Annotated in this window: 207 protein-coding genes, 1 tRNA gene and 5 pseudogenes (2 of these 213 running past the window's edge); 102 read left to right on the top strand and 111 right to left on the bottom strand. The window is 60.1% G+C overall.

Going from position 1 to position 228,076, the window contains the following annotated elements; translation table 11 throughout:
- The 3 genes from B5E41_RS08695 to B5E41_RS08705 form a co-directional block, all read right to left on the bottom strand.
- On the bottom strand, window positions 1–2,403 hold the 5' portion of the coding sequence (locus B5E41_RS08695; protein ID WP_088392790.1) for an efflux RND transporter permease subunit. The gene continues 783 nt to the left of window position 1, outside the view; the window shows 2,403 of its 3,186 coding nt (coding positions 1–2,403); the start codon lies at window positions 2,401–2,403; its stop codon lies off the left edge, out of view.
- Window positions 2,400–3,578: an efflux RND transporter periplasmic adaptor subunit gene (locus B5E41_RS08700; RefSeq protein WP_088392792.1), complete on the bottom strand. Its 1,179-nt coding sequence runs from the start codon at window positions 3,576–3,578 to the stop codon at window positions 2,400–2,402. Before B5E41_RS08700 ends, B5E41_RS08695 begins: the two co-directional genes overlap by 4 nt.
- Window positions 3,579–3,837: 259 nt before the next feature.
- Window positions 3,838–5,379: a cation:proton antiporter gene (locus tag B5E41_RS08705; protein WP_088392794.1), complete on the bottom strand. Its 1,542-nt coding sequence runs from the start codon at window positions 5,377–5,379 to the stop codon at window positions 3,838–3,840.
- 230 nt (window positions 5,380–5,609) lie between these two features.
- Between B5E41_RS08705 and B5E41_RS08710 the strand changes: the two genes are divergently transcribed.
- Genes B5E41_RS08710 through B5E41_RS08720 form a run of 3 tightly spaced genes read left to right on the top strand, consistent with a single transcriptional unit; the run spans window position 5,610 to window position 8,824 of the window.
- Window positions 5,610–6,074, top strand: coding sequence for a MarR family winged helix-turn-helix transcriptional regulator (locus tag B5E41_RS08710; protein WP_088392796.1), 465 nt, complete (start codon window positions 5,610–5,612; stop codon window positions 6,072–6,074).
- Window positions 6,067–7,290 (top strand): HlyD family secretion protein, encoded by a 1,224-nt coding sequence (locus tag B5E41_RS08715; protein WP_088392798.1) that lies wholly within the window; start codon window positions 6,067–6,069, stop codon window positions 7,288–7,290. Before B5E41_RS08710 ends, B5E41_RS08715 begins: the two co-directional genes overlap by 8 nt.
- Window positions 7,283–8,824 (top strand): DHA2 family efflux MFS transporter permease subunit, encoded by a 1,542-nt coding sequence (locus B5E41_RS08720; RefSeq protein ID WP_088392800.1) that lies wholly within the window; start codon window positions 7,283–7,285, stop codon window positions 8,822–8,824. Before B5E41_RS08715 ends, B5E41_RS08720 begins: the two co-directional genes overlap by 8 nt.
- On the opposite strand, the gene B5E41_RS08725 is transcribed toward B5E41_RS08720, so the two are convergent.
- Genes B5E41_RS08725 through B5E41_RS08735 form a run of 3 tightly spaced genes read right to left on the bottom strand, consistent with a single transcriptional unit; the run spans window position 8,825 to window position 10,737 of the window.
- Window positions 8,825–9,442 (bottom strand): DNA-3-methyladenine glycosylase, encoded by a 618-nt coding sequence (locus B5E41_RS08725; RefSeq protein ID WP_088392802.1) that lies wholly within the window; start codon window positions 9,440–9,442, stop codon window positions 8,825–8,827.
- 48 nt (window positions 9,443–9,490) lie between these two features.
- Window positions 9,491–9,805, bottom strand: coding sequence for a hypothetical protein (locus B5E41_RS08730; protein ID WP_088392804.1), 315 nt, complete (start codon window positions 9,803–9,805; stop codon window positions 9,491–9,493).
- Window positions 9,806–9,828: 23 nt separating this feature from the next.
- Window positions 9,829–10,737, bottom strand: coding sequence for a LysR family transcriptional regulator (locus tag B5E41_RS08735; RefSeq protein WP_088392806.1), 909 nt, complete (start codon window positions 10,735–10,737; stop codon window positions 9,829–9,831).
- A gap of 115 nt (window positions 10,738–10,852) precedes the next feature.
- On the opposite strand from B5E41_RS08735, the gene B5E41_RS08740 reads away from it, so the two are divergent.
- A complete protein-coding gene (locus tag B5E41_RS08740) occupies window positions 10,853–11,596 on the top strand; it encodes an SDR family oxidoreductase (protein WP_088392808.1) in 744 nt (247 codons plus the stop codon).
- Window positions 11,597–11,842: 246 nt separating this feature from the next.
- Here the strand turns inward: B5E41_RS08740 and B5E41_RS08745 are convergent, their stop codons facing one another.
- Window positions 11,843–12,754: a LysR family transcriptional regulator gene (locus B5E41_RS08745; RefSeq protein WP_088392810.1), complete on the bottom strand. Its 912-nt coding sequence runs from the start codon at window positions 12,752–12,754 to the stop codon at window positions 11,843–11,845.
- A gap of 163 nt (window positions 12,755–12,917) precedes the next feature.
- Between B5E41_RS08745 and B5E41_RS08750 the strand changes: the two genes are divergently transcribed.
- The 5 genes from B5E41_RS08750 to B5E41_RS08770 all read left to right on the top strand — a co-directional run bounded on the left by B5E41_RS08750 (window position 12,918) and on the right by B5E41_RS08770 (window position 21,527).
- Window positions 12,918–13,733 (top strand): alpha/beta hydrolase fold domain-containing protein, encoded by an 816-nt coding sequence (locus B5E41_RS08750; RefSeq protein WP_064804572.1) that lies wholly within the window; start codon window positions 12,918–12,920, stop codon window positions 13,731–13,733.
- 46 nt (window positions 13,734–13,779) lie between these two features.
- Complete coding sequence (locus tag B5E41_RS08755; protein WP_088392812.1) at window positions 13,780–14,970, top strand: efflux RND transporter periplasmic adaptor subunit; 1,191 nt, start codon at window positions 13,780–13,782, stop codon at window positions 14,968–14,970.
- A gap of 117 nt (window positions 14,971–15,087) precedes the next feature.
- A complete protein-coding gene (locus B5E41_RS08760) occupies window positions 15,088–18,288 on the top strand; it encodes an efflux RND transporter permease subunit (protein ID WP_088392814.1) in 3,201 nt (1,066 codons plus the stop codon).
- Window positions 18,289–18,566: 278 nt separating this feature from the next.
- Window positions 18,567–20,351, top strand: coding sequence for an IlvD/Edd family dehydratase (locus tag B5E41_RS08765; protein ID WP_088393233.1), 1,785 nt, complete (start codon window positions 18,567–18,569; stop codon window positions 20,349–20,351).
- 327 nt (window positions 20,352–20,678) lie between these two features.
- Complete coding sequence (locus B5E41_RS08770; protein WP_088392816.1) at window positions 20,679–21,527, top strand: GNAT family N-acetyltransferase; 849 nt, start codon at window positions 20,679–20,681, stop codon at window positions 21,525–21,527.
- A gap of 2 nt (window positions 21,528–21,529) precedes the next feature.
- Here the strand turns inward: B5E41_RS08770 and B5E41_RS08775 are convergent, their stop codons facing one another.
- Window positions 21,530–22,447, bottom strand: coding sequence for a DMT family transporter (locus B5E41_RS08775; RefSeq protein ID WP_088393235.1), 918 nt, complete (start codon window positions 22,445–22,447; stop codon window positions 21,530–21,532).
- Window positions 22,448–22,638: 191 nt separating this feature from the next.
- Between B5E41_RS08775 and B5E41_RS08780 the strand changes: the two genes are divergently transcribed.
- Together B5E41_RS08780 and B5E41_RS08785 are read left to right on the top strand one after the other, a co-directional pair.
- Window positions 22,639–23,937: an adenylosuccinate synthase gene (locus B5E41_RS08780; protein WP_020922114.1), complete on the top strand. Its 1,299-nt coding sequence runs from the start codon at window positions 22,639–22,641 to the stop codon at window positions 23,935–23,937.
- A 60-nt stretch (window positions 23,938–23,997) separates the two neighbouring features.
- Window positions 23,998–26,484 (top strand): RodZ family helix-turn-helix domain-containing protein, encoded by a 2,487-nt coding sequence (locus B5E41_RS08785; protein ID WP_088392818.1) that lies wholly within the window; start codon window positions 23,998–24,000, stop codon window positions 26,482–26,484.
- 243 nt (window positions 26,485–26,727) lie between these two features.
- Here the strand turns inward: B5E41_RS08785 and rpoH are convergent, their stop codons facing one another.
- Window positions 26,728–27,636, bottom strand: coding sequence for an RNA polymerase sigma factor RpoH (rpoH, locus tag B5E41_RS08790; RefSeq protein ID WP_020922112.1), 909 nt, complete (start codon window positions 27,634–27,636; stop codon window positions 26,728–26,730).
- Window positions 27,637–27,826: 190 nt separating this feature from the next.
- Window positions 27,827–28,852: an RluA family pseudouridine synthase gene (locus B5E41_RS08795; protein ID WP_088392820.1), complete on the bottom strand. Its 1,026-nt coding sequence runs from the start codon at window positions 28,850–28,852 to the stop codon at window positions 27,827–27,829.
- A 41-nt stretch (window positions 28,853–28,893) separates the two neighbouring features.
- Here B5E41_RS08795 and B5E41_RS08800 point away from each other — a divergent pair, with 41 nt between their 5' ends.
- Both B5E41_RS08800 and B5E41_RS08805 read left to right on the top strand, forming a co-directional pair.
- Window positions 28,894–29,277: a hypothetical protein gene (locus tag B5E41_RS08800; RefSeq protein ID WP_088392822.1), complete on the top strand. Its 384-nt coding sequence runs from the start codon at window positions 28,894–28,896 to the stop codon at window positions 29,275–29,277.
- A 6-nt stretch (window positions 29,278–29,283) separates the two neighbouring features.
- Entirely contained in the window at window positions 29,284–30,105 is an 822-nt protein-coding gene (locus tag B5E41_RS08805; protein WP_088392824.1) for a TrmH family RNA methyltransferase, read from the top strand.
- 3 nt (window positions 30,106–30,108) lie between these two features.
- Here B5E41_RS08805 and B5E41_RS08810 read toward each other — a convergent pair whose 3' ends face one another.
- On the bottom strand, window positions 30,109–31,269 hold the full coding sequence (locus B5E41_RS08810) for a coiled-coil domain-containing protein (RefSeq protein WP_088392826.1): 1,161 nt from the start codon (window positions 31,267–31,269) through the stop codon (window positions 30,109–30,111).
- A gap of 116 nt (window positions 31,270–31,385) precedes the next feature.
- Entirely contained in the window at window positions 31,386–31,973 is a 588-nt protein-coding gene (locus B5E41_RS08815) for a DUF1134 domain-containing protein (protein ID WP_088392828.1), read from the bottom strand.
- Window positions 31,974–32,166: 193 nt separating this feature from the next.
- On the opposite strand from B5E41_RS08815, the gene chpT reads away from it, so the two are divergent.
- Window positions 32,167–32,814 carry a histidine phosphotransferase ChpT gene (chpT, locus tag B5E41_RS08820; RefSeq protein WP_011426568.1) on the top strand — a complete coding sequence of 216 codons (648 nt, stop codon included), beginning with the start codon at window positions 32,167–32,169 and terminating at the stop codon, window positions 32,812–32,814.
- 119 nt (window positions 32,815–32,933) lie between these two features.
- The gene (locus B5E41_RS08825) at window positions 32,934–33,296 is read left to right on the top strand and encodes a response regulator (protein WP_088392830.1); all 363 of its coding nucleotides are present in this window, start codon (window positions 32,934–32,936) and stop codon (window positions 33,294–33,296) included.
- A 217-nt stretch (window positions 33,297–33,513) separates the two neighbouring features.
- Here B5E41_RS08825 and ctrA read toward each other — a convergent pair whose 3' ends face one another.
- Window positions 33,514–34,215, bottom strand: a complete 702-nt coding sequence (gene ctrA, locus B5E41_RS08830; protein ID WP_007533606.1) for a response regulator transcription factor CtrA — start codon at window positions 34,213–34,215, stop codon at window positions 33,514–33,516.
- A gap of 436 nt (window positions 34,216–34,651) precedes the next feature.
- Here ctrA and B5E41_RS08835 point away from each other — a divergent pair, with 436 nt between their 5' ends.
- A complete protein-coding gene (locus B5E41_RS08835) occupies window positions 34,652–35,005 on the top strand; it encodes a hypothetical protein (RefSeq protein ID WP_011426566.1) in 354 nt (117 codons plus the stop codon).
- A 156-nt stretch (window positions 35,006–35,161) separates the two neighbouring features.
- Here B5E41_RS08835 and B5E41_RS08840 read toward each other — a convergent pair whose 3' ends face one another.
- Entirely contained in the window at window positions 35,162–35,440 is a 279-nt protein-coding gene (locus tag B5E41_RS08840) for a GNAT family N-acetyltransferase (protein ID WP_088392832.1), read from the bottom strand.
- Window positions 35,441–35,575: 135 nt separating this feature from the next.
- On the opposite strand from B5E41_RS08840, the gene B5E41_RS08845 reads away from it, so the two are divergent.
- Window positions 35,576–36,043: a paraquat-inducible protein A gene (locus tag B5E41_RS08845; RefSeq protein WP_088392834.1), complete on the top strand. Its 468-nt coding sequence runs from the start codon at window positions 35,576–35,578 to the stop codon at window positions 36,041–36,043.
- A gap of 20 nt (window positions 36,044–36,063) precedes the next feature.
- Here the strand turns inward: B5E41_RS08845 and sciP are convergent, their stop codons facing one another.
- Window positions 36,064–36,339: a CtrA inhibitor SciP gene (sciP, locus tag B5E41_RS08850; RefSeq protein WP_007533628.1), complete on the bottom strand. Its 276-nt coding sequence runs from the start codon at window positions 36,337–36,339 to the stop codon at window positions 36,064–36,066.
- A 489-nt stretch (window positions 36,340–36,828) separates the two neighbouring features.
- On the opposite strand from sciP, the gene B5E41_RS31220 reads away from it, so the two are divergent.
- On the top strand, window positions 36,829–36,984 hold the full coding sequence (locus tag B5E41_RS31220) for a helix-turn-helix transcriptional regulator (protein ID WP_141098752.1): 156 nt from the start codon (window positions 36,829–36,831) through the stop codon (window positions 36,982–36,984).
- A gap of 96 nt (window positions 36,985–37,080) precedes the next feature.
- On the opposite strand, the gene B5E41_RS08860 is transcribed toward B5E41_RS31220, so the two are convergent.
- The 3 genes from B5E41_RS08860 to cysQ form a co-directional block, all read right to left on the bottom strand.
- Entirely contained in the window at window positions 37,081–37,806 is a 726-nt protein-coding gene (locus B5E41_RS08860; RefSeq protein ID WP_088392838.1) for a sugar transferase, read from the bottom strand.
- Window positions 37,807–37,882: 76 nt separating this feature from the next.
- Complete coding sequence (locus tag B5E41_RS31630; RefSeq protein ID WP_176439360.1) at window positions 37,883–38,059, bottom strand: hypothetical protein; 177 nt, start codon at window positions 38,057–38,059, stop codon at window positions 37,883–37,885.
- 320 nt (window positions 38,060–38,379) lie between these two features.
- On the bottom strand, window positions 38,380–39,177 hold the full coding sequence (cysQ, locus tag B5E41_RS08865; protein ID WP_088392840.1) for a 3'(2'),5'-bisphosphate nucleotidase CysQ: 798 nt from the start codon (window positions 39,175–39,177) through the stop codon (window positions 38,380–38,382).
- A 535-nt stretch (window positions 39,178–39,712) separates the two neighbouring features.
- Here cysQ and B5E41_RS08875 point away from each other — a divergent pair.
- From B5E41_RS08875 to B5E41_RS08900, 6 genes are all read left to right on the top strand, one after another.
- Window positions 39,713–40,615, top strand: coding sequence for a branched-chain amino acid ABC transporter permease (locus B5E41_RS08875; protein WP_064811172.1), 903 nt, complete (start codon window positions 39,713–39,715; stop codon window positions 40,613–40,615).
- A gap of 4 nt (window positions 40,616–40,619) precedes the next feature.
- Entirely contained in the window at window positions 40,620–42,011 is a 1,392-nt protein-coding gene (gene livM, locus B5E41_RS08880; RefSeq protein ID WP_088392842.1) for a high-affinity branched-chain amino acid ABC transporter permease LivM, read from the top strand.
- Window positions 42,011–42,886, top strand: coding sequence for an ABC transporter ATP-binding protein (locus tag B5E41_RS08885; RefSeq protein WP_088392844.1), 876 nt, complete (start codon window positions 42,011–42,013; stop codon window positions 42,884–42,886). Before livM ends, B5E41_RS08885 begins: the two co-directional genes overlap by 1 nt.
- Window positions 42,886–43,629, top strand: coding sequence for an ABC transporter ATP-binding protein (locus tag B5E41_RS08890; RefSeq protein ID WP_176439361.1), 744 nt, complete (start codon window positions 42,886–42,888; stop codon window positions 43,627–43,629). The genes B5E41_RS08885 and B5E41_RS08890 overlap by 1 nt, the downstream gene beginning before the upstream one ends.
- A 19-nt stretch (window positions 43,630–43,648) precedes the next feature.
- Entirely contained in the window at window positions 43,649–44,002 is a 354-nt protein-coding gene (locus B5E41_RS08895; protein ID WP_011426555.1) for a DUF6867 family protein, read from the top strand.
- Between the two features lie 120 nt (window positions 44,003–44,122).
- The gene (locus tag B5E41_RS08900) at window positions 44,123–45,244 is read left to right on the top strand and encodes a branched-chain amino acid ABC transporter substrate-binding protein (RefSeq protein WP_088392846.1); all 1,122 of its coding nucleotides are present in this window, start codon (window positions 44,123–44,125) and stop codon (window positions 45,242–45,244) included.
- A 177-nt stretch (window positions 45,245–45,421) separates the two neighbouring features.
- Here B5E41_RS08900 and B5E41_RS08905 read toward each other — a convergent pair whose 3' ends face one another.
- Window positions 45,422–46,339 (bottom strand): response regulator transcription factor, encoded by a 918-nt coding sequence (locus B5E41_RS08905; protein ID WP_088392848.1) that lies wholly within the window; start codon window positions 46,337–46,339, stop codon window positions 45,422–45,424.
- A complete protein-coding gene (locus tag B5E41_RS08910) occupies window positions 46,332–49,715 on the bottom strand; it encodes a hybrid sensor histidine kinase/response regulator (protein WP_088392850.1) in 3,384 nt (1,127 codons plus the stop codon). The genes B5E41_RS08905 and B5E41_RS08910 overlap by 8 nt, the downstream gene beginning before the upstream one ends.
- A 177-nt stretch (window positions 49,716–49,892) precedes the next feature.
- On the opposite strand from B5E41_RS08910, the gene B5E41_RS08915 reads away from it, so the two are divergent.
- From B5E41_RS08915 to ureG, 19 genes are all read left to right on the top strand, one after another.
- Window positions 49,893–51,794: an acid phosphatase gene (locus B5E41_RS08915; RefSeq protein ID WP_088392852.1), complete on the top strand. Its 1,902-nt coding sequence runs from the start codon at window positions 49,893–49,895 to the stop codon at window positions 51,792–51,794.
- Between the two features lie 180 nt (window positions 51,795–51,974).
- A complete protein-coding gene (urtA, locus tag B5E41_RS08920; RefSeq protein ID WP_088392854.1) occupies window positions 51,975–53,267 on the top strand; it encodes an urea ABC transporter substrate-binding protein in 1,293 nt (430 codons plus the stop codon).
- A gap of 111 nt (window positions 53,268–53,378) precedes the next feature.
- Window positions 53,379–55,004, top strand: coding sequence for an urea ABC transporter permease subunit UrtB (urtB, locus tag B5E41_RS08925; protein ID WP_088392856.1), 1,626 nt, complete (start codon window positions 53,379–53,381; stop codon window positions 55,002–55,004).
- Complete coding sequence (gene urtC, locus B5E41_RS08930; RefSeq protein ID WP_088392858.1) at window positions 55,001–56,164, top strand: urea ABC transporter permease subunit UrtC; 1,164 nt, start codon at window positions 55,001–55,003, stop codon at window positions 56,162–56,164. Before urtB ends, urtC begins: the two co-directional genes overlap by 4 nt.
- 5 nt (window positions 56,165–56,169) lie before the next feature.
- The gene (gene urtD / locus B5E41_RS08935; protein ID WP_088393239.1) at window positions 56,170–56,925 is read left to right on the top strand and encodes an urea ABC transporter ATP-binding protein UrtD; all 756 of its coding nucleotides are present in this window, start codon (window positions 56,170–56,172) and stop codon (window positions 56,923–56,925) included.
- Window positions 56,926–57,001: 76 nt separating this feature from the next.
- Window positions 57,002–57,520, top strand: coding sequence for a hypothetical protein (locus tag B5E41_RS08940; RefSeq protein WP_088393241.1), 519 nt, complete (start codon window positions 57,002–57,004; stop codon window positions 57,518–57,520).
- A gap of 18 nt (window positions 57,521–57,538) precedes the next feature.
- Window positions 57,539–58,234 (top strand): urea ABC transporter ATP-binding subunit UrtE, encoded by a 696-nt coding sequence (gene urtE, locus B5E41_RS08945; RefSeq protein ID WP_088392860.1) that lies wholly within the window; start codon window positions 57,539–57,541, stop codon window positions 58,232–58,234.
- A 138-nt stretch (window positions 58,235–58,372) separates the two neighbouring features.
- The gene (locus B5E41_RS08950) at window positions 58,373–59,194 is read left to right on the top strand and encodes an urease accessory protein UreD (RefSeq protein WP_088393243.1); all 822 of its coding nucleotides are present in this window, start codon (window positions 58,373–58,375) and stop codon (window positions 59,192–59,194) included.
- 28 nt (window positions 59,195–59,222) lie between these two features.
- Entirely contained in the window at window positions 59,223–59,525 is a 303-nt protein-coding gene (locus tag B5E41_RS08955; RefSeq protein ID WP_064695492.1) for an urease subunit gamma, read from the top strand.
- A gap of 9 nt (window positions 59,526–59,534) precedes the next feature.
- Window positions 59,535–59,786: a DUF1272 domain-containing protein gene (locus tag B5E41_RS08960; protein WP_088392862.1), complete on the top strand. Its 252-nt coding sequence runs from the start codon at window positions 59,535–59,537 to the stop codon at window positions 59,784–59,786.
- Between the two features lie 10 nt (window positions 59,787–59,796).
- The gene (locus tag B5E41_RS08965; protein WP_088392864.1) at window positions 59,797–60,102 is read left to right on the top strand and encodes an urease subunit beta; all 306 of its coding nucleotides are present in this window, start codon (window positions 59,797–59,799) and stop codon (window positions 60,100–60,102) included.
- Window positions 60,103–60,119: 17 nt separating this feature from the next.
- Complete coding sequence (locus B5E41_RS08970; protein ID WP_088392866.1) at window positions 60,120–60,527, top strand: lysozyme inhibitor LprI family protein; 408 nt, start codon at window positions 60,120–60,122, stop codon at window positions 60,525–60,527.
- A gap of 1 nt (window position 60,528) precedes the next feature.
- Complete coding sequence (locus B5E41_RS08975; protein ID WP_088392868.1) at window positions 60,529–61,167, top strand: Urease operon accessory protein; 639 nt, start codon at window positions 60,529–60,531, stop codon at window positions 61,165–61,167.
- Window positions 61,168–61,170: 3 nt separating this feature from the next.
- Window positions 61,171–62,883, top strand: coding sequence for an urease subunit alpha (gene ureC, locus B5E41_RS08980; RefSeq protein WP_088392870.1), 1,713 nt, complete (start codon window positions 61,171–61,173; stop codon window positions 62,881–62,883).
- 28 nt (window positions 62,884–62,911) lie between these two features.
- The gene (locus B5E41_RS08985; protein ID WP_088392872.1) at window positions 62,912–63,583 is read left to right on the top strand and encodes a TIGR02117 family protein; all 672 of its coding nucleotides are present in this window, start codon (window positions 62,912–62,914) and stop codon (window positions 63,581–63,583) included.
- Between the two features lie 330 nt (window positions 63,584–63,913).
- On the top strand, window positions 63,914–64,777 hold the full coding sequence (locus B5E41_RS08990; RefSeq protein ID WP_088392874.1) for a GGDEF domain-containing protein: 864 nt from the start codon (window positions 63,914–63,916) through the stop codon (window positions 64,775–64,777).
- An 87-nt stretch (window positions 64,778–64,864) separates the two neighbouring features.
- Window positions 64,865–65,449 (top strand): urease accessory protein UreE, encoded by a 585-nt coding sequence (ureE, locus tag B5E41_RS08995; RefSeq protein WP_088392876.1) that lies wholly within the window; start codon window positions 64,865–64,867, stop codon window positions 65,447–65,449.
- Between the two features lie 6 nt (window positions 65,450–65,455).
- Window positions 65,456–66,127: an urease accessory protein UreF gene (locus B5E41_RS09000; RefSeq protein ID WP_088392878.1), complete on the top strand. Its 672-nt coding sequence runs from the start codon at window positions 65,456–65,458 to the stop codon at window positions 66,125–66,127.
- A gap of 87 nt (window positions 66,128–66,214) precedes the next feature.
- Entirely contained in the window at window positions 66,215–66,826 is a 612-nt protein-coding gene (ureG, locus tag B5E41_RS09005) for an urease accessory protein UreG (RefSeq protein WP_008534592.1), read from the top strand.
- A 106-nt stretch (window positions 66,827–66,932) separates the two neighbouring features.
- Here the strand turns inward: ureG and B5E41_RS09010 are convergent, their stop codons facing one another.
- From B5E41_RS09010 to B5E41_RS09040, 6 genes are all read right to left on the bottom strand, one after another.
- Complete coding sequence (locus tag B5E41_RS09010) at window positions 66,933–70,262, bottom strand: efflux RND transporter permease subunit (protein ID WP_088392880.1); 3,330 nt, start codon at window positions 70,260–70,262, stop codon at window positions 66,933–66,935.
- 12 nt (window positions 70,263–70,274) lie between these two features.
- A complete protein-coding gene (locus tag B5E41_RS09015; protein WP_088392882.1) occupies window positions 70,275–71,465 on the bottom strand; it encodes an efflux RND transporter periplasmic adaptor subunit in 1,191 nt (396 codons plus the stop codon).
- A gap of 392 nt (window positions 71,466–71,857) precedes the next feature.
- Window positions 71,858–72,829, bottom strand: a complete 972-nt coding sequence (locus B5E41_RS09020) for an ABC transporter substrate-binding protein (RefSeq protein ID WP_088392884.1) — start codon at window positions 72,827–72,829, stop codon at window positions 71,858–71,860.
- Window positions 72,830–72,888: 59 nt separating this feature from the next.
- Window positions 72,889–74,016, bottom strand: a complete 1,128-nt coding sequence (locus tag B5E41_RS09025; protein ID WP_088392886.1) for an ABC transporter permease — start codon at window positions 74,014–74,016, stop codon at window positions 72,889–72,891.
- On the bottom strand, window positions 74,013–74,942 hold the full coding sequence (locus B5E41_RS09030) for an ABC transporter permease (protein ID WP_088392888.1): 930 nt from the start codon (window positions 74,940–74,942) through the stop codon (window positions 74,013–74,015). The genes B5E41_RS09025 and B5E41_RS09030 overlap by 4 nt, the downstream gene beginning before the upstream one ends.
- A 234-nt stretch (window positions 74,943–75,176) precedes the next feature.
- Window positions 75,177–75,962, bottom strand: a complete 786-nt coding sequence (locus B5E41_RS09040; RefSeq protein ID WP_088392892.1) for an ABC transporter ATP-binding protein — start codon at window positions 75,960–75,962, stop codon at window positions 75,177–75,179.
- 94 nt (window positions 75,963–76,056) lie between these two features.
- Between B5E41_RS09040 and B5E41_RS09045 the strand changes: the two genes are divergently transcribed.
- Window positions 76,057–76,470 (top strand): cupin domain-containing protein, encoded by a 414-nt coding sequence (locus tag B5E41_RS09045; protein ID WP_088392894.1) that lies wholly within the window; start codon window positions 76,057–76,059, stop codon window positions 76,468–76,470.
- A gap of 58 nt (window positions 76,471–76,528) precedes the next feature.
- Here B5E41_RS09045 and hydA read toward each other — a convergent pair whose 3' ends face one another.
- The 3 genes from hydA to B5E41_RS09060 are packed head-to-tail and all read right to left on the bottom strand — an operon-like array spanning window position 76,529 to window position 79,877.
- Entirely contained in the window at window positions 76,529–77,983 is a 1,455-nt protein-coding gene (gene hydA, locus B5E41_RS09050) for a dihydropyrimidinase (RefSeq protein WP_088392896.1), read from the bottom strand.
- Between the two features lie 35 nt (window positions 77,984–78,018).
- Window positions 78,019–78,627, bottom strand: a complete 609-nt coding sequence (locus B5E41_RS09055) for a hypothetical protein (RefSeq protein WP_141098753.1) — start codon at window positions 78,625–78,627, stop codon at window positions 78,019–78,021.
- Window positions 78,624–79,877 (bottom strand): Zn-dependent hydrolase, encoded by a 1,254-nt coding sequence (locus B5E41_RS09060; RefSeq protein WP_088392900.1) that lies wholly within the window; start codon window positions 79,875–79,877, stop codon window positions 78,624–78,626. The genes B5E41_RS09055 and B5E41_RS09060 overlap by 4 nt, the downstream gene beginning before the upstream one ends.
- Before the next feature lie 299 nt (window positions 79,878–80,176).
- Between B5E41_RS09060 and B5E41_RS09065 the strand changes: the two genes are divergently transcribed.
- Window positions 80,177–80,827 carry a TetR family transcriptional regulator C-terminal domain-containing protein gene (locus B5E41_RS09065; protein WP_088392902.1) on the top strand — a complete coding sequence of 217 codons (651 nt, stop codon included), beginning with the start codon at window positions 80,177–80,179 and terminating at the stop codon, window positions 80,825–80,827.
- Window positions 80,828–80,830: 3 nt separating this feature from the next.
- Here B5E41_RS09065 and B5E41_RS09070 read toward each other — a convergent pair.
- A pseudogene (locus tag B5E41_RS09070) lies at window positions 80,831–81,190 on the bottom strand (response regulator); the annotation flags it as partial.
- 96 nt (window positions 81,191–81,286) lie between these two features.
- Entirely contained in the window at window positions 81,287–82,186 is a 900-nt protein-coding gene (locus tag B5E41_RS09075) for a LysR family transcriptional regulator (protein WP_088392904.1), read from the bottom strand.
- Window positions 82,187–82,288: 102 nt separating this feature from the next.
- On the opposite strand from B5E41_RS09075, the gene B5E41_RS09080 reads away from it, so the two are divergent.
- A complete protein-coding gene (locus tag B5E41_RS09080) occupies window positions 82,289–83,311 on the top strand; it encodes a zinc-dependent alcohol dehydrogenase family protein (protein WP_088392906.1) in 1,023 nt (340 codons plus the stop codon).
- Between the two features lie 39 nt (window positions 83,312–83,350).
- Here B5E41_RS09080 and B5E41_RS09085 read toward each other — a convergent pair whose 3' ends face one another.
- Entirely contained in the window at window positions 83,351–83,761 is a 411-nt protein-coding gene (locus tag B5E41_RS09085) for a rhodanese-like domain-containing protein (RefSeq protein ID WP_088392908.1), read from the bottom strand.
- A gap of 71 nt (window positions 83,762–83,832) precedes the next feature.
- Between B5E41_RS09085 and ftrA the strand changes: the two genes are divergently transcribed.
- Window positions 83,833–84,831, top strand: a complete 999-nt coding sequence (ftrA, locus tag B5E41_RS09090; protein ID WP_088392910.1) for a transcriptional regulator FtrA — start codon at window positions 83,833–83,835, stop codon at window positions 84,829–84,831.
- 98 nt (window positions 84,832–84,929) lie between these two features.
- Here ftrA and B5E41_RS09095 read toward each other — a convergent pair whose 3' ends face one another.
- Entirely contained in the window at window positions 84,930–86,609 is a 1,680-nt protein-coding gene (locus tag B5E41_RS09095; RefSeq protein WP_088392912.1) for a glycoside hydrolase family 13 protein, read from the bottom strand.
- A 428-nt stretch (window positions 86,610–87,037) separates the two neighbouring features.
- Between B5E41_RS09095 and B5E41_RS09100 the strand changes: the two genes are divergently transcribed.
- Window positions 87,038–87,472: a DUF6766 family protein gene (locus tag B5E41_RS09100; RefSeq protein WP_088392914.1), complete on the top strand. Its 435-nt coding sequence runs from the start codon at window positions 87,038–87,040 to the stop codon at window positions 87,470–87,472.
- A 69-nt stretch (window positions 87,473–87,541) separates the two neighbouring features.
- Here B5E41_RS09100 and B5E41_RS09105 read toward each other — a convergent pair whose 3' ends face one another.
- The 5 genes from B5E41_RS09105 to B5E41_RS09125 form a co-directional block, all read right to left on the bottom strand.
- Complete coding sequence (locus B5E41_RS09105; protein ID WP_088392916.1) at window positions 87,542–89,530, bottom strand: alpha-amylase family glycosyl hydrolase; 1,989 nt, start codon at window positions 89,528–89,530, stop codon at window positions 87,542–87,544.
- Window positions 89,531–89,689: 159 nt separating this feature from the next.
- The gene (preA, locus tag B5E41_RS09110; RefSeq protein ID WP_088392918.1) at window positions 89,690–91,003 is read right to left on the bottom strand and encodes an NAD-dependent dihydropyrimidine dehydrogenase subunit PreA; all 1,314 of its coding nucleotides are present in this window, start codon (window positions 91,001–91,003) and stop codon (window positions 89,690–89,692) included.
- 15 nt (window positions 91,004–91,018) lie between these two features.
- Window positions 91,019–92,380 (bottom strand): NAD(P)-dependent oxidoreductase, encoded by a 1,362-nt coding sequence (locus tag B5E41_RS09115; RefSeq protein WP_088392920.1) that lies wholly within the window; start codon window positions 92,378–92,380, stop codon window positions 91,019–91,021.
- 402 nt (window positions 92,381–92,782) lie between these two features.
- The gene (locus tag B5E41_RS09120) at window positions 92,783–93,778 is read right to left on the bottom strand and encodes a sensor histidine kinase (protein WP_176439368.1); all 996 of its coding nucleotides are present in this window, start codon (window positions 93,776–93,778) and stop codon (window positions 92,783–92,785) included.
- A 187-nt stretch (window positions 93,779–93,965) separates the two neighbouring features.
- Window positions 93,966–94,760 carry a response regulator gene (locus B5E41_RS09125; RefSeq protein ID WP_020922074.1) on the bottom strand — a complete coding sequence of 265 codons (795 nt, stop codon included), beginning with the start codon at window positions 94,758–94,760 and terminating at the stop codon, window positions 93,966–93,968.
- A gap of 247 nt (window positions 94,761–95,007) precedes the next feature.
- Here B5E41_RS09125 and B5E41_RS09130 point away from each other — a divergent pair, with 247 nt between their 5' ends.
- Both B5E41_RS09130 and B5E41_RS09135 read left to right on the top strand, forming a co-directional pair.
- The gene (locus B5E41_RS09130) at window positions 95,008–95,214 is read left to right on the top strand and encodes a NepR family anti-sigma factor (RefSeq protein WP_088392922.1); all 207 of its coding nucleotides are present in this window, start codon (window positions 95,008–95,010) and stop codon (window positions 95,212–95,214) included.
- Between the two features lie 9 nt (window positions 95,215–95,223).
- Window positions 95,224–95,781, top strand: coding sequence for an RNA polymerase sigma factor (locus tag B5E41_RS09135; RefSeq protein ID WP_011426507.1), 558 nt, complete (start codon window positions 95,224–95,226; stop codon window positions 95,779–95,781).
- Window positions 95,782–95,975: 194 nt separating this feature from the next.
- On the opposite strand, the gene B5E41_RS09140 is transcribed toward B5E41_RS09135, so the two are convergent.
- From B5E41_RS09140 to hemP, 5 genes and pseudogenes are all read right to left on the bottom strand, one after another.
- Window positions 95,976–96,374: a hypothetical protein gene (locus B5E41_RS09140; RefSeq protein WP_064811149.1), complete on the bottom strand. Its 399-nt coding sequence runs from the start codon at window positions 96,372–96,374 to the stop codon at window positions 95,976–95,978.
- A 9-nt stretch (window positions 96,375–96,383) separates the two neighbouring features.
- Window positions 96,384–96,728, bottom strand: coding sequence for a glycine zipper domain-containing protein (locus B5E41_RS09145; RefSeq protein ID WP_064804467.1), 345 nt, complete (start codon window positions 96,726–96,728; stop codon window positions 96,384–96,386).
- Between the two features lie 146 nt (window positions 96,729–96,874).
- Window positions 96,875–97,670: pseudogene (locus tag B5E41_RS09150) on the bottom strand (heme ABC transporter ATP-binding protein).
- Window positions 97,671–97,679: 9 nt separating this feature from the next.
- Window positions 97,680–97,841 carry a hypothetical protein gene (locus tag B5E41_RS09155; protein ID WP_176439356.1) on the bottom strand — a complete coding sequence of 54 codons (162 nt, stop codon included), beginning with the start codon at window positions 97,839–97,841 and terminating at the stop codon, window positions 97,680–97,682.
- 71 nt (window positions 97,842–97,912) lie between these two features.
- Window positions 97,913–98,095 carry a hemin uptake protein HemP gene (gene hemP / locus B5E41_RS09160; protein WP_088392926.1) on the bottom strand — a complete coding sequence of 61 codons (183 nt, stop codon included), beginning with the start codon at window positions 98,093–98,095 and terminating at the stop codon, window positions 97,913–97,915.
- A 177-nt stretch (window positions 98,096–98,272) separates the two neighbouring features.
- On the opposite strand from hemP, the pseudogene B5E41_RS09165 reads away from it, so the two are divergent.
- From B5E41_RS09165 to hmuQ, 5 genes and pseudogenes are all read left to right on the top strand, one after another.
- Window positions 98,273–98,694 (top strand): annotated as a pseudogene (locus B5E41_RS09165) (hypothetical protein).
- A 57-nt stretch (window positions 98,695–98,751) separates the two neighbouring features.
- Entirely contained in the window at window positions 98,752–100,053 is a 1,302-nt protein-coding gene (locus tag B5E41_RS09170) for a TonB C-terminal domain-containing protein (protein ID WP_088392928.1), read from the top strand.
- A gap of 109 nt (window positions 100,054–100,162) precedes the next feature.
- A complete protein-coding gene (locus B5E41_RS09175) occupies window positions 100,163–100,633 on the top strand; it encodes a DUF2325 domain-containing protein (RefSeq protein WP_088392930.1) in 471 nt (156 codons plus the stop codon).
- A complete protein-coding gene (locus tag B5E41_RS09180) occupies window positions 100,566–100,838 on the top strand; it encodes a hypothetical protein (protein WP_088392932.1) in 273 nt (90 codons plus the stop codon). Before B5E41_RS09175 ends, B5E41_RS09180 begins: the two co-directional genes overlap by 68 nt.
- A gap of 9 nt (window positions 100,839–100,847) precedes the next feature.
- Entirely contained in the window at window positions 100,848–101,162 is a 315-nt protein-coding gene (hmuQ, locus tag B5E41_RS09185) for a heme-degrading protein HmuQ (protein WP_088392934.1), read from the top strand.
- A 65-nt stretch (window positions 101,163–101,227) separates the two neighbouring features.
- On the opposite strand, the gene B5E41_RS09190 is transcribed toward hmuQ, so the two are convergent.
- A complete protein-coding gene (locus B5E41_RS09190; RefSeq protein ID WP_088392936.1) occupies window positions 101,228–101,599 on the bottom strand; it encodes a DUF423 domain-containing protein in 372 nt (123 codons plus the stop codon).
- On the bottom strand, window positions 101,596–101,991 hold the full coding sequence (locus tag B5E41_RS09195; protein WP_088393247.1) for a group II truncated hemoglobin: 396 nt from the start codon (window positions 101,989–101,991) through the stop codon (window positions 101,596–101,598). Before B5E41_RS09195 ends, B5E41_RS09190 begins: the two co-directional genes overlap by 4 nt.
- A 162-nt stretch (window positions 101,992–102,153) precedes the next feature.
- Between B5E41_RS09195 and B5E41_RS09200 the strand changes: the two genes are divergently transcribed.
- The 4 genes from B5E41_RS09200 (at window position 102,154) to B5E41_RS09215 (ending at window position 105,108) form a co-directional block, all read left to right on the top strand.
- Entirely contained in the window at window positions 102,154–102,717 is a 564-nt protein-coding gene (locus B5E41_RS09200; protein ID WP_088392938.1) for a TetR/AcrR family transcriptional regulator, read from the top strand.
- Window positions 102,718–102,735: 18 nt separating this feature from the next.
- Complete coding sequence (locus B5E41_RS09205; RefSeq protein ID WP_088392940.1) at window positions 102,736–103,077, top strand: SMR family transporter; 342 nt, start codon at window positions 102,736–102,738, stop codon at window positions 103,075–103,077.
- Between the two features lie 192 nt (window positions 103,078–103,269).
- Complete coding sequence (locus B5E41_RS09210) at window positions 103,270–104,055, top strand: ThuA domain-containing protein (protein WP_064811139.1); 786 nt, start codon at window positions 103,270–103,272, stop codon at window positions 104,053–104,055.
- Window positions 104,056–104,064: 9 nt separating this feature from the next.
- Window positions 104,065–105,108, top strand: coding sequence for a Gfo/Idh/MocA family protein (locus B5E41_RS09215; protein ID WP_088392942.1), 1,044 nt, complete (start codon window positions 104,065–104,067; stop codon window positions 105,106–105,108).
- Window positions 105,109–105,257: 149 nt separating this feature from the next.
- On the opposite strand, the gene B5E41_RS09220 is transcribed toward B5E41_RS09215, so the two are convergent.
- The 6 genes from B5E41_RS09220 to B5E41_RS09245 all read right to left on the bottom strand — a co-directional run bounded on the left by B5E41_RS09220 (window position 105,258) and on the right by B5E41_RS09245 (window position 111,475).
- On the bottom strand, window positions 105,258–105,653 hold the full coding sequence (locus B5E41_RS09220; protein ID WP_088392944.1) for a DUF1236 domain-containing protein: 396 nt from the start codon (window positions 105,651–105,653) through the stop codon (window positions 105,258–105,260).
- A gap of 130 nt (window positions 105,654–105,783) precedes the next feature.
- The gene (locus B5E41_RS09225; protein WP_088392946.1) at window positions 105,784–106,896 is read right to left on the bottom strand and encodes an ABC transporter permease; all 1,113 of its coding nucleotides are present in this window, start codon (window positions 106,894–106,896) and stop codon (window positions 105,784–105,786) included.
- A gap of 1 nt (window position 106,897) precedes the next feature.
- Window positions 106,898–108,025, bottom strand: a complete 1,128-nt coding sequence (locus B5E41_RS09230; protein WP_088392948.1) for an ABC transporter permease — start codon at window positions 108,023–108,025, stop codon at window positions 106,898–106,900.
- On the bottom strand, window positions 108,022–109,767 hold the full coding sequence (locus B5E41_RS09235) for an ATP-binding cassette domain-containing protein (protein WP_088392950.1): 1,746 nt from the start codon (window positions 109,765–109,767) through the stop codon (window positions 108,022–108,024). The genes B5E41_RS09230 and B5E41_RS09235 overlap by 4 nt, the downstream gene beginning before the upstream one ends.
- Window positions 109,764–110,774 carry a secretion protein HlyD gene (gene hlyD / locus B5E41_RS09240; RefSeq protein ID WP_088392952.1) on the bottom strand — a complete coding sequence of 337 codons (1,011 nt, stop codon included), beginning with the start codon at window positions 110,772–110,774 and terminating at the stop codon, window positions 109,764–109,766. The genes B5E41_RS09235 and hlyD overlap by 4 nt, the downstream gene beginning before the upstream one ends.
- Window positions 110,771–111,475: a CerR family C-terminal domain-containing protein gene (locus B5E41_RS09245; protein WP_088392954.1), complete on the bottom strand. Its 705-nt coding sequence runs from the start codon at window positions 111,473–111,475 to the stop codon at window positions 110,771–110,773. The genes hlyD and B5E41_RS09245 overlap by 4 nt, the downstream gene beginning before the upstream one ends.
- 235 nt (window positions 111,476–111,710) lie before the next feature.
- Here B5E41_RS09245 and B5E41_RS31635 point away from each other — a divergent pair, with 235 nt between their 5' ends.
- Together B5E41_RS31635 and B5E41_RS09250 are read left to right on the top strand one after the other, a co-directional pair.
- Window positions 111,711–111,863 (top strand): hypothetical protein, encoded by a 153-nt coding sequence (locus B5E41_RS31635; RefSeq protein ID WP_009988813.1) that lies wholly within the window; start codon window positions 111,711–111,713, stop codon window positions 111,861–111,863.
- 254 nt (window positions 111,864–112,117) lie between these two features.
- A complete protein-coding gene (locus B5E41_RS09250; RefSeq protein ID WP_088392956.1) occupies window positions 112,118–112,432 on the top strand; it encodes a hypothetical protein in 315 nt (104 codons plus the stop codon).
- An 11-nt stretch (window positions 112,433–112,443) separates the two neighbouring features.
- On the opposite strand, the gene B5E41_RS09255 is transcribed toward B5E41_RS09250, so the two are convergent.
- On the bottom strand, window positions 112,444–113,460 hold the full coding sequence (locus tag B5E41_RS09255) for an NAD-dependent epimerase/dehydratase family protein (RefSeq protein ID WP_088392958.1): 1,017 nt from the start codon (window positions 113,458–113,460) through the stop codon (window positions 112,444–112,446).
- 261 nt (window positions 113,461–113,721) lie between these two features.
- Between B5E41_RS09255 and B5E41_RS09260 the strand changes: the two genes are divergently transcribed.
- A complete protein-coding gene (locus tag B5E41_RS09260) occupies window positions 113,722–114,678 on the top strand; it encodes an endonuclease/exonuclease/phosphatase family protein (RefSeq protein ID WP_088392960.1) in 957 nt (318 codons plus the stop codon).
- Between the two features lie 25 nt (window positions 114,679–114,703).
- Here the strand turns inward: B5E41_RS09260 and B5E41_RS09265 are convergent, their stop codons facing one another.
- The 3 genes from B5E41_RS09265 to B5E41_RS09275 all read right to left on the bottom strand — a co-directional run bounded on the left by B5E41_RS09265 (window position 114,704) and on the right by B5E41_RS09275 (window position 118,035).
- Window positions 114,704–115,009: a hypothetical protein gene (locus B5E41_RS09265; RefSeq protein WP_088392962.1), complete on the bottom strand. Its 306-nt coding sequence runs from the start codon at window positions 115,007–115,009 to the stop codon at window positions 114,704–114,706.
- Between the two features lie 133 nt (window positions 115,010–115,142).
- On the bottom strand, window positions 115,143–116,570 hold the full coding sequence (locus tag B5E41_RS09270; RefSeq protein WP_088392964.1) for a mannose-1-phosphate guanylyltransferase/mannose-6-phosphate isomerase: 1,428 nt from the start codon (window positions 116,568–116,570) through the stop codon (window positions 115,143–115,145).
- Between the two features lie 40 nt (window positions 116,571–116,610).
- Window positions 116,611–118,035, bottom strand: a complete 1,425-nt coding sequence (locus B5E41_RS09275) for a phosphomannomutase (protein WP_088392966.1) — start codon at window positions 118,033–118,035, stop codon at window positions 116,611–116,613.
- 231 nt (window positions 118,036–118,266) lie between these two features.
- On the opposite strand from B5E41_RS09275, the gene ung reads away from it, so the two are divergent.
- From ung to B5E41_RS09290, 3 genes are all read left to right on the top strand, one after another.
- Window positions 118,267–118,968 carry a uracil-DNA glycosylase gene (gene ung / locus B5E41_RS09280; protein WP_088393249.1) on the top strand — a complete coding sequence of 234 codons (702 nt, stop codon included), beginning with the start codon at window positions 118,267–118,269 and terminating at the stop codon, window positions 118,966–118,968.
- A gap of 139 nt (window positions 118,969–119,107) precedes the next feature.
- Window positions 119,108–120,040 carry a VOC family protein gene (locus B5E41_RS09285; RefSeq protein WP_085860260.1) on the top strand — a complete coding sequence of 311 codons (933 nt, stop codon included), beginning with the start codon at window positions 119,108–119,110 and terminating at the stop codon, window positions 120,038–120,040.
- 9 nt (window positions 120,041–120,049) lie between these two features.
- Window positions 120,050–120,655, top strand: a complete 606-nt coding sequence (locus B5E41_RS09290) for an alpha/beta hydrolase (RefSeq protein WP_088392968.1) — start codon at window positions 120,050–120,052, stop codon at window positions 120,653–120,655.
- A 161-nt stretch (window positions 120,656–120,816) separates the two neighbouring features.
- Here the strand turns inward: B5E41_RS09290 and B5E41_RS09295 are convergent, their stop codons facing one another.
- Entirely contained in the window at window positions 120,817–121,059 is a 243-nt protein-coding gene (locus tag B5E41_RS09295; protein WP_064804427.1) for a KTSC domain-containing protein, read from the bottom strand.
- Between the two features lie 659 nt (window positions 121,060–121,718).
- Between B5E41_RS09295 and B5E41_RS09310 the strand changes: the two genes are divergently transcribed.
- Complete coding sequence (locus B5E41_RS09310) at window positions 121,719–122,510, top strand: metallophosphoesterase (protein ID WP_088392972.1); 792 nt, start codon at window positions 121,719–121,721, stop codon at window positions 122,508–122,510.
- A gap of 180 nt (window positions 122,511–122,690) precedes the next feature.
- Here the strand turns inward: B5E41_RS09310 and B5E41_RS09315 are convergent, their stop codons facing one another.
- Window positions 122,691–124,010, bottom strand: coding sequence for a UDP-glucose dehydrogenase family protein (locus B5E41_RS09315; protein ID WP_088392974.1), 1,320 nt, complete (start codon window positions 124,008–124,010; stop codon window positions 122,691–122,693).
- A 268-nt stretch (window positions 124,011–124,278) separates the two neighbouring features.
- Window positions 124,279–124,878 (bottom strand): transglutaminase-like cysteine peptidase, encoded by a 600-nt coding sequence (locus tag B5E41_RS09320; protein ID WP_088392976.1) that lies wholly within the window; start codon window positions 124,876–124,878, stop codon window positions 124,279–124,281.
- A 302-nt stretch (window positions 124,879–125,180) separates the two neighbouring features.
- Here B5E41_RS09320 and B5E41_RS09325 point away from each other — a divergent pair, with 302 nt between their 5' ends.
- From B5E41_RS09325 to B5E41_RS09345, 5 genes are all read left to right on the top strand, one after another.
- Window positions 125,181–126,590 (top strand): O-antigen ligase family protein, encoded by a 1,410-nt coding sequence (locus B5E41_RS09325; protein WP_088392978.1) that lies wholly within the window; start codon window positions 125,181–125,183, stop codon window positions 126,588–126,590.
- 302 nt (window positions 126,591–126,892) lie between these two features.
- A complete protein-coding gene (locus B5E41_RS09330) occupies window positions 126,893–128,104 on the top strand; it encodes a polysaccharide biosynthesis/export family protein (RefSeq protein ID WP_011426469.1) in 1,212 nt (403 codons plus the stop codon).
- Between the two features lie 85 nt (window positions 128,105–128,189).
- Window positions 128,190–128,909 carry a sugar transporter gene (locus tag B5E41_RS09335; protein ID WP_088393251.1) on the top strand — a complete coding sequence of 240 codons (720 nt, stop codon included), beginning with the start codon at window positions 128,190–128,192 and terminating at the stop codon, window positions 128,907–128,909.
- 51 nt (window positions 128,910–128,960) lie between these two features.
- A complete protein-coding gene (locus B5E41_RS09340) occupies window positions 128,961–131,237 on the top strand; it encodes a polysaccharide biosynthesis tyrosine autokinase (RefSeq protein WP_088392980.1) in 2,277 nt (758 codons plus the stop codon).
- On the top strand, window positions 131,237–131,941 hold the full coding sequence (locus B5E41_RS09345; RefSeq protein WP_088392982.1) for a hypothetical protein: 705 nt from the start codon (window positions 131,237–131,239) through the stop codon (window positions 131,939–131,941). The genes B5E41_RS09340 and B5E41_RS09345 overlap by 1 nt, the downstream gene beginning before the upstream one ends.
- 268 nt (window positions 131,942–132,209) lie before the next feature.
- Here the strand turns inward: B5E41_RS09345 and rapA2 are convergent, their stop codons facing one another.
- Window positions 132,210–132,917, bottom strand: coding sequence for a calcium-binding lectin RapA2 (rapA2, locus tag B5E41_RS09350; RefSeq protein WP_088392984.1), 708 nt, complete (start codon window positions 132,915–132,917; stop codon window positions 132,210–132,212).
- A gap of 686 nt (window positions 132,918–133,603) precedes the next feature.
- Here rapA2 and B5E41_RS09355 point away from each other — a divergent pair.
- From B5E41_RS09355 to B5E41_RS09370, 4 genes are all read left to right on the top strand, one after another.
- Window positions 133,604–135,223 carry a right-handed parallel beta-helix repeat-containing protein gene (locus tag B5E41_RS09355; RefSeq protein WP_088392986.1) on the top strand — a complete coding sequence of 540 codons (1,620 nt, stop codon included), beginning with the start codon at window positions 133,604–133,606 and terminating at the stop codon, window positions 135,221–135,223.
- A gap of 481 nt (window positions 135,224–135,704) precedes the next feature.
- On the top strand, window positions 135,705–137,468 hold the full coding sequence (locus tag B5E41_RS09360; RefSeq protein WP_088393253.1) for a type I secretion system permease/ATPase: 1,764 nt from the start codon (window positions 135,705–135,707) through the stop codon (window positions 137,466–137,468).
- Window positions 137,469–137,483: 15 nt separating this feature from the next.
- Window positions 137,484–138,791, top strand: coding sequence for an HlyD family type I secretion periplasmic adaptor subunit (locus B5E41_RS09365; protein WP_088392988.1), 1,308 nt, complete (start codon window positions 137,484–137,486; stop codon window positions 138,789–138,791).
- A 212-nt stretch (window positions 138,792–139,003) separates the two neighbouring features.
- Window positions 139,004–139,699: an SGNH/GDSL hydrolase family protein gene (locus B5E41_RS09370; RefSeq protein ID WP_088392990.1), complete on the top strand. Its 696-nt coding sequence runs from the start codon at window positions 139,004–139,006 to the stop codon at window positions 139,697–139,699.
- A 38-nt stretch (window positions 139,700–139,737) separates the two neighbouring features.
- Here B5E41_RS09370 and B5E41_RS09375 read toward each other — a convergent pair whose 3' ends face one another.
- Window positions 139,738–140,214, bottom strand: a complete 477-nt coding sequence (locus B5E41_RS09375; RefSeq protein WP_088392992.1) for a glycosyltransferase — start codon at window positions 140,212–140,214, stop codon at window positions 139,738–139,740.
- A complete protein-coding gene (locus B5E41_RS09380; RefSeq protein ID WP_088392994.1) occupies window positions 140,211–140,672 on the bottom strand; it encodes a glycosyltransferase family protein in 462 nt (153 codons plus the stop codon). Before B5E41_RS09380 ends, B5E41_RS09375 begins: the two co-directional genes overlap by 4 nt.
- A 224-nt stretch (window positions 140,673–140,896) precedes the next feature.
- Here B5E41_RS09380 and B5E41_RS09385 point away from each other — a divergent pair, with 224 nt between their 5' ends.
- Entirely contained in the window at window positions 140,897–142,993 is a 2,097-nt protein-coding gene (locus B5E41_RS09385) for an acyltransferase family protein (protein WP_176439362.1), read from the top strand.
- A 338-nt stretch (window positions 142,994–143,331) separates the two neighbouring features.
- Here B5E41_RS09385 and B5E41_RS09390 read toward each other — a convergent pair whose 3' ends face one another.
- The 11 genes from B5E41_RS09390 to B5E41_RS09440 all read right to left on the bottom strand — a co-directional run bounded on the left by B5E41_RS09390 (window position 143,332) and on the right by B5E41_RS09440 (window position 154,812).
- The gene (locus B5E41_RS09390; RefSeq protein WP_088392998.1) at window positions 143,332–144,672 is read right to left on the bottom strand and encodes an O-antigen ligase family protein; all 1,341 of its coding nucleotides are present in this window, start codon (window positions 144,670–144,672) and stop codon (window positions 143,332–143,334) included.
- Between the two features lie 24 nt (window positions 144,673–144,696).
- A complete protein-coding gene (locus B5E41_RS09395; protein ID WP_088393000.1) occupies window positions 144,697–145,680 on the bottom strand; it encodes a glycosyltransferase family A protein in 984 nt (327 codons plus the stop codon).
- A complete protein-coding gene (locus tag B5E41_RS09400) occupies window positions 145,677–146,561 on the bottom strand; it encodes a glycosyltransferase family 2 protein (protein WP_088393002.1) in 885 nt (294 codons plus the stop codon). The genes B5E41_RS09395 and B5E41_RS09400 overlap by 4 nt, the downstream gene beginning before the upstream one ends.
- A gap of 24 nt (window positions 146,562–146,585) precedes the next feature.
- The gene (locus B5E41_RS09405) at window positions 146,586–147,524 is read right to left on the bottom strand and encodes a glycosyltransferase family 2 protein (RefSeq protein WP_064811122.1); all 939 of its coding nucleotides are present in this window, start codon (window positions 147,522–147,524) and stop codon (window positions 146,586–146,588) included.
- 81 nt (window positions 147,525–147,605) lie between these two features.
- A complete protein-coding gene (locus B5E41_RS09410) occupies window positions 147,606–148,427 on the bottom strand; it encodes a galactosyl transferase (protein WP_088393004.1) in 822 nt (273 codons plus the stop codon).
- 11 nt (window positions 148,428–148,438) lie between these two features.
- Window positions 148,439–149,470, bottom strand: coding sequence for a polysaccharide pyruvyl transferase family protein (locus B5E41_RS09415; RefSeq protein ID WP_088393006.1), 1,032 nt, complete (start codon window positions 149,468–149,470; stop codon window positions 148,439–148,441).
- Between the two features lie 30 nt (window positions 149,471–149,500).
- Window positions 149,501–151,003, bottom strand: coding sequence for a lipopolysaccharide biosynthesis protein (locus tag B5E41_RS09420; RefSeq protein WP_088393008.1), 1,503 nt, complete (start codon window positions 151,001–151,003; stop codon window positions 149,501–149,503).
- Between the two features lie 147 nt (window positions 151,004–151,150).
- The gene (gene pssM / locus B5E41_RS09425; RefSeq protein ID WP_088393010.1) at window positions 151,151–152,053 is read right to left on the bottom strand and encodes an exopolysaccharide glucosyl ketal-pyruvate-transferase; all 903 of its coding nucleotides are present in this window, start codon (window positions 152,051–152,053) and stop codon (window positions 151,151–151,153) included.
- Complete coding sequence (locus B5E41_RS09430) at window positions 152,050–152,556, bottom strand: acyltransferase (protein WP_085860244.1); 507 nt, start codon at window positions 152,554–152,556, stop codon at window positions 152,050–152,052. Before B5E41_RS09430 ends, pssM begins: the two co-directional genes overlap by 4 nt.
- The gene (locus tag B5E41_RS09435) at window positions 152,556–153,707 is read right to left on the bottom strand and encodes a glycosyltransferase (RefSeq protein WP_088393012.1); all 1,152 of its coding nucleotides are present in this window, start codon (window positions 153,705–153,707) and stop codon (window positions 152,556–152,558) included. The genes B5E41_RS09430 and B5E41_RS09435 overlap by 1 nt, the downstream gene beginning before the upstream one ends.
- A 31-nt stretch (window positions 153,708–153,738) precedes the next feature.
- Complete coding sequence (locus B5E41_RS09440; RefSeq protein WP_088393014.1) at window positions 153,739–154,812, bottom strand: endo-1,4-beta-xylanase; 1,074 nt, start codon at window positions 154,810–154,812, stop codon at window positions 153,739–153,741.
- Between the two features lie 203 nt (window positions 154,813–155,015).
- Here B5E41_RS09440 and B5E41_RS09445 point away from each other — a divergent pair.
- Window positions 155,016–155,386 (top strand): annotated as a pseudogene (locus tag B5E41_RS09445) (hypothetical protein).
- Here B5E41_RS09445 and B5E41_RS09450 read toward each other — a convergent pair.
- Window positions 155,383–156,252, bottom strand: a complete 870-nt coding sequence (locus tag B5E41_RS09450; protein WP_245303070.1) for a DUF6030 family protein — start codon at window positions 156,250–156,252, stop codon at window positions 155,383–155,385. The pseudogene B5E41_RS09445 and the gene B5E41_RS09450 overlap by 4 nt on opposite strands.
- A gap of 540 nt (window positions 156,253–156,792) precedes the next feature.
- Between B5E41_RS09450 and B5E41_RS09460 the strand changes: the two genes are divergently transcribed.
- The 7 genes and pseudogenes from B5E41_RS09460 to B5E41_RS09490 all read left to right on the top strand — a co-directional run bounded on the left by B5E41_RS09460 (window position 156,793) and on the right by B5E41_RS09490 (window position 162,386).
- Window positions 156,793–157,425, top strand: coding sequence for a class I SAM-dependent methyltransferase (locus tag B5E41_RS09460; protein ID WP_088393020.1), 633 nt, complete (start codon window positions 156,793–156,795; stop codon window positions 157,423–157,425).
- A 164-nt stretch (window positions 157,426–157,589) separates the two neighbouring features.
- On the top strand, window positions 157,590–158,015 hold the full coding sequence (locus B5E41_RS09465) for a helix-turn-helix domain-containing protein (protein WP_064804372.1): 426 nt from the start codon (window positions 157,590–157,592) through the stop codon (window positions 158,013–158,015).
- Between the two features lie 9 nt (window positions 158,016–158,024).
- Complete coding sequence (locus B5E41_RS09470) at window positions 158,025–159,869, top strand: peptide antibiotic resistance protein (protein ID WP_088393022.1); 1,845 nt, start codon at window positions 158,025–158,027, stop codon at window positions 159,867–159,869.
- A 19-nt stretch (window positions 159,870–159,888) separates the two neighbouring features.
- Window positions 159,889–160,101 (top strand): hypothetical protein, encoded by a 213-nt coding sequence (locus tag B5E41_RS09475; RefSeq protein WP_064804367.1) that lies wholly within the window; start codon window positions 159,889–159,891, stop codon window positions 160,099–160,101.
- A gap of 42 nt (window positions 160,102–160,143) precedes the next feature.
- Window positions 160,144–161,331 carry a YcaO-like family protein gene (locus B5E41_RS09480; protein ID WP_088393024.1) on the top strand — a complete coding sequence of 396 codons (1,188 nt, stop codon included), beginning with the start codon at window positions 160,144–160,146 and terminating at the stop codon, window positions 161,329–161,331.
- Window positions 161,328–162,034 (top strand): annotated as a pseudogene (locus B5E41_RS09485) (TfuA-like protein). The gene B5E41_RS09480 and the pseudogene B5E41_RS09485 overlap by 4 nt, the downstream one beginning before the upstream one ends.
- Window positions 162,035–162,137: 103 nt before the next feature.
- A complete protein-coding gene (locus B5E41_RS09490) occupies window positions 162,138–162,386 on the top strand; it encodes a hypothetical protein (RefSeq protein WP_064804362.1) in 249 nt (82 codons plus the stop codon).
- Window positions 162,387–162,875: 489 nt separating this feature from the next.
- Here the strand turns inward: B5E41_RS09490 and B5E41_RS09495 are convergent, their stop codons facing one another.
- From B5E41_RS09495 to ampC, 8 genes are all read right to left on the bottom strand, one after another.
- Window positions 162,876–163,082, bottom strand: coding sequence for a hypothetical protein (locus tag B5E41_RS09495; protein WP_004676311.1), 207 nt, complete (start codon window positions 163,080–163,082; stop codon window positions 162,876–162,878).
- A 1,197-nt stretch (window positions 163,083–164,279) separates the two neighbouring features.
- The gene (locus tag B5E41_RS09500) at window positions 164,280–165,389 is read right to left on the bottom strand and encodes a glycosyltransferase family 2 protein (protein ID WP_088393026.1); all 1,110 of its coding nucleotides are present in this window, start codon (window positions 165,387–165,389) and stop codon (window positions 164,280–164,282) included.
- Window positions 165,379–167,142 carry an ABC transporter ATP-binding protein gene (locus B5E41_RS09505; protein WP_425350123.1) on the bottom strand — a complete coding sequence of 588 codons (1,764 nt, stop codon included), beginning with the start codon at window positions 167,140–167,142 and terminating at the stop codon, window positions 165,379–165,381. The genes B5E41_RS09500 and B5E41_RS09505 overlap by 11 nt, the downstream gene beginning before the upstream one ends.
- Complete coding sequence (locus B5E41_RS09510) at window positions 167,139–168,212, bottom strand: glycosyltransferase family 2 protein (RefSeq protein WP_088393028.1); 1,074 nt, start codon at window positions 168,210–168,212, stop codon at window positions 167,139–167,141. Before B5E41_RS09510 ends, B5E41_RS09505 begins: the two co-directional genes overlap by 4 nt.
- A 4-nt stretch (window positions 168,213–168,216) precedes the next feature.
- A complete protein-coding gene (locus B5E41_RS09515; RefSeq protein WP_088393030.1) occupies window positions 168,217–171,219 on the bottom strand; it encodes a glycosyltransferase in 3,003 nt (1,000 codons plus the stop codon).
- Window positions 171,213–172,391, bottom strand: coding sequence for a glycosyltransferase family 2 protein (locus B5E41_RS09520; protein ID WP_088393032.1), 1,179 nt, complete (start codon window positions 172,389–172,391; stop codon window positions 171,213–171,215). The genes B5E41_RS09515 and B5E41_RS09520 overlap by 7 nt, the downstream gene beginning before the upstream one ends.
- Window positions 172,392–172,525: 134 nt before the next feature.
- Window positions 172,526–173,506, bottom strand: coding sequence for an NAD-dependent epimerase/dehydratase family protein (locus B5E41_RS09525; protein WP_064804350.1), 981 nt, complete (start codon window positions 173,504–173,506; stop codon window positions 172,526–172,528).
- A gap of 377 nt (window positions 173,507–173,883) precedes the next feature.
- Entirely contained in the window at window positions 173,884–175,035 is a 1,152-nt protein-coding gene (ampC, locus tag B5E41_RS09530; protein ID WP_088393034.1) for a class C beta-lactamase, read from the bottom strand.
- 125 nt (window positions 175,036–175,160) lie between these two features.
- Between ampC and B5E41_RS09535 the strand changes: the two genes are divergently transcribed.
- The gene (locus B5E41_RS09535) at window positions 175,161–176,036 is read left to right on the top strand and encodes a LysR family transcriptional regulator (protein WP_088393036.1); all 876 of its coding nucleotides are present in this window, start codon (window positions 175,161–175,163) and stop codon (window positions 176,034–176,036) included.
- Between the two features lie 42 nt (window positions 176,037–176,078).
- On the opposite strand, the gene B5E41_RS09540 is transcribed toward B5E41_RS09535, so the two are convergent.
- Window positions 176,079–177,071: a sugar-binding protein gene (locus B5E41_RS09540; RefSeq protein ID WP_088393038.1), complete on the bottom strand. Its 993-nt coding sequence runs from the start codon at window positions 177,069–177,071 to the stop codon at window positions 176,079–176,081.
- A gap of 47 nt (window positions 177,072–177,118) precedes the next feature.
- Complete coding sequence (locus tag B5E41_RS09545; RefSeq protein WP_088393040.1) at window positions 177,119–178,099, bottom strand: NAD-dependent epimerase/dehydratase family protein; 981 nt, start codon at window positions 178,097–178,099, stop codon at window positions 177,119–177,121.
- A gap of 187 nt (window positions 178,100–178,286) precedes the next feature.
- Between B5E41_RS09545 and B5E41_RS09550 the strand changes: the two genes are divergently transcribed.
- A complete protein-coding gene (locus tag B5E41_RS09550; protein ID WP_176439369.1) occupies window positions 178,287–179,081 on the top strand; it encodes an ATP-binding cassette domain-containing protein in 795 nt (264 codons plus the stop codon).
- A gap of 33 nt (window positions 179,082–179,114) precedes the next feature.
- Window positions 179,115–180,113 (top strand): ABC transporter permease, encoded by a 999-nt coding sequence (locus B5E41_RS09555; protein WP_085779084.1) that lies wholly within the window; start codon window positions 179,115–179,117, stop codon window positions 180,111–180,113.
- A 304-nt stretch (window positions 180,114–180,417) separates the two neighbouring features.
- Here the strand turns inward: B5E41_RS09555 and B5E41_RS09560 are convergent, their stop codons facing one another.
- Complete coding sequence (locus B5E41_RS09560) at window positions 180,418–180,744, bottom strand: GYD domain-containing protein (RefSeq protein WP_064804337.1); 327 nt, start codon at window positions 180,742–180,744, stop codon at window positions 180,418–180,420.
- A gap of 223 nt (window positions 180,745–180,967) precedes the next feature.
- Between B5E41_RS09560 and B5E41_RS09565 the strand changes: the two genes are divergently transcribed.
- Entirely contained in the window at window positions 180,968–181,456 is a 489-nt protein-coding gene (locus tag B5E41_RS09565; protein ID WP_088393044.1) for a GFA family protein, read from the top strand.
- Window positions 181,457–181,508: 52 nt separating this feature from the next.
- Here B5E41_RS09565 and B5E41_RS09570 read toward each other — a convergent pair whose 3' ends face one another.
- From B5E41_RS09570 to B5E41_RS09580, 3 genes are all read right to left on the bottom strand, one after another.
- Window positions 181,509–182,297, bottom strand: coding sequence for a DUF1236 domain-containing protein (locus tag B5E41_RS09570; RefSeq protein WP_088393259.1), 789 nt, complete (start codon window positions 182,295–182,297; stop codon window positions 181,509–181,511).
- Window positions 182,298–182,394: 97 nt separating this feature from the next.
- A complete protein-coding gene (locus B5E41_RS09575) occupies window positions 182,395–182,790 on the bottom strand; it encodes a DUF1236 domain-containing protein (protein WP_088393046.1) in 396 nt (131 codons plus the stop codon).
- Window positions 182,791–182,912: 122 nt separating this feature from the next.
- On the bottom strand, window positions 182,913–183,185 hold the full coding sequence (locus tag B5E41_RS09580) for a BON domain-containing protein (protein ID WP_088393048.1): 273 nt from the start codon (window positions 183,183–183,185) through the stop codon (window positions 182,913–182,915).
- A 270-nt stretch (window positions 183,186–183,455) separates the two neighbouring features.
- On the opposite strand from B5E41_RS09580, the gene B5E41_RS09585 reads away from it, so the two are divergent.
- Complete coding sequence (locus tag B5E41_RS09585; RefSeq protein ID WP_210303071.1) at window positions 183,456–183,743, top strand: DUF982 domain-containing protein; 288 nt, start codon at window positions 183,456–183,458, stop codon at window positions 183,741–183,743.
- 270 nt (window positions 183,744–184,013) lie between these two features.
- Here B5E41_RS09585 and B5E41_RS09590 read toward each other — a convergent pair whose 3' ends face one another.
- The 8 genes from B5E41_RS09590 to B5E41_RS09625 all read right to left on the bottom strand — a co-directional run bounded on the left by B5E41_RS09590 (window position 184,014) and on the right by B5E41_RS09625 (window position 196,457).
- Window positions 184,014–185,375 (bottom strand): peptidoglycan L,D-endopeptidase MepK, encoded by a 1,362-nt coding sequence (locus B5E41_RS09590; protein ID WP_088393261.1) that lies wholly within the window; start codon window positions 185,373–185,375, stop codon window positions 184,014–184,016.
- A gap of 333 nt (window positions 185,376–185,708) precedes the next feature.
- A complete protein-coding gene (locus B5E41_RS09595; RefSeq protein WP_088393050.1) occupies window positions 185,709–187,226 on the bottom strand; it encodes an FAD-dependent oxidoreductase in 1,518 nt (505 codons plus the stop codon).
- A gap of 134 nt (window positions 187,227–187,360) precedes the next feature.
- Window positions 187,361–189,214: an adenylate/guanylate cyclase domain-containing protein gene (locus B5E41_RS09600; RefSeq protein WP_088393052.1), complete on the bottom strand. Its 1,854-nt coding sequence runs from the start codon at window positions 189,212–189,214 to the stop codon at window positions 187,361–187,363.
- A 302-nt stretch (window positions 189,215–189,516) separates the two neighbouring features.
- Window positions 189,517–191,499, bottom strand: coding sequence for an acyltransferase family protein (locus tag B5E41_RS09605; protein WP_088393054.1), 1,983 nt, complete (start codon window positions 191,497–191,499; stop codon window positions 189,517–189,519).
- Between the two features lie 1,142 nt (window positions 191,500–192,641).
- A complete protein-coding gene (locus B5E41_RS09610) occupies window positions 192,642–193,709 on the bottom strand; it encodes a cyclic nucleotide-gated ion channel (RefSeq protein ID WP_088393056.1) in 1,068 nt (355 codons plus the stop codon).
- Window positions 193,710–194,097: 388 nt separating this feature from the next.
- Window positions 194,098–194,379 carry a hypothetical protein gene (locus tag B5E41_RS09615; protein WP_141098754.1) on the bottom strand — a complete coding sequence of 94 codons (282 nt, stop codon included), beginning with the start codon at window positions 194,377–194,379 and terminating at the stop codon, window positions 194,098–194,100.
- A 507-nt stretch (window positions 194,380–194,886) separates the two neighbouring features.
- On the bottom strand, window positions 194,887–195,597 hold the full coding sequence (locus B5E41_RS09620; protein WP_088393060.1) for an SOS response-associated peptidase: 711 nt from the start codon (window positions 195,595–195,597) through the stop codon (window positions 194,887–194,889).
- A gap of 176 nt (window positions 195,598–195,773) precedes the next feature.
- Complete coding sequence (locus B5E41_RS09625) at window positions 195,774–196,457, bottom strand: phosphatase PAP2 family protein (RefSeq protein WP_088393062.1); 684 nt, start codon at window positions 196,455–196,457, stop codon at window positions 195,774–195,776.
- A 378-nt stretch (window positions 196,458–196,835) separates the two neighbouring features.
- On the opposite strand from B5E41_RS09625, the gene B5E41_RS09630 reads away from it, so the two are divergent.
- Window positions 196,836–197,075 (top strand): DUF982 domain-containing protein, encoded by a 240-nt coding sequence (locus tag B5E41_RS09630; RefSeq protein WP_088393064.1) that lies wholly within the window; start codon window positions 196,836–196,838, stop codon window positions 197,073–197,075.
- 55 nt (window positions 197,076–197,130) lie between these two features.
- Here the strand turns inward: B5E41_RS09630 and B5E41_RS09635 are convergent.
- From B5E41_RS09635 to xylF, 4 genes are all read right to left on the bottom strand, one after another.
- Window positions 197,131–197,207: transfer RNA gene (locus tag B5E41_RS09635), tRNA-Arg, on the bottom strand.
- A gap of 200 nt (window positions 197,208–197,407) precedes the next feature.
- Window positions 197,408–198,190 (bottom strand): ATP-binding cassette domain-containing protein, encoded by a 783-nt coding sequence (locus tag B5E41_RS09640; protein ID WP_088393066.1) that lies wholly within the window; start codon window positions 198,188–198,190, stop codon window positions 197,408–197,410.
- A 14-nt stretch (window positions 198,191–198,204) separates the two neighbouring features.
- Entirely contained in the window at window positions 198,205–199,518 is a 1,314-nt protein-coding gene (locus tag B5E41_RS09645) for a sugar ABC transporter permease (RefSeq protein ID WP_088393068.1), read from the bottom strand.
- Window positions 199,519–199,781: 263 nt separating this feature from the next.
- Entirely contained in the window at window positions 199,782–200,822 is a 1,041-nt protein-coding gene (gene xylF, locus B5E41_RS09650; RefSeq protein ID WP_003581351.1) for a D-xylose ABC transporter substrate-binding protein, read from the bottom strand.
- A gap of 273 nt (window positions 200,823–201,095) precedes the next feature.
- On the opposite strand from xylF, the gene B5E41_RS09655 reads away from it, so the two are divergent.
- A complete protein-coding gene (locus B5E41_RS09655) occupies window positions 201,096–202,319 on the top strand; it encodes an ROK family transcriptional regulator (protein ID WP_088393070.1) in 1,224 nt (407 codons plus the stop codon).
- Between the two features lie 327 nt (window positions 202,320–202,646).
- Here the strand turns inward: B5E41_RS09655 and iolG are convergent, their stop codons facing one another.
- Window positions 202,647–203,639, bottom strand: a complete 993-nt coding sequence (iolG, locus tag B5E41_RS09660; RefSeq protein WP_088393072.1) for an inositol 2-dehydrogenase — start codon at window positions 203,637–203,639, stop codon at window positions 202,647–202,649.
- Between the two features lie 157 nt (window positions 203,640–203,796).
- On the opposite strand from iolG, the gene B5E41_RS09665 reads away from it, so the two are divergent.
- Window positions 203,797–204,075 carry a hypothetical protein gene (locus B5E41_RS09665; RefSeq protein WP_088393074.1) on the top strand — a complete coding sequence of 93 codons (279 nt, stop codon included), beginning with the start codon at window positions 203,797–203,799 and terminating at the stop codon, window positions 204,073–204,075.
- A gap of 188 nt (window positions 204,076–204,263) precedes the next feature.
- Here the strand turns inward: B5E41_RS09665 and B5E41_RS09670 are convergent, their stop codons facing one another.
- From B5E41_RS09670 to B5E41_RS09680, 3 genes are all read right to left on the bottom strand, one after another.
- Window positions 204,264–205,127, bottom strand: coding sequence for a Hint domain-containing protein (locus B5E41_RS09670; RefSeq protein WP_088393075.1), 864 nt, complete (start codon window positions 205,125–205,127; stop codon window positions 204,264–204,266).
- Window positions 205,128–205,422: 295 nt separating this feature from the next.
- Window positions 205,423–205,884, bottom strand: coding sequence for a hypothetical protein (locus B5E41_RS09675; protein ID WP_088393077.1), 462 nt, complete (start codon window positions 205,882–205,884; stop codon window positions 205,423–205,425).
- Window positions 205,885–205,982: 98 nt separating this feature from the next.
- Window positions 205,983–206,990, bottom strand: coding sequence for a LysR family transcriptional regulator (locus B5E41_RS09680; protein WP_088393079.1), 1,008 nt, complete (start codon window positions 206,988–206,990; stop codon window positions 205,983–205,985).
- A 271-nt stretch (window positions 206,991–207,261) separates the two neighbouring features.
- On the opposite strand from B5E41_RS09680, the gene chvE reads away from it, so the two are divergent.
- The 8 genes from chvE (at window position 207,262) to B5E41_RS09720 (ending at window position 216,355) form a co-directional block, all read left to right on the top strand.
- Complete coding sequence (gene chvE, locus B5E41_RS09685) at window positions 207,262–208,326, top strand: multiple monosaccharide ABC transporter substrate-binding protein (RefSeq protein WP_011426401.1); 1,065 nt, start codon at window positions 207,262–207,264, stop codon at window positions 208,324–208,326.
- Between the two features lie 96 nt (window positions 208,327–208,422).
- Window positions 208,423–209,961 carry a multiple monosaccharide ABC transporter ATP-binding protein gene (mmsA, locus tag B5E41_RS09690; RefSeq protein WP_088393081.1) on the top strand — a complete coding sequence of 513 codons (1,539 nt, stop codon included), beginning with the start codon at window positions 208,423–208,425 and terminating at the stop codon, window positions 209,959–209,961.
- Window positions 209,958–211,169, top strand: coding sequence for a multiple monosaccharide ABC transporter permease (gene mmsB / locus B5E41_RS09695; protein ID WP_064811049.1), 1,212 nt, complete (start codon window positions 209,958–209,960; stop codon window positions 211,167–211,169). Before mmsA ends, mmsB begins: the two co-directional genes overlap by 4 nt.
- Window positions 211,170–211,285: 116 nt before the next feature.
- Window positions 211,286–212,281, top strand: coding sequence for an AraD1 family protein (gene araD1, locus B5E41_RS09700; RefSeq protein WP_088393083.1), 996 nt, complete (start codon window positions 211,286–211,288; stop codon window positions 212,279–212,281).
- A 68-nt stretch (window positions 212,282–212,349) separates the two neighbouring features.
- A complete protein-coding gene (locus B5E41_RS09705) occupies window positions 212,350–213,783 on the top strand; it encodes an aldehyde dehydrogenase family protein (protein ID WP_088393085.1) in 1,434 nt (477 codons plus the stop codon).
- A 61-nt stretch (window positions 213,784–213,844) separates the two neighbouring features.
- Window positions 213,845–215,584, top strand: coding sequence for an L-arabinonate dehydratase (gene araD / locus B5E41_RS09710; protein WP_088393087.1), 1,740 nt, complete (start codon window positions 213,845–213,847; stop codon window positions 215,582–215,584).
- A gap of 121 nt (window positions 215,585–215,705) precedes the next feature.
- A complete protein-coding gene (locus B5E41_RS09715; RefSeq protein WP_176439363.1) occupies window positions 215,706–215,948 on the top strand; it encodes a type II toxin-antitoxin system Phd/YefM family antitoxin in 243 nt (80 codons plus the stop codon).
- Window positions 215,945–216,355 (top strand): type II toxin-antitoxin system VapC family toxin, encoded by a 411-nt coding sequence (locus tag B5E41_RS09720; protein WP_088393091.1) that lies wholly within the window; start codon window positions 215,945–215,947, stop codon window positions 216,353–216,355. The genes B5E41_RS09715 and B5E41_RS09720 overlap by 4 nt, the downstream gene beginning before the upstream one ends.
- 78 nt (window positions 216,356–216,433) lie before the next feature.
- On the opposite strand, the gene B5E41_RS09725 is transcribed toward B5E41_RS09720, so the two are convergent.
- The 3 genes from B5E41_RS09725 to B5E41_RS09735 are packed head-to-tail and all read right to left on the bottom strand — an operon-like array spanning window position 216,434 to window position 219,621.
- Entirely contained in the window at window positions 216,434–217,258 is an 825-nt protein-coding gene (locus tag B5E41_RS09725) for a transglutaminase family protein (protein ID WP_088393093.1), read from the bottom strand.
- Window positions 217,259–217,270: 12 nt separating this feature from the next.
- Window positions 217,271–218,212 (bottom strand): alpha-E domain-containing protein, encoded by a 942-nt coding sequence (locus B5E41_RS09730; protein WP_020921998.1) that lies wholly within the window; start codon window positions 218,210–218,212, stop codon window positions 217,271–217,273.
- The gene (locus B5E41_RS09735) at window positions 218,212–219,621 is read right to left on the bottom strand and encodes a circularly permuted type 2 ATP-grasp protein (RefSeq protein WP_041678724.1); all 1,410 of its coding nucleotides are present in this window, start codon (window positions 219,619–219,621) and stop codon (window positions 218,212–218,214) included. The genes B5E41_RS09730 and B5E41_RS09735 overlap by 1 nt, the downstream gene beginning before the upstream one ends.
- A gap of 533 nt (window positions 219,622–220,154) precedes the next feature.
- Here B5E41_RS09735 and B5E41_RS09740 point away from each other — a divergent pair.
- Window positions 220,155–221,054: a DMT family transporter gene (locus B5E41_RS09740; RefSeq protein ID WP_088393263.1), complete on the top strand. Its 900-nt coding sequence runs from the start codon at window positions 220,155–220,157 to the stop codon at window positions 221,052–221,054.
- Window positions 221,055–221,187: 133 nt separating this feature from the next.
- Here the strand turns inward: B5E41_RS09740 and B5E41_RS09745 are convergent, their stop codons facing one another.
- From B5E41_RS09745 to B5E41_RS09765, 5 genes are all read right to left on the bottom strand, one after another.
- Window positions 221,188–222,396 carry an MFS transporter gene (locus B5E41_RS09745; protein WP_086082558.1) on the bottom strand — a complete coding sequence of 403 codons (1,209 nt, stop codon included), beginning with the start codon at window positions 222,394–222,396 and terminating at the stop codon, window positions 221,188–221,190.
- Window positions 222,397–222,454: 58 nt separating this feature from the next.
- Window positions 222,455–223,444 carry an AraC family transcriptional regulator gene (locus B5E41_RS09750; protein WP_088393095.1) on the bottom strand — a complete coding sequence of 330 codons (990 nt, stop codon included), beginning with the start codon at window positions 223,442–223,444 and terminating at the stop codon, window positions 222,455–222,457.
- A gap of 290 nt (window positions 223,445–223,734) precedes the next feature.
- Window positions 223,735–225,477 carry a DEAD/DEAH box helicase gene (locus B5E41_RS09755; RefSeq protein WP_088393097.1) on the bottom strand — a complete coding sequence of 581 codons (1,743 nt, stop codon included), beginning with the start codon at window positions 225,475–225,477 and terminating at the stop codon, window positions 223,735–223,737.
- A 246-nt stretch (window positions 225,478–225,723) separates the two neighbouring features.
- Window positions 225,724–226,839: a DNA alkylation repair protein gene (locus B5E41_RS09760; RefSeq protein ID WP_088393099.1), complete on the bottom strand. Its 1,116-nt coding sequence runs from the start codon at window positions 226,837–226,839 to the stop codon at window positions 225,724–225,726.
- A 20-nt stretch (window positions 226,840–226,859) separates the two neighbouring features.
- Window positions 226,860–227,888: a LacI family DNA-binding transcriptional regulator gene (locus B5E41_RS09765; RefSeq protein ID WP_088393101.1), complete on the bottom strand. Its 1,029-nt coding sequence runs from the start codon at window positions 227,886–227,888 to the stop codon at window positions 226,860–226,862.
- Window positions 227,889–228,051: 163 nt separating this feature from the next.
- On the opposite strand from B5E41_RS09765, the gene B5E41_RS09770 reads away from it, so the two are divergent.
- Window positions 228,052–228,076 carry the start of a dihydrodipicolinate synthase family protein gene (locus tag B5E41_RS09770; RefSeq protein ID WP_176439364.1) on the top strand. It continues 923 nt past the right edge of the window, so only the first 25 of its 948 coding nucleotides appear in the window; the start codon lies at window positions 228,052–228,054; its stop codon lies beyond the right edge, outside the window.

A 228,076-nucleotide genomic window follows, 5' to 3' on the forward strand; every position in this document is an offset into this window, starting at 1 on the left:
GCGCACCTTCAGGGCGAGAATGTCTTCCCGGTCCATGCGATATTGCCGGTCGGCCTGGGCGCGAACCTGGTAAACGCGGCCGAACGCGTTGAAATCGTTGACGTAGGCGACGCCCAGATTGATCGAAAGCGCGTTGAAGATATTGGGGATCGGCACGTTCAGGAAGCGCGCCTTGTCGCGGTCGATGGAGAGGAAATATTGCGGGCTGGCATCGGAGAACGTCGTAAAGACGCCGGTCAGCCCCTCGGTCGTTGCTGCCGCCCCCATCATCTGACGGGCAAGGCCGAGCACGCGCGTCATATCAGGGTTTTCGAGGTCGGAGATCTGCATCTTGAAGCCGCCGGAGTTGCCGACGCCGCGTACGGACGGCGGCGGGATGGCAATGATGAAGGCTTCCTGGATGCTTTGCAGCTTGCCGAAGAGCTCGCCGATGATCTTGTTGGCGTTCTCTCCGCCTTCCTCACGTTCGGCGAAGGATTTGAAGGGGACGAAGACAACGCCGGAATTCGAGGCATTGGTGAAGGTCGCGCCGCTGAAGCCGGCAAATTGCACGGCGTTGCCGACGCCGGGTACGGTGCGGGCGATGTCACCCACCCGTTTGATGACGGCGTCGGTACGCGCAAGCGAGGCGCCATCGGGAAGCTGCACGACGATGATTGCATAACCTTGGTCCATGGTCGGGATGAAACCCGAGGGAACACGGGTGGTCATGTACCAGGTTGCGCCGAGAAGGGCAGCGAAGGCGACCATCGAGCAGGTCAATCCTACCCAGCTGCTGACCAGGTGCCGGACGGTCCACGAATAGCCGGAGCTCATCCGGTCGAAGCCGCGGTTGAAGCCGTTTGCAAGGCCAGCCCCCAGACGCGACGCGATGCTCTTGCGCTTCTTCTCGTGATCATGGGCCTTCAGCAATATGCCTGCGAGCGCCGGCGAAAGCGTCAGGGAATTCAAGGCCGAGATCGCAGTTGTCACGGCGATCGTCACGGCGAACTGCCTGTAGAACTGGCCTGATATGCCGGGGATGAAGGCCGTCGGCACGAATACGGCGATCAGCACCAGCGAGATCGCGACAACCGCGGTTCCGACTTCGTCCATTGTGACGTGAGAGGCCTGCTTCGGCGTCATGCCGCGGGCGAGATTGCGCTCGACGTTTTCCACCACGACGATTGCGTCGTCGACGACGATGCCGATCGCCAGCACAAGGCCGAAGAGTGTCAGCATGTTGAGAGAAAAGCCGAAGGCCAAAAGCACCGCGAAGGTGCCGATCAGCGAGACGGGGATGGCGACGATCGGGATGATCGCGGTGCGCCAGGATTGCAGGAAGACGAGAACGACGATCGCCACCAGGATGGCCGCTTCGACGATGGTTTTATAGACCTCGTTGATCGAGGCCGAGATGAATTCGGTCGTGTCGTAGACGATGCGATACTCGAGACCCTCCGGGAAATTCTGGGAGATGTCCTTCATGAGTGCCTGGACCTGATGGGCCGTATCCAGGGCGTTGGTTCCCGGCCGGGCGAAAATGCCAAGCGCAACCGCCGGATCGTTGTTGAGGTAACTATTGGTGACGTAGTCCTGCGCGCCAAGCTCGATGCGGGCAACATCCTGCAACTGCACGAGCCGGCCCGATGTCGTCGATTTCACGATGACATAACGGAATTCGCGCACATCGGAGAAGCGTCCGTCCGTGCGCACCGTATATTCGAAAGCGTTCCTGCCTGTGACCGGCGGCGCGCCGATCTTGCCACCCGAGACCTGGACGTTCTGGTCTCTCAAGGCGGAGACGACGTCGTCGGATGTCATGCCGTAGGCGGAGAGTTTTTCCGGATCCAGCCAGATTCGCATCGAATATTGACGTTCGCCGAAGACCTGCACGTCGCCGACGCCATCGAGGCGCACGAGCACGTCACGGATGCGGTTACGGGCGTAGTTCGAGACGTAAAGCTGGTCATAGCGGTGTGATGGCGACAGGAGGTGCACGACCATCATCAGGTCGGGCGAGCTCTTGTCGGTGGTCACGCCGAGCCGCTGGACCTCCTCGGGAAGGCGGGGCAGCGCGATGGAAACGCGGTTCTGGACGAGCACCTGGACCTTGTCGAGATCGGTGCCGAGCTTGAAGGTGATCGTCAGCGAAATGGCGCCGTCGGCGCTGGAATAGGAAGACATGTAAAGCATGTCTTCGACGCCGTTGATCTGCTGTTCGAGCGGAGTTGAAACGGTGTCGGCGATGGTTTGCGGGTCGGCGCCCGGATAGGAGGTGCGCACGACGATGGTGGGCGGCGCGATCTCCGGATATTGGGCGACCGGCAGCTGTGTATAGGCGATGCCGCCGACAACGAGGAAGAGGATCGAGATGACGGCGGCAAAAATCGGCCGGTCGACGAAGAAATGCGCGAACCTCATTGTGCGCTCTCCGCGTTTGCGGCCTCCGGCGCTGTATCCTGCCGCTCCTGCGGCAGTTCGCTCATCTGCGGGGTGATGGTCGAACCGGGCCGGGCGCGTATCACGCCGTTGACGATGATGGTTTCGCTGCCGTCGAGACCCTCGCGTATGACGCGATAGCCATAGAGCCGTGGTCCGGGTCGCACGGGCTTGGTCGAAACCTTGCCTTGCGCGTCGACGAGATAGACGACGCGTTCATTCTGGTCCGAGCCGATCGCTTCGTCGGGGACGAGAACCGCCTTGTAAGTGTTGGAAGCTTCGACCTGAACACGGCCGAAGAGGCCGGGCTGGAGGATGAAATCGGGATTTGGAAGACGGGCGCGGATGCGGATGGTGCCGCTCTCGTTGTCCACCCGGTTCTCGGCGAAATCGAGCTTGCCCTTGAAGGGTTTGGCGGTCGGGTCCGAGATTGTGACGGAAACATCCACGCCGCCGCCGCCCATTTGAAGGTCCTTGCCCTGCTTGCGCGCGGTGTCGGCGAAATTCAGCAGGCGGCGCTCATCCACATCGAAATAAAAATCGATCGGATCGAGGGAAACAATGGTGGTGAGCACGGTCTGATCGGCCTGCACCAGGTTGCCCGGCGAGATCAGGCGGCGATCGATGCGGCCGCTGAGCGGCGCTTTGATCTCGGTATATTCAAGATCGAGAGCCGCGCGGTCGGCTGCCGCCTGCGCGCCGCGGACATTGGCCTCGGCCGACTCGAACTCGCGGCGTCGGTCGTCCAGCGTCTGGGCGGACTGGCTGCCGCTCGATGCGAGCGATTGGGCGCGCTTGTACTGCGCATCGGCAAAAACGAGAGCGGATTGCGATGCTTCGAGCGCCGCCTTCGCCTGGTTGAGTGCTGTTATGAACGGCCGCTGGTCGATGACGAAGAGCAGGTCGCCCTGCTTGACCAAGGCGCCATCTTCGAAATGAACTTCCTGCAGGTAACCGCCGACGCGGGAGCGGACGGAGACTTCGTCAACCGGCTGAAAGCGGCCGATGAACTCGTCATTGTCGACGACATCGCGCACCACGGGTTTTGCGACGGTGACCGGAGGGGGGGCAGGCGGTGCGCCCTGCGCCATCGCTGCCAGAGGCATCGACATCGCAAGAGAGCCGAGCATCAATATCCGTCGAAGCGCGTAAGTCATACCGGTCCCTCCAATCTCGACGGCCGATCGACTGCCGCCGAACCTAAGATGAAGTGGTGTTATCCTTGTCTTGCTGCTTTGAACGAAGGCCTTTGCCTCCGTGATTACCCGGGCGTCCAATTCTGGAAAGGAAGGCCGGCATGCAATGCAAATCGGAAAAATCGTAACGCTATGCAACTGGATATAAACGGCAGCGGCGAAAAATAGCAAATGCCAATTGGCTGCTCTTGCGCAATCCGTCGAAACTTCATGGACGGCGTCAGCTCTCGACGATTTCGTCGCGGCCGGGCGGCAGGACGGCGAGCTCTGCCCAGTCGAGCTCCTGTTCCAGCGTATGGAAAACATCGTCGTCGATCTCGCCGGCGCGGCGCATCGCGGCCAGTTTGCGCCGTTTCGCACCGATGACATTGCGGCGCTGTTTGTCGAGCCTGCTGACCTCGCGCGGGTGTCTTCCGTCGGCAGCAATCTCGCGCTCGGAGGTGTAGACGTCGCGCAGGATTCGGGTGGATTTGTCCTCGCCTTCAAGCTCGGCAAGAGCCGCGTCGATCAATGCCACGCGGGCTTTGGTGAGATCGCGGTTCAGGGATGTGTCCGGATCGAATTTCAGGAAGCGGATCAGCGGCCCGAGCGTCAGCCCCTGGACGATGAGCGTGCCGAGAACGACGGCCAGCGCGCTGAGCAGGATGATGTCGCGATCATGGAAGTCGATCGGCAGGGCGAGCGCAGTTGCCAGCGTGACGAGACCGCGCATGCCGCACCAGCCGGCAAGCAGGCTCGCGGCAAATGTGGGAGCGGCTTGCGTCGTGAGACCGCGCTCGGCAAGGAAGGTGATGACGCGGTTATAGACGAGCACCCAGGCCAGGCGCACGGCGATGACGGTGACGAAGACTGCGATTGCCAAGGTGATCGCAAAATTCAGCCGAGCGGGATCGAGATCGAGGACGATCTGGCGAACCTGCAAGCCCATCAGCAGGAAGGCGAGCACATTAAGCAGGAACACCGCGGCTTCCCAAACCGAATAGGAATGAATGCGGTGGCGGGCCGTCTGCCGCTCCGGCATGTAGCGGGCGATCACCATGGCATATGCGACGATCGCCAGGATCGCCGAAAGGTGCAGTCGCTCGGCGATGATCCAGGTGCCGAAGGTGGCGACGAACTCGAGCAGTGTGCCGCCGAGCGTGCCGGCGAGCTTCAGACCAACGATCATGTAGAGACGGCCGAGAAGATAGCCGAGGACGAGACCGCCCGGCGCTGCCAGCGTCAATTCCGCCAGAATGCCGGTGAAGAAGGCGGGATTGGTGGCGGCCGCCACTGCGGCGCTGAAGATGAGGAGGGCGACGGCATCGTTGAGCAGGCTCTCGCCCTTGAGGATTACATAGGTCTGGCGCGGCAGATTGAAGCGGTCGAGCATGACGGTCGCCGCGACCGCATCCGGCGGCGCGACGATGGCGCCGAGTGCGACGGCCACCGCAAGCGGCAGGCCGGCCATTGCGACGCCGACGGCGGCGACGGCCGCGGCCGTCAAAATGACGGCAATTGCGGCAAGCGAAAAGAGCGGCAGCCAGTTGCGCCTCAACGTCCTCGGCGGCAAATCGTATGCGGCATCGAAAAGTACGGGTGCGATGAAAAGCGCCAGCGCCAGCCTGGGATCGATCGCCACCTCCGGCGCCCACGGGAAGGCAGCGACAATGATGCCGGCGATCGCCAGCATGGTCGGATAAGGCACACGGAACTTCCTGGAGAATTGCAGGAAGATGATCGCCACCAAGAGCAGCGTCAGCATGCTTTCGAAGAACGCCATAGGCCCTCCAGACCATTTCAGCGGATAGTTCTTGCCGGAAACTAGGGCCAGGCGATGCCGCGGCTACCGTTAGAGCCTAAAGCTGTGAGGGACCGCAAGCTGCCGGCCGCGGCCTGCGGCATTTTGGCCGCGGTTGCAGAATCTGCGGCTTACGCTCTTGTCCGAGCGTCTGCGCTCAATATATGTGAGCACATTATAAGTTTGCTTATAAATATCCGGCATAGGTTTCCATGAACGCCACGCCCACACTCGGTTTCCTTCTCCACGATGTCGCACGACTGCTGCGCAAGCGCTTCGAGCAACGTGCTAAGTGTCTTGGGCTGACACGGTCGCAATGGCAGACGCTCGCCTATCTCTCGAACAACGAGGGCATCCACCAGAGCGGCCTTGCCGAAATTCTCGAAGTCGAGCCGATCACGCTGGTGCGCATTCTCGACAAGCTCGCCGAACGCGGGCTCATCGAGCGCCGCCAGCATCCGACCGACCGGCGGATCTGGCTGCTTTACATGCGCGACGAGGCGCATCCTCTGCTCGCCGAAATGCGCGAACTTGGCGATGTCACCCGCAAAGAGGCGCTGGAAGGTGTCTCCGCCGAGCAGCGCGAGCAGCTTTTTCATATCCTGTCCATAATGAAGACCAACCTGGTCCAGGCATGCCGGACCCCGGTTGACGAAAATGAGATGAACGATGGCTGATCAATCTCCCCTGCGCGTCATTGCCGACGCCAATGCCAAGTCTCCTATTGAAGAAAATGAAGCGAAACAGCAGGAAACGGTAGCCGAAGCGCCTTCGTCCAATTCAGCGCCGGCTGCTGCCGTGGCTGCGCCTGGCGGCAACAAGGTCCGCCGCCGGCGCAGTTTCACGCGGCCCGTTCTCTTCGCCCTGCTGCCGGTTGCGCTCGTCGTCGGCGGTTACTACTACGTCAATGGCGGTCAGGTGATGTCGACCGACAACGCCTATATCCAGGCCGATATGGTCGGGGTCACCACCGATGTCTCCGGCATCGTCGACCAGATCGACGTGCATGAGAACGAGGCGGTCAAAGCGGGGCAGGTGCTGTTCAGCCTGAGGATCGAGTCCTTCAAGATCGCACTTGCCGGCGCCGAAGCGCAGCTCGGCGTCCAGCGCAACCAGATCATGAACCTCAAGGCGAGCTATCAGCAGTCGCTCGCCGAGATCGTTCAGGCGCAAGCGGACCTGCCCTATTACCAGGATCAGTTCGACCGGCAGCAGAACCTCGTCAACAACGGCAGCGCGACGCAATCAGCCTATGACGAAGCCAAGCACAATCTCGAAGCCGCGCAGCAGAAGGTTGCCGTCGCCAAGGCGGAAGCCGCAACGACGCTCGCCCAGCTCGGGGGTTCTGCCGACCAACCGGTCGAAGAAAATCCGCTTTACCTGCAGGCCAAGTCGAATGTCGACAATGCCCGGCGCGAACTCGACAACAGCGTCGTCAAGGCGCCCTTCGACGGCATCGTCACCAATGTCAATGCGCTGCAGGTCGGCTCCTACCTGCAGGCTTCGCAGCAGGCCTTCTCGCTTGTCGCCACCGATCATCTGTGGATCGCCGCCAGCCCCAAGGAAACCGAGCTCACCTATGTCAAGCCAGGCCAGACGGCCACGATTTACGTCGACACCTATCCCGGCGTGACATGGAAGGGCAAGGTCGAGAGCATCAGCCCCGCGTCGGGCTCCAGCTTCTCGCTGCTGCCGGCGCAGAACACCACCGGCAACTGGGTTAAGGTCGTGCAGCGCATTCCGATGCGCGTTAGCATCGAGGATGCACGAGGCAAGCCGCCGCTGCGCGTCGGCATGAGCACCGTGGTAGATGTCGATACCGGCCATGCCCGCGGCCTGCCCGATTTCGTCAACAAGCTTCTGGACCGGCCTCAGGGCGGGGATGATGAGTAACGCTTCCGCATCTCCTGCTGCCCCCGTCGCCAATCGCGGTGCGATCACGGCCTGCGTCATTCTCGCCGTCATCATGCAGGCGTTGGATACGACGATTGCCAATGTGGCGCTGCCCTATATCCAGGGCAGCGTGTCGGCCTCCGCCGACCAGATCAACTGGGTCCTGACCTCCTACATCGTCGCGGCGGCGATCATGACGCCGCCCTCAGGTTTCCTTGCCGCCAAGTTCGGCCGCAAGCGTGTGCTGCTCGTCGCAATCGCCGGCTTCGTGGTCGCCTCCGTTCTCTGCGGACTGGCGCAATCCTTGAACCAGATCGTCGCCTTCCGCCTGTTGCAGGGCCTGTTCGGCGCATCGCTGGTGCCGCTTTCCCAGGGCATTCTTCTCGACATCTATACGGTGGAGGAGCGCGGCTCGGCTATGGCGCTTTTCGGCGTCTCGGTCATGGTCGGGCCGGTGCTCGGCCCGGTCATCGGCGGCTGGCTCACCGACAACATCAGCTGGCGCTGGGTGTTCTATATCAACGTGCCGATCGGCGCGCTCGCCTTCATGGGCATCGTCGTCTTCGTTAGCGAGACCAAGCGGGATGCGCTCGCCAAACTCGACTGGTTCGGCTTCGGGATGATGAGCCTGTTCATCGCCGCGCTGCAGCTCTTCCTCGACCGCGGCGAGCAGCTTGACTGGTTCTCTTCGGGCGAGATCATGGTCGAAGCGATTGTCTGCGCCGCCGCATTCTATCTGCTTCTGGTACACACGCTGACCGCAGAGAAATCCTTCGTCAATCCGAAGCTGTTTCTCGACCAGAACTTCACGGTCAGCATGATCTTCATCTTCGTGGTTGGCGTGACCTATCTCGCCTCGCTGGCGCTGATGACCCCCTATCTGCAGACGCTGATGGGCTATCCCGTCATCACCGCCGGCATCGTCATGGGGCCGCGCGGGCTCGGCACCATGCTCTGCATGTTCATTGTCGGGCGGCTGATCGGCAAGGTCGATACGCGCTTGCTCTTGGTGCTCGGTTTCGGCCTGACTGCCTGGGCGATGTACGATATGACGGGCTGGACGCCCGATGTTTCGCAATGGACGATCGTCTCGGTCGGCTTCATCCAGGGCGCCGGCCTCGGCTTTCTCTTCGTGCCGCTGACGACGGTCGCCTTCGCCACGCTGCCCGCCCATATGCGTGGCGACGGTACCGGGCTCTACAATCTGTCGCGAAACATCGGCTCGGCGGTCGGCATCTCAATCGTCTCGGCACTGATCGTCGAGAACACACAGAGCAATCACGAGTCGATCGCGGCCTATGTGACGCCTTTCAACCACGCCTTCAATGCGGTGGCGGCGCAAGGGTTGAGCCCCCTGACGGCCGCCGGCCGCGCTTCGCTCAACGAGATGATCACCCTGCAATCGACGATCATCGCCTATATGGACGATTTCAAGCTCTTGATGCTGATGTCGCTCGCGGTCATCCCGCTGGCGCTGCTGCTGCGCAAGCCGAAAGCGGCGCCCGCCGTCGACCATAGCGCGGTGATGGAATAATCAGCGAAACGGTTTGCTGAGATACCGCGATCCCTGAATGCCGAAGCGCCACGGTGCTTCGGCATTTCTGGTGATGCCGATGCGTTTTCCCGAGACAACAGGCACCGGCGCAGAAGGCGTCAGCGCATAGGGCGGGCGGTCGAGCAACCTGTCGTTGATTTCGATGTCGATGCCGAGCGCCTGGCAGAGCTTGCCCGGGCCGCTGCAGAGCGCCGTCAGCATATCGGTGCCGCGCCGCTCCGTCATGGCGGCAATTCCCGTTTCCGGCTCGAGCGCCCGGATCAACACGGCCGAGCCCGGATGGCAGACGAAGTTCAGGCACCAGTACATGCCGTAGATGCGGTAGATGTAGACATTGCCGGGCCGGCCGAACATGGCGCCGTTGCGCCTGGTAAGCCCGCGAAAACTGTGCGAGGCTTCGTCGTCGGGGAAATAGGCCTCGGTCTCGGTAATGCGGCCGCCCGCGCCATCCACTGTCAGATGGCAGCCAAGCAGGTCGCGGGCCACAGTGATCGCGTCGCGCTCGAAAAACGCCCTGAGGCCTTCGCCGGCAAGGGCGCCGGCGCCGATCGCGCCCTTTGTCATTCCACCATCGGTCATAACCGAGGCAGATAACATTCGCTGCCGGCGCCGTCATCCTAAAACCATTAGATGAGGCCGGCCGAGTCAGCGGCCGGCATTCGGATCACGCATCGGGATGGAGGATGTTGTAACCGAGACCGGATCGCTCGCCGGGAAGGAATCTTCCAGGCCTTCCTCCAGTTCCTCTTCGAGCAGGGCCGGATCCTTGCTGCGCGCGCCGTCGCCATGGACTGGTTCGATTGCTGCCGCAAGCAGGACCTTGGCGCGCGGGACCGCGTTTTCCAACGTCAGTTCGGGTGCGCTCCGCAGCGTTACGGCAATGCTGTCTTCGCCTTCACCGCCGAATTCGACGACGAAGCCGTCTTCCGTCTGGTAGACGGTGATGTCGCTGAGTGCCATGGCCCTTCCCCCAATCGCTCATATTAGCAAAGCGTGTTTTTGGAATTTTGTCGAGCGAAGACCTTCACCAGCCAATCGATGAAGACGCGCACGCGCGGCGACAGCTGGCGGTCGCGGGGATAGAGCAGGGAGACCGGCGTCGGGGTCAGCGGAAAATCCGGAAGCACTTGGACCAGCGTGCCGTCGGACAGGTCTTTTTCGGCGTGGTAGCGCGGGATCTGGATTAGGCCGAGGCCCATCCTCGCTGCAGCAACATAGCTTTCGGCGGCGTTGACGGTGACGGTCGCGGGAATGGTTATGTTGCGTGCCGCGCCATCGACGATGAATTCGAGCGGCAGCAGACTGCCGGTGCTGGTAGAGCGGAAGCCGACCATGCAATGGCCGGCAAGCCGGTCCGGATGCTGCGGCAGGCCGCGGGCGGCGACATAGGCCGGAGAGGCGAGCGTGATCTCATCAAGCATGGCGACACGCCTGATGATCATGTCGCTATCGGTCGGCGTACCGACGCGCAGCACGCAATCGATGCCTTCGCGCACCAGATCGACCAGCCGATCGCCTTCGCTCATATAGAACTCGATCTCGGGATAGGTCTCCAGAAAGGACGGCAGGCTCGGCAGCACGAAATGGCGCGCGAGCGTGCCGTGCACATCGACGCGCAGCAGGCCTTTCGGTCTGGCACCTGCAAAGGCCCCTTCCGCATCCTCGATGTCGGCGAGGATCGTCAGGCAGCGCTGGTAATAGGCCTCGCCGTCGAGCGTCGGGCTGACATGGCGCGTCGTGCGCTGGAGTAAGCGCACACCAAGGCGGGCCTCGAGCTGCTTGACCGCGTCGGTAACGGTCGAGCGCGGCAGGCCCGTGTCTTCCGCTGCGAGGGTGAAGCTGCGGCGCTCCACAATGCGGCAGAACACACGCATGGCATCGAATCTGTCCATCTTGTTGTTCGTATTCTCCGGATAGTGATACCGGAGAATGCACGATTATTCGCGACAGGAAAAGGCGCATCTTCTTCTCGTCGAAAACGCCCCTTGGCGCAGAAGGAGAAGAACAATGGCTTCCAACAAAAACAAAAAGGTCGCACTGGTCACCGGCGCTTCCCGTGGTATAGGCGCGGCCGTTGCCAGGCGCCTCGCCAGGGACGGTTTCACCGTCGTCGTCAACTATTCCGGCAGTGCGGCCGCGGCCGAGGACATCGCCCGGGAGATCGAGCAGGCTGGCGGCAGGGCGCTGACGGCGAAGGCGGATGTCAGCGATGCTGGAGCCGTCCGGCGGATGTTCGACGCTGCGGAAGGCGCCTTTGGCGGCGTTGATGTGCTCGTCAACAATGCCGGCATCATGATGCTGTCGCCGCTCGCCGAGGCTGACGACGAAAACTTCGATCGCCAGATCGGCGTCAATCTCAAGGGCACGTTCAATACGCTCAGGGAAGCGGCCCGGCGCCTGCGTGACGGCGGCAGGGTCATCAACTTTTCGACTTCGGTCGTCGGGCTGAAGCTCGAAACTTACGGCGTTTACGCCGCCACCAAGGCCGCCGTCGAAACGCTGACCGCGATCATGGCCAAGGAGATGCGCGGCCGTAACATCACGGTCAACGCCATCGCGCCCGGGCCGGTGGCTACTGATCTTTTCCTCAATGGCAAGACGGAGGAACTCATTGCCCGCATGGCGAAGATGAACCCGCTGGAACGGCTCGGCTCGCCCGAGGATATTGCCTCTGCGGTCGCCTTTCTCGCCGGCCCGGACGGCGGCTGGATCAATGGCCAGACACTGCGCGCCAACGGCGGCGTGATCTGACGAAGGCGCCCTCATCGCAATCATGTGAACGAAGATTGTAGGCCTTCCCCCTTACAATCGTGTGGAGAGTGCCTATAGTTGCTTTCTCGCGAGAGAGTGGAGTTCCCTGACGCTCTCTCCCGAACCTCCAGAGCCTGCCGCGCCCAGTCTGCGGCGCGACAGGTCCGATGTTCAAAATTTTGCGGCCCGTCGAAGGTTTCCCTTGCCCTTCCGGGCCGTCTCTGTTTTGCCGCCGCGCGACATGCTCTAGAAATCGTTCAGCTTGGCCTCGACCAGGAGCTTGACCAGCCAATCGACGAAGACGCGGACCTTGTTGCTGAGGTGGCGGTTCGGTGGATAGACTACATAGAGCGGTATCGGATCGCGGCGCCAGTCCGGCAGCACGCGGATGAGTTCGCCCCGCCGCATCGGTTCACGCGCCATGAAGGTCGGCACCTGCGCGACGCCGAGCCCCGTCAGGGCCGCGGTCAGATAAGTGCGGCTGTCATTGACCGAGGCGATGCAGCGCGGGGTGGTCTCGACCATTTCGTTGCCCCTGCGAAATTCGAAGGGCAGCGTCCGGTTGTTCTGGGCGCGGAAATAATTGACGGAATAGTGCGTCGCCTCAAGATCCTCCGGCCGTTCGGGCATGCCGAATTTCTGGATGTAGCTCGGCGAAGCGCAGGTGATCAGTTCCATCTCCGAAACCCGCCGGGCGATCAGTGACTGATCGGTGGGCGTGCCGGCCCGCAGCGCGCAATCGACGTTTTCGACCAGATAGTCTACCGTGCGGTCGCCGACCCCCAGGTCCAGACGGATATCGGGATAACGCTGGTAGAAGTCGCAAAGTGCTGGAACGACAATGGCGTCGGCAAAAGCGCCGCTCATTTCGATGCGCAACCGCCCGCTCGGCAGGCTTTGCGAATTGGAGAGGCTGCCATCGAGTTCCTCCAGCTCGGAGATGATCTGGGCGGCGCGTTCGTAATAAAGTGCGCCGTCCGTGGTCACCATGACCCGCCGCGTGGTGCGGTTCAGGAGCTTGGTGCGCAGATGCGCTTCGAGGCCCTGAATGAGGTTGGTCACCGTCGCCTTGGGCATGGCGAGCATGTCGGCGGCGCGGGTGAAATTGCCCGTCTCCACGACGCGGATGAAGACGCGCATTGCCGAGAGCTGATCCATCGGTTTCAAGTCCGCAGTTTGCGTTGCACCATTATTCGAAAATCGGAACAGTGTAATCGCGATATCGCTTCTTATTCCCTGTGCTGAATAACAATATCTTTTTTATACAAAATGCAAGCGGCGGATGTGCCTGTTTGCTCCCATGCGGAAAGAGACCGGAAGCATGACGGTGGAGTGGAAAGATATGATGCTGGACAAGGTGGCCATTGGCCCCGTTTCCGCACGTATTTACCAGGGCGCCGATTATGGCAAGGGTCCGCCGATCGTGCTTTATCTGCATGGCGGCGCCTTTCTCGACAGCGAGACCAATGTCGATCGCCCGGTGGCGATGAGCCTCGCCAAGGCTGGCGCCATCGTCGCCGCCGTCGACTATAGCAGCCTGTCCGACAACCTGTTTCCGAAGGCATTGGAAGTTTCTTTCTCGGTTTTCAGCTATCTCGCCAACAAACGTGCTGCCGGTCTTGGCGACCGCAAGTCGTTGCTTTTTGTCGCCGGTGAGGAGGCGGGCGGCAACGTCGCCGCCGGTGTGGCGCTGAAGGCGCGCGACCAGTTGCCTGATGCACTCGATGGCCAGGTGTTGATTTCGCCGCTGCTTGATCCCTTCATGGGCACGTCCTCCATCCGCAAGGCGGAAGCCGTCGGCATGCGCCAGCGCTGGACCGATGGCTGGAGTCATTACCTGAGCGGCGGCGGCTGCCATCCCTATGCGGCGCCTTGCCTCTGTTCGCGTCTTTCTGGCGTCGCTCCGGCGCTGATATTCACCGCCGAGGACGATCCTCTGCACGACGAAACAATCGGTTACGGCGCCCGCCTGAAAAAGGCCGGTGTCGGTGTTCGCCAGCATGTCCTTCCCGCCGGGACGGGCTGGGCTTCGATTTATGGTGGGAAATCCGGGGAGGCGCCCGGTTGGCAGGAACACGTCAGCCGCCATTTCGGGAGTTTCCTTCAGGACGTAAGCGTCCAACCGCAATTGCATTGAAGAAGATCTGATATTTCGGCGGCTCGAGGCCGCAAGGAGAGTACTGATGACGTCCAGAAGCAAGCGCTGGGCCCTGGTGGGCGCCGGCTTAGGTCTCATTGCGTCCGTTTCCGGCGCTGCACTGTTTTTCGAATTGCCGATGAGCACGGCTGCCACGGCCGCATCCGAATCGGCGCAGCCTCCGGCCGTGCCGGTGACAGTTGCCGTGGTCGCGGCGCACGACGTGACCGCCTGGGAAAGTTTCTCCGGCCGCCTGGAAGCGGTCGACCGCGTACAGGTGCGCTCCCGCGTCGCCGGCGCCATTCTGTCGGTGGCGTTCCGTGAGGGCGCGCTGGTCAAACAGGGCGACCTGCTGTTCACCATCGACCCGGCGCCCTACCAGGCGAGCGTGGCGCAGGCGCAAGGCCAGGTCGCTTCGGCCGAAGCCAAGGTCAGCCTGGCGCAGACCGAGCTCGATCGCGGCCGCAGACTTTCCGACAACCGCACCATCTCCCAGAGCGATCTCGATCAGCGCCAGAGCGCGCTGGCCGAGGCGCAGGCCGGCCTGCGTTCGGCGCAGGCCACCTTGCAGTCGGCCCAGCTCGATCTCGATTACACGCAGGTTCGCGCTCCGGTATCGGGCCGTATCGGCAAGATCGAGGTAACCGCCGGCAACCTCGTTGCAGCCGGATCGACCTCGCCGGCGCTGACGACGCTGGTTTCGGTCGACCCGATCTATGCGAGCTTCAACGCCAGCGAAGAGATGGTGACGCGGGCGCTTGCCCAACTGCCGCAGACCGACAGCGCGCTGCCTCCGGTCGAGCAAATCCCCGTCGAAATCGGCACGTTGGCCGACGACGGTACGCCGATCAAAGGCAAGCTGCAGCTGATCGACAACGAGGTCGATGCATCAAGCGGCACGATCGGCGTGCGGGCCGTCTTCGACAATCCGGGCGGACGCCTCATTCCCGGTCAGTTCGTGCGTGTGCGCATGGGCCAGCCGAAAGCCGAGAACAAGACCGTCATCAGCGACCGGGCCGTCGGCACGGACCAGGACAAGAAGTTCGTCTTCGTCGTCGACGGCGAGAACAAGGTGGCCTACCGGCAGGTCCAGCTCGGCTCGCTGGCCGACGGCCAGCGGGTGGTCGAAAGCGGCCTGAAGGCCGGCGAGAAGATCGTCGTCAACGGCCTGCAGCGCATCCGCCCCGGTGCCGTCGTCGTTCCGCAGATGGAAGAGAAGGTCGCGACCGCTCAGTAAGATCCCGCCTTCCCCTGCGGGGGAAGGCCGATACCCGACATAATATGACCCGCCGGCGGCGCCTCACCCGCCGGAGAGGGACATTGCATCCATGTTCACCCCGGAGAGGGCTTTGATATGAACATCTCCAGATTCTTTGTCGACCGGCCGGTCTTTGCCGGCGTTCTTTCGGTCCTCATCGTAGTTGCCGGCCTGATCGGCCTCAGGGCGCTGCCGATTTCCGAATATCCTGAAGTCGTGCCGCCATCGGTCGTCGTGCGCGCAACCTATCCCGGCGCCAATCCGAGCGTCATTGCTGAAACGGTGGCGACGCCGCTCGAAGAGCAGATCAACGGCGTCGAGGGCATGCTCTATATGTCCAGCCAGGCGACGTCGGACGGCGTGCTTAACGTCACCGTCACCTTCAAGCTCGGCACCGACCCCGACAAGGCGCAGCAGCTCGTCCAGAACCGCGTTTCGCAGGCCGAGCCGCGCCTGCCGGCGGAAGTCCGTGCACTCGGCATCACGACGGTCAAGAGCTCGCCCGACTTCATCATGGTCGTCAACCTCGTCTCCGACGGCGACAGCCACGACATCACCTATCTCCGCAACTACGCGACCCTCAACATCAAGGACCGGCTTGCCCGTATCCCCGGTGTCGGTCAGGTGCAGGTCTTCGGCGCCGGCGATTATTCGATGCGCGTCTGGATCGATCCGCAGAAGGCGGCCGAGCATGATCTCGCCGCCAGCGACATCAGCAACGCCATCAGCTCGCAGAACGTCCAGGCGGCCGCCGGTATCATCGGCGCCTCGCCGAGCCAGCCGGGCGTCGACCTGCAGCTCAACGTGAATGCGCAAGGCCGCCTGCGCACGCCGGAAGAATTCGGCAGCATCATCGTCAAGACGGGCGCCAATGGCGAGATCACCCGTCTTCGCGATGTTGCCCGCATCGAGCTTGGCGCCGCCGACTATACGCTGCGGTCGCTGCTCGACGGCAAGCCTGCCGTCGCCGTGGCCGTCCTTCAGGCGCCCGGTTCGAATGCGATCGAAATTGCCGACAATGTGCGCGCGACCATGGATCAGCTGCAATTGGCGATGCCCGAGGGCGTCAAATACGAGATCGTCTACGATACGACGAAATTCGTGCGCTCTTCGATCGAGAAGGTTATCGACACGCTGCTCGAAGCCATCGCGCTCGTCGTCCTCGTCGTCATCGTGTTCCTGCAGACATGGCGCGCCTCGATCATCCCGCTGATCGCGGTTCCGGTCTCGATCATCGGCACTTTCGCGGTCATGTATGTCTTCGGCTTCTCGATCAACGCGCTCAGCCTTTTCGGTTTGGTGCTGGCGATCGGTATCGTGGTGGACGACGCGATCGTCGTAGTCGAAAACGTCGAACGCAACATCGAACACGGCCTGTCGCCAAGAGCCGCCACCTACAAGGCGATGAAGGAAGTGTCCGGTCCGATCATTGCGATTGCGTTGGTCCTCGTCGCGGTTTTCGTGCCGCTCGCCTTCATCTCCGGCCTGTCGGGGCAGTTCTACCGCCAGTTCGCTCTGACGATCGCGATCTCGACCGTCATCTCCGCCTTCAACTCGCTGACGCTGTCGCCTGCGCTCGCCGCCCTTCTGCTGAAGGGCCACCATGCGCCGAAGGACTGGCTGACGCGGTTCATGGACGCGGTCTTCGGCTGGTTCTTCCGCGGCTTCAACCGCGTCTTCGGCGCCGGTTCGAATGCCTATGGCCAGGGAGTGGGCGGCCTGGTGTCACGCAAGAGCATCGTCATGGTGGTCTATCTGGCGCTGGTCGGTGCGACCTACAGCATGTTCACCACGGTTCCGGGCGGCTTCGTGCCGTCTCAGGACAAGCAGTATCTGATCGGCTTCGCCCAGCTGCCGGATGCGGCAAGCCTCGACCGCACCGAGGATGTCATCAAGCGGATGACCGACATCGCCTTGAAGCAGCCGGGCGTCGCCAATGCGATCGCCTTCCCCGGCCTGTCGATCAACGGCTTCACCAACTCGTCGAATGCCGGCATCGTCTTCGTGACGCTGAAGGATTTCGAGGAGCGCAAGACGCCGGATCTCTCCGGCGGCGCCATCGCCATGGCGCTGAACCAGAAGTTCGGGGCGATCCAGGACGCCTTCATCGCCATGTTCCCGCCGCCGCCAGTCAATGGTCTCGGCACGACCGGCGGTTTCAAGCTGCAGATCGAGGATCGGGCGGGTCTCGGCAATCAGGCGCTCGACGAGGCGACCAAGGCGGTGCTTGCCAAGGCCTATCAGACGCCTGAGCTTGCCGGGCTGTTCTCGAGCTTCCAGATCAACGTGCCGCAGCTCTATGCCGATCTCGACCGCGCCAAGGCCGAGCAGCTCGGGGTTTCAGTCACCGACGTCTTCCAGACGCTGCAGATCTATCTCGGTTCGCTCTATGTCAACGATTTCAACGCCTTCGGCCGCACCTACAGCGTCCGTGTGCAGGCCGACGCGAAATTCCGCGCCCAACCGGAGGATATCGGCCAGTTGAAGGTTCGTTCGGCATCGGGCGAGATGATACCGCTGTCGGCCCTCTTGAAGGTGGAGCCGAGCACGGGGCCGGAGCGGGCGAACCGCTACAACGGCTTCCTCGCCGCCGATATCAACGGCGGTCCGGCGCCGGGCTTCTCGTCTGGTCAGGCCCAGGCGGCAATCGAAAAGATCCTTCGCGAGACGCTGCCGTCCGGCATCGATTTCGAATGGACGGATCTGACCTATCAGCAGATCCTTGCCGGCAATTCGAGCGTGGTCGTCTTCCCGCTTGCCCTGCTGCTGGTCTTCCTGGTGCTGGCCGCCCAGTACGAGAGCCTGACCCTGCCGCTGGCGATCATCATGATCGTGCCGATGGGCGTGCTGGCGGCTCTGACAGGCGTCTGGCTCACCGGGGGAGATAATAACATCTTCACCCAGATCGGCCTTGTCGTCCTTGTCGGCCTATCGGCGAAGAACGCGATCCTCATCGTGGAATTCGCCCGCGAACTGGAGTTCGAGGGCAGGACGCCGCGGGAGGCGGCGGTCGAGGCCAGCCGCCTTCGCCTTCGCCCGATCCTCATGACCTCCATGGCCTTCATCATGGGCGTCGTGCCGCTGGTCGCCTCCACAGGCGCCGGCGCGGAAATGCGTGCGGCCATGGGTGTCGCGGTGTTCTCCGGCATGATCGGCGTCACCTTCTTCGGCATCTTCATGACGCCAGTGTTCTATGTGCTGCTGCGACGGCTGACGGGCAACCGTCCGCTCATCCAGCACAAGCCGGACGAACACAAGGAGGAAGAGGCGGAGGTCATCCGGCTCGCGGCGGAATAGACGGAATTCAACCTTCCTTTGTCGAGTAAATCGGGCGGGAACTTCGGTTCTCGCCCGTATCGTTTTCTGGCCCCCGACGAAAATGCGTTACGTTCATCAAAACGGTTGCAACCGTGAACGAGGGGACTATCAAAGACGGGTAGCAGCTGGGAGGATCGGCGCGGGCCTGCATAAGCAAAGCCGGCAAAGCCGGCGCGCTTGCGGAAGTTGGTGAGGCGGACTGCAGCGCTCCGCTTCTCGACTTCGACGAGAAGAGTGGCCGATCGGGAAGGATAATGATGACGGACCGCCAACCGAAGAATCGCCGCCTGCGTTCGCAGGATTGGTTCGACAATCCCGATCATATCGACATGACGGCGCTCTATCTCGAGCGTTTCATGAATTACGGCATCACCCCGGAAGAGCTGCGCTCGGGCAGACCGATCATCGGGATTGCTCAGAGCGGCAGCGATCTGACGCCCTGCAACAGGGTGCATGTCGAACTCGCCAAGCGCGTGCGCGACGGCATTCGCGATGCAGGCGGCATCCCGATCGAATTTCCGACACATCCGATCTTCGAGAACTGCAAGCGCCCGACCGCCGCCCTCGACCGCAATCTCGCCTATCTCGGCCTCGTCGAAATCCTTTACGGCTATCCGCTCGACGGTGTCGTGTTGACAACCGGCTGCGACAAGACCACGCCTTCGGCGATCATGGCTGCTTCGACGGTCGATATTCCGGCCATCGTGCTCTCCGGCGGGCCGATGCTCGATGGCTGGCACGAGGGGGAGCTGGCCGGTTCCGGCACTGTCATCTGGCGGATGCGGCGGAAATATGCTGCAGGCGAGATCGATCGGGAGGAGTTTCTACAGGCAGCGCTCGATTCGGCTCCATCCGTCGGCCACTGCAATACGATGGGCACAGCCTCAACGATGAATGCCTTGGCGGAAGCACTCGGCCTATCGCTCACCGGCTGCGGCGCCATTCCGGCCGCCTATCGCGAGCGGGGGCAGATGGCCTACCGTACCGGACGGCGCGCCGTCGAGATCGTGTTCGAGGATCTGAAGCCATCGGATATCCTGACGCGAGCTGCCTTCCTCAATGCGATCCGCACCAATTCGGCAATCGGCGGATCGACCAATTCGCAGCCGCATCTGGCTGCGATGGCCAAGCACGCCGGCGTCGAACTTTATCCCGATGATTGGCAGGTGCACGGCTTCGATATCCCGCTTTTGGCCAATGTCCAGCCCGCGGGCGCCTATCTCGGCGAGCGCTATCACCGCGCCGGCGGCACGCCGGCGATCATGTGGGAGCTGCTGCAGGCCGGAAAACTCGACGGCGACTGTCGAACGGTGACGGGCAGGACGATGGCCGAAAACCTCGACGGGCGGCAGGCCAGCGACCGCGAGGTCATCCGGTCCTTCGACGAACCGCTGAAGGAGCGGGCGGGCTTCCTCGTTCTCAAGGGCAATCTCTTCGATTTCGCGATCATGAAGATGAGCGTCGTCTCGGAGGATTTCCGCCAGCGTTATCTTCTGGAGCCCGGGCGGGAAGGTGTCTTCGAGGGCAGGGCGGTGGTTTTCGACGGTTCCGAGGATTATCACAAGCGTATCAACGACACTGAACTCGGCATCGACGAGGATACCATCCTCGTCATCCGTGGAGCGGGACCGCTCGGCTGGCCGGGTTCGGCCGAGGTCGTCAACATGCAGCCGCCGGATCATCTGTTGAAGCGCGGCATCCGCAGCCTGCCGACGATCGGCGACGGCCGTCAGTCAGGCACCGCCGACAGCCCCTCGATCCTCAACGCATCACCGGAAAGTGCGGCCGGGGGCGGCCTCGCCTGGCTTCGCACCGGCGATATCATCCGCATCGACTTCAACCAGGGGCGCTGCGACATGCTCGTCAGCGACGCCGAGATCGAGCGGCGCAAGGGTGACGGTATTCCGCCGGTGCCGGCGGATGCGACGCCGTGGCAGCAGATCTACCGCCGTTTGGTCACGCAACTGTCGGACGGCGCGGTTCTGGAAGGGGCTTCGGAGTTCCGCCGGATCGCAAAAAAACCGCCTCGGCACAACCATTGATCTGGCGCAGGGCAGCGATAGTGGCTGATTCCGAAATGCTTCCTCGTCCTCCGGGTTGAGTAAGCGAGAGATTTCGGCGCGACATTTATTCGCGCCGGCAGGAAGATTATTGGGCGCCAAGTAATTTTCTTGAGCTTGCAACGGCATTGTTTCATGGTAATGCGGAAACGAAGCTTACTGCATTGCATCGAAAACGTTTATACGCGTGGTCAGGACCATCGGCGCTGCTTCTCGATCATTCTCAGGTGCGATCGGGGAGCGGTGATCTGACAATTGCTTAGCCGTTGGCGGGATGGACTTGCGGGACATTCAATCTGGGAAGGTCGCATGAATTCGGAATTTGCCGTTCGTTCGATGCGGCCCGGCGAATTGGAACTCGTGCTCGAATGGGCGCGTCAGGAGGGGTGGAATCCGGGTCTCGATGATTCGATTGCATTCCTCGAAGCCGATCCGTCGGGATTTTTCGTCGGCTCTATCGGTGAAGTCCCAGTCGGCTCGATCTCGGTCGTCAAATATGGCGACAGCTTCGCCTTTCTCGGCCTCTATATCGTCCACCCGGATTTCCGCGGCAAGGGTTACGGCAAGGCGATCTGGGAAGCGGGGATCGCCACGGCGGAAGGTCGGACGATCGGTCTCGACGGCGTTGCCGCGCAGCAGGGGAATTATCGCGAGGCCGGCTTCGAGCCCGCCTATTCCACCATTCGTTACGGCGGTGTTGCCTCCTCTTTGCCGGCCTCGACGCTTGTCGCGCAGCCGGTGCTGGATTCACGCTTGGAAGGGTTGCAACGGTATGATGCGGCGGTCTTTCCGCAGCCGCGGGATGCCTTCCTCGCCGCCTGGTGCACCAGCCGCAAGGGGCGGCGTACGGCCGTGGTCCGCAAAAGCCACAAGATCCGCGGTTACAGCACGATTCGCCGCTGTTACGAAGGCTACAAGATCGGCCCGCTTTTCGCCAACGATGCAGACAGCGCCGCGGCGCTGCTTGCCGAATTGATCCCCGAGGCAAAGGGGGCTCAGATATTCATCGATATTCCCGCCGAAAACCACGAGGCGATCGCGCTCGCCGAAAGCATAGGCCTTCAGCCGGTGTTCGAGACCATGCGCATGTATCGCGGGCCGGCGCCAGCCATCCCGTTGAAACACGTCTTCGGCGTGACGACGCTGGAGCTTGGTTAAGCCTAATCCACGGGTGAGGCAGGCACGGTGGGAGCGGACGCTTTCGGCCGGCCCCTTTCGGCGATCGCGATGCCGCCCAGCGTCAGCATCAGCGCTACCATATGGAAGGACTGAAGCCTTTCTCCGATCAGTACGACGGAGAGCACTGTTCCGAATACCGGCACGAGATTGATGAAGAGACCGGCGCGGTTGGCGCCGATAGCCTCGACGCCTTTGATATAAAGGATCTGCGCCAGCAATGAGGGGAAGATCGCCGTATAGAAGGTGATGCTCCAGCCGGCCTGGTCAGGCCACTGCGCCGCGCCGCGGCCGATCTCCCAAAGAAGCAGCGGGAGCGAGGTCAGCATGGCGGCGAGGGCGGGGAAGGCCATCAGCGTGCGCCAATCGACTGCCGGCTTCCAGCGCAGGAAGATGGTGTAGAGCGCATAGGCGGCAATGGCGATCAGCATCAGCCCGTCGCCGCGATTGAGCTGCAACTGCAGCAGCGTGGCCAGGTCGCCATGGGCCGCCGTCAGTGCCACGCCCAGCAGCGTCATGCCGAAGCCGAGACATTGCGCCAGCGAGATGCCGGTGCGGAAAAAGAAGAAGTTCAACAGGAAGATCAGCATCGGAATGCCGGCCTGCTCGATGGCGACGTTGATCGCCGTCGTATATTGCACCGCCGAGTAGAGCATGGCGTTGAAGAGTGTATAGCCGATGGCGCCGTAGCAAAGGAGCAGGGGCAGGTTTTTCCTCGCCACGGGCCAATCCTTCTTCAGTTGCGGCACGGATATCAAGGCGATGAGCGCAACGGCGAGGAACCAACGCAGAAAGGTCAGCATCATCGGGCTGATATGACCGACGGCAAGTTTGCCGGCGACGGAGTTGCCGCCCCAGCAGAGGGTGGCGATGACGAGGCAGATATAGGCTGTGGCTTGCAAGAGCGTTCTTCCTCGTCTTTTGCGATCGATCATCGGCCTTTTCCCAGGGGAAATAGACTGCCGGCTGCTGATTTGTCACGTAAAAAGCCCAATCGGCTGTGACAACAGGGTCGCTTTCCCAAAAACAAAGCTTTATAGATGCGCGGGTTTGAGCAGGTGTGCGGTTTTCCGCCGGTAACAGGAAGAGTTGGATGACGAACGTAGTCGTGGTCGGTTCGCAATGGGGTGACGAAGGCAAGGGCAAGATTGTCGATTGGCTTTCGGAACGCGCGGATATTGTCGTGCGCTTTCAGGGCGGACATAATGCCGGCCATACGCTCGTCATCGACGGCACGAGCTACAAGCTCTCGCTGCTGCCCTCCGGCGTCGTGCGCCCCGGCAAGATGGCGGTGATCGGCAACGGCGTCGTCGTCGATCCGCACGCGCTGATCGCCGAGATCGAAAAGCTGTCCGCCCAGGGCGTGACGATCAGCCCCGATAATCTGCGGATCGCCGACAATGCGACGCTCATCCTGTCACTGCACCGTGAGCTCGACGCGATGCGCGAGGATGCAGCCTCCAACAGCGGCACCAAGATCGGCACGACGCGCCGCGGCATCGGCCCGGCCTATGAAGACAAGGTCGGCCGCCGCGCCATCCGGGTCATGGATCTTGCCGATCTCGACAGCCTTTCCGGCAAGGTCGACCGTATTCTGACGCATCATAACGCGCTTCGCCGCGGCCTCGGCGTCGCCGAGGTCAGCCACCAGGCGATCATGGACGAGCTCACCTCGATCGCCGATCGGGTGCTGCCGTACCGTGACACGGTTTGGCTTTTGCTTGACAAGGAGCGCCGCAAGGGCGCCCGCATCCTGTTCGAAGGCGCGCAGGGCAGCCTGCTCGACATCGACCACGGCACCTATCCTTTCGTGACCTCCTCCAACACCGTAGCCGGCCAGGCGGCCGCCGGTTCGGGCATGGGACCAGGCTCGCTCGGCTATATCCTCGGCATCACCAAGGCCTATACGACGCGCGTCGGCGAAGGCCCGTTCCCGACGGAGCTGACCGACGAAATCGGCCAGTTCCTGGGTGAGAAGGGGCATGAGTTCGGTACCGTGACGGGGCGCAAGCGCCGCTGCGGCTGGTTCGACGCAGCACTGGTGCGCCAGTCGGTTGCCACCAACGGCATCACCGGCATCGCGCTCACCAAGCTCGATGTGCTCGACGGTCTCGAGGAATTGAAGATCTGCGTCGGTTATATGCTCGACGGCGAACAGATTGATCATCTTCCCGCAAGCCAGGGAGCGCAAGCTAGGGTCGAACCGATTTATGTCACGCTCGAGGGATGGAAGGAATCGACCGTCGGCGCCCGCAGTTGGGCGGATCTTCCGGCGCAGGCGATCAAGTATGTTCGCCAGGTCGAAGAATTGATCGGGGCGCCGGTCGCGCTCCTTTCCACCAGTCCGGAGCGGGACGACACGATACTTGTGACCGATCCGTTTGAGGATTAAGGTCACGGCCCACTGTGGAGGACAGTTCGGCAGAAGGCCGGACTTCTTGAGAAAGTAAGAATGGCGGATTTTATTGCAGTTATTCGGCGGGCTGTCGACGGTCTGGCTGAAAATACGCCCGAGATGCGGGTGAAAGTCTACGAACGTGCTCGCGGCGCAGTGCAGCGGCAGCTCGAGAACATGAAGCCGCGTCCGCCGGAAGCCATGCTGCAACGCCAACTCGAAAAGCTCGAGGCCGCTATTCGCGAAGTGGAGGCGGAACACTCCGAAGCGTTGCCCCTCGAGGAGGCGGCTGGCGCCGGTCCTGAGCCGGAAACCTTGGAAGAACAAGCGGTTCCTGACGAAAGCACGTCGCCGCCTGCGCCCCAGTCGGCTGTCGACGAGCCGGCCGGTGAAGCCGATGCGGGCTTGCCGACGCCTGACGCCGTCCACGAGCCCGATCACCTAGAAGCCGACGCAGGGCAGGAAACTGAGGAAGAGGTCGCGGCCGAGGAGCCCCTTTCCGCGGAACCTGAGCCCGAACAAACGCCTGTTTCCGCTGAGACAGCTGCACCCGCTGAGACCTATTGGCATCCCTCGCACGAGGAGGAGGCGCCGGCCGAGGAATGGCATGCCGGCGAGGCGCGTGACGTCGCCGCCGAAGAAATGCAGCCGGAACATCACGGCTTCGAAACGCCGCCTGCCGGTCGTTCCTACGAGGAAGCCGACGAGTATCGTGCCGATGAGCAGCATCCCGTGGCGGCCGAGGAGATCCCGGCCGAACCGGCGATGGCGGAAAGCCATGAACCGAAGGCCGAGGCGGCTTACGAGCCCATCGAGTCGTTTCAGCCGGTCACACGCGGCATGGAGCATGCATCCAACCGGCTCGTGGAGCCGGTCGCCGATTTCGATCGTGCGCAGGAATTCGTCGAACATAGCCGCGAGGAGCCGCTGCAGGCCGATGCTGCGGGACATTTCGATCCTGTCTGGGCCGAGCCTGCCGTCGAGACGCCGGCTCCGGCGCCCAAGGATGCCGAGACCGAATGGGCCGAAGAGGAGCTCCGGCAATATTCGGAAACGGCGCCAGTTACGGCCGACGCTTCGGCGCGTGCCTTCGAAGACGTGATATCGAGTCTCGAGAAAATGACGCCCGCCGCTGTCATGCCGGTCGCCAAGGAAGCTTTTTCCTGGGAGAAGGCTGCCTTCGACGACCTGCCGCCGATCGAGGCGGGCACCGACAAGAAGACGCCGGTTTCCTCGCATTTCGACGACGTTGATATCTTTGCGGAGGTGCACGACGGCAAGCCTACCCCCCCCGCCGGCACCCCGAGCGAGGGGTGGCGCGAAGCGAAGGCCCTGCGTGGCTATGACCGCCGCGGTCCGATCGCCACTGACGATGACGACGCCAATCCGGCGATGGATATCGATCAGATCGTCGCCTCGAAGCTGCAGGGCAAGAATTTCCGCATGGAACCGAAGCGCCGCCGCTTCGGCATCGGCACGATAATCACTCTCCTCTTCGCACTTATCCTGATCGGTGGCGGCGCCTATGCCGGCTGGATGAACAGAGAAGCGCTGGTGGCGATGGTCGATGGGCTTGTCAGCTCGGCGCCATCGCAAGCTACGAGGAACGAGGCGGCAATGACGCCGGCGGGGTCCGAGACGCCGGCCCAGACCACGCCGACGCCAGCCCAGCCAGCTGCGCCGGAAGCGCAGAATACGCCGCCGGCACCGGCACAGCCGAACCAGCAAGTGGCGTCATTGAACAATGACGGCGCGGCGGCCAATTCCAAATTTACGCAACGACTGCTTTCCGACGGAACTGAAGTCGATAGCGGCCCGGCGACGGTGCCGGGAACGCCGACGGCCGAAGGAAAATCGGTGGCCGAGCAGAACGTCGCGGCGGCGGATACGCCGGCGGCCAGTGCGCAAGGCGATGCGGCCCCGCCCGAAACGCTGACGCCGAACGGTCCTGCGGCATCGCCGCAGCAGGCTACTCCGGTTGGTTCGTCGGAAAAAATGTTCCTCTATGAGGAGCGTATCGGCCAGAGCTCGCCGACGGCGATCGAGGGAACTGTTGTCTGGAGCGTCCAGCACGAGGCCGGACAGAACGGCCGGCAGGAAGCGACGATACAGGGCAATGTCACCGTTCCCGAGCGCAACCTCTCGGCTCTCGTCACCTTCAAGCGCAATTCCGATCCGTCGCTGCCGGCGAGCCATCTCGTCGAGATCGTCTTTTCGGTGCCGCCCAACTTTGAAGGCGGCAGCATCGAAAGTGTCCAGCGCATCTCGATGAAGCGCACCGAGCAGGATCGCGGCGACGCGCTGATCGCGGTTCCGGCCAAGATTACCGATGATTTCCACATGATCGCGCTCAACGACTACCCCGATGCGCGCAAGGCAAATCTCGATCTGCTGTCGACCCGCAACTGGATCGATATTCCGATCACCTATCGCAACGGCCGCCGCGCGCTGCTGACGATGGAGAAGGGGGGCACGGGAACGAATGCCTTCAATACAGCCATCAAGGAATGGACTGCACTCGGGGATGTCTCGACGAGCCAGTGATGGCGGATGCTTCGTTTTTCTTGAGACATTTGTTGCCGGGCGAACTTAACCGCTTGCTCCCTCTTCTCCCCGCTGGTCGCCGCTGGTCCCCGCTGGGGAGAAGAGATTCGTTGTAACGTCCTGCCTTGCTAAGACATCTGCGGACAGGTTGGATGATGGCGCACCGCACGCTTCAATTGACAAAACAAAAACGCCACCTCCCGCATCGGGAAGGTGGCGTTTCCAACTGTACGTTCAATTCTATCAGGCCGTGGCTTCGACGACGCGGATGGCCTTGGCGCGTTCCAAGGCCTCCTTGCGAACAGCATCCTGCACCTTTTCAAAGGCGCGGACTTCGATCTGGCGGACGCGTTCGCGGCTGATGTCGAACTCGGCTGAGAGATCTTCCAGCGTCACCGGGTCCTCGGCAAGGCGGCGGGCCTCGAAGATGCGGCGCTCGCGTTCATTCAGAACACTCATCGCTTTCGCCAGCATGCGCCGGCGGGTTTCGAGCTCATCCTGTTCGATCAGCACGTCTTCCTGGCTCTCGTGGTCGTCCACAAGCCAATCCTGCCATTGACCGCTGTCGCCTTCGGCCGCCTTGATCGGCGCGTTCAGCGAGGCATCGCCGGAGAGACGGCGGTTCATCGAGATGACCTCCTCCTCCGAGACGTTCAGCTTGGTGGCGATTTCCGAGACGTGCTCCGGCTTCAGGTCGCCGTCGTCGATCGCCTGGATGCGGCCCTTCAGCCGGCGCAGGTTGAAGAACAGGCGCTTTTGGTTGGCGGTCGTGCCCATCTTCACCAGCGACCACGACCGTAGGATATATTCCTGGATCGAGGCCTTGATCCACCACATGGCATAGGTGGCGAGGCGGAAGCCGCGTTCGGGATCGAATTTCTTGACGGCCTGCATCAAACCGACATTGCCTTCAGAGACGACTTCGCCGATGGGCAGGCCGTAGCCGCGATAACCCATCGCGATCTTCGCGACGAGGCGAAGATGGCTGGTGACGAGCTTATGGGCAGCGTCGCGGTCGCCATGCTCGGCATAACGCTTGGCCAGCATATATTCCTGCTGCGGCTCCAGCATCGGGAATTTGCGGATTTCGTCGAGATAACGGTTGAGACCGGCTTCGCCGGCGGTAATGGACGGCAAGGTATTTCGGGCCATAGTGCACCCTCCTAAAGTGAATTCCGGCTCCCGATGGAAACGCGCCCCCGCGTTAAAAGGCGAACCGGGACGTGCGGCTTTTGTTCCAAGCCCGCACTAAGTCTATGTACAGATAAGTATGGCGAAACGGCGGTTCAAGGTGCCGCTCACGCAGGTGTGAGGCGGCGGGCGTGGTGTCCCGAAGCCGTCTTTATTGCCGCAATGCCGCGACCAGTTTCACCATGTCGGCCGGCAGCGGTACTTCGAAATGCATGAGTTCGCCGGTGCGGGGATGCTCGAACTGGAGCATGAAGGCATGCAGTGCCTGACGGCCGAAATCATTGACGATCTTGCGGATCTCTTCGGGCAGAAGATTGGCCTTGGTCCTGAAGCCGGCGCCATAAACGGTGTCACCAACGAGCGGATGACCGATATGGGCCATGTGCACGCGGATCTGATGGGTGCGGCCGGTTTCCAAGTGGCACTCGACCAGCGAGGCGAGCGCGGTCGCGTCAGGGTTCTCCTGGAAGCGCTCGATCACTTCGTAGTGGGTGATTGCCGCATCGGCATCCTGGCTGTCGGGGCGCTTGACGGCCCGGCGGGTGCGGTCACCGGTGGCGCGGCCGAGAGGTGCATCGATTGTTCCCGACAGACTGCGGGGACGGCCCCAGACGACTGCCCGGTAGGCCCGCTCCAGCGGCATGGTGCGGCCGTGGTCGGCAAATTGAAGCGAGAGGTGGCGATGGGCGACGTCGTTCTTGGCGACGACCATGACTCCTGTCGTATCCTTGTCGAGACGATGGACAATGCCGGGACGGCGCACGCCGCCGATGCCGGAAAGCGTATCGCCGCAATGATGGATCAGCGCGTTGACCAACGTTCCTGTCCAGTTGCCGGAGCCGGGATGGACGACCAGACCCGCCGGTTTCGATATGACGATAAGGTCATCGTCCTCATAAAGGATGTCGAGCGGAATATCTTCGCCCTTTGGGGTCGGGTCTTCAGGCTCGGGCAGGGTGATTTCGAAGCTGTCGCCGACGCGCACCTTGCGCTGCGGATCGGTAACCTGCTCGCCTCGCAAAGAAACCAGCCCCTCCTTGATCAGCGCCTTGATGCGGCTGCGGGAAAAATCCTCACCGACCTGCGCGGTCAGCCATGCGTCGAGCCGGCCTTCGGCGGTTTCATCGGCGGTCAGGACTTTTCTAATGCCGGCTGCTTGTTTAAAGGGGTCGCTCAAGACGCTTCTTCTCCGACGTATTTTTAGAACGGAACGCACAGATGACAGCAATCGAGCCAGACGACCAGGAAGAGAAGCCCCTTGATCCGGCGATGGAAAGTGTCCGGCGCAAGATGGTCCGACTGCAGATTGTTTCCGGCGCCATCATGTTCGTCAGCCTTATGGCGGTCTTCGGCGCTGTTGTCTACAAGACGATGCGCGAGCCCAAGGAGACCGCGTCCACTGCCGCAGCCTCCGGTGTGCCTTCGGATGCACCGCTTGCGGCAACCCTTTCCCTGCCGCTCGGGTTCAAGGTGCAGTCCACTTCGTTTTCGACGGGACAGATCCTGTTCTATGGAGAAACGGTTGAAGGCACGAGGAAGGCGCTGGTATTCGATCTGAGGACCGGCCGCACGGTCGCCGACGTCACCGTCGCGGGGAATTGAGACGGGATGGCCGCCCCGATCGTCATCGACAGCGCCAACGATCCGCGCATCGCTGAGTTTCGCGATATAAGAGAGCGTGACCTGACGGGCCGGGAAAACCGATTTATCGCCGAAGGCACTGTCGTGCTGCGCATGCTCGCCGAGGCGCATGCGGCACGTCGCGGCTTCTCGGCCGAGAAAATCCTGCTGCTGCGCAATCGCGTCGACGGCGTGCAATCCATCCTGGAACGGTTTCCGGCTAGTGTGCCGGTTTATGTCGCCGAAGCTGAAGTGCTCGATGGTGTCGTCGGCTTTCATTTGCATCGCGGCATTCTCGCCCTCGGCAAGCGAGAGGACCGCGGCGAGGCAGCACTCCTCGACGCATTGCCGGAACGGGCGCTGGCGCTGGTCGGCTGCGGCATTTCCAACCACGACAATGCCGGCTCGATGTTTCGCAATGCTGCAGCCTTCCGGGCGGATGCCGTGCTGCTCGACGAAACCTGCTGCGATCCGCTCTATCGCAAGGCATTGCGTGTATCGGTCGGCTCGGTGCTGAGCGTTCCGCACCGGCGCGGCGGCAAGGCGCTGGACCTGCTTCTGGCGCTTGCCCAACGTGGCTTTACCATCTGGACGCTTTCGCCGCACGGGAAGACCGACATCCGCGCCATTCCGGCTGCGGCACGCATGGCGCTCGTCATCGGCACGGAGGGGGAGGGCTTGCCGGAGGCACTGCTGGCGCGCTTTCAGAGCGCCCGCATCCCACAATCGGACGAGCTCGACAGTCTCAACGCGGCGACTGCGACGGGGATCGCATTGTTTTCTATGGCCTCCGCCATGGGACGGATATGAGCTTTAATGCCCCGGATTGGCGATGATGGCGGCCGCCCTGTCGGCAAGGCTGACGCGATCGCTTGGGTTCTTGTTGCCGGCGTCCGGCAGCAGCGCGTGGATCGGTGAGGAAGGGCCTTCGTTGAGTGCGGTCAGCGCCACCATATTGGCGGCGATCGAGGCAATCTCTTCGCGGATCGCGCCATCGCGTCCAGTGACGGACTTTGCCTTCTGCAGGCGTTCGGCAAGGGCGGCGCTGCGCTTGCGGACATCCTCGCCTATCTCAGCCGTCACAGCGGCGGTGTCGAGCACGGACGCGGCCGTGTCTTCGGCCGTCAGTTCCGCCGGTAGTTCCGCCGCTATCTTGGCCAGGCCAGCGTCGCGCAGCACCCGGTTGATCTTGCGGATCTCGGCATTGGCGGCTTTCAACTGCTCCTTCAACTTGGCGACCTCCTGCTGACGGCGAGCGAGCTGCGTTTCCTTCTCGGCGGCGGAAGCGCTTTCGCGCGCAGCCTTGTCCTCCAGGCGGATCACCATATGCTGCTGCTGCGTCAGTTTCTGTTCGGCATCCCTAGCCCGCTTCTGCAGCAGGTTGACGTCCTGGCGCAATGTGTCGCGTTCGTCGCGCAGCGCGTTGGCGCGGAATTTCAGGCTTTCCGCTTCGGTCTCACGCGCGGCGAGATCGATTCTCAACCCGTCGGCCTGCTCGCTGAGTTTGCTCAGCCGCGTCCGCATTGCCGTCAGTTCGCTCTCCTTGTTGGCGGCGGATTGTTCGGCAATATGCAGATTGGTCTTCAACTGGCTGATATAATTCTCATCCTTGCGCAGGCGCGAGCGCTGCTCGGCCGCCTCGACATGCATCTCGCCGATCTGGGCCTGCAATTCGCCGATCTCGGCGGCGAGTCTGCCGGCATCGACGGCGAGCGCATCGTGGCGTAACTGGAGCGACAGAGATTTCTCGCGCTCACGCAAAAGGTCCTGGGTGGTGCGGGCATTTTCGGCGGCATGAAGCGCGCGCACCATATCCTTCTGGGCGCGAACCTCCTGCGGGCTCAGCGGCATCGTCGCCTTGAGACGGTTTTCGGTATACCAGACAATGCGGCGATGAACGGCCGGCGAGACCAAAAAGACGAGGAAGGCCGCGGTCAGGAAGCCCAATCCGAACAAGAGAGCGTATTCGATCACGGCGCGGCCATCGATTCGACAGTTGATGCGGGGTCAGCCGCGATGATTAAGCAGGCATGGCACGCATGGCAAGGCCGCCGATGCCGGCGGCCGCCGATTCATGCCGCTTTAAGGCCTCAGAAGGGGTTCCAGGTCGGCGCCTGGGTGATCTTGAGATAGCCGACATTGACCCCGAGGCGGGCGCCGACGCCGGTGCGGATCGGCACAACCAGCACGTCGTTGTTTTTCAGTACCGTCATGCCGAAGCCGGCGATCACATAGGCCGAGCCGCTGACGCCGCCGAAGCGGGCATAGATGCCGTCGATGGAGGGCAGGTCGTAGACCAGCATCATGACGCGCGAACCCTGGCCGCCGTAATCGATGCCGAGAGACGGGCCCTGCCAGTAGAGCGGATGCTCGCCGGCGTTCTTGGTGTTGAGTTGGCCTTCGCCGTAGGTGAGGCCGGCGATGAAGGCGCCGCCGCCTTCCTGCCCGAGAATATAACCGTTCGGCAGACCGTATTTCTGGAAGGCGCTCTCGACCACCTTGGCAAGGCCGCCGCTGGCAGAGCCGAAGAAGGAGTGGCCGGCATCGATGATCTCCTGCATCGTATACTGACCGTTGTTCTGGGCGGCGGCCGGTCCGGCAATCATCAGCGAGGAGAAGACGAGGGCCGAAATCAGCCTGCAGAAGCCAATGAATCGGTGCGGAAATCGAAGGCGCATGATGTCATCCGTTCGTCGTTTGGCTGGAGCGGGCACCCGCTCGCGTCGATTGCTGCATTTTGCGCCGATGATCTTAACAATCGGTTTACCAAATATGGTGTCATTATGGCACTGAATACGATCGCAAACTTCGCGCAATTTTGATGAAGCATATTGCGGGCGCGATGAGATTGCTGCCCTTCAGGAGACGATGATGTCCAAGAACCCGAACCTCACCCTGTCCGGCCCGGATTTGGCCGCGCTTCTCTGCAGCCGCGTTTGCCACGATGTCATCTCGCCCGTTGGCGCGATCAACAACGGTCTGGAACTTCTGGATGAAGGCGGTGCTGATTCCGACGCAATGGATCTGATCCGCACCAGTGCGCTCAACGCTTCCGTCCGTCTGAAATTCGCGCGCCTCGCCTTCGGTGCATCGGGTTCAGTTGGCGCCTCGATCGATACCGGCGAGGCCGAGAGGGCCGCCAAGGATTTTGCGATCGCCGAGAAGAAGACCGAGGTGATCTGGAACGGACCGCGCGCCATCGTGGCCAAGAACCGCGTCAAGCTGCTGCTCAACCTCTTCCTCGTCGCCTATTCGGCGATTCCGCGCGGCGGCGTGCTCGAGGTAACGCTCGAAAATCCCGAATTCGACGCCAAGTTCACGCTCACGGCGAAAGGCAAGCTGATGCGTCTGCCGCCGAAATTCGTCGAGATATCGACGGGCACGATCGAGGAAGCGATCGACGCCCATTCGATCCAGCCGTACTACGCCGTGCTTCTGGCCGAGGAGTGCGGAATGACGCTCGACCACAGCGCAAGCCCGGACGAACTGGTGTTCACGGCAACGGTTGCTGCGGTCTGATTTTCGGCGTGCAGCAGCATGCTCACGCCCGTCTGGTAACGATTCCTTAGCCTGATGGACCTATTCTCTTAGGTTGTGGAAGACCCCTCGTTGCGACGAATGCGGGGAAAGGAGCAGTCATGCAAAGGTTCATGATCACCGATAATTCGGACATTGTCCGCAAGGTCGGCAAGCGCATTCTCTCCGAACTCGACTTTCTCGTCAGCGAGGCCTCCAGTGCCGCCGAGGCGCTGCAGCACTGCCAGACAGAGTTGCCGGAATACCTGATCGTCGATTCCGGCATGGAAGGGGCGCTCGACCTCATCGCGGCCATCCGCGCCATGGACGGCGGCAAAGAGGTCAAGATCTATTACTGCGTCATCGAGGCGGATCTGAAGAAGCTGATGGCAGGTAAACGAGCCGGCGCCACCGATTTCCTGCTGAAGCCGTTTGATCGTAAGATCCTAACCGCCGTTTTCGGAAATCGCGCGATTGCTGCCTGACGGCAGCTTACTTCCCGGCCGCATCGGCCGTCCCTGAGCATAGTGCCGAAAAAGCGCCGCCGGCCCCGGCTAACGCTGCGCTTTTCCCTGACCGGGATATCAACCTGTTCGGCCAGATCAGCCGGGATCCCTTTAACGGCGGCAAGCGCCGGCAGTACAAACGAAAAATCCCGCCGAAAGGGCGGGATTTCGTCATCCGATAAGGGGGATCGGAAGATCAAGCGGTTTCCGCATATTCGGTGCCATCCGGCTCGCGAAGAACGTAACCACGGCCCCAGACGGTTTCGATGTAGTTGGCGCCGCCGGCGGCGTTGGCCAGCTTCTTGCGCAGCTTGCAGATGAAGACGTCGATGATCTTCAGTTCCGGCTCGTCCATGCCGCCGTAAAGGTGGTTCAGGAACATTTCCTTGGTAAGGGTGGTGCCCTTGCGGAGCGAAAGCAGCTCCAGCATCTGGTATTCCTTGCCCGTCAGGTGGACGCGCTGGCCGCCGACTTCGACGGTCTTGGCATCGAGATTGACGATCAACTCGCCGGTCATGATGACTGACTGGGCGTGGCCCTTGGAGCGGCGAACGATAGCGTGAATGCGGGCGACCAGTTCATCCTTGTGGAACGGCTTGGTCATGTAGTCGTCGGCGCCGAAGCCGAGGCCGCGAACCTTATCCTCGATGCCTGCCATGCCCGACAGAATGAGGATCGGTGTCTTGACCTTGGACAGCCGGAGAGTGCGGAGCACTTCATATCCGGACATGTCGGGCAGGTTCAGATCGAGAAGGATGATGTCGTAATCATACAGCTTGCCCAGATCGACGCCTTCTTCACCGAGATCGGTGGTGTAAACATTAAAACTCTCTGATTTGAGCATCAATTCGATGCTCTGCGCCGTAGCGCTGTCATCTTCGATGAGAAGTACCCGCATAATTATCCCCTTTACCGCCGCCGAAAGGTGGCCTGGCCCCCTACACGCTACCCGAACAAGCTACGTGATTTGGAAGCTGCCACGAAATGGTTAACAAATTCTAATTCACTCTGGCAAGGAGTATCGAATTTATTAAATAATTTTTCCATTTCTCTGTTTTCCAATAGGAATCTCAAAAAGCGTTCCTCAACATTAAGATTAGGAAACAGCGCTAAGTGATTCATCCGACTCGCCAATGAAAAGGTTCGAACTTCATGCCGTGGCATTTACCGACCCTTAAATCATCGGGTCTATCATTAACGATGCCCGTAAACGAAAGGTTACCAGCGGTAGGTTTTTGTTAATATCGCAGGAAATTTTTTAGCAAACCGTGTCAAAGCGGCGCGCAGGGCGGTTTCAAGTTGAGCCGGGGTCTCGCATCACGGGAGTAATGCGTATGAAGTCGCGAGAAAGTCTCGTTCGCCTGAAAGAGTTTCAGGTGAACGAAAAACGACGTCAATTGCAGCAATTGCAGATGATGATGTCCGAATTCGAACGGATGACGAAGGATCTGGAGAGCCAGATCGTCGTCGAGGAAAAGAAGTCCGGTATATCCGACCCGAATCACTTTGCTTATCCGACCTTCGCCAAGGCCGCGCGTCAGCGGGCCGACAACCTGCAGGTTTCGATCAAGGAACTGAAGATGCAGGAAGAGGCGCTGGAACTGGCGCTTGAGGAAATGCAGGCGGAATATGCAAGGGCGACGGCGCTGGAGGAACGTGACAGCGGCGCCCGCGCCGCCAGGGCCTGAGAGAAAATGCGGGCGCCGGCGTCGGCGCCCCGGGAATTGCCACAGAGAAGCCATGTATGATGGGCGTGCCGTCCGTCATACATGGCTTTTGGTGTTTCCCGCCGTTTGCGTCCGCACGCCATCGCTCCACGCGGCGACCGCTTCAGGCGTCGCGAATCAGTTCACGACATCCTGCCATTCTGGATGACGTTGCGCCTGCGCCTTGAAGAACGGGCAGAGCGGAATGATCTTCCAACCGCCAGCGCGAGCCGCTTCCACCGCGCGCAGTGCCAATGCCTGGCCGACACCCTTGCCGCGCAGGGCATCAGGAACCGCCGTGTGATCGATGATGATGAGCTTCGGCGAGGTGCGCGAATAGGTCATCTCCGCCTCGTGCCCCTCGACGTCCACGGCATAACGGCCGCCGGATGCGCCTTCCTCATTTCGAATATCCATTGTCTTTCCTCGTACACAGATATTTATCGCAGCCGACGGTGACACGGTGGCGCGGTCGTGCCAAGCCGGCGGAACAGTTCCTCGGGGAGACGCAGTGTTCATGAAAAATGTCGGATCGGCGCGAGGTTTGGGGCAATGAGCGCGCTTTCGATCGTCCGCCCCGCTCTTTTCGTGGCAGCGCCGTTCCTCCTGGCGCTCGGCCTGATCTTGCCGCTGGTCCGTTTCGAGACGCTGTATTTCTTCGATCAGACCCCGTCGCTCATCGACATCGTCGTCTCGCTCTGGCAAGGCGGAGATGGGCTGCTGGCGGCGATCGTCGCGCTGGTCTCGATCGTGCTTCCGTTTCTGAAGATGATCGGGATTGCGGCGGAAGCGACGGCTGCCGGCAGCGAGGCCGGGAGCCTGTTCTATCGTCGCGTCGTGCCGCATCTGTCCAAGTGGTCAATGATGGACGTGCTGCTGGTCGCGATCGTCATTGCTGCGGCGAAGACAACGGGGTTGGCGGATGCCTTCACGCAGCCCGGCCTCTGGTGCTACGCCGCCTCGTCAATAATTTCGGGCCTTCTTCATTCCCTGATGGGAGATGCGTCCGGCCCGAAATAAATGTCGACGATGGCGTGTGATCAGTGGCGATATTGCTGGATGCGCGTGGTGCGCAGGCCGGCGAGGCCGTGGCTGTTGATCGACGACTGCCAGGAAAGGAATTCTTCGACCGTGAGCGTGTAACGCTCGCAGGCCTCTTCCAAGCTCAACAGGCCACCGCGAACAGCCGCGACAACCTCTGCCTTGCGGCGGATGACCCAGCGCCGCGTATTGGGCGGCGGAAGATCCGCGATGGTCAGGGGGCTGCCATCGGGGCCGATGACATATTTCACTCGGGGACGTATCATTTCGGTCATTGGACTCTCTACACAACGCAAGACCACGAGCGCCACTCTAGCCTGCCACATTTAAAAATTGCCTAAGCCCAACGTAAGACTTTGATAACAAATTTAGATGCCCGGAGCGGCCAGTGAACGAGCCAGGCAAACCTGCCGGCACTCACGAGCACGTCGATCTCTTCTATGGCACCGGTGACGGCGATGACGCGGACTGTTCCGCCGATCTTCTGCGAGGAGGGATCGATTGCGGACGGTGCGGCCGATCAGGAAAATTGCCGCCTCGACAGGCTCTTCCAGGTGCCCGGCCTGAAGAACGGCTTTGCCTTCACATTGCACGACGTTGACCTGAAACAATACATTTTCGCTACTCGGGCAGCCATTCGGCATGGGAGCATTCTATGGCAATGCGCTGTGGCTGCGGGAGCTTCTGGAGCGGCTCTCACGCAACAGCAATCCCGAAGATGGCTCGCCGGAAACGTCTAGCCGGCGGCAGATCGAAGAGCTGCGTTGTCGGCGAAACGCAAGATCGCGATTATTCTCGATCTCTCGTCGCATGCGGTCGATGGTTATCTGAAGAGCGCGATGTCCAAGCCATATACGGTCAACCGCACGCAGGGTCGCCAGAACGGCACCGGCCGCCCTGAGGCAGCCGGTCCTTTCTAGAGCAATTCCAGGAAAAGCGCCAAGCGCCTTTGCCGGGAATTGCATAAATACAAAAGGTTAGAGCGGTTCTGCGCTTCGGTGGAAGCTGAACCGCTCTTAAAAGCCTTTTCCGCCGGTCACTTCTGATACGACGGTCCCGAAGATGATGCGCATGTCCATCAAGATCGAGAAATTGCCGACATAATAAAGATCACAAGCGATGCGGGCGCGCGCCTTGGCGGGACGATCGGTCGGACCGCGCAGGCCACGCATCTGGGCGAGACCGGTCATGCCGGGGCGCATCGCGTGGCGCTGGTGATATTCCGGCACGAGCTCTTCATAGAGCACGCCGCCGGCGCGCATGCCGATTGCATGGCAGCGGGGACCGACGACCGACATGTCGCCCAACAGCACGTTCAACAGCTGTGGCAGCTCGTCGATGTTAGTGCGGCGCAGAATAGCGCCGATGCGGGTGATGCGCGGGTCGTTCTTCACCGTCTGGGCAACGCCCGAGACATCGCAAAGATCGGTGCGCATGGAACGGAACTTGTAGACCTTGATGGCCTTGCAGTTCTTACCCCAACGGGTCTGCTTGAACAGCACCGGTCCTGGGCTGTCGAGCTTGATCAGCAGGGCGACGAGAAGAAGGAAGGGGGCGAGGACGAGGAGGGCGCTCAACGATGAAACTATGTCGAACGCCCGCTTCAGGGCGAGATCCACCCACGGCGCTTGGGAGGCACCGCTATGGATGACGGGGGTCTGAATCTTCAGGCTCGGCTGCTGGCGGCGGCTCGGGCGGAAGGAATCAGTCGAAATGGTGTTGTTTAATTCCGTGATGCTCAACGATCGTACTCTGTTGTCTTCGAGGGGCGCGGCGGCAATAGGCGATCAATGGTTTGCCCTGTGACCAGGGCTGCACTCAGGTGTTGGTAACCCTACTAAAACGGAAAAATGCGACAATTGTGTAATGGTGTCCAGAGAAATATCGCATCGCAATAAATCTTTCGCACTTGCGATAAGTTGAGGCAAGCTCATGATATTTCGTTAATAGTTGCAATTTCATCAAGGTTTTTAGACCTTTGGCGAGGGCTTCCATGGGGCTATCCTCGTGTTGTTTCGACACGCGACCGGCGGTTGGCAGACGGCGTTTTTAACGAATTCCGAACTGAATTTTTTTGCCGGATATGTTCGGCCGTCCTCAAACTGTGTCAGAATATGACAAAATCAAGGCCGAATCGGCAGCGTTCAAAACTGCGAGGGATGGAGAGTTGTGCCCAGCCCGGAATCACGCGACCTCTTCCGGTTTCTGTGAGGATCTGCTGTGCGCCTCGGGCGCGGCAGGAATGCCGCGGCAGGCGCAGAACATCATAATGAGCGGGTCGCGCCATCACGGCATTTGCGAATGCCCGCGGATGGTCACGCCGGTTCGAGGACGCGTTTCCTGCCGCCCCAGGAGATGAAGTTCGGATTGGCAAAGTCGAAATCGGCCGCCGTCCCCGTCTTGCCATAGGTCAGCAGCGCCCCGTCGAGCGTCACCGTCGATCCTCCGGCGGCGCGCAGCACTGCGTCGCCGGCCGCGGTGTCCCATTCCATCGTGCGGGTGAAGCGTGGATAGACGTCGGCCTTGCCTTCGGCCAGCAGGCAGAATTTCAGCGAGGAGCCGATATTGGTGCATTTGGAGATCGCGTGATCGGCGAGGAAGGTTCCCGTCTCCGGGCTGTTGTGACGAAGGCTTGCAAGTGCAAGCCGATCGTCCAGCTGCTCGCGCACGGCAATTGCTGTGCGTGCCCCGATGGTGAAGTCCTCGGTGACCTCAAGCCTTTCGGCACGGCCGCGCTCCCCCGAGAAGGCGAGCCCGAGGGCCGGCGCGTAGACGATGCCGGCGACGGGGGCGCCGTTCTCGATATAGGCGATGTTGACGGTGAATTCCTGCCGTCCGTCGACGAATTCACGGGTGCCGTCGAGAGGGTCGACCAGGAAGAAGCTTCGGCCGCTGATGTCGGGCACGTTTCCGGCAGCAACCGACTCTTCCGCCACGACGGGTATATCAGGATAATCCCTGGACAGATGGGCGAGGATGATGCGTTCGGCCTCCTCGTCGGCAACCGTAACCGGGCTTGCGTCCGCCTTCATGGCAATGGGAAAGCCTTCGCGCAAAACCGCGATGATGGCCTTACCGGCTTCGAGCGCCGCCTTTTCAAATGTCCTCAGCATTGTCCTTTTGCCGTTCGCCGCGCGGCGAGCGCTCGCTGTCGCCCGTCGTCAACCATCCCTGTCGCACCAGATATCGATATGGTGGTTCTCGCCGCGCCCCGCACCCCCGATAACGCAGATTGAAGATACTACCATAAGTTTCCGCAGCTGTCAGGCGAGGATGGCGGCATTTACCTGTGAAATACCATTCGCAAAAACTACGGGCTCAAGGGTTGAAATCGCGCTTTCTTCCAGCCTTGTGGAATAGCTTACGCGGGAAGCGACGCAGCAAATCGAAGGCGCGCTTGCCGGATGGTTAAGCCGGCAAAAGGTTTTGGCTAAAAATGGGTCGGTCTTTGCCGATTTTCTGTGGATTTTGGTTCAAAATGCGCCATTTAGGCCTGTTCGAACAAGATTCTGCTGGAGAAAATCCTTTTTGTCTTCACATTTTCAACGAAACCGCTATGGATGCGGCCTATGAGGTTCCTTAAACGGGGAACCGAATAACCAAAAAGAGATGCAGCATCTTCGGCTCGCATCCAGGGGAAAACGACATATGGAGTATTTCGTCCAGCAGCTCTTCAATGGGCTGACGCTCGGATCCATCTATGGCCTCGTGGCTATCGGCTATACGATGGTTTATGGCATTATCGGCATGATCAATTTCGCCCATGGCGACATCTTCATGCTCGGTGGTTTCGCCGCTCTTATCGTCTTTCTCGTCCTCACATCCATCTTCGCGGGTCTCCCGGTGGCAATTTTGCTGCTGGCGATGCTTGTCGTCGCGATGCTGATGACGAGTTTGTGGAATTGGACGATCGAGCGTGTTGCCTACCGTCCGCTGCGCGGGTCCTTCCGCCTTGCGCCGTTGATCACGGCGATCGGCATGTCGATCGTGCTGTCGAACTTCATCCAGGTGACGCAGGGGCCGCGCAACAAGCCGATCCCGCCGATGGTGAGCTCGGTTTACCAGTTCGGCAACATCTCGGTGTCGCTGAAGCAGATCATCATCATCCTGATCACGGCGGTGCTGCTGACGGTCTTCTGGTATATCGTCAATCATACTGCGCTTGGCCGCGCGCAGCGCGCCACGGAGCAGGATCGCAAGATGGCGGCGCTGCTCGGGGTCAATGTCGACCAGACGATCTCGATCACTTTCGTCATGGGGGCGGCGCTGGCCGCCGTCGCCGGGACGATGTATCTGATGTATTATGGCGTCGCTTCGTTCGCCGATGGTTTCACGCCGGGTGTGAAGGCATTTACCGCAGCCGTTCTCGGCGGCATCGGCTCGTTGCCGGGCGCCGTCCTCGGCGGGCTGATGATCGGCCTGATCGAGTCGCTGTGGTCAGCCTATTTCACCATCGCGTATAAGGATGTGGCGACCTTCGCCATCCTCGCTTTCGTGCTGATCTTCAAGCCGACGGGCATCCTCGGACGGCCGGAAGTCGAGAAGGTATAACGTCATGGCAAACATCGAGAATTCTGCAGGCAAGCCCGATGCCGGACTTGTCCGCAAAGGTCTTATCGAAGCCCTTTTCGCCGCCGTTCTCTCCCTCGGCATGTTCGTTCTCTATGTCGGCCTGAAAACCGATCAGAACATCAACAACGAGCTGATCATCGTCCAGCGCTGGGGACTGCTGGCGATCTTTGTCGCTATTGCCGCGATCGGTCGTTTCGCGATGGTCGTTTTCATCAAGCCGAATATCGACCGCCGAAAACTCCGCAAGGCGCGGGAAGGCGATCTCGACATCTCGACTGAAAAGAGCTTCTTCCATCGGCATTTCCTGAAGATCGCGTTGATTGCGCTGCTGCTTTATCCCATGGTGATCGTGGCGCTCGTCGGCGCTCAGGGCTCGCTGAAATGGGTCGACAATTTCGGCATCCAGATCCTGATCTACGTGATGCTCGCTTGGGGGCTGAACATTGTCGTCGGCCTCGCGGGCCTTCTTGATCTCGGCTATGTCGCCTTCTATGCGGTTGGCGCCTATTCCTACGCCCTGCTGTCCAGCTATTTCGGCCTGTCCTTCTGGGTGCTGTTGCCGCTTTCCGGTATCCTCGCAGCGCTCTGGGGCGTCATTCTCGGCTTCCCGGTGCTGCGTCTGCGCGGCGACTATCTCGCCATCGTCACGCTAGCCTTCGGTGAGATCATCCGCCTCGTCCTGATCAACTGGACCGACGTGACCAGAGGAACCTTCGGCATCTCAAGCATTCCGAAGGCGACGCTCTTCGGCATTCCCTTCGATGCGACGGCCGGCGGCTTTGCCAAGCTCTTTCACCTGCCGATGTCTTCCGCCTACTACAAGATTTTCCTCTTCTACCTGATCCTGGCGCTGTGCATGCTGACGGCCTACGTCACCATCCGCCTGCGGCGCATGCCGATCGGGCGTGCCTGGGAAGCACTGCGTGAAGACGAGATCGCTTGCCGTTCGCTCGGCATCAACACGGTGACGACCAAGCTGACGGCGTTCGCGACGGGAGCCATGTTCGGTGGCTTCGCGGGCTCGTTCTTCGCCGCTCGCCAGGGCTTCGTCTCGCCCGAATCCTTCATCTTCCTGGAATCGGCCGTCGTTCTCGCCATCGTCGTTCTCGGCGGCATGGGTTCACTGACCGGCATTGCGATCGCCGCGATCGTCATGGTGGGCGGTACCGAAGCGTTGCGCGAAATGGATTTCCTGAAAGCAGTCTTCGGGCCCGACTTCACGCCGGAACTCTACCGCATGCTGCTCTTCGGTCTCGCCATGGTGGTCGTCATGCTGTTCAAACCGCGCGGTTTCGTCGGATCGCGTGAACCAACCGCCTTCCTCAAGACACGCAAGGCCGTATCCGGAAGCTTCACCAAGGAGGGCCACGGTTGATGAGCCCCGTCACCAATACGATGTCGAGCGACACGCTTCTCAAGGTCGAGCACCTGTCGATGAAGTTCGGCGGCCTGATGGCCATCAACGACTTCTCCTTCGAGGCCAAGCGCGGCGACATCACCGCGTTGATCGGTCCGAACGGCGCCGGCAAGACCACCGTCTTCAACTGCATCACCGGCTTCTACAAGCCGACGATGGGGATGATCACGCTTAATCAGAGAAGCGGCAAGCAGTACCTGCTGGAGCGTCTCCCGGACTTTCGCATCACCAAGGAAGCCAAGGTGGCGCGCACCTTCCAGAACATCCGGCTGTTTTCCGGCCTGACCGTTCTTGAAAACCTGCTCGTCGCCCAGCACAACAAGCTGATGCAGGCGTCGGGTTATACCATTCTCGGTCTCATCGGCATCGGCCCTTATAGGCGAGAAGCCGCAGCAGCCGTCGAGTTGGCGCGTCATTGGCTTGAAAAGGCCGACCTGATCGATCGTGCCGACGATCCGGCAGGCGATCTGCCTTATGGCGCCCAGCGCCGTCTCGAGATCGCGCGTGCAATGTGCACAGGCCCCGAATTGCTTTGCCTGGACGAACCGGCCGCAGGCCTCAACCCGCGCGAATCTGCTAAGCTGAACGAGCTTTTGCAGGGTATTCGCGCCGATACCGGAACCTCCATTCTCCTTATCGAGCATGACATGTCTGTGGTTATGGAAATCTCCGATCACGTCGTCGTCCTCGAATATGGTCAGAAGATTTCCGATGGCACGCCGGATCACGTGAAGCACGATCCGAAGGTCATTGCGGCCTATCTCGGCGTCGAGGATGAAGAAGTGGAAGAGGTGATCGCAACCGTCGAGCAGCTCGAAGGAGGCGCAAACTGATGGGCGATGCAGTCATGATGGGTCAACCGCTCCTTCAGGTGAACGGCGTCCAAACCTACTACGGCAATATCCGCGCGCTGGCCGGCATCGATGTCGAGGTCAACAAGGGCGAGATCGTCAGTCTGATCGGCGCCAATGGCGCCGGCAAGTCGACGCTGATGATGACGATCTGCGGCAGCCCCCAGGCCCGTAAGGGCTCGGTCGTCTTCGAGGGTCGCGAGATCACCCGTATGCCGACCCATGAAATCGCACGCCTGCGCATCGCGCAGTCGCCGGAAGGGCGTCGCATCTTCCCGCGCATGACGGTCATGGAAAACCTCCAGATGGGCGCAGGTCTCGACAATCTCAAATATTTCGCCGAGGACGTCGAGAAGATCTTCACGCTCTTCCCGCGTCTCAAGGAACGTCATGCCCAGCGCGGCGGCACGCTTTCGGGCGGCGAGCAACAGATGCTGTCGATCGGCCGCGCGCTGATGGCGCGCCCGAAGCTGCTGCTGCTCGACGAACCTTCGCTCGGCCTGGCCCCGCTGATCGTCAAGGGGATTTTCGAAGCAATCCGGAAGCTCAATGAGCAGGAAGGCCTCACGGTGTTCCTCGTCGAGCAGAACGCATTCGCGGCGCTGAGACTCTCGCACCGCGCTTATGTGATGGTGAACGGCAAGGTAACGATGAGCGGCTCCGGCAAGGAACTGCTCGCCAATCCGGAAGTCCGCGCCGCCTATCTCGAAGGCGGAAGACATTAGGTCGAAGGAGGAGTTTGATATGCAGGGACTTTTCTTCGAAAGCGATGACGGCGTCCGGGTTGTCATTCGCGCCCTCGTTGTACTGATTGGTTTCTGGACGGCCTGGCGAGCCGGCAAGGCGGTTGCGGACGGCTGGAACAATTATCCGCTCGCCGTGGTCTATACCTTCCTCCTTGCCTGGGCGATGCAGTTTCTACACCACGCCCTGTTCAATGGGCCGATGCTCAGCGCCTTCTATTACGGCATCGACTTCGTGACCTTGCTGGTCTTCTCGACGGCCGGCTTCCGCTTTCGCCGTACCAATCAGATGGTCAACAACTATTACTGGCTGTACGAAAAAACTTCCGCGTTTTCGTGGAAGGACAAACATTGACAGTCCGTTGAAACTAGGCATGAATTGCCTTCAGAGTGGAACAGCTTTCCTGGCGCAGTCAATGGTGGGTAATGCGCCGGGCCTTGGACCGGAACCCGCCCAAAAATTGGGAGTAACAATATGAAGAAGTCTCTTCTGTCGGCAGTGGCTCTGACGGCGATGGTCGCCTTCAGCGGCAACGCTTGGGCCGACGTCCTCATCGCTGTCGCTGGTCCGCTGACCGGCCCGAACGCCGCTTTCGGCGCTCAGCTTCAGAAGGGTGCCGAGCAGGCAGCCGCCGATATCAACGCTGCTGGCGGCATCAATGGCGAGCAGATCAAGATCGAACTCGGCGACGACGTTTCCGACCCGAAGCAGGGCATTTCTGTCGCCAATAAATTCGTAGCCGACGGCGTCAAGTTCGTCATCGGCCACTTCAACTCGGGCGTTTCGATCCCGGCTTCGGAAGTCTATGCCGAAAACGGCATCCTCGAAATCACCCCGGCCGCCACGAACCCGAAGTTCACGGAACGGGGCCTCTGGAACACGTTCCGCACCTGCGGCCGTGACGACCAGCAGGGCGCCATCGCCGGCAAGTATCTCGCCGACCACTTCAAGGACGCCAAGATCGCCGTCGTTCACGACAAGACCCCCTACGGTCAGGGTCTTGCAGACGAAACCAAGAAGGCGATGAATGCCGCCGGCCTGACGGAAGTCATGTACGAAGGCATCAACGTCGGCGACAAGGACTTCTCGGCCCTCATTGCCAAGATGAAGGAAGCTGGCGTCTCGATCATCTATTGGGGCGGTCTGCACACCGAAGCCGGTCTCATCATCCGTCAGGCCGCAGACCAGGGCCTGAAGGCCACGCTGGTTTCTGGTGACGGTATCGTTTCGAACGAACTGGCCTCGATCGCCGGTGACGCTGTCGCCGGTACCCTGAACACCTTCGGCCCCGATCCGACGCTGAACCCGGCGAACAAGGAGCTCGTCGAAAAGTTCAAGGCCGCCGGTTTCAACCCGGAAGCCTATACGCTCTACTCCTACGCCGCGATGCAGGCGATTGTAGGTGCCGCCAAGGCTGCCGGTTCGGTGGATCCTGAAGCGGTTGCCACAGCCATGAAGGAAAAGGGTCCGTTCCCGACGGTTCTGGGCGACATTTCGTTCGACGAAAAGGGCGACCCGAAGATTCCTGGCTACATCATGTACGAATGGAAGAAGGGCGCGGACGGCAAGTACACCTATGTGCCGCAGGGCATGTAAGCTTCGCTTGCATGTCGATAACATGATCTGATCGAAGCCCGGTTCCGACCGGGCTTCTTTCATTTTCGGGACATCTCAATCATGGTGCGCCTTATCGAGGCGAGGGGCGTGCCGGACCGGGGTTATTCGAAAGCTTGCAGCCGACATCGTGCCGGTGGCGCCCCGTTTCAATATCCCTCATATTTCATGCAGAACATGCGTCGCCTTCACGGCCGCCGACGCCCGGTTTTCGACGCCGAGTTTCACGTAGATCTGTTCGAGGTGCTTGTTCACTGTGCGCGCCGACAAACCCAGTATTTCGCCGATGTCACGGTTGGCCTTGCCCTTGGCGATCCAGAGCAGCACTTCGGATTCTCGTTGGGTGAGCGCAAAACGCTGGCGCAGCATCTCGTCGTCGCTACGCTGGCTGGCGGCGGTGAGGCGGAAGAGATATTCATCCGGGCCGATCGAACCGAGGAAGGCAAGCTGCAGCGCCGGCTGGCCGGCGTGGGTGATTGAGATGATGCCGTCGCGCCCTGCTGTCGTGCGGTCGCGCATCCAGCCGGCGATATGGCGGACGACGATCTCCATGCCATCGTCACTGCCCATGGCGGCATTGACCAACCGGGTCGCCTGCGGCGTCGACCATTGGATCGCGCCATCGCCCTTGACCGCCAGCAGATGACGGCCGGCGGCGTCGAGCGCAACGCGGGCGCTCTGGGCCGAGCGGGCATTGCGCAGATGGACGCGGATGCGGGCGCGCAGTTCGTCGATGTTGATCGGCTTGGTGAGGTAATCGACGCCGCCGGATTCCAGCGCGTGCACGACATGCTCGGTCTCCGTCAGGCCGGTCATGAAGACGACCGGCACCTGGGCTACAGTGGCATTCGCCTTCAGCCTTCGGCAGGTCTCGAAGCCGTCCATGGCGGGCATCACGGCGTCGAGCAGGATCAGATCGGGCGTGATCCGCTCGATGATGCCAAGCGCTGCCGTGCCTGAGGTGGCGATCAGCACGGAGAAGCCGGATTGTTCGAGCGCGTCTGTGAGGAAACCGAGCGCTTCCGGCGAGTCGTCGACCAGCAGAACGATGTCGCGAGGGAGGGCCGGCTCAGCCAATGGATTCCACCTTTTCGTCGAAGTCGTGCAGGAAGGTCATGTAGCCGGCCAGATCGAAGGCGGCCACATAGGGTTGAAGAGCCTGGGTGAATGGCCGATTTGCCTCCACCCTGGCAAGGTCCGAAAGCTTGGCTTCGATGCCCCTGATGTAACCGATCTCGCCGAGCCGCAGCAATTCCTGCACATGGGCTGCACCCGGGCCCAACATCGGCGCTGCGGCCTTTGCAGGAGCGGCGGGGGCGTCATCGGCATAGAACCAGTTCAGGCTGAGATGCAAGGCGAGCTTGTCGCGCAGCCGGCGGATGTCGATGGGCTTGCCGATCGCATCATTGTGGCTGTCGTCGCTGTCACTCAGAACCGTTGCATCGCCGATATTGGCCGAAAGCATCACAACCGGCGCTGTCTGGCCAGCCTCACGCAGACGCGAGACGAGCTGCCAGCCGCTCATGCCGGGCATCAGTATATCGACGAGGAACAGATCGGGCAGGATGCCGTCGATCAGCGTCAGGCATTCGGCCCCGCCTGCTGCCGTCAGCACGATGAAATCGAGCGGCGCCAGGATTTCGCGCATCATCTCGCGGTGATCCTCATTGTCGTCGACGACGACGATGGTTCGGCGCGGACCGTCGTAACCGACGATGCGTTTTTCCTGCGGCGGCGCGGCGGCGCGCATGACGGCGGACAGCATCAACCGCACACGGAATGCCGAGCCTTCGTCCTTGACGCTTGAGACCGCAATCTCGCCACCAAGCGTGTTGGTCAGAAGTCGGGTGATGGTGAGGCCGAGGCCGAGGCCCGGCATCGGCCGCACGCTGTCTGCCTCGCCCCGCTGGAAAGGTTCGTAGATGCGCGTCAGGTCCTTCTCGGCGATGCCGCGGCCGGTATCGGTGACGGTGAAGGTCGCGACCTGGCTGCGATAGGCGACATCGAAGGTGACGCTGCCTTCGTCGGTGAATTTGATGGCATTGGAGAGCAGGTTGACGAGAATCTGGCGCAGGCGCTTTTCATCGGTGCGGACGAATTGCGGCAAGGCGGGCGAGCGATCATGGATGAAGGCGAGCCCCTTTGCCTGCGCCTGCGGCCGAAACAGCTCGACGATCTGGTCGAGGAAGTCCTGGATGTTGATCTCGTTGGAATAAACCTGCAGGCGGCCGGCCTCGATCTTAGAAATATCGAGCAGGCCGTCGATCAGCCCCGAGAGATGTTCGGCGCTGCGGCGGATCACCTTGATCGAGGATTGGCGCGGCGCGGGGATCGTTTCGTCGCGTTCGAGGATCTGGGCATAGCCGAGTACGGCATTCAGCGGCGTGCGCAGTTCGTGGCTGAGGCCGACGACATAGCGGCTCTTGGCGCGGTTGGCAGCCTCGGCCGTCTCCTTGGCGTTCTGCAGGGCCGCATCGGTTTTCTTGTGGGCGGCGATTTCCCTGAGCAGCAGCGTGTTCTGGCGCGAGGATTCCTCCTCGGCGACGACACGGCTGTCATGGGCGAGCACATAGAACCAGCAGACGACGCCTGATATCACCGAGAAGACGAAGAAGACGATCAGAATGGTGCGATCGACAACTTCTGCCGTTTCCGGCGAGGCGGAGGCAACCTGATGGGCGATCATCGCCAGGATCGCGCCAATGGCGGTCAGCGACAGCGCTACGGCGATGGCGTAGCGGCCGAGGCGCGTCGTCAGCTTGCCCAGAATACTCTCCGGCAGCAGCGTCCTCGCGACCGTGCCCACCTGGGCGTTGAAATGCGCGGCCGGCTTGCACATGTCGTGGCAGCGGCTGTCGAGCGAACAGCAGAGCGAGCAGATCGGTGCGGCGTAGGCCGGGCACCAGGCCATATCCTCCGGCTCGAATGGGTGCTCGCAGACGGAACAGGTGATGTTCGTCTGGTTCTTCCAGCTCTGGCGAGGCTTGCGGGCGAGGTAGAATTTTCCCTTTGTCGCCCAGGCGAGCGCAGGCGTGGCGATGAGGGCTATGACGAGGGTAATATAGGGGGCGAGCGAAGCGGCTGTCTCGCCGAAGGTGCCGAAATGGGCGACCAGCGATATCGTCGCCGACAGCGTCATGGCGCCGAGGCCGACCGGGTTGATGTCGTAGAGATGGGCCCGCTTGAACTCGATGCCGGGAGGGGCAAGTCCCAGCGGCTTGTTAATGAAGAGATCGGCCGAGATCGTGCAGAGCCAGGCCATGGCGATGATCGAGAAGATGCCGAGCGTCTCTTCCAGCAGCCGGTAGATACCGAGCTCCATCAGGAGCAGGGCGATTGCGACATTGAAGACAAGCCAGATGACGCGGCCGGGATGGCTGTGGGTCAGCCGTGAGAAGAAATTCGACCAGGCCAGCGAGCCGGCATAGGCGTTCATCACGTTGATCTTGAGCTGCGAAACGACGACGAAGGCGGCCATCAGCAGCAGTGCGGCGTTATGCCAGGGCACCATGTAACCGAAGGCGGTCAGGTACATCTGCGCCGGATCGGCGGCACGGTCGAGAGGCACGCCCGAGGCGAGGGTCAGCACGACGAGGAACGAGCCGGCAAGCAGCTTCGGTGCGCCGATGATGACCCAACCGGGACCGGCGAGGAAGACGGCGAGGCGATGGCGCCACTTGCGCTGCGAGACCGGCGGCAGAAAGCGCAGGAAATCGGCCTGTTCGCCGATCTGCGACATCAGCGCCAGGATGACGGCGGAGGCGGCACCGAACTCAACCAGATCGAAGCGTGCGACGGTGCCGGGAGGACCGGAGGCATGGCGGATGCCGGCGAAGGCACGCCACAGGTCGAACTTTCCCCAGTCCATGAGGGCGATGAAGATGAAGGGCAGGATGTTCAGCACGATCCAGAAAGGCTGGGTCATCAGCTGGAACTTGCTGATCAGCCGCACGCCGTGTGTCACCAGCGGGATCACCATGACGGCGCTGATGATATAGCCGATCCAAAGCGGAATGCCGAGGGTGAGCTCGAGCGCCCCGGACATGATCGAGGCCTCGATCGCGAACAGCATGAAGGTGAAGCCCGCATAGATCAGCGAGGTGATGGTTGAGCCGATATAGCCGAAGCCGGCGCCGCGCGTCAGAAGATCGATGTCGACGCCGTGACGGATGGCGTATCGGCTGATCGGCAGACCGATCGCCAGCATGGCGATCGAGGCGACGATGATGGCGTAGAAGGCATTGGTGGTGCCGTAGGAGAGGGTGATCGCGGCGCCGATCGCTTCGAGCGCCAGGAAAGAAATCGCGCCGATCGCCGTCTGCGAAATGCGTTCGGAGGAAAAATGGCGGGCGCTCTTTGCGGTGAACCGCAGCGCGTAATCTTCCAGCGTCTGATTGGCGACCCAGCGATTATATTCGCGTCTCACCGGAATGATGCGTTGGCGCGCTGTCATGCCTTCTTTCCGGCACTCTCGTTGGGCTCATGTTTCCACCGCAGTTTTGGCGGGATGAACAGGAAAGGCAAGAGGCGAGCACTGGCGGATTCGCAGAACAGTAATATTTTTGAAGCGGCGCTGTCACATAAGCGCTCTAACCCTCCTGCCGTTCGTTCAACCATTTCGGGTACACTCATGTCTGTTTCAAAACTTTGCCGCCTGAGCACCGCTCTTGTCTGCCTCCTTTCGATCGCGCCATCGCTTGCCGCCGCCGAGCAGACGGCCGCGAAAGCGCCTTATGCTGAAACAGGAAACACCAATAAGCGCGGGGACGCCTGCTTCTCGACGGTGGACACCAATGCTGCCGTCCATCTTCTCTCCGGCTTCCTCGAAATCTGGACCCCACGCACGCCTTTCGTCGATGCCGCTGTGGAAGCCGCGGCCAAGGACAATTGCCCTGCAGTCGCCAAGACGGATTGGGATGGCATCCCCTTCAGCAAAACCGACGGCCAGATCGTCAATAAGCCAGTCCATGATGCGAATATCGCCTATGTCGTCAAAGTGACGAAGGCGCGGACGGCCGAGCAGGCGGTTGCCGCCTATCTCGACGACCGGCGCGGCAAGAATGCCAGCATCGTCGATGGCCTCGGTCCGCTGACGGATGCCTGGAAGGCCGGTTCCAAGCAGATCACCACGATCACTGAGGTGGCGGCCGACGCGACGACGGTCAAATATGACGACAAGGGTAACAATCGCGGTGCCGGCAGCAAAGCGGACACGGAAAACAAGACCGATGCCAATCCGGACATGGGCCTCGCCATCGACTTCATCAACGCCGCAAGCGGCGATGGCTCGACGGAGCCCGCCAAGCGCTATTTCAAATATGCCCGTCCCTATCGCTGGAGCCCGAATGTCTCGGTCGTCCCGACGCTCGAGCCCGCCAAAAGCAGCAAGCCGGTCGAGGACGGTGGCTTCCCCAGCGGACATACGGCGGAAGGCTGGCGGGATGCGCTCGCCATGGCCTATCTGGTGCCGCAGCGATTCCAGGAAATGATCGCGCGCGCCAGCGAAATGGGTGAAGACCGCATCCTTGCCGGCATGCACTCCCCCCTCGACGTGATGGGCGGCCGCATGCTCGGCACCGCCACGGTCGTCTATAACCTGAACAAATCCGACAATGCAGCGCTGAAGCGCGACGCTTACGCCCAGGCGCAATCATGGCTGATCGGCAAGTCGGGTGTTACGGATGCGGGTGCGCTCGAAGTCGCCGCCCATGCGGCGCCGCTTTCGGCGGACCGTTTCGCCGATCATGATGCCAATCGCGCTTACGTTCTGCAGCGCCTGAGCTATGGCCTGCCGACGATCCACGAGACCGATCAGCCGGCTCGCGTACCGCAGGGCGCCGAAGCGCTTCTGGAAACCCGTCTGCCCTATCTCGACGGCGAGCAGCGCCGCCAGGTGCTTGGCACAACGGAAATCGCCTCGGGCTATCCGCTTCTCGACGACGCGGAAGGCTACGGCCGCCTTAATCTGTTTGCTGCCGCTGATGGCTATGGCGCTTTCGGCCAGGATGTGACCGTCACGATGGATGCGGCAAAGGGTGGCTTCAATGCGATCGACACCTGGCGCAACGACATCGGCGGCAAGGGCAAGCTGGTGAAGCGCGGCAGCGGCATTCTCGGTCTTTCCGGCGCCAACAGCTATGCTGGCGGCACCGTGCTGGACGAGGGCGTGCTGATAGCCGGCTCTCCCTCGGCCCTCGGCGCCGGCGGGCTCACGGTCAATGGCGGTTCGCTCATCGTGTCGGCCGACAAGCCCCTGGCCGTGGGCGGCGACTATCAGCAGCTCGCCAGTGCGACGGCGAAGCCGACGCTCGGCGCGAATGGCGCCGGCACGCTGGTCGTTGCAGGCAAGGCAACGCTCGCCGGCGATCTTGACGTGGCACTTGCCCATGGCTTTGCGCCGGCCCCAGGAACGAAAATCGAAATCCTGAAGGCTGCCGCCATTACCGGCACCTTCGGCAAATTCACCATCTCCGGCCACAGGGCGACGCTGTCCTATGGCCCGACCTCAGTCACCCTAACGATCGACGACTAATAGCGGACCGACAGGGCATCCCCTTTGGTGGGGATGCCTTGCTTTCCCGGCCTGCGCATTCGACCCCTGTGCCTACGTCATTTTGCGTATGTGTTTTTGCGCTGCAGCACCCGATAGTCCCCTCGGCAACAGTTAACTCCGTTTCCGGCCTGTTGCGGAACAAGAGAGGGGATCAACCATATGAATCTCAAATCCACGTTTACGAGTGCCGCGATCGGCGCCGTCATGGCGGCGTCGGCTGCCTTCGGCGGTGCGGCTGCGGCCGATGATACGATCAAGGTCGGCGTGCTGCATTCGCTTTCCGGCACGATGGCGATTTCCGAAACCACGCTGAAAGACGCCATGCTGATGCTCATCGACGAGCAGAACAAGAAGGGCGGTCTTCTCGGCAAGAAACTCGAGGCCGTCGTCGTCGACCCGGCTTCTGACTGGCCGCTCTTTGCTGAAAAGGCGCGCGAGCTGATCGAAAAGGACAAGGTCGCCGCCGTCTTTGGCTGCTGGACGTCGTCCTCGCGCAAATCCGTCCTGCCCGTCTTCGAAGAGCTGAACTCGCTGCTTTTCTACCCCGTGCAGTATGAAGGCGAAGAATCCTCGCGCAACATCTTCTACACAGGTGCTGCTCCGAACCAGCAGGCTATCCCGGCGGTCGACTACCTGATGAAGACCGAGGGCGTGAAGCGCTTCGTGCTCGAAGGCACCGATTACGTCTATCCGCGTACAACCAACAAGATTCTGGCAGCCTATCTCGAATCCAAGGGCATCCCGAAGGAAGACATTCTCGTCAACTACACGCCGTTCGGCTTCTCCGACTGGCAGACCGAAGTCGCCAAGATCAAGGAGTTCGGTTCTGCCGGCAAGAAGACCGCCGTCGTCTCCACGATCAATGGCGATGCCAACGTGCCGTTCTACAAGGAACTCGGCAACCAGGGCATCAAGGCAACCGATATTCCGGTTGTCGCCTTCTCGGTCGGCGAAGAAGAGCTTGCCGGTCTCGACACGAAGCCGCTCGTCGGCCATCTGGCCGCATGGAACTACTTCGAGTCCGTGGAAAGCCCAGCCAACAAGAAGTTCATCAAGGAATGGCATGCGTTCACCAAGAACGACAAGCGCGTGACCAACGACCCGATGGAAGCCGCGTATATCGGCTTCAACGCCTGGGTGAAGGCCGTTCAGGCCGCCGGCACCACCAATACCGATGCCGTTCTCGACAATATTATCGGCGTCACCGTTCCGAACCTCTCCGGCGGCTATGCCACCGTCATGCCGAACCACCACATCACCAAGCCGGTGCTGATCGGCGAAATCCAGGCCGACGGTCAGTTCGAAATCGTCCAGCAGACGCCCGCCGTCGTCGGCGACGAATGGTCCGACTACCTGCCGGACTCAAAGGACCTGATTTCCGATTGGCGCAAGCCTCTCTCCTGCGGCAATTTCAATGTCGCCACAGGCAAGTGCGGCGGCAAGGGCTCCTGAGGAACCCCATCCGTTGAAAGCCTGAAGACTTCCGTCCGGAGCCGATCCGGACGGAAGCTCTGTCCTTACCGCTGCGCCGCAAGGCCGACGACACTCAAGGCGAGAGAGCCGATGTTTCGCGCCATCAAGATTTTCCTTCTGACATTTTGCCTGATGCTTTCCGGCTTGGCGCTTTCGGTGACCGGTCTGCGCGCCGAGGGCGACGTGCACGCTCTCGTCGATGCGCTCGGCGTCGGCGGCTTTCCCGAGCGCGATGCGGCCATCCGGGCGCTTGCCGCTTCCGGGGATTCGCATGTCAGCCGGATCCTGCAGCAACTGAGCGACGGCCAGCTCTACGTCAATTCGGAAGGCGGTCCTGTGCTCGTGCAGGGCGGCACGGAGGACGAGCCGACCTATTCCGACCCGATCAGCGGCGAGGCGGTCGCCGACATCGACCCCGACATGATGTCGAAGGTCAAGATCAACAATTCGCTGCGCACCACGATCACGACTGTGATGAGCCAGCTGACGCTTTTGAGCCCGGATCGCTCCGCGCGGCTCGCAGCGGCCGAGGGCATGCTGAGGGATGCCGATCCCGCCAATCTCGAGCTCCTGAATTCGGCTCTTTCAGCCGAGAAGGACGGCGAGATCAAAAACACGATGGAAGCGGCGCGGGCCGTGATGGTGCTGAAGAGCGATGCCGGCATCGAGGAGAAGCGGGCTGCCATCGACATGATCGCCGCCCGCGGTGGCCGCGATGCGCTGACGATCCTGACGACGGCGATGGCGAACGCCCCTGACGATCTGAAGCCCGCGATCCAGACGGAGATCAATTCGATCAACCGCGACCTGGCGCTCTGGGACGTCGTCCAGAACGTCTGGTACGGCCTGTCGCTCGGCTCTGTCCTGCTGCTCGCCGCGATCGGCCTGGCCATCACCTTCGGCGTCATGGGCGTCATCAACATGGCGCATGGCGAGATGGTGATGATTGGCGCCTATACGACTTACGTGGTGCAGGAATATATCACCTCGGCCTTTCCATCGCTTGCCGATTATTCGCTTGTTTTCGCGGCGCCGGCCGCCTTCGTCTTTACCGGATTCGTCGGCCTCGTCATCGAGCGCGTCGTCATTCGTTATCTCTACGGCCGCCCGCTGGAAACGCTGCTTGCCACCTGGGGCGTGTCGCTGATCCTGCAGCAGGCGATCCGTAGCTATTTCGGCCCGACCAACCGCGAGGTCCGCAATCCCAGCTGGATGTCCGGCGCCTTCGATTTCGGAGGGCTCGTCATCACCTGGAACCGGCTCTGGATCATCGTCTTCTCGATGGTGGTATTCCTGACGCTCCTGATGCTGCTCAAACGCTCCGCCTTCGGCCTGCAGATGCGCGCCGTCACCCAGAACCGCCGCATGGCCTCTTCGATGGGCATCCGCACCGGCTGGGTCGACGCCTTCACCTTCGCGCTCGGTTCCGGCATCGCCGGCATGGCCGGCGTGGCGCTCTCGCAGATCGACAATGTCTCGCCGAACCTCGGCCAGAACTACATCATCGACAGCTTCATGGTCGTCGTCTTCGGCGGTGTCGGCAATCTCTGGGGCACGCTGGTCGGCGCGCTGTCGCTCGGTGTCCTCAACAAGTTCCTCGAGCCCTTCGCCGGCGCGGTGCTCGGCAAGATCCTGGTGCTCGTCCTCATCATTCTCTTCATCCAGAAGCGCCCGCGCGGGCTCTTCGCACTCAAAGGAAGGGCGGTGGAAGCATGATAACGGCCTTCCTTCTCCGGTCTCTCAATCGCAGGATCTCTGTTGCCGTCGCGCTGCTGCTGGCGGTCGCCATTCTGGTGCCGGTCTTGAACCTTGTGGCCGGCCCGAGCCATCCGCTGCACATTCCGACCTATATCATGGCGCTGTTCGGCAAATATCTGACCTATGCGCTGCTGGCGCTGGCGCTCGATCTCGTCTGGGGCTTCTGCGGCATCCTCTCGCTCGGCCACGGCGCCTTCTTCGCGCTCGGCGGTTATGCGATGGGCATGTATCTGATGCGCCAGATCGGCTCGCGCGGCGTTTACGGCGATCCTCTGCTGCCCGACTTCATGGTGTTCCTGAACTGGAAGGAGCTGCCCTGGTTCTGGTACGGCTTCGACCACTTCTGGTTCGCGGCGCTGATGGTGCTCGCCGTACCGGGCCTGCTCGCCTTCGTCTTCGGCTGGTTTGCCTTCCGCTCCCGCGTCAACGGCGTTTACCTCTCGATCATCACCCAAGCGATGACCTATGCTCTGCTGCTTGCCTTCTTCCGTAACGACATGGGGTTCGGCGGCAATAACGGCATGACCGATTTCAAGGATATTCTCGGCTTCAACATCCAGGCGGACGGCACGCGCGCCAGCCTCTTTGCCGCGACCGCGATCTTCCTGGCGCTGTCGCTGACGATCGCCTCGGCAATCGTGCGTTCGAAATTCGGCAAGGTGCTCGTCGGCGTGCGCGATGCGGAAAGCCGCACGCGCTTCCTCGGCTACCGCGTCGAGCATTTCAAGCTCTTCACCTTCGTCGTTTCGGCGATGATGGCGGGCATTGCAGGCGCGCTCTATGTCCCGCAGGTCGGCATCATCAATCCCGGCGAATTCGCGCCCGCCAACTCGATCGAAGTCGTTATCTGGACGGCGGTCGGCGGGCGGGGAACGCTGATCGGGCCGATCATCGGTGCGATCCTCGTCAACGGCGGCAAGACGATCTTTACCGGCCTCTTTCCGGAGTTCTGGCTGTTTGCGTTGGGCGGCCTCTTCGTCGCCGTGACGCTGTTCCTGCCGAAGGGCGTCGTCGGCACGATCTCGTACTATTTCGCGAAGCGGAAGACCGCCTCTGAGCCCGCGCCGCTGCCGGCGCAGGAAGACGGCATCGAGCCGAAAATCCAGGCAGCGGAGTGAGCGCCATGATTCCCGACGTCAAACCGAACAGTGTGCTTTATCTCAGCGGCGTCTCCGTTTCCTTCGACGGCTTCAAGGCGCTGAATTCGCTCTCGATCGTCATCGAGCCCGGCGAGCTTCGCGCCATCATCGGCCCGAACGGCGCCGGCAAGACGACGATGATGGATATCATCACCGGCAAGACACGGCCCGATGAGGGCGAAGTGTTCTTCAACGGTGCGATCGACCTGACGAAGAAGGACGAGGCCGATATCGCCCAGCTCGGCATCGGCCGAAAATTCCAGAAGCCGACGGTCTTCGAAAGCCATACGGTCTGGGACAATCTGGAATTGGCGCTCAACCGCCGCCGCTCGGTGTTTTCGACGCTGTTCTACCGGCTGTCAGGTGAGGACAAGGCACGCATCGAGGAGATCCTCGAAACGGTGCGGCTGACTCACCGGCGCGACGAACTGGCCGCCAACCTCTCGCATGGGCAGAAGCAGTGGCTGGAGATCGGCATGCTGCTGGCGCAGGAGCCGAAGCTGCTGCTCGTCGACGAGCCGGTGGCCGGTATGACCGACGCGGAAACGGCGGAGACGGCGATCCTGCTCAAGGACATTGCCAAGACCCGCTCGGTCGTCGTCGTCGAGCACGATATGGGCTTCATCCGCGACCTCGGCGTCAAGGTGACCTGCCTTGCGGAAGGCTCAGTGCTGGCTGAGGGATCGATCGATTTCGTCAGCTCCGATCCCAAGGTGATCGAGAACTATCTGGGGCGGTGATCAATGCAACTTAGAGGCTTGAACCCGACAAGAGAAAACGCTCTAAAACGGGTGGGGTTTATTGTGGGGCTTCATCATGGCTTTTCTCGGCATTCTGGTCGTAGCGATCAGCGGCGCGGCCGTTTGGTATTGGCGTTTGAAAATGATGCGTGAGGCGGGAAGCGAGATCATCGATTCCGTCGAGCGCATGCGGGGCGTCTATAAGCGCGGAAAATTGCGAAAGCAGGCAGCGGCAGCGCCGCTGGCGTCGATCGCCGATCCGGCGATTGCGGCGGTGGCCTTCTTCTTCTGCCTCGCCAAGGAAAAGCCAATCCATCTCGACGCTGCGAGAGATGTCGTCCGCAACCGCATGAAAGGCATCATCCGGCCGGGCGACATGGAAGAGGTTCTGGTTTTCGGTGAGTGGGCGTCGAAGAACGTCACCAGTCCCGAAGATCCGATCCGCCGGTTCCGGGATCTTTGGCTAAAGGCGCTGGACATGCAGGAGCGCCAGCAACTGATCGGCATTGCCGAGGACGTGGCCGCGGCCGGCGGCGAAAGAACAGACGAACAGGAGCACGCCTTGCAGACGCTGAGGCGCACACTGATGAACTGATGGGGAATGGGTGAAGGGATGCTGACAGTCGAAAACGCAAATCTGCATTATGGCGCGGCGCAGGCGCTGCGCGGCATCTCGATCAAAGCGGAGATGGGCAAGATTACCTGCGTGCTGGGCCGCAACGGCGTCGGCAAGAGTTCCCTTCTGCGCGCCGTGACCGGCCAGCATCCGTTGTCGGCCGGCACCGTCACCTTCAACGATACAAGGCTGAATGGCCTGCCGCCCTTTGCCCGGGCCAAGCAGGGCATCGGCTACGTGCCGCAGGGACGCGAAATCTTTCCGCTGCTGACGGTGAAAGAAAATCTCGAAACCGGCTTTGCACCGCTCGGCCGCCGCGACCGCAACATCCCCGACGATATCTTCAGCCTCTTCCCGGTGCTGAAGTCGATGCTGTCGCGTCGGGGCGGCGATCTTTCCGGCGGGCAGCAGCAACAGCTGGCGATCGGCCGCGCCATGGTGACGCGGCCGAAGATCCTCGTACTCGACGAGCCGACCGAGGGCATTCAGCCGTCGATCATCAAGGATATCGGCCGGGCGATCCGCTACCTCCGCGAATCCACCGGCATGGCGATCCTGCTCGTCGAGCAATATCTGGATTTCTGCCGGGAGCTTGCCGACTACGTCTACATCATGGATCGCGGCGAGATCGTGCATGAAGGGCTGGCGGAGACGCTGGATACCCCGGAAGCCCGTCGTCATCTGACCGTCTGACGGGCAGATGCCGCGTTTTGCGGCAGTGGGAGCCTTACTTCGCCGATCTGCCGCATCTTCCGGGCGGCATGGGAATTGCTTGCTTTCCGTCATCCGCGCGATGAAATGAAAAGCGGTGGCGCGACCGAAAGGGACGAGATGACGATTGCGGCGGCCAGCACGAGACCACAAAGAGCGGAGGGACGCGGGCATCTGGCGGCAAGGCTGCTCGATGGCCGTACGCGCCTCCGTGAACTCTATCAGGAGGGCGCGGCGAAGATCCGTCTGCCCGATACGTTCGATGCCTCGATGGAAGCCGTCATCATCAATACCGCGGGCGGGCTGACTGGCGGCGACCGGATGGACTGGAACGTCGTTGCCGGCGCCGGCACGAAGATCGACGTCACCACCCAGGCCTGCGAGAAGATCTACAAGGCATCGGCTGGAGCCGCCGAGGTGACGACCCGCATCGAAGTCGGTGCGGGAGCGCGCGTCGACTGGCTGCCGCAAGAAACGATCCTCTTCGACCGCGCTTCACTTTTCCGCCGGCTCGATGTCGATCTCGACGGGCGCGCCGAATTCCTGGCCGTCGAGGCGGTGCTGCTCGGCCGCAAGGCGATGGGCGAGGCGGTGGAGACGGGGCTCTTTCGCGACCGCTGGCGCATCCGCCGTTCGGGCCGGCTGATCCATGCTGAGGAACTGATGCTTTCCGAAGGTATTTCGGCGCTGGCTGCGCGCCAGGCCGTGCTTGGCGGGCAGGTCGCGTTTGCGACACTGCTCTATGCCGGGCCGCTGGCGGAAGCCTATCTCGGCAAAGTCCGGCCGCTCGTCGAAGGGCCGATGGGTGGCGCCAGCGCCTGGAACGACAAGCTCGTCGTGCGCCTTGCGGCAGCCGACGGCTTCTCGCTCAGAAAAATCCTGATCCCGGTCATTTCCACCTTGCGCAATGGTGCGCCTGTGCCGAAAGTCTGGAATCTATGAATTTAAGCACGAAGCAGATGGGCACGTAATGAACCTCACTCCGAGAGAAAAAGACAAGCTGCTGATATCGATGGCGGCGATGGTGGCGCGGCGGCGGCTGGAGCGCGGCGTCAAGCTGAACTATCCAGAGGCTATCGCGCTGATCAGCGATTTCGTCGTCGAGGGCGCGCGCGACGGCCGTCCCGTCGCCGAGCTGATGGAGGCCGGTGCCCACGTGATCGGCCGCGACCAGGTGATGGAAGGCGTTGCCGAGATGATCCATGACGTGCAGGTGGAGGCGACCTTCCCCGACGGGACCAAGCTCGTCACCGTGCACGAACCGATCCGGTGAGGACATAGCATGCTGGAGCTCAGGCCCAATTGTGAATGCTGCAACAAGGATCTGCCGCCGGAAAGTGCGGAGGCGCGGATCTGCACCTATGAATGCACCTTCTGCGCCGATTGCGTGGCCGGCGTGCTGAAGGGCGCCTGCCCGAATTGCGGTGGCAACCTCGTCGTCAGGCCCATTCGGCCGGCAGCGATGCTCGCCAAAAATCCTGCGTCGACGAAACGTGTGCTGAAAGCCGAGGGCTGCGCGCCCAGGGCGGCTTAGGGAGAACTCTATGATTCCGGGCGAGATCATTGCCGCAAGCGGCGACATCGAACTCAATGCCGGCGCGCCGACGGTGACGCTGGAAGTTTCCAATACCGGCGACCGGCCGGTGCAGGTGGGCAGCCACTATCATTTCGCCGAGACCAATGCCGGGCTTGCCTTCGACCGCGCGGCGGCGCACGGGAAACGTCTCGATATTCCGGCGGGGACGGCCGTGCGCTTCGAGCCGGGACAGACGCGCTCGGTGACGCTGATCCCGCTTTCCGGCAAGCGCGAGGTCTATGGCTTCCGCCAGCTGGTGATGGGCAAGCTTTAGAACAACGGGAGAGGTGAATGCGTCTGAATATTTGCCTCATTGGGGCGGCGATGCTGTTTGTGGCCGGCGGTGCGTCCGCGCAGGATGTCGATTGCAAGAATCCGGAGACGCAATCGGATATGACCTCCTGCGAAGAGGCGCGCCATGAGGCTGCCGACAAGGCGCTGAACGAACAGTACAAGAAGACGCGTGCCGCCATGGTGGCAATCGACAAGGATCTCGACGGCGATATGAAGGGCGCGGAAAAGGCGCTGGTCAAGGCGCAACGCGCCTGGATCGACTATCGCGACGCAGAATGCGATGCCTTCGGCTTTCAGGCCCGCGGCGGCACGATGGAGCCGATGCTGGTTGCCGGATGCCTGGCCGAAGAGACGGACAAACGCACGAAAGAGCTGAAACAGCTCGAAGACACGATGAGCAACTAGGGTGATCAAAAAGATCGTAATTGTCGGCAATGGCGAGGTCGGGGAAGGACAGGCAGGCATCATCGATGCCGCCGATTTCGTGATCCGCTTCAACGATTGCCGCTCCTACGGCGCCGGCGGCAGCCGCACGGATGCCGTTGCGGTCTGCAATACCGGCCGGCCGGCAAAGGCAATGCTCGGATCGCCCGCGTGGCGCGCTCATCCCGGCATCATCGCGGCGCGCGAAATCTGGAGCGTGCGCGACCCGGAAAAATTTGCCGCGATGCGGGCGCCGCTTGGCGTCTCGCGTCCCGAGCTCGACGATTTCTGCGACGACTATACGGATGCGTTCGCTGCCTTCTGCGCGGATGCCGGCAAGACGCATGTCGTCATCGGCAAGGCGGTCCACGAAGCCGTCGACGTCTCGCTTTCGGCCTTTGCGCCGGCGCCCTATGTGGTGCCGAGCAGCGGCATGATCGTCATCGCCGAGGTGCTGGGCAAATATACCGAGGCCGAGGTGATGCTGGCCGGCTTCGGTCACGCCGGCTGGGAATGGCACCCGTTTGCTGCCGAACGGCAGCTTGTCGATAGCTATATTACCGCCGGCCGCCTCATGCGGCTCGGCGAAAAAACACTTGTCTCTTCCTCCCACGGAGCCTGATGAATGCCCTACAAGATCTCCCGCGCCGCTTATGCCGGCATGTTCGGACCGACCACCGGCGACAAGGTGCGCCTTGCCGATACGGAGCTCTTCATCGAGATCGAAAAGGATTTCACCACCTATGGCGAGGAAGTGAAGTTCGGCGGCGGCAAGGTGATCCGCGACGGCATGGGCCAGAGCCAGGTGACGCGGGCGGACGGCGCGGTCGATACCGTCATCACCAACGCGGTAATCGTCGATCATTCCGGCATCTACAAGGCCGATATCGGGCTGAAGAGCGGACGCATCGTCGCGATCGGCAAGGCGGGCAATCCTGACATGCAGCCGGGCGTCAATATTATTGTCGGCCCGGGCACGGAGGCGATCGCCGCCGAAGGCAAGATCGTTACTGCGGGCGGCATGGACAGCCATATCCACTTCATCGCGCCGCAGCAGATCGAAGAAGCGCTGATGTCTGGCATGACCTGCATGCTCGGCGGCGGCACGGGGCCGGCGCATGGCACGCTTGCCACCACCTGTACGCCAGGCCCCTGGCATCTCGCCCGCATGATCGAGGCGGCGGACGCCTTCCCGATGAACCTTGCCTTTGCCGGTAAGGGCAATGCCTCGCTGCCGGGAGCATTGACCGAAATGGTGCTGGCCGGCGCCACCTCGCTGAAGCTGCACGAAGACTGGGGCACGACGCCCGGCGCCATCGACTGCTGCCTGTCGGTCGCCGACGAATACGATGTGCAGGTGATGATCCACACCGATACGCTGAACGAAAGCGGCTTCGTCGAGGATACGATCGGCGCCATCAAGGGTCGCACCATCCATGCCTTCCACACGGAAGGGGCGGGCGGCGGCCATGCGCCCGATATCATCAAGATCTGCGGCCAATCGAACGTCATCCCGTCGTCCACCAATCCGACGCGGCCCTATACGGTCAACACCATCGCCGAGCATCTCGACATGCTGATGGTCTGCCATCACCTGTCGCCATCGATCCCCGAGGATATCGCCTTTGCCGAAAGCCGTATCCGCAAGGAGACGATTGCGGCGGAAGACATCCTGCATGATATCGGCGCCTTCTCGATCATCTCGTCCGATAGCCAGGCCATGGGCCGTGTCGGCGAGGTGGCGATCCGCACCTGGCAGACGGCCGATAAGATGAAGCGCCAACGCGGCCGGCTGAAGGAGGAAAAGGGCGATAACGACAATTTCCGCGTCCGCCGGTATATCGCCAAATACACGATCAATCCGGCGATCGCCCACGGTCTCAGCCATGAGATCGGCTCGGTCGAGGTCGGCAAGCGCGCCGACCTCGTGCTCTGGAACCCAGCCTTCTTCGGCGTGAAGCCCGACATGGTGCTGCTCGGCGGTTCGATTGCCGCCGCCCCGATGGGCGATCCGAACGCCTCGATCCCGACGCCGCAGCCGGTGCATTATCGGCCGATGTTCGCCTCGTATGGTAAGAGCCTCACCAATTCCTCCGTCACCTTCGTCAGCCAGGCCTCGCTCGACGCCGGCCTGAAGAGCCGGCTCGGTGTCGGCAAGGAACTCGTGGCGGTGAAGAATACGCGCGGTGGCATCTCCAAGGCATCGATGATACACAATGACCTGACGCCGAAGATCGAAGTCGATCCGGAGACCTATGAAGTCAGGGCGAACGGCGAACTGCTGACCTGCGAGCCGGCGACGGTGCTGCCGATGGCGCAGCGCTATTTCCTGTTTTAGGCCAGCATCCGTGCATACGCGGCGGCTGATGAGGACGGGCATCCGCTGGCTGTTGCGGGCCCTATTCCTGCTTCTGATGCTGGCAGCGGGCGGGACCTTCATTCCCCGGCCGCTGATTGCTCCGGTCAAGGCGTCGTCCGCGGCGCCAACCCACCGGGTGCTTCTGCTGTCGGGACCGATCCACACCGATATTGCCATTCCGCTCGATGCGGAGACGCGGGCTGCCTTTTCCTTTCTCGACGATCCCGATTTTCCGCTCGATCACCCGAATGCGGAATGGCTCGTGGTCGGCTGGGGCGGCCGCGCCTTCTATCTGGAAACACCGACCTGGGCTGAGCTGAAGCCGCTACCGGTGCTACGGGCGCTGACGATCGACCGTTCGGTGCTGCATGTCGATCTCGCCGGCCATATTGCCGAGCCGCAGCCTGATGTTACCGCATTCGATATTGGTGACGATGAATTGGCGCGGCTGCGCCAATTCGTCGCGGACAGCTTCGTCGGCAATGCGGGCGAGATCGCGCCGATCCCGGATGCGGGTTACGGGGAGATCGATCGGTTTTTCGAAGCCAAGGGATACTTCAATGCCCTCTTCGGCTGCAACACCTGGACTGCCGCTGCACTCCGTTCGGCGGGGCTTCGAACTGGCTTATGGAACCCGCTTCCACAATCATTGCGATTGTCTATTGGTGTCTACAATTGACGCACCCGCCGGCTTGTCCAGTCTCAAACGAAATTGTGAACGGAACTCTCTGTTCGGTTGTAAAAATCACTAGGAAAACTCAAAATTTTTCCAGTAACACCATTCTGAAACAGACCCGCGCAAGACCTCAACAAAGCTTTTATATATCAGTTGATTAGCTGCTTCCGTGCTCTGTTCGATTTAGGGATTGGAGATTTGCAGCCCCTGCTAGAAAAAATCTCTCCACCGAATCGTCTGAAATCGTTCAAATTTTAACGCATCGATTAAGACACCCGCAGTAATTGCGCTCGTATCAATGCGTTGAAACGCCGGGCAGGAAGGTCGATTCTCATGAGGAACTGGATGTCGCTGCAGGCCGATTTTGGCGATTTTCAATATCGCAGGCACGTCTATGTCTTTGCGCTGAAGATGAGCTTTCTTGCCGTCATTTTCTCCGGCGGCATCATTGCGCTGACGATACCGCCACTCGGTTTTCTCGGGCTGCTGCCAGTGACCCTTTCGCACGCGATCGGCTTCGGCGCCATTTTTTCCTGGCTTGTCGGCGGCACGGTTTCCGGAATGCTGTCGCTGGCCACAGGCTTCACCATGCATGAGCTGACGCTATCGCGGGCGAAGTTCGAAAAGCTCAGCCGCACGGATACCCTCTCCGGCCTGTTGAACCGGCGCGCCTTCACCGAGGCGCTGGATCGGATCGAAGGCGACGCCTCGCTCGTCATTTTCGACGTCGACCGTTTCAAGGCGATCAATGATCGCTTCGGCCATGCCTGCGGCGATGCGGTTATCACGGCGGTTTCGGCGGTGCTGATCACCGCCTTCGACGAATCGTCCGTCGTTGCGCGCCTTGGTGGCGAGGAATTCGGCGTCATCGTCTCCGGCGAACCGCTGGAGAAACGGTTGGAGCGGATCCAGGCCGTGCAGGCCGATATCGCCGGCAGGCCGCTTGTGGCAGATGGGAACCATATAGCCATCACCATTTCCGGCGGCGTGGCCGATCTCATTCCTGGGCGCAACAAGCAGCAGGTTTATGCCTCGGCCGACCGGGCGCTTTATCTCGCCAAGGCGCTCGGACGCAATCGCGTCGTGCACGAGAGGGAGGGGCTGCATCATGCCTGGCACGGACTTGCTGAAGCTGGTCCCGACGCGGAGGGCAGGCGACTGGGCAGCGACAACGTGATGCAGGCCTACGGGATATAAAAGCCAAGCTGCCAACGAAAGGCCATTGGCGCTTGCATCGGCAAGAGCTATTTTGCATGGTCGTCCTTTCAGCAAAACGGACATGTCATGCAGCGCGTTACCTCCTACCTTCCTGCCGGAACCCCGTCCTCCCATCCGACCGCCCAGGTCAAGCTGCCGCATGATCTGCGGCACCTGCGCCGCAAGCTGCTGCATCTGGAAAATGGCGAGATGGTCATGCTCGACCTCAAGGATCCGGTGCTCTTCGCCAATGGCGACCTGCTGGTGCGCGAGGATGGGGAACTGATCGAGATTCTGGCTGCCGACGAGAAACTCTTCGAAATTCGCGGACGCGACCGCACGCATCTCGTCGAGCTTGCCTGGCATCTCGGCAACCGTCATCTTGCCGCCCAGATCGAGGAGGACCGCATCGTCATTCTGCGCGATCATGTCATTCGCACCATGCTGCAGGGGCTCGGCGCCACCGTGCTCGATATCGAAGAGCCCTTCCAACCTGCGCGCGGGGCCTATCATTCGCATGGCGGACATTCGCATGACCACGGGCATGCTCATCATGACCGCGGGCACAATCATAATCCTGAACATGACCATGATCACACGCATGATCACACCTGCGACCATGATCACGACCATGGTCATGGGCACGGGCATCACGGCCACAAACACGACTGAGGCTCAATGAGCGAAGATCGTGAATTGCAGGCACTGCTGCGCCTCACCGCATGGCTTTCACCGGCCTTTCCGATCGGCAGTTTTGCTTATTCGGGTGGGCTGGAGCGGGCGGTGGCCGATGGGCTCGTCACCGACGCGGGCTCGCTTGCGGACTGGATCGGCACGCTGATCGGCCGTGGCTCGGTCTGGAACGATGCGGTGCTTCTGACTGAGAGCCATAGGCGCCATGTGGAGGCTCCAGGCCTTGCCGAAGTCGCTGCGCTTGCCGAAGCGCTTGCCGGATCGCGTGAGCGCCGTCAGGAAACGATGCTGCTCGGCGAGGCCTTCCTCTTGGCGGCGCGAGCCTGGCCGGATGAGGTTTTCGAAAGGCTGCCTGGCAAGACCGCCTACCCCATCGCGGTCGGAGCGGTTGCGGGCGCCCATGGCATAAGACCGGAGAAGGTGCTCGCGGTCTTTCTGCATGCCTATGCCTCGCAGGCGGTTTCGGCAGGCATCCGACTTGGCGTCGCGGGGCAGAGGGATGGGATTGCCATACTTGCCGGGCTTGAAGAGCAGATTGCCGGGATCGCGCGGCGGGCGGCAGCCTCAACCCTCAACGATCTCGGTTCGGCGACGGTGCAGGCCGATATCGCCAGCTTGCGCCACGAAACCCAGTCGACCAGGCTTTTCCGCTCCTAACCTACCAAATTACCCGCAACTGCGTCATTTGACGGTGGCGCGTGCCGGCGGCCTCGCTATCATCGGAATCCTATTGGAGTACGACATATGAAATCACGAAACGGACCTCTGCGCGTCGGCATCGGCGGGCCGGTCGGCTCGGGCAAGACGGCGCTGACGGAAAAGCTCTGCAAGGCGATGCGCGACGACTATTCCGTCGCTGTCGTCACCAACGACATCTACACGACCGAGGATGCCGAGGCGTTGGTGCGCATGCAGGCACTGCCTTCGGACCGCATCGTCGGCGTCGAGACGGGCGGCTGCCCCCATACCGCCATTCGCGAGGATGCGACGATCAATCTTCAGGCCATCGCCGGCCTCAATGAGCGGATTCCCGATCTCGACGTCGTCTTCATCGAATCCGGCGGGGACAATCTGGCGGCAACCTTTTCGCCGGATCTCGCCGATATCACCATCTATGTCATCTCCGTCTGCCAGGGCGAGGAAATCCCGCGCAAGGGCGGTCCGGGCATCACCCGCTCGGACCTGCTCGTCATCAACAAGAAGGACCTGGCGCCTCATGTCGGCGCCGATCTCGAGGTGATGGACCGGGATGCGACGCGCATGCGCGCCTCACGCCCCTTCGTCTTCTCCGACATGAAGCGCGGCGACGGCGTCAGCTCGATCGTCAGTTTCCTCAGAGAACAGGGCGGGCTCTGACTGGTCGAATCTGCCGCGGCAGATCGATCACACTGACGGCGGCAAGAACGACAAAACGAACGGGACGGGAGTAATCTCCCGGCCCGTTTCATTGTCTGGATTTGGCTTATTCCGCTGCGAAGGGCGGCAGCCGCAGAACGTTGGTGTCGTTGCCTTTGGCGTTTTTGCGCTTGCCTTCCGGCTTTTCGATCGCGGTCAGGCGCTCGTCCAGCGCATCGATGTCGCTGCGGTTCTCGCGGGTAACGCGAGTGAGATCCTCGCGCGACAGCGGCAGGTCCTCCTCGTCCTTCCTGCCGACCAGACGGCCGAACATCCAGCCGAGCAGGCGGGACAGGTCGTCCATGATCAGGAAGAAGGACGGCACGACGACGAGCGACAGCACCGTCGAGACGATGATGCCGCCGATCACGGCGATTGCCATCGGCGCGCGGAACGAGCCACCTTCGCCGACACCGAGCGCCGACGGCAGCATGCCCGCCGACATGGCGATCGAAGTCATGATGATCGGCCGGGCACGCTTGCGGCCGGCTTCGACCATGGCCTCGACACGGGCCATGCCCCGATGGCGCATCTCGATCGCAAAATCGACGAGCAGGATGGCGTTCTTGGTGACGATCCCCATCAGCATCAGAATGCCGATCATGACCGGCATGGACAGCGGATTGCTGGTGATGATCAGAGCCGCCGCGACGCCACCGATGGCAAGCGGCAGCGAGAACAGGATGGTGAAGGGCTGGATCACGTCCTTGAAGAGCAGGATCAGCACCGTCAACACCAGCAGGAGACCCATCAACATGGCGTTGACGAAGCTCTGCTGCATCTCGGTCTGCACCTTGGTATCGCCGCTTTCGGCAAGGTGCACGGAAGCCGGAATGTTGGCCGCCTTGACGATCTCGCGGAAGCGCGCCGAGGCCGTGTCGAGCGCCACCCCCTGAGGCAGGTCGGAGCCGATCGAGACGACACGGTTGCGGTTGTTGCGCTTGATCGAGCTTACGCCTTCCGAATAATCGATATTGGCGACGCTTGCGAGCGGAACGGTGCCGCCGCTGGCCGTCTGGATCTTCAATGCCCGGATGGCCGCGAGGTCGCGGCGCATGTCGAGCGCGGCCTGCACCCGGATCGGAATCTGGCGGTCGTCGAGCGAGATCTTGGCAAGGGCCGCATCGACATCGCCGATGGTGGCGACGCGGATGGTCTCGGAAATCTGCTGCGGCGTGATGCCGAGGCGGGCGGCCTCGTCCTTGCGCGGGTAGACCTGCAGTTCCGGACGGGGCAGGGCGCCGTCGGCGCTGACATTGGCGAGCAGCGGATCGGCGCGGAGCTTCGATTCCAGAATGCCGACGGCGTCGTTCAGGTCCTTCTCGTTCTTGGAAAGGAAGTTGAAGGAGAGGTCGCGTTCGCCGCGGTCGTTGAGCTTGAGGATATGGACGTCGGGAATATCGCGCAGCTTGGCGAAGACCTCCTTTTCAATGTTCCATTGCGGACGTTCACGGCCGTGAACTTCGACCTTCGGCAGCATCGGGCCGATGACGGGGATGTGGCCGAGCACGTCGTTGACCACCTTCTTGACCAACGACTGGTCGAGCTTGTCGAGCGCGAGCGTGATCGTCGCGCGGCGCAGTTCGAGTTCGCCCTTCGGCGATGCGCCGCCGAGGACGAAGATGCTTTCGACGCCGTTGATGTCCTTGACCCTGTCATAGATCGCATCAGTCGTCTTCTCGGTGTCGTCAAGCCGCGCATTCGGCGGCAGTTCGACGGAGAGAACGATACGAGAGGCGTCTTCCGGCGGCAGGAAGCTGCCGGGCACGAACATGAATAGCGATATGACCGAACCAACCGTGAAGAGGAGGGCCACGATCAACGTCGTATAACGCCAATACCACTTGCGAGTCGTGCCGGTGACAAGGCGCGTATAGCCCTTCATCAGCAAGCCGTCATTGTCATGATGGTCGTCAACGCCGTCTTCGGCGCGCATGAGATAGGCGGCCATCATCGGGGTAATGAGGCGCGCCACCATCAGCGAGAAGAAGACGGAGAAGGCGACGGTCAGGCCGAACTGGATGAAGTACTGGCCCGGAATGCCCGGCATGAAGGAAACCGGCACGAAAACCGCGATGATGGTGAAGGTGGTGGCGATGACGGCGAGGCCGATTTCGTCAGCCGCCTCGATCGCCGCCCGATAGGGCGTCTTGCCCATCTTGATATGGCGGGCGATGTTCTCGATTTCCACGATCGCGTCGTCGACCAGGATACCTGTCGCGAGCGTCAGGGCGAGGAAGCTGACGAGGTTCAGCGAGAAGCCCATCATGTCCATGACCCAGAAGGTCGGGATCGCCGAGAGCGGCAGGGCGATGGCCGAGATCAGCGTTGCCCGCCAGTTTCGGAGGAACAACAAAACGACGATGACGGCAAGCAGGGCGCCTTCCAGCAGCGTGTGGATGGCGGCTTCGTAGTTGCCGTAGGTGAAATAGACCGAATCGTCGATCATTTCGATCTTCACGTTCGGATTTTCGCTTCGCACCTTATCGAGGCTCTGCGCGACCGTCTCGGCGACGCTGACCTCGCTGGCGCCCTTCGAGCGGAAGACGCCGAAGGTTACCACCGGCGTGTCGTTGAAGCGCGAAAAGGATTTCGGCTCCTCATAGGTGTCCTTGATGACGCCGAGATCGGACAGCTTGACGAAGCGTCCGCTCGGCAACGCAATCGTCGTGTCTGCGAGTTCGGCGACGTTGCGGGCGTCGCCAAGAACGCGGATTGCCTGTTCGCTGCCCGCCACCTGGCCGCGACCGGAACCGAGATCGATATTGGTGCCGCGCAACTGATCGTTCACGCTTGCGGCGGTGATGCCGTACGCATCGAGTTTGCCTGGCGTAAGTTCGATGCGCACTTCGCGCTCCGCGCCGCCGTAACGATCGACGCGGCCGATGCCGGCCTGGCCCTGCAGGGCGCGCTTGATCGTGTCGTCGACGAACCAGGACAGTTCTTCGAGCGACATGTCGGGTGATGACACGGCGAAGGTCTGGATCGCCTGGCCCTCGACATCGACCTTGGTAACGATCGGTGCTTCGGCCGTTGCCGGCAGATCGCTGCGAATGCGGTCGATCGCGTCCTTGACGTCCTGCACGGCCTGTTCCGTCGGCACCTCCATCCGGAACATGACGTTGGTCTGCGAGCTGCCGTCGGTCACCGTCGACTGGATTTCGTCGATGCCGGTGATGGAGGCGATCGCGTCTTCGATCTCCTTCGTCACCTGCATTTCGAGCTCGGCCGGCGAAGCGCCGCTTTGCGTAACGCTGATCGAGACGAGCGGTACGTCGATGTTCGGGAAGCGCGTGATCGGCAGCGTGTTGAAGGACTGGATGCCGATGAAGATCAGCAGGCAGAAGGCCAGCAGCGGTGCGATGGGATTTCGAATGGACCAGGCTGAAAAATTCATCGGATGGTCTCTTTAGTTGGAAGCCGAGGGCTGTTCGCGCACCGGCGTGATGTGGTCGCCGTCGCGGACATAAGCGCCCGCCTTGGCGACGACCTCGTCGCCGCTCTTCAATCCATTGACGATCTCGATATAAGCGCCGTCCTGGATGCCGGTCTCGATTTTGGCGAATTTCACCACGCCGTCTTCGACCTTCCGGGCGGAGGAGCCTTCGTTGCCGGTCAGCACCGCCGTCAGGGGAAGCGATACGCCCTCGGTTTCGCGGACGATGATCTCGGCGCTGCCATACATGCCGGAACGCGCCTTGCTGTCGTCGTCGATGGAGATATGGACGAGACCGAGGCGGGTCACCGAATCGACGGTGGGTGAAACCAGGCGCACGGCGCCGGAAAGCTTTTCGCGGCTGCCGGATAGCGATATCGTCGCCTTCTGACCGGCCATGATCCTGACGATGTCGCTTTCGGCGACTTCGGCGACAAGCTCGATATCGCCGTCGCGGATGATGGTGAACAGCGGATCGCCATTGCCGGCGGCAATCGCGCCGACCTTGGCATTCTTTGCAGAAACCACGCCTGCAACCGGCGTCTTCACGTCGGTGCGGGCGAGCTTCAGATCGGCGTCGGCGATCTGGCTGTCGAAGACCTTCAGATCGGCTTCGGCGACCTCGATCGCCTGTTCGGCGGAGACGACGCGGGCATTGGCGGCAGCGGCGGTCGCATCAGCCTGTTCGACCTGGGCGGTGGAAACCGTGCCCTTCTTGACCATTTCCTGGGCGCGGGCCTGTTGCTGTCTTGCCTGCTCGGCATTGGCCTGCGCCTCGATGAGCTGGGCGCGTAGCTGGGCGAGGCTAGCCTCGCCCTTGGCCTTCGTCGCCATCATCTGGCTTTTCTCCAGGACCAGCGCGTCATCGTTGAGGGTCGCCAGCGTGCTTTCCGCCTGAACCTTGTCGCCGATATCGGCTTTCAGCGTGCGGATCGAAAGGCCTTCGACCTGCGGCTGGATATAGACTTCCTCGACGGGCTTGACCGTTCCGGTGCCGATGACACGGTCGACGAGAGTACGGTTCACAGCTGTGGTGACGACGATCGCTGGCAGGTTCTGCTGCGGCTTTGCGACCGGCGCCTCCTGCGAAAACGCGGTGGATGCAGCCAGCGCCGCTGCAAAAAGGGTGGATGCGCCTAAAATTCCAGTCGGCTTGCGTGCCATGCGTTTTCGTCCAATCTCGTCATAAGCTTAGCCGAATTCGCGCGTCTGCCATTGAGCTCGCGACCAGGCCACTGCCTTTCCTGCATTCTCAGGGGTATCCACACATCATTTGCCGTCTTCATCCCTCGCCGGCAAATCGGCTTCTAGTTGGTATCGATTTGCTCGATATGCAAGCCCGGCAGAAAACAATTCCCCATGAGCCGATAATAATTACCATCAGAACCTGAATCAATCGTCGTAGGGTTATGCGAACATGACGATGATTGATCCTGCTTCTCTCCTAATGACGTTTGACGCCAGATAAATGCGACAGGTGCAAGGCATTTTTTATCAGTGGGGAAAACGAAACGCGCGGGAAATGTCCCCCGCGCGTTCCTAAAATGCTGCTGTCCTTACTTGGATGCGGCGTCGGTGATCTCGTGCGTCCAGGCGCCCGATGGCTCCTTGCTGATGATCTTCTGATCGAGCAGTGCCTTTGCCGTGCGGGCATAGAGCGCCTCGTCCAGCTTGCCGGAGCCGTCGCCGACCAGCTTGGCGACTTCGCCCATCATGCGCTTCTGGTGGTTCTCGTCCTGGCCGCCATTGTCCATGACGATCTCGGCGGCTTCATCGGGGTTCTCGGTCGCGTATTTCCAGCCCTTCATCGAGGCGCGGACGAATTTGACCATCTTCTCCTTGAAGGTCGGGTCCTTCAGCTTGTCTTCCATCGCGTAGAGACCGTCTTCGAGAAGGTCGTTGCCCATCTGCGTATAGTTGAAGACAGTCAGTTCCTCCGGTTTGAAGCCGGCATCGATCGCCTGCCAATATTCATTATAGGTCATGACGGAGATGCAGTCGGCCTGCTTTTGGACGAGCGGCTGCACGTCGAAGCTCTGCTTCAGCACGGTGACGCCGTTCGGGCCGCCTTCGGTGGAGAGGCCGAGCTTGTTCATCCAGGCGAAGAACGGATATTCGTTGCCGAAGAACCAGACGCCGAGCGTATGGCCCTTGAAGTCGGCCTCGGTCTTGATAGGGCCGTCCTTGCGGCAGATCATTTCCAGGCCGGATTTCTGGTAGGGCTGGGCGATGTTGACGAGCGGAACGCCCTTTTCGCGGGCAACCAAAGCGCCACCCATCCAGTCGACGATGACATCGGCGCCGCCGCCGGCAATCACCTGCTCAGGGGCGATATCAGGGCCGCCCGGCTTGATCTCGACGTCGAGGCCTTCCTCCTTGTAGAAGCCCTTGTCCTTGGCGACATAATAACCGCCGAACTGGCCCTGCGTGACCCATTTCAGCTGCAGAACCACCTTGTCGGCGGCCATCGCATGGGCCGCCGCCAGCGACATGGCGCTCGCCATCATTGCAACCATCAACTTTTTCATTTTCTTGTCCTTACCCTCTGAAGTTATGCCCGGACCCCATTTGCGAAGCCCGCGCGCGCCTAGCCACCACGGATAGACGGATGCCAGAACGTCACCGCCCGTTCGGTCAGGGCGATGACACCATAAAAGATCGAGCCGGCCAGCGCCGCGACAGCGATTTCCGCCCACACCATGTCGACATTCATGCGGCCGATCTCGGTGGAGATGCGGAAGCCCATGCCGACGATCGGCGTCCCGAAGAATTCCGCAACGATGGCACCAATCAGCGCCAGCGTCGAGTTGATCTTCAGTGCGTTGAAAATGAAGGGCATGGCTGCCGGCAGCTTGAGCTTGAACAGCGTCTGCCAGTCGCTCGAGGCGTAAGTGCGCATCAGGTCACGTTCCATGCTGCCGGAGGCGGCAAGGCCGGCGACGGTGTTCACCAGCATCGGGAAGAAGGTCATGATGATGACGACGGCGGCCTTCGACGGCCAGTCGAAACCGAACCACATGACCATGACGGGCGCGATGCCGATGATCGGCAGGGCTGATACCATGTTGCCGATCGGCAGGAGACCGCGGCGCAGGAAGGCGATGCGGTCGGCGAGCACGGCGACGATGAAGCCGCTGAGGCAGCCGATGACATAACCGATCAGCACCGCCTTGAAGATCGTCTGCCTGACATCCGCACCGAGAATCGGCAAGGAGGCCATGATGCGCGCGCCGATGGCGCTCGGCGGCGGCAGAATGATGAAGGAGATGCCGGCACCGCGCGTAATCGCCTCCCAAAGGATGAGAATCCAGACGCCGAAAATCGACGGAATGAGCAGTTCGAGCACCGATGTGCCGAAGGCGGCGGCAGGCTGCGCTTTCGACAGCTCGGTGACGCATCGCCAGGCAAGCAGCCAGGCAGCGAAGAGCAGCAGGAAGTAGGCTCGGGTCGCGGTGCCCTCGTTGCCGGAAAGGGTCGCAAGCAGCAGCCAGGCGGCGCCATGCGCACCGATGAACAGAACGGTGGCGCGATAGGCCGGCTGCTGCGGTGCAAAGGACAGGAGAGCGGCCGCGGCGATGACGATGAAGATGAGGCTTGCGGTGCCGTCGGTTAAGGGACGGGCCGCGCCCTCGGCCAGAAGCGGCAAGGTTGCCAGGGCTGCGACGCAGAAAAGAAGAGCGGCCGCGCCTTGCCAGGAGAAGCTCAGACGTTTCATGCCGGCCTCCCGCCCATAGCGCGGTCGACGATCTTCGCCGCCAGGCCGACAATCGCGACCAGAACGCCGGCAAGCAGCGAGCCGGCGACCAGCGCCGCCCAGATATCGATCGTCTGGCTGTAATAGGAGCCGGCGAGCAGCTTCGAACCGATGCCTGCAACCGCGCCCGTCGGCAATTCACCGACAATGGCGCCGACGAGGCTTGCTGCGATCGCGACCTTCATCGAGGTGAAGAGAAACGGGATCGAGGCAGGGACGCGCAGTTTCCAGAAGGTCTGCATCGGGCTGGCGTTATAGGTTCGCATCAGATCGAGATAGAGGATTTCGGGCGACCGCAGCCCCTTCACCATGCCGACGGCGACCGGAAAGAAGGAGAGGTAGGTGGAGATCAGCGCCTTGGAGACGAGGCGGGAGGCGTCGGAATCGAGGTTCAGCAGATGCGCCAGCGCATTGTCGCCGGTCAGCACGTTGTAGGAGATGATGACGATCATCGGCGCGATGGCGAGAATCGGTATCGTCTGGCTTGCCACCAGCCAGGGCATCAGCGAGCGGTCCATGGCGCGGTTGTGCACGATCAGCACGGCGAGAAGAATGCCGAGCAGCATGCCGAAACCGAAGCCGAGCAGGGTGGAAGAGAGTGTCACCCAGCTGTGGTAGACGAGACTGCGGCTGCTCGAAAGGCTGCGCAGGACAGTGTTCTCGTAGACATTCTCAGCCACCTGATGCGGCGCCGGCAGGATCGGCTTCGGCTGCGCCAGTGTCTTGCCAATGAATTCCAGCGTGGTCGGCGTGACGCCGGCGCGGCTGTCCATGTCGCGCTGGAACGGCGCGTTCATGAGAATGGCGGCGACATACCAGATGGCGATGAGCGCGAGCAGGATGGTGGTGACGGGGACGATCTTGTTTTTGAAGGTATCGGGTTTCATAGGGTCTGCCCCCATTTTGGGGCGTCGAATGCGTAGCCACCCCCCTCTGCCCTGCCGGGCATCTCCCCCACAAGGGGGGAGATTGGCAAGCGGATAGCGCATCGGTCCCCCGTGGTCCGACGCTGGATCAGGGGGCTTTGATTGTTTGGGGAAGCCGGTTCGGCATATCGATCTCCCCCCTTGTGGGGGAGATGCCCGGCAGGGCAGAGGGGGGTAACCCTCGGACTCAATCGCCTAAACCTCATGGCTATGCCCCGTCCTCAGCCCCTCGCGGACGCGATGGGCGATTTCCAGGAATTCGGGGGTGTCGCGGATGTCGAGCGGGCGCTCGGCCGGCAAGGTGGAGTCGATCACGTCGGTGACGCGGCCGGGGCGCGGCGACATCACCACGATCTTGGTCGAGAGGTAGACAGCCTCGGGGATGGAGTGGGTGACGAAGCAGATCGTCTTGTTGGTGCGGGCCCAGAGTTTCAGCAGTTCTTCGTTCAGATGGTCCCGGACGATCTCGTCGAGCGCGCCGAAGGGTTCGTCCATCAATAGCAGGTCGGCGTCGAAGGCGAGCGCGCGGGCGATCGAGGCGCGTTGCTGCATGCCGCCAGAAAGCTGCCAGGGGAATTTCTTTTCGAAGCCGGAAAGACCGACGAGGTCAAGCGCCTCGGCGATGCGCCTCGTCCGATCAGCGCCGCCATAACCCATGATTTCTAAGGGCAGAGCGATATTGTTTTCGATGGTGCGCCAGGGATAGAGCGCCGGCGCCTGAAAGACGTAGCCGTAGGCGCGGGCCTTGCGGGCTTCTTCCGGCGTCATGCCATTGATCGAGATATCGCCTGATGTGCTCTTTTCGAGATCGGCGATGACGCGGAGGAAAGTGGTCTTGCCGCAGCCGGACGGGCCGATGAAAGAGACGAAATCGCCCTTGCGGACATCGAGATTGACATTGCTCAGCGCCCGCACCGGGCCGTCATTCGCCTGGTAGGTGAGACAGAGGTCCTTGGCGGATACGACGGAGGGTGCTTGCATCAATGCGACCGATCTTGTTTTCCCCGCCGCAGGGCGGTTTGCATGTTACCATCGCTGCCGGCTTTGCCGGCGGCACAATTCTTGGAGGAAGAAAATGGACGCGACATCAAAACCCACCTGCCACATCGTTCGTCCCAAGCACGCCTATGACGGCAAACAGGGGCTCAGCTATTTCGAAGGGATCGCGGCCGAGACGGTCGGCGCCAAGGGGATCTGCATGCATCTCTTGACGATCCCGCCCGGCGTGCGTGCGAAGGCGCACCTTCACGAGGCGCACGAGACGGCGATTTACGTGCTCTCCGGCGAGGCTCATACCTGGTATGGCGACCGGCTGGAGCATCACGTCATCACCCATGCCGGCGAGCTCTTCTACATCCCGGCCGGCGTGCCGCATATGCCCGCGAATCTCAGCAGCACGCCCTGCACGGCGGTCATTGCGCGCACCGATCCGCACGAGCAGGAAAGCGTCGTGCTTCTGCCGGAGCTGGACGCGTTGGTGCCGGCGTGAGGTCATCCGCATGGAGACGCCGTTCTCCGGTTGATGGCCGTATCGTTATGCGCCATCGTCATACGCCGGTTGCCGGGATGCCCGTGCGTTCCACCTTGCGCGGAGAGGTGATCTCCTTCCAGGTGGACAGCGCCTTGCTGACCGCTGTGACCGGTTCGCGCCTGACGAACTCGCCGTGGCCCTCGCGGGTCTTGACCGTGCTTTCCTCGATCGCCACCACGCCGCGCGTCAGCGTGAAGCGCGGCAGGCCAGTCACTTCCTTGCCTTCGAAGACGTTGTAGTCGATCGCCGACTGCTGAGCCTTGGACGAGATGACCTTCGAACGGTTCGGGTCCCAGACGACGATATCGGCATCGGCGCCGACGAGGATCGCGCCCTTCTTCGGATAGATGTTGAGGATCTTGGCGATGTTGGTCGAGGTAACGGCGACGAATTCGTTCATCGTCAGCCGGCCGGTGTTGACGCCATGCGTCCAGAGCATCGGCATGCGGTCTTCGAGACCACCGGTGCCGTTCGGGATCTTGGTGAAGTCACCGACGCCGAAGCGTTTTTGCGCCGTAGTGAAGGCGCAGTGATCGGTGGCGACCACCTGCAGCGAACCGGAGGCAAGTCCGGCCCAGAGGCTGTCCTGATGCTGCTTGCTACGGAAGGGCGGCGACATGACGCGGCGGGCGGCATGGTCCCAGTCGGGATTGGAATATTCGCTCTCGTCGAGCGTCAGGTGCTGGATCAGCGGTTCGCCGTAGACGCGCATGCCCTTGGCGCGGGCGCGGCGGATCGCCTCGTGCGCCTGTTCGCAGGAGGTATGGACGATATAAACCGGGCAGCCGGCCATGTCGGCGATCATGATGGCGCGGTTGGTGGCTTCGCCCTCGACCTCGGCGGGGCGGGAATAGGCATGCGCTTCGGGGCCGTTATTGCCCTCGGCGAGCAGCTTTGCCGACATCGAGGCGACGACGTCGCCGTTTTCGGCATGCACCAGCGGCAGAGCGCCGAGTTCGGCGCAGCGCTGGAACGAAGCGAACATCTCGTCATCGTCGACCATCAGCGCGCCCTTGTAAGCCATGAAGTGCTTGAAGGTGTTGATGCCCTTGTCGCGGACGATGGTCTCCATCTCCTTAAAGACCTGCTCGCTCCACCAGGTGACCGCCATGTGGAAGGAATAGTCGCAATTGGCACGAGTCGACTTGTTGTCCCACATGGTCAGCGCTTCGAGCAGCGACTGGCCGGGGGCGGGAAGGGCGAAATCGACCACCATGGTCGTGCCGCCGGAAAGCGCCGCGCGCGTGCCGCTCTCGAAATCGTCGGAGGAATAGGTGCCCATGAAGGGCATTTCGAGATGAGTGTGCGGGTCGATGCCGCCGGGCATGACGTAACAGCCGGAGGCGTCGAGCGTCTCGTCGCCGGAAAGGTTCGGACCGATCTCGACGATCTTGCCGCCGTCGATCTTGACGTCCGCCTTGTAGGTGAGGTCGGCGGTGACGATGGTGCCGTTCTTGATGACTGTGGTCATGGCTGCTGTTCCTCTTCCCTGCGATCTTGTTGCTGTTATTGCTCGGCTGCCATCGTGGGCGCGCCACTTCGCAGGAGCGCCGCACCCAGGGCGATAAAGCTGTAGACGGCCTGCTCGCTCAACTCATCGCGCGCGTCATGCTCTTCCTCATAGTACCAGTCGGGTTGGTCAACGACATCAGCGCCGCCGACTGACAATGACCAAAAACCATCGCTTTCGCGAAAGTAGAAATCCTTGCCATCGATCAGCCCGGTCGACTGGATGGGCTGGCTGCCCTTGGGACGTTCGATCAGTATGCCGGGCTCGGAGGGGCCGAGTTCGATTCGAACAACGCCGGACCCAGGTCCATAGAGAGAGTAGGTTTGGTGGGGCGCATCTGAGTCGCGGTCATCTGAATTGGCCAGTTGAACACCAGAAGGTTTATATCGCCAAAAGCTCGATATTTGCGAAAGCCTGATCCGCTCGCCTGCTGCATTGATGCCAATATAGAAGATCTGCACGCTAGGGACGTCACCCCATGGTCCTTCGCTCACCGGAGTCACATTGGCGGTGGCCCATGCGAAGTCGTCGGCAGTCCGCTGGTTATAGAACTTAAAAGCATCAGCATAATCGAGATAGGTCGTTGGCAAATCGGACGCCATCACGCCACGATCTCCGCCGTCTCGACCACCGCATGGAACAGCACATCGGCACCCGCCGTCGCCCATTCCTTGGAAATCTCTTCCGCCTCGTTGTGGCTGAGCCCGCCGACACAGGGACACATGACCATGGTGGCAGGCGCGACCTTGGCGGCCCAGCAGGCGTCGTGGCCGGCGCCGGAGATGAGGTTCATGTGGGTGTAGCCGAGCCGTTCGGCGGCGGAGCGGACGGCGGTGACGAGTTTTTCGTCGAAGGTGACCGGTGCGAAATGGCCGATCGCCTCGATGGAACAGCCGACGCCCAGCGCATCGCAGATGCCAGGGGCTTCGGCCTCGATCTTCGCCCGCATGCGGTCGAGCTTGACCTTATCGGGCGAGCGGATGTCGACGGTGAAGACGACCTTGCCCGGCAGCACGTTGCGGGAATTCGGCGAGAAGAACACCTGGCCGACGCCGCCGACGGCGCCCGGCTGTTCGCCCATCGCGACGGTCTGCACCATTTCCAGGATGCGTGACATGGCAAGGCCGGCATTGACGCGCATGTTCATCGGCGTCGAGCCGGTATGGGCTTCCTTGCCGGTCAGCGTGAATTCCAGCCACCACAGGCCCTGACAGTGGGTGACGACGCCGATCTGCTTGTCTTCGGCTTCGAGGATCGGACCCTGCTCGATATGATATTCGAAATAGGCGTGCATCTTGCGGGCGCCGACCTCTTCGTCGCCGACCCAGCCGATGCGCTTCAGTTCGTCGCCGAAGAGATTACCCTCGGGATCCCTGCGGTTATAGGCGAATTCAAGGCTGTGCACGCCGGCGAAGACGCCTGAAGCGAGCATGGCCGGTGCAAAACGCGCGCCTTCCTCGTTCGTCCAGTTGGTGACGACGATCGGATGCTTGGTCTTGATGCCGAGGTCGTTCATGGTGCGCACGACTTCAAGCGCCGAGAGCACGCCAAGCACGCCGTCATATTTGCCGCCGGTCGGCTGGGTGTCGAGATGCGAGCCGACATAGACCGGCAGGGCATCGGGATCGGTGCCGGGGCGGGTGGCGAACATCGTGCCCATTTGGTCGACGCCCATCGTCAGGCCGGCTTCGTCGCACCATGTCTTGAAGAGGCTGCGGCCTTCGGCGTCCGAATCCGTCAGCGTCTGGCGATTGTTGCCGCCGGCAACGCCGGGGCCGATTTTCGCCATGTCCATGAGACTGTCCCAGAGACGGTCGCCATTGACGCGCATGTTCTCGCCTGGTGCTGCCACCATTCTACAAGCCCTCACCTGTTTGCGGCAGTCATGCAAGGGGCATGCCCACCTGTTCCCATGGTCCTTTCCCGCGCCTGTTGTTGGTTTTGTCGAGCGCCGGAAAATCGCCAGTTGCCTTTGTTTTTCATCTGGCGGATATTTGACCGATTGGTAAACATTACAACTTCCACCGCGGGGCTCAAGACGAAAATCACGAAATTTGCCGATAAAAATGCGGGCAGTTGCTCAAGAAAGCGGCAGGGGCCGCCTCTGCCGAAACGTGAGGGAAGAAGTTGAATATCAAGGGGAAACAATAGCCGATGGCTATTCCGAGAGCAGCGAAGACCCTGAGGCGAACGCGAATCCAGGAGGAGAAGGAAGAGCAGATTCTGGAGGCGGCGCTCGACGTGTTTTCGGCACGCGGCTTTCGCGGTTCGACCATCGACCAGATCGCCGAAGTCGCGGGCATGTCGAAACCCAATCTGCTTTATTATTTCCGCACCAAGGAAGCGATGCACCGGGCGCTGATTGACCGGGTCCTCTATACCTGGCTGGAGCCGCTGCGGGCCTTCGACGCCGAGGGCAATCCGGAAGAAGAAATCCGCAGCTACATCAGGCGCAAGCTGGAGATGGCGCGCGACTTTCCGCGCGAGAGCCGGCTGTTCGCCAATGAGGTGCTGCAGGGCGCACCGCATATCGAGGACGAATTGAAGGGGCCGCTGAAGCAACTGGTCGACGAGAAGGCGGAGGTCATCCGCGCCTGGACGAAATCAGGCAAGATCGTCGAATGCGATCCCTACCACCTGATCTTCTCGATCTGGTCGACGACGCAGCATTATGCCGACTTCGACGTCCAGGTGCGCGCTGTGCTGGGGCAGGAGCACGCCGGCGACGAGCGGTTCGAAGACGCGGCGCGGTTTCTGGAACAGCTCTTCATCGGCGGTCTGCGGCCGGATTCCCCTCGGCCCTGAGGCCTACCCCTTCTTGAGCAACGGCACCTGGGCAAGAAGATCCGTTATGCCTTCGGCTGTATAGGGCTTCTGTAAGACCGGCGCATCCGAATGGCTGTTCGCCTGCGCTATGCCTTGGCCATAACCTGTCGCAAAGACGAAGGGCATGCCTTCGGCAGCCAGCCGGTTGGCGATCCCCAAGCTGGTCTCGTCGCCGAGATTGACATCGAAAAGCGCGAAGTCGAAAGACTGCCCGGTCAGGATTTCCATGGCATCGGCGACGCTCGGAGCCATTGTCACGTCGGCGCCCATGCGGCGCCGGATGTCTTCCCCGTTCATGGCGATAATCCTTTCCACCAGTAGGATCTTCAGACCCGAAAGCGGTTCTTGATCGGTGGAGACGGGCTTGTGTTCGCCAATGCCGGCCGGCGATCCACTGCTCTGCCCAAGCGCAGGCGCCACCTATGGCGCGAGCGCTCTTCAATCCATCAAGCGAGGCAGATTTGCCGCCAATATATCGATGGCAAGGCGGACCTTCGGCAGCATCACCGGTGATCTCGGCCACACGGCATAGGCTTCAAAGATGTTGGACGGCACATCGGTCAGAACCCGCACGAGTTCACCTGATAGGACCCTGTCGCGCACGAGCCAACAGGTCAGCCAGGCAAGCCCCCGGCCTTCGACTGCGGCGTCCGCTATCGAGGCCAGATCGTCGAGCCGCAGCCGCGATTTCGGCAGGACTTCGCGCGGGGGGCCGACCGCCGACGGAAAAATCCAAGCCCTATCGCTGTTGCCCCTGCGATAGATGATACCCTGATGGTGGGCGAGCTCGTCGAACGTTTGCGGCACGCCATATTTTTCCAGGTAGGTAGGCGAGGCGCAGACCGTCATGGACTGCCGGGCGATCGCCCGCGCCATCAGGTCGGGATTGTCCTTCAGCGGGCCGTTGCGGACGGCAAGATCGAAGCCGTCTTCCAGGAGGTCGACAACGCGGTCGCTGAAGGAGAAATCAAGTTCGAGATCCGGGTGATCATCGAGCAGGCGGGTTAGAATCGGAGCGGCGCAATGACGTCCGAACAGCACCGGCATCGACACCCGCAGCCTGCCGCGGACCGCGCGCCTGCCCGATTCGAGCTGGGCCTCGCCGATCCGGATTTCTTCGATGGCTCTGAGGCAGCGCTCATAGAAGAACCGGCCTTCCTCGGTCAGGCTTTGGGTCCGGGTCGTACGGTTAAAGAGCCGGACGCCGAGCCTCTGTTCGAGTCGGGCGATCGTCTTGCTGACTGCTGAACGCGTAAGATGAAGCCGTTCGGCGGCGGCTGAGAAACCGCCGGCTTCGGCCGTCTGGACAAAGATCGAAATCCCCTTCAGCTGCTCCATATTTGTTTCCATGACGGCACCATTCTGTCAATTTAATATCGCAACAGCGGACAGATTTTCAACGATATATCTGCTGCTCCTCTATCGAGAAGGAGCAGAAAGATGCAGACCACAAGGCAGTGGCAAACCGGCGCCATCGGACCGGAAGCCGATCTTAAGATCGGCGAAGCCAGAATCCCCGACGTGTCGGGCACGATGATCCGTGTGCGGACGCAGGCGGTCTCTCTCAATTTCCGTGACAGGCTGGTGCTCGAGAGCGGCATGGGCCTGCCGCTGCAGTTTCCCTTCGTGCCGGCCTCCGACATGGCGGGTGTGGTCGAAGCCGTCGGGCCCGACGTCACCCGATTCAAACCCGGCGACCGGGTGATCTCCACCTTTTCCCCAGACTGGATCGAGGGTCGGGGACCGGGCACGGCCCACACTCCGCATTACCAGACACGGGGCGGCTTCTATCCGGGCGTGCTGTCCGAACATACCGTGCTTTCCGAAGAGTGGTTCACGCCTGCGCCGGCAACGCTCGATGCCGGCGAAGCGAGCACGCTGCCCTGCGCCGGCCTGACCGCTTGGTTTGCCCTCATTGAATGCGGCAGGCTCAAGGCAGGCGAAAAGGTGTTGGTGCAGGGAACCGGCGGTGTCGCGCTCTTCGGCCTGCAGATCGCTAAGGCGCATGGCGCCGAGGTCTTCATTACCTCAGGCAGCACCGAAAAGCTCGAGCGGGCGTCCGCTCTCGGCGCCGATCATCTGATCAACCGGCACGAAGGCGATTGGGTGGAGCAGTTCTATCAATTGACCGGGAATTACGGCGCCGACCACGTGCTTGAGATCGTCGGCGGACCGCATCTCGGCCAGGCGCTGAAGGCTGTGGCGGTCAACGGTCGGATTTCGGTGATCGGCGTATTCGAGGGTTTTGATGTCTCGGCGCCCGTAGCGCCTTTGCTTCTTAAGGCGCCTGTCGTGCAGGGAATAACGGTCGGCCATCGCCGGGCGCTCGAAGATCTGGTGCGCGCCGTGGACCAGACCGGGCTCAAGCCTGTCGTCGACAGGCGTTATGCCTTCGAGGAACTGCCGCAGGCGCTCGATCATCTCTATCGAGGCCCCTTCGGCAAGATCGTTATCGAGTTTTGAAACATGCGCTCCCCTCGCCTCGGGGAGGGGAGCGTTCTGCTATTCGGCAGCGACGGCGCCGCTTTCGAGGGCGAAACCTTCATCGACCCAGCCGGTCATCCCGCCGATCATCAGCTTCGCCTTTAGGCCGAGCTTGGCGAGGCGGAGAGCAGCCTTATCCGCGCCGTTGCAGTGGGGACCGGCGCAATAAACGATGAACAGCGTCTCCCTCGCCCACTCCGACATGCGGTGCGCGGTCATCTTGCCGTGCGGAAGGTTGATCGCACCCGGCACGTGGGATTGTGCAAACAGGGCCGGTGAGCGCACGTCGAGGAGAACGAAGTCGACCATGGTGCGGGCAAAGGCGGTATGGACATCCGAGCAATCGGTTTCGAAAGCGAGCTTGGCGGCATAGTGGGCGGCGGCGAGATCGGGCTCGGCGGCTGGTATTTCGGCGACAGGGCTTGCCATCGGTCTTTCCTTTCCGTGTTGGAATTGCAGCCTGGTATCGCTGATGGTAGAGCTTCGCGAAATTGGCCATCATGACTGACAGCGTAAAGATCATGCCAAACATATCTCCGAACACGAACGGACCGCTGGTCGCGGTGCTTGCCTATGACGGGCTGTGCACGTTCGAATTCGGGATAGCCTATGAGGTCTTCGGCCTGCCGCGTCCCGAGATGGGTGAGGGGTGGTATCGCTTCTCCGTCTGCGGCATCGAGCCGGGGCCGCTTCGCGCTGCCGGCGGATTGACGGTCGCGGTCGACAAGGGGCTGGAAGTGCTCGATGCGGCGGACCTGATCGTCGTTCCCGGCTGGCGGTCGATCGATGCGACGGTGCCGGAACCGCTTGCCGCCGCTCTCAAGGCAGCGCATCAGCGCGGCGCGCGCATCATGTCGCTCTGTTCCGGCGTTGCGGTTCTCGCAGGCTCCGGACTGCTTGCCAGCCGCAGGGCGACAACGCATTGGCGCTATGTCGCCTCGATCGCGGCGCGTTATCCGGACATCACGCTCGACGCGGATGTACTCTACATCGATGAGGGCAGCCTGCTCACAGCGGCCGGCAGCGCCGCCGGCATCGATCTCTGCCTGCATGTGGTGCGCGGCGATTTCGGCTCGGAGGCGGCAAACAGCGTCGCCCGCCGCCTCATCGTGCCGCCGCACCGCGAAGGCAGGCAGGCGCAGTTCATCGGCGCGCCGGTTCCGGAGGAACGTGAGGGCATACGCCTCAGCCCGCTGATCGACTGGATGCGCGCAAGCCTTGCCGAGGAGCAGCCGATCAGCCTGCTCGCCAAAAGGGCCGGCATGAGCATACGCACTTTCCAGCGCCGCTTTGAAGCGACGACCGGTCTCAGCGTCGGCGAATGGCTGCTGAAGGAGCGGCTGCGCCATGCGCGCGACCTTCTCGAAAGAGAGCTTGCCGTATCGCTCGATGACATCGCGATATCAAGCGGCTTCGGCACGCTGGCGACGATGCGACACCACTTCCGCAAACGGCTGGGGACGAGCCCGCATGCCTATCGGAAGTCATTCGGCGGCTAGCGACTGAGGCTGCCACGGTGTCCAAGTTGTCGACAATTGCGTATCGTCGAAAGCCATCACTTTGTCGCCCGGCGAAGAAACCATCCAAGCCGAAAACTTCACTTACACTCTATGGCAAAGGTCTCGTACGGCTTGAGCTCAACAGTTTCGCCGATCATGTGCACCGGTTCATAATTGCAGATGAGGCATTCTCCGTTGATGGCGAGCTCCGTCGGCAAACTCAGCGAAATGTCCCTGGGTGTGAAGTTGGCGACCACGACGATCCAGCTCCTGTCGAGCGTGCGGGTATAAACGAAGACATCGGGGTGTTGGTCGAGCCAGGATCTGTACTCGCCATAGATGATGACAGGGTGGGATTTCCGCAGAGCGATCAGCTTGCGATAGTGGTTCCAGATCGACTTTTCGTCCTTGATGGCGGCTTCGGCGTTGACCTTAGAATAGTTGGGGTTGACCTCGATCCAGGGCACGCCTGTGGAAAAGCCGCCATGGGGGGCGGCACTCCATTGCATCGGCGTGCGGGCGTTATCTCGGCCGTTCTCGTTTGCCCCGCGGATGAATTCCTCCGGTGAAAGGCCGGCCTCCACATGCAGCCTGTGCATGTTGATGGTTTCGATATCGCGATACTGTTCGATGGAGGTGAAGGGGACGTTCGTCATGCCGATCTCCTCGCCCTGATAGACGAAAGGCGTGCCTTTCAGGAGATGCAACACGGTCGCCAGCATCTTCGCCGACTCGACGTGATAGCCGCTGACATTGCCGTAGCGCGAGACCGCGCGCGGCAAATCGTGATTGCCCCAGAAGAGCGAATTCCACCCATCTTCGGATAGAGCAAGCTGCCACTTGCTGAGCACGGTCTTGAGATTCACGAGGTCGAACGGCTTCGGGCGCCATTTCCCATAAACCGCGTCCCATTGCTGGGTGACGTGCTCGAACTGGAAGATCATCGACAGTTCCCGGCGTTCGCGCCCGGAATAGAGCAGCGCTGCGCCGGGTGTGGCGCTCCAGGCCTCGCCGACCGTCAGAATATCGCGGCTGCCGAAGGTCTTGGCATTCATCTCCTGCAGATAATCGTGCAGATGCGGCCCGTCCTTGACGAGCTCCCGGTCCGCCTGCTTGCCGATGTAGTCGATGACATCCATGCGAAAGCCGGCAATGCCGCGCTCGAGCCACCAGTTCATCATGTCGTAGATTTCCGTCCGGACCTTTTCGTTCTCCCAATTGAGGTCCGGCTGGCGGCGTGAAAACATATGCAGGTAATATTCGCCGGTGCCCGGATCGAGCGTCCAAGCCGGCCCACCGAAGGAGGATTTCAGGCCGTTGGGCGGCCCCCCGTCCGGCGCTGGTTTGCGCCAGATGTAGAAGTCGCGGAACGGGTTATCCAGCTCCTGACGGGACTGGAGAAACCACGGATGCTCGTCCGATGTGTGGTTGACGACGAGGTCGAGCATGATGCCGATCCCCCGATCTTTCGCCTCAGCCACCAACTGGTCGAAATCTGCGAGCGTGCCAAACTCGGGGGCGATGTCCCGATAATCGGATATGTCGTAACCATTATCGTCCATCGGCGACTTGTAGATCGGCGACAGCCAGATGATGTCGATCCCGAGTTTCTTCAGGTAATCGAGCTTTGCCGTGATGCCGGGAAGATCGCCGATGCCATCTCCGTTCGAGTCGCAGAAGCTGCGCGGATAGACCTGGTAGACAGTTGCCGTATGCCACCATTTCGGTTGGAGAGGCGATCGCGCGGGACCTCCCAGCGGTGTCGTGGACTGATCCATCGGGCTTCCTACTTGCTTGGGATATTGGAAGAACACCGGTGATGCCTGCGGGTTCCACCGGGCCGGATCTTCATCCGGCTTCCGGTAACCTCGGCCGACCTGGCGCAACTCAAGGAACCCCCACCCTCCGGGACCGTTAGAAGGTGTGCAACAGAGATTAACGGGAGACCGTCACGGTGCCGAACCGAAGCAGCAGCTGGTATGAGGAGGCGGTGATCTACAGCATCGATGTCGAGAAATTGGCAGCGAATTCATCGAAATCTACGGACGTGAGGTGCTGCCCGCTTTCAGGGCCGGCGCGACGGCTGCTGCACCCGATCTCTCAATCAGGGGGAACTTGAAGGGCAGGCCAGGGATCGACTGATGGGGACTTCAAAAGCGGCTGATCGCGCACTCGCCGCACCAGTTGCCTGTCCAAAGGAGGTATCATGTTCAAGAAATACGCCTACGCCTGGATCACCGTCGGCTTCTTTCTATTTTCGCTCATCGGCCATTGGTTATTTGGTTGGTTTGCTTTTGTCGGCGAGCAGCAGAGCCACGGTCAAGCCCCTGATATCAATGCCTACCTCATGGAGATGGGCAGAGACACCTTTGAAAATTGGCAGTCCGAATTCCTGCAATTGCTCTGGCAGGTCGTCGGTCTTGCCTACTTTCTCTACATCGGATCTCCGTCTTCGAAGGAAAACGATGACCGCGCGGAAGCGAAACTGGACGCTCTGATCCGATTAAATGCCGGAGAGAACGCTGAAGCGATCATCGCCGAAATTGATAAACACTTCATGAGAACCGGTGGACATGCGGGACCATACGCCCACGACCTGGAAACGCGCAGGGGGCCTGAGAGGATCGGCGGCGCTACCTGAACTGGCCTCTGAAGCGGAGCTGCCGATAAGCTCCGCGTCATGGGAGGGTTATGTGGAGTGGTATTTGAGTCAGAGGCCGGCGTCTTCGGCTCGCGAAATGCCGGCTTGCCAGCTTTTCATGGGTACACCTGAGGCGTTTCGCCGGTTCCTGACTTTTGCGGGTGCGAGAACCAAAGCGATATCGCCGTTCAATACCCAACGCCGCTGGAAATCATAGGGCCGGCGCCCGCTGCCACCATATGAGGGATCTTCACTTGACCACGAGAGACGCCATTGATGACCTTGTGATGGAGCAAAAAGCGGATCCGGCAGACTGTCCATCACGAGATCATTGCCGAAGTTGATCAGCAATAATTTCTCGTCAGACGGTTCCTCCGCGAAGAACCTCAGGAGAAAGGCGGTGCCGGACAAGATACTGCCGTCCAACTGGCCATCACGGGCGCAGGCCTGGCGAGAAAATGCCTTATCTGTCTGACGCAGATTCAGCAGGTCGCGATGAAGCCGAACGACTGCCGCGTTCCTCTCCCATTCGGCCCAATCAAGCTTCACCTTGTCGAATGTCGCGCGAGCACATGGATCCGCCATGTGTCTGATAAGTTCTTCATCCTTCAGGTTGGGGAATTGGCTGATAAAACTGCGCCGTCCCTGCCGTACGATGTCGGCGATTTCTCCAGTGTGATCGGCGAAATAATAGAACGGAGAAGAGGAACCAAACTCCTGCCCCTGAAAGAGCATGGGCGTCTGCGGCCCCAGCAGCTGGAGCGCCGTCAGGGCTCGAAGGCGAGCCGGTGATGTTATGTGGCCGATCCTGGCTCCTGTGCCGGAGTTGGCGACCTGATCGTGATTTTGGAGAAAGTGCACGAAATTCCACGGCTTGAGGTCGAGCCCCGCAGTACCCCGTGGTTTGTCCTGCCAATCATATCTTTGTCCCTGAAACAGGCAGCCATATTTGGCGGCGGAAACGAGTTCCTGAGCCGTACCGCGATGATCATGAAAATAGGCTTCATTGCGCCCCGTCAGCGCTACCGTCGCGGAGCGGTGGAAATCCTCATTGCACAAGGCGTCCAGCCCATGCCCTCCCACCTTGGCCGGCCGCACCATATTGGTTTGTTGCGGCTCATTTTCGCTAACGAGATAGATTTGACGCTGTCTCGCTGCTGCGCGAGCTTCCCTGGCGATGACCGTGACTATGTGTTCGCGGCTTGAGTCGAATAAGGCCTGCGTTGCATCGATGCGCAATCCATCAAAATGAAATTCGTCGATCCAATAAGCCGCGTTCCTTGCGACGTATTCGCGAACGCCACGGCTGTTCGGACCATCGAAGTTGATCGACTTGCCCCACTCATTCGAGTAACGGTCGGTAAAATAATCTGGTGTGAATTCGCAAAAACGCTCGCCTTTACCGAGGTGATTGTAGACGACGTCGAGGATCACCCCAATGCCGATCCGGTGGGCTTCGTCGACGAAGGCGCGCACATCATCCGGTGGTCCATAGAGCCGGGTCGGAGCATAGAGCAACGTGCCGTCGTAACCCCAGCCGAACTCGCCTTCGAACTCGTTGATCGGCATTACTTCGAGGCAGTTGATGCCAATCGACCGAAGTTTTGTCAGCTTCTCCCGGGCTGCCGCAAAGGTGCCCTCCCTTGTGAAGGTGCCGATGTGCATCTCGTAGAGAGCAGCTCCGAAGGCTCGGATTCCTCGCCACTCTTGATCATTCCACTGATACCGCGCCGGATCGACGACAACGGACGGCCCCGATGGACCATCCGGCTGAAAACGCGAGGCGGGATCGGCAAGAAGATCACCTGCGTCTCCAAAGTGAAACCGGTATTGCGTCCCTGCAGCCAGGCCGGGCAGATAGAGGCAGAAGTAGCCGCCGTCCTCCGCCGTCATCTCGTATTCGGAATTTTCCTCGATGACGAGGAAACAGCGCTCTCTGGCAGGAGCCCATAGTCGGAACGAAACGCCGCCGGCATCAACCTCCGCTCCGATCGGGAGACGTCGGCTCGAACTGGGGGGCACCGGTTTCGACTTTTCGCTGCTCAAGTTATCGTGCATGGCTCTCTCGTGGAGATCGCCTGCGCTAACTTTGGCAGCGTCATGATGTTCCCGGAATTGCTTTTCGCGACCTTTCGGGCAGCCCATCACGCCCGAAATCTGCGTTTACGGTACAACGCAGTGCCGCGAACCGAGCTTGTCCGCGGCACTGGAAAGCCGTCATTCCGCCGCTTGGCGGGCCATCGGATTGTTCGGGTGGGTCGTCCAGTTGGCATAGTTCGGATCGACGACGCGGCCGGTGCGCTTGTCGATGGTGCCGGCGGCAAGCGGTTCCATGGTGATGCAGTTCTCGACCGGGCAGACGTTGACGCAGAGATTGCAGCCGACGCATTCCTCTTCGATTACCTCGAAATGGCGCAGTCCGTTGACGACATTGGTGATCGCCTGGTGCGAGGTGTCCTCGCAGGCGATGTGGCAGCGGCCGCATTTGATGCAGGCGTCCTGGTCGATCTTCGCTTTGGCGACGTAGTTGAGGTTCAGATATTGCCAGTCGGTGACGTTGGGCACGGCGCGGCCGGTAATGTCGTCGAGAGTGCGATGGCCCTTTTCGTCCATCCAGTCGGAGAGCCCCGTTATCATCTCCTGCACGATCTTGAAGCCATAGGTCATCGCCGCCGTGCAGACCTGGACGTTGCCGGCGCCGAGAACGAGGAATTCGGCTGCGTCCCGCCAGGTAGTGATGCCGCCGATACCGGAGATCGGCAGGCCGTAGGTCTCTGGATCACGAGCGATCTCGGCCACCATGTTGAGAGCGATCGGCTTGACCGCCGGGCCGCAATAGCCGCCATGGCTGCCCTTGCCGCCGACCGTGGGGTTGGGGGCGAAGTTGTCGAGATCGACCGACACGATCGAGTTGATCGTGTTGATCAGCGAGACGGCATCGGTGCCGCCGGCCTTGGCGGCGCGGGCAGGGCGGCGGATGTCGGTGATGTTGGGCGTCAGCTTGGTGATGACGGGCATGCGGGTGTGTTGCTTGCACCAGCGCACGACCATTTCGATATATTCCGGCACCTGGCCGACGGCCGAGCCCATGCCGCGCTCCGACATGCCGTGCGGACAGCCGAAATTGAGTTCGATGCCGTCGGCGCCGGTCTCTTCGACGACAGGCAGGATCGACTTCCAGGCCTGTTCCTCGCAGGGCACCATGATCGAGGCGATCAGCGCCCGGTCCGGCCAGTTCATCTTCACCTGCTTCATTTCGCGCAGGTTGGTGTAGAGGTCGCGGTCGGTGATGAGCTCGATATTGTTGAGGCCCAGCAGGCGGCGGTCGGCGCCGAAGATCGCGCCGTAGCGCGGACCGTTGACGTTGACGACGGGCGGGCCTTCCTCGCCGAGCGTCTTCCAGACCACACCGCCCCAGCCGGCCTTGAAGGCACGCTCGACGTTATAGGCCTTATCGGTCGGCGGCGCCGAGGCCAGCCAGAACGGGTTCGGGGATTTGATGCCGACGAAATTGTTGCGGAGATCAGCCATTGTTCATTCTCCCCTTCAAGCAACCGCGACAGCCGGAGCGGCTGTTGCGGAGAGGGCGCGATGGATGGATTCAGCCGCGTCGCGGCCATGGGCGACGGCGGAAACCGTGAGATCTTCGCCGCCGAAGACGCAGTCGCCGCCGGCCCAGACGCCGTCGAGCGAGGTGCGGCCTTCGACGTCGACGGCGATGCGGCCGGACTCCATGCGCAGCGCACCGAGGCCCGCGGCATCAAAGGTCTGGCCGATCGCCTTGAAGATCTGGTCGGCGGCAATTACGCCGGTCTCGCCGGTGCCGACGAGGCGGCCTTCGACGATCTTGGTGTATTCCACTTCGATCGCGGCAACTTTGCCGTCCTGCGATAGGATCGATTTCGGCGCCAGCCAGTGGCGGATGATGACGCCCTTCGAGCTGGCCAGATCCTGCTCGTATTCGGAGGCGTTCATGTGCTCCTTGCCGCGGCGGTAACAGATGGTCACTTCCTCGGCGCCAAGCAGCTTTGCCTGCACGGCAGCGTCGATTGCCGTCATACCGCCGCCGAGCACCACGACGCGGCGGCCGATGGCGATTTCGCCTTTGTCTTCAGCCTGGCGGAGCGCAGCGATGAAATCGACGGCGTCGTCGACGCCGGCTAGGTTTTCCCCCTCGATACGCAGCGCATTGACGCCGGCAAGACCTATGCCCAGAAAGACGGCGTCATATTGCGACTGCAGATCGGAGAGCGAGAAATCGCGGCCAAGGAGGGCGCCGTGGCGGACGTCGATGCCGCCGACCGAGATGATGTAATCGACTTCCTGCTGGGCGAAATCGTCCACTGTTTTATAGGTGGCGATGCCGTATTCGTTGAGACCGCCGGATTTTTCCCTGCCGTCGTAAATCGTGACGGAATGACCCTTCACGGCTAGACGATGGGCGGCGGCAAGACCTGCCGGACCGGCGCCAACGACGGCGATCCTTTTGCCGCTCGCTTCGGCCCTGACATAGAACTGTTTGCCCACCTGCATGGCGGCATCGGTCGCATAACGCTGCAGGCGACCGATTTCGACGGGCCGTTCCTCGGCCGTGTTGCGCACGCAGGCCTGCTCGCACAGCTCTTCGGTGGGACAGACGCGGGCGCACATGCCGCCGAGAATGTTCTGGTCGAAGATCGTTTTGGCCGAACCCAGCGGATTGCCGGTCGAAATCTGCCGGATGAAGAGCGGAATGTCGATCGAGGTGGGACAGGCGGTCATGCACGGCGCGTCATAACAGAAATAACAGCGGTCGGCGGCGACCAGCGCCTCGTGATTGTCGAGGCGCGGATGCAGATCGGAAAAATTAGCGTCATACTCGGCGGGCGAAAGCCGGCCGGCATGAATCCCAGTTTCCAGTCGTTCCATTGAAGTTCCCTCATTTTTGGTAAACGGCCTGTGAGGAAAAGCGTAACTCAGGTTTAAAAATTTATCAAACGGTAAAATTTTGACGGATGCTTCTGGAGGAGGCGCCGGTAAATATCTGTTTTTTAAGTATTAATTTCCTCAGTTCTGACCGATGATTTATCTGAGCGTGCGGCGAGGGAGGATCATCGGAAAAAAGATCAAAAAAACATGATTTTTTTCGAATGGCAGGGAACCAATCTTAAGCTTCGCCGTTATTGCGGTATCCGGATGGTGATCGCATCGACCCAACATGCGCGCCCCCAACCCACTATCCGGACGTACTCACGGTCCCCTCCCGGTGAGTGAAGACAGCCGGTGCGCCGCCCTCGCACCGGCTGTTTTTCGTTATTGGCGATGTCGGCTTCACACACGCTTGAAGATTTCGAATTCGGTTTCCGGAATAGTCAGACGATATTCGATGCGGCCGGGCACAAGGCTCAATTCCGCTTTGCCGTTGACAGACGAGGGCACGACACGCTCCAGCACGGTGCGGCCGAAGCTGTTGTCGCTGAACTCATGGACTTCCGACTGGTCCTGCAGCACTTCGGCCCAGACGATCTCGATCGCCTTTCTGTCGTTGATCATCGCTTCGCGGCAGTTCAACGTGATTGAGGCGGCGCCGCCTGATATTGCCCCGTAGGAAGCGGAATTGACAATGAGCTCGTGCAGGGCGAGGCCGAGATGCACGGCGGCATTCGGCGTCAGATGGGCATTGATGCCGTAGATCGGCATGGAGCCTGATGTCTCCGGCCAGTAGGGAGCGAACTGTTTTTCGGCGAGCTCGAAGAGATAGGCGCCCCGCCAGCTCGAATCCGTGACGAGGTCCTGGGAATTGGAAAGCGATTGCAGCCTGCCGCGGAACTTGAGGAGGAAGCTGTCGAGCGAGAGCGTGTTGCGCGCAGTTTGGGTCGCAATGCCCTGAATGATGGCGAGAAGATTCTTCGAACGGTGTGATAGCTCACGCAGCAGCGATTTCAGCACTTTTTCACGATGCCGGCTTTCAGTGACCTCAGTCATCACGGATAGAAGTCCAAGCGTGCCGCGGTCGCCGGTGCGTTGGATCTTCAATTCATAGGTACGCATTTCCCCGTCGACGTCGATCTCGACCTCGGCATTGTTGGGAATGCCAGTCTCCAGCACCTTGCGTTTCAGCGCCGTCAGATATTGCCCATGGACATCGCCGAATAGGGCGGCATCACTGCCGCCGGGCATAAAAAGCGCTGCGAAATGCGGCGGCAGATTTTCGGCGTAGAAGATTGAAAGCCGGGCGTCCTGGCAGAGGATCGAAATCCCGGCGCTGCCGAGCGCCCGCTCCATCATTGCGGCTTTGCCTTCGAAGGTGAAAGGCGTGCCCGACAATGGTTCAGTCGTATTCACTCGGCCGCCTTTCCCTGTGACATCTCGGAGCGTCGCTTAACGGAACGCCGCGCCACCCCTGCCAACTCTAGAATAAAGCGCTGCAAAAACCGTTAAATTCATCGGGCGCCCCGGTAGCACCGGAACGCCTGTCTCGGCGGTTTGGTTCCGAGGACCGGAAAATTGCGTCTCAGGCGGCTACCTTGGTCGATTCATTGAAGAAAAGCGCTTGACTGATCAGGGCTTTGACCATGTCGGGATTGAACGGTTTGGTGACCAGGAAAGTGGGTTCGGGGCGTTCGCCCGTCAAAAGCCGTTCCGGGAACGCGGTGATGAAGATCACCGGCACGCTCGACGTCTTGAGGATGTCGTTGACGGCGTCTATGCCGGAACTGCCGTCGGCAAGCTGGATGTCGGCGAGCACCATGCTCGGCTTTGTCTTGTTGTAGAGCGCTACGGCTTCGGCATGCGTACGGGCAATGCCGGTGACGCGATGGCCGAGGCTTTCGACCATCTGCTCTATATCCATGGCGATCAGCGGTTCATCCTCGATAATCATGATGTCGGTTGCAACCTGACGGGAGATTTCCTGCGAGGCCTTGTCGAGCAACTGCATGACGTCCTGTTCATCGAGTTCGAGAATTTCCGCGATTTCCGCAACGCGAAAATTCTCCACCGAAGCGAGCAGGAAGGCCTGACGGGCGCCCGGCGAAACCTTGGACAGGTTGAGCGTGGCGCGCTGTTCCCATGCATAAGGGGAAGTCGGCTCCGGAATCTGCACCGCAGTGGAACCAAACAGTTGCGTGAACAGTTTGTAAAGTGCGACCCGGTCATTGGCCGTATCCGGGAAAATCGACAAATCGGCTATAATGGCTTCGAGAACGGCAGCGACGTAAGCATCGCCTGAAGTCTGGGTGCCGGTAAGGGCGCGGGAATAGCGACGCAGATAAGGAAGGTGCGGCGCAATTCGAGTAGAAAGTGTCATCAAGGGCTCCCGTATGCAGGCCGGTCGTAGGTTCAATGAGCGGTTAACGCTGCCTTGGTAAAAAAGTTCCGGAACGGCAGGAACTTTTTTTGTCGGGCCGCATTATTCCACCCGACAAAGAAAGGGCGTAGCATTTTGATCCATGCCGCGGCAAATATCAGCGATATCGATAGTGGAACGGTCGGTGTCGATGGTTGATTTCTTGATTGCACGCCTCCGGAACAGATAACGGTGAGAAGACGAGTTGATGACTACACGCAATAAAGAGGCGGCGGATCAGCGGAAGCTGGAGCTGCGGGCAAGCGATATTCTGGACCCGAACAACCAGATCGGCGTCAAGCTGCGGTCGCTTTATGCCGCGGTACAGGAAGAGGCGATTCCCGATCGTTTTCTCGACCTTCTCGAAAAGCTCGACCATGCTGAAATGATGGCTTCTGCCAAGATGGCCGAATAGGATCGCCGCATGGAAGAGAAACTGCAACCCAGCTTTAAGCGGGAATTGCTGGCGGCCCTCCCTAGCCTTCGCGCTTTTGCCATTTCGCTGATCGGACGCCACGATCGCGCCGACGATCTCGTCCAGGACACCATCATGAAGGCCTGGGCCAAGCAGGACCATTTCGAGATGGGCACCAATATGAAGGCCTGGCTCTTCACGATCCTGCGTAACGAACTCTACAGCCAGATGCGCAAGAGCGGTCGCGAGGTGCAGGACAGCGACGGGCTGTTCACGGAATCGATGGCCATGCATCCCTCGCAGTATGGCGCGCTCGATCTGCAGGATTTCAAGAAGGCGCTCGATCAGCTGCCGCCGGACCAGCGCGAGGCGATCATCCTCGTCGGCGCCTCGGGATTTTCGTACGAAGAGGCGGCCGAAATCTGCGGCTGCGCTGTCGGCACCATCAAAAGCCGCGTCAACCGGGCGCGGCAGCGCCTGCAGGAACTGCTGCAAATTTCAGGCGAGGCCGATTTCGGCCCGGATGCGACCTCGGCGCCGCTGACATCGAAGGCTTTTGCGTTCTGAGAGGTGTACGTGGAGCCGATCGGCTCTTCGGAGCGCCGGCTTCTGCCTCGGTGGGGCCGGGGGAATGGGCGCATTCGCGTAAAGGTTGCTTGGGCGCCACCTCTCCACCCCCATTCCTGTGGCAAGCACAGGAATGATGGAGGTTAGCATGTTGCCGCTATCAGTAACCGCCGCCAAGGCTTTGTCGTTCTCCCTTAATCCTCCCGCTTCGAACCCATAAGATTGGCCGCGACGATGGCGGCCAGCACCCCGGCGGTGAGCAGCGGTTGGGCGCGGACGAGGCCGATGCCGACCGTCGCCAGAGATTCCAGCGCCGCACGGCGATCGCGGGCGCGGCGTGCCTCGCGGGCGTTGATGATCGACATCACCACCAGCACTATGATTGCAATCAGCAGCGCGCCGACGGCCAGGAAGAGGACGGCGGCAAGCGGACCGTAGATGCCGGCGAGCCAAATGGCGCCGGCGGCCACCGCCAGCGCATAGGCTGTGAGGAGGAAGAGCGCGGCAAGCGCGATGAAGATGCTGTTGCGTTTGACGCGCGCAACGGTCCGATGCACGCTTGCGCCCGTCAGCAGGCTGAGGATCGAGAGCATCGCGCTTCCTCAGCGACGAGCGAGGAAGGCGATGGCCAAGCCCAAAGCGGCAGCGGCGCCAATGGTTGCCAGCGGATGATTGCGCACCGTCTCGCGCATTTCAGTCGCGCCGCGCTCGTAACCGTGCTGCAGCTCGCGCAGCAGATCCTCGCTGCGGCCGAGCAGTTCCTCAAAGCCAGCGCTTGCCTGGCTGCGAAGCTTCTCGCTCTGATGGCGTGAGTTCTTGCCGACGAGGCGCGTGAGTTCGGCGAGCTCGTCGCGCAATGCCTCGATCTGTTCTTCGATGCCGGATTCAAGATGGTGGAAGGTGCCGTTGCGGCGGCTGCGGCCGGACTGGAAGATAGAATAGCTCATGGCTGTCTCCGTTGGCTGGGCGTGCGCAAGCCCGCCTGTTTCGCACGAGGGTCACCACCGTCCGTTGCATGAATGATGTCGCCCGGCATTGACCCAGATCATTGCCGACAACGTGTTGAAGGGGCAAAAGTTCCGCCTGCGCAGGCTCAGGCACGGGAGAGGGCGCTGTGGGCGAGCACGAAACCCGTGCCGTCGGCCGGGATTTGGTTAATCCGCAGCGCGCACCCAAACACCGAGAGCATCGTCGCGTCGGTCATCACCTCCTCGATGCTTACGGCGGCTGTGAGCCGGCCGGATTTCATCAGCACGGTGCGGTCGGCAAAAAGCGCAGTCAGGTTGAAGTCGTGCATGACGGCGATAACGCCGCCGCCGCGCTCGTAGAACGTGCGGGCGAGGGACGTGATGGTCAACTGGTGACTGATGTCGAGGCTCGAGGCCGGCTCGTCAAGCAGCAGCCAGCAGGGCTTGCCGTCGACGACGGGCTCGGAGATCCGGCAGAGCACGCGGGCAAGCTGCACGCGCTGCTGCTCGCCGCCGGAGAGTTCCTGGTAAAAGCGGCCTTCGAAGCCGACAAGGTCGACGGCGGCGAGGGCGGCCGCCGCCGTCTGATCTGATTTGCCAGGGTGCAGGTTCGGGCCCGCGGTCAGACCCATGCGGGCGATCTCGCGCACGGGTGAAGGGAAAGGAGATGGTGCTTGCCTGCGGCAGCACGCCGCGAATGGCAGCAAGCTGCTAAGGCTTCAGCCCGTTCACCTCGTTGCCGCCGATGCGCACGCAACCATGATAGGCGAGCTCGCCTGATATCGCCCTCATCGTCGTCGTCTTGCCGGAGCCGTTCGGCCCGGTGATCGCTGTCAGCTCTCCGGCCTTTGCGGTGAAAGCGACGTCGCTGATGATGGCCTTGCCGGATAGGCGCACGGAGAGGCCGGACAATTCGATCATCTCAGTCACTCACCATGTTGCCCAGAGGACAAGGCGCGAACGCTGCCGCAGCAGGATCCACAGGAACGGCCCGCCGACCGCCGCGATAATGATGCCGATCGGCGGTTCGGCCGGGGCGACGAGGGCTGCCTCTGAGATCTTCAGCTGGGCGGCGAGGTCGCGCTCGCGCATCTTCGGATTCTCGGCGCGAAACGCCCGGATTTCCGCTGACGCCGGTCTTGTCTGCCCGGTCCTGTCTTACCCTACTTTTTGAGAATGAGCTTGCCCTGGCGGGTGATCTTCAGGCGACAGTGCAAGCCGTCGTGTCTGATCATGATCTCGTTCGTGCCGCGGAAAAGATCCGCGTTTTCGACGATCCGGTGCTGCGCCGCAGGCTCGCTCTGCAGTGGCGCATGCTTAAAGCTATCTGGCTTTTCAGCCATCATTTCGGTTGGCAATTTCGTGGGGCCGGGGGTGAGGGTTCCCCGCTTGTGATGACAAATATCTTGACTTTAGTACTCATAGTTTTCTAAAGACGCAATAGGAGACTAATACAGTCAAGTTTTTGAGATTGCTGATTTGAGGCCGCCTCGAGGTGGTTCGCGACAATAGCGGAGAAGATGATGACGGTGAAGTTTGCGGCTGTAGCGGCCGGCATGATGATGGCGGTTTCAAGTGTAGCCCAAGCGCAGGACGCGGCAGGCGCCAAGCTGGATGTCGAACTCAACGCTCTGGCGCCATCGCAAAAGGGCTGCATGATGACCTTCGTTGCTGAGAACAATCTTCAGGCGCCGATCAACAAGGTCCCTTCGAACTCGCCTTCTTCAACGACAGGAACGCCGTCGACCGCATCACCGTTCTCGATTTCCGCGATCTGCCCCAGGGCAAGAAGCGCGTGCGCCAGTTCGACATGCCGAATGTCAAATGCGAGAGCGTGACCCGCATCCTCATCAACGACACGCCGGTCTGCGACGGGCCGGCTGCCGGCGAATGTATGAAGGGTATCGTCACCCGCTCGCAGAGCTCCGTCCCCTTCGAGGGATAAGAAGACGCCGGGGATGAACCCCGGCGGGCATGTTTCAGGCTGTCCGAGGCGTAGACAATGGCGATTTCAGCGAAGTCCAGATCGAGACGCGTGCTCATCGGGGAGGCGGACGCCGGCGGCAGCCTGAATGAGAATATGCCCGGGATGCATCCCGGCCACGAGCTTTCCGAATTGCGCAACGCGCAGCGGCAGCCGGCCGGCGAAACGGTGTTCCACTACACGCGTTTTGCGCAGATATCCTCCTTTCCCGATCATCCGGAAAGCGTGCCGGCGGCTACCGTTCCTCCGCCGCCGATGGACGCGGCGGTGGAAAAGCAGGAGGACGAGCAGAAGCCGGTGCGGCGGCGGGTGGCGCTGAGTTGCGCCGGCTCGTTCTTCTTTCATGCTGCGTTGGCCGCCACGCTGTTTGCCGTGATGCCTGCGCCCTCGGATGAGACGCTGATGGAGGCGGGCGAGGCGATCAGCGTGGTCATGCTCGGCAGTTCCGACGCCGATCAGAGTGCAGCCGGCGAGACTGAAGTGACGATACAGGAAGAAGTGGTCCCCGAGGCTGTTGAACCCGATACGGTTAAGCCAGTCGAAACAGCGGAAGTACAGCCGGAAACCGTGCAGCCGGCTGACGCAGAGCCGGTCGAGACCGTCCAGCCTGTACAGGACGTTACGCGTCAGTCAGCCGAGACGGTTGCGACTGCAGAACCGGAAGTTCTCGTATCGGAAACCTCTGCCGAAACGTCCGTCGCACAGCCAATGTCGACGGTGGTGCCGGAACAGCCAGTGAGCGAACCGCCAACGGCAGCTGCAATTCAATCCGAATCCGAAGAGATCAAGCCTGTCGAGGCGGCTCCTGTTTCTCCCGAGTCGGAACCGCCGACAGAAGTGGTTATTCCGCAATCGAAGCCGAAGCTGGAGAAGCCTGTAGAAAAGAAGGTGGCGGAAAGAAAACAGCCTCCGAAGAAAGCACAGGGTTCGGAAGGCGATGCCAAGCAGGAATCTCGCAGAGGAGCTGCCGACGGTCAAGCTGACACCAACTCCGATAACGATTCGCGGACATCCGGGGGCAGGGAAGGCGCTGGCGGTGCTTCTCAGGCAAATTACACGGGTAAGGTTTTTTCGCGCCTATCTCGTTGTATCGACCGGCTGAAGTCGCAATATCGGGATACTGCGGTATCCCTAAGAGTTCGCGTCATGGTCAATAGCGACGGAAATGTCACCTTATCGCGCATCACTAGAGGCTCCGGAATGGCCGACGTGGATAACGCGGTTCTAGGCAGCCTGAATTCCTGCAATGTTCCCGCTTTGCCTGATGGATGGGGGGCTTCGCACACATTCGACTTTCCGGTCCAAGTCACAGCCCGATAAAATATGATAAGAGTAATCAACTTTATACTTTACTACAAAAATCAAGTTTAATAAGGTCCGTTCGCACACGCAGGAATCGTGTGACGATCAACGAGCGAACGGGTGGTAAATGGCTCGCAAGGGCAAGAAGGGTTCGAACCGGGAGGTCCGCGACAGCGCGGGCGAGGACGCAAGTCAGGCATCCCCCGGACGGTCCAAACTGGATGGCCGCAGTTTCCTCTATGTCGGCGGGCGTGACTGCCAGGTGGCGCATCTTCGCCAAATCTGCAGCAATTTCGGCGCCGAGCTCATTCATCACGACGGCGGCTTGCGCGAAGCGGTTTCGCGCATCGATACCGTGCTTCCTTCGGTCGACTGCGTGTTCTGCCCGATCGACTGTATCAGCCACGATGCCTGCCTTCGGGTGAAGACCGGCTGCAAGAAGTTCGGCAAGGCCTTCATCCCGCTGCGCAACGGCAGCAAATCCAGCCTGGAGCGTGCGCTGCAGACGATGAACGAACGAGACAATTCCGATGAACGACCAGCATCCCGACGGCTTCACCATGATCGGCCTACACAAGCTTGCCGCGCAGAGCAGTGACGGCCTCGTGCCCGAACTCTACCAGCTTTTCCAGCAGCATGCCGAACGCCGGCAGTTCCATCCGAATGTGATACTCTTCCCGACCTGGGAGGCGCGCATGCCCGGCGAAGCGACGACGAGACCGCTTGGCCCGGCGGCGGCAAACGGCAAAAATATTCTCGCCTTTCCCGCGCTTGCGGCAAGGGCGGGTAAGAGGAAGGGGTAGGGAGATTTCATGTATATCGCAATGAACCGCTTCAAGGTCGCAGCCGGCAGCGAGAGTGATTTCGAGACGGTCTGGCGCAATCGCGATTCCAGCCTGGCCGAGGTGCCCGGTTTCGTCGAATTCCGCCTGCTGCGCGGCAGGGTCAATGGAGAGGAGGGTTATACGCTCTACTCCTCGCATACGGTCTGGCAGAGCGAAGCGGATTTTCAGAGCTGGACGAAGTCGGAGAACTTTCGCGCGGCTCACCGCAATGCCGGAGACCGCAAGGCGATGTACAAGGGGCCGCCGGTTTTTGAGGGTTTTAATGTGGTCGACGGGATTTAAGGCTTGGCCTTATGGAATGCCGGTGCCTCCTCCTCCTCTTCTCCCCGCTGGGAGACGGGGTGACTCTACGCTCTGACCTGAAACACAGCACCCGCCGCCACAGCCAGCCAGCCGAGCATCATCGCCCAGCCGCCGGTCGGCGCGGCATAGGGGAAGAGGCCGGAACCGGAAAAGCGCAGCGTGACGAGATCGCCGGCAAAGAGCAGCGTTCCCACGATCATCAGAAAACCGGCCAGCCAGGCGGTTTTGAGCTTGGCGGTGCCGAGAGCCAATGCCAGCAGGGCGGGGGCGTGGGCAAGGCACATGGCGGAGGCGGATGCTGCAAGGTTGGCTTGCCCGCCGCCATGGGCGGCAAGGGCGGCGAGCGCCACGCCGGCGACGCCGAACAGGCCGGCAAAGAGATAGAGCACCGGCTCCAGGCGCGTGTTCAGGCTCATGACTCTTCCTTGTTTTGCATGTGATGGGCGAGGCGTTCGACCGGCGCCCAGATCAGATCGCGCAGCGCCTGGCTCGATATCGTCTCGTCGAGCGCGCGGCGGAAACAGAGCAGCCATTCGTCGCGCTCGACCGGGCCGATCTCGGCGACGAAATGGCGGCTGCGCAGGCGCGGATGGCCGCGCTTGTCGGTATAAAGCGGCGGGCCGCCGAGATAGCCGGTCATATATTCGTAGAATTTCTGTTCGCTGCCTTCGAGGCTCGGCGGGTGCACGGCACGCACGTTACTTGCCTCCGACAGCGTATCCATCAGCGCATAGAAGCGGTTGGTCAGCGCCCGCACGGTGGGATCGCCGCCGATCGCTTCGTATAGAGTGGTGACCTTCTCCGTCACGAAACCATCCCCGATATCATTCCCCCGACCCTTCATGCACCTGATGGAAAACGTTCGCAACTGTCATCAAGGTGCCGCGGCATTTCGCGCATAATGCCCGTGGGGCAGGGTTTTGCACCGAATCTTCTTGACAAAACCGTCTGGACGGTATCTTTATTTTGCATGTCAAACGCTCATCATCGTAAGAAACAACCGGCTCTCGTGCGCCAGGAATTGCTGGAGGTCGCAGCGCGTCTTGCCGCCAGCGTGGGCATGGCGGCCGTGACACTCGATGCGGTCTCCGCCGCCTCCAGCGTCAGCAAGGGCGGATTGCTGCATCACTTCCCGACGAAGAATGCCCTGCTCGACGCGCTTTTCGAGAGCCTGCTCGAAAGGTTCGATACGGATATCGAGGAGCTGATGCGCGGCGATCCCGTGCCGCAGGGGCGCTTCACCCGGGCCTATCTCAGGGCGGTGTCCGGTCTCAAGGATCGCCCGGACGATTCCAGGAGCTGGACGCAGGTGACGATCGCGCTTCTCGCCGAACCCAGGCTGCGCCTTCGTTGGCGCCAATGGGTGCAGGCGCGGGCTGAGGAATATGTCGGCACCGACTCCTCGCTCGATGCACAGATCGTGCGGTTCGCCGCCGACGGGCTGTGGTTCGCCGACACGTTGGAGAGCCACGACATCAGCAGTGCTCTGAGGCGGAATCTCATCAGCCGTCTTGTCGAGCTCACGGGAAAGTAATCCGAAAAGGAATTCGTCATGAGCCAGGCCGCCATCTATGGGCTGCTCTTTGCGGCCATCGTGCTCGAAGTCATCGGCACTACGGCGCTGCAATTGTCGCAGCAGTTTACCCGCATCGGGCCGACGGCGCTTGTCGTCGCCTGTTATGCGGCGGCCTTCTATTGCCTGTCCGTGACGCTGAAGAGCATTCCCGTCGGTATCGCCTATGCGATTTGGAGCGCTTTGGGAATCGTGCTGATTTCTTCGGTCGGCCTGATCTTTTTCAAGCAGCGCCTCGACCTGCCTGCCATTATCGGCCTCGGACTGATCATATCGGGCGTCATCGTCGGCAATCTGTTCTCGAAATCCGTTTCTCATTGATTTCATTGTTATATCTCACAGGGTCCTCCGGAGTCTCACGAGAGAAAATTTCCCCTTTGTCAAACTCCTGACAAAGCGCTATGTGTTGCTCGGACGTTGTGGAGATCGAGGCGTACCCGGCGCCTTTTTCCAAAGCGCTTTGAATTCTGCCTTCCCACCTAACGATCCTTCCAGCTTCCAGAGGAGCACAGCATGGCCATACGCACCGTCGTCTGGGGAGAGAACATCCACGAGAATACCAATGCGGTCGTCCGGGGCATCTACCCCGAAGGCATGCATACGACGATCGCCAATGCGCTGAATACCGACCCCGGCATCTCCGCCACCACGGCGACGCTGCAGGAGCCGGAACATGGGCTGAGCGAAGCCCGGCTTGCCGAAACCGATGTGCTGACCTGGTGGGGCCACAAGGATCACGGCGCGGTGTCAGACGTCGTCGTCGAGCGTGTCGCCAAGCGCGTCTGGGAGGGCATGGGCCTTCTCGTCCTGCATTCCGGCCATTTCTCGAAGATTTTCAAGCGGCTGATGGGCACGCCCTGCGCGCTGAAATGGCGCGAGGCGGGCGAGCGCGAGCGGCTGTGGACGATCAACCCGCGCCATCCGATCGCCGCCGGCATCGGCGAGCATTTCGAGCTGGAGAACGAAGAAATGTATGGCGAGCAGTTCTCGGTGCCGGAGCCGCTCGAAACGGTGTTCATCTCCTGGTTCCAGGGCGGGGAAGTGTTCCGCTCGGGCCTGACCTGGCGCCGCGGCGCCGGCAACATCTTCTATTTCCGCCCGGGCCACGAGACCTATCCGACCTATCACGACGCTACGGTGCAGAAGGTGCTGATCAACGGCGTCAAGTGGGCCTATAACCCCGAGGGCGCGTTGACTGCCATTACCGACGCTCCAAATGTGCCGGTGGAAAAGGCATTGGAGCCGATCGTCGAGCGCGGCCCGAAACTGCACCAGGCCGGCGAAGCCGGTTACCGCTGAGGAGCATCCATGCGACTACTCGTTCTTGGCACGGGCGTGATGGCGAAAAACCAGCTCACCCACTTCAGCAAAATCGACGGCGTGACGGTGGTTGGCGCCGTCGACACCGATCCCGACCGGCTTTCCGCCTTTGCCGACAAGTTCAATATCGAAAAGCGTTTTCATTCATTGGATGACGCGATCGCCTGGGGCGATTTCGATGCGGCGACGAACATCACGCCCGATCGCATCCATCACCCGACCACCATGGCGCTGATTGCGGCCGGCAAACATGTGCTCTGCGAGAAGCCGCTGGCGGAAAACTATCCGAAGGCGCTTGACATGACGGAAGCGGCCGAAAAGGCCGGTATCATCAACATGGTGAACCTCACCTATCGCAACGTCGCGCCGCTGCAGCGCGCCCGCGAGATGGTGCTCGCCGGCGAACTCGGCACGATCAAGCATGTGGAGGCTTCCTATCTCCAGAGCTGGCTCGTCTCGCGCGCCTGGGGCGACTGGCGCACCGAATCGACCTGGCTGTGGCGGCTTTCCACCGGCCACGGCTCGAACGGGGTGCTCGGCGATGTCGGCATCCACATCCTCGATTTCGCCGCGTATGGCGCCGCGACCGACATCGACCACGTCTTTGCCCGGCTGAAGACCTTCAACAAGGCGCCGGGCGGCCAGATCGGCGAGTATATGCTCGACGCCAATGACAGCTTTACCATGGCTGTCGATTTCGCCAACGGCGCGCTCGGCGTCATCCATGCCAGCCGCTGGGCGACGGGCCATCTGAATGAGCTGAAGCTGCGCATCTATGGCGAAAAGGGCAGCCTCGAGGTCATCCATCGCCCGGCCGAGTCCGAGTTGCGGGGGTGCCTCGGAGAGGATGCCGAGACCGCCACCTGGAAGGAGATCGAAGTGCCGCCGGTGCCGACCAACTACCAGCGCTTCGCCGACGCGGTGGCAAGCGGTATCCAGCCCGACCCGAACTTCCGCCACGCCGCCAACCTGCAGAAGGTGCTCGACCTTGCCATGACGACCGAGCGCGAGCGGCGCGAGCTGAAGGTCTGATATCTGTTGGGATATGGAAGCCGGCGATCAGACGGCGGTTTGCCGTGCTATGGCGCGCCGATTGATCGTTGGTGCAAACGTAGAAAAAGGGCCCCACCGAAGCGGGGCCCGAGGTAGTCGAGCCGCAGCAGGCGGTCTCGACCGCTTGATTATTCGATGACCTGCACGACTCGATGGGTGCGGGGTTCAACGATCACACGACGGTCGTTGACGACGGTATAGGCGTATTTCGGGTTGTCGGGCACCGGAGTGACGACGACATCGGCCGGAAGCGGCTTGCCGACGACGATCGGCTGCTCGACGACCACAGAGGAGGTCGGGGCCGGTTGCTGCTCGACATAGGTGACGACCTCGCGCGGCGGCGGATCGACAACGGCACCGGCGACACCGCCGGCTACGCCGCCGATGGCGGCACCCACAGGACCACCGACGATCGCGCCGGTGATGGCGCCACCAGCTGCACCGGTGACCGCTCCGTCAGCCAGAGCATTGGTGGCAAGCGACGACAGCGCAAGGGCGCCGGAGACAAGTATGATCTTGTACATTTTGCTTCTCCTTTGCTGGGGTTGCACTCGACTAACGACGCCATGAAATCGAGGTTCCCGCAGCAAAGAGTCACGCTTTGGAAGGCCGGTTCATATTCTGTGAGGCGGCTGACGCATCCACCAGGAGGAATTATTCCAAGCGCCGGCGGAAGAGCCAGGCGGCAGCACTGAGCGTAACGGTGGCGATCAGCGCCAGCGGAATCGTCTGGTTCACCACCTCGCTCAAAGGGATATTCTTGAGGAAAACGCCTTTGACGATCACCAGGAAATAGCGCAGTGGATTGACGAAGGTTATCGGCTGCAGCCAGCCCGGCATGTTTTCGATCGGGGTCGCGAATCCCGAGAGCAGCATGGCCGGGACCATGAACAGAAAGGCGCCGAGGATCGCCTGCTGCTGCGTCATTGACAGGGCGGAGATGAAAAGACCGAGGCCGGCGACCGAGCCGAGATAAAAGATCGCACTGCCGTAAAGCAGGAAGAGCGAGCCGCGCAGCGGCACCTCGAAGAGGAAGACGGCGGCGAGGATATAGACGGTGATATGGAAGAGGCCGATCATCATCGGCGGGATCAGCTTGCCAATCAGGATCTCGTGGAGGCGCAACGGCGAGACCATCAGCTGGTCGAAGGTGCCGAGCTCGCGCTCGCGCGCGATCGACAGCGCCGTGACGATCAGGCCGATGAGGAGCGCGATGCTGGCGATCAGGTTCGGCACCATGAACCATTGATAGGTGAGGTTGGGGTTGAACCAGTTGCGCGGCACCGATGAGACGATGCTGGCGCCGGCGCGCTTGCCGGCCGGCGTTTCGGCGGCAAGCGCCGCGCCGATCTGCGAGAGATAGCCCGCAACGATCTGCGAGGCGTTGGAGCGGCGGCCGTCGAGCACCACCTGCAGGTCGGTCGGCGTCCCTGCTTCGATATTGCGAGAGAAATCCGGGCCGATTTCGACCGCGGCGATGACCGTCTGATTGTCGATCGCGACCTGGACCTGCGCCTGTTCGGCAGCGATCTCGATATTGCGGAAGGTCGGCGAGCCATCGATGCGCTCGATCAGCTCCTGGCCCCAATGGCCGCTGTCGCGGTTGAGGATCATGACGTCGACATTGCGCACTTCGAGCGTCGCCGCATAGGAAAAGACGAGGAGCTGGACGATCGGGGGGCCGATCAGGATGGCGCGGCCCTTGGGGTCGCGCAGCACGGCGAGCAATTCCTTGACGATGAGGGCGTAGAGCCTTGTCCATCCCATCTCAGCCGATCCTCTTTCTGGTGCTGCGTGCGGCGAGCACGAACATGACGCCGCCGATCGTCAGCATGACCGAGATTGCTCGACCGAACATTGGCCAGATGTCGCCGGCGAGAAACACCGTCTGCAGGCTGGGGATCAGGTAGCGGGCCGGCACGATCAAGGTGATCCACTGGATGATCTTGGGCATGGAGTTGATCTCGAACAGGAAGCCCGAGAGCAGAAAGGCCGGCAGGAAGGCGGAGATCAGCGCCAGCTGCGAGGCGAGAAACTGGTTCTTGGTTGCCGTCGAGATCAACAGGCCTTGCCCGAGCGCCGGGATCAGGAAGGCGGCCGACAGGGCATAAAGCCCGGCGACCGAACCGCGGAACGGCACGCCGAAGAGAAAAACCGCAAGCAATACACAGAGCGTCATCGAGGTGAGGCCGAGTAGAAAATAGGGCAGGATCTTGCCGGCAAGCAGCTCGACGGCCGTCACCGGCGTCGCCATCATTGCTTCCATCGTCCCGCGCTCCCATTCGCGGGCGACGACGAGCGAGGTCAGCAATGTGCCGACCAGCGTCATGACGATGGCGATCGAGCCCGGCACGAGGAAGTTGCGACTGGTCAGCTCCGGATTGAACCAGAAGCGCTGCTCGACCGCGATGGCGGGGCTATGGGAGGCGACGTCCGCCTGTCTCTGCTGTTCCCAGTTGGCAATGGCGCCTTGCGCGTAGTTTTGTACAAAATTCGCCGTGTTCGGATCGGAGCCGTCGACAATCACCTGGACCTGCGGGCGGTTGCCGGCGGTGTAGCGGGTGGTGAAATCGGCGGGGATAACGACGATGCCGCGTACCTTTCCGATCACCAGATCTTCTTCGAACAGGCGGCGGTCACGGCCGATCACCACGTCGAAATAGCGCGAGGCGCGGAAGCTGGCCGCGAGGTCCTGGGTCAGCGGCGTCATCTCCTCGGTCACGAGGCCGATGCGGGTGCGCGTTGTATCCAGCGAGACGCCGTAGCCGAAGAGGAAGAGCAGGATCAGCGGCAACACGAAGGCGATGAGGATGCTGCTCGGGTCGCGGATCGCCTGGAAGCTTTCCTTGCGCACCAGAGCTGCAAGACGCCGGAGCCGGCCGGAAGAAATCCTCATGCTGCATCCTCCGCTTCCGATTGCTGCACGAGCGCGATGAAGGCGTCCTCCATCGTCGGGTCCGGCGCATCCTTTGTCGCGACACGTGCCTTCAACTCATCGGGAGAACCGAGCGCGATCGAACGGCCGCGGTAGATCAGCGAAATGCGGTCGCAATACTCCGCCTCGTCCATGAAATGGGTGGTGACGAGCACGGTGACACCCTTTTCGACCAAGCCATTGATATGCGTCCAGAACTCGCGGCGAGTGATCGGATCGACGCCGGAGGTCGGTTCATCGAGGAAGAGGGCGCGCGGTTCGTGCATGACGGCGCAGGCAAGCGCCAGGCGTTGCTTGAGCCCGAGCGGCAGATCCTTGGCGGGCCCGTGGGCGTGGCGGCCGAAATCGAATATATCGGCCATCAGCTCTATGCGCTCTCGCCTGCGCTGGCCGCGAAGGCCATAGACGCCGGCGAAGAATTCCAGGTTCTGCATGACTGTAAGATCGCCGTAGAGCGAGAATTTCTGCGCCATATAGCCGAGCTGATTGCGCGCTTCGGCAGCGTCGCGGCGAAGATCGAAACCGGCGACGCGGCCTTCGCCGCCGGTCGGTTTCAACAGGCCGCAGAGCATCTTGAAGGTGGTGGACTTACCGGCGCCGTTCGGGCCGAGCAGGCCGAAGATCTCGCCGCGGCGAATATCGAAGCTGATATCGTCGGCGGCGGTGAAATCGCCGAAGCGCTTGGTCAGGCCCCTGGCCTCGATCACCGGGCGGTCGCCCTCGGCTTTCAGCGGCTCTTGCGCTTCGGCGAGCCGGGAGCGGCCGCCGGGGCCGCCGCCGAGCATATCGACGAAGGCGTCCTCGAAACGCGGTGGGGCGGGGGAAAGCGATGCGCCGTCGCCGGCCTTGCCGATATCGGGCGTCTTGCCGCTGGCGGCGACGAGGCGGATCGCCTCGCCCTGGATCACGCCGTCGATGACCCCATCGGCCTGCAGGAGTTCGGCGAGAACCTGCCGACGGCGGCCAGTGACATCGGAGACCCGGAAGACGCGGTCGCTGACGCGCTCGGTCATTTCATCCGGTTTTCCCGAGAAGAGCAGTTTTCCCTGGTTCAAGAGCAGCACGTGGTCGCAGGCTTCGGCCTCGTCGAGATAGGCGGTCGACCAGACCACGCCGATGCCTTCCCTGGTCAGGTTCTCGACCATCTTCCAGAGGTCGCGGCGCGAGATCGGATCGACGCCGACGCCCGGTTCGTCGAGCAGCAGCAGACGCGGCTTTTTCAGAAGCGCGCAGGCAAGGCCGAGCTTCTGTTTCATGCCGCCGGAGAGCTTTCCGGCGAGCCTGCCGGTGAAGCGCTTGAGGTCGGTGAAGGTCAGCAGCTCGTCGAAGGCGCCGGTGCGTTCGCTCCTCGGCAGGCCGCGCAAATCGGCATAGAGGTCGAGGTTTTCCTGCACCGAGAGATCCTCATAAAGACCGAAGCGCTGCGGCATGTAGCCGATCGCCGCCTGAATGCCGGCGGCGTTCTTTCTGGTGTCGAAGCCCAGAACTTCCATCGTTCCGGTGTCGGGCAGCATCAGGCCGGTCATCAGCCGGATCAGCGTCGTCTTGCCGGCGCCGTCGGGGCCAACGAGGCCGGTGATCGCGCCGCCGCCGATGGTGCCGGAGACGGCGCTAAGGGCTGCAGGCGCACCGCCGAAGCGTTTGGTGACGCCGTCGATCCGAACGAGCGGCCTGGCGTCCCGACCGGGTTCGGGGGCAGTCATTGTCCGCCTGCCGGCGGCGCGGACAGCCGCACGGTGACCGGCATGCCCTGCCGCAGGTCGGGGCCGGGTCTGTCGATGACGATCCTCAGGCGATAGACGAGATCGGTCCTCAGTTCAGGCGTTTCCACCGATTTCGGCGTGAATTCGGCGACCGGCGAGATGAAGCCGATGGTGCCTTCATAGGGCTTGTCGGGCGCAGTATCGGAGGCGACGGATACTTTCATGCCCGGGTGGATGCGGCCGAGATCGGGTTCGGCGACATAGCTGCGCACCCAGACCGGCTCTGTCAGGGAGAGCACGAAGACGGTATCGGACGGCGAGACGATCGCGCCGTTCTCCCGCACCCGCGAGAGGATGACGCCGTCGTTCGGAGCACGCAGTTCGGTGTCTGCGAGCGAGGTTCGGGCCGAGGCGAGTGTGGCCTCGGCGGCCTTCAGCTGGGCGTCGGCGGCGGCGATATCCTCGACGCGCGAGCCTTCCTGCAGCAGCTTCAGTGCCTCGCTGGCCGATTGCGAGCGGGCGGCGGCCATCGCCTTTGCGGCGGTCGCCTGGTCGAGGTTCGCTTCGGAAATCGTGCCCTGCGGGCGAAGCTGGCGGGCGCGGTCGTAAGCGAGGTTGGCATTCTGCAGATCCGCCAGGCTTTCGTCGTAGGCAGCTCGCGCCTGTGCGATCTCGGTCGGCCGCGGGCCAGCCTTCAGCTTGTCGAGCGTCGCGCGAAGGGCCGCGGCATTGGCCTCACCGGAGCGGACGGCGAATTCATAGGGCGCAGCGTCGAGCTTCGCCAGGACCGTGCCGCTCTTGACGACATCGCCCTCGTCGACGCGCAGTTCGGAGAGGCGGCCGCTGACGCGGAAGCCGAGCGAGACCTGACGGATATCGACATTGCCGTAAAGGACGAATTCGCGCCGCGCCTCGGGCAACCAGCCGAACCGCTCGGGCAGGCCGTACCACCAGGCGGCACCTGCTGCAAGGAGGAGAAGGATCGCGATAGGAAGGATGCGTTTCATGCTGCGCCTCCTTTCGGCGGGCCGATGACATCGACCAGTTCGGCAGCAAGGCCCCGCAAGATTTCCACCTGTTTCGGGCCGAAGGCGTCCCATTCCATCTGGGCGAGTACGGCAGCATGGGCGAAGCGGAAGATGAGGATGCTGCCGACGAGGTTGAAAGTGCGCAGGCGCACATGTTCGGACGCCGGATCTTCGCCAAGAATGGCGCCGACCAGGCGCCGGCCCATTTCGATCATCGGCCTCATGATGCCCCGATAGACCCGCTTGAAAGCCTCTGTCGGTTCCATCTGCTCGCGGATGAGGAAGCGGGCCCAGGGTTCCGATTCCTTGGCGACGAAGAGCGTCACCATGGTCTGGAGAACTTCGGTCAGGAAGAGGCGGGCGTCGGCTTCACCGAGCGGCTCGCCGGCTGCGTCGAGCGCCATCAGATGCGCGCCGATGCGCGCCCTCATGCCGCTGACATGCGCATCGATCCTCATCATCAGATATTCGGCGGTGGCGATGTAGAGGCCTTCCTTGCTGCCGAAATAATAGGGGATCGCCTGCAGGTTGACGCCGGCGGCTTCGGTCAGCTGGCGTGTCGAGGCGCCATCGAAACCGTAGCGCCCGAACACGTCGAGCGCGGCGCTCAGCATCTTCTGGCGCGTGATCTCGGCACGGGCTGAAGCCGGCTGATTTGGATAGTCGCGTTCTCGGCTCATGATATTTTATAGCGCCGCTAATGAAATAAGTCAATCGATTGATTATTTCCGCGATGACCCTTCCTGTCGAGGACGCAAGCTGCGACTTTGCCCTACCCTGGATCAGGATGAATTCCACGCACGGCGCTTTAAGATGCCAGGTGCCATTCTCAGTGGCTCTGAAAGCATATTGTTTCGCGTTATACGCTCATTTTTTGACACAAAACTGCCTTGCTCTTTCCGTATCGGCAGATCGATGCGTATTCAGATCTATATTATCGCGCTCCTGTTGAGCGCCATTATGTGGTCGATCTCGTTCGATGCGGCGCGAGAATCCTATCATGCCGCCCAAAGTGCGGGATTGATGCCGAACCTGCATATCAACAAGAAGCTGGATCGCATTCTCTAGACTGCGATCAGTGTCCAATCATGGACGATTTGCCGATGCCGCCGTCCGCCGCCGGCCAAGGCATTTTCGTGCCAATCTGGAGGCCCTCCAAACAGAAAATCAAATTTCCTAAAATTTGATCGATCTGCTTAAAAGCCCTGCAAATACTGACGTGTAGAGTGTTCTCATGAGGGCGGCCGAAGCGTGGACAGACGCGTCGATCGCTTGGAGCCGGGCGAAACAAAAGCCCGCGATCCGAAAACGGGGACTTCGAGATGCAGAAAACTCTTGCCGCCATCACCCTGACTTTGGGCATTGCCGCGGCCGCCGGTCCAGCCTTTGCCATCGGGCCTGCGAGCCTCGCGCGCGACCTGATCTACACTTCCGCCATCGGCCATTCGCCTGAAATTCCTTTGACGACGCGCGCCGGTTTCGTGCGGCCGAGCGTTCCTCTCGTTCTGCGCGGCCCGGCTGCCGTCGAGGGTAGGGGTTCTCAGCTCAAGGCCTATTCGCAGAGCCTGAGCGTTGCCATCGGCTATGTATTCTCGGCGGCGGTCGGTGCTGTGGAAGCAGTCACGCTTCTCCGTTAAAGCAACGCGCTTCAGGCATTCAGTTCGCGATGCACGTCGATATACCAGTCGACGAAGGCCTTGACGCCGACCTCCAATGTCGTGTCGGGCTTGTATCCCGTCAGTGCCACGAGCAGATCGGGGGCAGCGAAGGTGCGCGGCACGTCGCCCTTCTGCATCGCCAGCATCTTGCGGATGGCAGGACGGCCGAGCGCTTTTTCCACCGTCTCGACGAAATCCATCAGGCTGACGGGCTGACCGCCGCCGATATTGACGACGCGGAAGGGCGCCTGGCGCGAAAGCGTTTCGATCCCAGCGTCACCGAGCCGATTTTCCTCGCTCGGGGCAATTGCCGACAACCTGACGATCGCTTCGACGAGGTCATCGATATAGGTGAAGTCGCGGCTCATATTGCCTTCGCCGTAGATCTCGATCGGCTGGCCTTCGAGCATGTTCTTGGCGAATTTGAACAGCGCCATATCGGGCCGGCCCCATGGGCCATAAACGGTGAAGAAACGGAAGGCGGTCGTCGGAATCTTGTGCAGATGGGCATAGCTGTGCGCCATCAACTCCATCGATTTCTTCGTCGCGGCATAGATGGTCAGCGGTTCGTCGGCGCGATCGGTCTCGCGGAAGGGGACAGTCGCGTTGGCGCCATAGATCGAGGATGTCGAGGCCAGCATCAGATGGCGAACTTCAACCCGCCGGGCGATTTCCATGATATTCCAGGAGCCTTCGACGTTCGAATGTATATAGGCTTCGGGATTTTCCAGGCTGTAGCGGACTCCGGCTTGCGCGGCAAGATGGATCAGGATGTCAGGCGCGGCCGCGGAGACTGCCGCCTCCAGTACCGGCCGGTCCTCAAGCATTGAGATAACAGGTCGGAAGGCCGGAAACTGAGAGAGTGCCGCATGACGCATCTCTTTGAGCTTGACATTGTAATAAGGCGTGAGGCCGTCGAAGCCCGTCACCTCATGCCCTTCCTGCAGCAGGCGCCTGGCCAGATGAAAACCGATAAAGCCGGCAGTGCCTGTAATGAAGTAGCGCATTCCCACCTTTTTCTCGGCTCCCTGCCGACGGCAAAAGCCGATTCCGTAAAATGGCACCCACTTACAGGATAAAAAGACGCCGAGTCGATAGGCGTTTGAAAGATAGCACTTGATGTGAGGCCGCTGTCATCGTCTCCGGACATTATGCTGCATTGCACCATAACCGCTTGCATGTTATGGGCGGCGGGTCGTCTTGAGCATGATGTCAAAAAGATTGAGCGGTTTTCGGGCGACATCCTGTTCAGGCGGAACCAGGGATTGATGAGAAACATAGTTTATTGGATTCTCTCTGCGTTTCTGACCCTGGCCATTGCGGTCGTGTCGCTGCGCTATCTCACAAATTTCTGGCTGCTCTCCTTCATCTACAGTTTTCAGATCCATCTCGGCCTCACATTCGCCGCCGTCAGCCTCGTCATCCTGGCTGTCAGAAGACATGCTTACGGTTTTGCCCTTCTGCTTGTCTCGCTGCTCCTAACTGCGCATGGCGCTATCATGCTACGTGAATTTGCGGAGGACGACAGGGGAACGGGAACGGTGCCGCTTTTCCGGCTGATGTCGTTCAACGTTGCGATCGATAACTGGAAAAATTCGACCGCCATCGCGGATATGGTGATCGCCTCGAATGCCGATGTCGTCAATCTGCTCGAAGCCAAGCCGCTGACGTTCCATCTGCAGCGATTGTTCAAGGTCTATCCGTATCATATCGGCTGCGACAACGGCAAAGACAGCTGCGATACGCTGGTGCTGTCCAAACGCCCGTTCGTGATCCGCCAGGTCGCGAGCATCGGCAGCTTGCGGAAAGACAGGCTGGTCGCAGCGAGCGTCGATTTCGGTGGGCAATCCGTCAATCTCGTATCGGTCCATCTGACCAAACCCTATTTCGACGATTACCAGATAGAAGAGTTGGACGATCTCAGCAAAGCGCTTGATGCGATCTCAGGTCCGCTGGTGCTGTCCGGCGATTTCAATACGTCGTCGATCGCCCCCAGCATTCAGGCTCTCCTGCGCAAGCAGAAACTGAAGACCATGGCGCCCGAACCGGCGACATGGCCGATCGCCGCCGGTCGGTTCGGAATCGCCATCGATCACATATTCGCGCGCGCGCCGCTTCATCTGACGTCGTTGAAAAGCCTCGACGACAATCTCGGCTCCAACCATTCAGGCCTGATCGCCGAATTCGTCGTCGATAAGAGCGGCGAGACGGCGCCGGCACGATAAACAGGCAAGATAAGCCGGGCCGAAATCAGAATCTGGTTCGGCCGCCCTTGCGGTCGATCATCTGAAAATTCTTGCCGTCAGTCTTCACGTTGACGCAGTCGGTCGACTTGTCGGGAAACCGGACGCAGACCTCGCCATTGTTGATCTTGTAGCCATTCTTGCTGCCCTCGCGATATTCATAGCCGTTGCTGCTTTCTTTCAGCTCCGACGTGCCGGGCAGATGCTGACGGATTTCCGCCTCGCTTGCGGCGCGCATGTTCGCCGTTTGGGCAAAGGCGATTGCCGGCAGCAGGATTGAAAGAGATCCGGCGAGGGCGGGCAGGGTACGCATCAGAGGACATCTCCCGTCAGGTCTGTCGGCTCATTCATTCTACGAGAATCCCGCAAGGGAATTCAACAGGGATGGTGGGCATGCCGGAAGCGCCGCGGGCAAACCTGGCCCGCCGGCCGTTCCGGCGCTTGGCTTACGTTCTTCCGAATTCGTCGACGATGCGGATGATATCGTCCTCGCCGAGATAGGAGCCCGTCTGAACTTCGATGAGTTCGAGGACGATCTTGCCGGGGTTGGCGAGACGATGGACTTCCCCGAGTGGGATGTAGACGCTTTCGTTCTCGCGCAGCATCTGCACATTGTCGCCGATCGTCACCTCGGCCGTTCCCTTTACGACGACCCAGTGCTCAGAGCGATGGTGGTGTTTTTGCAGCGAAAGCTTCTTGCCCGGCGTGACGAAGATGCGCTTCACCTGAAAGCGGTCGCCGTTGAAGATAGAGGTATAGCCGCCCCACGGTCGGTACGATGTCGGATGCGTCTCGGCGAATTTTGCAGTCGCCGAGGAGGAGGCCAGCATCTTGACCAACTGCCCGACATTCTGGCTGTCCTTGAGCGGTCCGACATAGACGGCGTCTTCGCTGGCGATGACGGCGACATCCTCCATGCCTTGGACGGCAAGGTGCACGCCATGCGTCATGACCAGCGAGTTACGGGTGTTGACGACGGTCGTGTTGGCAGCGGCGACATTGCCGTTATCGTCGCGTTTGCCCGATTTCCAAACGGCGTCCCAGCTTCCCATGTCCGACCAACGAAATGGCGAGGGGACGACCGCGGCCTTCGAGGTCTTTTCCATGACCGCATAATCGATCGATATATCCGGGCTCTTGGCGAAATGGTCGGCATCGAGGCGGGTGAAGTCGAGATCGCGGCTTGCCTTGGAAACAGCCTTGCTTGCGGCCTTCAGCACCTCGGGCGCATATTCCTGCAGCTCGGCAAGAAGTTCCGTCACCGGGAACATGAAGATGCCCGAGTTCCAGTAGAAGCCGCCGTCGGCGAGCATCCGCTGGGCTTCGTCCAATATCGGCTTCTCGACGAAGCGGCTCACCTTGTGAGCGCCATTATCAAGTGCATCGCCGATCTCGATATAGCCATAACCCGTCGCCGGCTCGGTCGGGTTGATGCCGAAGGTGACGAGCCTGCCGTCGGCCGCCGCCTCGCGAGCGATGCGGATACAGTCGAAATAGCTCTTGTCGGCGAGGATTTCATGGTCTGAGGCAAGCATCTGGATGATAGTGCCCTTACCAAAGAGGTCGGCGGCAAGCGTCGCGGCGGCAGCGACCGCGGCGGCGGTGTTGCGGGCGACCGGTTCGAGCAAGACGGCGGCGAGCGGGATGGCAAGCTCGCGCGCCTGCTCGGCGACCAGAAAGCGGAACTCCTCATTGGTGACGACGATCGGAGCTTCATAGAGCTCGGGATCGGAAACGCGTTCGAGCGTTTCCTGAAACAGCGTCTTATTGCCAACGAACTGGATGAATTGTTTCGGCGCGGTCGCACGGGAAAGCGGCCAGAGCCGCGTGCCTTTGCCGCCGGCCATGATCACGGGAACGATTTTCTGCGTCATAGGCGGGTTCCTTGAGATAGACGACCTTAATGGTTGCATGTCAGCGGGCTGCTGCCCAGCCTCTTATTCTGTTGAGACCGGCGTGCAGCAGGTCGAGAGCTGCAGGCTCGCTGCCGGCTTCCACGTAGCAGCGCATTTCCGGCGCATTGCCGGATGGGCGGAAATGGATGATCCGGCCGTCCGTCAGCGTCACCCGAAGCCCGTCAATATCGGATTTGGCCGCTACTGCGCCGATCGGCTGCAGGAAAGAACAGAGATTTTCATCCGAGGCACGCAAGTGTTGCATCAGCGCGGCGCTCGTCTCCACCGGGAAATTCTCCAGACGATCGGCAGCGGCGAAGGGCAGCTTATAGGAGGTCGCAATGGCAGAGAGCGGCTGCCTGCGAGCGGCCGCAAGCGACAGGACTGCGAGCATGGGAATAAAACAATCGCGCGTCGGCAGGGCGCGGACGTTCTGCCCGTTGACATCGAAAGGGCTGGCGGTCAGCAAGCCGCCATTGGCTTCGAAGCCCATGACGCGGTCATTGCCAGCGGCCACGGCCTCTTCCATGCCTGTTATGACGAAGGGAGAGCCGACACGGGTGCGCTTGACGGCGAAGGAGCCTGCGGCCTCGATGCCGGAATTGGAGGTGACGGGCGTCACCACTGTGAGAGCTCCCAAGAAATTGGCTGCTATAAGGCCGAGGAGGTCGCCGCGCAGCGGCGCACCGGTTTCATCCGCGACAAGGGGGCGGTCGCCGTCGCCATCGGTCGAAACGATCGCATCGAGCTGGTGCTCGGACACCCAGCGTTTCATCAGCGTGATCGTCTCGTCGGACACGGCTTCGGTGTCGACGGGAATGAAACTCTCCGACCGTCCGAGAGCGATGATCTCGGCGCCGTAATGGGTGAGAACGTCGACCATCAGGTCGCGCGCGACGGTGCTGTGCTGATAGATGCCGATCTTCAAGCCCGACAGCGCGCCTTTTGGGAGCAGCATGGCATTGCGTTCGAAAAAGAGCTGGCGGCAGATCGCTTCATGCTCTTCCATCTTGGCCGGCCCCACGACCGGCGCTTCGCCGCTCCGCTCGATTTCGGCTGCCTCGGCAGTAATGGCTGCTTCGTCCGATTTGTCGATTTCGCCGTCTGGCCGATAAAATTTGATGCCGTTGCGGTCCGCCGGGATGTGCGAGCCCGTAATCATCAGGCACGCAGCCTTGCGTTCGAGGCCATAAAGGGCAAGGGCTGGTGTCGGCACATTGCCGCAATCGAAGATCCGGAAGCCGAGCGCTGTCAGCGCGCCGGCGCAATTCGCCGAGATCTCAGGGCTTGAATCGCGAAAGTCGCGGCCGATCAGAATAACGTCGCCCGCCTGCGCCCTGCCGGTCCGCAGCAGATATTTGCCGAACGCGGCAGCGTAAAGGGCGGAAGCGCGTCCCTTGAGATCTACTGAAAGTCCGCGAAGGCCGCTCGTGCCGAATTTCATGTGAAGACATGCCCCCGATTGTCACAATAGGTTCTACTCACCCCGCCAGTCGGCGTAAATACCGAAGCGGGCATATAGTAAACACCGACGATGACGTCTCGAACAAGCTCTGCAGCCCGCTGCCGACTTTCAATGGGCTGAAGCCGCCGCGAGGAGCGCAGGCATTGCGACATCAGCCTATTTTGTTAGAACCGTATGTCCATTGTTTCGTCCTATGCCGAAGGGTTCCTGATGAGCGATACATCCGTCAGTCTCGATGAGAGCTGGAAGGCCGCGCTGGCAGGGGAGTTTTCAAGCCCCTATATGCAACAACTCAGATCCTTCCTCGTTGCGCAGAAACAAGTGGGCAAGCGGATCTTCCCGAAGGGCAGCGAATATTTCCGCGCTCTTGATCTGACGCCGATTGCCAACGTCAAGGCCGTCATCCTCGGACAGGATCCCTATCACGGACTTGGGCAGGCTCATGGACTATGCTTCAGCGTCCGACCCGGCGTGCGCATACCGCCCTCGCTCGTCAATATCTACAAGGAGATGGAGACGGATCTCGGCATAACGCCAGCGCGCCATGGCTTTCTCGAACATTGGGCAAGGCAGGGCGTGCTCCTGCTGAACAGCGTGCTGACAGTCGAGGAGGGCCAAGCGGCGGCCCATCAGGGCAAGGGGTGGGAACGCTTCACCGATGCCATTATCGGCAAAGTCAATGACGAATGCGAATCCGTCGTCTTCATGCTCTGGGGCTCCTATGCCCAGCGCAAGGCCGCCTTTGTCGATACGGCGCGGCATCTGGTGCTCAAGGCGCCGCATCCTTCGCCGCTTTCGGCACATAACGGCTTCTTTGGCTGCAAACATTTTTCCAAGGCGAATGCCTTCCTCAAGTCTCGCGGGCGGGCGCCGGTCGACTGGCAATTGCCGGCAGATCCTCACGGCGCCTGAAGTGAACGCCCCCCCCGATCTTCGTTCACTAATAATAGACAATGCGTTTTGGTCTCGGGGTCTGTTCCGGAGGCCGGGTGAGGCGCATTTATGATCCATCAAAAGCCCCCGCGAACGGCGGGGAAGAAAGGGGTCTCACATGCTCGATCAGATCAAGGGTCTGCACCACGTCACGTCGATGGCGGAGGACGCCCGCACCAACAACCAGTTTTTCACCCATGCGCTCGGCCTGCGTCGCGTCAAGAAGACTGTCAATTTCGACGCGCCTGATGTCTACCACCTCTACTACGGTGATGAGACCGGTGCGCCCGGCACGATCATGACCTATTTCCCGTTCCCGAAGATGGCGCAGGGCCGGCCCGGAACCGGGGAGGTCGGCACGACGGTATTTTCTGTCCCGCAAGACTCGCTCGGCTTCTGGAGCGACCGCTTCGCCACGCTTGGTCTCGGCGGCCTGAAGGCTGAGGAAAGCTTCGGCGAAAAGCGTCTGAACTTCTCCGGGCCGGATGGCGACGGCTTCGCGCTCGTCGAGGTCAAGGACGATGACCGCGAGCCGTGGACGCATGGCGGCATCGGCGAGGATCACGCTATTCGCGGCTTTCACTCCGTTGCCTTGCGGCTGAGGGATGAAGGCGCCACCGCCGAACTGCTGAAGTTCATGGGCTACGAAGTCGCCGAGGAAAGGGACGGGGTCAAACGGCTGATCAGGCCCGGCGGCAACGGCGCGCACCTCATCGACCTTGAAACCATGCCGAACATTGCCCGCGCGCTTCCCGGCGCCGGCTCCGTCCACCATGTCGCCTTTGCCGTCGAAAATCGCGAAAAGCAGCTCGAAGTGCGCAAGGCGCTGATGGATACGGGCTATCAGGTCACGCCGGTGATCGACCGGGATTATTTCTGGGCGATCTATTTCCGCACGCCGGGCGGTGTTTTGTTCGAGGTCGCGACCAACGAGCCCGGCTTCGACCGTGACGAGGACACGGCTCATCTCGGCGAAGCGCTGAAGCTGCCGCAGCAGCACGCTCATCTTCGCGCCTTGCTCGAGCAGCATCTGCAGCCGCTCGAAGCGTAGGAGGGCGATATGACCGAAACCGGATATGTGCACCGGCTGCATGCCGGTGCACCTGACAAACCTATTCTGCTCGTGCTGCATGGCACCGGCGGCGACGAAAACCAATTCTTCGATTTCGGCCGACGGCTGTTGCCCGAAGCAACGATTCTTTCGCCGCGCGGCGATGTTTCCGAATATGGCGCGGCGCGGTTTTTCCGCCGCACCGGGGAAGGGGTCTACGACATGTCCGACCTCTCACGTGCGACGGAGAAGATGGCGGCCTACGTCGAGGCGTTCGCCGATGAATACCGCGCTTCCCAGATTCTCGGCCTGGGTTTTTCGAACGGCGCAAATATTCTGGCCAATGTGCTGATCGAAAAGGGCATCTTCGACGCGGCGGTTTTGATGCATCCGCTCATTCCGTTTCAGCCCGAGGCCCGGTCGACGCTCGCGGGAAGAAAGGTGCTGGTGACAGCCGGGCAGCGGGATCCCATCGCTCCGGTCGCGATGACCCAGGCGCTATCTGCGCACCTGGAGGGCCGGGGCGCGGAGGTCAGGATAGTCTGGCATGCCGGTGGGCACGAGATCGCGCCATCGGAGATCAATGCGGTTGGCGACTTCCTCGGCGGCTATTGATCTGTGCCAGCACAGTGGCCAAGACATTGAGCGGGACCGGCGAATGCCGGCCCCGCATCGTTGCTGAAACGACGATCATGTCGTCGTTGATCGAAAAATTATCTAAAGCGGGCCGCGATCTTTCAGATTCGCTCCTTGCGCATGTCGTTGCCGCGACATGCTTAGGGGCGATGAGGATATTTGCCTCTTATTGCCTTCATGTAAAAATTCCCCGGTGATTCTGCCATCGTCAAACCGACGACGACGCCTTTGGGAACACCTTCATATTCTCGTCTCTGGCCGTTGGTCAGATAGACCCGTAGATGCCGGCTGTCTTCGTCGTAGCTGATCGCCTCGATAAGTTTCGAATCAACCGCAGTTTCCACTTTGCACCCCGCAGTTTTGGATCTGAGATTCCTGATCAAGAATTGTCATTCACGCTCGCAGCGCACCATATTTAAGCGGCGTCGCAGGGTCGTCAAGCGTGATCTGCTTTAACGTTCATTTTTTCCAAACGCCTCTCGCTATAGTTGATTTATACAGCTTTTTCGGCGGCTTCGCCTGTGGAAAGCCGACGGTTTCGAGTTCTCCCAGCTTTGGAAACGTTGGATGACACAGCTGAAGGTGAAAGAATCTGTCCAGTAGACATAAGCTTAACCGGCAGTTAACCATCATGTACTAAAATACAATCTAATATTAATCGCGATGTCTTCTCAACTATGGATAAGTACAGAACGCCGTTCTCCGCGGCAGCCGTTTTGCTATCGCTGGCGAGCTGCAGCGCTTCGCACCCAGGTGAAGATCACGCCGGAGACCCTTGCGCTTTCAATCGGGAGCTACAAGGATGGCCAATCCTCTTCGCTTGATGTGTTGGACGCGCAGCGTTCCGCCGCGGTCGCCCAGGCGAGCCTGGTGCAGGCGGTTCAGCAAACGGCGAAGGATCATGTCGTTCTGAATATGGCAACAGGTTGCGGCTACATTGTCGACGCCGCGATCAGGCCAACTTCTTATGAACACTGTGATTCGTGCCGTTGCAGCGATAGATGGGAAATCGATCAACCCGCCATGCGGTCGGGTCTCATAAATGGGTTACATGTCTAATTATCTAGGACGGTGGCGACAACAGATACCGATATTGGCCGGCAACCGTAAGCAGCGCGCTCGGCTGAGCTTTGCCGAAGGCGACTTCGCTGCGGTCTACGCTATGAGCGATGTTCACGGATGTTACGACGAGCTCGTCGAGGTGCATCGCCGCATCGAGGAGGACGCAGCACGCATTCAGGGGCCGAAACTCATCGTCATGCTCGGCGATTATGTCGATCGTGGACCCGATTCGAGCGCAGTTCTGGAGTTCCTGAGCAAGAACCCGCCGCCAGGGTTTCAGCGCTCGGTTCTTTGCGGCAATCACGATGCCGAGCTGGTGAAGCTCTATCGCAAACCGGCGGGCATTCTCGAATGGCTGGGTTTCGCCGGGACGGAGACGCTGCACTCCTACGGCATCGATATCGAGCATCTCCTGCAGTCGGCGGCGGGAAACGAAACGATCGCCCGCGTCATTCGCAATATGATACCCGAGCGGCATATCCAGTTCCTGGAATCGCTGCCGATCATGCTGCGGATAGGCAGGGTGGTGTTTGTGCATGCAGGCGTCAGACCCGGCGTCGATCTCAAGAAACAAAAAGACAGCGACCTCATGTGGATCCGGCAGCCCTTCCTGGACGAGGGGCCGCAGCTTCCTGTCCTCGTGATCCACGGACATACTCCGGGGCGAGCCCCGACATTCGGCCCGCAACGCATCGGCATCGACACCGCGGTTTCGGCGACGGGCCGGCTGACCGTACTGACGATCAAGGGGACGCGGGTAGGGCTGCTTTAGAGCCTTCGGATGCAAAAAGGACGCGCTGCGCTCTGAAACTCCGTGTCGTGCTTTCCGAAAAATTGATTCCGGCCTTCAAGCCGATGCGATGGGCGAAGAGAGCGTGGCGCATGCTCCAAAGATAAACGCCGCGGGATTGTGCCCGCGGCGTCAGAAGATTCACAGAGTTGCCAGGCGCTGTCAGGCGTCCCGATAAAGATTGGTGCCGATACCGGTATAGGTAAAGCCGTGTTTGCGGATCTCGTCGCTGCGGTAGATGTTACGCAGATCGACCAGGACCGGAGCGCGCATCGACTGCTTCAGGCGATTGAAATCGAGGGCGCGGAACTGGTTCCATTCGGTGACGATGACGAGGGCATCGGCGTCGGCAGCGGCTTCGTAAGGGCCGTTCGCATATTCGATGTTCTCGATGACCTTGCGGGCATTGTCCATACCCTCGGGATCATAGCCAACGACCTGGGCGCCGGCGTCCTGCAGCGTCTGGATAATGGCGATGGCCGGGCTGTCGCGCATGTCGTCGGTGTTCGGCTTGAAGGTCAGTCCGAGGATGGCGACTTTCTTGCCGCGAATGTCTCCGCCGACGGCCGAAATGACCTTGCGGCCCATCGCCCGCTTGCGGTTGTCGTTGATCGAGATCGTCGTTTCGATCAGACGGACCGGTGCGTCATAATCCTGCGCCGTCTTGGCAAGGGCGAGCGTATCCTTGGGGAAGCACGAACCGCCGTAACCCGGACCGGCGTGCAGGAACTTGGAGCCGATACGGCCGTCGAGGCCGATGCCGCGCGAAACGTCCTGGACGTTTGCGTCGACCCTTTCGCAGAGATCGGCGATCTCGTTGATGAAGGTGATCTTCATGGCCAGGAAGGCGTTGGCCGCATATTTGATGAGCTCGGAGGTGCGGCGGCTCGTGAAGACCAGGGGAGCCTGGTTGAGGTAGAGCGGACGATAGACTTCGGTCATGGTCTCGCGTGCGCGATCATCATTCAGTCCGACGACGATCCGATCAGGACGCTTGAAATCCTCGATCGCCGCGCCCTCGCGCAGGAATTCGGGATTGGAGACGACGGCGACGTCAGCCGAAGGATTGGTTTCCCGCACGATGCGCTCAACCTCATCGCCGGTGCCGACCGGCACCGTCGACTTGGTGACGATGACGGTGAAGCCCTCCACATAGGTGGCAATCTCCCGCGCAGCGGCATAGACGTAGGAGAGATCGGCATGGCCGTCGCCGCGACGGGACGGCGTGCCGACCGCGATGAACACGACGTCGGCGCCACGAACGCTTTCGCCGACATCCGTCGAAAACGACAAGCGGCCGGTGCTGGTGTTTTCAGCAACCAGTTGATCGAGACCCGGCTCGTAGATCGGAATACGGCCCTCGCGAAGGGCCTCGATCTTACTCAGATCCTTGTCGACGCAGATGACGTCGTGGCCGAAATCCGCAAAGCAAACGCCTGAAACGAGGCCGACATAGCCTGATCCAATCATCGTGATGCGCATATTTCCCTCAAATCATTAGAGTAGAACGTCATGCTGCGTCGCAGCATGGCGCTCGTCATACTGAATCTGGGCCAAAAGACAATATCGAAGATCGCTTAATACCCACATCGGAAGTCGCATTGAGGGTGCCGCTGTTTGCTGCCAGGCACCCGCTCGACAGCAAAAACATAGGTTTATGTGGGCGATATGACAAGTCGAGCGGTTCGTGAGAGCCGGCTCGACTTCAATCCTGGAATGAGACGAATTGCTCTATCGGTTGCCTCGGCTGCTACAGCCGGTACCAGACGTACGGGTCCGTTCCCGATTGGATCTTGTCCCAGCGCAGATCTGTATCGCGCCAGTTCTTGATGCTGCTTTGCCTGTTGTCGAGCACCAGGTCGCCCTTGTCGGTTCTGACCACGAGGACGGCGTGCCCTTCGCCGGAAGGTGTATAGGCCGTTGCGATCCGCAAGGCGCGCGATGACCAGCCCATCGCGATCAGCCGGCTGCGCTTGGTCAATGCAAAATCTTCGCAGTCGCCGCTGCGCACATTCACCTTCCAGACATCGCCGTTCAGTTCGTTGCGGGAATCGTTGCGGCCGATCATAGTACGATTGACGGTGGTGTTCACATTCTTCAGCTGCAGCATTTCCTTGTCCGTCAGTGCGATGACCAACAGTCCGTTGTTGTCGCGGCATTCGGCAGGGTTTTGGGCGCAGAACAGCACCTGGGCGAAGGGCGGAACGATCTTTCCTTTTTCCGCGATATAGCTGACCTCCGAACCGCTGGTCAGGCCGCGGGCGAAACCCGCGGGGCCGGCCGCGAATGCAGAGCAGGCATTCCCCGCTGTAAAAGCCAGTGCCAGAAGTGTAACGAAGGTTTTCTTCATCTCTTAATCCCCGTCAGGGCAAGCGATTGAGATCAGGCTTGCCTTTTGGCTCAGTCAATGGCATGGCGATTTAGTGATCTGCCAAGTATTGGGCACAGAACGTCTGTCCCGTTTCTGCTGCTTGAAGGAGCATAAGCGGGGTCCTGTCTCGATTGGCTTAAGCCATTCGCGACAATTTTAACGATGTGGAATTCTGTTGCACTTTAACACGCGAGCGCTTGATCTGCAACTTATGTTAGTACGAGTATATTAACCGTAATGGTTGTGATTGCCTCGTTTTGACTGCTGGTGAGTGAAGTCAAATGTTATCCAGCCTCATCAACAGGCAGATCTTGCGGGAGGCGATTCTCGTTGCCTTCATCTGCCTGGTGATATTGACGCTCATTCCTTTTGGAAGTGTCACACCTTTGCCCTTCGCCTTCGCTGCAATCGGAATGTTTGCTCTCGCCATCGTTTCGGTATTGCTGTTTGCCGAGCCAAGACAAAGCAGGTGGGTGTTCAAGATCGCCTTGCTTTTGCTCGTCGTGCTGACGAGCTGGACATTTATTCAAACGATCGAACTGCCGGCCAATTGGCTGGCAAACCCCGCCTGGGGCGCTGCGCGCGATCTGGCGGGCGTCCAATATGCGGCGATCTCCGTCGAACCGGCGGACACGCTTGCCTCGATACTCTGGGTGGCCCTGCCTTTCGTGACCTTTCTGACCGGACTTATCTTGTGCGATACCGATCAACGAGCGCGGAAAGTGCTGGCCAGCCTGGGGCTCGCGGCGGGGGGCATCGCCGTTTTCGGCCTGCTGCAATTTTCGATGTTTCCCAACATCCTGATCGTCATAGAAAAACACGCCTACCTCGACAGCCTGACAGCCGTCTTCGTCAACCGCAATACCGCTGCGACCTTCCTCGGCCTGGGAACGTTGCTCATGCTGACACTGGTCAGGGACATTGCCCGTTCCTATTCAATCCACCCGCCCGGCGAGCCAGGCCGAAACCTTCTGCTCTTGAGAACGTGGGTCTATGTTTTGCTCCTGTGCGCATGTTTCACCGCGTTGATGCTGAGCCGATCACGCGCCGGAATATTCGCGACCTTTATTGCCGCGCTCATCTATTTTCCCTGGCTTGTCATCAATTGGAACAGCTCGAGGCGATATTTAACACCGGCGCCGAGATGGCGCTCGGTGTTGAAGCTTCTCTCGGCGGTGATTTTCATCGTCCTGTTGCTGAGCATGTTTGCAGGGCAGGCGATTTTGCGCGCGCAGGAGCGGCGGCTCGAGGATGATGATCGTTTCTGTATTCTGCCGGGCATATGGCGTGCCATTTCGGATCATTGGTTAACCGGAACGGGCCTTGGAACCTTTCGCACCGTGTTTTCTGCCTACCGCGATCCGGCCTGCGGCATATTCGGGATCTTTGACCGCGCACATAATTTCTATCTGGAAGGATTTCTGGGGCTGGGAGTTACGTTTCCGGTTGCGACGTTTCTTACTTTCGTAGTGCTTGCGAAGGTTTTCTGGCGCGGGCTCTCCGAGCGGCGGCGCCTGAGGCACTATGTTCTGCTCGGAATAGCGGCGACGGTTCTGGTCGCCCTTCATGCCGCGGTCGACTTTTCGCTGCAAATCCCTGGTTTCGCGGTCTTTTTCTCCGCATTCCTGAGCGCCGTCGTTGCGATCAGCCTCGGCCGCAGTCACGGCGAAACGGATCGCCAATATGTGTGACCGGCCCGCACACAAAGGTTTAAATTAATGGAATTTATGAAGATTTTTCGAAAATACCGATTGATTGAGGGCTGCGGGTTGACTCTTAAACGCAAGAAATTTTATAGCGGACGCAGCCTTTAGATTATTGCCGGCGTCAGAGAGCCGGGCTGAGGCCGTTCGTTTGCTGAAGTGCTCGGCGTTGCCGGGCTGCCACAGTTAGAGAATGATAAACGGCATTCGGTAATTATTGATCAGGGATTGTCTTGTAATTTGTCCGATTGCGGAGCAGTAGCTTCAAGGGCGTCAACACGGGTTATTCTATGGGTTGTTTTCCTGTCGGTAGTACACGCGTCGCCATTGTTGTAGCGCTAACGAGTATATTGGCAAGCTGCACGTCCTTGCCAAGATCCGGTCCAGATCACAAAGATGTCGATCGAGGGGCGGCGGTAAAGGTAACAACGAAGGAGCGTCGCGTCGGTATCGACTACGCCCTGGTTGATCTCAGCAAGAACGTCCTGTCCTATTTCACCTCTCCGCAGCCGACCTCCTTCAAGGGTTTTGGGGGTGGGCGCGGCGGTGCGCCTGAAATTCCGCTCGGTTATGGCGATGTCGTCGAGGTTGCGATTTTCGAAGCTCAGTCCGGCGGTCTCTTCATTCCCTCCGACGCCGGTAGCCGGCCCGGCAATTATATCTCTCTGCCGGCACAGACCATCGATAGAAACGGAACGATCACGATCCCCTATGCGGGTCGCGTTCCGGCTGCCGGTCGCCTGAAGGAGACCGTTGAGCAGGATGTCGAGGATCGTCTGGCCAGTCGCGCAATCGAGCCGCAGGTTGTTATCACCACGACGACCAACCGCTCCAGTCAGGTGGCCGTGCTCGGTGACGTCAACAATCCTCAGCGCGTTCAGATCAGTCCGGCCGGTGAGCGCATTCTCGACGTCATTTCCGCTGCGGGTGGTTTGACGACCAATAACATCGAAACGAATGTGACGCTTCAGCGCCGCGGCAGAACGGCGACCGTCGCCTACAATACGCTGTTGAAAAATCCGGCGGAGAATATCTATGTCGCGCCCGATGATACGATCTCGGTCGATCATGAGCGCCGCACCTTCCTGGCGCTCGGCGCCGCCGGCGTCAGCGGCCGGTTCGATTTCGAAGAGTCGGATCTGACTCTCGGAGAGGCCATCGCCAAGGCGGGCGGCCTGCGTGACGACCGTGCGGATCCAGCCCAGGTCCTGCTCTATCGCCTTGTCCCGAGGAAAACGCTTGCGGCGATGCATGTAGATACGACGCGGTTTGCGGGCGATACGGTTCCGGTGATTATCCGCGCCAATCTCCGTGATCCGGCAACCCTCTTTGCCGCTCAGCAATTCAAGATGGAAGACAAGGATATTATCTATATTTCCAATTCGGACTCTATCGAATTGGTCAAGTTCCTTGACATCGTAAACTCGGTATCGTCCACTGTAGCCGGCGTGACGGACGACGCACGCGATACCCGTAGTGCGGTGCGAGAGCTCGGGCGTTGATTGGGGAAATAGCCGGTGCCGATCGCATACGATCGGTGCTGGTGGCCTGTTTCCGATAGAGGATTTGATGAAGGAAGCCACTTTTATGGCAAGGTTTAGTGTTCATCGTAAACTTGCATATAGCGGAATTTTCGCGGCAATTTTTGTCGGCATGACTTCGAACGCCTTTGCGTCTGCTTGCCTGGGTCCCGCAAATCTCACACCCGCAGACGTCGGCGGATTTAACGCCAATCCCGCTGTTCTGCTCGACATGTCCGATCCCCTGGTTCTGTCATCGCGTGTTCGAGCGCTGGTAGGGAGCAGTAACGACGCCCTATTGCCGGTACTCGAGCAGGCCAAGAAGGCCAATGCCGCACAGATGGCGGCGATCGGATCCGGCCTCGGGCGAGCCGCAAACAGCTGCCAAGTCTCGGATCCGCAGTTCAAACTGGCGATCGAAAAAGCTGTTGCTGAGGCAGCCAGCGCCGATCCCAATCTTGCGCCGCTGCTGACAGCCTTTGCAAAGGTTCTGGCTGAAGGCGCGACGGCGGCGCTCGGTCCGGGCACAGGTGCGCCAGCCGCAGCATCCGGTATCGGCAACACCGGTTCAATCGGGCAGACAGGTCCCGGGTCGGATGACGGTACGCCGTTTGACGGCAGCACCACGACTGCCGGCACGCTGAGGGTTTCGGATACGAACGATGAGGACAGCTCGTCCACGAGTTCGACGACCTCGACGACGATAGTCGTCAGCGCCGGAGGAGCGGGGCAGTCGTCCTCTGATACGACGGAGTCGACCAGTCAGAGCATCCCCGTCACACAATAGCTGGAATTGCCTGTAGATCTTAGCGCTTGACGCCTTTGTTGGAGATCGAAATTGCTGTCACCAGATAAACTTACGCCGCGTATCGACGCTTCCCGCGATACGGGAAACGAAGCTGATTTCATCGATTTCGACAAGCTTATCGCAATCGTTCGCCGGCAGTGGCGGATCGTAGCGGTGTGCGCTTTCGCCTTTGCCATTCTTGGTGTCGTCTATGTCCTGACTGCGGTGCCGGTCTACACAGCCGAGACCAAAGTGCTGATCGACCGCAGTGACAATCAGATGATCAACCAATTGGCGGCTTTCGGCCAGCTGGACGATGACGAGGGCACGGTCCTCAGCCAAGTCGAGCTGTTGAAGTCCGATACGATCGCCTATGCGGTTGTGGACAAGCTGAAACTTGTCGATGATCCGGTGTTCACGGCACAGAAGAACTCACTTTTTTCTGTCGCAACACTGAAATCTCTGCTGAATTTTCGCTCTTGGTTTGCCGACGACGGGGCCGTTGCTCCCGATGCGGAAATGAAGCGGCGATGGGCTGCGGAAACGGTCGCCGGAAATATCGACGTCGAGCGTGTCGGCAAATCCTACGTCCTCGACCTCAGCTATACCTCGCAGTCGCCGGATCTGGCGCGAGAAATCGCCGCCGCCATCGCCGATGTTTACCTGGTCGATAAGCTCAATTCGAAATATGAGGCGACACGCCGGGCCGGCGAGTGGCTGCAGGAGCGAATCGAAGAACTCCGGCAGCAGGCGCTGGACACCGACCTCGCAGTGCAGAAATTCCGCAGCGAGCATGGGCTTGTCGAGGCAGGATCGGGCACTTTGCTCAGCGAGCAGCAGCTTTCCGAGCTGAACAGCCAGTTGATCAAGGCTCAGGCCGAAACGGCGCAGGCCGAGGCGAAATATACCCGCATCAAGTCGATCATCGAAGCCAAGCAGACTGATGCGATCGTGACCGATGTGCTTGACAGCTCGATTTCAAACGACCTTCGAAAGAAATATCTGGAAGCTTCGAAGCTCGAGGCCGAGATCGAGGCGCGGCTTGGTCCCGACCACGTTCAGGCAGTCCGGCTCCGTGCGGAGATGGCCGAATACGAACGGCTTATGTTCGACGAGCTGAATCGCATCGCCGAGAGCTATCAGAGCGAGCTCACGGTTGCGCAATCCCGCGAAAAATCGCTGCGTGACAGCGTTGATAAGGCAACGGGTGTAGCCGCAACGGCGGGCGAGACGCAGGTGCAGCTCCGCGAGCTCGAGCGGACGCGGGATACTTATAAGAACCTCTATCAGAGCTTCCTGGCGCGTTATCAAGAAGCGATCCAGCAGCAGAGCTTCCCAATTACCGCCGCACGTATCATCACCACTGCGGAGACGCCGACGAAGCCGAGCGCGCCGAAAAGAAGCCTCGTCATCGCTTTCGCCATGTTCCTGGGATGCGCGTTCGGTAGCGGCATTGGAGCTTTCCGTGAATTCCGCGACCGCTTCTTCCGCACCGGTGATGATGTCAAGGATATGCTCGACGTCGAATCTCTTGGCGTGATGCCGCTGATTGAGAACAACGTCGACGATCCGACGCTGGTCGATCCGGGTAACCCGCGAAGCATCGCCAGAGGCGGCAAGACCACGACCTATGTCGAGGAGCATCCGCTGTCGGCATTCGCCGAGACGCTTCGCAGCGCAAAAATCGCAATCGATATCAGTGCCTCCGATCAGCGCTGCAAAGTTATCGGTGTGGTTTCGAGCTTGCCCGGTGAAGGCAAGTCGACGACCGCCATCAATTTTGCCAAGCTTTTGGCCATGCAAGGGGCACGGTGCCTGCTTATCGACGCCGATATGCGCAATCCGGGAGCGACGCGGGCCATCGGCCGCCACGCGGAAGCCGGCTTGCTTGAAGCAATCGTCGACAATCGCCCGCTGAAGGATCTCATTCTCCTTGACCCCAAAACAAAGCTCGCATTCCTGCCGACCGTGGCGCGGTATCGCGTTCCGCATTCGTCGGAGCTGCTTGCGTCGCGCGGTATGGATCAGCTTCTTGAGCTTGCGCGTCAAAGTTTCGATTACGTTATCGTCGACTTGCCTCCTCTGGCTCCGGTGGTGGATGCACGCGCCATTAACCCGAAGCTCGACGCGGTCGTGTTCGTGATTGAGTGGGGCAAGACTTCGCGGAAGGTGGTTCAGTCGACGCTGTTGTCCGAACCGGATCTCTATACGAAGTGCGTCGGCGCCATATTGACCAAGGTCGATCCGGCGCAGATGAAGCTCTACCGGACGTTCGGTTCCAGCGAGTATTATTATAAGCGCTATTCGCGATACTATACCGAAAGCTGATGCTCGGCATTCGGCATGTTTCGCGCACGAGAATCGTTTTCCTCATCGTCGCCGTGGTCTTTACGGTGCTGGCCGGCCGAGAACTCTATGCTTCGATAAGGACGGCCAGCATTTCGCTCGTCGCCGAGAGGATAGAACGCGGCGAAACTGTCGCGAACGACGTCACGGCCAGATATGCGGCGCGTACTGTCGAGGTGGTCGAAGAGCACTATTGCCGATCTGACATCGTCGCCGCCGGTGTCACGCTCATTCTGACGCAGCTCGATCGACAGAATGTCAATGTCAACTACGACGCTTGGGCGGCTGCGGCGTCAAATGCGCGTCAATATTTGCGGTATGCCCTCTCGTGCATGCCGACGAACAGCAACTTTTGGCTTCGACTTGCGGCCGTGCAGTCGAAAATCGCAGAAGAGCCGGTCTCTATTGCGGAAATGATGAAGCGTTCGGTCGTGCTCGCGCCCCACGATCAGGGAATGATTTTGTCGCGGTTTTATTTCTGGAATGATTTTACCAGCGTAACCCTTTCCGCTGCAAAGATTGCGCTTGATAGCGATCTCACCACAATGCTGAAACTTGGGGATCGCTGCATGGTCAATGCCGCGATAAAGAAGGTCAACCCGCAGCTCCGCCCGATCTTCGATCGAACTTGGGCGAGCGTAGGAGAGGGGGCGACAGCGCGGTTTCGACAGCGCTGTGGCAGATAATCGTTCTCCGCCATTCCTGAAGAACGTAGCAAGCTTTAGCTGTCTAAACCCGCATCTGAGATGAAATATTGCCAGAGCGGACAAAGCACGTCGTGATAACAATATGCGAGAAATAAAGAGCTAGCGTATAACAGCGTCCTTTACGCGTCCGATAAGGCGCCCGCTAATCAGTGATGCCATCGGCAAACTTCGTGACGGCACTGGTTGACAGCCGACAACGTCCGCCGCGTAAGCAGCGGGCGTTGCATCATTGACGGTTTATCGATGATCAGACGGTGGCGCCGGAGACGACGTCCGTGCCGGTGATGTTGAGCGTTAGAACGCCGACATCCGTATGGCCCTGACCATCGGAGATCTTGTAGTACTGGATGGTTTCGGTGATATGGTCGCCCGGAGCGATATCCGAGGCTAGGTCATAGGTAAACGAGCCGTCCGCCTTGACATGGAAGGTCCCATAGGTACCGGCAATGTTCGTTGTTGCGGTCGGGTCGCCGTTTACGCTGGTGTTGGCGAACTGACGCAGGAAAAGGTGGCCATTGTCGCCAGGAATGTCGTTGGTCAGCAGATTGCCGCCGATGGCGTCGCCCTCGTTGAAGCTGAGATGGTCGTCAACAGCAATCGGCTTTACCTGAGTGACACCCTTGATATTCAGCGTGAATAGGCCGAAATCGGTATGGCCGGCGCCATCGGAGATTTTATAGGAAACCTTTTCGTGCAGCGTCTCACCGGCTGTGAAGCCGACCTTTGCAGCATCACTCAATACGTAAGTATAGCTTCCGTCCGGCTTGACGTAGAACGTGCCGTAGTCGCCTGCGATTGCGGTAACCTGATTGTTGCCTTGCTTAGCACCAACGCTCTGCTGGTCGAAGGCGCGTAGGAAGAGGTTGCCATCGGATGTGTCGTTGCTGAGCAGGTTCCCGGAAATGACGTCGGTTTCCAGAAATGTTGCAGTATCGTCGGTTGCGTGAATAGCCATCTGTGTCTCTCCTAGAATTTGATCTTCGCCGGTCATTTTTGACTTCAGCGGACCACATGATTAATGGTATCTTAATACATGGAGTCAAGCGTGTAGTTAACAACAAATAAGAACTTGAGAGTGTATTGATCGATAACAATACGCCCACAACATACCTAAGTCGATGAAAGTCCTAAATATTATAGTTTTAACAATATTTGATCGTCTATGTCGTTGCAGTCGTGTTGGGTCGTTCTTGGGTTTTGTAAAATAGTTATTCAATGTAAAATGTAATAATGTTGCCAGGTGGTGTATAATCATGAAGTGTTATTGTGTAATCATGAAGGATTATTAAGCGAATCTGCACTGTCGCAGGACCCCCTCCCTTCGGATGTGCCATATCGCCGAAAATAAATTCCCGGTAACTGCATATAGGTTTGGGTTGGGGAACGTTGTGCTGCGCTGGAGCGGGTATATGCCGGCTTCAGCTTGCTCGGATCACAGTGCGGCAGATGTGCCGAATCCAGGTAGAAGGCGTTTTGTCGGGCTATACAACCTTATCGCGATACAACATTTTGAGTACACTAAAATAATCATGCTCAGAATGTAAGAATATTTCGAGATATCGCGCATTTTAGTGTTTCATTTTAGCAGCCGGAGAGATGTCCGCAGTTAGAAGGTCTTCCATAACCTCGGGAGATCGCAGCATGACCGTCTATTACGTGAATTCAGTGACGGGATCCGACTATAACAGCGGAACCGGTGAGAGTTCAGCCTTTGCGACGTTGTCCGCTGTTGAAGCCTTAAAACTAAATCCTGGTGACAGCGTGCTGCTTGCTGCCGGAAGCGTATTTAACGAACAGTTTGACCTGAAATATTCCGGCACTGTCAGCGCTCCGATCACCATCGGCAGCTATGGCATTGGTGATGCGCCGGTCATTCACAGCAGCAATAACGGGATACACGGTTCCAAGGCTTCGAACATCATTGTCGAGAACATCAAGATCGCCGATACTGGCGCCAACGCGATCTATGCCGGGGGTGTATCGAACTGGATCGTCCGCAACGTCGAGGTCTCGAATACCGGTCTGGCCGGAAAGCCTGGCTCGCTCAGCTTCCAAAGTAGCCAGAACATCACGATCGAGAATAGCACCCTGACCGGTGTGCATGCCGATGGCATTTGGATGGACAAGGTCAAGGGCGTCACCCTCGTCAACAATACCGTTACCAACTGTCAGGGGAGCGTGGCCGACGCCATTCAGCTCAACGACAGCAGCAATATCCTGATCAAGGACAATCATCTCGAGCAGACGGAAACCAATAGCGCCAAGGGCGTCCTGGTGCTGATCCGGGCTCAAGATGCCGTGGTCGAGGGCAATACGCTTATCGGCGGCGGTTTCGGGCTGAGCGCTCAGGCGGGCACGAACATCGCCATCCATGACAATGACATCTCAGGATATGGCGGCTACAACTGGTCGTACGGCATCGGCCTTGGCGACTCCGGCGATGCGAAAAACTACGACATTAGCGGAAATTACCTGCACGATGGCGTCTACGGCGTCCTGGTCAGCGCTGTCGGCAATCCCGCCTATCTCCGCGAGAACATCATTGTTCACGACAATGTCTTCGACGACCTGACCGCGTCGGCACTGAAGGTCGACAGGCCTGCATCGGGCTCCTTCTACGATAATGTCATCGATAGTTCGGTGTCGACGCTGACGATGCCCGCCGCAATCGCTGCGCAGAACACGTTCTCCATCGGCGAAAACAAGACGCTCGAACAAGCGCAGGCCGAGCTTGACAGCGCAGCGGGCAGCGCGAGCGGCGACACGTCGTCGAGCAATGAGCAGACTCCTGTCGCGCCGGTTTCCGAGCATGTGGAGGTACCGGCGCCTCAGGTAAGTTCTCCGGCGCCCAGCGTGGAAACGCCGGCCGCGACCGTGCCTGCTGCCGTCGTTCCCAAAATCGCCGCCGTCCATGACAGCTTGAAAATTTCGACTGATACCGGCAGCGCCTATCACGGAAATCTTCTTGAGAACGACAATGCGAGCAACGGCACAATACTACTTCGCCGCTTCGGTGACAGCGCGGTGGACAAGCACGGCCTGACGCTGACCGGAAAATACGGCGTCATCCACGTCGAAAGCGACGGCGATTATAGTTATACGGTCGATGCTACCAAACTCGCAGGCCTCAGCGGCAAAGTCAGTGAGTTCTTCCAATACAAAATCTCCGATGGCGCTTCCCACATCGATACCGACAGCTTGAGCGTGTCGATCAACGTCGACGCATTCCATGGCAGTCACGCCTCATACGTCCTGGCGTGAGGCTGGACGGGATTCTGGCGCATTCCCGCGAGCCGCGGGCGGTCTCAAATTTGCGAGGCAGCCAAGTTTTCGCCAGCGGGCGATGCAAAAGACACCCTCTTGATCGAAAAAATTCGCGTCTGCTATGGTCAAAACAAACTACAGATTGCATTTATAGTCTAATTCGTCAGTAAAGGCCGGATTTAAGCTGCCACACGCTCGCCGCTTTTAACCCTTATTGGCGGTTTTGCGATATTCACTTGCTTCGGCTGGTTTGCTTATCGTAGTGTTAAAGTTAGACCCCCTGAAATTGCTCGTGATAAGTTTGTATTTTCGGTCATCTTTCAGTGGGATTTATGTTCTACGTTATGGCGCGCAAGCGGGATCGGCAACAGTGCCGGAGATCCGAAGGCAGCCATGTCAATGATCGGGTTTGAGGGCCTGTAACTGCACTGTGGACCAGCATTCGTTGGTTCGCGATGCGGTAGAAGAGGATTGCTTCGTGTTTCAAATTTCAGCAGCTGACGTCAATGAACCGTCCAAAGCCTTGCGGAAATGCAAAGGAGGACTGATCTTCATTGGTATAGCCAGCGCGCTTATCAATATACTTTATCTGACAAGTTCATTTTTTATGCTTGAGGTGTATGATCGGGTCATTCCCAGCAAAAGCATACCGACACTGGCCGCCTTGGCAATACTTGCGTTGACACTTTATGCTTTCCAGGGCGCGTTCGAAGTTCTCAGGAGCAGAATGCTCGTTCGCGTCGCCGGTGCGCTTGACGAGATGGTGAATGGACGGGTGTTTCGGGCCTTGATCAAAGCGCCGCTGAAGGTCAAGATCGGTGGAGACGGGCTTCAGCCCCTGCGGGATTTCGATCAGATAAGAACGTTCCTGTCCGGCATGGGCCCGACGGCAATGTTCGATCTGCCCTGGCTTCCTTTCTATCTCGTTATCTGTTTCCTGTTCCATCCGGCGATCGGATATATCGCGATCGGCGGATCGCTGGTACTCGCCATTCTGACGTTCCTGACCAACCAGGGCACGCGTACGCTCTCCAAGCGGCAATCGGAAGCCGCCAACATGCGCAACGGATTTGCGCAGAGTTCGATCCGCAATTCCGAGGTCATTCATGCCATGGGCATGGCAGGCACCATGGCTGAGATCTGGGACCGCAAGAACGGCGAATACCGGAACATCACCCGGCAGGCATCGGATGTCGGCAACGGTTATGCGACGCTGTCGAAGATTTTCCGTATCGCCCTGCAATCGGGAACGCTCGCAACAGGCGCGATCCTGGTCATTCAAGGTCAGGCCTCTTCGGGTATCATCATTGCCGGTTCCATCCTGACGTCTCGCGCTCTGGCGCCTGTGGAGGCGGCGATCGGAAACTGGCGCGGCTTCGTTTCCGCCCAGCAGAGCTGGGCGAGGCTTTCGAATCTCCTGAAAACAATTCCGGAGATCCCGGCTCCGCTCGCGCTGGCCGCACCTTCCAAGCAGGTCACGGTTGAAGGCGTCGCCAGCGGACCGCCGGCCGGCCAGCGACTGGTCATCTCCGATATCAGCTTCGGCCTGAAAGCCGGGAGCGCGCTCGGGGTCATCGGCTACAGCGCCTCGGGGAAGTCGTCGCTGGCGCGGGCGATGATGGGCATCTGGCCGACGGTCAGAGGATCCATTCGCCTGGATGGCGCGGCGCTCGACCAGTGGGACGGCGACGCGCTTGGCCGGCATATCGGTTATCTTCCGCAGGATGTCGAGCTCTTCTCCGGTACCGTCGCGCAGAATATCTGCCGCTTCGCCAAAGAAATGTCGCCGGAAGCAGTGGTTACCGCGGCGAGGGCGGCGCGCGTTCACGACCTCATTCTGCGTCTGCCGAACGGTTACGAGACCGAAATCGGCGAAGGCGGTGCTGCGCTTTCAGCCGGGCAGAGACAGCGTATCGCGCTTGCGAGAGCGCTCTACGGCGAACCCTTCCTCGTCGTGCTCGATGAACCGAATTCCAATCTCGATGAGGAAGGCGAGCGGGCGCTGAGTGCTGCTATCATGAGCGTGCGTGCACGTGGCGGCATCGTCGTTGTCATCGCGCATCGCTCCGGCGTTTTGGCAGTGTGCGACTTCGTGCTGATGATGCAGGAGGGCAGGATGATCGCATTCGGTCCTAAGGAAGAAGTTCTGGCGCGGGTCAGCCGGACCGAGGCAGCGCGCACGCCGATTGCCGAGCGCGTAGCTCAGCTTAAGGTCGTGGTCGACGGCAATGCGGCGGAATAGGCCGGAAGGAAGATCGTGAGCAAAGTTATTAGTGAATCCAAACGCTCCCTCAATCGCCATGTGGCGGTTGTCGGCGCGCTGTCCATTGCGTTGGTTTGCGGCATCGGCGGCTGGGCGGCGACGACGGAACTTTCGAGCGCCGTCATCGGCGAAGGCGTCGTTGTCGTCGACGGCGACGTCAAGAAGATCCAGCATCTGACGGGCGGTATCGTCTCGGAACTTCTGGTTTCCGAAAACCAGCATGTGTCGGCCGGACAGGTTTTGATACGGCTTGATGGAACGGCGACAAGAGCACAGCTGTCGATTGTCGAGAGCACGCTTGCTCAGCTTTATGCGCGCCGCGCCCGTCTGAAGGCGGAGCGGATCGGCGCCGAGTCGTTCGAAGTCGAAGAAAACCTCAGCGATCTGACATCCAGCACCGCGGCGCAGCAGCTGCTCGACGGCGAGCGGAAGTTGTTCGACAGCCGCAGGTCGGCGCTGATCGGAATGAAGAGTCAGCTGGCGTCGCGCAAGGATCAATTGGGCGAGCAGATCAAAGGCTTGGTCGTTCAGATCAACGCCACCGGCGATTCCCTCGGCTTGATCGAACAGGAGCTCGAAGCCGTCGATGTTCTCTACAAAAAGGGTCTGGTCACGCTTCAGCGTTTGAATACCCTCAAGCGCGCCCGCGCCGATCTCCAGGGTAACAGCGGTCAGGAAATCGCCGCAAAGGCGGAGGCCGAGGGCAAGGCGATCGAAATCGACCGACAGTCGATTCAGCTGGATGAGGATCGTCGTTCGGAGATCGCAAAGGACCTGACCGATGTCGAAGCTCAGATCGCCGAAAATGAGGAGCGCCGCGGCACTGCGCTCGATCAACTCCGCCGTCTCGACATCACCGCGCCGCTCAGCGGCCGCGTTCACGAATTGTCGGTGCACACCGTCAATGGCGTTATCGAAGCCGGTCAGACGCTGGGGCTCGTCGTTCCCGAAAACGACGATCTGACGGTCCAGGCGAAGGTCGCCACCCGCGATATCGATCAGGTCCATGTCGGCCAATCCGTCGATGTGCGTTTCAGCGCTTTTGATCAGCGCACGACGCCCGATGTGCAGGCGGTGATCACCTCAATTGCGCCTGATATCGTCAAGGATGAGCGGACGGGGATCAGCTATTACCCGGTGCGCGTCAAGCCGGAGGCTCAAAGTATCGCGAAGCTGAAATCGATAAAGCTCTATCCCGGCATGCCTGCCGAGGTCTTTATCAAGATCGGCGACCGGACCGTCATTTCTTATCTCACAAAACCGCTGACCGATCAGATGCAGCATGTATTTCGTGAGGAGTGATTGGCGCTCCGCGGCGCCGTTGCGGTATGTCGCGGCAGCTGCTATCCCCGGTTGGATGCAAGGCTGATTTGCGCACTGAAGCGGACATGACAATCTGTCCTTCATGATATTGTCTCAAGCCTGCTGCAAGGCTGGCTTCAAGGGCCTGCCAGTCGTTCCACAAGGTTCTCCTGTCGGGTGACGTATAGCTCTCGCCGAGATATGGTTCTGTCATGATATGTTTGCGGCTTTGGCGAGCGGCGCCGACCCAGAGGCGACTGGCATCGGGTCTGGTTCTGCTTTTAGCCTGCCTCGTGATGGTATTGATGACCGAAAAGAGCGATGCCGAGAACCTTCCGCCGCTGAAAATAGTGGCTTTCGGAACATCGCTGACAGCGCGTGGGGGATGGCAACCCGGCCTTCAGACAAGGCTTGCTGCCTGCCTGCAGAGATCCGTGAAAGTCGAGAGCGTCGCAAAGAGCGGCGAGACGTCGACATGGGCCCTGACCCAACTGGATCGGGTCGTTGCCGAGCAGCCGGATATTATTCTGATCGAGCTCTACGCCAATGACGCGACATTGCATCGGTTCGTGTCGCTGGCACAAAGCCGAAGGAATATTGCCGACATTCTCGATCAGCTTCATCAACGCCTGCCGCGGGCGCGGATTATCCTCATGGCGATGAATCCGTTTTCAGGACTGCGGGGGCTGATCCGTCCCTTTGTCGGTAGCTATATCTCGGCTCATCAGGCGGAGGCACGGAAACGGGGCCTGGAGTTTATCGATTACCGGCCCGATTGGGAGCGCCTGACTCCTGACGATCTGGCAGCTGCAATTCCTGATGGCGCACATCCGCGGCCTGAAGTCGCTTCTAAAATCATCGTGCCCCGACTCGCCCGCCACATAGCCGGCCGCGATTGCGGAGAATGAAACTCCCCGCCTGAGGGCGTCTGCACCTGTCGGCGGGTTCAACCTGCTGCGAGATAGCCCTTCAAATAGTTGACCAGCGACGTCCGGCCGGCATCGGACACGTCTTGATGAGAGGGGCTGTCCAGGTCCTGGAGGAGATAGTCTTTGAGTTCGTCATCGTTCTGGGCGACATAGATGCCCGGCCGGCCGACAAGCTGGCTGACCGTGGCAAGCTGGTGATCGTTTCGGTGCTCGCCAAGAGCCGCCTTCCGCGGAACAAGAATGATCGGTTTGCCGAAACGCTTCGCCGTGAGGACCGTGCCGATTCCCGCGTGAGAGACGATGACAGTCGCGTCGCGAAAGACCCTATCGAAGTCCGCAGGCTCGATATTCTTGATCCATTTCATGTTCTGTGGAGTATAGGTGCCCTTGCCGATCTGCGCCAGCACCGGTCTGGTCAGATCATTTGCGAAGGTATCGACGGCCTTGACGAGGCGATCAAACGGTAGCTGCGTTCCGACGGTGACAAGGATCAAAGGACAGCTCCTGCGTAATGGGGGCCATCCGGCCGCGAGAGATGTTGCCATTGCGTCAGCCAGAGCGTTGCAATATGGCCGGCCAATTTTCCCGATAAGGACAGCTTCTCGACATTGGCGACGCTATCGATCCAGATCGTTCGCTTGCCCATGAGTCTGCCGGCCAACAGGCAGAACAGGCCAGGAGCTGCTCCGGTCGACAGAACGATATCGGGCTTCAGCTTGAAGACAATGTAGAATGCGCTGAAAAAACACTTGATTGACATAACGATCGAGTCGCGGCTGCAATCGGGCAGAACCAAGCCATTGCTGATATCGTACTTTTTTAAGAGACCGGGGATCGTGGTGGCGAAAAATACCTCGCTACCCTCGAAGGCGGCGCGCATAGCCATCATCTGTTCCCAGTGACCGCCTCCGGACGAAGCGGCGAGAATTTTCCGTTTTTTTCCGTCAGTCATATTAGATCCATCCTCGCACTATCTTATGGTTCGCGCTGCTATGGTGTCTCCGCATATTCGGAGCCCGTTGCGAATTGTTCACATTTTGCGAGCCATGCGTTGGAGAGTGTGATTTCCTATTGCAATGCATCATTTTTGAATGCAATGCAATGCAAGCGGCTCGGCCGGCATTGACTTCGCGAGTGACAGTGTATCGTCTTGTATCACCTCGAAAGGACAATCGGATGCACAACAATCCCGTACGCGCTTACCGTCCCGATATAGATGGTCTTCGTTCGGTTGCCGTCATTTCCGTTGTGCTATTTCATGCAGGTCTGAGGTCATTTTCCGGCGGATTCGTTGGTGTCGATATTTTCTTCGTCATCTCCGGGTATCTCATTACAGGACATATTTATGGCGACATTCTAAAATCGGAATTCAAATTCACAAGATTCTATGCGCGGCGGGCACGGCGCATATTGCCGGCGCTGTTTTTCGTATTGGCTGTTTCGTTCCTGATCGGTTTTCTCCTCCTGTCCCCGGGCGAGTTCAGGAAATTTTCGCATAGTGCCATTGCCGCCATGTTAGGCTTTTCCAACGTCTATTATTGGCTTTCCAGCAACTACTTCTCGCCGGCATCCGACCAACTGCCCATGCTGATGACCTGGAGTCTCGGCGTGGAGGAACAGTTTTATATGGTCTTTCCCTGGATCATTTTGTTCCTGAACCGCTACTTCAAGCAGGCTATTCTTCCCGCGATCGCAACGCTTGTCGTACTCTCCTTCATATTTTCCGTTGCAGCGTTGAAGATCAATCCGGCTTTCACCTTTTACCTGCTTCCGACCCGCGCATGGGAGCTGGGGATTGGCGGCATTCTCGCTGTGATGGAGACAAAAGGTTTGCGTCTCGATCGGGGCGGAAGCGCAGCCGTCAATGCCATTGCATTGATCGGCGCGATATTGATTGTCGCACCGATCTGCGTCTACAACGATTCTACGCCTTTTCCCGGAGCTGCGGCGCTTTTGCCGGTTCTCGGGTCGGCGCTGCTGATTGCGACCCCAAGCTCGATCGTGGCTTTTGCACTCGGTTCGCGGCCGTTCGTTTTTATCGGGCTTGTCTCATATTCCTGGTATCTGTGGCATTGGCCTCTTTTGAGCTTCGCCAGCGTCGCATCCGTCTGGCCATTGCCGCAATCGACGGCTTTGCTCATCGTTGGGATCTCATTGATCCTGGCGGTTCTGACGTATTATCTCGTGGAGAAGCCGTTTCGGCGCCCGGGTCTTTCCAATGGCCGCACACTTTGGCGCTACGCAACGGCCCTGGCGGTTTTCGCGCTTCCTTTCGCGCTGACCGCGCTACTGGCTGGCGTTCCACAGAGATTTGGTTCACAGGTTGCCAGGATCGAAGAGATCGCAGGCGGGCGTGAAGCATGCCTCGTATCTTATGGTGCAACCGCCCCAGCTCTCGGCAGCAACTGCCAACCTGCAGGCAATACCGAGCCTGCGATAGCCTTGATCGGCGACAGCCATGCGGCTGCACTTGCGCCCGGATTGCGAGCCATCGCGCAAGAGCGGGGTTACCAGCTTTACGTCTTTACCAAAACATCCTGCCCGCCGCTGACAGACGCCACGCGCTACATGCCCAACCATCCGCTCCATGCTGCAGAATGCTCGGCTTATAACGCCAAAGTATCGGGTTTGCTGCGTGAAAACGATGCGATCAAGAAAGTTATCCTGGCCGGGTACTGGTCTGCTCCGATGCGTGAGGCAGAGACCGGTTCGCGCTATATCAGCCCGGGCGCCAATGGCGCAGAGCAGGCCGAAAACCAAAATGGGCCGACCCTGGAGTCGGCACTTGCATCGCAGGTCGCCCAATTGCGGGCCATGAACAAGGATGTGGTCCTTCTGCAAGACGTTCCACTGTTCAACTTTAATCCTGTCCGTGCCGTGCTCCAGCGTGCGATACCCTTCAGAGCGGCGTTTGGAAGATGGCTCGACGGCGATCGTGATCTGACACCATATGATGCTCCGATGAAAGCTGTCGCGAATTTCAACGATCCGGTCAGGGATATTATCGCGCGTGTCGCGGAGAAATCACCGCCTGGCGTGGCCCTGGTCGATCCTTTCAACGCGCTTTGCCCGGGAGCTCGGTGCAGTTTTTCCGCCGCCGACGGCGCGCCGTTGTTCATAGACAACCAGCATCTATCGACCGTCGGCTCGGAAATTGCCGCCAGGGCAGTCCTTCCGGCGGATGACGAGGAGAAAATGAGGACGACGTCTTTCTCTGACCAACAGTCTCGGATGACTGGTATTGTGAGGCATATTGATACGCCGGTCCGCTGAACTCGCTTCAGCTCCTGTGTGAACAGTGGTGACCTTCACCTCTTCACATTCCGCAACGAATGCGCCCAAGCGCCGATTCAATTAATGCACTGTCATCCGCGGCCTCGACGCCATGGGATCGACCAGTTGAAAAATGGGCGGCTTCCAGTGCGCTGGAAGCCGTGCGTCTAGGCAATCGCGCCTTCCAAAAGATCGATTCCAACTTTCAGGCCAAGCCGCTAAGCCGCGGCAACCTTAGCTCTGAGGCTGATGGATTTGAGATAGCGCCCCACGGCTTTTCGATGAACGTATTAATCAAAGCACCGCCACCGGCAGCGATCCCAAAATAATTAAAAGTTCTATCCATTGTGTGTGTTCATCGACGAGCGACCGCTCTTCATTCTGCTTAGCGGAAGCGAGACAACCAAGTATGGCCAGAGAATGACTGGCGCCAGCATCATTCCCGCTTCCATCATTGAGCCAACCACGATCAGAAGAATGATTGCAACTTCCTTGGAGTGTGTGGCACGAAGCTCGGTAGAACGTTGGATCGTTACTAGACGGCCGCCCAGGCGCTGAAGAATAAAGGCTGTCCAGGCAATCATGCCCGGTACCCCGATGTTGAGGGCAAGTTCCAAGTAGGTGTTATGGGTGGAGCGTGCGTCGAAGGTCAGCGAGACATATTGCTCCATAATTTCCGGCTGACGGAAAACGGCAAAACCGTAACCAAAAAGAGGGCGGTCGTATACCAGAGGCAGCAATTGGTCCCAGATATTAGTGCGTCCGGAAAAGGTAAGGTCTTTTCCAAATGCGTCCGCAATCATTTGTGCAACGCCGAGATAGGCGAAGGATGCCGCCACTCCCAAGATAATGCAGAAGAAGAAAACAATGAAGGAACGCGCCAGTGAGTTTCTCACGGTTTGCATCATACGTGAGCCGGCCAATGTGGCCACGCCGATGGCCACCATAACAACCGCAGTCGAAGATTTGGAAACCACGATGAGTAGGAGAGTACACAGCAACGCCGCCCAGCGTATAAGTTGGCTATAGCGTAATGGTCCTCTTGGCATTCCCAGCGACAGCATGGTTATGAAACTGACGGCACAAAACTGACCAAGGCCGTTCTTGTGGTAGAATAGACCCTTAACCATGCCGGCATAGGATCCTCCCATCACAGCATATCTTGGCAAGGCCACGGTATACAGGATGTTCGCAAAGGCCGCGAACATACCAAAGGTCGCCAGAAGCCGGAAGGTTTCAACGCTGCCGTATCGATGCCGGTAGAGCAACGGCGCTACTGTCAGCACGGCGACGGCGGCAATGCCGCGCATGGACGCGCTAAAACTGATGGAAAGCCCAAGGGAAATGATTGAGAGTATAATAACGACGAAAACCAGAACCGGGATCCTCCGAAAATAGGAAAGGAAACGGTTTGGTTCCAATACGAAGTAAAGGCCGATCAGCGGAATGAGGCTGTACAGCATCAGTTTCTGCGCAAACGGATCAACAGATGCATCTTCATTGAAGTTTGAGGGATAGCCGTACCACATCCCGGTTGTTCGCAAGAGTGTTAGATAGAACATTCCGGTGAGGAGCACGCGGATAAGCGTTTCCTTTCTGATGCCGCGACGTGGCCGCGGTCGGACGGCTGGCCGCAGGATGACTTCCTGGTCCGAAAGATAAGAATGGCCGAGACTCATCCGAGGGTACTCCTGCAAACAGTATCAGAAGGCGGCATTGGGCCTATATTCCTGGTATGCGTGTCCGAGAATTCCGTTCACCATGCCGGCACCGCGTAGTACATGGGTGAGTGCCCGCATGCCCCAATAGGGTGAAACCAGGATCGCCGGCAGCATGACCAGCCCAAGCATCACTCTCGTAGCGCCATAGGCTGCGCGATAGAGCCGGCGGTTGAGGTTGCCGTGCAGGACCTCGCTGACGGCGAAAGTGTTGCCGAGGCGATATTGTCGCTGCAAGACCCACTTCCAAGTCATGCGGCTGGCGGGAACGATATCATAGACCAGTGCCTTGTCAGCCCAGAAAACCTGCATGCCACGACGAATTGCCTGATTGAAGAAGAGATAGTCAGTGCCGCCGGTGAAGCGCATTTTCTCTTCGAAGCGCAGATTCCATGAGCGGATGAGGGGATAATCGAACATGACATTGTTCGAAGCTGCATAGGAAATGCGCTGACCGTCCTTGTTCTTCTTGCGCTCGAAAACCCTTGCCTTGATGAAATATTCAGGCGGATTCTCAGGATAGACCGGCTGAACAGGACCGTAGACGCAATCGGCGCGGTTTTTTTCCCGGGTCTCCAGCATCGCATCGAGCCAGCCGTCGACCGGCCATTCGTCATCGTCGAGAAAGCAGAAGAGATCGGTGCCGGCAGGGGCCGAATCGAGCGCCCGATTTCGCGCAAAGGGGATGCCCTGGTTCTGTTCGACGACATAGATCAGATCATAGGCGCCCGTTTGGCCGAAAGCCTCGACCGTGGCTCTTGCGCTGCCGGCGGCATCGTTGTCGACGATCACCATCGTCAGATGATAGGGGCGAGCCGGATGCCTGGTCTGGCGTGTCATCACGTCGAGCAGCTTGGCGATCCCGTCCAGCCGCCGATAGGTCAGCACGCCGACGGCGATGTTCAACGGCGACGCGCCTGACGGATCAGTTCCGGTTGATGAAGGCGGAAAGGTGTCCTGCTGGTTCATGACTGTCCTCTCCGCAGCATAGTCCCCAAACGCTTACGCGCGGCCATCAAGGCCACTTCGTTGACGGCATCATCGCCGAACGGACCGCCGGCCACGGTGTTGCGAGCTTCGCTCCTCAGTTTCAAAAGCGATGTCGTTTCGGCAATGCCTCCGGCCACCAGGCTCTTACCCAGCGCATGCAGCCCATCATAGCGGCGCGCCAGCTCCAATCCTGTGGCGATCATAATCCGTGGGCGCAGTGTTTTTGCCCTGCTCGTGCCCGTATAGCGGTTCGAGGCATGAATGCGCTGAAAGGTCAGCGGCGTTTCGACAATGGCGCCGCGACCGAGATAGGCGGCTGCAAACTTGATGTAATTGTCGCTGAGCACGACGTCTTTCGCGACGGACATCGGCAGGATCTGGGACAGGAGGTCGCGGCGGAAGCTCAAGCCGGAGGTCGGCACCGGAAGCGAGGGAAAGCCGCCCCTGCGCAGGGTGTCCCGTTTGTCGAAAAGCGTCACCTGCAACTTCGCGGGAGGCTGGTCGTCTTCGTTGGTCGTCACACGGTCGAAACACCAGTCGATCTCGTTGCGGTCATAGACCTCGACAATGCGCGCGAGTTTGCCAGGCAGAAACGCATCATCGGCATCGAGGAGAAAGAGGATATCGCCGCTTGCAGCCGCAAACCCTGCGTTGAAGCTCGAGGCCTGGCCACCGTTTTCCTTCAATACGGATCGGATCTGCTCGCCGTAGGAAGCGAGGATCTCCCTGGAATCATCCGTGGAGCCATCGTCGACGACAATCACCTCGTAGTCGGGATAGGTCTGCGACAGGACACTGTCGATGCATGGGCGCAAGAAATGCCCATAATTGAAATTGTTGATCAGCACCGAAAGTTTCAAATTACCGTCTCCTGGGCCAATCGATCACCGCCCCAGCGGCGCGTATCGGCGAATTCCGGCACGATAGCCGCGCATGTAGTAGTATTTCCAAATCGCCCAGAAACGCTTCTTCGACCGCGGCAGGAGGTAGAGGAGGGCTGCTCGGAAAGCCCACTGTGCGCTTTCGATCCAGGTCGGCAATGGAACGCCGCTTATCCTCACGCCTTCCGGCACCTCATCTGGAAAGAGTGCCGGCATGCCGTAGCCAAGCCGCTCGCCGCGTTTCTGCACCCAATTCTCGGTCACGCTCGACGCCGGGATCCAGTGGTGAACCACGGCTTCGGCGCATCGATAGGATTTGGCTCCACCCGCGGCCAGGCGGATGATGATTTCAGCATCTTCACCCATCGCGAACATCTTTCCCGGAAGAGGGCCGATGTCTTCTCGATAGCGTACGCTCGTCCCCAGCAACTCTCGCCGAACGATCGTGTTCGGGCCCCAAACCTTTGTCGGATCGCACGGTCCGCTTTGTGTTTCGTCGACGATCGCGAAAGTCGATCCCATGGGAATCCAGTCGATAAAGCGGTCCTTCGGCTCCTCCTCCCAATCTGGAACGATTCTGCCGCCGAAGACGCCATAGCTCGGATGGGCTGCGGCACAGTCGACGATCGCTTTCAGCCAATTTGGTTCGGCGCGGATGTCGTCATCCGTAAGAACAACGAGATCCCCCTTCACCCGATCCAAGGCCAGATTGAGCGCGCTGGACTTTCCCGGCTTGCGCTGCTGCAGGATGGTGATCGGAAGTTTTTCGCTATACGATTTCAGAAGGTCGAACGTATCGTCCTTGCTATTGTTGTCGACAGCGATCAATTCCCATCGATCATGGGGAAGCTCCTGGCTCACCAATGAATCCAAAGTATGGCGCAGCCGGCGGCTGGCGCCATTATAGGATGAAAAGAGCACGCTGACGAAAAGATCCGACATCAGTTACCAACCCTCTTGGTGAAGTCGAAAGAGAAAAGCCTCATGATTTGACTGCCTATACCTATTGGACGGATCGGTTTGCTATGCGGGTTTCGAGCGCGCCCCGCCGAAGAATTCGCGCCGATAACCGCCGCCGAGAACCCTCAGCTTGCGAAAATTGCGCAACAACCGTCGCGGCTTCAGAAGTACGCCACGATTGAGAAAATACTGCCGCATCAGGCTCGGCGCGCGGCTGTGCGATCCGCCATGGGCGACCCGGTAGACTGCTCCCCGGAAAGGCAGTTTGGTCAGGGGCGCTCCACGCTGGGCAAGAATGCCCGCAATGCGGACGTGGCTGCCCAGCATCGACTTGATCCAGTCGAGAGAGGCGTCTTCAAACCGCTGCGGCAGTTCATACAGATCGCCGCGAATGATCAGCGAGGTGCCGCAGAGATGGCTGAAGTCATCATGGCCGAGCAGAAAATTGCCGCCGTCGTCCCAGATGTAACCGTTGTCGATCGTCCATCCGTTGGCATCCCGGTTTTCCGATACATATTGCACGATCCGGGAGCTGACGAAATCGTCGTCATCGACAATCATGAAGAAGCGGCTGTCGGCCGCGGCCAGCATGCCGCTCAGAACGCGCCGGCCTTTGTCGGCGCGGAAGGCATCGAGGAAGTCTTCCTTGCTGCCCTTTCCGAGTTCGTGCATGTCGTTCGGCGGAAACGTCACACGAACGGCGGAAAATTTCTCCGGCAGATCAGGCAGATCGGCCCCTTCGTTAGCTACGATGATGCCGCGCCAATCGCCATTGGTCTGATTAGAAATGGAGGCCACGGTCTGGCTGAGGTTTGCCTTCAGCTTGCTCCAATCGCGCGCGTTGTCCTGATGTCGGACCGGGATGATGAAGGTGACAAGTGGCATCGAACTCCCCCTTAAGCCCGCAGGCCCACAGCTTCTTTCTCAGCGACGCGCCCCTTGGCAGCCTGCTGACGCGCCCACTCGATTCCGTCTTCGAGCGATGTCGCTTTGTAGGAAAGGTCGGTTCCGCCGGAGAAAGCATTCATGAAGCGACGGATCTTTCCATAGCTGTTGTCCAGCACCGCATGCGGACGGCCGAGCAGCAGCGAGCAGATATGAACGTGCAGACGGTCGGTCACGATGGCGCGGGCGCGCGAAATCTGACTGATGCCACGCTCGAAGCGGTTATGAGCCGCAGCATCCAACCTGCGCAAGGCAACTTCGCTCGGCTTCAATGCGAGATAAGCCGAGGCTACGCCCAACTTCTTGGCGATGTCCACCTTCCTCTTCGATTCCGTAATCCAATCTTCCACAGGAATATCGGAAGGAATCTTGCGATCACCGCCGCTGACGCGTTCCGCATCCTCCCGCAACATGGCGAGGACGGGAATCTGCGTTGCCCTTTCCGGCAGCGGGCCGATGGCGAAGGCCATATCCGGGCACAGCCGCACGATGCAGTCGAAGTGCTTCTCGGAAAACTCCTTCGATTCTTCATCGCGCACCAGCAGTACGAAATTCTTGTGGCGTCCGATGGCCTTTTTGGACTGCTCGATGCGCTCGGGCGAACTGTAGTGGATCGATTGCGGGAACTGGACGATCTGCCGATCCGGGAAGCGTTCCATGATCATTTCGCGGAAGTCCTGGTGGGCGACCCAGATATCGCCGAAATTGCCGCCGCCGTGAATGAAGATCGGGCCTGTGGGCACGCGACGTTTCAGTTCGTCGGCGGAGAAGTCGTAGAGCCTGGAAACATAGTCCGGGCGCTTGCCGAAGCGGTCCCTGAGATAGGCCATCTCTCCCAGCCAGATCGCCGAGTCGCCGCAATTGCGGATGTCGGGAAAGTCGAGAATCGCAAGCGGTTCATCGCGCGAGACATAGTCCTTCAGGCAATCATGGATCATGCCGTTGAGTTTTGCGATCAGCTCCGGTCTGGATTGGCTGGTCATTCTGCCTCTCTTGTTGATGTTCGTTTAACTTCACGCCGATTTGGGTACGGCAATACGTTTTGCTTTTGACAGGAACTTGACAACGATACGCTGAACTTCAGTTTCCGGGCCATTGGGCTTCTTCATCGCCACCCAAAGGGTAAAGCTCGATCCGGCGTAGATGATGCCGCCCGTGATGACGAGGAAGGCGAGATAGAGCGCCAGATGCAGCTTGTCTGTAGGCATGCTCAGAATGTGCGACAATCCCCAGACACCGGCGGCCATCAAGGCGACGCTGGCAAGCGCGCGGAAGTTGGCCGCGAGCTGCTGGAAGAACGGCAGATTGATCAAGCGCTTGACGAGAAGCATGTTGACCACGGTGGAAATCAGGCCGGTCAACACCCGGGCATAAACGACGCCCGGAAGCCCGGCCATCATCAAGCCGGCGATGATGATGGGGATGCGGACCACCAGCATCTGCGTGTCGCGGATGAACAGCATCTTCGTATGGCCCTTCGCCATGCCGAGCGGCTGGACGAGCGAGCCGAGGGTCTGCAGGGCAAAGACCGATGCGAGCGCCTGGACGATGAAGATGGCGGGAATCCACTTCTCTCCCAAGGCAAGCCGCATCATCGGCTCGGCCACCACGGCCATGCCGATGCCCGCCGGAAGCGCCACCGCGGCCAACAGCGCCTGCGCACGCTGATAGGCGGCGATCAGCCGGACCGGATCGTTGCGGACCTTGGAGAAGCCAGGATAGATCGTCTGGTTCAAAGGCGCCGTGGCCTCGCGCGTCGGCAGCGTCGAAAGGGTGTTACCGACCGTGTAGTGGCCGAGCTGCGTGGCGCCGAGCAACTTTCCGATCAGCAGATATTCGATCCGCCAGTTCAGCGTGTTGACGATCTGTCCAGCCGTCAGCCACACCGAGAACGAAAACAATTCGCGTGCGTGCCGAAAGGTGATGCGCGGCCAGAACGGCAGGACGGTGTAGGAAACGATGATATTGGTCACCTGATAGGCGAGGGTGCCGATCACGAGGGCCCAGTAACTCTGATAGATGGCCGCAATCGCCACCGTCACGATGAAGCCGACCAGCTTTTGCGAGACGTTGAGGACGAATTCCTGCCAGAAGATCAGATCGCGCTGGAGCATGACACGGCGTGGATTGGCAAGACCGCTCAAGAGCAGGCTGAAACTCAAGGCGAGCATGACGCTCGTCAGCCGCGGCTCATCATAAAATTCGGCGATCGGATAGGACGCGGCGGCAAACAGCAGCGCCAATATCGCGCTTCTCGTCACGCTCAAGGTCCAGACCGCGCTGAAGTGCGTTTCGCTGGGCGACTCGTGGCGGATAAGCGCCTGATTGAGCGAGAGTTCGGTGACCGAACTCAGAATGACCTGGATCGTCGTTGCAATGGCGACGAGACCGAAGTCCGCCGGCACCAGATACCAGGCGAGTACGAAGGTGCTGAGCGCCGAGAGCCCGTTGACGATGGCGCGAGACAAACTCAGCCATATGCTGCCTTGAATCAGCCGGTCGGTAACACTGCTCATGGGCGAACGGCTCCCGAGGTCGACGACGTTGACCATTTCAGCGGGCTGCAGGCCCATCCGGAGTGCTTCTTGCCCTTGCGGGAATGGAGAGTATTGGCGGAATTAGAAAGCATCATGCCTTATTGCCTCGTCACGGGGTCTGCGACATCAAAGGGCGCTGGCCGTCTTCTTGGAAAAATCCTGCTTCAGCCGATCCAGCTCGACCAGCATTTTCTCCTGGGCTCTTACGATAGCCTCGTCGGAGCTGAGCTGTCCCGGCTTCTCAGCCACCCGCTGCAACGTCTTGACTGTCGAGCCGAAGACATAGTTGCCGGTCAGCTGCCGGATGCGGCGGTGACGGAACGTGATGTTCTTCAACAGGTATGTGTTTTTCCGCACCAAAGATGCGCCTGCTTCGACGAGGTTGGACGGGCCGATCGGATCGAAATCGATCTCCAGATCGAGTGCACTCGCCCAGTCATGCCACTTGGCGCGATTGCCCGGCGCAATCGGCCGGATCGCCCGCCACGGAACGCGCAGCGCATCTGATATAATGCAGCCATGCATCGCTTCGGAGACGACCTTTTGCGATGCGCTGAGTTCGGTCAGAACCTTTTCCACCGACCAGCGGGGATCGATATAATGGATGCCGGCGAGGTCGCAGACCTTGTCCCAGCTGCCGTACATGGCGCTTTCATAGTGCGGCATAAAGGAGACGGGGTAGCGCTTCTCAACGCTCTTCGCATCCCAGCAGCTGCGCGTGAGGATGCCCGAATCGCCGATGGCGTAGCTCGGATCGATGCCGAGGACCTCGGCGGTCTTTTTTCCGCGCACGAAGTAGAAGGTCCAGTTGCCGTCGACCTTCGGCGCGTTGGTGTAGCCGCCATAGCCCGAGCCGAAGACGATCTTCTGTATGTTTGGGTCGAAATTATCATAGAGGATCGAACCGATGCCGAGAAAGAGCTGGCTCTCGTCGTCATTGAAGAAGCCGGGCAGCAGACGTTCCCAGAGCCAATGGTTCAGTTCGTCGCCGAAATTCTCGTGTTTTCCGCGATAGGCAAACATCTTCATCGTGCTTCTCCAGTCGGCAAGTGCGTCACGATCTGCGTGACCGTTTCGTCATCGCGGGCCATGCGTCCGTAACGCGAAATGATCTTGATGTCGCTGCGGATTATCTTGGCCGGGTTGCCGGCCACGAGCGAGCGCGGCGGCACGCTCTTGGTCACCACCGAGCCGGAGCCGATGACGCATTCGTCGCCGATCTCCACGCCGGGCAGGATGATGCTGCGGGCGCCGATGAAGCAACGTTTGCCGATCCTCGTGTGAAGGTAGAGCCCGCGTGTGAGGTCGTGGGTCAGGATGGCGGCTTCGAAGGCGACATAGGTTTCGGCGCCGATATGCAGTCCCTTCGGATTGGTCTTGTCGAAGCGCACGCTCAGCGAAAAGCTGGCGGTCGGATCGATGTCCATACCCCAGAATTTCGTATAATAGAGCCACTTGGCCTTAACGATCCCGTTCCGCAGCGGCCGAAATACGTTCAGTCCCCACTTCGGCTTCTTTCCTGTCTGCACCATCAAGTCCGACCCCGGCTGGAAAATTGGTCTAGTACGGAACTGTAATAGTCCTCTAGCATCCCCGTTTGACGACGTATGTCGAAGCGCTCGGCCACCAGAAGCGGTGCCCGTGCGCTGAAGGCTGTCCACAGGGTCTGGTCGTTGAGCAGCCTTCCGACCGCTTCCGCCATGCCCGCGACATCCCGCTCCTCCACGAGATAACCAGTTTTCCCCTCTTCGATCGCTTCGCCCACGCCTCCCGAGCGGAATGCGACGACCGGAGTACCGACGGCTTCGGCCTCCAGATTGGCGAGGCCGAAGGCTTCCGCGTGACCATTGTCGAGCGTCACGCTGCCATGAAGATAGAGTTCCGCACTGGCGAGCAGATCCCTTATCTCTGTCTGCGACAGATTTTCATGGATCGTGACGCTTGGCAAGGAACGGCGCGCCAGGGCTTCGATTTCCTCCTTCAATGGTCCCTGTCCGACCATGACGAATTCAACCGGGGTGCCGGCGGCCGCCACGCGTGAAAGCGCGTCGATCATGAAGCGGTGGCCCTTATAGTCGACGAAACGGGCGATGGAAACCACCAGCCCCTTTTTTCGTGGACGCGGCTCCATTTTAAAGAGATCGAGGTCGATGCCGATGTGATGGCGAAAGACGCGGTCGGCGCGGAAGCCGAGCGCCAGCAACCGCTCTCGGATGAAATCGGAAACGGCGATGTTCCAGCTGTTCCAGCCTGCCATCTCGCTCCGGCCCTTGGCGAAGAAACGCACCTGATTGAAGCCGCCCGGTTTTTTCGGATCGCCGCGATAAGTGGCGTCGAAGCCATGGAACGTCGTGACGAGCGGCTTGCCGGCGGCGCGCGCCAAAGGGCCGATGACATAGCCGTTCTTGCCGAAATGGGCATGGACAAGGTCGGCTTGGCTGATTGCGGGAAAGAGAAAAGGCAGGCCGACCTGCGGGATTTTCAAAAGCAGCTCACCGGCCCGCGCAACGGGAGACCGACGAATGTCATGAACCGGGACAGTCGATTTTTTCGTATGGGCGGAAGAGATTCGCGAACCGGCAAGAATTTCAGCTTCGAAGGAGCGAAATGCCACCGCCTGGTTGAGAACAAATGCCTGGCTGGCAGGCAAAAACTTTTCCACGTAAATAACGGCTTTTCTCATGAATCTGTTCGCGTCTCCACTGTTTTGGCGATCACATTGCCTCTATTGCTCGCTTGATGCCGTCAACCGAACTTCTCGGATCGTTGTTTTCGTCGTAAAGATTAACGCGCTTCGTGCATGCCGCGCCGGGGTTGGTGTCCTTCTCGTCAAGCCCGCCATATTTCTCCGACATGCCCCAAACGGTGGCGCCTTTCAAGTCACCACGCTCGGCTGCGATGGTGATCACGTCACCAAAAATCTCCGCATAGGAGACCGGCGTGGAGCTTTTGTCGCGGTTGAGGAAATGGCAGGACGCATCGAGTTCGGTGATAAAAACCCCGACACCCATATCCTTCAGTGTTGCACAGAATCGGCCCATTCCCTCCGGATCGATCCGATCGAGACCGGGGCGGAAATGCGATTGCAGCCCGACGGCGCCGATCGGCGTCTTTCTGGCGACGAGATTCTCGACAATCTTCAGGATGCGTGCACGCTTCTGTTCGAACACCTCGGATTTTTTCTCCAGGTGCGTCTCGTTGAGAACCAGCATCGCGTCGGGATTGGCCTCGTGTGCCATGTCGAAGCTCATGCGGATATAGTCGTCGCCAAGAAGGCGTCGGAAAACGCAGTTCCGCAGATCCGGCACATCATATTCCAACGGCTCGTTCACCACATCCCACGCATCGATCGACTTCTTATAACGAGCGACAACCTGTTTTATATGACGGTTCATCGCCGCACGAATGGTCGCAGCGTCGGTGATGGCGGACACCCAGTCGGGCGTGCGATACCAGACAAGCGTGTGTCCATAAACCCTCATGTTGTTTTTGCGTGCAAACGCGACGATTTGATCGGCGGGGCCGAAGGAAAAGACGCCTGGCATCTTTTCCGTTGCATTCCACTTCAGCTGATTTCGCGGCGTTACCGAATTGACGTTGTCGGTGTAGATCTGCGACGCGATCGGATTGCCTACATCCTCCGGATCGATCGCCGAACCGAATCGAAACGATTTTCTGTCGGCCAGGGCGCGCAGCCCCGCGGACGGCGGCACCTGCGCCAAAGCCTGACCCGCGCGGGCATATAACAGGGCGAGCGGAACGGAGGCGAGGAAACGTCTTCTATTCATTCTTTCTCTCACTGTTGGCTGTGTTTAACGTCTTCGGCGGAATCGAAGGGCCAAGCTTGCGGATTACGATCCGTCGCGGCCTCGATCTTAATTAATACATCGGTACAACTTCCGATGTATTTTCAGCGGCGTGGATGACGACGGCAATTTTTAGACTTTTCTGCGTAATCCAAGATATTAAACCGCTGCGGAGGGAGCTCGTTATGGAAGATTGGTTTAACCATCTGATGAGCTATGCCGCTTTTTTTATGGCGACTGTTCGCAGCGGCGTATCCCTTTTTGACGACGGGCAGTTCGCGGGGTTTGCTCTCGGCGTTGTTGGCACCATTCTCATCCTGTTCGGCGCGCTCGTCAGAACCTCGCTGCGATTGCGTCGATCGGCACGCGTCGTTCGCTCGCTCAACGACGAACTTGCGCAGGCTATTCAGGACCTCAATGTAGAGCGTCTTGGCGTCTGGCCGGCGGTGAAGGGGCCGAACGGCCGAGTCCAGACAGCTTGACGGAGCTTTACAGGATCCTGTCCCGGCATCACGGTGAGGTCGCATCGCCTGAAGTGCGCCGCATGCGGCTCTAATTGCGATTTACTGCCGGCGGCTCTTGATGGGGAAGTTCCGGCTGCGTGCGGTTGGCCGCAATTGTGGGCTCTGGCACGGGAAGCCATGTTCTGCCGGAAAAGTAATTCCTCGCCCTTTTTTGGGGGCCCGACGTTGCATCCAGCGAGAGGGTAAAATTGTACCGCTGCGGATTGAGCACTTCGTGGGTGAAGGCGATGTTGGCTCCGAAGCCGTCTTCCTTGACATCCTTCAGGTTTTTGATCGAATTCAGGGTCTCATGAAAATCGAGCCATTGCGGTTGACGCAGCATGGTTTCGAAAATGCGCAGGATAGCCGGATCGAGCTGGCCATTCTGATCCGTTCCGGGATTGACGATCTTCACGCGCATACTGCTGATCGTGCCGGCGGCATCGCCACGAACAATGACGAAGATGGAATTCGCCAGCTGATCTTTTTCACGCTTGGCGCTGTGCTCGTAAAAGCATTCGAACGTGTCGGCATTGAAGCTGGCCGCCGCCCATTCGCTGGTCTGAACGCCCGCTTGGCGCAGCGCCGCGCACATTGCAGGCCCGGATATGCGCCATGTGCGCAGAAAGGCCGACGCGGTCTGTGCCACGGGCGGTTCGGTGGCATGCAGGGGAAGCTTATAGACCGCCGGCGGCGCCGGTCTGGGCAGGGCTTTGGGCGGCGGCGGCTTAACCTCAGGGGGGAAAAGGTCGAAGCCGAAATAATGGCCAACTGCCTTTAAATGTTTCATGTCGTTGGACAGAAGCACCGTTCCGATGACCAGCGAGAGGGAAATCGTCAGCAACAACCAGAAGATCACGGGAATCCGCGGTTTTCCTGCCGGCTGTTTCGCATATGCGGGCGACGAATTATCGGGCAAGCTTGTCTTCTCCGGCACGCGAGAAGGGTTTCGTTGGTCTGTCTGGATCCCAGCAGTATACATGATCCCGTTAAATATCTTTTGGCTTCGTGTCAGCAACCGAGCGACCTTTCATCCGCGCCTTCATGAAAAGCGCGGGATCGAGTCGCCGAGGGCGCATCAGCAGCATTTCAGCCGAGAATTGCCATGCAGCGCTCGGCAATCCGGCGAGGGGTAGCCGTTGATCTTGCCGCTTCTGTGATGGCATAAAGGGGCGTCGTCCAAACTGGCTTGAAATAAATCGGGGTTTTTTGAAAAGATTGTTGAATTGACATAACTATTTTCATCTCCTGGTCGAGAGACTTAAAAACATTCAGCATCGTTACGAGTAAATGAGCTCGGTTTCCGCCATTTGTTCACGCATGGCGTTTAAGATTATGCGATAAACCTCGAATTATGCTTCACATATACCTCTATCGGATGACGATTTTCTGCGAATTCTATCAAATTTTCGACGTATTAATCGGTAGGTTTGCGGTGCAACAGCAGAAAGGAGAGCCCATGACCATCGAGCTAGACGCAACCACCTACGTTCACGCCAAACCGACCACCGCACATTCCTACATCTTGCCCAAGATCTTCGATGTGCTGGGGGATCATTTCGATGGTTCTGCGGAAAATGACGTCTTCGATCTCGGATGCGGTACTGGCGGGGCCGCCGCGGCTCTTACGAAAGCAGGATATGATGTCGTCGGCGTCGATCCCTCTAGCGACGGGATCGGCAAGGCCAATATCCGTTATCCCGGGCTGGCGCTGAGCGTCGGCTCGGCCTATGACGACCTGTCCAGGGAATATGGCAGCTTCAGTGCCGTGATCAGCCTGGAGGTCATCGAGCATGTCTATGATCCGAAGAGCTTCACCTCGACGATGTTCGATCTTGTCAAGCCGGGCGGGATCGCGGTGATATCGACGCCCTATCACGGTTATCTGAAGAATCTTGCACTGGCTGCGACGGGAAAAATGGACGATCACTTCATGCCGTTGAAGGATCATGGGCATATCAAGTTCTGGTCGAAAAACACATTGCGCACACTGTTGCTGGGGACCGGCTTCGATAACGTCCGTTTCGAATATGTTGGAAGAATTCCTGCCTTTGCCAAATCAATGATCGCCGTCGCCGACAAGCCGCTTTAGCCGGTCGGCGCGATATTGCGCCGTTTGCCGCAGTAGTCCGGAGCTTGTTTCTACTGCATGCTGTGGTGAAAAAAACCGTGATGAAATATTTACTTTTAGTTGCATTCTTGCTTAAACTCTCCATTATACAGCGGGCGTATTGATGAAGCGGGAGACTTAAGCAGATGAAGGCCAAATCGCCGAATTCCATCGATGTCTATGTTGGCAACCGCGTGAGAGTTCGGCGAAAGACGCTCGGCATGACCCAGCATGGTTTGGCCGAACTTCTTGGCATCACTTTCCAACAGATTCAAAAATACGAAAAAGGAACGAACCGGATCGGCGCCAGCCGCCTTCAGCGCATTTCCGAGATCCTTCGCGTGCCGGTCGGGTTCTTCTTCGAGAACGGCGGTTCCGGGCCGATCGAAGGCGAGACGAGCGAATTGAACAAGTTTTTATCGTCGAAGGAAGGGCTCGCGCTCAATAAAGCGTTCATCGCCATCGAAGATCCCAACATCAGGCAGAAGCTGGTGGCCTTGGCCAAAAGTCTGGCGATGACGGGATTGCCCGACGTCGATAGCGACCTGCAGGATCCGGTTGTACACAACTGAGGATGGACCGTGCTTCATCTGCAGACATTCGGCGATCTGCGGCTGACTGAGTCGGATGGCGAGCCGGTTCGCTATCCGGTCAAAGGTCTGTTGATGATGGCCCACATCTATGCGGGTGCGAGCCATGAACTCAGCCGTTATGAACTGGCCCAGTTTCTATGGAGCGACGTCGAGCCCGAATTGGCGCGGCTCAATTTGCGCAAAATGCTGTCCCGCATCCGCGAGATGGACTGCGGACGCACCGACATAGCTTTCGATTTCACTGCGACGACGGTGTGCCTCAACAAGCAGGTGGTGTCCAGCGATCTGGATGTCTTTCGAGCCGGCGGCTCGCCGCTGGATCGACTACAGGCGATCGCCGAATCGACGCAGCGCGGCTTCATCGGAAATATCAAGCCGGCGACAAAGCAGATAGATGCTTGGATCAGGGCGCAGCGGGACGCCCATGCGCTGCAATTGCGTCAAGCATTGCTGGAGGCGTTGCCTGATGTGCAAAAGCCGGGCGCGGCGCGCATCATTTCCAGCGCCGCCCTGCAGATCCTCGAGCGGGATCCGAATGACGAGCAGGTCAGGGCATTGCTGCATCGGCTATCCGGCAGCGCATCGTTCGGCGAGAGATTGCCGGAGAGCGGCGGCCAAGCAAGGGTGGAGGTGAAGGGTCCCGAGCCCGGCAGCCAGTCGACCGATATCGAACGCATATCGCCGATCCCGCGGATCCTTCCCCGTCTGGTGTTGCTTCCCCCGACGGCGAAGCACGCCGATGCCGGACTTGCACTTGCCAGCGCCCTGATCGAAGACGTCACAATCGAACTCTGTGCGCTTCGGCATATTTCCATCGTCGCACCGCATACGGCCGGACAGATCCGCCGCGACTCCGAAAAAGCGGCGGTGGTCGCCAAGCACTCGATCACGTATCTTCTCGACACCCGATTTTCCGAAGAGGGATTGTTCGCCCAGCTGATCTATTTCCCGACGGATGAGATCGTCTGGGCCAATCGCTTTAAGATGAACCCCGATATATTGCCGCGTCAAAGGCGGGTTATCGCCCAGCAGTTGACCGAATCGGTGGCGCGTGAGCTGGCTGAAAACGAGGAGGAACGGCTACGTTTCGAAGCCAATCCTGAGGCCTATCACGCCTATCTCGTCGGCTCCAGCCTGATGAGCAAGCTGACGCTGCCGCATATCCGCCGGGCAAGGAAGGCGTTCAAGCAGTCGCTGTCGCATAGATCGGATTTCTCGCCGTCATTTACCGGGCTGGCAAGAACTTTCACCAGCGAGTGGCTCGTGACGGCGCAGGGAAACAATGAACTGCTGCACCTGGCGGAGCAGCATGCGCTTCGCGCAATCGAGCGAGATCCGGGATCGGCGGCGGGCCATCGCGAGCTCGGGGTCACCAGACTTTATCTCGGTGATGTGGATGCCAGCGTCGCAGCCCTTCATTTGGCGGAAGAGCTCAGTCCGCATTTTGCCGATGTCATCTACAGTCATGCCGACACGCTTGTGCATGCATCCCGCCCCGGCGACGCGCTCGCCAAGATCAGAAAGGCAATTTCGCTCAATCCGATCGCGCCTGACGCTTATCTCTGGTGTGCCGCGGGAGCAAGTTTCTTCCTGGAACAGTATGAGGAGGCCATCGCCTATGTCGAGGCGATGAAAGACAAAGCGCCGGCCCATCGTATCGCCGCGGCCAGTTGCGCAATGATCGGCGATCGAAAACGGGCACTCTTCCATCGGCAGCGCGCCGAAAGCATCAATCCGGTGTTCGACGTCGAGAAGTGGCTCGCCATCGTTCCCTTCAAGGAGCACTGGCAAAAAGAGCTATATCGGGAGGGCCTGTTGAAGGCTGGTTTTTAACAATAGCTGAGGGGCATACATGGCGAAAGCTGTCATTATAGGAATACCGGGCGAGGAAGGTCTTTGGCTCGCCGATCTCGATGCAGGCACCGTCAAACCGCTCAATCCGACGGGGGAATTGGCGACTGCGAGCAGCCTGCGCAAAGCTGGCGGCATATTCGTGAAGGGCGTCGATTTGGCCGTTGCCGTTTCATCGGCGCAGATCGCGCTTTCCGGTCATGTCGACGGCTGAGCCCGCATTCTGACGGACAGGTCCATATATCCCGACAGGATCATATCGCCGCGGGAAACTCTTTCCCGCGTCGAGCCTTTTTTAGCTCGGTTCGGCATAACAAGGGTTGCACGACATACTGGGCTTGATGACGTCGGAATTCCCGTCTGGTGCGCCTATACGCCGAATTCGCGCTCAATCGTGATTGCTCAGGGAAAGGGTCTGACCGACATCGACGCCAAAGTATCCGCCGTCATGGAAGCCGTGGAACGGGCAGTTGCCGGCGACCCTTTCGTCGATCTTGTCCGCAATACCTCGTTCGGTCTGCAGGCAATGGGGCACAAGATCGATCCGCTGAACTGCCTGATCGCCATGCATAAACCCGATCTCGGGCCGGACGAGGAGACGGAATGGGTGGCCGGCATCAATATCCTCACCGGCGAGACGATCCATATCCCTTTTGAAGCGGTGCTGCTCGACCGCACGCGCGATGCGCGATACTGGATGTCATCTGACGGCTTGGCGTCGGGAAACAATATCGAGGAGGCCGTTTTCCACGGTGTGCTCGAGCGGATCGAGCGGGATGCGAATGTGCTATGGCAGGTTGGCGCGGAAAGGGATCGTTATGCCGGCTGCGTCGACCCCCGCGGCTTTCAGGACGATGCACTAACCGGGTTGATCGACAAGATCGAAAAATCAGGATTGGCGCTCAGGCTCTTCGATATCACAAGCGACATCGCCATTCCCTGTTTCACCGCCATTCTGGGTCCCTGTGATTCCGTTCCAGGCCAGCGGGATCGCCACAGCGGCAGGGACATTCGCCTTGTCGAGGTGACCGGCGGTACGGGAGCCCATCCGTCTCCCGTGCGCGCGGCCATCCGGGCGGTAACGGAAGCCGCGCAATCCAGACTCACCTATATCAGCGGAGCCAGGGACGATATTTCTCCCGCCACGTTCTCGAGATCCTTGCCGCCGCTGATGCGGCGAGCCTTCGACGCAGTTCCCGTCTCGCCGGCTGCCGGTCCTGTCCGCCACCGAACGTCAGGACATCGGGATCTGGCGTATTTGCTGCAGCATGTGCTGGTAGCTTTGCGAAACAAAGGCATCGGTTCGATCATCGCCGTACGCCTCAGCGACGACACGCTTCCCTTTGGCGTCGTCAAGGTCGTTATCCCCGAACTCGAAAATCCGGAAGGGCTGCGTGCTCGCCAGTTTGGAACAAGGGCGCTCGCGAGAGCGATAGGCTTTTGAAGGTCATTTTCGCGGGTCCCAGTCTTCCCGATGCAGCCTCACTTGCCGGCGAGGGGATACGCGTCCTGCCGCCCGCCACGCAGGGCGATGTTCTGGCTGTGGTGGAACAGGGTGCCAATGTCATCGGCCTGATCGATGGCGGTTTCGAATACGCTGCACCGGTCTGGCATAAGGAAATTCTCCATGCTCTTTCGCTTGGCGTGACGGTCCTCGGGGCGGCAAGCATGGGCGCGCTGCGCGCTGCGGAATGTCATTCATTCGGGATGATCGGGATCGGCCGCATTTTCGAAGACTATCGCATGGGTCGGCTGGTCGACGATGCCGCCGTTGCGCTCGTGCACGCGCCGAGCGGGCTGGGCGGCAAGCCGCTGACGGGACCGCTCGTCAATGTCTGCGCTACGCTCGACGCCATGGAAAGGAATGAGTTGCTCCCAGATGGGCTGCGCCAAGTCATCGAAGACGCCGCGAGCGCAATATTCTTCAAGAGGCGGACGTGGCGGGCAATCGTCGAGCAATGCGCTGGCGTAGCCGAGCCGGATCGCCCGCACCTTCTGGCCACCCTCGTGTCGCATTCCGTTGACCAAAACGCATCGATGCACTGGAATTGTTAAAGGTGGTGCAGTCGACCGCCGATATTCGCGTGAATGCCGATTTGTGCTGGAAACTGCGCGAAACCTCGTTCTCCACACGGTCCGCATTGTGAAGCAAAGGCGACGATCGTCACCGAGAGTTGTGTCACGCTTTTTTCACGGGCTCGACCACGTCAGCCCGCGTATCATTCCTTCCATTCGTTGGAGAAAATGGGCATGGGCGTGACATCGACTATTAAACTAGATGGAGATCTGGGGGCGAAAGACGCTCTGGACGAACTGGTCGCACTGGCACGGATGATCGCCTATGCGCGGCAGGTTGCTCAGGATGTCAAACTGCAATTCGCGACGAATTGCCTCGACCTTGCTCTTGAGGCGGTGAAACAGGAAGTCGGGGAGGGGCTGACCAGAGAGTTGGCCGAATTGAGTTCTCCGGTTCCCCTGGTGAGCATAAAAAGTCATTAGAGCGGGTGCGTTCTATCGGACGCACAAAGGACGCTTTAACAACACCCTCATCTATGAATCGCGCTTTCCGAAAATCGATTGCGGTTCCGGGCCGATGTGCCGGGCGGCGCCTTGCTGCTTCAGAACTTTGGATAACCCGTGAACGTTAACGTGGCCTTCGAGGGTTATGGGCGCCTTGTACCGATGATGGGTCGCGAATAATGGGGCTTGATCGGTTCAAAAGACGGGTGCTGTCGGGGGAATACGAGCTACCCTGCAGGCTCAATGTATCGGCAATCATCTGAATTGTTGGCTTCGAAGAGGTCCCCGGCATTTCGCGGGCCGCCGGACGACTGCCGCTCGTTCAGAACTTATTCGACACCCTGCGTAAAAGATAGGTTCAAATGAATGGTAAGCGGTTTCGTTGACGTTGTCTCCGGGCAAGGAGACGGCGACGATTTTCGTTTTAGCGGTCGTCTGCCGACCGGCCAGCCTGGCCGGTCCCTGATCTCAATGGGTCAAATTGCGCTTCTGTGCCAGCAGTAAAATGTAATCGTCGGCAATGTCCGCGATGGCCATTGCGACTTCCGCCGGATCGCACCCCTCGACCTTCGTGTTTGCAATGAACTGATAAACCGCCTTCTCAATCTGTTTCCGGCAGATCATCACGCGTTCATCATAACCAAATTCCGGAATCTGCGATGCCATATCACTCATCAGGTCGGCTCCTCACTACTTGCAGTGACCATGACACAAATTATAAGTTGAGCAAGCAAATGCTTTATGAACGGTTAATTCGACGGCGGGTGCGACCATTTCGACACAGGTTTGGCCATAACCGGACACTCAGCCCGTTGAATGAGGTGAGGTCTTTCGTGCTGGAGGGTTCATCGTTCCATGTCGGGGGAGCCGCTCGACCGAAGCTGGTCGTCTCCTAGGCTGCGGCTTGTCATTCCGAGGGTCTCGGATCATCAGGAGAACTTGTCATGATCAGTCGAAGGCTGCCTTATACCGGTCTGGCCAGTGGCGTGATGAACTGTGATAGTCCTTTGATTTGCGGGCATATTAAAGTTTCATTCGTCTCCAGATCATCATTCGTTGATGTTGAATTGCGTTGCCAGGTTCTTTGGAGCCGGCCAGTCCGGACACCGTCGGGCAATCGGTCGTGGCCGCCTCGTTTATAATGCCGGCCAGTCACGCCCGCTGCCGACAAGGCAAAGCGGAAATAACGTCGGCAGTTTACTTTTTTTTTGACAGCATTCATCCCTGTTGGCTGCGGGATACAAAATTTAACAATCCCGCGGCTGAGTAAAATATTAATGAAATTTTACCAAAAGGTAAAAATATCTATTTCGTATAAAAGTTGTATCTAGATATCTATTATAAGCTAAATGAGTATTTTCTAATAATTACTGCAGGGTGTAGTAACTGAAAAATAGTAGATAATGTGACGGACTATAATAGATAATAATATCGCCTGCGTGACGACTTCTTGCTGTGCGCCGGGGTCGCTGAGTGGAAGCATTCGGCATTAATTGCAATGTTGGCCGAGACGATGCGTTGTAAAACGGGAGCCTTGGTCCTGTCGATATAGCGGATTTCTCGTCGTCCGACGCAGGATTCACTGTTTACTCTGCGCCAACCTTCGCAGAGTTAGAGGACCCGCCGGGGTGGTGACGGGTCCTCGGATAAGATTGCCTGCACAGTACGAAGATATGATTGCTGTTAAAGTCGATGCTGTCACGGATTATTGTTGGGTTAGTTATGTTTTCCCACAATTTATTGTCTTATCGTTACGCCAACATTTGTCTTTTTTGAAGTTTGTACTTCAAAATAATGAGATGGTCGCCGGCGGAGTGGAAAGCGCCGGCCTTCCGAAGCATTTTCGTTCTCTCTCGCTTGGCGGAGATTGCTCTATCTTCGCGAGGTCGCAGCGGACTCTCCGCCGCACCGGTCGATCTTCGATAAGCGCCGGAACAAGGCCTTCGTCCGGAAGCGTGACCATCCGCCGACCAGCGGGATAAGGGGATCTAGTTCCTCGAATTTCTTAAAATACTTCTGCTTTGATTGCTTGACCGGCCGGACTTTGGCCAAAGCCCTGTTTGTGGCTCTGTTGGCTTTTGAAAAGATCAGTTTGATTATGACGGCCACAGCAAGGAGGGGGCTATGATGATAGATCTGCCTAAGCGAGGTGGCGGCGCTGTGCCAATCTTTCAACGCTGCAAATTTTGAGAATGCATAAAGGTGAGCCGAGGTGTGGGCGCAACTGACGACGAAAGCGGGAAGTTCCGGGTTGCGAGAGACACATTGCTCGGTCACTGCCAAAAGCGACCGCGCCATTCGGGACCTGTCGGCAGACATGGCCGCGGAATGAACGCGATAGCCCACCAGACCGAGTGGCACCGCCTCGATCTTGAAATGCTCGGCAGTGCGGAGTTCGAAATCGAAGTCTTCGCATCCTCCAATTCCTCGATCGGCATAGCTCGGATCGTAGCCGCCGATTTTGTCTATGACGGCGCGGCGCACCATGAAGCCGCTGCCATTGCCGACAAAGCGGAAGACGAGGTGGCGAATGAGGATGGATTCCCGGGCGTTGAGCGAAGAGCCGGACTTCGTGCAATATCCCTCGGAATCGACGAAACGGTGAAGGGCATATACTGCACCCCAGGCGTCCGGCAGGGGATGGAGCGCTGACAGCATCCTTTCGACATAAGTGGGATGCCATAGGTCATCCGCGTCGATGAAGGCTATATAGCTGGACCTGGATGCCTCGATCCCGGCATTGCGCGCCGCGGCTACACCGCGATTTTCGGTCGACAGGATCGTGATCCTCGGATCAGCTGCGGCGAACTCGCGACAGATCGATGCGGTATCGTCGGTGGAGCCGTCGTCCACGACGATAATTTCGAGTGCCGAATGGGTCTGGTCGACAACCGATCGAAGTGTGGCGGCGATGAACTCTTCGGCATTGTAGGCAGGGATGACGACTGCCACCGTCAATCCGGATAGAGACTCAGCCGCCATAGAGCAACCCATCCGCTGTTGTGGCCGGACGCAGGTCGATCCGGTTCTTCATCAACCTTGCGACCGACGGGCGATGGCTGACGACGATCAGGGTCCGGCCGTCATATTCCCTGAGCAGGAGGGAGAGCACGCGCCCCTCCGTCTCCTCGTCGAGTGCGCTGGTCGCTTCGTCCAGGAGCAATATGTCGGGCCGGCCGGCCAGCGCCCGCGCCAGACCGATGCGCTGTCGTTGCCCACCCGAAAGCCGGATCGCTTCGTCGCCCAGCCATTCGTCGAAGCCGTAGGGCAGATTCTCGATGAATTCGGTGGCGCAGGCCATATCTGCCGCCCAGCGGACATCCTCCTCAAGGATGTCGCGACGGAAGCGGATATTGTCGAGGACGGAGCCATCCATAAGCTCGACGTCTTGGCCCGAGACCGCGAGCAGGCGCAGCCAGCTGGATCGCTCGATATTCGAGAGGTCCTTGCCATCGATCGTGATCCGGCCTTCGGTCGGCTGAATAAGGTCGAGGAGCATGTTGATGATCGTCGTTTTGCCGGAGCCGCTGGGTCCGGTCAGAGCCGTGGTCTCGCCTGCCCTGATCGAGAAGCTGGCATGACGCACGGCAGGCATTCTGGCCTCTTCGTAGAAGAAGGATACATCGTGGAAAACGATCTCCTGTTTTAGATGTCGCAGTTCCTCTCCGCCTGCAGTTTTCCTGGCGTCGTCCTGTTCCGCGATCAGCGCGAGCACGTTTTGCAGTGAGGCTTCGATTTCATGCAAGCGCAGCAGCTGGGAATCGAATTGCTTGATATGTGGCTGGAGCCTGTAAAGAAGTATCGTGGCAGACAGGGCGGCCCGAAAATCGACCGGCAGGACCTGCGAGGACAGGATGATCGTCAGGATCACCCCGAATGTCAGCGTTTCGCTCAGAAGCGACGTTGCTGCCCCCATCCGATCCGAACGGCGCCAGGTTTCCCCCACTGTCTTGGACAAGGTTTCGAAAATACCTTTGTGGTCGTCTTCCAGACCGAAGCTCTTCACCGCCTTTAACGTCTGCAATGTGGTCCAGCTCAGATGGGTCAATTCTTCCAGAGCTGAAAGACTGGCGGCGCCAAGACGGCGATAGGCAGCTGCAAACAAGCCGAGGCTGAGGTTATGGACGACGCCGAACATCACCGCGAGCACAGCAATCGGCCATGCCATTACGAGCATTCCGACCCCGAAGATGATGATGGTACCGAGACTGATTCCCAGGCGCACAAGGCCGGTATGAGCTGAGGCCACGGAATAGGATTCGGTGGCTATGACATTGATCAGATCGCTGCGCTCATAGCGTTGAAATCGCTGGAAGGGGATCGTCAGAATCTTTGCATAAAGACGGTGACGAATACTCTCGCTGATCTGATGGCTTACGGTGCTTGCGATGATGTCGTTGACGAAGCCCAGAATGATCCTCAGGATGATCGCGCAGATCAGCACGGCGACTAGCATCGACTTCGTGATGGAAGATTCCAATCCGCCAAAGTATGCCGGTAGCCAGCCGACGGACCCGGAAGCGGGGCTTTGTTGGCTGAGGGCAAAAACGAGGCTGACCAGCAAAGTTATCCCCACCATTTCCGACAGCCCGGTAAGGATACCGATGACGATCAGGACGGAGGTTTTCAACCGGAGTGAGGGAACGAGCTCCAGAAGTTCGCGGAAACGCGCTGCGACAATAACGTTGAAGGCGCCCCACGACCTGCGGAGAACGGGTTTCCGTAGCGTCATCATAAATGATCCATCCGGGACTTGATGAGCTCGCCTGTCCGTATTGGCGTGGCTGCGACAAGGTCGTAAAACGACGTGCCGCTGATGGGGAGCGCCACGCTTTTCGGAGCCGCCCCTTTCGGCCACGCGTGCGACCTACCACGTATCCGTTTCAACAGTTTCCTGCGCTGCCGCTTCGCTTGGCGCCACAGATGCCTGGCAACCAGGCCGACAAGCCTTGACGGAAATCTCCTGACAAGGAGAGACGCCACTTTCCTGACCTGCCCGTAGTTGCCGCCGGCAAACGCCTTCTTGAAATACCAGCACGCCGTATGGAATTCCGCCCGGGTGGCGGCGGCGGCAAGATCGGGATGGCGCCGCTTCACGTCTGCCATCACCAGAGCGTGGGATTTCAGCATGCGCGAGGCGTTGCTCGACATGTTGCCTGCGGTAAAACGATAACCGGTCAGGAAATCGGGAGCCACTGCAAACGGTAGTCTTTCAGCCAATGCGAGATAGAGCTTCAGGTCCTCGCATCCCTCGGCTCCCTGATCACGCAGGGCAGAATCATAACCCCCGCATGCCAGGACCTCCGCCCGCGGCATGAGGGGGGTGCTGCCGTTGCCGATGAAATTTTCCCCGACCAATATTTCGAAGACATCGCCCTCATAGAGCACGGGACCCGAATGGCTGAAAATCACGTCGTCCCCGTCGATTGCCGCGTACCAGTTGTAGGCGACGCCGTGGCCTGCCGACAATTTCCCGAGCGCGCGGACTTGCATCTCGATTTTTAGAGGGTGCCAGAGGTCATCGGCATCGATCGGTGCGATGTAGCTGCCGCGGGCCTCTTCTATACCGTAGTTGCGGGCAAGGGCGACGCCGCCGTTTTGCTGGCGAAGGACACGAACGCGCGGGTCAGAAAGGCGATATTGTGTCGCCAGTTCGAATGTTTCGTCCCGCGATCCATCGTCCACGACGAGTATCTCGAGGTGTTCATAGGTTTGGGCCGAGACGCTTCGCAGCGTTTGCACGAGGGTCGCTTCCGCATTGTACGCGGGAATGATGACGGTCACCAAAGGAGGGTCAATGATCATGGCATTATCCGATAAAGGCGTTGGGATGGCCCATCAGTTCGGCGAACGCCGTGACGGGTAAATCGCCGCGTACCTCAAGGCGCGGGAGTGACAGCAGCTTGTCCGAAAAGCCCGCCTTTGCCGGCCTGGTGGTGAAGCCAATTTGATATCCCGCCTTGGCCAGAATTCCGGGAACACGGAAATCGGTGCAGCCGAAGGGGAGAGCGATAGATGTCGTGGCCGCGCCGAGCCGGTCCTCAAGCGTCTTGCGAGAATGAACCGCTTCGGCCAGTAGCGTGGCGTTATCCAGCGCACTCGCCGGCGTGTGGGTTTCCAGATGAGACCCAAATCGGATGCCCTTTCGATGAAGATCCTCAATGTCGTTCCAAGACATCAGAGGGGCTGGCTCACCGTAAGCGGCATCCCAATCCGATCGGCCGCCCACTTTGTCCGTCACGACGAAAACGTCGGCGCTGAAGCCGTTCTCCACAAGGATGGGATAGGCTTCGGTAAAAAAATCGAGATAGGCATCATCGAAGGTCAGGACGACCGGCCGCCCCTGTATCGGCGTTCCCACCTGAAGCAGATGGGCCAGCGCATCGGCCGTCAGCCCATAGTAGCCCTGCCGCCGGAGAAACTGCATCTGCTGGCGGAACATCTCCGGCGCGATCCGGAAACGCCGCAGCCGATCGGGACCTTCGCGCGCGATTCTGTGATACATCAACACCGGGATCGAGGTCGTCACTTCGTTCGACCACGCCGCCACTCGTTCGACGCCGGCCGGTCCCCAGATGATGTTCTTGGCCACCTCCGTGTCCAATGGGACACCGTGCCGTTCAATCCGCATTGTGTGGACGGACGTTTCACCCTTGCGGAACCGATGAATGGCGTAAAGCTCGGTCTCGATCGTTTCTTCCAGGGTAAGGTCCGGCAGGTTCGAAAAGACTTTCCTGATGGTGCCGACACCGAACGGATTGTCCCAATCGAAACCGGTCCTTTCGGGCTCGTCTCGCCGGAGATGGGCGTGAGCGGTAATCAGACAGCCGCCTGGCTTCAGTGCTGCGGCAATCTTTCGGCAGACCCGCTCCAAGACCTGTTCGTCATCCATGTAATAGAGGACTTCCGAGCAGACGATCAGGTCCTGTCCGCCAGGAATGTCGTCGCCTGCGAAGTCCAGGACACGAAACTCGGCATTCCCCCACTCTCGGCACCGCTCGGATGCTCTTTCGATCGCACGACGCGAGATGTCCGTTGCAGTCAGCGTCCCGACCTTTTGCGCAAGCTTCGCGGAGAATATCCCCTCCGCACAGGCAAGTTCCAATGCCTTGCCTATCCCTTCCGGAACAAGGCCCAGCGTCTGTTCATATTTGACCTGTTCGTAGATCGACACGTAGTTCCATGGGTCGGGATGCTCAAAGACCCTTTCCCAATATTCCTCTTTGGAAGCGGCCTCTGACAAAAGAGCTTCCTTTCCCGTTTTTTTTCCGCGGCGCTCGGCTAGCACCGCGCCATGCAAGCGCTCATTCTGTCGATCTACCTTCGAAAGGCGCTGGTCATCCGTTTCCCCGTCGCCTGCCAGGGATTTTATAAGAGCTGCGTCGCGCGTTGACTGGACAAGGCGGCCGAGGCGTCCCCGCCGTCGTCCTCCCCGACGAAGAATCCCAAGGAAGCCTCTATAGTTACGCAAGGTTTCGAATAACCAGTGGCGCGCATAGGCGAAGGTCCTGGGCGTGGGCAGTCGACCGCCTGCATGCATGTCCCGGACGATCAGGCGAACCAATGCGCCGACCGACAGATCTCCCCACAGCGGCCCCACGTGGGCACCGATATGTTTCTGTCCGGACGAAAGCTGCAGTAACAGCGTATCTGCTTCGACGGCCTTGGTAATCTTCGCCAGCTTGTTGACGTCGACGCCCACAGTCTGGACGCGTCCGAGCTTAAAAGAACGCGAGACGGCTTCTGATGAAAGCCGCCAGGCAAGAAGCTGCTCTGTCTTTCGTGCGGTTCCGGCCAGCGAATGGCTTTCGATGAGGGCGAGGAGCCGCGCGACTGCCGGTGCCCATGAGTCCATCAGGTCGATCAGGGCGGCAGTATTCTCAACCGATTGGCCCGTCTGCAACCCATGAAGGATGGCCACCGCCATCATGTCTTCGTGGCCCGAGCCATCGGGAAATTCCGGCAGAAGCTCGGCCAGGTCCTTGGGATCGGTTTCCGCATAAAGATGCATCGACGCGATCCAAATGAAGACGCGAAGCTGGCTAAGGGCCGGCTTCGGCCAAGCGTCGTCCTCGCCCTGCGTCGGCAAGCTCCGCTCAACTTGCAAGGCCCGCGCCCTTTCCGTCACGACAATCGCGTCCCGCATCATCCTGATCGGATCGGACGACAGAGAGCCGGCCTTCATGCGATAGAAGGCCAGGCATTTGTCCACCCGCTGGAATCGAGCCCCGGCGAACGCCATGCGAAGCCAGAGATCCCAGTCCTCGCAGGTTTGTAATGTGACATCCATGCCGCCCAGTTCCGTAAAAAGGCGCTTGGGAAAGACTGCCGTATGAATGGCCAGAGCGCAAATTGACGAAAATTGTTGGATTGCACGATCTCCGGTAAGGTCATGCGCCTGCTCGATCTTCTGCATCCGGCCGTCGGCCGTGACGCGGCGATAGCTGCAATGGGCGATTAGTGGCTGAGACTGGTTGCTGGCGATCGGCAGCATGCTTTCGTTGAAGGCGGGATCCAGCCAGTCGTCGGCATCGAGCATACAGAGGAGAGGCGCAGCGGCAAGCTGAGCGGCTGCATTGCGTGCGGCGGCGGCACCGGCATTCGGTTGACGGTAAAGCGTAATCCGCCCGTCCGCGCTGGCAAGGCTTTCAAGGATCTCCCAAGTTCCGTCGGTCGAGCCGTCATCCACCACGACCGCCTGCCAGTTCGATATCGTCTGATTTTGCAGGCTGCCCAGACAATCCGACAGCGTACCGGCGGCATTATAGGCCGGGATGAGAAAGGAGATCGCGGGTCTCGACGCCGTCACCATGGCTGCATTTTCCAGCGGCCGAGAAGATAAAATGCGCCCTGCAGGCTCCCCAGAACCTCTTCCTTCAGAAAGAAGTTGTCCGAAGTCGCTCCGCGTTCGAGCCGCTTCGCGAACCTTTTGAGATGATACCAGGGGAGCGACATCAGCATGCGGCGCAGATTGCCCAGCTTGCCGGTGTTCTGGTACTGGATCAGCAGCGCAGCGACATGGCCTTTCATATATTGATGGATCTGTTTTGCCAGCCCTTCCATGTCCTTGCGGTGAAAATGCCACGAAACCGCGGTCGGCTCGTAGCGGCAAGTATGGCCATGATGGAGCAGCCGATCCCAGAATTCGGAGTCGTCCGAACACCCAGCCGCCCCCGCGCCGAGTCGGACGTCGAATAATCCGCATTCATCGAACACTTTGCGACGAAACGCCTGGCTTGCTCCTGCGCCGACCATCGACATGGGATTTTTATGCCGCTTATGCCGGCGATAGAAGTGCCGATCGAAGTCCCTGCGCCGATAGCCTCGGCCGAACCCCCAGTGTCTTTCGAATATCAGCTGCGCGGGCGTGGAAAGCTCTCCGGGAAGGACGAGGCCGGTGACGCACCCGATTTCGGGCTGGTCGAACCCCTTCATCAGGTTCTCGAGCCATCGTTCGTGAAGCACCACATCGTCGTCCGTGAAGGCGACGAATTCCGTCGTTGCCGCGCGCACGGCAGCGTTTCGGGCATAGTCGAGGCCGATCCTATCCTCACGGACATAGGTGGCGCCGGCTGCCTCTGCGACACGACGCGTGCCATCGCCGGCCGATGCGTTGTCGACAACGACGATCTCGACCGGCGGAAGAGATTGTCTGGGGATGGATGCCAAGCAGCGGGCCAGCTCGTCGGGCCGGTCCTTGGTGCAGATCAGAATACTGACGTCATTATTTTTGAGCGGTATTCGCGCGACCTGATGCGCATGCTCGACCGTCTCGGGCTGGACGACGCGCAAGGCGAGTGCGGCCGTGTTCTCTGGCTTGTCGACATAGGCCTGTCCTACGGGAAGGCCATCCGACAGAAAGATCACCAACCCCTCGGAAAGGGCGGATGAGCCGGTATCGACCTCGGCCGAGGCGAGATCCAGATAGTGAATTGGTACGGGAAAGCGGATGTCCTTCAGATCAGCCGGAATTGGTACTCGCATCAACGCTCTCTCGATCGCACCCTTGAACCTTGCGCATCGGCCCTAAATCGGGCTGATCTGACGGGCACGATGCGCCGGTTCAGAATATCGCCTTCGCGCGTCCGAAAGGCCGCGCGCCGCCCAAGCCGTCAGCATCAACGATGCGCGCTGCGCAGCTGTGATGATTGCTTCTCGGCCTTCATTTTTTCCCTGAACCATTCGAGCGTCAGGGCCACGCCTTGCTCGTAACTGATCTTACACGACCACTCGGGCATGACGTAGTTCGCATTGCTGAGGTCCGGCCGCCGGTTGGTGGGATCCTGCGGGGGGGAGGGCTCGAAGACGATCGGCACGCCGCCGACGAGGCGGGAGACATATTGCGCGACCTCGAGAACCGAAATCTCGCGATCGTTGCCGATATTCAGCGGCCCCTTATAGTCGGTTTGGTTTATCCAGAAATAACGGGCGAAACCGTCGACGATATCGTCGACATAGCCCCAGCTGCGGGACTGCAGACCGTCGCCGAATACGGTGATCGGGCGGCCCGAAAGCGCCTGGGTGATGAAGTTGGAGACCGCCCGCCCATCGTCGGCGCGGGTTCTCGGGCCATAAATGTTGAAGGGACGGATGACCTTGACGTCGAGCCCCTGGGTGCGCTGCATCTCGAACAGCAGCGATTCCGTGCAGCGCTTGCTCTCGTCGTAGGACGAGCGTGGGCCGGTACAGTCGACCTGGCCCTTGTAGGATTCAGGCTGCGGCGAGACGAGCGGATCGCCATAGACTTCGGAAGACGAGGTAAAGCCGAAACGCCCCCCCTTTTTCAGGAGATCGAGAAGCCGCATTGCCCCGAGAAGATTGGCGGAAATCGTCCGCTTCGGCTCCTTCATATACCAGGGCGGCGATGCGGGAGAGGCAAGATGATAGATTTCGTCGAATTTATCGGAGGTCTGCAGGGTTTCGACATCCGATTTCACGAAGTGGAAACGCGGGTCCTTGATGTGCTCGATGTTTTCGAAAAGTCCGGTCCAAAGATTGTCTACAACGACGAGTTTCTGAAGGTCAGTCCGAAGCAGAAGTCGGTCGCACAGATGCGATCCGATGAAACCAGCTCCGCCCGAAATCAATACAGTTTTCATTTGCATTGCCCCTGATGGCTTCAAAAAGGTAACTGTCTATTAGCATTCCCTATAAGGACTGGCAATTGCTTAGAGAAATTCTAAGAAATACTCGCGCGTTAATCTTAATTATTAATTTGCAGTACTTAAGGTAGTATCACCCTGTGCACTGCGGGGCGAAGTTGCGGACTGTTGGACACATGCTGTAGCCGGCTCGACTACAGCATGTCCGTCAGCCGTCAAGGGTGGTTCTCTATCACAAGGGTGCAGTCGCGCATCGGGCTAAGGTCCGACTTGAGACGATCACTTGATTCAGAGCATTGCCGTCGGTGTGATTCAAGGCTGACGCGTAAACAGTCCGCTCCGGCGTCCGTCGCGCCGATTGCGCCCATTTCCGATCAGTCGGCCGCAAGTGCGGTCAATATCTGATAGGCGGCGGCGACCCGATCCTGGTTGGGATAATTTTTATTGGCCAGGATGACGATGCCGAGACGCTCCTTGGGAATGAAGGCGACATAGGCGCCGAAGCCGTTGGTCGAGCCTGTCTTGTTGATCCAGACGTCGTCACGCGGTTTCATCGGTGGCCTGAGCTCAGAGACCGGAATTGTCTTCAGCATAGCGGCCGAATTGCCCTCGAGCAGGCTCGCCAGGGTGGCGGGATAGGCATATTGCTCCCAGATCAGATCCTGGGTCATCGCCCCGACGCTGAAATATCCGGTATGGGTCCTGGCAATCGCCTGCTGCAGCGTTTCGTCGAGTTTGACCAGGCCCATATTGGCGCCGACGAAGCGGATCATGTCGCCGGCCGTCGATCTCACGCCATAGGCTTCGGAGGAAAGCAGGGCCGGCGTCAGCCGCGCCGGCTCGCCGCTGCGCTTATAGCCTTGAGCATAATCGGCCAGCCGCGACTTCGGCACCTTGATAAAGGTGCTCTTCAATTCGAGAGCGGCAAACAGTTTGCCTTCCATCAGGGCTGCGAAATCGCCGCCCATGGCCTTCGCAGTGATGTAGCCGAGCATGCCGATGCTCGGATTGGCGTAACTTCTCTGCGTCCCCGTCGCGTAGGAGGGCTGCCAGGCGGCGAAATAGGAAAGCAGCTGCTTTTCGGTCTTGACATCATCGGGCAGCTGCAGCGGAAATCCGCCGGCGGTATGGGTGGCGAGATTGATCAGCGCGACATCGCCGAACGGCTTGCCTTTCATCGCCGGCAGATATGTGCTCACCTTGCCGTCGAGCGAAAATTCGTCCTTCGCGTCAGCGTAAGATGCCAGCGTCGCAGTGAAAGTCTTGCTGATTGATCCGAGTTCGAACAGCGTCGTCGGCGCCACCGGCCGGCCGGTCTCCTTCGATTCGACGCCATACGTGAAGACATGCTGCTCTCCATCGACGGTGATGCCGACGGCAACGCCCGGGATGGCGTTTTTCTCCATGACCGGCTTGATCGCGGCGTCGGCGATCCCCCTCACTTTCGCGGCATCGGCGGCAAAACCGCTGACGCCACATGCCGAGATCAAAGCGGCCGATAAAATTCCTATCCCAATAATCTTCATATCAGTCATCCCTCCAAAGGTCGGTGAACAGAGCTTGAAGCGCACTCAGACCGCGTTTAAAGGCGCTGTTTTCCGATCACAAACGATGATATCTCGCGGGAGATAAAAGAAAATCTAGGGCTTACATGGTTCGTCCATTCCTCCCGCTGAACAGTCTCCGCGCCTTCGAAGCCTCCGCGCGGCATCTGAGCTTCACCCGCGCTGCAATCGAGCTCTGTGTCACCCAGGCGGCCGTCAGCCAGCAGGTCAAGGGACTGGAGAAGCGGCTGGGCGTGGCGCTGTTCCAGCGCCTTCCCCGCGGCTTGAAGATCACCGCGGAAGGCGAAGCGCTGCTGCCGGCGGTCACCGCCTCCTTCGACCAGATGGCGACGACGCTCGACAGGATTGAGGCCGGGCAGGTGCGCGAGCTCATGTTCCTCGGTGTCGTCGGAACCTTCGCCGTCGGCTGGCTCCTGCCGCGGCTTGCGGATTTCCAGCGCCGGCATCCCTTCATCGATCTGCGCATTTCCACCAACAACAACCGCGTCGATCCGGCGGCGGAAGGGCTCGATTTCGCCATCCGCTTCGGCAGCGGCTCATGGCACGGCACGCAGGCTGAGCGCCTGTTCGAAGCGCCGCTTTCGCCTCTCTGCATCCCGAAACTGGCCGACGAACTCCGATCGCCGGCAGACCTTGCCGGGGCGACATTGCTTCGCAGCTATCGCACGGATGAGTGGAGCACCTGGTTCCAGGCCACGGGCGTGCCGCCGGCCGCCCAGGTCAATGCCGGCATCGTCTTCGATTCCTCCGTCGGCATGATGGAGGCGGCTCTGCAGGGGCTCGGCGTGGCGCTCGCCCCGCCCTCGATGTTTTCAAGGCACCTCTGCTCGGGTGCGATCGTGCAGCCCTTCGCCACCGTCATCTCGCTCGGAAGCTATTGGCTGACGCGCCTGCAGTCGCGGCCGGTCACGGCGGCCATGCGCGCTTTTTCCGACTGGATCTTTTCGGAAATCGAAAGGTAATCCAGGGGAGCGCCCACCGGAATGGGCGCTCCGATTGAGGCGTCATTTCTGGATGCAAGTATCGACCGTATCCTTGGTGCACTCGTCCAGCCCGGTAAAGACCGGATCATCGACCTTCTTGCCCGAGATCAGGTCCATCATCACGGTCGGCGCCTTGTAGCCCATTTCGAACGGCCGCTGGCCGACGAGCGCGGTAACCAAGCCTTCCTTGGCGATCGCCACTTCATCGCCAATCGTGTCGGCGGCGCCGATGACGAACTCGTTCTTGCCGATCTTGTCGGCCATCGGCTTGAACAGGTCGCGATAGGGCTGCGGGGCGCCGAACAGCGGCCAGCCGCCCATAATGCCGAAGGCGTCGAGGTCGGGATTGGCGGCGAGGATGTCGGTCATCGCCTGCACGCCCTTGGCGCCGTCGTCATTTGTAAAGACCGGGCAGCCCGCCACCTCGGTCCAGCCGCCTTCGCCCTTCAGGGCGTCGAGTCCCTTCTTGCCGCTCAACGTGTCACGCATACCCTGGGCGCGGCGCAGGATGTTGTCGGCGCCGGGATTGCCTTCGATCGTGCAGATCTTGCCGCCCTTTGGCTTGGCCTTCTTGATATATTCGCCGATCTTGGCGCCCATCAGGTAGTTGTCGGTGCCGAGATAGGTCTTGCGCAAAGCCGAATCTTCGGCCGCCAGATCGGCATCGAGCGTCATGACGGGTACGCTCGGATTGGCGGTCTTGAGCGTCTGGGCGATCAGCTTGGCGTTCGACGGCGAGATGGCGATCGCCGCCGTATCGGCCTTGCCGAGCATATCCTGGACGATCTGCGCTTCGCCGGCCTCGTCCGAGGTCGATGCCGGGCCGGTATAGAAGCATTCATATTCGGCCGAGGCGTTTTCCTTGTTCCATTTCTGGCAACCCTGGTTGATCGCCTCGAAGAACGGGTTGTCGAGGCCCTTGACGACGATGACCAGCTGCTTCTTGGCGGCCATGGCCTCACCGGCCGTGAACGCCACGACTGCAGCAGCAGCCAGCAATAATGCCTTCCTCATAGCTTCCTCCCTTTTTGAAATGGCGGACGCCTTCGTCCGCCCTGTTATCAACCGGGATACCAGACGATACGAGGCTCCTCCCTCGAACGCTGGTATTCCCAGGCTGAATCGATGAGCTTTTCCAGATCGTAGACGGGGCGCCAGTCCAGGAGGAACTTCGCCTTGCTGTTATCCATCCAGTTCGAGTGATATTCACTCGGGATGTCGACGGAGCCGAGCCCGCGCGTGCGGGCGAGATAAGCGGCGACTTCGCCGTAATCGACCGGCCGATCCATCGCGATGTTGAAGAGCTGGCCCACGGCACGCGGATTGTCGAGCGCCGCCAGGATCGCGGAGACGAGATCGTCGACATGGACGAAATTGCGCTTCAGCGGCCGTCCGTCGGCATCGCGCAGCAGCGGCACCGTGCCGTCGCGCGCATAACGTTCCGCATCGGCCGGCGGCACCAGGCTCTTCCAATCCGGCCCGCCGAACACGTCGTCGCCGAAAGAGAGGGTAAACTTGAAATCGTCCTTCTCCATGATCCAGGGCGCGCGCAGGCAGCAGCTGTTGATGCCGTATTGGATGGCGAACTGCTCCAGCATCACCTCTTCCAGCACCTTGGAAAGCGCGTAGCAGCCGGGATATGCCCGATGCGGCGTCTTTTCGGTCACCGGCCCGTCGTGACGATAGAAGAAATGGCCGATGCCGGCATCGCCGCCGATGAGGATGAACTGGCGCGCCGTCGGGTTTAGGCGAAAGGCCTCGAGCAGCCAGAACAGCCCCTTGACCGTAACATCCATCACATCGTCAGGCGTTTCCTTGCAGGTGGCGAGATGCAGCACATGGGTGACGCCCGCCATCGCCGCTGTCACGACGGCGCTGTCGGCGATCGAACCCTTGATGACCTCGATGCGGTCGGACTCTTCGATCACGCGGTTGTGGCAAAGCGCGCGAATGCGTGTATTGGAAAACTTCGGCTCGTCAAGCAGCCCAGATATGAAGCGCCGCCCGACCTTGCCCGTAGCCCCGGTGACAAGGATCAGCATGGTCTCTCTCCCAGCAACAGCTAATATCCCAGCGTTTCCGGCGTCAATCTGTATTTGCGCGGCGAAGTAGATTTTTGCTTGAGCGGGCCGGTTAGGCCGAGATTTTATTGACCATTCCTCGGCCATTTGCGTAAATGATCATAATCGCTTTTTCGGGAGGAGATCGGGAGAGCGAGATTGCAGGTGGCTGGCGTCCGATGCGCCACGGCAGCCTGCGGGTTCCGGGGAGGGTGGTCGGCTGGCAGCGGTTCTCGAACTTACCAATATTTCCAAGCATTTTGGTGCCATCCAGGCGGTAAACGACGTGTCGTTTACGCTCGAAGCCGGCCAGGTCGTCGGTCTGATGGGCGATAACGGTGCGGGAAAGAGCACGCTGGTCAAGATGATCGCCGGCAACTTCCGGCCGAGCGAGGGCACGATGCGGCTCGACGGCAAGGAAATCGTCATGCACCGGCCGGTCGAGGCGCGCCAGCACGGCATCGAGATCGTCCATCAGGATCTGGCGCTCTGCAACAATCTGACGGCCGCCGCCAATGTCTTCCTCGGCCGCGAGCTCCGCCGCGGCGTCGGCCCGTTCCGCGTGCTCGATTACAAGACGATGTACAGGCGCGCCGGCGAGATCTTCAAGGAGCTGAAATCGGAAACCCGCCCGCGCGATCTGGTCAAGCAGATGTCGGGCGGCCAGCGGCAGGCGGTGGCGATCGGCCGCACCATGCTGTCGGAAGCGAAGATCGTGCTGATGGACGAGCCGACCGCTGCGATTTCGGTCCGCCAGGTGGCGGAGGTCTTGAACCTGATCCGCGAATTGCGCGATCGCGGCATCGCGGTCGTGCTGATCAGTCACCGCATGCCGGACGTCTTTACCGTCGCCGATCGGGTGATCGTCATGCGCCGCGGCCGGAAAGTCGCCGACAAATCGATCGCGTCGAGTTCGCCGGAGGAAGTGACGGGTCTGATAACAGGCGCCATCGAACAGGTTTGAGCGGCGCGACACGAGGCAGAAAGAAGGTCAGCAATGGCAGTTACCCTTGACCAGACGATTGCGCAGAGAGAGCGAAGCCGGCTTTCGGAGTTTGTCGGCAGCCAGACCTTCTGGGTGCTGATCGCCGTCATTCTCGCCTGCCTCTTCCTGTCCTTCGCCACCGATTCCTTCGCGACGGCGAAGAACCTCTACAACATCACCCGCAACGTCACCTTCGTCGCCATCATTGCGCTCGGCATGACGCTCGTCATCATCACCGGCGGCATTGACCTCTCCGTCGGTTCGGTGCTCTGCCTCTGCAGCATGGTGCTGGCTGTCACCATGCATGCCGGTTACGGCATCGAAATCGGCATAGCGGCCGCGATCGGCACCGCGCTTGTCGTCGGCGCTTTCAATGGCGTGATGATCGCCTATCTCGATTTCCCGCCCTTCGTGGTGACGCTCGGCATGCTGTCGGTGGCGCGCAGCCTGGCCATGGTCGCCTCCAACAACACCGTCGTTTTCCAGTTCGGTCCCGATCACGACAAGCTCCTGGCGCTCGGGGGCGGCGCCTGGTTCCTCGGCATCGCCAATCCTGTCCTCTACATGATCATCCTGGCGCTTCTGACCGGCTTCGTGCTGCGCTGGACGCGCTTCGGCCGCTATATCTTTGCCATCGGCGGCAATGAACACGCCGCAACACTGACCGGGGTTCCCGTGCGCCGCATCAAGGTCGCCGTCTACATGATCTCGGCGCTGTCGGCCGGCATTGCCGGCATTGTCCAGACCGGCTGGCTCGGCGCCGTCACCACCAATATCGGCGCCGGCATGGAACTGCAGGTTATCGCCGCCGCCGTCATCGGCGGCGCCAATCTCGCCGGCGGCGTCGGCACCGCCTTCGGCGCCCTGGTCGGTGCGGCGCTGATCGAAGTGATCCGCAACAGCCTCGGCCTGCTCGGCATCAACGCCTTCTGGCAGGGGACCTTTATCGGCGGCGCGATCGTGCTGGCGGTGCTGTTCGATCGGATCCGGAATTTCAGGCAGAGCGAATAGGCTTCATCGGCGTCGGCATATCGGCCGCCTCCGCCGCTGCTTTGTAGAATGACGTATTTTGTCTTGCAGCAACTGGCCTTATAAGCAGTTCAGGTTTTGGGGTAGGCTTGTTCAACCGCGCAACCTGCGGTGATCGCCCATCGCAGCCGGCAGCTGCGCCTGCATCGACCCCCACGCCGAGCACCCCGACCGACCCGAATGCCGCGCCCGTCACTGGTGTCGGCGGAGTTCCACTCTGAAACAGCCGTCACTGACCACCGCGCGCGCCGAGAGTTCGTCTTGCTGCCGGCGCTGTTCCACCGGCCTACGCCGCCGGTGGACGGTACCGGATCGACTTTGCCTTTTCCAAGGCCCGGATCGTATCCTCGACCTCGAGGAGCACGCTGGTCTCAATGGAGCTGAGCGCGCCGCCGGCGCCGATCGCAAGCGTGACGGCCGCCATCGATACGTTGTCGGGCGCCTCCCACAAATTCCATCCGTCATGCTCGCCGAAGGCGTACCAGAACCCGTGGAGTTTGCCGCCCACGGATTCGATGTAGCTGCGTGCCGCCTCCCGGCGATCCTCGGGGTTTTCGATCATGCGCGCCCAGGTTTCGGGCGTGTAGCTGAAGCGCGTGAGATACATGGCCATGGTCTGCTTCCTCCGCCAGAGCGATAGAGTAAACGCCCAAGCCGGGTGGAAGGCGAGTCACTCAATGTGCGTATCGGAGAGAGGGTGCTGCGGTTTGATGGTCTTTCCCACGCGGAAACTCGTTGCTCCGTAGGTATTCGGCAAAAACCTGTGACAAGAGCCGATATGCCTGGCTACTCTATTTTCAAATGACTTCGGGGCTTCAGAAAGCGAGGGATGGACCATGGATGTCGATTTCACAGGCGGATGTCAGTGCGGCGCAATACGTTATGCGCTGAGCCAAAGACCGCAGAATGTCCATGTCTGCCACTGCCGCATGTGCCAAAAGGCGGTCGGCGGACCGTTTGCGATCATCTGCCCGGTTCTGAAGCCGGCATTTCGGGTCACGCGCGGCACGATCAGTTATTTCATGAGTTCCGACGTTGGGCGGCGCGGCTTCTGCGCCGCCTGCGGCACGCCACTGACCTTCGACTATCCGGATGGCGACGACATCGGCGTTCTTGTCGGCACCTTGGATGATCCGAACCAGGCGCCTCCGGAAAATCAATACGGCAATGAGAGCCGCGTTGTCTGGTATTCCGGGCTGAGAGATGTTCCCGGTGACTCTCCCACCTATGCCGCTAACCCGGAAATGCGTCTGCGGATCAGCAGCACGAACCACCAACATCCGGATCACGAAACCGACGTCTGGCCGCCGGTCGACGCTAGGTGATGGCGGGGCGGCTCGGCGGCGAAAAATAACGCCGCCGGGACCGCCTGCCGGTTTAAGCCTCGATGATGTAGACGATCGTCAAAGCATTCGGATCGACGATGACGATCCGGCCGTCCGCAAGGATGAAGAAGCGATAGCCTTCATATTGCGGCACGATTTTGACGATGCGTGGGGGCAGCGGGTCAAGCCGGACTTTCTTCGGAATTTTCACCCCGACGGAGACCGAGAAGTCCACTTCCTTCACCGGCTTGACATGGACCTCCTTTACGACCGTTCGAATTTCGGTCTGCTGCTCGACCGATATGTTGACGTTGGTTTTGGTGTTCGTCTGGTTGTTGGTCGTGGTGTTGTTGTTGACGTTGGTTTCCGACGAGCTCTTGTTTGTCGTCGTCGCATTCTGATCGCTCGGCTGCTTCGACGTATCGCCGCTCTGCGTGGTGGTGGTGCCGGATTTGGCGGCGGGCTTCTGTTCGGTCGTGGTGGCGCCGCTGGCGTCCGGCGATGCGGGCTTGGTTTCCGTCGAAGCCTTGCCCGGGGTGCTTCCGCTCGTCGAGCTGTTGTCGTTCGAAGGCTGTTCAGCGCTCTTTTTCATGTCGGAGCCCTGGCCGGATTTCTGCTGTGTCGTCTGACCCTTGCCCTGCGGGCAGGCCCCGGAAGCATCGGGGGTGCAGTCGGTCTTGCCGGCGCCGGATTGCGAACCGGAATCCGTGCTTTGAGAACCGGGCTGGGCTTGACCGCTGCTCTTGGTCGTGTCCTGCTGGGCCGCGGCCGGCAGTGTGGCAAGCGGCGACACGCTGAGCGACAGCGCAGCCAGAAGCATGGTGAGATGGTTGCTTTTCATGATCATTCTCCGAAGTTTGAACGCGCGATGCCGCCCGCATTCTCATGCGTGACATGCGCGCTCTGATTGTTGGAATGGCGGCTTTGCCGTCTGTTGGTCACTCGATGACCTGGATGACGGTCCGCGAGGAAGGTTCCACGATCACACGCTGATCGTTGACGATCGCATATGCATATTTCGGATCGTCGGGAATTGGCGTTACGACGACGGTCTCCGGCAGGGGTTGTCCGACGACGACCTTCTCCTTCACCACGACGCGTTCAGCCGGGGCGGGAGCCTGCTCGACATAGGTCACCACCTTTGGCGGCGGCGGATCGATGACGCTGCCTGCGACGCCGCCGACGATGCCGCCGACGGCAGCACCCACCGGGCCGCCGACGATCGCACCCGTCGCGGCGCCGCCGACCGCACCTGTGACCGTCGACTGCTGCGCAAAGGCAGACGCCGATGCCAGCAGGATGCCAGCGGCAGTTGTTACTGCTTTGATATTCATCTGTTGCTCCATTGACGCGGTTGGTTCCACTGGAGTGCCAACCGGCTAACGGAGGAACGGTTCCGGAGTTAGGACTTGAGGCCGGGGCTTAGCCGACCTTGGTCCCAGCCGCCGACCCCTCGCTACTGCGTGGAGAAACGGCTCAGCATCCGGTCGTGGACATTCTCCTCACCGACGATCATCGCGGCAAGTGCTATGGCTTTTTCGCGGTCGGCAGGCCTTGTTATATAGCCTTCGAGCAGCACGACAGGGCCGAGCATCCTGACTTCGATAGCGCTACTGTCGATGTCGGGATCAGCGGAAAGGGCTGCTTCGATTGTTGCGATGGTTGCTGCCGAACTGTGGCCTTGCGAAAAGCGCTCTTCGTGGTTGTTGTTGTCGGGGCCGAACTTCATCTCCTCCTCCCGTTCCGCCCCTCCACGGACCTGCAGGTTACATGCATCTGTTATATGAGCAGCGAATGTCGCCCTTCCAGTGCGACTTAGGTCCGGCTTTTCCCCGGCGTCACCTGCCTTAGATGCTTCCCGTCCGATTGAAGGACGTCTCGGGAAGGCCCTGGTCGTCGCGAAGCACTGCCGGGACCTCCTGCGAAGCGCCAACTCGCCGATCCTGGCGTCCGCGTTTCAGCGGATGGGAAAGGTTTCTTGTGGAGGGTAAATGAACGAATGGCAATACAGACGGTCGGTATCGTGGACTGGCACACGAGCGAAGACTTCGCGCCTCTGATGCTTGTAATGGGCGGCCAGGAAAAACACAGGCTGGTCCGGTCGCTCGGCGAGGTCGCCGGCGCGCTTATCGCCGCCTGGCCGACGGATGACGGGCGGGAATATATTGCGGCTGTAAAGACCTGCCTGGATGCGATCCAGGGCAATATTTCGCCCGATGTGGCGCGCGCCGCACTCATTCGCGCCGCGGAGGAAGCCGGAATACGGGTGATCGCGGTCGTTCACTGAGACAGTGAGATGAGCCGGCGGCCTATGCACAGCGCCGTTCGGGCCGCATGAAATAATGGAGCCGCCGGCGATCGTCGGCTTACCCGCTGCCGTGCCGCCGCGCGCAATCGGATCTCGGAAGGTTGTCTCGAGGTATTGTGGATCGCACAGAGCATAGGGATTCAGTGTCACCATTGGCTCTCCGCCCTTGTCCCCGCAGCAACTGAGCAATTCTCTGGCGCAAGCTTAGAAACGCCTTCCGATCCCTATGTACCTGTCGTTTTCCTGTGGTCACCCCTCCGGGAGCGACGAAAACCGGCTTGCGTCGAACGGACCTGTGGCGGCGACCGGAACGGGATTGTCGTCTGAAGCCGCGACATTCGCCTCGCGATGGACCGTGCGTGGGGAAAGGCGAGGCGCGCTCAAGCCAATCGCCGCGCCGGGAGAATGCAGCGCCCATTGCATCAGCGCCGCTTCGGACGTCGATCCAAGGAAATCTGCGTCTTCCCACGACGCGGTCATCGGCAGGGAGGCGATCATGTCGGCGCCCTGCCTGGAGGTCTGCGGTGCGGCAACGACGGGCTGGAAGCGTGCGTGAGCCGGCAATGCGGGCGGCCGTCTCTCCGGAAGTGCTGCAATCGGGCCGATCGAGGCAGTCACCAGTTTGTCGTCCGCGCCCGCGTCCAGGGCGAGGGGGCGCATCGCCGGTATCGGAATCGGGAGAGATGAAAGGTCGGGAGCGGCGCCTTTGTCATCGCGCTCGGCCGCGCCGGTCTGCTGCGCTAGCGCATTCAACGCCCGGCTTCTCGACGTCGGCAGCAGCGCCGTCACCAGCTTGTTGTCCGTGGTGCCGCCGCTCGGGGTGGCGGAGGCTCCCGTGTCTTCGTCTTCTCCGGCGGTGCTGGCGATCTCGATCGAGCTGGAGCTGACGCGCTTCCTGTAGTTCGCAACCGCCTGACTGTATCCCGGCAGCGGCCGGCCATCGGCCGGAAGATGCATCGTCTTCCCATTCGGGAATATGCGCGCGAGTTCCTGCCGGGACATACGGGGCCAGGCCCGGACATTGCCGACATCGAGATGCACGAAGGGCGATCCCGACGTCGGATAATATCCGACACCGCCGACCTGCATCTGCATGGCAATGGCACGCAGTGTCGCAAGCTTCACGCCGGGAACGTAGAAATCCATCGCCTTGCCCAGCATGTGCTGGCTCTTCTTGGCGACGCCAGTGCTGCGCGAGCGGTTGCGCAGCATGTTGTTGGTCGCAGGGGAACGATAGGCGGAGACGACATGGATATAATCCTTGCCGCCGCTCTTCTTATACACCTCCCAGACCAGGTCGAGCAGCCGCGGATCCATCCGGGTCGGCTCGTTCCTTCGCCAGTCGCGCAGGAACCGGTTGATCTGGGCGAGGCCCCTTGAATCGAACTTTCCATCCCGCTTGTAGGTAATCGTCGCCCTTTCGCCCGTGTGGGTAAAGAACAGCTTCAGCGCCCGATCTTCCGCCGAGGCGAGGGATGCAGAACCGGCAAGTGCCGGCAGCGCAAACAGAGCCGGCAGAACGGTCTGCGCCGCGAAGCGTTTGGCACGCGACAGGAGCGCGGCAATTCCGCCCAAGGCTTCACCCGATAAACCCTGTGAATACTCCAACACCAACAATCCCGTCCCACACCAAACATTCGACGGGCGGAAACCTCCGCATCCATCAGGCCCAGTAAAGCCAGCTTATGGTCAACAAAATGCTAACGAGCGCATGTGGAGGTTTGGCGAATTGAAGATGTGGGCCCTCGAGGCGTCAAGCTCGTGAATGTGCGCACCACTTTAAGCTTGATCTGGGTGAGGCGGTTTGGATCGAACCTTCCGTCGCGCCCCTCTCGCCCGTATACGTGAAGAACAGTTTCAGGGCACGACCTTCCGATCAGGCTCGCCATCGCCGTCTGATCATCTTACCCGCCCGCGGGACTGAATGAGCAACAAAAGGGACTATCAAATGCCGGCCAATGGCGAAACAGCCGGGCCATTCAAAGCGGTGCCGTCGACGGCGAAATGTGAGCCATGGCAAGGACAATCCCAGCAGCGCTCAAGGGAATTCCAGTGCACGTGGCAGCCTATGTGTGTGCAAGATGCCGATTGTTTGTAGAGCACCCCAGCCTCTGTTCGGAAGGCGGCGATCTTGGTCAGCCCCTCCCGGACAATGGCGCCTTCGCCGGGCTGCAACTTGTCGACGGAATCGAGTTCGCCAGGCGCGACATACTCTGCGAAATTCTTGATCGCCGTCGCATTCTCCATCAGGTAATCGCCGATCGCCCGGGGCGTCTTCCGCGAGGGCTCGTAAAGTTCCCGCCACGGACTGTCGCCATTGAGCACGAGATCGCGGATCAACAGTGAAGCGACCACGCCATGGGTCATGCCTTCGCCGGAATCGCCGGTCACGACGAACACGCGTTGATTGCCGGGATTGCGGCCGATGAAGCCGGCGTAGTCGATCGTCTCCATCACCTGCCCAGACCAGCGATGGGTCTCGGCTCCAATATCCGGCATCAGACGCCTGGTCCAGGCCGTCAAGGCAGCAAAGCGCTCTCCGGCATCGTCGACAGCGCCGGTTTTGTGGTCTTCACCGCCGACGATGAGAAAGTCCGTCGCGCCGTCACCGGGTTGCAGACGCACGTAATGATAGGGATCTTCCATGTCCCAATAGAGCCCATCTGCGATCGCCCCGCGTTCGATCTCGAAAGCCATCGCGTAGGTCCGATACGGCGCTTGCTTGGTGTGAATGGCGACACGGTCATTGATCGGCGAATTGGTGGCGACCACTGCCCATTTGCCGGTGATGCTGAAGCCGGAGTCCGTCGACACACGAACACCGCCTTCGGTCTCCTCGACCTGCTCGACCACTGTGTCGCAGAAGAGTTTGCCGCCGCGAGCGCGAATGCCCGCCGTCAGCCCACGGAGATATTTGAGCGGATGGAATGTCGCCTGACTGGCATAACGAAGCGCGGGTGTCGCAGCGCACCCCGCAAATGGCAGGCCTGTGACTTTTTCGACCGCGGCGCCGATTCGCAGTGCAGCGTCGAATTCGCGTTTGAGATCGGTTTCCTCTCCTTGGGACGATGGAAACAGGAACCCGTCGACACGTCTGAAATCACAGTCGATACCTTCGGTCCCCCGGATCGCCTCTATACGGTCGATCGCCGCCGATTGGCTCTCATAAAACCGGCGAGCCAGGTCGCGCCCTCGAAGATCAATCAACTTGGAAAAATAGTCGTCGCAAATGGATGACAGATGCGCCGTCGTGCGGGCCGTCATGCCGCTGCCTATCTGGCCGCGATCGATGACATCAACCTTCTGTCCTGCAAGGGCGAGTTCGTACGCTACCGACAAGCCGGCAATTCCGGAGCCGATGACAACGACATCGGCCTCATCATTCCCAGTGAGTGGAGTGGCGTCGGGCATAACCCTGAGCGAGGCCCACAAGGAGACAGTTCTTTCGTCGCTCACATTCATGGCGCACATCTCCGAACAAGTATTTCCTAAATTGAAGAAGGCACGCAAAAGTTCCGCCGGGACCCTGCCAAACCTGCCCATTGGCAGACGGGGGCGAATGGAATCCGCCACGAAGGCCGAATACCATCGACAGCCTATTGCGGCGGAAGGCCGGCGCGCGCAAGGTCTGCCGCGGCGTGATCCATAATAGAAGGATCTCGGAAGTTCCAGGTCTGCCGCCACGACTGGATCGTCGCAGTCGGAGCTGACTTGAGCATCTTCTCGACGGCAGCTCGGGCGTCTGCCTCGCGTCCGAGGCGCACATAGGCGATGGCTAGTTGCAATGGTGCGTCGGCGAAATCTGTTGTCTTCAAAACCGCAACTGCATCTTCGTTCTTGCCAAGCACGATGTAGATAAAACCTCGCACATAGTTGAAAAACCAAGATAGCGCAGGATCCCGCGCGGCCGCAGCGTCGGTCAGCTCCAGCGCCTTTTCGGTTTGACCGGCTTGTAGAAAGATACTCCCTGCGTCAGTAAGCGTGAACGCATTGTAGGGTGCCACCGCAATGGCTTTGTTCATTGCCGCAACAGCGCCATCATGGTCCCTTTTGAGAGTCAGGAGCCAAGCGTTGAGCCAATTTGCCAGTCTCACCACTTGCGGGCTTAGATTCTTGTCTGCGAGGACCTGATTAACCAGTCGCTCCGCCTCCCGAAGATCGTCCTGCGGGTCGGAACTGTAGAGCAGCGCAGCGTTCAACCAGTGAGACCACCCCCATTCGACGGTCAAAAGAGGGGAGCCAGGGAATGTCTGCAGGCCCTGTCGTGAAATCTCACCGGATCGTTCGATACCTTCCTTCGTGTAGAGGTTCAATTGGCTTTCCGCGCGCAAGTAGTAGTCGTATTCAGCAAGATTGGTGCTATCCTTACCCCAGGCCTGACTGTAGTCCGCTTTGCGAATGGCTCCGAACTCGCCCGTCATCGCGCCCACGATCTTGCCGGTCAACTCATCCTGAAGCGCCCATGGGTCAGTTCCCGTTTTGTCGAAGCGGTCCGCCCAGACATGGTCTCCGGTTTTGGTGTTGATAAGCTGTGCAACGATGCGCACTCTATCGCCTTCCTTGCGTACGCTGCCCTCGACGACATAGCCGACGCCCAGCTCCTTGCCGATCTGGCGGATGTCGCCTTGCTTGCCCTCATACGCAAACGACGAAGTTCGCGAGACGACCGCAATGTCAGAAAAGCGCGAGAGGATCGCGATGACGTCGTTCGCCAGCCCTTCTCCCATGTACCCAAGGCTCTTGTCGGCACTGAGATCAGCGAAGGGCAATACGGCGACAGAAGGAATCGTCCCGGAACCTGCAGGAGAGGTGATGGTCAGCGGATTCTGTAACGCCATCCATGCGGCCACCAAGGCGACGATGGTTGCCGCGGCCGCAATGGCCCACCATCGTCGGCCGATCCTGCGCTTGTGTCGAATGCGTCGGCGTGGCGCGGCGTCGATGCGCACTTGGTAGACATCGATAAGCTCTTCGATGTTCTTGACCTTCTGCCGTCCGACGGAATCGAAGGTAAATGCGAGTTTGTTCTCGACCTCCTTCGCCACCTTGCCGGAAACGCATATCCCGGCCGGTGGCGCGAGTTGCTCCAGCCTGGCCGCGACGTTTACGCCTTCGCCATAGCGGTCGTCACCGTCCACGATCACTTCGCCGATGTTGATACCAATGCGGACGTTGAACCTGTCCTCCTCAGGGACAGAGGCGTTGCGCTCGGTCATTCCGCGCTGCAGAGACACGGCACATTCGACTGCGTCGACCACGCTGCCGAACTCCGCGAGGAGGCCGTCGCCCATGAGCTTGAAGATGCGCCCATGATGCCGCGCAATCTCGGGCTCAAAAAGCTCGGTGCGGCGCGCTCGAAGACGGTCAAATGTGCCCGCTTCGTCTTGTTCCATAAGTGCGGAGTATCCGACCACGTCGGCGGCTAGAATTGCAGATAACCTGCGCTCCATGTCTCAATCCCCCGACATGAATTCTCCCCAGACAGTATACACGATGTTGCCGCATGTTTCAGCGGTGGCTAATAAACATCCGTCGAGCGTTCGATCGGTGGTGACCGACGCCGCTGCGGCTCTGAAACCGGGAATGGAACGGCACGCTATCGGATCGAAGATCACCGGAATGTATGCCGGCTCGATCGGCTGCAGCGACTTCCGCTATGGGAATGGAAAGCGGAGCACGCTCATCGTCTTCTTCCATGTCATGCGCGACGAGAACCAACTCATCGAGGCGATGGGTATGCCTAAATCCGGATCTAATTTGATGGAGGAGCGGCAGACGCGGCGCCAGCGTTCGGCTGAGAACTTGCCGTTCGTTCGGCTTGCGTGGCATGCGGCGGTACCAGGAAATCGAGCAGACCGTCGCTACGCAGATCGGCGGTTCTCTTTTCCAGGATGTCACCAATCAAGGTCGTCAGAAATTCTGCTGTCATATGGTTCCAATCTGTGATGAACGGAACACCCCTGCTGCTGGTCAGGCATTTCTCCTTGTCATAATCGCAGTGAAGCTTGACGGTATCGATGTAGGTGAACGCAAGATCGGACGGGAAAAATGGCAGTTGCGCCAAAGCCTGGTTGGCCGGCGGATAGGTCGCTTCCCGCAGGCATATAGAGGCATCGGATTTTCTCTGAAACATCAGCCCCAGGCACGAGTGCGATTGGTCGAGCTGGAAATAATTTCCGAAAACGAAAACGCGCGCGTCATCCGAATGGCTTTTCATCCAGGAAATAAGCTCGAACCTGAAGGGGTTGACGGTGTACTCGAAAGGCCGAAGGCTTGTGAGGAAGATTGCTTTCGTTCGGCTGAGCAATGATTTGTCGTTGATATATTTTTCAAACGGAATGCAGTATTTATCGTAAATGCTGGCGCGAGAGGGGGCCTTAACAGTATCGTTCTTGATCTCCACCATGCAGTTCAAATAGCTGAGGGCCACGATTTGATATCGGTCGGTATCGATGTAGTTTTTCAGCGCGATCGACCAGTTTCTGGCGTGCGAGTCCCCAATGATGAAGATAACGGGTTTCCCGGCTTGAATGTTGTCGTTCAAGCTTAGAAAAGTGCTTTCGAGCCGTGCTTCGTTCGCCTGCGCGAGAGGTGGATAGACTTCATCCAACCTGTGAGGAAAACCGGCCATAGTGATTGCCGACAGGACAGCAGCCGTGATGGTCGCGACCGAGGAGCTCAGGTAGATCCAGAAGGCGCGGTTTCTCCTGGTGTAGCGGATGGGCTTTTCGATGACGACGAAGCTCACGACCGCGAGCAGGGCGGTCGCTGCAACGGCAAGAAGCTTATCGCCGTTGGTGAAATCCAGGCTTGTCAGCCGCCAGAAGGCGAAGACCGGATAATGCCACAAATATAAGGAGTAGGATACCAATCCGGTGAGCGCCGCAGGCCGAGAAGCCAACAGCCGCCCCGCTGCGTTCTCACGGCTGGCGAATGCGAGCACCAGACAGGTCCCGATCACTGGGATCACAGTGACCCGGCCAGGATGAGCCGTGTCCTTCCCGAACAAGATGAGGGAACCAAGAACGAGCGCAAGCCCGGCCGCTGCGAGCAACGGCCGAGGGCGCACGCGTCCGCGCCTCAGCTCGTAATAGGCGAGAAGTGTTCCGGCCAGAAGTTCCCAGGCCCGGGTGAGCGGCGAGTAGAAGGCTTGCTGCTGATCATGCCGTACCGTTACCACACAGAATACAAAGCTGAGGGCCGCCACGAGTAGCACGCATGGCAAAAACCTTGATTTCAAATATCGGCGCGTGATCAGCAATAAGATCGGAAAGCCGATATAAAACTGCTCTTCGACGCTCAGCGACCAGGTGTGAAGAAAAGGCTTGAGAAGGGTAATGGGCTCGCCGTACTGGGCCGCGGTAAAATAGAAATAGATGTTCGATCCAAACAGGAGCGAGGAACCGATGGAATTCGCGAAATCCAGCAGTTCCGATGGCAACAAGAGGTAATAGGCGAAGGGCATTGTCGCGAAGATGACCGCGAACAAGGCCGGCAGAATTCGCCGCGCACGCCGCGTATAGAATTTTAGAAAATCGATGCGTCCCGTCGCTTCGATTTCTGTCAGCAGAATCTGGGAAATCAGGAAGCCGCTGATCACAAAAAATACGTCGACGCCAATGTATCCACCCTGAAGCAAGGTGTGGCCGGCCACAGTGAACTCGGCGTGATAGAGAATAACCGCGATCACCGATATGGCCCTTAGGCCGTCAATCTCTGGTCGATAAACCTTCAATGCTAACGCCTGCCTTGGATATCGAGAGCGTAGTTCGGTCGCGCGCAGGGGTGGCGCTTTTGGGCTGACCTAACACAGAGATCTTCGAGGGAGAACAGTACGGCCTGATAAAAGTTTTGGGGGCGGGGCCGATTTCAATCTTTATTTTCTATGCTGTTGTAAATCAGCATTCCGGAACCCTTGATGGGCAATCGGAAGGAGCGATGCAATCGCAATTACATTCGCAACAGGCTGCCTTGATTTCTGGCGTGTCACTGAGGGCGCTCGCCCCTGAGGCGTTCATCGCCGGAGACAGGCTGCCAACAACAGTCGCAGCTACGAAGACCGGGGTGATCGAGACCGTAAGGCGGTTCAGCCCGCTCAGGGCTGATCGCCTTCGCCGGCCTCACAATCGGCGGCATTGTCGCATATATGAGTGACGGGCGGCGTGCGGCACTGGCCAAAGATCAACTGAACCGTGTCGTGCGCTCTGGATAAAAAAGCCCCGCCGAGACGGGGCAATTAGTTGAGGACGAAACCGCGCGTCGGAAGTCAGAGGCTTGCGAGCGCAGGCATCTTGCGCGGTCTCAATGCGATAACGATTGGCGGCCATCCTAGTTCCTGTGCGGTTTGGGACAGAGTATTTGCTCTCGGTACTACGAGTTCCGTTTGCACAAAAAGAAACCCCGCAAGAGCGGGGATCAAGGAATGGGGGTGTTTGTGGGCACAACGCGTCGGGGCGCTGCAACGACTACTTTGCACAAGTTGGAGATTTTTTCAATTAATATTACTTTTAACAGTTCTGCGTCCACAAATGTATTTTTCAACTAATGGAGATATTTTTGGATTTTGCACGAAAACACAAATTGACTTCTACTGGCAGCGATATTTCGTATCATTGGGGCGGGCTGCTCAGCGATCACTTGCTCACCCCAAGCATTGTATCTCCTGTACGTTGGGCGGCCACACTTCGCTCTCACAGTTAATGGTTGCGCTGCTTAGGGCTCCAGCTGCGAGCGAAGCCTTCAACCGGCGGGCCGACAGCTTCTACTGATGCTACGCGACAGTACGCCGACCGCGGCCGGCGCAGTTATCCTGCGCTATGAGCCGGTCAAGGCGCAACCTCCACCGGCCGCGGCAATGCCGCAGTCATCAGGCTTTGGTTATTCCTTCGGCGCCCCGCCCCGCCGCTCCAGCGCCGTCTTGCGGATGGTCTCCGCGATCTCCGGACTATTGCTCGACAATATCTGGAAATCCACGGCGTAGAGCGACAGCAGCGATACCTCGGTTGCTGCGCTGACCGTCGCTGAACGAGGATCGCCACTGATCAGCGCCATCTCGCCAAAGAAGTTTCCGGCACCGAGTTCCACTGGATGGTCGGGTGTCGCCACGGTGACCCGCCCCTCGACAATGAAGAACATCTGATCGCCAACATCGCCTTTGCGGCAGATCACGGCACCTGCGGGGACAATGCGCGGTCGCAACGCCCGAACGATCTCGATCAGTGCAGCGGAACCAAGCTTCTGGAACAGGGGTACGGCAGCGACCAATTGCCAGTTGCGAACGAAGTCTTGGCGGCGAACCTCTTCGTAGAAGCCGGTGGCGAGGATGCCGGCCCAAAGAGCAAAAATGCCGATCCCGCTCATCATCACCAATCCGGCCAGAACGCGACCTGCAAGACTCTGCGGGATCTCGTCACCATAGCCGGTCGTAGACAGCGTCACGACCGCCCACCACATCGCCTGCGGAATGCTGCCGAACTTATCGGGCTGGACGTCTCGCTCGATGATATAGCCGGCCAACGCAGCGCCAAAAAGAACGATGCCGAACACCGATGTCACGCCAAGCAGATTGCGCGATTCATTCGCGACCACCTTTGCCAGCAGCCTGAAGAAGGTCGAGTCGCGCAACGGCTTGAGAAGCCAAATGGCGCAATAGAGGTCTCGATCACGGGACCCAACGAACAAGAATGCAGCAGCCGGAACCAGAACCGCGAGCAAATCGATCACGAGGGCCGCCATCCCGCCCGACAAGCGGCGGCGTCGTGAAAGCAATGTGCCGCTCAATTGGAGGACATAGGCCAGCCAAATGGCCGCAAGTAGCAGCTCTAAGACAAGCCTCTCCTGTCCAGTAAGGCCCTGCGTCGTCAGTGCCGCAACGACCAAGAGACCGATTGTAGCGAACAGCGCGTTGAGCGGCGTCGAAATCTTTGAGAACGGCACTGCCGACATTACACACTCTCAACCGCCTGGCATTCGTGGACAATAGATACCTTCGGGCCACACGCAAGGGAACGGGGACTGATGCAATGTGTCTTCGCACCAAGGAATTTGGCAGCCGGAATCGCGCCACAACATGTCACAGGGATGTAGATCATCCGAGCAACGAACGGGAGCTCGTAGCCTTGCTGACTGTGCGACGCTAACGGGGCAGCGGCTGCATCAGGCCAAACCCAATGCTGCCATTCGCTCCGAACTTACCAGCAATCGAGACTGGCTGAATCCTATTCTGCCAGGTTCCGGTACGATTTCGCACGATGTCTACGGTGCGTGTATTACGCCCTTGTCCGAAAGCGCCCTGGTTTCCCAGAAGTTCCGCGGAATAGATCGCTTCGTGGGGTCAATGCGCTATGCGCGGTTCTGTCGCGATTTGGCTCATCTCGAACTGACCTAGCAACCTGATGCCTTCCATGACCGAGGCTTTTGCGGTTTCCGGTTCAGCTCGGGCGATGTCCGAGGAGTCTCGAAACAGCGTTGCGGCCAATTCCTCCAACTGAGGCCAGTTGGGATCTTGCTGAAGTTTGGCGATTTGCGCCGAATACTGGAGCTTTGAAGCCAGCGCACGTATGACCGCCTCGCGGCGTTCCGTGCTCATATCTTCCAAAGGCGTTTTGCGGGACATGACGCACTCCTTGAGAGGGTGCTGTCCGAAAGATGACCGAGAAGTGGCGACAACCATTCTCCGGATGAGCTTATTCTGAGATAAGGCGACGCCGAATCATTTCAAGCCAACGTGCGAAGCCCTGGCAGTACTCGGAGTCCAGACAGCGAAATGCCCCGCCAGGACGGGGCATTCGCACTAGACTGATGCGACCTAATCAAGGATGCCGCACGGAAATGCGCGGCAGGTAGAAGGATGACATAGTTCGCAAAAGCGTCAATTTACCTGAACTCATTAATCCGACTGGCAAACCTCAACTGGATCTATCACATTAGGCCCAGCTTTTCTGGCGGACATGACGCCTCGTGCCGTCTGACGGCCGTCAGCGAGGCGGAGAGGATGAGTCCAGCAATCATTTTGAAGAGCTCCGGCTCCCCCGAAGCGAAATGCCCCGCGAGGCGGGGGCATTCGTATTTCATCAACGACGCCGCACCGAGAAAATCGTCAATTTACCTGAATTTGCTAATCCTACTGCGGCGCCCGCCTTGCGCTGAGATCAACCCGACGTAGGGCCTCAGGCCCGATTCTTCTGGCGGTGCTTACGCGGCGCGCGATCGGCCACATCGTCATCGCTTTGGCATCGAACGGTTTCATCATTCCGCGTGGCTCTGGATCCGGAGACAGCCAGCGATCGTAGTCCTCGGGACGAAGAACAACCGGCATACGATTGTGGACTGCCGAGATCATCTCGTTTGATCGGCAGGTGACGACAGCGAAGCTCCGGATATCGAGCCCGGCCGGGTGGCGCCATTCTTCCCAGATGCCCGCCAGAGCGAACATCGAACGGTCCTTCATAGCAACAGCGTAGGGTTGCTTCTTGTAAATCCCGTCCTGCCATTCAAAAAAGCCGCTAACCGGCACCAGGCAGCGGCGCGACCGGTAAGCGTCTTTGAATAGCTCATTCGAGGCTATGTCTTCACAAGGGGCGAGGGCGGGCAGCTGGTGACGCGGCCGATCCATCCATGACGGAATGAGGCCCCAGCGAGCGATGGCAAAGGCAGGCTTTGGCCGAACACAATGGCGTCCCACGTCCTGAATGATGATGTGATAAACTTCGGCGGGAGCGCCGTTGTAACGAGGAAGGCGTTCGCCCAGGTCGTAAACCTTACCGCGCTCGGCAAAGCTGAAACTTTGTGCCAGCTCGTCAAAAGACTGAGTAACATAGATGCGACGACACATGCTTAATCCGTAGGGGTTGCCAAATACTGCGATATGGGCCGCCGCTGAGAGACGTCAATGCCGAGGCGGCGCAAGGTGCGGCCGGCCGGCTTCGACAGCCGTCAGCGAGGCGCAGAGGATCAGTCCAGTGCGCAGTGGAAGGATGTGCCGTTTATCCGAGCACGTCGAACTCGCAATCACGAGATGAGGTGTTGAATGGCCCTTCCGACGAGCCGCAGCTCGTCGAACTGCGTCACGAATTCATAGGATATGACAAAGAAACCAGAGAAGAACAAACCTGGAAAGCGCTCCTCAACCGTTAGCACAGACGGCATCAATAGCTTCTGAAGAGGGCGCGCAACCACAAGGGCTGTGCACACGCCCACAAAAGCACCACCCAGGATGTCAGTCGCATAGTGATAGCCAGCATAGATGCGCGGCAGGCAAATCACGAACGTCGACCAGATGAAGCAGGCCGCACCAAGCGGTCGGGATGCGCGCCACATCGTTGTCGATACCGCGAAGGTCAGCGCCGCATGGTCACTGGGGAAGGAACTCCAATGCTCAAGGGTGTTCGGATCAACGCCCAAAGGCAGCACGAAGTCGGGATTGCCTGAATGCAGCGGCCTGAGACGCTCTGGCAGAAACAGTTGTATAAATCGAGATATACCAATTCCGAAGAACATGTCGATGATGCATTCGACAACAACTTGCTTCCATTTATTTCGAAAAAACCATAGAAACCATAACAATATAAATAAAGGCAGAAATTTTACAGTGTTCAAATCGAGAAAACGAATAATGATCTTATTCGCTATAATCGACTTGGATGAATATTGACCCATCAGTTTCATCACGAAGGTGTCGAGACTATTCAGCATCGAGAAGCCAGCCAATTGTTTGGTTTGGATGATCCATGATGTTATACTTATGTCATCGTCTCCTTAAAACCACTTCGTGCAGCCGGCGACACAGCAATAGTGCTCGACGATCACGTTCGCTCCCGGCGTTGTCGAATACCCTTCAATACTGATTGCGGAATGATCCCCTCGTTCCAAATGGTCACCGCCCGCCAGGCGTCATTCTCACGTTGCGCGGCGGGGTCACGAAAGAGGGCGCCCCTCTGGCTCAAGCAAAGTCCCGCATCTTCGCGGGGCAATTGTGCGCGGGCTCCAATCATGCCGCCTCGGCAATATCGTCCGCTTGGAACAGATTTTCCTAATGTACGTTTGTGGGAAGCCTGCTCCACGGAGGACGCCATGATCAGGATCTGGGACGCGAACGTCGAATTGAAAATAGATGATCGTGTTCACGTCATCAGGAACGCTAGAGAGGCGGTCGCATTCTTGAAGAAATACTGGCCCGACAAGAGAAGCGCGAACTATGCGACAGCGTGGAAGCTATGCCTGGACGCGGCGAGTGGCGTTGTTCCCGATGCGGAAGCGCGATCTGCGTTCGAGGCTGCGGCGAAGGAGTCCGGCATCCTTCATCAACCGTGAGGTCGCTTCGTTTGAAGTGAGAAACTGGATCATGCCGCCATGGACCTGAGAAATATGGCGCACCCGACAGGATTCGAACCTGTGACCTTTGGAATCGGAATCCAACACTCTATCCAGCTGAGCTACGGGTGCATGCCTGAGGCGGTTTGAATCGCCTGTCCGATGGGTGGTTCTTAGCCTAGCTTGCGGCCGGCTTCAATCGTGAAATTCCCAGAAATACCGATGCTTGCGATTTGCCACGTGTTTTTGTGTGTCAGCCTCTCGGTATGTTTAAAAAACTCCGCCGGCCTTGCAGGCGGCGGAGCGGTCGTCGGGCGATGATCTTGCAGCGCTCAGATCTGCATGGCGCCGGGGCCGGGGATGGCTTTCGGCGGCACCTTGCCGAGGATGATCATGCCGAGCACCTCGTCCTTGGTCACGTCCTCGGTGCGGGCGTGGCCCACCACCTGGCCGTTCTTCATCACCGAGACGCGGTCGGCGAGGTCGAAGACGTCGTGAATGTCGTGGCTGATCAGGAAGATGCCGATGCCCTCCTTCTTCAGCTGCTTGATCAGCTCGCCCACCTGCGCCGTCTCCTGGGGGCCGAGTGCCGCCGTCGGCTCGTCCATGATCAGGATGCGGGCGTTGAAGAGGATGGCGCGGGCGATCGCCACCGATTGCCGCTGGCCGCCCGAAAGCGCCTTTACCGGCTCCTTGAAGCGCTTGAAGTTGGGATTCAAGCGTCCCATCACCTGGCGCGCCGAGGCCTCCATCGCCACGTCGTCGAGCGTGCCCCAGCGGGTCTTCAGCTCGCGGCCGAGATAGAGGTTGGCGGCGGCGTCGACATTGTCGGCGACGGCAAGCGTCTGGTAGATCGTCTCGATGCCGTATTTCTTGGCGTCACGCGGGTTGCGGATCTCGGCCGGCTCGCCATTGATCAGGATCTCGCCGCCATCGCGCTTGTAGGCGCCGGAGAGGATCTTGATCAGCGTCGATTTGCCGGCGCCGTTATGGCCGAGCAGGGCCACCACTTCGCCGGGGTAGAGATCGACCGAGGCATTGTCCACGGCATGGATGCCGCCGAAGGAGATCGAGATGTTTTTCAGTTCCACGAGGGGAGTGCGTTGATCAGCCATATCCGGAGCTCCTCTCACTTGGCACGGGCGCGGTAGACGGTGTCGAGCCAGACCGCCACGACAAGGACGGTGCCGACGACGACGCTCTGCAGCGGTGTGTCGACATGCGCCAGCACCATGCCGGATTGCAGCGACTGCATGACGAGCGCGCCGAGCATGGCGCCGGCGATGGTGCCGGTGCCGCCGGCCAGCGACGTCCCGCCGATGACGGCGGCGGCGATGGTGTAGAGCTCGTCGAGCGTGCCCTGCGAATTCGTCGCGGCGTTGAGACGGGCGGTGGAAATCGCCGCCGCAATGGCTGCGAGCACGCCCATCAGCGCGAAGATGCGCACCGTCACCCAGCGGGTCTTGATGCCGGCGAGTTCGGCCGCTTCAGGGTTGCCGCCGATCGCGAAGACATAACGGCCGAAGCGCAGGCGGGTGGCAATGAAGGTCATGATGATGCCGACGACGATGGCGATCAGCACCGGCACGGCGATGCCGTAGGGAATATCCAGACCGGTTTCCGGCCAGGGGATATTGTTGGTCTCGGCATATTTCTTGGCGATATTGATCGGCCAGTAATAGCTGTTGGCGATCGAGACGGCGCCGAGGATCAGCACGCAGCTCAAGGTCGCGAGGAAATACTCCGCCCAGATCGGCCGGCGCGGAAAGCCGAAGCGCCGGCGCTGATGGCGCGAGCCGATGATGCTGGCGATGACGAAGAGACAGGCGGCGATGCCGACGATCCAGCTCCAGGTGGCGCCGATCGAGCCCTCCGCGCCCCCGCCCATGATGCGGAAGGTCTGGTCCATGGGGGCAACCGTCTGGCCGCTGGTGACGAGCCAGGTCGCGCCGCGCCAGACGAGCAGGCCGCCGAGCGTGACGATGAAGGAGGGAACGTTCAGAAAGGCGATGATCATGCCTTGGAAGGTGCCGATCAGGCCGCCGGCGATGATGCCGATGATGAGCGTGATCACCCAGGTGAAGGGGCTGTCGTAGCCGATATATTCAGGCAGGATCTTTGCCTGCATCACGCCCATGATCATGCCGCAGAGGCCGAGCACGGAACCGACCGAAAGGTCGATGTTGCGGGTGACGATGATCAGCACCATGCCCGTCGTCATGATCGCGATGTCGGTCGTCTGGACCGAGAGGTTCCAGAGATTGCGCGGGGTCAGGAACAGGCCGCCGGTGATGATGTGGAAACCGATCCAGATGATGACGAGCGCGCCGATCATGCCGAGCAGGCGTGTGTCGATCTCGGTCGCGCGGAAGAAGCGGGTCACCGCATTGGCTTCCGCCGTTCGCGGCCCGCTCGAGGTCGTTGATTTTAGCATGTCGGCCATGGGTTTGCCGTTCCCCCATTCTTGTTTGGACGGGCGCGCCTGTGTGCTGGAGCTTGGCCAAAGGCGTCATTCGTCTGTCTTCAACTGACCATCGCGATGCTTCCGGAAGCCGGTCGCGTGGCGTCGCGACGCTCTTCCGGCAGGGAATGCAAGTCTGCGATGGTGCGGCGAGGCGGAGAAAACTTCGTCGTTGGAATTCCCGTCCGCATCCGGCGCCGCAACGGTATCCGCTGCGGCGCCGGTTATTCTAGTGCAAAGTTCGCTTACTTGCAGGCAGCAACCGTGCCGGCCTTGACGCCCTGGCAGGCTTCAGCCTTGGAAATCCAGCCGGCGTCGATGACGACGTTGAGGTTGTCCTTGGTGATGGCGAGCGGCTTCAGGAAGACAGACTGCATCTCCACGCCCTTCGGCCCGCCCTTGAAAGCCTGGGCGCCGTCGATCTTGCTCATGTCCTTGCCGCCGGCGAGGTCGAGAGCGATTTCAGCGGCGCGCTTGCCGAGTTCGCGGCTGTCCTTCCAGACGGAAACCGTCTGCGTGCCGAGCGCGATGCGGTTCAGCGCAGCCTTGTCGCCGTCCTGGCCGGAAACCGGAACGGAGCCGGCGAGGCCCTGGGCGTCGAGCGCCGCGATCGCGCCGCCGGCCGTGCCGTCGTTGGAGGCGACGACAGCGTCAACCTTGTTGTTGTTGGCGGTCAGGAACTGCTCCATGTTGCGCTGGGCGTTCTCCGGCAGCCAGCCGTCGGTATAGGCTTCGCCGACATTCTTGATCTTGCCGGCGTCGATCGCAGCCTTCAGCACTTCCTGCTGGCCGGAGAACAGGAAGTCGGCGTTCGGGTCGGAGGACGAGCCCTTGATGAAGACGTAGTTGCCTTCCGGCTTGGCCTTGAAGACGCCCTCGGCCTGCAGGCGGCCGACTTCCTTGTTGTCGAAGGTGATGTAGAAGGCCGCCGGGTTTTCGATCAGGCGGTCGTAGCCGACGACCGGAATGCCTTCGGCAGCGGCCTTTTCGATCGCCGGGCCGATGGCGTCGGAATCCTGGGCAAGGATGATCAGCGCGTTGGCGCCCTGCGAGATCAGCGATTCGACGTCGGTCAGCTGCTTGGCGGCCGAGGACTGCGCGTCAGCGGAAATATATTTGGCGCCCTTGGCTTCGAGAGCCTTCTTGATGGCGGCTTCGTCGGTCTTCCAACGCTCTTCCTGGAAATTCGACCAGGAAACGCCGACGACAAGATCGGCAGCCATGGCGGCAGTATGCACGGAAACGAGAATGGCAGCCCCTGCCATCAGTTTCAAAATAGACTTCATAAATTGTCCTCCCGAGTGAGTTGCGACCGGCCCAGCCCATGCTTCCTCCGGCCACCGCGAAAGCTGTCGAGATTTTTTTCTCGACAGTCGAGAAATTAACTGTCAGAGATTTTTTCAACTGTCAACTCTGCATCGCCGGCTTCATTGGCTTGCGCAAAAGCGACCGGGGATGCAGGGGAAGGTGAGGGCGATGAAGAGCATGATGCCGAAAAACCGTGAGCGGTTTTCGGGCGGCGTCGTGGTCTCACGAAACAGGAGGAGAGGGCGGCATCCATGCTGACCAAGTCGAGCACGGAGCTGGTCCGGCAGAGAAACAGCGTGCTCGTGCTGTCCGTGCTGCGCCGCCACGGTGCGCTCGCCCATACCGAAATATCCGATTTCACCGGCCTTTCCTCGGCCACCATTTCGGCGATCACCGCCGATCTGGAACGCGCCCAGATCATCGAAAAATCCGAGCAGCAGGCGGCAAGCGGCCGCGGCCGGCCGCGCGTACTTTTGCGCCAGCGGCGCGATTGCGGCTATCTGATCGTCGTCATCATCTCCTCGGATGCGGTCCAATATTCGCTTGTGGATTATGCCGGCAAGCTGATCGACCGTTTCAGCGAGGAGCGCTCGCATGATCCCTCGGGAGCTGGCCGCTTCGTGGAAGGCGTACGCGCCGGCCTTTCGCGCATCCTCGATCGCTCCCGCATTACCCAGGAAAAAGTCCTGCTGATTTCGATCAGCAGCAAGGGCCTGGTCGATTCCACCGAGCCGGTGCTTCTGTGGTCGCCGATCTTCGGCAGCGATCAGATCGATTTCGAATCGGCGCTCCGGCCGGATTGGCAGGCCAAGGTCATCCTCGATAACGAGACGCTGCTGGTCGCCGCCGCGCTCGGCGCCCGCGAGGAGATCGTCAAGGGCGCCGATTTCCGCTCGCTCGCCGCCCTCTCCCTCGGCCACAGCATCGGCCTCGGCATCGTCCGGCGGGGAAGGCAGACCGGGCAGGAGGTTTCGGCGCCGAATTTCGGCCACATGCTGCACATGGCGGGCGGCGGCCTCTGTCGCTGCGGCACGCGTGGCTGCATTGAAGCCTATGCCGGCTTCTACGCCATCCTGCGCAGCGCCTTCGAAGTGCCGCTCGACACGATCCCTGCCAAATTCGTCCCGGTCGCCGAACTCGACAAGATCGCCGCCCGCGCCCGCCAGGGCCACCGCACCTCCACCTTCGCCTTCCGCCAGGCGGGGCTGGCGCTCGGCAACGGCCTGTCGCGCATGCTGAGCCTTACCGAACGTATGCCGATCGCCATCACCGGCCCCGGCACCCGCTACTACGACCTGCTGCGCCAGGGCATCGAAGAGGGCCTCGGCCAGTCGCATATCGTGCGCATGGAAGGCATGCCGGAAATCCGCGTCGTCCCCGACGAACCCATCCTCGTCTTCGAAGGTCACCTCAACCGGGCACTGTCGGTGATCGATCAGGACATCGTGCTGTCGGGGGGGCAGGGCGGGGAGTAGGGGTTCCCCCTTCACCCCAGCGGGGAGAAGGTGCCCGAAGGGCGGATGAGGGGGCCACAACCGCCGACAGAGATTTCTTTAAGTCTCTGTCATAATACCGTTTTAGGCCTTGGAGCAGATGGTAGCTTGGGCCGGCCGGCCTTGTGTTCGCGGCCCGCTCATCCGACCCTTCGGGCCACCTTCTCCCCGCTGGGGCGAAGGGGACAGCACCGTCGAACTCTCCCTTTTCCCTGTGGCGAGGGGCCTTTTTGAGCCTACCCCACAAACGCAAAACGGCCGGGCAGAGCCCGGCCATCTCATGCACGACTTCCGGTCGGGAGAGGACCGTCAGCCGATCTTGATCAGCTTGCCTTCCTTGACCGACTGCACCGCTGCATCGGCAAGCGCCAGCGCTGCGAGACCATCGGCGCCCGACGGCGAGATCTTCGTGCCCTTTTCGATCGCGGCGATGAAGGCAGCGATCTCGTTGGCGTAGGCTTCGGTGTAGCGGGTCATGAAGAAGTCATGCAGCGGCGGGCGAGTGTAGCCGTCGCCGTTCGCCACTTCGATCGAGACCGGGCGCTGGTTTTCGGCTGCCGCCATGCCCTTGGAACCGTGCACTTCGATGCGCTGGTCGTAGCCATAGGTGGCGCGGCGGGAGTTGGAGATGACGGCCTGCTTGCCGGATTTGGTCTGCAGGATCACCGAGACGCTGTCATAATCGCCGGCTTCGCCGATCGCCTTGTCCACCAGCACGGCGGCGGTCGCCAGCACCGAGACCGGCTCTTCGCCGAGCAGGAAGCGGGCCATATCGAAATCGTGGATCGTCATGTCGCGGAAGATGCCGCCCGAGCGCTTGATGTAATCGACCGGCGGGGCGCCGGGGTCGCGCGAGGTGATCGTCACCATCTCGACATCGCCGATCTTGCCGTCGTCGATCACCTTGCGCACCGCCAGGAAATGCGGATCGAAGCGGCGGTTGAAGCCGACCATCAGCTTGGCGCCGGTCTCTTCCACCACCTTGATGCAGGCCTTGACACGGGCGACGTCGAGATCGATCGGTTTTTCGCAGAAGATCGCCTTGCCGGCGCGGGCGAAGCGCTCGATCAGGTCGGCATGGGTGTCCGTCGGCGTGCAGATAACGACGGCGTCGATGTCTTTGGCGGCTTCGATTGCCTCGATGGTGCGGACTTCGCAGCCATAGGCCGAAGCGATAGCTTCCGCCGCCTGCGGAAAGGCGTCCGCGACGGCGACCAGCGTCGCATTGGCGTCGCCGCTGACGGCCTTGGCGTGAACCTTGCCGATGCGGCCGGCGCCGAGCAGACCAAATCTTACAGTCATTCCAATCTCCCTTGAATTCGGAACAAATAAACCGAATTGCCAAAAATCTGAAATTTTCATTCCATCATCTTTGCGTCGCGTCAAGCCCGCGACTCTTTCACATTTGCAAGATTCAAACTAAAGGACAGTGCGATAAAATGCGACCGCGGGGACAGACATGCAACTGATCGATCCGAACCATCCGGCATACCAGCGCCTCTGGGTGCGTGTCGGCATCGTTGCCGTCTGCTTCGGCTGGGCCGCGGTCGAGATTATCGGCGGCGATCCCTTCTGGGCGGTGATCTCGGCGGCGGCCGGTGCCTATGCCTTCTATATGCTGTTCTGGACCTTCAAGCCGCAGGCGGCCGAGCCGGTTGTGCAGCCTGATGCCGAAGGAGAGGACGAAGCCGCCGAGACATCCGCGGAAAAGTCTTCGAAAGGCGGGCAGGCGGAATAATCAGCGGGCGATTCGCCGCAGCGCGTAGGCGACCGGCTAGCATCATCCGCTTGGTCTCAGCCCAATAATCGAAGCGCGCCACGCTCGTTCCGATGCGCGCCGCGCTTGACATCTTTGTTCGATATTATCGCAAGACCGGCGCACGGTTCCGCGTGCAGCGAGCCCGGTCTCCGCGCATTCCCGTCCTGTCAGAGTGACAATTCCCTAGCTTGCGCGTCGATCTTTTCACAGGCATTCCCGAAGGGATCGCGGATCGGTACCAGCGGCGAGACCCCGAGCAGGAGAAGCGCTTTCAAATGTGACCAGCCACCTCCGAGCAATGGCGCAAAGGGTGTCATCACATTGCGTTCCTCTCCATAGAGACGCTCGTACTCTGCAAAATTGCAGAAGTTCTCGTGATTGCTGGTCTGCAGGCGGAAGGACTCGGCCGCAGCACCTTCGGCTAGGATAACTTCGTGCGTATCGAGCATGACGGCATAGTAGTCGATCGATGCGTCGGCGGCGGGAGTGACCGGTGCGATCGTCGTGCCGTTCACGAGCTCCTTCACCTGGATCAGAATGCCGTCCAGGTACAGCGCATGGCCAGGCGACAGATAGAGATCCGAATGTGGGATGTGCCCGTCCAGTGCGTGGCGGCAAACCCGGATCGGCACGACGTCTTTTTGCCAGCGTGCGCCGCTCTTCTTGAAGCTTTGGCGGCCGACCCACTTGACCGTACGGGTGCTGCCGTCCGGAAGGGCAATGCGATCGCCGATGCTGAGATCCTCGACGGGCTTCTCACCGCCATCCGTCAGGATCGCCGTTCCCCGCAGGAAGCAATTTGCGCCGCTGCCGCCATGGCCTCCGCCTGAGCCACCGCTCCCGCCGGAACCTCCGTGTCCACCGGAGCCGCCCCGTCCCCAACGCCGACCCATCGCTTTGGCCGGAGAGGTGGAAATTGCCGTGGCCATGGCTGCCACGCCGGCGAGGCGAGCGCCGGCGGCTGCGGCTACACCTAGAAAATGTCTGCGCGCAGTGTTGCGTGGCCGTTTCGGATCTTCCGTAGATGACATGTGGGCGATCTCCTGAAAACATTTCAACCGCTCGATGCTACAATGTGTTGTGTCGCATTCAATTTCGCCAGTTAGCGCAGTGCCCTACTGAAAAGGAGGTAGGCATGGATTAGGGGGGGCCGAAATACGCTATGTCGGATACCAAAAAGCGGGAGGTTTATCTGCTACCGTAACGCGAAAGAATCGAACTGAGTACCTCAGGGAGCGGTTGAATGGCTGGAAAACGGCACATATAGCATGCGCTGACCGAGCCGGTTTGCGGCATAGCCTCGGAGCGTTTTCCCGCGTTCGAGATTCAGCTTTGCGGCAGGCGGCGCATCGCCTCGTCAATCAGCAGATTGGCGATCATCATGCGCCGGTTGGCATTGTCGCGAAAAGGCTCAGCGACGCCGTCAGGATGATTGGCCTTGGCAAATGTGCGCCGCTTCTCGTTCAGCGTCTGTTGGGTATCGGAGGCAGCGATCGCCAGTTCGACGGCGATCTCTTCCGGAGCAATGCGGGCGAGATGGTCCGGCATGACGGGTTCCGGCTCCGGCGGAAGAGCCTCCTCGGCCGCAGGCTCGCTGCCGAGATTGTCGAAATAAGCTTCGCCGATCCGCTGCGAGGTGACCGAAATGCCTTCCATGACGTCGAATGCGAGGCCGGTGGCAAGCCCGGATACGCGGTGGGCAGCCGGCGCGTGCGTCTGTTCGGCCGGTTCTTCCTCTGCCTTCAGCCGCTCGAGCACTGATTGAAATACCGATTGTCCGAACAGCATGCGCCTTCCTCTCGACGACATTAGATCTGGGCAAGATGGCGCAGAGCTTGCCGGTTAAATAGACAGAGCATGATCTCGCCCGAAAATCGCGTCGCGCTCTAGCCGCCCTGCCTGCCGCTCTCCTCGAGGATGATGTCGTAGAGCAGCTTGGCGCTCGGCGGCAGCGCCCGTTCTCTCGCCGTGATCAGGCTGTAGGGCTTGACGTTGATGTCGAAATCGATCGCCAGCATGCGCACATCGGACGCCTTGGCACCTTGGCTTGCGAGGAAATGGGCGACGTCGACGGCGACGGGGGCGATCGCATCGGTTTCGCAGACGATGGCGCAGGTGAGCAGCAGAGAGGAGGTATTGACGATGTTCTCCGGCAGCGCCACGCCGCGCGACAGGAAGATGTCTTCGATCGTGCGGCGCAGCAGCGTGCCCGGCGGCTGGAACACCCAGTCGTAATCCCTGACGTCGGAAAGACTGCTCGTCTTCTTTCTTTTGAGGAGCGGATGGCGGTTGCGCACGATCAGGCAGGCCCGTTCGATGCCGATCTCTTTCACCTCGAACAGGCGCGGGTTGAGGTCGTCGGGAATGCGGCCGATGATGAAGTCGTGGCGGGCGGCAAGCAGCTCGCGGGCGAGCACGTTGCTCGTCTCCACCTGGATGTTGATCTCGATGCCGGGATAGGCCTTGCGCACCCTGTTGATCGCCGGCACGACGAGGCTCATGGCCGGCGCCGTCACCGCGCCGATGAACACCGAACCGCCCTTGCCGCTCTTCAATTCGCCGATCTCGCGGCTCGCCTCGCGCAGCTCCAACAGGATCTTGCGGGCACGTCTGGCAAGGGCCGCGCCGAAGGTCGTCAGCACCACGCCGCGGGCGACGCGCTCATAGAGCGATGTCTTGGTGATCGCCTCCATTTCCGACAGCATGCGCGATGCGGCGGGCTGCGAGATGTTGAGAACTTCTGCAGCTGCGGAAATCTGTCCACTATCTTCGATTGCGACGATGATGCGCAGGTGATTCAGCTTAAGTCCCGAACGAAGAAAGCTGTCGTCGCCGAAATTGTCGCTGTGGATATCGACGTGATCCATCGAAATGGGCTCTGAAACGATCGTCATGGTTGCAGCCTCCCCACTGCGCTCCATCAAAAGTAATACTTTTTAACGATATACCAAAATTGTTATGCACATTACCACTTATTCTATTTGACAGTTATAGGAATCCATACCAGTTTGCCGCCGTGTGCTGGTTGGCACTCAACACGTGTGAGATCGTGGAGGAGACCTACTTCGTTTCTCACCATCTGAAGTAACTATCCAATACGGAACCTGCCACAGTTTCGGGGCGGGCGATTTTTCGTCCGCTGCTCTATTAACAAGGGAGAGAGAAATGAAATCCATTATCTCATTGATGGCTGCGGCTGCCTTCGGCGTCGCTTCGTTCGTTGCGCCGGCGATGGCCGCCGACAAGGGCACCGTCGGCATTGCAATGCCGACCAAGGCTTCGGCCCGCTGGATCGACGACGGCAACAACATCGTCAAGCAGCTGCAGGCTGCCGGTTACGGCACCGACCTGCAGTATGGCGACGACGACATTCCGAACCAGCTGTCGCAGATCGAAAACATGGTGACCAAGGGCGTCAAGGTCCTCGTCATCGCTTCGATCGACGGCACGACGCTTTCCGACGTTCTCCAGAAGGCACACGATGCCGGCATCAAGGTCATCGCTTATGACCGCCTGATCCGCGATTCGGCCAACGTCGACTACTACGCCACCTTCGACAACTTCCAGGTCGGCGTTCTCCAGGCCAACTCCATCGTTGACGGCCTCGGCCTCAAGGATGGCAAAGGCCCGTTCAACATCGAACTCTTCGGCGGTTCGCCGGACGACAACAACGCCTTCTTCTTCTATGATGGCGCAATGTCCGTCCTGCAGCCCTACATCGACTCGGGCAAGCTCGTCGTGAAGTCCGGCCAGACCGGCATGGACAAGGTCGGCACGCTGCGTTGGGATCCGGCAACGGCCCAGGCTCGCATGGACAATCTGCTCTCGGCAAACTACACCGACGCCAAGGTCGATGCCGTCCTGTCTCCCTATGACGGCCTCTCGATCGGCATCATCTCCTCGCTGAAGGGCGTTGGCTACGGTACGGCTGCTCAGCCGCTGCCGATCGTCACCGGCCAGGACGCTGAAATCCCGTCGGTCAAGTCGATCATTGCTGGCGAACAGCACTCGACGATCTTCAAGGACACCCGCGAACTCGCCAAGGTCACGGTTGCCATGGTCGATGCCGTCATGTCCGGCAAGGAGCCTGAGGTCAACGACACCAAGACCTACGACAACGGCGTCAAGGTCGTTCCGTCCTATCTGCTGAAGCCGGTTGCCGTCGACAAGACCAACTACAAGCAGATCCTGGTCGACAGCGGTTACTACACCGAAGACAAGCTGAAGTAAGTTAAGCTGGAGGCCGGAGCCTGCGCTTGCGGGTTCCGGCCTTCGATTTTATGATTACCCATCCATTGACGGGCTGGGGACGCTGGAACTTTGACTATGGACAATACCATCCTCGAAATGCGGAGCATCACCAAGACGTTCCCCGGCGTCAAGGCGCTGGAGAACGTGAACCTCAAGGTTCGCAAGGGTGAAATTCACGCATTGGTAGGCGAAAACGGGGCCGGCAAATCGACCCTGATGAAAGTGCTATCGGGTGTTTACCCCACCGGAAGTTATGACGGCGACATCGTCTATGAAGGCGAGACGCGTCACTTCAAGGCGCTGAGGGACTCCGAAGAAATCGGCATCGTCATCATCCACCAGGAACTGGCGCTTGTGCCGTTGCTGTCGATCGGCGAAAACATTTTCCTCGGCAACGAGAATGCCAAGAGCGGCGTCATCAGCTGGGACGAGACCTTCAACCGTACCAAGCAGCTGCTCAAGAAAGTCGGCCTGTCCGAATCTCCGAACACGCTGGTGACCGACATCGGCGTCGGCAAGCAGCAGCTCGTCGAGATCGCCAAGGCGCTGTCGAAGAGCGTCAAGCTGCTCATCCTAGACGAGCCGACGGCGTCGCTCAACGAAAGCGATTCCGATGCGCTGCTCACCCTGCTGATGGAGTTCCGCAAGCAGGGCATCACCTCCATCATCATTTCACACAAGCTGAACGAGATCCGTAAGGTCGCAGACCAGATCACCGTCCTGCGCGACGGCATGACCGTCAAGACACTCGACTGTCACGCCGACGAGATCAGCGAAGACATCATCATCCGCAACATGGTCGGCCGCGATCTCGAAGACCGCTATCCCCCGCGTTCGGTACCGATCGGCGAAACCATTCTCGAAGTGAAGAACTGGAACGCCTATCACCAGCAGCACCGCGACCGTCAGGTCCTGCACAATATCAACGTCACCGTCCGCAAGGGTGAAGTCGTCGGTATCGCCGGGCTGATGGGGGCAGGGCGCACCGAATTCGCCATGAGCCTGTTCGGCAAGTCCTATGGCCACAAGGTCTCGGGCGAGGCGCTGATGCACGGCAAGCCGGTCGACGTCAGCACCGTGCGCAAGGCGATCGACGCCGGTCTCGCCTACGTCACCGAAGACCGCAAGCAGCTCGGCCTCGTGCTCAACGACACGATCCTGCACAACACGACGCTCGTCAATCTGAAGGCGGTGTCGAATGCCTCGGTGATCGACAGCGTCAAGGAATCGCGGGTTGCGACCGATTATCGCTCGAAGCTGCGCATCCGCTCCTCCAGCATCTTCCAGGAAACGGTCAATCTTTCCGGCGGCAACCAGCAGAAGGTGGTGCTGTCGAAGTGGCTGTTCTCCGGCCCCGATGTCCTGATCCTGGACGAGCCGACGCGCGGCATCGATGTCGGCGCGAAATACGAAATCTATACCATCATCAACCAGCTTGCCGCCGATGGAAAGGGCGTTCTGATGATCTCGTCGGAAATGCCCGAACTGCTTGGCACTTGTGACCGCATCTACGTGATGAACGAGGGACGCATCGTCGCTGAACTGCCGAAGGGAGAAGCAAGCCAGGAAACCATCATGCGCGCTATCATGCGCTCAGGGGAGAAGAAACAATGACGCCGATCAATCAACCCATCGCTGAGCAGGGGCGTGTCGTCTCGATCGGAGACTATATCCGCGGCAACATCCGCGAATACGGCATGTTCATCGCACTCATCGCGATCATGGTGTTCTTCCAGTTCTCGACCGGTGGCGTTCTCTTCAGGCCGCTCAACCTGACCAACATCATTCTGCAGAACTCCTTCATCGTCATCATGGCGCTCGGCATGCTGCTGGTCATCGTTGCCGGCCATATCGATCTGTCGGTCGGCTCCGTCGTCGGCTTCATCGGCGCCATCGCCGGCGTGATGACGGTGCAGTGGCATACCAACTATGTCCTGGCGGGTGTCGTGTGTCTTGCTCTCGGCGCGGTCGTTGGCGGCGTTCAGGGCTATTTCGTCGCCTATCACAAGATCCCGTCCTTCATCGTCACGCTTGCCGGCATGCTGGTCTTCCGCGGCTTGACGCTGTTCGTGATGACGGCATCGGGCACCGGCACCAGCATCGGTCCGTTCCCGCCGGAGTTCCAGCTGATCAGCATCGGCTTCCTGCCCAACCTTGTCGATATGGGCGGCATCAACTCGACCTCGATCATCCTGACGGTCGTCGGCGCCGTGACCCTCTTCTATCTGGCGTGGCGCAAGCGCCTGTCGAACGAGAAGCATGGCAACGACGTCGAGCCGATGGGCTTCTTCCTTGCCCAGAACATCATAGTCTCGCTCGCCATCCTGGGGCTCGGCTATCAGCTGTCGATTTATCGCGGCTTCCCGAACGTGCTTGTCGTCATGCTCGTCCTCGTCGCTGCCTATGCCTTCATTACCCGTCGCACGACGATCGGCCGGCGCATCTACGCCATGGGCGGCAACGAGAAGGCCACCAAGCTTTCCGGCATCAATACCGAGCGGCTGACCTTCCTGACCTTTGCAAATATGGGTCTGCTTGCGGGTCTCGCTGGTCTCATCGTGGCGCTGCGCCTCAACTCGGCGACGGCCAAGGGCGGTTTCGGTCTCGAGCTCGACGTGATCGCCGCCTGCTTCATCGGCGGCGCATCGGCCCAGGGCGGCGTCGGCAAGGTGACGGGAGCGGTGATCGGCGCGCTTATCATGGGTATCATGAACAACGGCATGTCGATCCACGGTCTCGGCACAGACTCGCAGCAGATGGTCAAGGGTGCGGTGCTTCTCGCCGCCGTGTTCTTCGACGTCTACAACAAGAACAAGGGCTGAGCGCGTCAGCGCCAGCCCCGGCATTCGCAGTCATATGAAAGTTGGATTCCGGCTCCTGATGGAGCCGGGCAGGCGGAGCTTTTTCTGTCTTCGCCGGAACGAGAAGGATCGAAGTCGTGCTTATTTCCCAGATCAAGGGTGCCAACGGAGAGATCATCGTCGCCGTGCGCGAGCAGGGCGGCGCGGCAAGGTCGGTCAAGAATGCCGGCAGCGTCTATGCGCTGGCGATGGAAGCCGCCGACGGCGGCAAGTCGCTGGCCGCGGTCATCGAGGCCCATGGCTACGGCGACGCCGTCGATCTCGATAAAGCCTATGCGGAAGGCCGCTTCCTGCCGCCGATCACCCATCCCGACGCCGCCCACCTGCATCTGACCGGCACCGGGCTGACGCATCTCGGCTCAGCCGCCACCCGCGATTCCATGCACAAGAAGACCAGCGAGGCGGCCGAGGAAACGCTGACCGACTCGATGAAGATGTTCAAGATGGGCCTTGAGAACGGCAAGCCGAAATCAGGCGAAAAGGGCGTGCAGCCCGAGTGGTTCTACAAGGGCAACGGCTATGGCGCCGCCGCCCCCGGCGCGCCGCTCGTCTCGCCCTCCTTCGCCCTCGACGGTGGCGAAGAGCCCGAAATGGCCGGCATTTACGTCATCGCCAAGGACGGCTCGCCGTTCCGCATCGGCTTTGCCCTGTCGAACGAGTTTTCGGACCACGTCACCGAACGGATGAACTATCTCTATCTGGCCCACTCGAAACTGCGCCCGGCCGCCTATGGTCCGGAAATCCGCATCGGCGCGCCGCCGGAAGATATTCGTGGCACCTCGCGCATCAAGCGCGGCGACAAGGTGATCTTCGAAAAGCCCTTCCTGTCGGGGGAGGCGAACATGTCGCACACCTTCGCGAATCTCGAATATCACCATTTCAAATATGGCCTCTTCCGTGTTCCGGGCGATGTTCATGTCCATATGTTCGGCACCGCGACCCTCTCCTTCGCCGACGGCATCAAGACCGAAGAGGACGACGTCTTCGAAATTGAAGTCGCCGAGTTCGGCCTGCCGCTGCGCAACCCGCTGAAGGTGGCCGCCGAGGAAGAGATTTCCGTCAAGCAGCTCTGATTTTCGAGGCCTGGCTGCGTCCGCGACCGGGCCGTGTTTGTAAACGGTAAAGGAGGCTTGTTCAGCCCATGACCATTTATCAAAACCTGATCGCCGGCGAATGGGTCGGCACGAACGCGACGAAGAACATCAACCCGTCGGATACGAACGAAGTCGTCGGCCTTTATGCCGATGGCAGCGCTGAGGATACGAGAAACGCCATCGCCGCCGCCAAGGCCGCCTTTCCGGCCTGGTCGCGCTCGGGCATCTGGGAACGCCATGTCATCCTGAAGAAGACCGGCGACGAGATCATGGCCCGCAAGGACGAGCTCGGCGCGCTGCTTGCCCGCGAAGAGGGCAAGACCCTGCCGGAAGCGACCGGCGAAGTCATCCGCGCCTCGCAGATCTTCGAATTCTTCGCAGGCGAAGCCCTGCGGCTCGCCGGCGAGGTCATCCCGTCGGTTCGCCCGAACATCGGCGTCGAGATCACCCGCGAAGCGCTCGGCGTTATCGGCATCATCACGCCGTGGAACTTTCCGATCGCCATTCCGGCCTGGAAGATCGCGCCGGCGCTTTGCTACGGCAACACCATCGTCTTCAAGCCGGCCGAGCTGGTGCCGGCCTGCTCCTGGGCGATCGTCGATATCCTCAATAGGGCAGGGCTGCCGAAGGGCGTTCTGAACCTCGTCATGGGCAAGGGATCGGTCGTCGGCCAGGCCATGCTGGAAAGCCCCGACGTTCACGGCATTACCTTTACCGGTTCCACCGGCACCGGCCGGCGCGTCGCTGCCGCCTCCATCGAGCATAACCGCAAGTTCCAGCTGGAGATGGGCGGCAAGAATCCGATGGTCGTGCTCGACGATGCCGATCTTTCCGTCGCCGTCGAAGCTGCCGCCAATTCCGGCTTCTTCTCCACCGGCCAGCGCTGCACGGCCTCGTCGCGCCTGATCGTCACCGAAGGCATTCACGACAAGTTCGTGGCGGCGCTGACCGACAAGCTGAAGACGCTCGTCGTCGACAATGCGCTCAAGGCCGGCACCCATATCGGCCCCGTTGTCGACGAACGGCAGCTGAAGACCGATACCGACTATATCGAGATCGGCAAAAAGGAAGGCGCCAAGCTCGCCTTCGGCGGCGAGGTCATCTCGCGCGAAACGCCCGGCTTCTATCTGCAGCCGACGCTGTTTACCGAAGCGACCAACCAGATGCGCATTTCGCGCGAGGAAATCTTCGGACCCGTCGTCTCGGTGATCCGCGCGAAGGATTACGACGAGGCGCTTGCCCTTGCCAATGACACGCCCTTCGGCCTTTCTGCCGGCATCGCCACGACCAGCCTGAAACACGCGACGCATTTCAAGCGCAATTCGGAAGCCGGCATGGTCATGGTCAACCTGCCGACGGCCGGCGTCGATTTCCACGTTCCGTTCGGCGGCCGCAAGGGGTCGTCCTATGGCCCGCGTGAGCAGGGCAAGTATGCGAGCGAATTCTTTACTGTGGTCAAGACAGCCTACACGCTGGCTTGAGACATATCCGATGACCCGGGCCGTACGAGGCGGCCCGGCAATCACCTGAAGGACAGAGATTATGAAGAAGAAAGCGGAATGGCCGCGCAGGCTGAGGTCGCAGGAATGGTACGGCGGCACGAGCCGCGACGTGATTTATCATCGCGGCTGGCTTAAGAACCAGGGTTATCCGCACGACCTGTTCGACGGACGGCCTGTCATCGGGATCCTCAACACCTGGTCGGATATGACCCCCTGCAACGGTCATCTCAGAGAGCTCGCCGAGAAGGTGAAGGCGGGTGTCTGGGAGGCCGGCGGCTTCCCGCTCGAGGTGCCGGTATTCTCGGCATCGGAAAACACCTTCCGTCCGACCGCGATGATGTACCGCAACCTTGCCGCGCTGGCGGTAGAAGAAGCGATCCGCGGCCAGCCGATGGATGGCTGCGTGCTGCTCGTCGGCTGCGACAAGACCACGCCGTCGCTGCTGATGGGTGCGGCCTCCTGCGACCTACCGTCGATCGTCGTCACCGGCGGACCGATGCTGAACGGCTATTTCCGCGGCGAGCGCGTCGGCTCCGGCACGCATCTGTGGAAGTTCTCCGAAATGGTGAAGGCCGGCGAGATGACGCAGGCCGAGTTCCTCGAAGCCGAAGCTTCGATGAGCCGCTCGTCGGGCACCTGCAACACCATGGGCACGGCCTCGACGATGGCGTCGATGGCCGAGGCGCTCGGCATGGCGCTGTCAGGCAATGCCGCGATCCCCGGCGTCGATTCCCGCCGCAAGGTCATGGCGCAGCTCACCGGCCGCCGTATCGTGCAGATGGTCAAGGACGATCTGAAGCCCTCGGAGATCATGACGAAGCAGGCCTTCGAGAACGCCATCCGCACCAATGCGGCGATCGGCGGATCGACCAATGCCGTCATCCACCTGCTCGCCATTGCCGGCCGCGTCGGCATCGATCTTTCGCTCGACGACTGGGACCGCTGCGGCCGCGACGTGCCGACCATCGTCAACCTGATGCCGTCGGGCAAATACCTGATGGAAGAATTCTTCTATGCCGGCGGCCTGCCTGTCGTGCTGAAGCGCCTCGGCGAAGCCGGCCTGCTGCACAAGGACGCGCTGACAGTGTCCGGCGAAACTGTCTGGGACGAGGTCAAGGACGTCGTCAACTGGAACGAGGACGTGATCCTGCCGGCCGAAAAGGCGCTGACCTCTTCCGGCGGCATTGTCGTGCTGCGCGGCAACCTCGCGCCCAAGGGCGCGGTGTTGAAGCCTTCGGCTGCTTCGCCGCATCTGCTGGTGCACCGGGGCAGGGCGGTCGTGTTCGAGGACATCGACGATTACAAGGCAAAGATCAACGACGACAATCTCGACATCGACGAGAACTGCGTCATGGTGATGAAAAACTGCGGGCCGAAGGGCTATCCCGGCATGGCCGAAGTCGGCAATATGGGCCTGCCGCCGAAGGTGCTGAAGAAGGGCATCCTCGACATGGTGCGTATATCAGACGCCCGCATGTCCGGAACGGCCTATGGCACGGTGGTGCTGCACACCTCGCCTGAAGCGGCGGTCGGCGGCCCGCTCGCGGTCGTGAAAACCGGCGACATGATCGAGCTCGACGTGCCGAACCGTCGCCTGCATCTCGACATCTCCGACGAGGAACTGGCGCGCCGTCTTGCCGAATGGCAGCCGAACCACGATCTGCCGACGTCGGGCTACGCCTACCTGCACCAGCAGCACGTCGAAGGCGCCGACACCGGCGCCGACCTCGACTTCCTCAAGGGATGTCGCGGAAGCGCAGTCGGCAAGGACAGCCACTGAGCAAGGATGCATCCGAGATTGGGATCATTGAAAAGGCGGGGTGAGAGCCCGCTTTTTCTTTTGCCCTTGTTCGATACCGATATGGTATTATATCTTGTACAAGTGTACAGGAGATATGGTCATGTCCAAGGTCATCGGCGCGGCGGAGTTCAAGGCGAAATGCCTGAACCTGATCGATCAGATGCGGAACGACGATCAATCGATCGTCATCACCAAGCGGGGCAAACCGGTAGCGGTGCTGTCGCCGGCACCTGACACCGGCAGCCGCAAGAGCATCATCGGCGCGATGAAGGGGAGCGTCATGCGCTATGACGATCCGCTGTCTCCGGTCGTTGAACCGGAAGATTGGGACGCCCTCCGTTGATCGTCATCGATACGCATATTCTCGTCTGGGCAATGCAGGACGATGCCCGTCTTGGCGCGCAAGCCCGTCGCATCATCGACGAGATGACTGGGAAAAGCCGGATACTGGTGTCGGCAATCACACCCTGGGAGATCGCGATGCTGGTGCAGAAGGGGCGCCTGGCGCTTGGCGACGACGTCGGGCGATGGATCGATGGTGCGCTGTCGCTGGCCGGACTCCAGCTTGCGCCGATCGAGCCCTCCATCGCCGTAGACAGCGTTCGGCTCCCCGGCGAATTTCATGCCGACCCCGCCGACCGCATCATCGTGGCCACGGCCCGTTTCCATCGTGTGCCGCTGCTTACGGCCGATCAGGCGATCCTCAGCTACGGCGCGCGCGGCCACCTGCAGGCTCTTGCCGCAGGCTAGAATAGCTGGTCGCGACTTGGCTGTGCGAAAAGCGCCATGCGGCGTTCGTCCGTCATGTTCGAAAAGCGTGCAGAGCCCTCAGCTCTGGCTCTGGCTTTGCATCTGTCCGCCGTTCTCGACCTTGACGGTCACCGACAGTGTTTCACCCGGCGTGCCGATGCGCATGCCGGAGATCGGCGCCGCGTCGCGGTAGCAGAGGCCGGAGGCGATCCTGACGTAGCGGGCATCCGGGCAGATCTCGTTGGCCGGATCGAAGCCGACCCAGCCGAGGCCGGGAATATGGGCCTCTGCCCAGGCATGGGTCGCCGCCTGCTCGATCTTTTCCTCCATCATCAGATAGCCGGAGACGTAACGAGCGGGGACCTGCAGGGCGCGGGCGGCGGACACGAAGATATGCGCGTGGTCCTGGCAGACGCCGCTCTTCTTCTCCAGCGCCTGTTCGGCCGTCGTCGCGGCGTTGCTGGTGCCGGGCTTATAGTCGACCGTCTCATGGATTGCCGCCATCAGCGCATGCATGCGGGCAAGCTCGTTGTCGCCGCCGACGCTCTTGACGAGTTCCTTGATGAGCTTGCCGCCCTTGGTCAGCGGCGTCTCGCGCAGGAAGAGCCAAAGCGGGCAGAAGCCGGTGTGCTGGCCGGTGACGCCGTTATTGTCCACCGTCTCGACCTCGCCTTCGGCCAGGATCCGCGTCATGTGTTGCGCGCCTTCCAGCGAGACCAGATTGACATGGTTGCCGTACTGGTCGTCATACTCCACCTCGGGCGTGGCGCCCTCGACGTTCAACGACCATCCAAGCACCTTCTGAGCAACTGATGACGGCGGCGTCAGCCTGAGGCGCTGCAGCGAGAACTGCGCCGGTTCGTCGTAGCGGTATTCGGTGAGGTGGCTGATCTTCAGTCTCATGGTCTGATCCGCTTAAACGTAGAACCGGTAGCCGTCGGAAATCTCCGCGCCGAGCTGGTTGTTGCGCGAGACGAAGTCTTCCAGGAATTCGTGCAGCCCCTGATCCATGATGTCGCGGATCGCCCGCGTCTGCAGCGTGGTGCGGATCGCGTCGGCAGTGTCGTGAGCGGGAAGCCGCTCCTCGTAATCCTGGGCGAGATAGCCGAGATTGCTGACGATCTTCTCGTAGCAATAGGCGAGTGAGCGCGGCATCTGCACATTCAGGGTCAGGAAGTCGGCAATATTCATCGCTCGGTATTCGCCGTCATAGGCCCAGCTATAGGCGCGGTGCGCGGAGACCGAACGCAGGATCGATTCCCACTGCACATTGTCGAGCGACGAGCCGACCGCCGAAACCGAGGGCAGCAGCACGTAATACTTCACGTCGAGAATGCGGCTGGTATTATCGGCCCGCTCGATGAAGGTGCCGATGCGAGCGAAGTTATAGAGCTCGTTGCGCAGCGTCGAGCCGTGGAAGGCGCCGCGGATTAGGCCGGCCCGACGCTTGATGACGTCGATCACCTCAGGCAGGTCGGCGGCCTTCACACGCTTTTCAAGCAGCGACTTCAGGTCGATCCAGCATTCGTTGGTCGCCTCCCAGGTCTCGCGCGTCAGCGCGGTGCGTACCATGCGGGCATTGTTGCGGCCGGAGTCGATGCAGGACATCACGCTCGACGGGTTAGAGCGATCGCGCAGGAGATAATCGATCGCATCGGCATTGGTCAGCTTGGCGTGGCCCTCGTCGTAGGCCTCGCGCACGCCGGCACTTTGCAGCACCCCGTCCCAGTTGTCGTCGCCGGCGCTGCTGCGGGTGAGCGACATGCGCAGCCCCGCATCGACCAGACGGGCGATATTTTCGGCGCGCTCGATGTAACGGAACATCCAGTAGAGGCCGTTTGCGGTTCTTCCGAGCATCAGTCCTCCAATACCCAGGTGTCTTTGGTGCCGCCGCCCTGGCTCGAATTGACCACCAGCGAGCCCTGTTTCAGGGCCACGCGGGTGAGCCCGCCCGGAATGATCTGAACCTTGTCGGAGACGAGCACATAGGGGCGAAGGTCGACATGGCGCGGCGCGATCCCCTTATTGACGAGGATCGGCACGGTGGAGAGCGACAGCGTCGGCTGGGCGATGTAATTGTTCGGCTTGGCCTTCAGCTTCTCGGCGAAATCGGCGCGCTCCTTTTTCGATGCCGTCGGGCCGACCAGCATGCCGTAGCCGCCGGAGCCGTGCACTTCCTTGACGACCAGCTCTTCCAGGTGCTCCAGCACGTATTTCAGACTTGATGCTTCCGAGCAGCGCCAGGTCGGGACGTTTTCGAGCAGCGCCTTGCGGCCGGTATAGAATTCGACGATCTCCGGCATATAAGAATAGATCGCCTTGTCGTCCGATATGCCGGTGCCCGGCGCATTGGCGATGGTGATGTTGCCGGAGCGGTAGACATCCATGATGCCGGGAATGCCGAGGGCGGAATCGGCCCGGAATGTCAGCGGATCGAGGAAATCGTCGTCGACGCGGCGGTAGAGCACGTCGATCGCCTCGTAGCCGCGGGTCGTGCGCATCTTCACCTTGCCGTCGATGACGCGCAGATCCGAACCCTCGACCAGTTCGACGCCCATCATGTCGGCCAGGAAGGAGTGTTCGTAATAGGCTGAATTGTAGATGCCCGGGGTCAGCACCGCGACGCGCGGCTTGCCGGTGCAGCCGGGAGGAGCAAGCGACGCAAGGCTCTGGCGCAAGAGATAGGGATAGTCCTCGACGCGCTGCACCTTGTTCTCGTGGAAGAGCTCCGGGAACATCTGCATCATGGTTTCCCGGTTTTCCAGCATGTAACTGACACCGGAAGGCGTGCGGGCATTGTCCTCCAGCACGTAAAACTGGTCTTCGCCTGTTCGTACGATGTCGGTGCCGACGATATGGGTGTAGACGCCGCCAGGCGGGCGGAAGCCGATCATCTCGGACAGAAAGGCGACATTGTTTTCGATCAGTTCGCGCGGGATGCGGCCGGCGCGGATGATCTCCTGCTTGTGATAGATATCATCCAGAAAGGCGTTGAGCGCGATTACCCGCTGCTCGATACCCTGGGCCAGCTTGCGCCATTCGCGGGCGGAGATGATGCGGGGAATGATGTCGAAGGGGATGAGCTTTTCGGAGCTATCGGCGTGGCCGTAAACGGCGAAGGTGATGCCGGTCTTCCTGAAGATATTTTCCGCGTCGCGGGACTTGGCAATCAGATGCGACCGGTCTTGGCTGTTGTACCACTCGAAATATTTTTCATAAGGCGGGCGGGGGCTCTCGTCCCCGGTAATCATTTCATCAAATGCCAAAGGTGCGGCTCCCCTTTTTTGTTCATTTGAATACAACGCAAATTGCAATGCAAGAACCATGCGCAGTTCGAGGGAAAGATTTTGCGGTGCGGGAAAGATGGGGATTTTCGGGCAGTTGAGCCGAGGTGGCGCGGGGTGGTGGACGGTTGTTCTGTAAAAACTGCGTAAAATCTGAGCAGGTGATGGTTTTTCGTTCGGCCTTGGGAGGAGGCGCGGCCTCTCCGCTTTGCTCTCTCATTCCCGGCCTATCACAGGAAGCCAGCCACGGCGCGTCTACGCCGTGAATGACTTCTACGGTGACGAGAGTCTCTTGCGCCCAAGGACTTGGGCGCGCTGGATCCCTGTGACGAGAACAGGGATGAGGGTGGAGGGGGAGGGCTCGGCGACCCTTCCACCCGTATGCACAGTGTCGAGGTGCCGACCGTTGTCCCCAACCATCAACGAAATTTCAGATAAGTATCAACGCTTCGCCTTTGACCGCGGCCTTCGGGTGCGGCTATCAGCACGGCGATCTCTTTCTGCCGAGCAGCCCCATGTCCCTCGACCGCTTTGCCCCTGCCGTTTTCGTCCTGCTCTGGTCCACGGGCTGGGTGGTGGCGAAATTTGCGGCGCTACATTCCGAACCCTTTACCTTTCTTTCGATACGTTATGCGCTGTCGGCCCTGGCCTTCCTGGCCTTTTGCCTGGTGGCCAAGGCGCAATGGCCGAAGAGTCGGGCGACGGTGCTTCGGGCCATCTATTCCGGTTTTTTCCTGCACGGCTTCTATCTCGCCGGCCTCTGGTGGGCGATCGCCAACGGCGTGCCGGCTGGTATATCGGGCATCATCGCGGCACTGCAGCCGCTGCTGACGGCGATGGCGGCTCCCTTCCTCGTCGGCGAGCGGTTGCAGAAGACCCAGCAGCTCGGTCTCGCCCTCGGCTTCATCGGCATTGCTATCGCGATTTCGCCGAAGCTCTTCGATCCGGCGATGGCCGATCTCAGCCATGCCGCGCTGCCCCTGGCGATCAACCTCATCGCCATGGGCTCCGTCACCTACGGCACGCTTTATCAGAAGAAACACCTGCAATCCGGTGACCTCAGGACCATCGCGACGCTGCAATATGTCGCCGCTCTCATCCTCACCCTGCCGCTGTCGCTGATTTTCGAACACCAGCATTTCGACGGCACCGCGCAGGCCTACGGCGCGCTTCTCTGGTCGGTCTTCGGCCTGTCGATGGGCGGTGTCGGGCTGCTGCTTTACCTCATCCGCCGCGGGCAGGTCTCGCGCGCCGCCTCGCTGATCTACCTGATGCCGCCGGCCGTCGCGCTCGAAGCCTTCATCGCGTTCGGGGAGCGGCTGACGCTGCCGTTGATTCTGGGCACGGTGATCGTCGTGACAGGCGTATATATGACAAACCGCAGGGTCGTTCAGCAGGCGCAGGCGAGCGTATAGGCTGATGGCTGCGCCAATGTCGAACAACCGAATGGCCTGAACCTCAACTGACCGAGGTCGTCGGCGATTGCCGACGACCTCATATCCAGGGTGCCGTAGGGCGCTAATCGGCCCATCAAGCAGGAAGCAACGATCAGTTGCGGGGCTGCAGCAGCGCCAAGGCAACTGTCGACCCAGCCAGGAGAGCCGTAAGAGTCAATGGTCCCGCAGCGCCGTAGTGGTCGACGATGTAGCCGCCAAAAACCGCGCCGATACTGATGGCCACCTGAAAAGAGACGACCATCAGGCTACCCGCCGCCTCCAAAGCGTCGGGGGCCGCGCGGGAAAGATTGGTCGGCAGCACTACCGGCGCCATGCCGAAGGCAAAGCCCCAAAGCGTGACGAGCGCAAACGCAACGCCGGTGTGAGCGCCCCAAAGCACCAGAGCAAGTGCGGCAAACGCCATCAATACCGCCGTGACAGCCAGCGCTATGCGGATGCTCGCGTCGGCCATCCGGCCGCCGGCAACATTGCCGATCACGGAGGCGATGCCAAACCCGAGCAGCGCCAGGGCGATCGATCTGGTCTCAAGGAGCGTCACTTGTTCGAGGAAGGGACGCACATAAACCGATCCGGCAAAATGCCCGGTCATCAGCAAAAGGATGGCAAGCATTCCCAGTTGAATGCCGCCCCGTCGTGTCAGCCGGAAAACATCAGCGAGACTGTTGCTTGTGCTTGCAGGGAGTGTCGGCAGGCTGAGCAGCTGCAGCAGCATGGCAAGCGCGGCAAGCCCGGCTGTCATCGCCATGGCGCTGCGCCATCCCAGCCAATCGCTGATCAAAGCACCCATTGATGGTGCAGCTATCGTGGCGAGCGAAACGCCGAGGGTGACGATAGCCATGCCCCGACCTGTCGCGTTGGCGCCGACCAGCCTCGCCACGACGGCCACTGAAAGCGCCCAAAAGCCGCTGAGCGCGATGCCCAAGCCGGCCCGGCCCAACAACAACAGCCAAAAATCGGTCGCCAACGATGCAAGAATATTGGAGCCGACCGCCAACGCACTGAGACCGACCAGCACTGCCTTGCGGTTCAGTCTGCCGATGAGAACATTGCTCAGCAGGGCCGCCACGGCGCCGACGGAAGCAGTGGCGGTGACGACCTGTCCGGCCGTTCCCTCGGAAATGCCGAGATCACGCGCCATTGGCGTCAACAGGCCTGCCGGCAGGAACTCAGCAGATACCAGTGCAAAGCTGGTGGCCGCCATCGAAAGAACGGCAAACCAGGTCGCTGCGCTCCACGCGGATGATTCGGCCGTCTCCAGGCCAATTGCGGCCCCGTCGAATTGTGATGTTGTGTCCGTCATTGAAGGATCTCCTATGTTCGGAGACTTCATAGACGAAGTTTTCAGGATGATATGTGTCTTAAAATCCGAAATCCATATCAATTCGTCCGGAACTTGTGCGACGCACAATCCCCGGTGAAACGTTGGTGACGCGCTTGAAGGCGCGCGCGAAAGACGCCTCCGACTCATAGCCTAGCCGGGAGGCAACCTCGGCAACCGACATGCCGTTTTGCGCCAACAAATCGCGGGCAAGCTGCATACGCAGACGGGCGAGATAATGTGCCGCGCCTTCTCCCAAAATAGCGCTGAAGCGCTCGGCGAAGATCGAGCGCGACTGGCCTGCCACACCAGCGAGGGTTTCGAGGGTCCAGTTATGGCCGGGATCCCGGTGCATGGCCGCCAACACACGACCGATATTGGGATCGCGGATGGCGGCGAGCCAGCCGGTGGTCGAGGCTCCGCTGCAGTTGACCCAGCAGCGGATAAGCCGGGCTGCGAGCAAGTCCGCCATACGCGACAAGACCGTCGCGCTTCCCATCTGGGGCTGTGTCGCCTCCGCGGACATAGCGGCCAGCAAGGGCCCCACTACCGCGTCATTACCGGCCACATCGCAGCCCTTGATGATTGGCGGCATCAGGGCGATCAAGGGGTTAAGCGCATGGGCGCCCAAAGTCATAGAGCCGCAGAAGAGAGTGCTGGTGGCACCCGTTCCTTCACGCAGGACGTCGCAGACGTTGCTGCCCAATTTTGTAATCTGACAGCTTTTAAGTGAGTCGCCCTCAACATCCGGCGCGCTCGCCAATCGATGTGCGATGCCTTGCGGCAGCAGCACCAGGTCGCCATCATTCAACTCCTGCCATCCTTGGACTTCGGTATGGATCCAGCACGGACCCTGGCTGACGAAGTGAAAACGCAGCAGTTGCTGTTGCGGAAAGGCGATGCTCCATGGATGCCTGAGCTCGCAGCGGCCATAGTTCACTCCACTCAAGCGAAAGTCTTGCAGGACTTCGCTCAGGGCATCCATTGGGATAGTCGAAGGCGACAACGGCGGGGACGGATGGTCAAGCATGAGGCCAATTTAGGTCTCAAGCGTCCGGCATTCAAGCGGGCCGGCGGGCTGTCAACCGGCCAGCGGCCGTATCTCTCGAATAAGATCGGTGAGCAGGTGCCGGCAAGGCTCCGGCGCGATCGCCGCCACCGCTGCGAAGGAGGTTCGATCTCCTCAACTGGTGTGCGTACAGAAACCGGGAAACGTAACCGCATATGTCATTGCGGTGTTGCATCACCACAATGAGAAAAAGGCCGGACATCACACCAGATGCTCCGGCCTCCAAATATTCCAGACCAAAAGTTCGGCGCTCAGGCGCGTTCGCGGCGCTGGCCACCGTTGCGGGAGCCCGAGCCGCCGCGGCGGTTGCCGCCATTGCCGTCGCTGCGCTGTTCGCCGCCCTGGGCCTGATGCGGTCCGCGATCTTCGCCGTGCTTGCGGGCCGGGCGGCCGTGAGCGTGGCGGCCGTTGCCGCGGTGATGGCCGCTCGGTTCGCCATTGGCATGATGGCCATTGGGGCCGTTATGCGCAGGGCGCTGCGGCTTTGCCGGGCGGAAATCGGAGGTCGATGCCAGATCGTTGTCGGGGCCGAAAGCCGGGGCCGCTTCGCCGCGGCGCTGACCGCGGAAGTCCTCGTTGCGGTTTGGGCGCTCGGGACGCGGACGGCGCTCACGGCGTTCCTCGCCGCCGGCGCGGATTTCGCTGCCTTCGCCGTCGCGGCGCGGGCGGCGTTCCTGGCGGCTGCCGCGAGGTTCAGAGCGGTTGGCGTCGCCACGGCCTTCGCCGCGACCCTCACCACGACCCTGGCCGCCACCGCGATTGCGGTTGTTGCCATTGCCGTTGCCGCGGCGGGGGCCGCTGTTGCTGATGTTGGCCGGCGGTTCGCCGCTTGCAACTGCGATGTCGATGCCCATCAGGCGCTCGATATCACGCAGCAGCTTGGCTTCGTCAGGGGCGCAGAAGGCAATGGCGATGCCGTCGCGGCCGGCGCGCGCCGTGCGGCCGATGCGGTGAACATAGGCGTCGGGCACTTCGGGCAGGTCATAGTTGTAGACGTGGCTGACGGCTGGGATGTCGATGCCGCGGGCGGCAACGTCGGTGGCGATCAGCGTCTTGATGCTGCCGTCGCGGAAGGCCTTCAGCGCCCTCTCGCGCTGGCCCTGGCTCTTGTTGCCGTGGATCGAGGCGACGGAGTAGCCGATATTGTCGAGGTGCTTCATCAGCTTCTCGGCGCCGTGCTTGGTGCGCAGGAAGACGATGGCGCGGCCATCGGGGTTTTCGGTCAGAGACTTGCGCAACAGTTCGGTCTTGTCGTTCTTGCCGGCGACGAAATGCACATACTGCTCGACCTTGTCGGCAGCCTTGCCCGGAGGCGTGACTTCGACCTTGACTGGATCGACGAGGTATTCGCCGGCGAGATCGGCGATCGCCTTCGGCATGGTGGCCGAAAACAGCATGGTCTGGCGCTTCTTCGGCACCAGCTTGGCGATCTTGCGCAGATCGTGCACGAAGCCGAGGTCGAGCATCTGGTCGGCTTCATCAAGCACGAGATAGCGCACCGTGGTCAAGGTGATGGCGCGGCGATTGACGAGATCGAGCAGGCGGCCGGGAGTGGCGACCAGAACATCGGTGCCTTTTTCAAGCTGCAGCTGCTGCTTGTTGATCGAGACGCCGCCGACGACGACGTTGATGCGCAGCGGCGATTTGCGGATGAATTTCTTCAGGTTGTCGGCGATCTGGTTCACCAGCTCGCGGGTCGGTGCCAGGATCAGCGTCCGCGTCGTGCGGTTGTCGGGGCGACGCTCGTCGGCAAGCAGCTTTTCAATGAGCGGCAGGCCGAAGGCCGCGGTCTTGCCGGTGCCGGTCTGGGCAAGACCGATCAGGTCTCGGCCCTGGAGGAGGAGGGGGATGGCCTGTTCCTGGATCGGGGTCGGCGTTTCGATGCCGAGCTGGAACAAGGTGGCGACGATCGGCTTGGAGACACCAAGCGATTCAAAATTAGTCAAGGCATAACCTTTCGGGGCGCCACAACGACTATGGCCGGAACGCACCATGCGATCCGGTTTCATTCTGGCGTCAAGAACCCCGCGTGAAGTGGGAACTTGTGAGTTGGAAAAAGCTTTCCAGCGCTTCTGGCCGCTCTTGGGAGTGCGGCGCTCTTTCGAAATGCGCTTTTGTCCCTTCTTCCTGCGTTTCGTATTTTCGAGCAGGGGCACGCTCACGCGGCGGCCGGAAGGGTGAAAGCTGAGCCGCATTTGGGCTAGTTCGCGCGGAAAGTCAAGTGCAGCGCACAAAAAGCGTCAACCCGACTGGAGAGGCGGCATTCGCAGGACGAAGCTTTCGGATGCGCTCTCAGCGCCGTTGACGAGGACGGCGATGCGATGTTCGCCAGGGTAATAGCGCCGCGTCGTGATCGGCCGCATGGCGTGGCGGCGCTCGATTAGGTGGCTTTGCCCGGGCGTGAGCATGATCGTCTTGCACTTGAAGACCTTGGGCGAGAGCGAACCGTCGGCTTTCACGTGATGGATGGCGTAGTCGATCATCAACGATTGCGCGGTGTCGCCGGTATTCGTCAGACGGATTTCGAAATCCAGCCCTTTGCCGAACATCACCTCGCCGTTCAGAAGGCGCAGCTCGCATGCGAGCGACGCCGCCGCGCCGAAGCCGAAATTGGCGAGTGCCTGCACATGGCCGTTCTTCAGGAGCGAGCGCGAGGCGTGTTTCAAGAGCCGGCGGCGCTCGGAAGAGGCGCCCTCGATATGGCCGGCGATGAGGGCGGCAACCAGATCCGGATGATCCTTGGCGATGTCGTTCAGACTGTTGGCGACCGAGCGGCGCACATAATCCTCCGGATCATCCATCAGCGCGGTCAGGATCGGCAGGATCGGCGCCGGGTTCTTGACGAGCTGCGGCAGGCGCATGGCCCAGGGCAGACGCGGCCGCGTTCCCTCACTCGCCAGCCGGCGCACATGCTGGTCGGGATCGCCGACCCAGCCGGAAATGATGGCAAGCGCCCGCTGCTGGTCGCGATGGATGAAGGGACGGATACCGTATTCGGCAGTAAAATACGGTGTCAGGGCCTTGAGGAGATCGAGGCCGAGCTCGAAATGATCGGGGCCGCGTGCGGCGATGAACTGGTTGACCGGCAGCAGCATCCAGCCGATGAGGCCGGGCCTGCCCGATGCAGGCAAGCTCGCCCTCAGGATGGCGGCTGCTTCGATAAAATCGTCGGGAAGCGTGGCGAACAGCGCGTCGCGGATCAGCGCCGAGCGCTCCATCAGCTCCAGCGCCCCAAGGCCATCGGTCGCGAGCTTGACGAAACGGGTCTTGTCAAAGGCCGGCGCATTGGCGGCGATGCGGTCGGCCATATCGCCGACCAGCGTTTCATGCAGCAGGTTCTTGAGCGGTTCCGGCATGCTGACTCTCTCGCGATCTTTCAGCGCAGCGGCGCTGTCGATTTCCTGGGAATGAGTGTCGGAGCCGAAATCCGGATGCGGTCGTCGACGGAACAGCGATCGCCCGCAAGAAGATCAAGGGCATTTGCAGCGATCTGCTCGAACGGGACGCGCAACGTCGTGAGCGGTGTAGGAAGGTGGCTGACGATCGGAATGTCATTGTAACCGACGATCGAGATGTCCTGCGGTATGGAAAGGCCAAGTTTGGTCAACCCCGACAAGGCGCCGATGGCGGTATTGTCGTTGACGGCAAAAATAGAGGTGGGGCGTGGGCTGAGGTTCATCAGCGTTTCGACGGCGACGGCGCCGGACTCGATGCCGAATGTCGAGGGAATGATGCAGGAGGGATCCACAGTCAGTCCCGCTTCTTTGAATGCTTGGCTGAAACCCTCCACGCGGCCTCGCGAGCTGGAGGCATAAGACGGGCCGGCAATGACGCCGATCCTGCGATGGCCGAGGTCGAGCAGGTGGCGCGCGGCGAGGTAGCCGCCAAGCCTGTCATCGCCAATGGAGGAGAGGCTGTGGCCGTCGGTTCGCAGCGCCAGCACATAGGGAACACCGCGTCTCGCCAGCTCATCCGGGAAGTCGTCATCCTCCCGCGCCGTGGAAAGGATCAGTCCATCGACGCCGCGTCTCAGCAGGGACTCGGCGGCAAGCCGGTCGGCCTTCGGCTTGTCGTCGGTCGTGGCGACAATAGCGAAGCGGCCCGTACGGCTGCAGGCTTTGGCGAGCGCTTCGTAAAGCATGGCCATGACCGTATCCGTCAGCCTCGGCACGATCACGCCGACCGTCATGGTATTGCCGCGCCTGAGGCTTGCTGCCGAAACGTCCCTGACGTAGCCAAGCTCTTCCGCCACCTTGCGAACGCGGCGGGCGGTCTCGCTGTCGGAGCGTGGAAGCCGCTCGTCAAGGATGCGGGATACGGTGGATTTGGAAACGCCGGCTGCGGCAGCCACGTCAAGAATGGTGACGCGGCTTTGTCCGGGAATTTCGTCCGCCTTTGAATTCATTGAAGCTTTTCCATACGAGTCGCGGCAGTCCGGCGCCGTATGCGAACATGCACCAAAAAAAGAATTGACTCCAGAGAATTCGAGAACGATAGTGGGAACGTTCCCAATAACGATCCCGTTCGCTGATCGTGGATGAACAGCGATCGCAAAGGAGGAGATCAAGATGCAACCGATGGATCTGCGCGGGC

It is taken from the genome of Rhizobium esperanzae (genome assembly GCF_002204185.1).
GTDB lineage: Bacteria > Pseudomonadota > Alphaproteobacteria > Rhizobiales > Rhizobiaceae > Rhizobium > Rhizobium esperanzae.

Excerpts from the sequence above, each read along its gene's own strand:
- B5E41_RS09060 (WP_088392900.1), bottom strand. The coding sequence starts at position 79,877 with ATGGTGGCAGCACCAGGCGAGAACATGCGCGTCAATGGCGACCGTCTC.
- B5E41_RS09180 (WP_088392932.1), top strand. The coding sequence starts at position 100,566 with ATGAACGACCAGCATCCCGACGGCTTCACCATGATCGGCCTACACAAG.
- ung (WP_088393249.1), top strand. The coding sequence starts at position 118,267 with ATGAGCGATACATCCGTCAGTCTCGATGAGAGCTGGAAGGCCGCGCTG.
- B5E41_RS09395 (WP_088393000.1), bottom strand. The coding sequence starts at position 145,680 with ATGAACCAGCAGGACACCTTTCCGCCTTCATCAACCGGAACTGATCCG.
- B5E41_RS09255 (WP_088392958.1), bottom strand. The coding sequence starts at position 113,460 with ATGCGCTACTTCATTACAGGCACTGCCGGCTTTATCGGTTTTCATCTG.
- B5E41_RS09085 (WP_088392908.1), bottom strand. The coding sequence starts at position 83,761 with ATGGCAAGCCCTGTCGCCGAAATACCAGCCGCCGAGCCCGATCTCGCC.
- B5E41_RS09575 (WP_088393046.1), bottom strand. The coding sequence starts at position 182,790 with ATGAATATCAAAGCAGTAACAACTGCCGCTGGCATCCTGCTGGCATCG.
- B5E41_RS09560 (WP_064804337.1), bottom strand. The coding sequence starts at position 180,744 with ATGGCCATGTATCTCACGCGCTTCAGCTACACGCCCGAAACCTGGGCG.
- B5E41_RS08910 (WP_088392850.1), bottom strand. The coding sequence starts at position 49,715 with ATGACAGCGCGCCAACGCATCATTCCGGTGAGACGCGAATATAATCGC.
- B5E41_RS09275 (WP_088392966.1), bottom strand. The coding sequence starts at position 118,035 with ATGAAATTCGGCACGAGCGGCCTTCGCGGACTTTCAGTAGATCTCAAG.
- B5E41_RS09630 (WP_088393064.1), top strand. The coding sequence starts at position 196,836 with ATGATCAGGATCTGGGACGCGAACGTCGAATTGAAAATAGATGATCGT.
- B5E41_RS09505 (WP_425350123.1), bottom strand. The coding sequence starts at position 167,142 with ATGATGACGCTACGGAAACCCGTTCTCCGCAGGTCGTGGGGCGCCTTC.
- B5E41_RS09335 (WP_088393251.1), top strand. The coding sequence starts at position 128,190 with ATGGCAAGGTTTAGTGTTCATCGTAAACTTGCATATAGCGGAATTTTC.
- B5E41_RS09625 (WP_088393062.1), bottom strand. The coding sequence starts at position 196,457 with ATGCTGAATAGTCTCGACACCTTCGTGATGAAACTGATGGGTCAATAT.
- B5E41_RS08800 (WP_088392822.1), top strand. The coding sequence starts at position 28,894 with ATGACAGCAATCGAGCCAGACGACCAGGAAGAGAAGCCCCTTGATCCG.
- ureG (WP_008534592.1), top strand. The coding sequence starts at position 66,215 with ATGAAATCACGAAACGGACCTCTGCGCGTCGGCATCGGCGGGCCGGTC.
- B5E41_RS08755 (WP_088392812.1), top strand. The coding sequence starts at position 13,780 with ATGACGTCCAGAAGCAAGCGCTGGGCCCTGGTGGGCGCCGGCTTAGGT.
- B5E41_RS08780 (WP_020922114.1), top strand. The coding sequence starts at position 22,639 with ATGACGAACGTAGTCGTGGTCGGTTCGCAATGGGGTGACGAAGGCAAG.
- B5E41_RS09325 (WP_088392978.1), top strand. The coding sequence starts at position 125,181 with ATGTTATCCAGCCTCATCAACAGGCAGATCTTGCGGGAGGCGATTCTC.
- B5E41_RS08970 (WP_088392866.1), top strand. The coding sequence starts at position 60,120 with ATGCGTCTGAATATTTGCCTCATTGGGGCGGCGATGCTGTTTGTGGCC.
- B5E41_RS08750 (WP_064804572.1), top strand. The coding sequence starts at position 12,918 with ATGACGGTGGAGTGGAAAGATATGATGCTGGACAAGGTGGCCATTGGC.
- B5E41_RS08955 (WP_064695492.1), top strand. The coding sequence starts at position 59,223 with ATGAACCTCACTCCGAGAGAAAAAGACAAGCTGCTGATATCGATGGCG.
- B5E41_RS09320 (WP_088392976.1), bottom strand. The coding sequence starts at position 124,878 with ATGAAGAAAACCTTCGTTACACTTCTGGCACTGGCTTTTACAGCGGGG.
- B5E41_RS09730 (WP_020921998.1), bottom strand. The coding sequence starts at position 218,212 with ATGCTCGGAAGAACCGCAAACGGCCTCTACTGGATGTTCCGTTACATC.
- chpT (WP_011426568.1), top strand. The coding sequence starts at position 32,167 with ATGTCCAAGAACCCGAACCTCACCCTGTCCGGCCCGGATTTGGCCGCG.
- B5E41_RS09065 (WP_088392902.1), top strand. The coding sequence starts at position 80,177 with ATGGCTATTCCGAGAGCAGCGAAGACCCTGAGGCGAACGCGAATCCAG.
- B5E41_RS09750 (WP_088393095.1), bottom strand. The coding sequence starts at position 223,444 with ATGCTTGACCATCCGTCCCCGCCGTTGTCGCCTTCGACTATCCCAATG.
- B5E41_RS09265 (WP_088392962.1), bottom strand. The coding sequence starts at position 115,009 with ATGCGTACCCTGCCCGCCCTCGCCGGATCTCTTTCAATCCTGCTGCCG.
- B5E41_RS08760 (WP_088392814.1), top strand. The coding sequence starts at position 15,088 with ATGAACATCTCCAGATTCTTTGTCGACCGGCCGGTCTTTGCCGGCGTT.
- B5E41_RS09640 (WP_088393066.1), bottom strand. The coding sequence starts at position 198,190 with ATGGCTGATCAACGCACTCCCCTCGTGGAACTGAAAAACATCTCGATC.
- chvE (WP_011426401.1), top strand. The coding sequence starts at position 207,262 with ATGAAATCCATTATCTCATTGATGGCTGCGGCTGCCTTCGGCGTCGCT.
- B5E41_RS09245 (WP_088392954.1), bottom strand. The coding sequence starts at position 111,475 with ATGAGCCGAGAACGCGACTATCCAAATCAGCCGGCTTCAGCCCGTGCC.
- B5E41_RS08940 (WP_088393241.1), top strand. The coding sequence starts at position 57,002 with ATGGCTTTTCTCGGCATTCTGGTCGTAGCGATCAGCGGCGCGGCCGTT.
- rpoH (WP_020922112.1), bottom strand. The coding sequence starts at position 27,636 with ATGGCCCGAAATACCTTGCCGTCCATTACCGCCGGCGAAGCCGGTCTC.
- B5E41_RS09540 (WP_088393038.1), bottom strand. The coding sequence starts at position 177,071 with ATGAGGAAGGCATTATTGCTGGCTGCTGCTGCAGTCGTGGCGTTCACG.
- ureC (WP_088392870.1), top strand. The coding sequence starts at position 61,171 with ATGCCCTACAAGATCTCCCGCGCCGCTTATGCCGGCATGTTCGGACCG.
- B5E41_RS09315 (WP_088392974.1), bottom strand. The coding sequence starts at position 124,010 with ATGCGCATCACGATGATTGGATCAGGCTATGTCGGCCTCGTTTCAGGC.
- B5E41_RS09655 (WP_088393070.1), top strand. The coding sequence starts at position 201,096 with ATGCTGACCAAGTCGAGCACGGAGCTGGTCCGGCAGAGAAACAGCGTG.
- B5E41_RS09545 (WP_088393040.1), bottom strand. The coding sequence starts at position 178,099 with ATGCTGATCCTTGTCACCGGGGCTACGGGCAAGGTCGGGCGGCGCTTC.
- B5E41_RS09105 (WP_088392916.1), bottom strand. The coding sequence starts at position 89,530 with ATGCACGATAACTTGAGCAGCGAAAAGTCGAAACCGGTGCCCCCCAGT.
- B5E41_RS09680 (WP_088393079.1), bottom strand. The coding sequence starts at position 206,990 with ATGACGATCGTTTCAGAGCCCATTTCGATGGATCACGTCGATATCCAC.
- B5E41_RS09435 (WP_088393012.1), bottom strand. The coding sequence starts at position 153,707 with ATGAGAAAAGCCGTTATTTACGTGGAAAAGTTTTTGCCTGCCAGCCAG.
- cysQ (WP_088392840.1), bottom strand. The coding sequence starts at position 39,177 with ATGCTGAGGACATTTGAAAAGGCGGCGCTCGAAGCCGGTAAGGCCATC.
- ureE (WP_088392876.1), top strand. The coding sequence starts at position 64,865 with ATGCAGCGCGTTACCTCCTACCTTCCTGCCGGAACCCCGTCCTCCCAT.
- B5E41_RS09755 (WP_088393097.1), bottom strand. The coding sequence starts at position 225,477 with ATGGTGCGTTCCGGCCATAGTCGTTGTGGCGCCCCGAAAGGTTATGCC.
- B5E41_RS09175 (WP_088392930.1), top strand. The coding sequence starts at position 100,163 with ATGGCTCGCAAGGGCAAGAAGGGTTCGAACCGGGAGGTCCGCGACAGC.
- B5E41_RS09260 (WP_088392960.1), top strand. The coding sequence starts at position 113,722 with ATGAGAAACATAGTTTATTGGATTCTCTCTGCGTTTCTGACCCTGGCC.
- urtE (WP_088392860.1), top strand. The coding sequence starts at position 57,539 with ATGCTGACAGTCGAAAACGCAAATCTGCATTATGGCGCGGCGCAGGCG.
- B5E41_RS08965 (WP_088392864.1), top strand. The coding sequence starts at position 59,797 with ATGATTCCGGGCGAGATCATTGCCGCAAGCGGCGACATCGAACTCAAT.
- B5E41_RS09075 (WP_088392904.1), bottom strand. The coding sequence starts at position 82,186 with ATGGAGCAGCTGAAGGGGATTTCGATCTTTGTCCAGACGGCCGAAGCC.
- B5E41_RS08770 (WP_088392816.1), top strand. The coding sequence starts at position 20,679 with ATGAATTCGGAATTTGCCGTTCGTTCGATGCGGCCCGGCGAATTGGAA.
- B5E41_RS09380 (WP_088392994.1), bottom strand. The coding sequence starts at position 140,672 with ATGACTGACGGAAAAAAACGGAAAATTCTCGCCGCTTCGTCCGGAGGC.
- sciP (WP_007533628.1), bottom strand. The coding sequence starts at position 36,339 with ATGACCGAAATGATACGTCCCCGAGTGAAATATGTCATCGGCCCCGAT.
- B5E41_RS09145 (WP_064804467.1), bottom strand. The coding sequence starts at position 96,728 with ATGAGCTATTCTATCTTCCAGTCCGGCCGCAGCCGCCGCAACGGCACC.
- B5E41_RS09020 (WP_088392884.1), bottom strand. The coding sequence starts at position 72,829 with ATGAAAAAGTTGATGGTTGCAATGATGGCGAGCGCCATGTCGCTGGCG.
- B5E41_RS09135 (WP_011426507.1), top strand. The coding sequence starts at position 95,224 with ATGGAAGAGAAACTGCAACCCAGCTTTAAGCGGGAATTGCTGGCGGCC.
- iolG (WP_088393072.1), bottom strand. The coding sequence starts at position 203,639 with ATGACTGTAAGATTTGGTCTGCTCGGCGCCGGCCGCATCGGCAAGGTT.
- araD (WP_088393087.1), top strand. The coding sequence starts at position 213,845 with ATGAAGAAGAAAGCGGAATGGCCGCGCAGGCTGAGGTCGCAGGAATGG.
- B5E41_RS08915 (WP_088392852.1), top strand. The coding sequence starts at position 49,893 with ATGTCTGTTTCAAAACTTTGCCGCCTGAGCACCGCTCTTGTCTGCCTC.
- B5E41_RS09155 (WP_176439356.1), bottom strand. The coding sequence starts at position 97,841 with ATGCGCGAGCGCGACCTCGCCGCCCAGCTGAAGATCTCAGAGGCAGCC.
- B5E41_RS08895 (WP_011426555.1), top strand. The coding sequence starts at position 43,649 with ATGCAGGGACTTTTCTTCGAAAGCGATGACGGCGTCCGGGTTGTCATT.
- B5E41_RS09215 (WP_088392942.1), top strand. The coding sequence starts at position 104,065 with ATGCGACTACTCGTTCTTGGCACGGGCGTGATGGCGAAAAACCAGCTC.
- B5E41_RS09080 (WP_088392906.1), top strand. The coding sequence starts at position 82,289 with ATGCAGACCACAAGGCAGTGGCAAACCGGCGCCATCGGACCGGAAGCC.
- B5E41_RS09510 (WP_088393028.1), bottom strand. The coding sequence starts at position 168,212 with ATGATCATTGACCCTCCTTTGGTGACCGTCATCATTCCCGCGTACAAT.
- B5E41_RS09420 (WP_088393008.1), bottom strand. The coding sequence starts at position 151,003 with ATGAGCAGTGTTACCGACCGGCTGATTCAAGGCAGCATATGGCTGAGT.
- B5E41_RS09740 (WP_088393263.1), top strand. The coding sequence starts at position 220,155 with ATGTCCCTCGACCGCTTTGCCCCTGCCGTTTTCGTCCTGCTCTGGTCC.
- B5E41_RS09030 (WP_088392888.1), bottom strand. The coding sequence starts at position 74,942 with ATGAAACCCGATACCTTCAAAAACAAGATCGTCCCCGTCACCACCATC.
- ampC (WP_088393034.1), bottom strand. The coding sequence starts at position 175,035 with ATGAAGATTATTGGGATAGGAATTTTATCGGCCGCTTTGATCTCGGCA.
- hydA (WP_088392896.1), bottom strand. The coding sequence starts at position 77,983 with ATGACCACAGTCATCAAGAACGGCACCATCGTCACCGCCGACCTCACC.
- pssM (WP_088393010.1), bottom strand. The coding sequence starts at position 152,053 with ATGAAGATGTTTGCCTATCGCGGAAAACACGAGAATTTCGGCGACGAA.
- B5E41_RS09000 (WP_088392878.1), top strand. The coding sequence starts at position 65,456 with ATGAGCGAAGATCGTGAATTGCAGGCACTGCTGCGCCTCACCGCATGG.
- B5E41_RS09345 (WP_088392982.1), top strand. The coding sequence starts at position 131,237 with ATGCTCGGCATTCGGCATGTTTCGCGCACGAGAATCGTTTTCCTCATC.
- B5E41_RS08885 (WP_088392844.1), top strand. The coding sequence starts at position 42,011 with ATGAGCCCCGTCACCAATACGATGTCGAGCGACACGCTTCTCAAGGTC.
- B5E41_RS08700 (WP_088392792.1), bottom strand. The coding sequence starts at position 3,578 with ATGACTTACGCGCTTCGACGGATATTGATGCTCGGCTCTCTTGCGATG.
- B5E41_RS08835 (WP_011426566.1), top strand. The coding sequence starts at position 34,652 with ATGAAGTCGCGAGAAAGTCTCGTTCGCCTGAAAGAGTTTCAGGTGAAC.
- B5E41_RS09525 (WP_064804350.1), bottom strand. The coding sequence starts at position 173,506 with ATGAAAACTGTATTGATTTCGGGCGGAGCTGGTTTCATCGGATCGCAT.
- B5E41_RS09580 (WP_088393048.1), bottom strand. The coding sequence starts at position 183,185 with ATGAAGTTCGGCCCCGACAACAACAACCACGAAGAGCGCTTTTCGCAA.
- B5E41_RS08740 (WP_088392808.1), top strand. The coding sequence starts at position 10,853 with ATGGCTTCCAACAAAAACAAAAAGGTCGCACTGGTCACCGGCGCTTCC.
- B5E41_RS08950 (WP_088393243.1), top strand. The coding sequence starts at position 58,373 with ATGACGATTGCGGCGGCCAGCACGAGACCACAAAGAGCGGAGGGACGC.
- xylF (WP_003581351.1), bottom strand. The coding sequence starts at position 200,822 with ATGAAGTCTATTTTGAAACTGATGGCAGGGGCTGCCATTCTCGTTTCC.
- hlyD (WP_088392952.1), bottom strand. The coding sequence starts at position 110,774 with ATGAAACGCATCCTTCCTATCGCGATCCTTCTCCTCCTTGCAGCAGGT.
- B5E41_RS09520 (WP_088393032.1), bottom strand. The coding sequence starts at position 172,391 with ATGCGAGTACCAATTCCGGCTGATCTGAAGGACATCCGCTTTCCCGTA.
- B5E41_RS09615 (WP_141098754.1), bottom strand. The coding sequence starts at position 194,379 with ATGTCCCGCAAAACGCCTTTGGAAGATATGAGCACGGAACGCCGCGAG.
- B5E41_RS09475 (WP_064804367.1), top strand. The coding sequence starts at position 159,889 with ATGGCGAAAGCTGTCATTATAGGAATACCGGGCGAGGAAGGTCTTTGG.
- hmuQ (WP_088392934.1), top strand. The coding sequence starts at position 100,848 with ATGTATATCGCAATGAACCGCTTCAAGGTCGCAGCCGGCAGCGAGAGT.
- B5E41_RS09095 (WP_088392912.1), bottom strand. The coding sequence starts at position 86,609 with ATGGATCAGTCCACGACACCGCTGGGAGGTCCCGCGCGATCGCCTCTC.
- B5E41_RS08890 (WP_176439361.1), top strand. The coding sequence starts at position 42,886 with ATGGGCGATGCAGTCATGATGGGTCAACCGCTCCTTCAGGTGAACGGC.
- B5E41_RS08725 (WP_088392802.1), bottom strand. The coding sequence starts at position 9,442 with ATGTTATCTGCCTCGGTTATGACCGATGGTGGAATGACAAAGGGCGCG.
- B5E41_RS09490 (WP_064804362.1), top strand. The coding sequence starts at position 162,138 with ATGGGCGTGACATCGACTATTAAACTAGATGGAGATCTGGGGGCGAAA.
- B5E41_RS09225 (WP_088392946.1), bottom strand. The coding sequence starts at position 106,896 with ATGGGATGGACAAGGCTCTACGCCCTCATCGTCAAGGAATTGCTCGCC.
- B5E41_RS09410 (WP_088393004.1), bottom strand. The coding sequence starts at position 148,427 with ATGCCACTTGTCACCTTCATCATCCCGGTCCGACATCAGGACAACGCG.
- ftrA (WP_088392910.1), top strand. The coding sequence starts at position 83,833 with ATGACTGACAGCGTAAAGATCATGCCAAACATATCTCCGAACACGAAC.
- B5E41_RS08745 (WP_088392810.1), bottom strand. The coding sequence starts at position 12,754 with ATGGATCAGCTCTCGGCAATGCGCGTCTTCATCCGCGTCGTGGAGACG.
- B5E41_RS09140 (WP_064811149.1), bottom strand. The coding sequence starts at position 96,374 with ATGCTCTCGATCCTCAGCCTGCTGACGGGCGCAAGCGTGCATCGGACC.
- urtA (WP_088392854.1), top strand. The coding sequence starts at position 51,975 with ATGAATCTCAAATCCACGTTTACGAGTGCCGCGATCGGCGCCGTCATG.
- urtB (WP_088392856.1), top strand. The coding sequence starts at position 53,379 with ATGTTTCGCGCCATCAAGATTTTCCTTCTGACATTTTGCCTGATGCTT.
- B5E41_RS09595 (WP_088393050.1), bottom strand. The coding sequence starts at position 187,226 with ATGAATGTGAGCGACGAAAGAACTGTCTCCTTGTGGGCCTCGCTCAGG.
- B5E41_RS09705 (WP_088393085.1), top strand. The coding sequence starts at position 212,350 with ATGACCATTTATCAAAACCTGATCGCCGGCGAATGGGTCGGCACGAAC.
- urtD (WP_088393239.1), top strand. The coding sequence starts at position 56,170 with ATGATTCCCGACGTCAAACCGAACAGTGTGCTTTATCTCAGCGGCGTC.
- ctrA (WP_007533606.1), bottom strand. The coding sequence starts at position 34,215 with ATGCGGGTACTTCTCATCGAAGATGACAGCGCTACGGCGCAGAGCATC.
- B5E41_RS08845 (WP_088392834.1), top strand. The coding sequence starts at position 35,576 with ATGAGCGCGCTTTCGATCGTCCGCCCCGCTCTTTTCGTGGCAGCGCCG.
- B5E41_RS09620 (WP_088393060.1), bottom strand. The coding sequence starts at position 195,597 with ATGTGTCGTCGCATCTATGTTACTCAGTCTTTTGACGAGCTGGCACAA.
- B5E41_RS09310 (WP_088392972.1), top strand. The coding sequence starts at position 121,719 with ATGGGTTACATGTCTAATTATCTAGGACGGTGGCGACAACAGATACCG.
- B5E41_RS09500 (WP_088393026.1), bottom strand. The coding sequence starts at position 165,389 with ATGGCGGCTGAGTCTCTATCCGGATTGACGGTGGCAGTCGTCATCCCT.
- B5E41_RS09565 (WP_088393044.1), top strand. The coding sequence starts at position 180,968 with ATGGATGTCGATTTCACAGGCGGATGTCAGTGCGGCGCAATACGTTAT.
- B5E41_RS08840 (WP_088392832.1), bottom strand. The coding sequence starts at position 35,440 with ATGGATATTCGAAATGAGGAAGGCGCATCCGGCGGCCGTTATGCCGTG.
- B5E41_RS09460 (WP_088393020.1), top strand. The coding sequence starts at position 156,793 with ATGACCATCGAGCTAGACGCAACCACCTACGTTCACGCCAAACCGACC.
- B5E41_RS09130 (WP_088392922.1), top strand. The coding sequence starts at position 95,008 with ATGACTACACGCAATAAAGAGGCGGCGGATCAGCGGAAGCTGGAGCTG.
- B5E41_RS08730 (WP_088392804.1), bottom strand. The coding sequence starts at position 9,805 with ATGGCACTCAGCGACATCACCGTCTACCAGACGGAAGACGGCTTCGTC.
- B5E41_RS09670 (WP_088393075.1), bottom strand. The coding sequence starts at position 205,127 with ATGTCATCTACGGAAGATCCGAAACGGCCACGCAACACTGCGCGCAGA.
- B5E41_RS09515 (WP_088393030.1), bottom strand. The coding sequence starts at position 171,219 with ATGGTGACGGCGTCGAGACCCGCGATCTCCTTTCTCATCCCGGCCTAT.
- B5E41_RS09600 (WP_088393052.1), bottom strand. The coding sequence starts at position 189,214 with ATGGAGCGCAGGTTATCTGCAATTCTAGCCGCCGACGTGGTCGGATAC.
- B5E41_RS08825 (WP_088392830.1), top strand. The coding sequence starts at position 32,934 with ATGCAAAGGTTCATGATCACCGATAATTCGGACATTGTCCGCAAGGTC.
- B5E41_RS09415 (WP_088393006.1), bottom strand. The coding sequence starts at position 149,470 with ATGACCAGCCAATCCAGACCGGAGCTGATCGCAAAACTCAACGGCATG.
- urtC (WP_088392858.1), top strand. The coding sequence starts at position 55,001 with ATGATAACGGCCTTCCTTCTCCGGTCTCTCAATCGCAGGATCTCTGTT.
- B5E41_RS09760 (WP_088393099.1), bottom strand. The coding sequence starts at position 226,839 with ATGCCGGAACCGCTCAAGAACCTGCTGCATGAAACGCTGGTCGGCGAT.
- B5E41_RS09210 (WP_064811139.1), top strand. The coding sequence starts at position 103,270 with ATGGCCATACGCACCGTCGTCTGGGGAGAGAACATCCACGAGAATACC.
- B5E41_RS08715 (WP_088392798.1), top strand. The coding sequence starts at position 6,067 with ATGGCTGATCAATCTCCCCTGCGCGTCATTGCCGACGCCAATGCCAAG.
- B5E41_RS09250 (WP_088392956.1), top strand. The coding sequence starts at position 112,118 with ATGCAGAAAACTCTTGCCGCCATCACCCTGACTTTGGGCATTGCCGCG.
- B5E41_RS09370 (WP_088392990.1), top strand. The coding sequence starts at position 139,004 with ATGATATGTTTGCGGCTTTGGCGAGCGGCGCCGACCCAGAGGCGACTG.
- B5E41_RS08705 (WP_088392794.1), bottom strand. The coding sequence starts at position 5,379 with ATGGCGTTCTTCGAAAGCATGCTGACGCTGCTCTTGGTGGCGATCATC.
- B5E41_RS09330 (WP_011426469.1), top strand. The coding sequence starts at position 126,893 with ATGGGTTGTTTTCCTGTCGGTAGTACACGCGTCGCCATTGTTGTAGCG.
- B5E41_RS09745 (WP_086082558.1), bottom strand. The coding sequence starts at position 222,396 with ATGACGGACACAACATCACAATTCGACGGGGCCGCAATTGGCCTGGAG.
- B5E41_RS09585 (WP_210303071.1), top strand. The coding sequence starts at position 183,456 with ATGGCAATACAGACGGTCGGTATCGTGGACTGGCACACGAGCGAAGAC.
- B5E41_RS09220 (WP_088392944.1), bottom strand. The coding sequence starts at position 105,653 with ATGTACAAGATCATACTTGTCTCCGGCGCCCTTGCGCTGTCGTCGCTT.
- B5E41_RS08785 (WP_088392818.1), top strand. The coding sequence starts at position 23,998 with ATGGCGGATTTTATTGCAGTTATTCGGCGGGCTGTCGACGGTCTGGCT.
- B5E41_RS09675 (WP_088393077.1), bottom strand. The coding sequence starts at position 205,884 with ATGCTGTTCGGACAATCGGTATTTCAATCAGTGCTCGAGCGGCTGAAG.
- B5E41_RS09235 (WP_088392950.1), bottom strand. The coding sequence starts at position 109,767 with ATGACTGCCCCCGAACCCGGTCGGGACGCCAGGCCGCTCGTTCGGATC.
- B5E41_RS09715 (WP_176439363.1), top strand. The coding sequence starts at position 215,706 with ATGTCCAAGGTCATCGGCGCGGCGGAGTTCAAGGCGAAATGCCTGAAC.
- preA (WP_088392918.1), bottom strand. The coding sequence starts at position 91,003 with ATGGCTGATCTCCGCAACAATTTCGTCGGCATCAAATCCCCGAACCCG.
- B5E41_RS08875 (WP_064811172.1), top strand. The coding sequence starts at position 39,713 with ATGGAGTATTTCGTCCAGCAGCTCTTCAATGGGCTGACGCTCGGATCC.
- B5E41_RS09290 (WP_088392968.1), top strand. The coding sequence starts at position 120,050 with ATGACCGAAACCGGATATGTGCACCGGCTGCATGCCGGTGCACCTGAC.
- B5E41_RS08765 (WP_088393233.1), top strand. The coding sequence starts at position 18,567 with ATGACGGACCGCCAACCGAAGAATCGCCGCCTGCGTTCGCAGGATTGG.
- B5E41_RS09645 (WP_088393068.1), bottom strand. The coding sequence starts at position 199,518 with ATGGCCGACATGCTAAAATCAACGACCTCGAGCGGGCCGCGAACGGCG.
- B5E41_RS09270 (WP_088392964.1), bottom strand. The coding sequence starts at position 116,570 with ATGACGCAGAAAATCGTTCCCGTGATCATGGCCGGCGGCAAAGGCACG.
- B5E41_RS09495 (WP_004676311.1), bottom strand. The coding sequence starts at position 163,082 with ATGAGTGATATGGCATCGCAGATTCCGGAATTTGGTTATGATGAACGC.
- rapA2 (WP_088392984.1), bottom strand. The coding sequence starts at position 132,917 with ATGGCTATTCACGCAACCGACGATACTGCAACATTTCTGGAAACCGAC.
- livM (WP_088392842.1), top strand. The coding sequence starts at position 40,620 with ATGGCAAACATCGAGAATTCTGCAGGCAAGCCCGATGCCGGACTTGTC.
- B5E41_RS09200 (WP_088392938.1), top strand. The coding sequence starts at position 102,154 with ATGTCAAACGCTCATCATCGTAAGAAACAACCGGCTCTCGTGCGCCAG.
- B5E41_RS09355 (WP_088392986.1), top strand. The coding sequence starts at position 133,604 with ATGACCGTCTATTACGTGAATTCAGTGACGGGATCCGACTATAACAGC.
- B5E41_RS31635 (WP_009988813.1), top strand. The coding sequence starts at position 111,711 with ATGCGTATTCAGATCTATATTATCGCGCTCCTGTTGAGCGCCATTATG.
- B5E41_RS09610 (WP_088393056.1), bottom strand. The coding sequence starts at position 193,709 with ATGTCGGCAGTGCCGTTCTCAAAGATTTCGACGCCGCTCAACGCGCTG.
- B5E41_RS09010 (WP_088392880.1), bottom strand. The coding sequence starts at position 70,262 with ATGAATTTTTCAGCCTGGTCCATTCGAAATCCCATCGCACCGCTGCTG.
- B5E41_RS09205 (WP_088392940.1), top strand. The coding sequence starts at position 102,736 with ATGAGCCAGGCCGCCATCTATGGGCTGCTCTTTGCGGCCATCGTGCTC.
- B5E41_RS09015 (WP_088392882.1), bottom strand. The coding sequence starts at position 71,465 with ATGGCACGCAAGCCGACTGGAATTTTAGGCGCATCCACCCTTTTTGCA.
- B5E41_RS09725 (WP_088393093.1), bottom strand. The coding sequence starts at position 217,258 with ATGAGACTGAAGATCAGCCACCTCACCGAATACCGCTACGACGAACCG.
- B5E41_RS09125 (WP_020922074.1), bottom strand. The coding sequence starts at position 94,760 with ATGACACTTTCTACTCGAATTGCGCCGCACCTTCCTTATCTGCGTCGC.
- B5E41_RS09040 (WP_088392892.1), bottom strand. The coding sequence starts at position 75,962 with ATGCAAGCACCCTCCGTCGTATCCGCCAAGGACCTCTGTCTCACCTAC.
- B5E41_RS09430 (WP_085860244.1), bottom strand. The coding sequence starts at position 152,556 with ATGGTGCAGACAGGAAAGAAGCCGAAGTGGGGACTGAACGTATTTCGG.
- B5E41_RS09440 (WP_088393014.1), bottom strand. The coding sequence starts at position 154,812 with ATGAATAGAAGACGTTTCCTCGCCTCCGTTCCGCTCGCCCTGTTATAT.
- mmsB (WP_064811049.1), top strand. The coding sequence starts at position 209,958 with ATGACGCCGATCAATCAACCCATCGCTGAGCAGGGGCGTGTCGTCTCG.
- mmsA (WP_088393081.1), top strand. The coding sequence starts at position 208,423 with ATGGACAATACCATCCTCGAAATGCGGAGCATCACCAAGACGTTCCCC.
- B5E41_RS08985 (WP_088392872.1), top strand. The coding sequence starts at position 62,912 with ATGAGGACGGGCATCCGCTGGCTGTTGCGGGCCCTATTCCTGCTTCTG.
- B5E41_RS09465 (WP_064804372.1), top strand. The coding sequence starts at position 157,590 with ATGAAGGCCAAATCGCCGAATTCCATCGATGTCTATGTTGGCAACCGC.
- B5E41_RS09570 (WP_088393259.1), bottom strand. The coding sequence starts at position 182,297 with ATGAAAAGCAACCATCTCACCATGCTTCTGGCTGCGCTGTCGCTCAGC.
- B5E41_RS09285 (WP_085860260.1), top strand. The coding sequence starts at position 119,108 with ATGCTCGATCAGATCAAGGGTCTGCACCACGTCACGTCGATGGCGGAG.
- B5E41_RS09190 (WP_088392936.1), bottom strand. The coding sequence starts at position 101,599 with ATGAGCCTGAACACGCGCCTGGAGCCGGTGCTCTATCTCTTTGCCGGC.
- B5E41_RS08815 (WP_088392828.1), bottom strand. The coding sequence starts at position 31,973 with ATGCGCCTTCGATTTCCGCACCGATTCATTGGCTTCTGCAGGCTGATT.
- B5E41_RS09115 (WP_088392920.1), bottom strand. The coding sequence starts at position 92,380 with ATGGAACGACTGGAAACTGGGATTCATGCCGGCCGGCTTTCGCCCGCC.
- B5E41_RS09100 (WP_088392914.1), top strand. The coding sequence starts at position 87,038 with ATGTTCAAGAAATACGCCTACGCCTGGATCACCGTCGGCTTCTTTCTA.
- B5E41_RS09765 (WP_088393101.1), bottom strand. The coding sequence starts at position 227,888 with ATGAATTCAAAGGCGGACGAAATTCCCGGACAAAGCCGCGTCACCATT.
- B5E41_RS08960 (WP_088392862.1), top strand. The coding sequence starts at position 59,535 with ATGCTGGAGCTCAGGCCCAATTGTGAATGCTGCAACAAGGATCTGCCG.
- B5E41_RS09390 (WP_088392998.1), bottom strand. The coding sequence starts at position 144,672 with ATGAGTCTCGGCCATTCTTATCTTTCGGACCAGGAAGTCATCCTGCGG.
- B5E41_RS09405 (WP_064811122.1), bottom strand. The coding sequence starts at position 147,524 with ATGTCGGATCTTTTCGTCAGCGTGCTCTTTTCATCCTATAATGGCGCC.
- B5E41_RS09385 (WP_176439362.1), top strand. The coding sequence starts at position 140,897 with ATGCACAACAATCCCGTACGCGCTTACCGTCCCGATATAGATGGTCTT.
- B5E41_RS09045 (WP_088392894.1), top strand. The coding sequence starts at position 76,057 with ATGGACGCGACATCAAAACCCACCTGCCACATCGTTCGTCCCAAGCAC.
- B5E41_RS09230 (WP_088392948.1), bottom strand. The coding sequence starts at position 108,025 with ATGAGGATTTCTTCCGGCCGGCTCCGGCGTCTTGCAGCTCTGGTGCGC.
- B5E41_RS09665 (WP_088393074.1), top strand. The coding sequence starts at position 203,797 with ATGCAACTGATCGATCCGAACCATCCGGCATACCAGCGCCTCTGGGTG.
- B5E41_RS09535 (WP_088393036.1), top strand. The coding sequence starts at position 175,161 with ATGGTTCGTCCATTCCTCCCGCTGAACAGTCTCCGCGCCTTCGAAGCC.
- hemP (WP_088392926.1), bottom strand. The coding sequence starts at position 98,095 with ATGATGGCTGAAAAGCCAGATAGCTTTAAGCATGCGCCACTGCAGAGC.
- B5E41_RS31630 (WP_176439360.1), bottom strand. The coding sequence starts at position 38,059 with ATGGAAGCCCTCGCCAAAGGTCTAAAAACCTTGATGAAATTGCAACTA.
- B5E41_RS09170 (WP_088392928.1), top strand. The coding sequence starts at position 98,752 with ATGGCGATTTCAGCGAAGTCCAGATCGAGACGCGTGCTCATCGGGGAG.
- B5E41_RS09025 (WP_088392886.1), bottom strand. The coding sequence starts at position 74,016 with ATGAAACGTCTGAGCTTCTCCTGGCAAGGCGCGGCCGCTCTTCTTTTC.
- B5E41_RS08805 (WP_088392824.1), top strand. The coding sequence starts at position 29,284 with ATGGCCGCCCCGATCGTCATCGACAGCGCCAACGATCCGCGCATCGCT.
- B5E41_RS09555 (WP_085779084.1), top strand. The coding sequence starts at position 179,115 with ATGGCAGTTACCCTTGACCAGACGATTGCGCAGAGAGAGCGAAGCCGG.
- B5E41_RS08720 (WP_088392800.1), top strand. The coding sequence starts at position 7,283 with ATGAGTAACGCTTCCGCATCTCCTGCTGCCCCCGTCGCCAATCGCGGT.
- B5E41_RS08990 (WP_088392874.1), top strand. The coding sequence starts at position 63,914 with ATGAGGAACTGGATGTCGCTGCAGGCCGATTTTGGCGATTTTCAATAT.
- B5E41_RS08735 (WP_088392806.1), bottom strand. The coding sequence starts at position 10,737 with ATGGACAGATTCGATGCCATGCGTGTGTTCTGCCGCATTGTGGAGCGC.
- B5E41_RS08710 (WP_088392796.1), top strand. The coding sequence starts at position 5,610 with ATGAACGCCACGCCCACACTCGGTTTCCTTCTCCACGATGTCGCACGA.
- B5E41_RS08900 (WP_088392846.1), top strand. The coding sequence starts at position 44,123 with ATGAAGAAGTCTCTTCTGTCGGCAGTGGCTCTGACGGCGATGGTCGCC.